This window comes from Phenylobacterium sp. LjRoot225, from assembly GCF_964252855.1.
Lineage (GTDB): Bacteria > Pseudomonadota > Alphaproteobacteria > Caulobacterales > Caulobacteraceae > Phenylobacterium.
The window spans coordinates 111034-332389 of sequence record NZ_CAXUPL020000001.1 but is presented as its reverse complement, the minus strand read 5'-3'; the positions used below and the strand labels follow the sequence as shown (position 1 = coordinate 332389).

The 221356-nt window shown below is 69.0% G+C and carries 219 protein-coding genes, 5 tRNA genes and 3 pseudogenes (2 of these 227 running past the window's edge); 76 read left to right on the top strand and 151 right to left on the bottom strand.

Features of this window, described 5'->3' with window-relative positions:
• A protein-coding gene (locus ACSQ2B_RS01645; RefSeq protein ID WP_436046766.1) for an alpha/beta hydrolase crosses the window boundary here: on the top strand, positions 1–867 show its 3' portion. Its footprint begins 213 nt before the window's first position; 867 of the gene's 1080 nt are visible here — the last part of the coding sequence; its start codon lies beyond the left edge, outside the window; it ends in the stop codon at positions 865–867.
• A 313-nt stretch (positions 868–1180) separates the two neighbouring features.
• Here ACSQ2B_RS01645 and ACSQ2B_RS01640 read toward each other — a convergent pair whose 3' ends face one another.
• Positions 1181–2068, bottom strand: a complete 888-nt coding sequence (locus tag ACSQ2B_RS01640; protein WP_436046764.1) for a nucleoside hydrolase — start codon at positions 2066–2068, stop codon at positions 1181–1183.
• A gap of 590 nt (positions 2069–2658) precedes the next feature.
• On the opposite strand from ACSQ2B_RS01640, the gene ACSQ2B_RS01635 reads away from it, so the two are divergent.
• Positions 2659–2940, top strand: coding sequence for a DUF2277 domain-containing protein (locus ACSQ2B_RS01635; RefSeq protein ID WP_436046762.1), 282 nt, complete (start codon positions 2659–2661; stop codon positions 2938–2940).
• Positions 2941–3203: 263 nt separating this feature from the next.
• Here ACSQ2B_RS01635 and ACSQ2B_RS01630 read toward each other — a convergent pair whose 3' ends face one another.
• Complete coding sequence (locus tag ACSQ2B_RS01630) at positions 3204–4070, bottom strand: helix-turn-helix domain-containing protein (RefSeq protein ID WP_436046761.1); 867 nt, start codon at positions 4068–4070, stop codon at positions 3204–3206.
• Between the two features lie 239 nt (positions 4071–4309).
• On the opposite strand from ACSQ2B_RS01630, the gene ACSQ2B_RS01625 reads away from it, so the two are divergent.
• A complete protein-coding gene (locus ACSQ2B_RS01625) occupies positions 4310–5413 on the top strand; it encodes an NAD(P)H-dependent amine dehydrogenase family protein (RefSeq protein WP_436046759.1) in 1104 nt (367 codons plus the stop codon).
• Positions 5414–5553: 140 nt separating this feature from the next.
• Here ACSQ2B_RS01625 and ACSQ2B_RS01620 read toward each other — a convergent pair whose 3' ends face one another.
• From ACSQ2B_RS01620 to ACSQ2B_RS01580, 9 genes are read right to left on the bottom strand one after another with little or no spacing between them, the layout of a single operon-like run.
• Positions 5554–5949, bottom strand: a complete 396-nt coding sequence (locus ACSQ2B_RS01620) for a HesB/IscA family protein (protein ID WP_436046757.1) — start codon at positions 5947–5949, stop codon at positions 5554–5556.
• Complete coding sequence (locus ACSQ2B_RS01615) at positions 5949–6305, bottom strand: SUF system Fe-S cluster assembly protein (RefSeq protein WP_436046755.1); 357 nt, start codon at positions 6303–6305, stop codon at positions 5949–5951. The genes ACSQ2B_RS01620 and ACSQ2B_RS01615 overlap by 1 nt, the downstream gene beginning before the upstream one ends.
• Before the next feature lie 5 nt (positions 6306–6310).
• Positions 6311–7537 carry an aminotransferase class V-fold PLP-dependent enzyme gene (locus ACSQ2B_RS01610; RefSeq protein ID WP_436046753.1) on the bottom strand — a complete coding sequence of 409 codons (1227 nt, stop codon included), beginning with the start codon at positions 7535–7537 and terminating at the stop codon, positions 6311–6313.
• A gap of 3 nt (positions 7538–7540) precedes the next feature.
• Entirely contained in the window at positions 7541–8563 is a 1023-nt protein-coding gene (sufD, locus tag ACSQ2B_RS01605; RefSeq protein WP_436046751.1) for a Fe-S cluster assembly protein SufD, read from the bottom strand.
• Entirely contained in the window at positions 8560–9306 is a 747-nt protein-coding gene (sufC, locus tag ACSQ2B_RS01600) for a Fe-S cluster assembly ATPase SufC (RefSeq protein WP_436046749.1), read from the bottom strand. Before sufC ends, sufD begins: the two co-directional genes overlap by 4 nt.
• A gap of 13 nt (positions 9307–9319) precedes the next feature.
• Entirely contained in the window at positions 9320–9682 is a 363-nt protein-coding gene (locus tag ACSQ2B_RS01595; RefSeq protein ID WP_436046747.1) for a hypothetical protein, read from the bottom strand.
• Positions 9682–11151: a Fe-S cluster assembly protein SufB gene (sufB, locus tag ACSQ2B_RS01590; protein ID WP_436046745.1), complete on the bottom strand. Its 1470-nt coding sequence runs from the start codon at positions 11149–11151 to the stop codon at positions 9682–9684. Before sufB ends, ACSQ2B_RS01595 begins: the two co-directional genes overlap by 1 nt.
• A 5-nt stretch (positions 11152–11156) precedes the next feature.
• The gene (locus tag ACSQ2B_RS01585) at positions 11157–12314 is read right to left on the bottom strand and encodes a cysteine desulfurase family protein (RefSeq protein ID WP_436046744.1); all 1158 of its coding nucleotides are present in this window, start codon (positions 12312–12314) and stop codon (positions 11157–11159) included.
• On the bottom strand, positions 12311–12745 hold the full coding sequence (locus ACSQ2B_RS01580) for an Rrf2 family transcriptional regulator (protein WP_436046742.1): 435 nt from the start codon (positions 12743–12745) through the stop codon (positions 12311–12313). Before ACSQ2B_RS01580 ends, ACSQ2B_RS01585 begins: the two co-directional genes overlap by 4 nt.
• A 158-nt stretch (positions 12746–12903) precedes the next feature.
• Between ACSQ2B_RS01580 and ACSQ2B_RS01575 the strand changes: the two genes are divergently transcribed.
• The 3 genes from ACSQ2B_RS01575 (at position 12904) to ACSQ2B_RS01565 (ending at position 14974) form a co-directional block, all read left to right on the top strand.
• Positions 12904–13554: an alpha/beta hydrolase gene (locus ACSQ2B_RS01575; protein WP_436046740.1), complete on the top strand. Its 651-nt coding sequence runs from the start codon at positions 12904–12906 to the stop codon at positions 13552–13554.
• A 120-nt stretch (positions 13555–13674) separates the two neighbouring features.
• Positions 13675–14049, top strand: a complete 375-nt coding sequence (locus ACSQ2B_RS01570; RefSeq protein ID WP_436046738.1) for a YybH family protein — start codon at positions 13675–13677, stop codon at positions 14047–14049.
• A 127-nt stretch (positions 14050–14176) separates the two neighbouring features.
• Positions 14177–14974 carry a TauD/TfdA dioxygenase family protein gene (locus ACSQ2B_RS01565; protein ID WP_436046737.1) on the top strand — a complete coding sequence of 266 codons (798 nt, stop codon included), beginning with the start codon at positions 14177–14179 and terminating at the stop codon, positions 14972–14974.
• Here the strand turns inward: ACSQ2B_RS01565 and ACSQ2B_RS01560 are convergent.
• The 3 genes from ACSQ2B_RS01560 to ACSQ2B_RS01550 form a co-directional block, all read right to left on the bottom strand.
• Complete coding sequence (locus tag ACSQ2B_RS01560; RefSeq protein ID WP_436046735.1) at positions 14971–15903, bottom strand: helix-turn-helix domain-containing protein; 933 nt, start codon at positions 15901–15903, stop codon at positions 14971–14973. The genes ACSQ2B_RS01565 and ACSQ2B_RS01560 overlap by 4 nt on opposite strands.
• 77 nt (positions 15904–15980) lie before the next feature.
• Positions 15981–16985: a M23 family metallopeptidase gene (locus ACSQ2B_RS01555; RefSeq protein ID WP_436046733.1), complete on the bottom strand. Its 1005-nt coding sequence runs from the start codon at positions 16983–16985 to the stop codon at positions 15981–15983.
• 66 nt (positions 16986–17051) lie between these two features.
• Entirely contained in the window at positions 17052–18161 is a 1110-nt protein-coding gene (locus ACSQ2B_RS01550; protein WP_436046732.1) for an anhydro-N-acetylmuramic acid kinase, read from the bottom strand.
• A 198-nt stretch (positions 18162–18359) separates the two neighbouring features.
• Here ACSQ2B_RS01550 and tyrS point away from each other — a divergent pair, with 198 nt between their 5' ends.
• The 5 genes from tyrS to ACSQ2B_RS01525 all read left to right on the top strand — a co-directional run bounded on the left by tyrS (position 18360) and on the right by ACSQ2B_RS01525 (position 24838).
• The gene (gene tyrS, locus ACSQ2B_RS01545) at positions 18360–19682 is read left to right on the top strand and encodes a tyrosine--tRNA ligase (RefSeq protein WP_436049548.1); all 1323 of its coding nucleotides are present in this window, start codon (positions 18360–18362) and stop codon (positions 19680–19682) included.
• 31 nt (positions 19683–19713) lie between these two features.
• Positions 19714–21051 (top strand): hypothetical protein, encoded by a 1338-nt coding sequence (locus ACSQ2B_RS01540; RefSeq protein WP_436046730.1) that lies wholly within the window; start codon positions 19714–19716, stop codon positions 21049–21051.
• Positions 21052–21081: 30 nt separating this feature from the next.
• Entirely contained in the window at positions 21082–21543 is a 462-nt protein-coding gene (locus tag ACSQ2B_RS01535) for a peroxiredoxin (RefSeq protein WP_436046729.1), read from the top strand.
• A 65-nt stretch (positions 21544–21608) separates the two neighbouring features.
• Entirely contained in the window at positions 21609–23537 is a 1929-nt protein-coding gene (locus tag ACSQ2B_RS01530) for an alpha/beta hydrolase family protein (protein ID WP_436046727.1), read from the top strand.
• Positions 23538–23659: 122 nt separating this feature from the next.
• On the top strand, positions 23660–24838 hold the full coding sequence (locus tag ACSQ2B_RS01525) for a M23 family metallopeptidase (protein WP_436046725.1): 1179 nt from the start codon (positions 23660–23662) through the stop codon (positions 24836–24838).
• A 15-nt stretch (positions 24839–24853) separates the two neighbouring features.
• Here ACSQ2B_RS01525 and ACSQ2B_RS01520 read toward each other — a convergent pair.
• The 4 genes and pseudogenes from ACSQ2B_RS01520 to ACSQ2B_RS01505 form a co-directional block, all read right to left on the bottom strand.
• Positions 24854–24952, bottom strand: a pseudogene (locus ACSQ2B_RS01520) (hypothetical protein); the annotation flags it as partial.
• Between the two features lie 16 nt (positions 24953–24968).
• Positions 24969–26091, bottom strand: a protein-coding gene (gene prfB, locus ACSQ2B_RS01515; RefSeq protein ID WP_436046723.1) for a peptide chain release factor 2 whose coding sequence is annotated in 2 segments (ribosomal slippage) — positions 24969–26021 and positions 26023–26091 — 1122 coding nt in all. Because the reading frame shifts where the segments join, the coding sequence is not laid out codon by codon here.
• A 67-nt stretch (positions 26092–26158) separates the two neighbouring features.
• A complete protein-coding gene (locus tag ACSQ2B_RS01510) occupies positions 26159–28564 on the bottom strand; it encodes a penicillin-binding protein 1A (protein WP_436046721.1) in 2406 nt (801 codons plus the stop codon).
• A 230-nt stretch (positions 28565–28794) separates the two neighbouring features.
• Positions 28795–29298: an SRPBCC domain-containing protein gene (locus ACSQ2B_RS01505; RefSeq protein WP_436046719.1), complete on the bottom strand. Its 504-nt coding sequence runs from the start codon at positions 29296–29298 to the stop codon at positions 28795–28797.
• Between the two features lie 298 nt (positions 29299–29596).
• On the opposite strand from ACSQ2B_RS01505, the gene ACSQ2B_RS01500 reads away from it, so the two are divergent.
• Positions 29597–30127 (top strand): dihydrofolate reductase family protein, encoded by a 531-nt coding sequence (locus tag ACSQ2B_RS01500; protein WP_436046717.1) that lies wholly within the window; start codon positions 29597–29599, stop codon positions 30125–30127.
• A gap of 717 nt (positions 30128–30844) precedes the next feature.
• Here the strand turns inward: ACSQ2B_RS01500 and ACSQ2B_RS01495 are convergent.
• Entirely contained in the window at positions 30845–32002 is a 1158-nt protein-coding gene (locus ACSQ2B_RS01495) for an N-acetylmuramoyl-L-alanine amidase family protein (protein ID WP_436046715.1), read from the bottom strand.
• A gap of 452 nt (positions 32003–32454) precedes the next feature.
• Here ACSQ2B_RS01495 and ACSQ2B_RS01490 point away from each other — a divergent pair, with 452 nt between their 5' ends.
• From ACSQ2B_RS01490 to ACSQ2B_RS01480, 3 genes are all read left to right on the top strand, one after another.
• Positions 32455–35217 carry an Rne/Rng family ribonuclease gene (locus ACSQ2B_RS01490; protein ID WP_436046713.1) on the top strand — a complete coding sequence of 921 codons (2763 nt, stop codon included), beginning with the start codon at positions 32455–32457 and terminating at the stop codon, positions 35215–35217.
• A gap of 93 nt (positions 35218–35310) precedes the next feature.
• Positions 35311–36717, top strand: coding sequence for a M48 family metalloprotease (locus ACSQ2B_RS01485; protein ID WP_436046711.1), 1407 nt, complete (start codon positions 35311–35313; stop codon positions 36715–36717).
• Positions 36718–36769: 52 nt separating this feature from the next.
• Positions 36770–37498, top strand: a complete 729-nt coding sequence (locus ACSQ2B_RS01480; RefSeq protein ID WP_436046709.1) for a DsbA family protein — start codon at positions 36770–36772, stop codon at positions 37496–37498.
• A 234-nt stretch (positions 37499–37732) separates the two neighbouring features.
• Here ACSQ2B_RS01480 and ACSQ2B_RS01475 read toward each other — a convergent pair whose 3' ends face one another.
• Positions 37733–38542 (bottom strand): thiazole synthase, encoded by an 810-nt coding sequence (locus ACSQ2B_RS01475; protein ID WP_436049546.1) that lies wholly within the window; start codon positions 38540–38542, stop codon positions 37733–37735.
• Positions 38523–38723: a sulfur carrier protein ThiS gene (gene thiS / locus ACSQ2B_RS01470; RefSeq protein WP_436046707.1), complete on the bottom strand. Its 201-nt coding sequence runs from the start codon at positions 38721–38723 to the stop codon at positions 38523–38525. Before thiS ends, ACSQ2B_RS01475 begins: the two co-directional genes overlap by 20 nt.
• A 74-nt stretch (positions 38724–38797) precedes the next feature.
• Here thiS and aroQ point away from each other — a divergent pair, with 74 nt between their 5' ends.
• The 4 genes from aroQ (at position 38798) to aat (ending at position 42220) form a co-directional block, all read left to right on the top strand.
• Entirely contained in the window at positions 38798–39298 is a 501-nt protein-coding gene (gene aroQ / locus ACSQ2B_RS01465) for a type II 3-dehydroquinate dehydratase (RefSeq protein WP_436046705.1), read from the top strand.
• 126 nt (positions 39299–39424) lie between these two features.
• Positions 39425–39919: an acetyl-CoA carboxylase biotin carboxyl carrier protein gene (gene accB / locus ACSQ2B_RS01460; RefSeq protein WP_436046703.1), complete on the top strand. Its 495-nt coding sequence runs from the start codon at positions 39425–39427 to the stop codon at positions 39917–39919.
• Between the two features lie 4 nt (positions 39920–39923).
• Positions 39924–41270, top strand: coding sequence for an acetyl-CoA carboxylase biotin carboxylase subunit (gene accC, locus ACSQ2B_RS01455; RefSeq protein WP_436046702.1), 1347 nt, complete (start codon positions 39924–39926; stop codon positions 41268–41270).
• A 287-nt stretch (positions 41271–41557) separates the two neighbouring features.
• Entirely contained in the window at positions 41558–42220 is a 663-nt protein-coding gene (aat, locus tag ACSQ2B_RS01450) for a leucyl/phenylalanyl-tRNA--protein transferase (RefSeq protein WP_436046701.1), read from the top strand.
• On the opposite strand, the gene ACSQ2B_RS01445 is transcribed toward aat, so the two are convergent.
• On the bottom strand, positions 42160–42816 hold the full coding sequence (locus ACSQ2B_RS01445) for a DUF2155 domain-containing protein (protein WP_436046699.1): 657 nt from the start codon (positions 42814–42816) through the stop codon (positions 42160–42162). The two genes, aat and ACSQ2B_RS01445, sit on opposite strands and share 61 nt — an antisense overlap.
• 17 nt (positions 42817–42833) lie before the next feature.
• Complete coding sequence (locus tag ACSQ2B_RS01440; protein WP_436046697.1) at positions 42834–43235, bottom strand: NADH:ubiquinone oxidoreductase subunit NDUFA12; 402 nt, start codon at positions 43233–43235, stop codon at positions 42834–42836.
• A gap of 189 nt (positions 43236–43424) precedes the next feature.
• Between ACSQ2B_RS01440 and ACSQ2B_RS01435 the strand changes: the two genes are divergently transcribed.
• Positions 43425–45932, top strand: a complete 2508-nt coding sequence (locus ACSQ2B_RS01435; RefSeq protein ID WP_436046695.1) for a TSCPD domain-containing protein — start codon at positions 43425–43427, stop codon at positions 45930–45932.
• A gap of 80 nt (positions 45933–46012) precedes the next feature.
• Entirely contained in the window at positions 46013–46879 is an 867-nt protein-coding gene (locus ACSQ2B_RS01430) for a pentapeptide repeat-containing protein (RefSeq protein WP_436046693.1), read from the top strand.
• A gap of 40 nt (positions 46880–46919) precedes the next feature.
• Here ACSQ2B_RS01430 and aspS read toward each other — a convergent pair whose 3' ends face one another.
• From aspS to parC, 5 genes are all read right to left on the bottom strand, one after another.
• A complete protein-coding gene (gene aspS / locus ACSQ2B_RS01425) occupies positions 46920–48698 on the bottom strand; it encodes an aspartate--tRNA ligase (RefSeq protein WP_436046691.1) in 1779 nt (592 codons plus the stop codon).
• 169 nt (positions 48699–48867) lie between these two features.
• Positions 48868–49710 (bottom strand): flagellin, encoded by an 843-nt coding sequence (locus tag ACSQ2B_RS01420; protein ID WP_436046689.1) that lies wholly within the window; start codon positions 49708–49710, stop codon positions 48868–48870.
• Between the two features lie 376 nt (positions 49711–50086).
• Positions 50087–50959: a DUF2189 domain-containing protein gene (locus ACSQ2B_RS01415; RefSeq protein ID WP_436046687.1), complete on the bottom strand. Its 873-nt coding sequence runs from the start codon at positions 50957–50959 to the stop codon at positions 50087–50089.
• Positions 50960–51101: 142 nt separating this feature from the next.
• Positions 51102–51599: a thermonuclease family protein gene (locus ACSQ2B_RS01410; protein WP_436046686.1), complete on the bottom strand. Its 498-nt coding sequence runs from the start codon at positions 51597–51599 to the stop codon at positions 51102–51104.
• A gap of 7 nt (positions 51600–51606) precedes the next feature.
• Positions 51607–53847 (bottom strand): DNA topoisomerase IV subunit A, encoded by a 2241-nt coding sequence (gene parC / locus ACSQ2B_RS01405; RefSeq protein WP_436046684.1) that lies wholly within the window; start codon positions 53845–53847, stop codon positions 51607–51609.
• Positions 53848–54291: 444 nt separating this feature from the next.
• On the opposite strand from parC, the gene ACSQ2B_RS01400 reads away from it, so the two are divergent.
• On the top strand, positions 54292–55068 hold the full coding sequence (locus ACSQ2B_RS01400; protein WP_436046683.1) for a hypothetical protein: 777 nt from the start codon (positions 54292–54294) through the stop codon (positions 55066–55068).
• On the opposite strand, the gene recO is transcribed toward ACSQ2B_RS01400, so the two are convergent.
• From recO to lepB, 4 genes are read right to left on the bottom strand one after another with little or no spacing between them, the layout of a single operon-like run.
• Positions 54961–55692, bottom strand: a complete 732-nt coding sequence (gene recO, locus ACSQ2B_RS01395; RefSeq protein WP_436046682.1) for a DNA repair protein RecO — start codon at positions 55690–55692, stop codon at positions 54961–54963. The two genes, ACSQ2B_RS01400 and recO, sit on opposite strands and share 108 nt — an antisense overlap.
• Before the next feature lie 48 nt (positions 55693–55740).
• A complete protein-coding gene (gene era / locus ACSQ2B_RS01390) occupies positions 55741–56673 on the bottom strand; it encodes a GTPase Era (RefSeq protein WP_436046681.1) in 933 nt (310 codons plus the stop codon).
• Positions 56670–57389 carry a ribonuclease III gene (rnc, locus tag ACSQ2B_RS01385; protein WP_436046680.1) on the bottom strand — a complete coding sequence of 240 codons (720 nt, stop codon included), beginning with the start codon at positions 57387–57389 and terminating at the stop codon, positions 56670–56672. The genes era and rnc overlap by 4 nt, the downstream gene beginning before the upstream one ends.
• 11 nt (positions 57390–57400) lie before the next feature.
• Positions 57401–58183: a signal peptidase I gene (gene lepB / locus ACSQ2B_RS01380; protein ID WP_436046679.1), complete on the bottom strand. Its 783-nt coding sequence runs from the start codon at positions 58181–58183 to the stop codon at positions 57401–57403.
• A gap of 170 nt (positions 58184–58353) precedes the next feature.
• On the opposite strand from lepB, the gene ACSQ2B_RS01375 reads away from it, so the two are divergent.
• Entirely contained in the window at positions 58354–59253 is a 900-nt protein-coding gene (locus ACSQ2B_RS01375; RefSeq protein ID WP_436049544.1) for an EamA family transporter, read from the top strand.
• Between the two features lie 71 nt (positions 59254–59324).
• Here the strand turns inward: ACSQ2B_RS01375 and acpS are convergent, their stop codons facing one another.
• The 5 genes from acpS to folK all read right to left on the bottom strand — a co-directional run bounded on the left by acpS (position 59325) and on the right by folK (position 64128).
• Complete coding sequence (gene acpS, locus ACSQ2B_RS01370; RefSeq protein WP_436046678.1) at positions 59325–59723, bottom strand: holo-ACP synthase; 399 nt, start codon at positions 59721–59723, stop codon at positions 59325–59327.
• Positions 59724–59760: 37 nt separating this feature from the next.
• Positions 59761–60540: a pyridoxine 5'-phosphate synthase gene (locus ACSQ2B_RS01365; RefSeq protein WP_436046677.1), complete on the bottom strand. Its 780-nt coding sequence runs from the start codon at positions 60538–60540 to the stop codon at positions 59761–59763.
• Positions 60541–60693: 153 nt separating this feature from the next.
• A complete protein-coding gene (locus tag ACSQ2B_RS01360; RefSeq protein ID WP_436046676.1) occupies positions 60694–62907 on the bottom strand; it encodes a RelA/SpoT family protein in 2214 nt (737 codons plus the stop codon).
• Between the two features lie 149 nt (positions 62908–63056).
• The gene (rpoZ, locus tag ACSQ2B_RS01355; protein ID WP_436046675.1) at positions 63057–63416 is read right to left on the bottom strand and encodes a DNA-directed RNA polymerase subunit omega; all 360 of its coding nucleotides are present in this window, start codon (positions 63414–63416) and stop codon (positions 63057–63059) included.
• A 214-nt stretch (positions 63417–63630) separates the two neighbouring features.
• The gene (gene folK, locus ACSQ2B_RS01350) at positions 63631–64128 is read right to left on the bottom strand and encodes a 2-amino-4-hydroxy-6-hydroxymethyldihydropteridine diphosphokinase (RefSeq protein ID WP_436046674.1); all 498 of its coding nucleotides are present in this window, start codon (positions 64126–64128) and stop codon (positions 63631–63633) included.
• A 153-nt stretch (positions 64129–64281) separates the two neighbouring features.
• Here folK and ACSQ2B_RS01345 point away from each other — a divergent pair, with 153 nt between their 5' ends.
• Positions 64282–64938 carry a uracil-DNA glycosylase gene (locus ACSQ2B_RS01345; protein WP_436046673.1) on the top strand — a complete coding sequence of 219 codons (657 nt, stop codon included), beginning with the start codon at positions 64282–64284 and terminating at the stop codon, positions 64936–64938.
• 90 nt (positions 64939–65028) lie between these two features.
• Here the strand turns inward: ACSQ2B_RS01345 and smpB are convergent, their stop codons facing one another.
• The gene (smpB, locus tag ACSQ2B_RS01340; RefSeq protein WP_436046672.1) at positions 65029–65484 is read right to left on the bottom strand and encodes an SsrA-binding protein SmpB; all 456 of its coding nucleotides are present in this window, start codon (positions 65482–65484) and stop codon (positions 65029–65031) included.
• A gap of 175 nt (positions 65485–65659) precedes the next feature.
• On the bottom strand, positions 65660–66544 hold the full coding sequence (dapA, locus tag ACSQ2B_RS01335; protein WP_436046670.1) for a 4-hydroxy-tetrahydrodipicolinate synthase: 885 nt from the start codon (positions 66542–66544) through the stop codon (positions 65660–65662).
• A gap of 123 nt (positions 66545–66667) precedes the next feature.
• Here dapA and ACSQ2B_RS01330 point away from each other — a divergent pair, with 123 nt between their 5' ends.
• Complete coding sequence (locus ACSQ2B_RS01330) at positions 66668–68785, top strand: transglycosylase SLT domain-containing protein (RefSeq protein ID WP_436046668.1); 2118 nt, start codon at positions 66668–66670, stop codon at positions 68783–68785.
• Here the strand turns inward: ACSQ2B_RS01330 and ACSQ2B_RS01325 are convergent.
• Genes ACSQ2B_RS01325 through ACSQ2B_RS01310 form a run of 4 tightly spaced genes read right to left on the bottom strand, consistent with a single transcriptional unit; the run spans position 68782 to position 71946 of the window.
• Positions 68782–69534 carry an ABC transporter ATP-binding protein gene (locus ACSQ2B_RS01325; protein WP_436046667.1) on the bottom strand — a complete coding sequence of 251 codons (753 nt, stop codon included), beginning with the start codon at positions 69532–69534 and terminating at the stop codon, positions 68782–68784. The two genes, ACSQ2B_RS01330 and ACSQ2B_RS01325, sit on opposite strands and share 4 nt — an antisense overlap.
• The gene (locus tag ACSQ2B_RS01320; protein ID WP_436046665.1) at positions 69531–70517 is read right to left on the bottom strand and encodes a FecCD family ABC transporter permease; all 987 of its coding nucleotides are present in this window, start codon (positions 70515–70517) and stop codon (positions 69531–69533) included. Before ACSQ2B_RS01320 ends, ACSQ2B_RS01325 begins: the two co-directional genes overlap by 4 nt.
• The gene (locus tag ACSQ2B_RS01315; protein ID WP_436046664.1) at positions 70514–71269 is read right to left on the bottom strand and encodes an ABC transporter substrate-binding protein; all 756 of its coding nucleotides are present in this window, start codon (positions 71267–71269) and stop codon (positions 70514–70516) included. The genes ACSQ2B_RS01320 and ACSQ2B_RS01315 overlap by 4 nt, the downstream gene beginning before the upstream one ends.
• Before the next feature lie 38 nt (positions 71270–71307).
• A complete protein-coding gene (locus tag ACSQ2B_RS01310; protein ID WP_436046662.1) occupies positions 71308–71946 on the bottom strand; it encodes a TetR/AcrR family transcriptional regulator in 639 nt (212 codons plus the stop codon).
• Positions 71947–72068: 122 nt separating this feature from the next.
• Here ACSQ2B_RS01310 and ACSQ2B_RS01305 point away from each other — a divergent pair, with 122 nt between their 5' ends.
• The 4 genes and pseudogenes from ACSQ2B_RS01305 to ACSQ2B_RS01290 form a co-directional block, all read left to right on the top strand.
• Positions 72069–72971, top strand: a complete 903-nt coding sequence (locus tag ACSQ2B_RS01305; protein WP_436046660.1) for a class I SAM-dependent methyltransferase — start codon at positions 72069–72071, stop codon at positions 72969–72971.
• Entirely contained in the window at positions 72968–73756 is a 789-nt protein-coding gene (locus tag ACSQ2B_RS01300) for a TrmH family RNA methyltransferase (RefSeq protein ID WP_436046658.1), read from the top strand. The genes ACSQ2B_RS01305 and ACSQ2B_RS01300 overlap by 4 nt, the downstream gene beginning before the upstream one ends.
• A 77-nt stretch (positions 73757–73833) precedes the next feature.
• On the top strand, positions 73834–74283 hold the full coding sequence (locus tag ACSQ2B_RS01295) for a carboxymuconolactone decarboxylase family protein (protein WP_436046656.1): 450 nt from the start codon (positions 73834–73836) through the stop codon (positions 74281–74283).
• An 11-nt stretch (positions 74284–74294) separates the two neighbouring features.
• A pseudogene (locus ACSQ2B_RS01290) lies at positions 74295–74390 on the top strand (hypothetical protein); the annotation flags it as partial.
• 19 nt (positions 74391–74409) lie between these two features.
• On the opposite strand, the gene hrpB reads toward ACSQ2B_RS01290, so the two are convergent.
• A complete protein-coding gene (gene hrpB / locus ACSQ2B_RS01285) occupies positions 74410–76851 on the bottom strand; it encodes an ATP-dependent helicase HrpB (protein WP_436046654.1) in 2442 nt (813 codons plus the stop codon).
• Positions 76852–76974: 123 nt separating this feature from the next.
• Here hrpB and ACSQ2B_RS01280 point away from each other — a divergent pair, with 123 nt between their 5' ends.
• From ACSQ2B_RS01280 to ACSQ2B_RS01260, 5 genes are all read left to right on the top strand, one after another.
• Positions 76975–78525, top strand: a complete 1551-nt coding sequence (locus ACSQ2B_RS01280) for an amino acid permease (RefSeq protein ID WP_436046652.1) — start codon at positions 76975–76977, stop codon at positions 78523–78525.
• Positions 78526–78592: 67 nt separating this feature from the next.
• Positions 78593–79264, top strand: coding sequence for an MBL fold metallo-hydrolase (locus tag ACSQ2B_RS01275; RefSeq protein ID WP_436046650.1), 672 nt, complete (start codon positions 78593–78595; stop codon positions 79262–79264).
• A gap of 40 nt (positions 79265–79304) precedes the next feature.
• Positions 79305–80048, top strand: coding sequence for a response regulator (locus ACSQ2B_RS01270; RefSeq protein WP_436046648.1), 744 nt, complete (start codon positions 79305–79307; stop codon positions 80046–80048).
• Positions 80045–81391 (top strand): ATP-binding protein, encoded by a 1347-nt coding sequence (locus ACSQ2B_RS01265; RefSeq protein ID WP_436046646.1) that lies wholly within the window; start codon positions 80045–80047, stop codon positions 81389–81391. The genes ACSQ2B_RS01270 and ACSQ2B_RS01265 overlap by 4 nt, the downstream gene beginning before the upstream one ends.
• A 334-nt stretch (positions 81392–81725) precedes the next feature.
• Positions 81726–81947 carry a general stress protein gene (locus ACSQ2B_RS01260; RefSeq protein WP_436046645.1) on the top strand — a complete coding sequence of 74 codons (222 nt, stop codon included), beginning with the start codon at positions 81726–81728 and terminating at the stop codon, positions 81945–81947.
• Here the strand turns inward: ACSQ2B_RS01260 and egtB are convergent.
• Entirely contained in the window at positions 81944–84175 is a 2232-nt protein-coding gene (gene egtB / locus ACSQ2B_RS01255; RefSeq protein ID WP_436046644.1) for an ergothioneine biosynthesis protein EgtB, read from the bottom strand. The genes ACSQ2B_RS01260 and egtB overlap by 4 nt on opposite strands.
• 213 nt (positions 84176–84388) lie before the next feature.
• Here egtB and ACSQ2B_RS01250 point away from each other — a divergent pair, with 213 nt between their 5' ends.
• Both ACSQ2B_RS01250 and ACSQ2B_RS01245 read left to right on the top strand, forming a co-directional pair.
• Positions 84389–84928, top strand: coding sequence for a sigma-70 family RNA polymerase sigma factor (locus ACSQ2B_RS01250; protein ID WP_436046642.1), 540 nt, complete (start codon positions 84389–84391; stop codon positions 84926–84928).
• Positions 84929–84994: 66 nt separating this feature from the next.
• Positions 84995–85741: a hypothetical protein gene (locus ACSQ2B_RS01245; RefSeq protein WP_436046640.1), complete on the top strand. Its 747-nt coding sequence runs from the start codon at positions 84995–84997 to the stop codon at positions 85739–85741.
• Between the two features lie 170 nt (positions 85742–85911).
• Here ACSQ2B_RS01245 and mddA read toward each other — a convergent pair whose 3' ends face one another.
• From mddA to ACSQ2B_RS01220, 5 genes are all read right to left on the bottom strand, one after another.
• Positions 85912–86619: a methanethiol S-methyltransferase gene (gene mddA, locus ACSQ2B_RS01240; protein ID WP_436046639.1), complete on the bottom strand. Its 708-nt coding sequence runs from the start codon at positions 86617–86619 to the stop codon at positions 85912–85914.
• Between the two features lie 144 nt (positions 86620–86763).
• Entirely contained in the window at positions 86764–89379 is a 2616-nt protein-coding gene (locus ACSQ2B_RS01235) for an ATP-binding protein (protein ID WP_436046637.1), read from the bottom strand.
• A 212-nt stretch (positions 89380–89591) separates the two neighbouring features.
• Positions 89592–89681: transfer RNA gene (locus ACSQ2B_RS01230), tRNA-Ser, on the bottom strand.
• Positions 89682–89859: 178 nt separating this feature from the next.
• On the bottom strand, positions 89860–90132 hold the full coding sequence (locus ACSQ2B_RS01225) for a sel1 repeat family protein (RefSeq protein WP_436046636.1): 273 nt from the start codon (positions 90130–90132) through the stop codon (positions 89860–89862).
• Between the two features lie 182 nt (positions 90133–90314).
• Positions 90315–91040, bottom strand: coding sequence for a glutathione S-transferase N-terminal domain-containing protein (locus ACSQ2B_RS01220; protein WP_436046635.1), 726 nt, complete (start codon positions 91038–91040; stop codon positions 90315–90317).
• Positions 91041–91236: 196 nt separating this feature from the next.
• Between ACSQ2B_RS01220 and ACSQ2B_RS01215 the strand changes: the two genes are divergently transcribed.
• Positions 91237–91719: an RcnB family protein gene (locus ACSQ2B_RS01215; RefSeq protein WP_436046634.1), complete on the top strand. Its 483-nt coding sequence runs from the start codon at positions 91237–91239 to the stop codon at positions 91717–91719.
• Positions 91720–91858: 139 nt separating this feature from the next.
• On the opposite strand, the gene gatB is transcribed toward ACSQ2B_RS01215, so the two are convergent.
• Complete coding sequence (gene gatB / locus ACSQ2B_RS01210) at positions 91859–93361, bottom strand: Asp-tRNA(Asn)/Glu-tRNA(Gln) amidotransferase subunit GatB (protein WP_436046633.1); 1503 nt, start codon at positions 93359–93361, stop codon at positions 91859–91861.
• Between the two features lie 130 nt (positions 93362–93491).
• Between gatB and ACSQ2B_RS01205 the strand changes: the two genes are divergently transcribed.
• On the top strand, positions 93492–93788 hold the full coding sequence (locus tag ACSQ2B_RS01205; protein WP_436046632.1) for a hypothetical protein: 297 nt from the start codon (positions 93492–93494) through the stop codon (positions 93786–93788).
• Positions 93789–93838: 50 nt separating this feature from the next.
• Here ACSQ2B_RS01205 and ACSQ2B_RS01200 read toward each other — a convergent pair whose 3' ends face one another.
• The 5 genes from ACSQ2B_RS01200 to ACSQ2B_RS01180 all read right to left on the bottom strand — a co-directional run bounded on the left by ACSQ2B_RS01200 (position 93839) and on the right by ACSQ2B_RS01180 (position 98458).
• Positions 93839–94993, bottom strand: a complete 1155-nt coding sequence (locus ACSQ2B_RS01200; protein WP_436046631.1) for a glycosyltransferase family 4 protein — start codon at positions 94991–94993, stop codon at positions 93839–93841.
• Positions 94993–95556: a hypothetical protein gene (locus ACSQ2B_RS01195; RefSeq protein WP_436046630.1), complete on the bottom strand. Its 564-nt coding sequence runs from the start codon at positions 95554–95556 to the stop codon at positions 94993–94995. Before ACSQ2B_RS01195 ends, ACSQ2B_RS01200 begins: the two co-directional genes overlap by 1 nt.
• Positions 95557–95628: 72 nt before the next feature.
• Positions 95629–97101, bottom strand: coding sequence for an Asp-tRNA(Asn)/Glu-tRNA(Gln) amidotransferase subunit GatA (gene gatA / locus ACSQ2B_RS01190; protein WP_436046629.1), 1473 nt, complete (start codon positions 97099–97101; stop codon positions 95629–95631).
• Positions 97102–97389 carry an Asp-tRNA(Asn)/Glu-tRNA(Gln) amidotransferase subunit GatC gene (gatC, locus tag ACSQ2B_RS01185; RefSeq protein ID WP_436046627.1) on the bottom strand — a complete coding sequence of 96 codons (288 nt, stop codon included), beginning with the start codon at positions 97387–97389 and terminating at the stop codon, positions 97102–97104.
• A gap of 145 nt (positions 97390–97534) precedes the next feature.
• Complete coding sequence (locus ACSQ2B_RS01180; RefSeq protein WP_436046626.1) at positions 97535–98458, bottom strand: sulfotransferase domain-containing protein; 924 nt, start codon at positions 98456–98458, stop codon at positions 97535–97537.
• A gap of 145 nt (positions 98459–98603) precedes the next feature.
• On the opposite strand from ACSQ2B_RS01180, the gene ruvX reads away from it, so the two are divergent.
• The 11 genes from ruvX (at position 98604) to ACSQ2B_RS01125 (ending at position 112261) form a co-directional block, all read left to right on the top strand.
• Complete coding sequence (gene ruvX, locus ACSQ2B_RS01175) at positions 98604–99071, top strand: Holliday junction resolvase RuvX (RefSeq protein ID WP_436046624.1); 468 nt, start codon at positions 98604–98606, stop codon at positions 99069–99071.
• 233 nt (positions 99072–99304) lie between these two features.
• Entirely contained in the window at positions 99305–100282 is a 978-nt protein-coding gene (locus tag ACSQ2B_RS01170; protein WP_436046623.1) for an aspartate carbamoyltransferase catalytic subunit, read from the top strand.
• Positions 100282–101577 (top strand): dihydroorotase, encoded by a 1296-nt coding sequence (pyrC, locus tag ACSQ2B_RS01165; protein WP_436046622.1) that lies wholly within the window; start codon positions 100282–100284, stop codon positions 101575–101577. Before ACSQ2B_RS01170 ends, pyrC begins: the two co-directional genes overlap by 1 nt.
• Positions 101578–101772: 195 nt before the next feature.
• A complete protein-coding gene (plsY, locus tag ACSQ2B_RS01160) occupies positions 101773–102426 on the top strand; it encodes a glycerol-3-phosphate 1-O-acyltransferase PlsY (RefSeq protein ID WP_436049542.1) in 654 nt (217 codons plus the stop codon).
• Entirely contained in the window at positions 102423–103514 is a 1092-nt protein-coding gene (gene dprA, locus ACSQ2B_RS01155; protein WP_436046620.1) for a DNA-processing protein DprA, read from the top strand. Before plsY ends, dprA begins: the two co-directional genes overlap by 4 nt.
• Before the next feature lie 121 nt (positions 103515–103635).
• Positions 103636–106275: a type I DNA topoisomerase gene (topA, locus tag ACSQ2B_RS01150; RefSeq protein ID WP_436046619.1), complete on the top strand. Its 2640-nt coding sequence runs from the start codon at positions 103636–103638 to the stop codon at positions 106273–106275.
• A 65-nt stretch (positions 106276–106340) separates the two neighbouring features.
• Positions 106341–107480, top strand: coding sequence for an AAA family ATPase (locus ACSQ2B_RS01145; RefSeq protein WP_436046618.1), 1140 nt, complete (start codon positions 106341–106343; stop codon positions 107478–107480).
• Positions 107481–107766: 286 nt separating this feature from the next.
• Complete coding sequence (rnr, locus tag ACSQ2B_RS01140) at positions 107767–110100, top strand: ribonuclease R (protein ID WP_436046617.1); 2334 nt, start codon at positions 107767–107769, stop codon at positions 110098–110100.
• Between the two features lie 251 nt (positions 110101–110351).
• Complete coding sequence (locus tag ACSQ2B_RS01135; RefSeq protein WP_436046616.1) at positions 110352–111062, top strand: NUDIX hydrolase; 711 nt, start codon at positions 110352–110354, stop codon at positions 111060–111062.
• A gap of 125 nt (positions 111063–111187) precedes the next feature.
• The gene (rpmG, locus tag ACSQ2B_RS01130; protein ID WP_436046615.1) at positions 111188–111355 is read left to right on the top strand and encodes a 50S ribosomal protein L33; all 168 of its coding nucleotides are present in this window, start codon (positions 111188–111190) and stop codon (positions 111353–111355) included.
• Between the two features lie 189 nt (positions 111356–111544).
• Complete coding sequence (locus ACSQ2B_RS01125; protein ID WP_436046614.1) at positions 111545–112261, top strand: DUF6683 family protein; 717 nt, start codon at positions 111545–111547, stop codon at positions 112259–112261.
• Between the two features lie 23 nt (positions 112262–112284).
• Here the strand turns inward: ACSQ2B_RS01125 and ACSQ2B_RS01120 are convergent, their stop codons facing one another.
• Together ACSQ2B_RS01120 and ACSQ2B_RS01115 are read right to left on the bottom strand one after the other, a co-directional pair.
• Positions 112285–113649 (bottom strand): PleD family two-component system response regulator, encoded by a 1365-nt coding sequence (locus tag ACSQ2B_RS01120; protein WP_436046612.1) that lies wholly within the window; start codon positions 113647–113649, stop codon positions 112285–112287.
• A gap of 4 nt (positions 113650–113653) precedes the next feature.
• Complete coding sequence (locus tag ACSQ2B_RS01115) at positions 113654–114019, bottom strand: response regulator (protein ID WP_436046610.1); 366 nt, start codon at positions 114017–114019, stop codon at positions 113654–113656.
• Between the two features lie 559 nt (positions 114020–114578).
• Here ACSQ2B_RS01115 and ACSQ2B_RS01110 point away from each other — a divergent pair.
• On the top strand, positions 114579–114788 hold the full coding sequence (locus tag ACSQ2B_RS01110; protein ID WP_436046608.1) for a hypothetical protein: 210 nt from the start codon (positions 114579–114581) through the stop codon (positions 114786–114788).
• On the opposite strand, the gene ACSQ2B_RS01105 is transcribed toward ACSQ2B_RS01110, so the two are convergent.
• Positions 114785–116269, bottom strand: a complete 1485-nt coding sequence (locus ACSQ2B_RS01105; protein WP_436046607.1) for a hypothetical protein — start codon at positions 116267–116269, stop codon at positions 114785–114787. The two genes, ACSQ2B_RS01110 and ACSQ2B_RS01105, sit on opposite strands and share 4 nt — an antisense overlap.
• A 217-nt stretch (positions 116270–116486) precedes the next feature.
• On the opposite strand from ACSQ2B_RS01105, the gene ACSQ2B_RS01100 reads away from it, so the two are divergent.
• The 6 genes from ACSQ2B_RS01100 to ACSQ2B_RS01075 all read left to right on the top strand — a co-directional run bounded on the left by ACSQ2B_RS01100 (position 116487) and on the right by ACSQ2B_RS01075 (position 125040).
• Entirely contained in the window at positions 116487–117392 is a 906-nt protein-coding gene (locus ACSQ2B_RS01100) for an ROK family protein (RefSeq protein WP_436046605.1), read from the top strand.
• The gene (locus ACSQ2B_RS01095) at positions 117389–118663 is read left to right on the top strand and encodes a DNA polymerase IV (RefSeq protein WP_436046603.1); all 1275 of its coding nucleotides are present in this window, start codon (positions 117389–117391) and stop codon (positions 118661–118663) included. Before ACSQ2B_RS01100 ends, ACSQ2B_RS01095 begins: the two co-directional genes overlap by 4 nt.
• A gap of 147 nt (positions 118664–118810) precedes the next feature.
• The gene (gene clpS / locus ACSQ2B_RS01090; RefSeq protein WP_436046601.1) at positions 118811–119140 is read left to right on the top strand and encodes an ATP-dependent Clp protease adapter ClpS; all 330 of its coding nucleotides are present in this window, start codon (positions 118811–118813) and stop codon (positions 119138–119140) included.
• Positions 119141–119146: 6 nt separating this feature from the next.
• The gene (gene clpA / locus ACSQ2B_RS01085; protein WP_436046599.1) at positions 119147–121471 is read left to right on the top strand and encodes an ATP-dependent Clp protease ATP-binding subunit ClpA; all 2325 of its coding nucleotides are present in this window, start codon (positions 119147–119149) and stop codon (positions 121469–121471) included.
• 177 nt (positions 121472–121648) lie between these two features.
• Positions 121649–124210 (top strand): TonB-dependent receptor, encoded by a 2562-nt coding sequence (locus ACSQ2B_RS01080; RefSeq protein WP_436046597.1) that lies wholly within the window; start codon positions 121649–121651, stop codon positions 124208–124210.
• 11 nt (positions 124211–124221) lie between these two features.
• Positions 124222–125040 (top strand): hypothetical protein, encoded by an 819-nt coding sequence (locus tag ACSQ2B_RS01075; protein ID WP_436046596.1) that lies wholly within the window; start codon positions 124222–124224, stop codon positions 125038–125040.
• Here the strand turns inward: ACSQ2B_RS01075 and ACSQ2B_RS01070 are convergent.
• Entirely contained in the window at positions 125037–125477 is a 441-nt protein-coding gene (locus ACSQ2B_RS01070; RefSeq protein WP_436046595.1) for an HIT family protein, read from the bottom strand. The two genes, ACSQ2B_RS01075 and ACSQ2B_RS01070, sit on opposite strands and share 4 nt — an antisense overlap.
• A 280-nt stretch (positions 125478–125757) precedes the next feature.
• Between ACSQ2B_RS01070 and ACSQ2B_RS01065 the strand changes: the two genes are divergently transcribed.
• Both ACSQ2B_RS01065 and ACSQ2B_RS01060 read left to right on the top strand, forming a co-directional pair.
• Positions 125758–126873, top strand: coding sequence for an extracellular catalytic domain type 2 short-chain-length polyhydroxyalkanoate depolymerase (locus ACSQ2B_RS01065; protein WP_436046594.1), 1116 nt, complete (start codon positions 125758–125760; stop codon positions 126871–126873).
• A 43-nt stretch (positions 126874–126916) separates the two neighbouring features.
• Entirely contained in the window at positions 126917–127411 is a 495-nt protein-coding gene (locus ACSQ2B_RS01060; RefSeq protein WP_436046592.1) for a hypothetical protein, read from the top strand.
• Between the two features lie 57 nt (positions 127412–127468).
• On the opposite strand, the gene ACSQ2B_RS01055 is transcribed toward ACSQ2B_RS01060, so the two are convergent.
• The 8 genes from ACSQ2B_RS01055 to ACSQ2B_RS01020 all read right to left on the bottom strand — a co-directional run bounded on the left by ACSQ2B_RS01055 (position 127469) and on the right by ACSQ2B_RS01020 (position 133105).
• A complete protein-coding gene (locus ACSQ2B_RS01055; protein WP_436046590.1) occupies positions 127469–127894 on the bottom strand; it encodes a CBS domain-containing protein in 426 nt (141 codons plus the stop codon).
• A 133-nt stretch (positions 127895–128027) separates the two neighbouring features.
• Entirely contained in the window at positions 128028–128261 is a 234-nt protein-coding gene (locus ACSQ2B_RS01050; protein WP_436046588.1) for a hypothetical protein, read from the bottom strand.
• Between the two features lie 100 nt (positions 128262–128361).
• A complete protein-coding gene (locus tag ACSQ2B_RS01045) occupies positions 128362–129390 on the bottom strand; it encodes a serine hydrolase domain-containing protein (protein ID WP_436046587.1) in 1029 nt (342 codons plus the stop codon).
• A gap of 146 nt (positions 129391–129536) precedes the next feature.
• Complete coding sequence (gene sodC / locus ACSQ2B_RS01040; RefSeq protein ID WP_436046585.1) at positions 129537–130088, bottom strand: superoxide dismutase [Cu-Zn] SodC; 552 nt, start codon at positions 130086–130088, stop codon at positions 129537–129539.
• A gap of 78 nt (positions 130089–130166) precedes the next feature.
• Complete coding sequence (locus tag ACSQ2B_RS01035; RefSeq protein WP_436046583.1) at positions 130167–131333, bottom strand: GNAT family N-acetyltransferase; 1167 nt, start codon at positions 131331–131333, stop codon at positions 130167–130169.
• The gene (locus ACSQ2B_RS01030; RefSeq protein WP_436046582.1) at positions 131330–132076 is read right to left on the bottom strand and encodes a glycerophosphodiester phosphodiesterase; all 747 of its coding nucleotides are present in this window, start codon (positions 132074–132076) and stop codon (positions 131330–131332) included. The genes ACSQ2B_RS01035 and ACSQ2B_RS01030 overlap by 4 nt, the downstream gene beginning before the upstream one ends.
• Positions 132073–132537: a RidA family protein gene (locus tag ACSQ2B_RS01025; RefSeq protein ID WP_436046581.1), complete on the bottom strand. Its 465-nt coding sequence runs from the start codon at positions 132535–132537 to the stop codon at positions 132073–132075. Before ACSQ2B_RS01025 ends, ACSQ2B_RS01030 begins: the two co-directional genes overlap by 4 nt.
• A gap of 133 nt (positions 132538–132670) precedes the next feature.
• Complete coding sequence (locus tag ACSQ2B_RS01020) at positions 132671–133105, bottom strand: phasin family protein (RefSeq protein ID WP_436046580.1); 435 nt, start codon at positions 133103–133105, stop codon at positions 132671–132673.
• A gap of 296 nt (positions 133106–133401) precedes the next feature.
• On the opposite strand from ACSQ2B_RS01020, the gene ACSQ2B_RS01015 reads away from it, so the two are divergent.
• The gene (locus tag ACSQ2B_RS01015) at positions 133402–134709 is read left to right on the top strand and encodes a serine hydrolase (RefSeq protein WP_436046579.1); all 1308 of its coding nucleotides are present in this window, start codon (positions 133402–133404) and stop codon (positions 134707–134709) included.
• A gap of 187 nt (positions 134710–134896) precedes the next feature.
• The gene (locus ACSQ2B_RS01010) at positions 134897–136675 is read left to right on the top strand and encodes a cation:proton antiporter domain-containing protein (RefSeq protein ID WP_436046578.1); all 1779 of its coding nucleotides are present in this window, start codon (positions 134897–134899) and stop codon (positions 136673–136675) included.
• Between the two features lie 16 nt (positions 136676–136691).
• Here ACSQ2B_RS01010 and ACSQ2B_RS01005 read toward each other — a convergent pair whose 3' ends face one another.
• Both ACSQ2B_RS01005 and ACSQ2B_RS01000 read right to left on the bottom strand, forming a co-directional pair.
• Entirely contained in the window at positions 136692–137114 is a 423-nt protein-coding gene (locus ACSQ2B_RS01005; protein WP_436046577.1) for a J domain-containing protein, read from the bottom strand.
• Between the two features lie 13 nt (positions 137115–137127).
• Positions 137128–137958 (bottom strand): division plane positioning ATPase MipZ, encoded by an 831-nt coding sequence (locus ACSQ2B_RS01000; protein WP_436046576.1) that lies wholly within the window; start codon positions 137956–137958, stop codon positions 137128–137130.
• A gap of 164 nt (positions 137959–138122) precedes the next feature.
• Here ACSQ2B_RS01000 and panC point away from each other — a divergent pair, with 164 nt between their 5' ends.
• Positions 138123–138980: a pantoate--beta-alanine ligase gene (gene panC / locus ACSQ2B_RS00995; RefSeq protein WP_436046575.1), complete on the top strand. Its 858-nt coding sequence runs from the start codon at positions 138123–138125 to the stop codon at positions 138978–138980.
• Positions 138981–139248: 268 nt separating this feature from the next.
• Here panC and ACSQ2B_RS00990 read toward each other — a convergent pair whose 3' ends face one another.
• From ACSQ2B_RS00990 to ACSQ2B_RS00945, 10 genes are all read right to left on the bottom strand, one after another.
• Complete coding sequence (locus tag ACSQ2B_RS00990; RefSeq protein ID WP_436046573.1) at positions 139249–140028, bottom strand: transglutaminase-like domain-containing protein; 780 nt, start codon at positions 140026–140028, stop codon at positions 139249–139251.
• Positions 140029–140136: 108 nt separating this feature from the next.
• The gene (locus ACSQ2B_RS00985; protein ID WP_436046572.1) at positions 140137–140547 is read right to left on the bottom strand and encodes a DUF1489 family protein; all 411 of its coding nucleotides are present in this window, start codon (positions 140545–140547) and stop codon (positions 140137–140139) included.
• Between the two features lie 155 nt (positions 140548–140702).
• Positions 140703–142064: an ethanolamine permease gene (gene eat / locus ACSQ2B_RS00980; protein ID WP_436046570.1), complete on the bottom strand. Its 1362-nt coding sequence runs from the start codon at positions 142062–142064 to the stop codon at positions 140703–140705.
• Between the two features lie 44 nt (positions 142065–142108).
• Positions 142109–142861, bottom strand: coding sequence for an ethanolamine ammonia-lyase subunit EutC (gene eutC / locus ACSQ2B_RS00975; RefSeq protein ID WP_436046569.1), 753 nt, complete (start codon positions 142859–142861; stop codon positions 142109–142111).
• On the bottom strand, positions 142858–144255 hold the full coding sequence (locus ACSQ2B_RS00970) for an ethanolamine ammonia-lyase subunit EutB (protein ID WP_436046567.1): 1398 nt from the start codon (positions 144253–144255) through the stop codon (positions 142858–142860). Before ACSQ2B_RS00970 ends, eutC begins: the two co-directional genes overlap by 4 nt.
• Before the next feature lie 289 nt (positions 144256–144544).
• A complete protein-coding gene (locus tag ACSQ2B_RS00965) occupies positions 144545–145360 on the bottom strand; it encodes a sugar phosphate isomerase/epimerase family protein (protein ID WP_436046566.1) in 816 nt (271 codons plus the stop codon).
• Between the two features lie 124 nt (positions 145361–145484).
• A complete protein-coding gene (locus ACSQ2B_RS00960) occupies positions 145485–146726 on the bottom strand; it encodes a cytochrome P450 (protein WP_436046565.1) in 1242 nt (413 codons plus the stop codon).
• Positions 146723–148312, bottom strand: a complete 1590-nt coding sequence (locus ACSQ2B_RS00955) for a Dyp-type peroxidase (protein ID WP_436046564.1) — start codon at positions 148310–148312, stop codon at positions 146723–146725. The genes ACSQ2B_RS00960 and ACSQ2B_RS00955 overlap by 4 nt, the downstream gene beginning before the upstream one ends.
• Positions 148294–149910, bottom strand: a complete 1617-nt coding sequence (locus ACSQ2B_RS00950) for a hypothetical protein (RefSeq protein ID WP_436046563.1) — start codon at positions 149908–149910, stop codon at positions 148294–148296. The genes ACSQ2B_RS00955 and ACSQ2B_RS00950 overlap by 19 nt, the downstream gene beginning before the upstream one ends.
• A gap of 128 nt (positions 149911–150038) precedes the next feature.
• Entirely contained in the window at positions 150039–150896 is an 858-nt protein-coding gene (locus tag ACSQ2B_RS00945; RefSeq protein WP_436046562.1) for an enoyl-CoA hydratase-related protein, read from the bottom strand.
• A 98-nt stretch (positions 150897–150994) separates the two neighbouring features.
• Here ACSQ2B_RS00945 and ACSQ2B_RS00940 point away from each other — a divergent pair, with 98 nt between their 5' ends.
• Complete coding sequence (locus ACSQ2B_RS00940) at positions 150995–152824, top strand: patatin-like phospholipase family protein (protein WP_436046561.1); 1830 nt, start codon at positions 150995–150997, stop codon at positions 152822–152824.
• Positions 152825–153060: 236 nt separating this feature from the next.
• On the opposite strand, the gene ACSQ2B_RS00935 is transcribed toward ACSQ2B_RS00940, so the two are convergent.
• Positions 153061–153735, bottom strand: a complete 675-nt coding sequence (locus ACSQ2B_RS00935) for an anti-sigma factor family protein (protein WP_436046560.1) — start codon at positions 153733–153735, stop codon at positions 153061–153063.
• Positions 153735–154271: an RNA polymerase sigma factor gene (locus ACSQ2B_RS00930; RefSeq protein ID WP_436046559.1), complete on the bottom strand. Its 537-nt coding sequence runs from the start codon at positions 154269–154271 to the stop codon at positions 153735–153737. The genes ACSQ2B_RS00935 and ACSQ2B_RS00930 overlap by 1 nt, the downstream gene beginning before the upstream one ends.
• A 54-nt stretch (positions 154272–154325) precedes the next feature.
• On the opposite strand from ACSQ2B_RS00930, the gene ACSQ2B_RS00925 reads away from it, so the two are divergent.
• Both ACSQ2B_RS00925 and ACSQ2B_RS00920 read left to right on the top strand, forming a co-directional pair.
• Positions 154326–155657: a S8 family serine peptidase gene (locus ACSQ2B_RS00925; RefSeq protein ID WP_436046558.1), complete on the top strand. Its 1332-nt coding sequence runs from the start codon at positions 154326–154328 to the stop codon at positions 155655–155657.
• Positions 155658–155761: 104 nt separating this feature from the next.
• Positions 155762–156328 carry a hypothetical protein gene (locus tag ACSQ2B_RS00920; protein ID WP_436046557.1) on the top strand — a complete coding sequence of 189 codons (567 nt, stop codon included), beginning with the start codon at positions 155762–155764 and terminating at the stop codon, positions 156326–156328.
• Between the two features lie 126 nt (positions 156329–156454).
• Here ACSQ2B_RS00920 and ACSQ2B_RS00915 read toward each other — a convergent pair whose 3' ends face one another.
• From ACSQ2B_RS00915 to ACSQ2B_RS00895, 5 genes are all read right to left on the bottom strand, one after another.
• On the bottom strand, positions 156455–156877 hold the full coding sequence (locus tag ACSQ2B_RS00915; protein WP_436046556.1) for a DUF3574 domain-containing protein: 423 nt from the start codon (positions 156875–156877) through the stop codon (positions 156455–156457).
• A 101-nt stretch (positions 156878–156978) separates the two neighbouring features.
• On the bottom strand, positions 156979–158232 hold the full coding sequence (locus ACSQ2B_RS00910) for a glycoside hydrolase family protein (protein ID WP_436046555.1): 1254 nt from the start codon (positions 158230–158232) through the stop codon (positions 156979–156981).
• A gap of 79 nt (positions 158233–158311) precedes the next feature.
• A complete protein-coding gene (mgtE, locus tag ACSQ2B_RS00905) occupies positions 158312–159742 on the bottom strand; it encodes a magnesium transporter (RefSeq protein WP_436046554.1) in 1431 nt (476 codons plus the stop codon).
• A 63-nt stretch (positions 159743–159805) separates the two neighbouring features.
• Positions 159806–159890 (bottom strand) — tRNA-Leu (locus tag ACSQ2B_RS00900).
• A 61-nt stretch (positions 159891–159951) separates the two neighbouring features.
• A complete protein-coding gene (locus ACSQ2B_RS00895; RefSeq protein ID WP_436046553.1) occupies positions 159952–160203 on the bottom strand; it encodes a FliM/FliN family flagellar motor switch protein in 252 nt (83 codons plus the stop codon).
• A gap of 76 nt (positions 160204–160279) precedes the next feature.
• Here ACSQ2B_RS00895 and lipB point away from each other — a divergent pair, with 76 nt between their 5' ends.
• Complete coding sequence (gene lipB / locus ACSQ2B_RS00890) at positions 160280–161023, top strand: lipoyl(octanoyl) transferase LipB (protein ID WP_436046552.1); 744 nt, start codon at positions 160280–160282, stop codon at positions 161021–161023.
• 20 nt (positions 161024–161043) lie between these two features.
• On the opposite strand, the pseudogene ACSQ2B_RS00885 reads toward lipB, so the two are convergent.
• Positions 161044–161174 (bottom strand): annotated as a pseudogene (locus tag ACSQ2B_RS00885) (hypothetical protein); the annotation flags it as partial.
• A gap of 18 nt (positions 161175–161192) precedes the next feature.
• Between ACSQ2B_RS00885 and msrB the strand changes: the two are divergent.
• Both msrB and ACSQ2B_RS00875 read left to right on the top strand, forming a co-directional pair.
• Complete coding sequence (gene msrB / locus ACSQ2B_RS00880) at positions 161193–161666, top strand: peptide-methionine (R)-S-oxide reductase MsrB (RefSeq protein WP_436046551.1); 474 nt, start codon at positions 161193–161195, stop codon at positions 161664–161666.
• An 87-nt stretch (positions 161667–161753) separates the two neighbouring features.
• Positions 161754–162551, top strand: a complete 798-nt coding sequence (locus ACSQ2B_RS00875; RefSeq protein ID WP_436046550.1) for a phytanoyl-CoA dioxygenase family protein — start codon at positions 161754–161756, stop codon at positions 162549–162551.
• Positions 162552–162573: 22 nt separating this feature from the next.
• Here ACSQ2B_RS00875 and ACSQ2B_RS00870 read toward each other — a convergent pair whose 3' ends face one another.
• Positions 162574–163617, bottom strand: a complete 1044-nt coding sequence (locus ACSQ2B_RS00870; protein WP_436046549.1) for a BON domain-containing protein — start codon at positions 163615–163617, stop codon at positions 162574–162576.
• 148 nt (positions 163618–163765) lie between these two features.
• Here ACSQ2B_RS00870 and ACSQ2B_RS00865 point away from each other — a divergent pair, with 148 nt between their 5' ends.
• Positions 163766–164167 (top strand): hypothetical protein, encoded by a 402-nt coding sequence (locus ACSQ2B_RS00865; RefSeq protein ID WP_436046548.1) that lies wholly within the window; start codon positions 163766–163768, stop codon positions 164165–164167.
• A 6-nt stretch (positions 164168–164173) separates the two neighbouring features.
• Here the strand turns inward: ACSQ2B_RS00865 and ACSQ2B_RS00860 are convergent, their stop codons facing one another.
• From ACSQ2B_RS00860 to ACSQ2B_RS00805, 12 genes are all read right to left on the bottom strand, one after another.
• The gene (locus tag ACSQ2B_RS00860; protein WP_436046547.1) at positions 164174–164899 is read right to left on the bottom strand and encodes an ATP12 family chaperone protein; all 726 of its coding nucleotides are present in this window, start codon (positions 164897–164899) and stop codon (positions 164174–164176) included.
• A gap of 77 nt (positions 164900–164976) precedes the next feature.
• Entirely contained in the window at positions 164977–165960 is a 984-nt protein-coding gene (locus ACSQ2B_RS00855; protein WP_436046546.1) for an RluA family pseudouridine synthase, read from the bottom strand.
• Positions 165957–166340, bottom strand: coding sequence for a fluoride efflux transporter CrcB (crcB, locus tag ACSQ2B_RS00850; RefSeq protein ID WP_436046545.1), 384 nt, complete (start codon positions 166338–166340; stop codon positions 165957–165959). The genes ACSQ2B_RS00855 and crcB overlap by 4 nt, the downstream gene beginning before the upstream one ends.
• A 39-nt stretch (positions 166341–166379) precedes the next feature.
• On the bottom strand, positions 166380–166877 hold the full coding sequence (locus ACSQ2B_RS00845; protein WP_436046544.1) for a CC0125/CC1285 family lipoprotein: 498 nt from the start codon (positions 166875–166877) through the stop codon (positions 166380–166382).
• 103 nt (positions 166878–166980) lie between these two features.
• Positions 166981–167739 (bottom strand): RluA family pseudouridine synthase, encoded by a 759-nt coding sequence (locus tag ACSQ2B_RS00840; protein WP_436046543.1) that lies wholly within the window; start codon positions 167737–167739, stop codon positions 166981–166983.
• Positions 167740–167869: 130 nt separating this feature from the next.
• Positions 167870–169174 carry a replication-associated recombination protein A gene (locus ACSQ2B_RS00835; protein WP_436046542.1) on the bottom strand — a complete coding sequence of 435 codons (1305 nt, stop codon included), beginning with the start codon at positions 169172–169174 and terminating at the stop codon, positions 167870–167872.
• Between the two features lie 22 nt (positions 169175–169196).
• The gene (locus ACSQ2B_RS00830) at positions 169197–170594 is read right to left on the bottom strand and encodes a Do family serine endopeptidase (protein WP_436046541.1); all 1398 of its coding nucleotides are present in this window, start codon (positions 170592–170594) and stop codon (positions 169197–169199) included.
• A gap of 104 nt (positions 170595–170698) precedes the next feature.
• Positions 170699–171952, bottom strand: a complete 1254-nt coding sequence (locus ACSQ2B_RS00825) for an MFS transporter (RefSeq protein ID WP_436046540.1) — start codon at positions 171950–171952, stop codon at positions 170699–170701.
• Between the two features lie 35 nt (positions 171953–171987).
• Entirely contained in the window at positions 171988–172452 is a 465-nt protein-coding gene (locus ACSQ2B_RS00820) for an SRPBCC family protein (protein WP_436046539.1), read from the bottom strand.
• Positions 172449–172787 (bottom strand): ArsR/SmtB family transcription factor, encoded by a 339-nt coding sequence (locus tag ACSQ2B_RS00815; RefSeq protein ID WP_436046538.1) that lies wholly within the window; start codon positions 172785–172787, stop codon positions 172449–172451. The genes ACSQ2B_RS00820 and ACSQ2B_RS00815 overlap by 4 nt, the downstream gene beginning before the upstream one ends.
• Positions 172778–173230: a VOC family protein gene (locus ACSQ2B_RS00810; protein ID WP_436046537.1), complete on the bottom strand. Its 453-nt coding sequence runs from the start codon at positions 173228–173230 to the stop codon at positions 172778–172780. The genes ACSQ2B_RS00815 and ACSQ2B_RS00810 overlap by 10 nt, the downstream gene beginning before the upstream one ends.
• Positions 173231–173392: 162 nt before the next feature.
• Positions 173393–174898 carry a dipeptidyl-peptidase 3 family protein gene (locus tag ACSQ2B_RS00805; protein WP_436046536.1) on the bottom strand — a complete coding sequence of 502 codons (1506 nt, stop codon included), beginning with the start codon at positions 174896–174898 and terminating at the stop codon, positions 173393–173395.
• Between the two features lie 157 nt (positions 174899–175055).
• Between ACSQ2B_RS00805 and ACSQ2B_RS00800 the strand changes: the two genes are divergently transcribed.
• Positions 175056–176282: a hypothetical protein gene (locus ACSQ2B_RS00800; protein ID WP_436046535.1), complete on the top strand. Its 1227-nt coding sequence runs from the start codon at positions 175056–175058 to the stop codon at positions 176280–176282.
• Positions 176283–176430: 148 nt separating this feature from the next.
• On the opposite strand, the gene rplQ is transcribed toward ACSQ2B_RS00800, so the two are convergent.
• The 4 genes from rplQ to rpsM all read right to left on the bottom strand — a co-directional run bounded on the left by rplQ (position 176431) and on the right by rpsM (position 178929).
• Entirely contained in the window at positions 176431–176847 is a 417-nt protein-coding gene (gene rplQ / locus ACSQ2B_RS00795) for a 50S ribosomal protein L17 (protein ID WP_436046534.1), read from the bottom strand.
• 215 nt (positions 176848–177062) lie between these two features.
• Positions 177063–178079: a DNA-directed RNA polymerase subunit alpha gene (locus ACSQ2B_RS00790; protein ID WP_436046533.1), complete on the bottom strand. Its 1017-nt coding sequence runs from the start codon at positions 178077–178079 to the stop codon at positions 177063–177065.
• Positions 178080–178155: 76 nt separating this feature from the next.
• Positions 178156–178545 carry a 30S ribosomal protein S11 gene (rpsK, locus tag ACSQ2B_RS00785; RefSeq protein WP_056018114.1) on the bottom strand — a complete coding sequence of 130 codons (390 nt, stop codon included), beginning with the start codon at positions 178543–178545 and terminating at the stop codon, positions 178156–178158.
• 15 nt (positions 178546–178560) lie between these two features.
• On the bottom strand, positions 178561–178929 hold the full coding sequence (gene rpsM, locus ACSQ2B_RS00780; RefSeq protein ID WP_436046532.1) for a 30S ribosomal protein S13: 369 nt from the start codon (positions 178927–178929) through the stop codon (positions 178561–178563).
• A 393-nt stretch (positions 178930–179322) separates the two neighbouring features.
• Between rpsM and ACSQ2B_RS00775 the strand changes: the two genes are divergently transcribed.
• Together ACSQ2B_RS00775 and ACSQ2B_RS00770 are read left to right on the top strand one after the other, a co-directional pair.
• Entirely contained in the window at positions 179323–180159 is an 837-nt protein-coding gene (locus tag ACSQ2B_RS00775) for a VOC family protein (protein WP_436046531.1), read from the top strand.
• A 70-nt stretch (positions 180160–180229) separates the two neighbouring features.
• A complete protein-coding gene (locus tag ACSQ2B_RS00770) occupies positions 180230–181255 on the top strand; it encodes an adenosine deaminase (RefSeq protein ID WP_436046530.1) in 1026 nt (341 codons plus the stop codon).
• A 6-nt stretch (positions 181256–181261) separates the two neighbouring features.
• Here the strand turns inward: ACSQ2B_RS00770 and ACSQ2B_RS00765 are convergent, their stop codons facing one another.
• From ACSQ2B_RS00765 to rpsL, 29 genes are all read right to left on the bottom strand, one after another.
• The gene (locus ACSQ2B_RS00765) at positions 181262–182116 is read right to left on the bottom strand and encodes a class I SAM-dependent methyltransferase (RefSeq protein WP_436046529.1); all 855 of its coding nucleotides are present in this window, start codon (positions 182114–182116) and stop codon (positions 181262–181264) included.
• A 38-nt stretch (positions 182117–182154) separates the two neighbouring features.
• Positions 182155–182727 carry an adenylate kinase gene (locus ACSQ2B_RS00760; RefSeq protein ID WP_436046528.1) on the bottom strand — a complete coding sequence of 191 codons (573 nt, stop codon included), beginning with the start codon at positions 182725–182727 and terminating at the stop codon, positions 182155–182157.
• Positions 182728–182780: 53 nt separating this feature from the next.
• Positions 182781–184139, bottom strand: a complete 1359-nt coding sequence (gene secY, locus ACSQ2B_RS00755) for a preprotein translocase subunit SecY (RefSeq protein ID WP_436046527.1) — start codon at positions 184137–184139, stop codon at positions 182781–182783.
• Positions 184140–184283: 144 nt separating this feature from the next.
• Positions 184284–184766 (bottom strand): 50S ribosomal protein L15, encoded by a 483-nt coding sequence (rplO, locus tag ACSQ2B_RS00750; protein WP_436046526.1) that lies wholly within the window; start codon positions 184764–184766, stop codon positions 184284–184286.
• A gap of 254 nt (positions 184767–185020) precedes the next feature.
• On the bottom strand, positions 185021–185200 hold the full coding sequence (rpmD, locus tag ACSQ2B_RS00745) for a 50S ribosomal protein L30 (protein ID WP_436046525.1): 180 nt from the start codon (positions 185198–185200) through the stop codon (positions 185021–185023).
• Positions 185201–185206: 6 nt separating this feature from the next.
• A complete protein-coding gene (gene rpsE / locus ACSQ2B_RS00740) occupies positions 185207–185794 on the bottom strand; it encodes a 30S ribosomal protein S5 (protein WP_436046524.1) in 588 nt (195 codons plus the stop codon).
• Between the two features lie 10 nt (positions 185795–185804).
• Positions 185805–186164, bottom strand: coding sequence for a 50S ribosomal protein L18 (gene rplR, locus ACSQ2B_RS00735; protein ID WP_436046523.1), 360 nt, complete (start codon positions 186162–186164; stop codon positions 185805–185807).
• 1 nt (position 186165) lies between these two features.
• Positions 186166–186699, bottom strand: a complete 534-nt coding sequence (rplF, locus tag ACSQ2B_RS00730) for a 50S ribosomal protein L6 (protein ID WP_436046522.1) — start codon at positions 186697–186699, stop codon at positions 186166–186168.
• 1 nt (position 186700) lies between these two features.
• Positions 186701–187096, bottom strand: a complete 396-nt coding sequence (gene rpsH, locus ACSQ2B_RS00725) for a 30S ribosomal protein S8 (RefSeq protein WP_436046521.1) — start codon at positions 187094–187096, stop codon at positions 186701–186703.
• 9 nt (positions 187097–187105) lie between these two features.
• Positions 187106–187411, bottom strand: coding sequence for a 30S ribosomal protein S14 (gene rpsN, locus ACSQ2B_RS00720; RefSeq protein WP_436046520.1), 306 nt, complete (start codon positions 187409–187411; stop codon positions 187106–187108).
• Positions 187412–187429: 18 nt separating this feature from the next.
• Entirely contained in the window at positions 187430–187990 is a 561-nt protein-coding gene (rplE, locus tag ACSQ2B_RS00715) for a 50S ribosomal protein L5 (protein WP_436046519.1), read from the bottom strand.
• Entirely contained in the window at positions 187983–188297 is a 315-nt protein-coding gene (rplX, locus tag ACSQ2B_RS00710) for a 50S ribosomal protein L24 (RefSeq protein WP_436046518.1), read from the bottom strand. The genes rplE and rplX overlap by 8 nt, the downstream gene beginning before the upstream one ends.
• Positions 188297–188665, bottom strand: a complete 369-nt coding sequence (gene rplN / locus ACSQ2B_RS00705; RefSeq protein ID WP_436046517.1) for a 50S ribosomal protein L14 — start codon at positions 188663–188665, stop codon at positions 188297–188299. Before rplN ends, rplX begins: the two co-directional genes overlap by 1 nt.
• 13 nt (positions 188666–188678) lie before the next feature.
• Complete coding sequence (gene rpsQ, locus ACSQ2B_RS00700) at positions 188679–188933, bottom strand: 30S ribosomal protein S17 (protein ID WP_436046516.1); 255 nt, start codon at positions 188931–188933, stop codon at positions 188679–188681.
• Positions 188934–188946: 13 nt separating this feature from the next.
• Positions 188947–189141 (bottom strand): 50S ribosomal protein L29, encoded by a 195-nt coding sequence (gene rpmC / locus ACSQ2B_RS00695; protein ID WP_436046515.1) that lies wholly within the window; start codon positions 189139–189141, stop codon positions 188947–188949.
• Positions 189141–189572, bottom strand: coding sequence for a 50S ribosomal protein L16 (rplP, locus tag ACSQ2B_RS00690; RefSeq protein WP_436046514.1), 432 nt, complete (start codon positions 189570–189572; stop codon positions 189141–189143). Before rplP ends, rpmC begins: the two co-directional genes overlap by 1 nt.
• A gap of 12 nt (positions 189573–189584) precedes the next feature.
• Positions 189585–190340 (bottom strand): 30S ribosomal protein S3, encoded by a 756-nt coding sequence (gene rpsC, locus ACSQ2B_RS00685; protein WP_436046513.1) that lies wholly within the window; start codon positions 190338–190340, stop codon positions 189585–189587.
• On the bottom strand, positions 190340–190720 hold the full coding sequence (gene rplV / locus ACSQ2B_RS00680; protein ID WP_436046512.1) for a 50S ribosomal protein L22: 381 nt from the start codon (positions 190718–190720) through the stop codon (positions 190340–190342). Before rplV ends, rpsC begins: the two co-directional genes overlap by 1 nt.
• 3 nt (positions 190721–190723) lie before the next feature.
• Complete coding sequence (rpsS, locus tag ACSQ2B_RS00675; RefSeq protein ID WP_111458899.1) at positions 190724–191002, bottom strand: 30S ribosomal protein S19; 279 nt, start codon at positions 191000–191002, stop codon at positions 190724–190726.
• 3 nt (positions 191003–191005) lie between these two features.
• Complete coding sequence (rplB, locus tag ACSQ2B_RS00670) at positions 191006–191842, bottom strand: 50S ribosomal protein L2 (protein ID WP_436046511.1); 837 nt, start codon at positions 191840–191842, stop codon at positions 191006–191008.
• 4 nt (positions 191843–191846) lie between these two features.
• Positions 191847–192149 carry a 50S ribosomal protein L23 gene (locus tag ACSQ2B_RS00665; RefSeq protein ID WP_436046510.1) on the bottom strand — a complete coding sequence of 101 codons (303 nt, stop codon included), beginning with the start codon at positions 192147–192149 and terminating at the stop codon, positions 191847–191849.
• Positions 192149–192787, bottom strand: a complete 639-nt coding sequence (rplD, locus tag ACSQ2B_RS00660) for a 50S ribosomal protein L4 (RefSeq protein ID WP_436046509.1) — start codon at positions 192785–192787, stop codon at positions 192149–192151. Before rplD ends, ACSQ2B_RS00665 begins: the two co-directional genes overlap by 1 nt.
• Positions 192787–193539 (bottom strand): 50S ribosomal protein L3, encoded by a 753-nt coding sequence (rplC, locus tag ACSQ2B_RS00655; RefSeq protein ID WP_436046508.1) that lies wholly within the window; start codon positions 193537–193539, stop codon positions 192787–192789. Before rplC ends, rplD begins: the two co-directional genes overlap by 1 nt.
• Positions 193540–193552: 13 nt before the next feature.
• Positions 193553–193861, bottom strand: coding sequence for a 30S ribosomal protein S10 (rpsJ, locus tag ACSQ2B_RS00650; protein ID WP_091739014.1), 309 nt, complete (start codon positions 193859–193861; stop codon positions 193553–193555).
• Between the two features lie 306 nt (positions 193862–194167).
• The gene (locus ACSQ2B_RS00645; protein ID WP_436046507.1) at positions 194168–195010 is read right to left on the bottom strand and encodes a GIN domain-containing protein; all 843 of its coding nucleotides are present in this window, start codon (positions 195008–195010) and stop codon (positions 194168–194170) included.
• A gap of 188 nt (positions 195011–195198) precedes the next feature.
• On the bottom strand, positions 195199–196389 hold the full coding sequence (gene tuf / locus ACSQ2B_RS00640) for an elongation factor Tu (RefSeq protein ID WP_436046494.1): 1191 nt from the start codon (positions 196387–196389) through the stop codon (positions 195199–195201).
• 48 nt (positions 196390–196437) lie between these two features.
• Positions 196438–198516: an elongation factor G gene (gene fusA, locus ACSQ2B_RS00635; protein ID WP_436046506.1), complete on the bottom strand. Its 2079-nt coding sequence runs from the start codon at positions 198514–198516 to the stop codon at positions 196438–196440.
• Between the two features lie 102 nt (positions 198517–198618).
• The gene (gene rpsG, locus ACSQ2B_RS00630; RefSeq protein ID WP_436046505.1) at positions 198619–199092 is read right to left on the bottom strand and encodes a 30S ribosomal protein S7; all 474 of its coding nucleotides are present in this window, start codon (positions 199090–199092) and stop codon (positions 198619–198621) included.
• A 12-nt stretch (positions 199093–199104) separates the two neighbouring features.
• Positions 199105–199476, bottom strand: coding sequence for a 30S ribosomal protein S12 (rpsL, locus tag ACSQ2B_RS00625; RefSeq protein WP_056018026.1), 372 nt, complete (start codon positions 199474–199476; stop codon positions 199105–199107).
• A gap of 352 nt (positions 199477–199828) precedes the next feature.
• Here rpsL and ACSQ2B_RS00620 point away from each other — a divergent pair, with 352 nt between their 5' ends.
• Positions 199829–200443, top strand: coding sequence for a hypothetical protein (locus tag ACSQ2B_RS00620; RefSeq protein WP_436046504.1), 615 nt, complete (start codon positions 199829–199831; stop codon positions 200441–200443).
• 120 nt (positions 200444–200563) lie between these two features.
• On the opposite strand, the gene rpoC is transcribed toward ACSQ2B_RS00620, so the two are convergent.
• From rpoC to ACSQ2B_RS00570, 10 genes are all read right to left on the bottom strand, one after another.
• Complete coding sequence (gene rpoC, locus ACSQ2B_RS00615) at positions 200564–204751, bottom strand: DNA-directed RNA polymerase subunit beta' (protein WP_436046503.1); 4188 nt, start codon at positions 204749–204751, stop codon at positions 200564–200566.
• 154 nt (positions 204752–204905) lie between these two features.
• Entirely contained in the window at positions 204906–208976 is a 4071-nt protein-coding gene (gene rpoB / locus ACSQ2B_RS00610; RefSeq protein ID WP_436046502.1) for a DNA-directed RNA polymerase subunit beta, read from the bottom strand.
• Between the two features lie 494 nt (positions 208977–209470).
• Positions 209471–209851 (bottom strand): 50S ribosomal protein L7/L12, encoded by a 381-nt coding sequence (gene rplL, locus ACSQ2B_RS00605; protein ID WP_436046501.1) that lies wholly within the window; start codon positions 209849–209851, stop codon positions 209471–209473.
• A 43-nt stretch (positions 209852–209894) separates the two neighbouring features.
• Positions 209895–210410, bottom strand: coding sequence for a 50S ribosomal protein L10 (gene rplJ, locus ACSQ2B_RS00600; RefSeq protein ID WP_436049540.1), 516 nt, complete (start codon positions 210408–210410; stop codon positions 209895–209897).
• 380 nt (positions 210411–210790) lie between these two features.
• The gene (gene rplA / locus ACSQ2B_RS00595; RefSeq protein ID WP_436046500.1) at positions 210791–211483 is read right to left on the bottom strand and encodes a 50S ribosomal protein L1; all 693 of its coding nucleotides are present in this window, start codon (positions 211481–211483) and stop codon (positions 210791–210793) included.
• 4 nt (positions 211484–211487) lie between these two features.
• Entirely contained in the window at positions 211488–211919 is a 432-nt protein-coding gene (gene rplK / locus ACSQ2B_RS00590) for a 50S ribosomal protein L11 (RefSeq protein ID WP_436046499.1), read from the bottom strand.
• A gap of 154 nt (positions 211920–212073) precedes the next feature.
• Positions 212074–212490 (bottom strand): lysozyme inhibitor LprI family protein, encoded by a 417-nt coding sequence (locus ACSQ2B_RS00585; protein ID WP_436046498.1) that lies wholly within the window; start codon positions 212488–212490, stop codon positions 212074–212076.
• A gap of 4 nt (positions 212491–212494) precedes the next feature.
• Positions 212495–213055 carry a transcription termination/antitermination protein NusG gene (nusG, locus tag ACSQ2B_RS00580; protein ID WP_436046497.1) on the bottom strand — a complete coding sequence of 187 codons (561 nt, stop codon included), beginning with the start codon at positions 213053–213055 and terminating at the stop codon, positions 212495–212497.
• A gap of 5 nt (positions 213056–213060) precedes the next feature.
• Positions 213061–213378: a preprotein translocase subunit SecE gene (gene secE / locus ACSQ2B_RS00575; RefSeq protein ID WP_436046496.1), complete on the bottom strand. Its 318-nt coding sequence runs from the start codon at positions 213376–213378 to the stop codon at positions 213061–213063.
• Positions 213379–213471: 93 nt separating this feature from the next.
• Positions 213472–213547: transfer RNA gene (locus tag ACSQ2B_RS00570), tRNA-Trp, on the bottom strand.
• 173 nt (positions 213548–213720) lie between these two features.
• Here ACSQ2B_RS00570 and ACSQ2B_RS00565 point away from each other — a divergent pair.
• Complete coding sequence (locus ACSQ2B_RS00565; RefSeq protein ID WP_436046495.1) at positions 213721–213927, top strand: hypothetical protein; 207 nt, start codon at positions 213721–213723, stop codon at positions 213925–213927.
• Between the two features lie 147 nt (positions 213928–214074).
• On the opposite strand, the gene tuf (ACSQ2B_RS00560) is transcribed toward ACSQ2B_RS00565, so the two are convergent.
• From tuf (ACSQ2B_RS00560) to ACSQ2B_RS00550, 3 genes are all read right to left on the bottom strand, one after another.
• Positions 214075–215265, bottom strand: a complete 1191-nt coding sequence (gene tuf, locus ACSQ2B_RS00560; RefSeq protein ID WP_436046494.1) for an elongation factor Tu — start codon at positions 215263–215265, stop codon at positions 214075–214077.
• 41 nt (positions 215266–215306) lie between these two features.
• Positions 215307–215380 (bottom strand) — tRNA-Gly (locus ACSQ2B_RS00555).
• Between the two features lie 123 nt (positions 215381–215503).
• Positions 215504–215589 (bottom strand) — tRNA-Tyr (locus ACSQ2B_RS00550).
• A 133-nt stretch (positions 215590–215722) separates the two neighbouring features.
• Between ACSQ2B_RS00550 and rlmB the strand changes: the two genes are divergently transcribed.
• Both rlmB and ACSQ2B_RS00540 read left to right on the top strand, forming a co-directional pair.
• The gene (gene rlmB / locus ACSQ2B_RS00545; RefSeq protein WP_436046493.1) at positions 215723–216517 is read left to right on the top strand and encodes a 23S rRNA (guanosine(2251)-2'-O)-methyltransferase RlmB; all 795 of its coding nucleotides are present in this window, start codon (positions 215723–215725) and stop codon (positions 216515–216517) included.
• A 47-nt stretch (positions 216518–216564) separates the two neighbouring features.
• The gene (locus ACSQ2B_RS00540; protein WP_436046492.1) at positions 216565–217284 is read left to right on the top strand and encodes a YjbE family putative metal transport protein; all 720 of its coding nucleotides are present in this window, start codon (positions 216565–216567) and stop codon (positions 217282–217284) included.
• A 63-nt stretch (positions 217285–217347) separates the two neighbouring features.
• On the opposite strand, the gene metG is transcribed toward ACSQ2B_RS00540, so the two are convergent.
• Positions 217348–219156: a methionine--tRNA ligase gene (gene metG / locus ACSQ2B_RS00535; protein WP_436046491.1), complete on the bottom strand. Its 1809-nt coding sequence runs from the start codon at positions 219154–219156 to the stop codon at positions 217348–217350.
• 285 nt (positions 219157–219441) lie between these two features.
• Here metG and ACSQ2B_RS00530 point away from each other — a divergent pair, with 285 nt between their 5' ends.
• Complete coding sequence (locus tag ACSQ2B_RS00530; protein WP_436046490.1) at positions 219442–219870, top strand: response regulator; 429 nt, start codon at positions 219442–219444, stop codon at positions 219868–219870.
• A 123-nt stretch (positions 219871–219993) separates the two neighbouring features.
• Here ACSQ2B_RS00530 and ACSQ2B_RS00525 read toward each other — a convergent pair whose 3' ends face one another.
• From ACSQ2B_RS00525 to ACSQ2B_RS00515, 3 genes are all read right to left on the bottom strand, one after another.
• Positions 219994–220557, bottom strand: a complete 564-nt coding sequence (locus ACSQ2B_RS00525) for a TlpA family protein disulfide reductase (protein ID WP_436046489.1) — start codon at positions 220555–220557, stop codon at positions 219994–219996.
• A gap of 201 nt (positions 220558–220758) precedes the next feature.
• Positions 220759–221307, bottom strand: a complete 549-nt coding sequence (locus ACSQ2B_RS00520) for a nuclear transport factor 2 family protein (protein WP_436046488.1) — start codon at positions 221305–221307, stop codon at positions 220759–220761.
• Positions 221308–221354: 47 nt separating this feature from the next.
• Positions 221355–221356 carry a 2-nt sliver of an SDR family NAD(P)-dependent oxidoreductase gene (locus ACSQ2B_RS00515; protein WP_436046487.1) on the bottom strand. 298 nt of this gene lie beyond the right edge of the window, so just 2 of its 300 coding nucleotides fall inside the window; the start codon falls outside the window, past its right edge — the gene reads right to left on this strand; its stop codon straddles the right edge of the window (only 2 of its three bases are visible, at positions 221355–221356).

Below are 221356 nucleotides of genomic sequence, written 5' to 3'. Positions count from 1 at the left end.
GCCGGCGACCTCTACATGCCCACGGCGCGCGGCTCCCAGCGGCTGCCGGCGCTGGCCGTCAGCGGACCCTTCGGCGCGGTCAAGGAGCAGTCCTCCGGCCTCTACGCTCAGATCATGGCGGAGCGCGGCTACGTCTCCCTGGCCTTCGATCCGTCCTACACGGGCGAAAGCGGCGGCGAGCCGCGCAACGTGGCCTCGCCCGATATCAACACCGAGGATGTCAGCGCCGCGGTGGACTTCCTTGGGCTCCAGCCCTCTGTCGATCGCGATCGCATCGGCGCCATCGGCATCTGTGGCTGGGCCGGCATGACCCTGAACGCCGCAGCCGTGGACAAGCGCATCAAGGCGGTCGCCACCACCAGCATGTATGACATGTCCCGGGTCATGGCCCGGGGCTATTACGACAAGCTCACGAGCGACGACCGCACCAAGATGCTGGAACAGATGAACCAGCAACGCTGGGCCGACGCCGAGCGGGGTTCGCCGGCCCCAGGGCCTCGCATCCTGCCAGAGACCCTGGACGGCGTCACCGACCCCGTGGCGCGCATGTACTTCGACTATTACCGCACGCCACGCGGCTTCCACCCGCGCTCGCCGAACTCGAACGGCGCATGGACGAGCACCAACGCGCTGTCATTCATGAACATGCCGCTCCTCACCTACATCAGGGAGATCGCCCCGCGTCCGATCCTGCTGATCGCCGGCGACAGCGCGCATTCGCGGTACTTCAGCGAGGACGCGTACGCGGCGGCTGCGGAGCCCAAGGAACTCCTGATCGTGAAGGATGCGATCCACGTCGACCTCTACGACCGCGCAGACAAGATCCCGTTCGACACCATCGCCAGCTTCTTCGGCCGCAACCTCTAGCGGAGGGCCTATGCGCGCTGCTCTGGCCTTCGTCCTACTCCAGACCTCCGCGGGTGGGCCTGCTCGCCGATGCAAAGAATATGGCGACACAATACATAATGCTGTCATTCAGAGACGCGACGAAAAGAGAATATGTATCGTGTCGCCGCATTAGCCCTCGGTGGCCCGGTGACCTGGACGGTCGAGGCCATCCCGTTGACCGCCCAGATGCGGACGTTCGGAACGGGCGCGAAGGGTGGTTCGCGGCCATCAGCACGGTGCCGGAAACGCGACGTTCAGGCCGTCCCCGCGAAGGGCGATAACCGCCAATAGGTCAGGGCGTGAAGTTCACCTGCAGTTTGGCGAAGAAGTCGCTGAACATCATGCGGGTGTCGACGCTGCGATAGACCCGGATCATCCGTCCGCCGGGCTGCGGGGCGGAGGTCCCGTCGGCGTTGAGATGCGGGGCCGGAACCGTCTCATAGGCGCTCGACCCGGTGCGCTCGTATTTGAACGGCCGCGGAGAGACGGCGCTCGGGCTCCAGTCGGTGAGCGCGGTGAGGACCACCAGCGGACTGTCGCCGAGCGACCAGGTCTCGCCCATGTTCAGCGCCTTCATGTACTTCAGCGGATAGTCGACGACCTTCTGGTAGAGCCAGGCGCCGATGGCGCCGTGCGGGGCGACGTAGGCCTGGATCTCGGTGTCGGACACCAGACAGGTCGCATAGACGCTGCGCGGGATCTGCCAGATGCGCACCGGGCTGTCGTTGAAGACGAACTGCGCGGCGAGGGGGTCGATGTTGAAGTTGGTCTCGCCGGTCCCGCCCGCGGGATAGGCGTCGCCGCCGATCCACACCAGGGTGAAACGGTCGGCGATCCGCGGTTCCAACATAAGGGCGCTGGCGACCTCCGTCAGCCCGCCGCCGACCGCTACGAATAGCGGCACGGTCGTGTCGGTGCGCATGGCCTCGTCGATGATCGCCTGGACGCCCGGCGAGCGCGCCGGGGCTCCGGCCGCCTTGAGCTTGCCGGGGGCGCCGGGATAGACCTTCACCCGTCCGGTCATACCCATCAGTTCGAGCATCTCACGCGCCAGGGCGGCCGAGGCTTCGGCCGTCTCGCCGCCGCGGCCGGTCCCGGTTCCGACGATGGCGCGCACCTCAGTCGACGTTGAAAGGATCTGGTGAACGCAGGCGAACAGGCCGTCGATGTCGCCGCTCAAGTCGTTGACAAAGATCGTCCGCGACCGTGGACCGGCTAGGGGGGCATACGGCTTGGCTGACGTTTGGCGACTCGCCGCGTCGGCGCGACGTGCCGCGAACACACCGCAAAGCGCGACGCCAGCCGCACTTAGGAGCAACCCTCGTCGGCTTGCTCCGATCGTCGCTGGACCTGAAACTGCCATATACCATCTACCTAGTTCGAATTTCGAACGAGCTGCGTAGCGTGTGGCCGCATCCAGCACAATGCCGCATCCCTCCAATTACGATTTCGCTGAGCCTTCTGAGGGCGCCCATCTTGCAAATCCGCGCTTTCCGAAAACCGACCTTCCGAAGGTCGGTGATGGGTCGCGAACCGCCCTCGGCGTCCGTCCAGGAAGCTGACATTCGCGACGGCCCTTCAGAGTTGTTGGCCGGCGTAGAGTTCGATCAACTGAACGGCGGGATGTAGCGACCTTCGGAGGCAGTCCAACTCCTCGACCCTGAGTTGGAGCTCCCGGATTTCGGATTTGAGGCGGCAATCTGACGGCGAAGGTCGCGCGCGCCCTCTGGACGCCTATCTAAGGGATCGAGGACAAGGAGACGCACGCCCATGTGCCGCAATATCAAGACACTGTTCAACTTCGACCCGCCGGCCACGGATGAGGAGATCCGCGACGCTGCGCTCCAGTTCGTCCGCAAGCTGTCCGGCTTCACCGCCCCTTCGAAGGCTAACCGCGAAGCCTTCGACACTGCCGTCGACGAGGTCGCCGCCGTCGCCCACCGCCTGTTCGAGAGCCTCGAAACTACCGCCGAACCCAAGGACCGCGAGGAAGAGGCCGCCAAGGCCAGGGCGCGCTCGGCCGAGCGCTTCGGCACGAAGCAACCTGCGTAACTATGGGAGTACGGGACACCTAACCTAGATTGAGGCGCCAGGAGGAGACCTTGGGATCGCTCTCGTCTCCGGACCTTCGCGCGGCGCGGAATGCCCCCTTCGGACAGGTTCCGCAATCTCACAGCCCATTCTCGCCGAGCCAGGATGCGGGCGGATCGCAGATGAGGTTCGACCCCTCGCCACAATCCCTCTTGGCGCGACGCTGACGGCGCCACGACAACGTTAGAGAGAAGCTTGACTTTAAGCCGACCTGCGACTTCGCCTCAATGACGCAGGAGGGAATTGCGGTATTGCGTCGGCGTCAGTCCAGTCGCTCGGCGGAAGGCGACGCTGAAGTTGGAGGATGAGGAGAACCCGAGACTGCCGGCGATCAGAGCGACACTCTGGCCTGCCGCCAGCAACCGCTTGGCGTGCTGCGTCTGGTTGTTGGCGACGTAGGCGCCTATCGCGCATCCTCGGCTCGCTCGAAAGCCGCGCGACAGCTGACGAATGGAAATGTGACAAAGCTCCGACAGTTCGGAGAGCGTCGGCGCCTCGCTCATTTCCTTCAATCGCTCGTCGATCAATCGCAACTGCCACGACGCAAGCCCGCCACGAAGCTCGCAATCGTCGATCGTCTTGCCATAGCGGACGAGTTCGATAGCCGTGTGCCTGGCGAGCAACTCCAGCAGCATCGCGCTGGCGAAGCCGGGCTCCCTGACTTCCTCGGCCACCCGAACCAGCAAGCATCGAGCCTTGGGATTCTGGATGTCGAGCGCTGCCGCCAGATAGGCGTCCGCGACAGCTGGAGGCTCGTCGATCAGGCCGTAAAAGTATTCGGATTGAATCTCGACGACGATGGATCGCAGTGAAGCCTCTTCGTCACTGCGGACGAGGAGGTCCAGACCCGGCGGAACCAGGAAGAGATCGCCCACTCGCTCGAAGCGATCGCTCCAAAAGTCCCGGAAACAGGCTCGCGAGCTTCGATGACGCGAGGTCAGGCAGAGTTCCACCCGAAAGCGGTCTTCCAGTCGGAGCAGGCTGTCCGGCGGGCACGCGAAATGGAACTGCGCCAGTTGCGCCGTCACGCCAGCGATTCCGCATTCGGCCTCCACCTCGATGGATCCGCGCGGGGAGCGCTGAACCGTCATGGGCCGATCCTGTGGGACAACAGTCTGCATGCTTCTGCTCCGCAAGCTTCCTAGCCGGCCTCGGTTCGACTGACGGCGCGCGTCAACGCGCTCTCCCCGAGTAGATCATAGAGACGCTCGCGGCGCATGCTGGTCATTTTGCGTCATCAATTCAGCCTCTTGGCCGGAGCGCAATCTTGCTTGTCCCTCGCTGCTGGTGGCCAGTGGGCGCCAACACAAGTGGAGGAGGTTTGGCGCCCATGAGTTCGAAGCAACATCGGGTCATCGTGTGGGCCACGGGCGACGTCGGCAAGCGTGCGATCCGTGAAACGATCCGCCATCCCAGGCTCGAGTTGGTCGGAGTGCTGACCTACAGCCCCGAAAAGGTCGGCAGAGACGCCGGCGAGTTCTGCGGCGAGGCCCCGGTCGGCGTCAAGATCACCATGAGCAAAGAGGAGATCTTCGCGCTCAAAGCGGACTGCGCCATCTATGCGGCGCGCGCCGCGGGTCCGGCTGGCCACCGCATGGGGTCGGGCATCGAGACGGTTGTCGACGATGTCGTCGGCCTGCTCGAAGCCGGCACGAACATCACGACGACGGTCACCGACTTCCATGCGTTCGGCCATCCGCGCCTCGGGGCGGGATTGGATCGCATCCGCATGGCCTGTGAGAGGAGCGGCGCCTCGCTCTACGCTGCGGGAACCGACCCAGGTTACGTCCTGGAGCAGATCGCCTACGCCTTCCTCGCCTCGCAGCGGAAGGTCGAGAGCGTGGAGATCATCGAGTTCGGCGATCTCTCGCGCCGGCCGTCACCGAACATGATCTTCGACCAGATGGGATTCGGTAAGCCCATGTCGGAGTTCTCGTCCGAGGGATGGTGCGCGCACCTGATCGAAGAATATGCGGGCCCGCTCAAGCAGCTTGCCGAGGCTGCCGGCTTCAAGATCGACGGGACGAAGGTGCGCGGCGAAGTCGCGGCGGCCAAGGAGGATACGCCGATCGTCGCGGGCCTGGTGAAGAAGGGGACGGTCGCCGGTCAGCGCTTCATCATGTCGGTGCTGTCCCAAGGCAAGGAGGTCGTCTGGCTCGATCAATACGCCTATGTGACCTTGAACGTGGATGCGCCGACCTGGGACATGCGCAAGGTCGGCTGGCGCGTGAAGGTCAACGGCGACGCCCCGTTCGACGCCGATCTGACCTTCCCGATCCCGTCCGACCGGATCGGCGAGTTCGTCCCGGCCTACAACGCCAACCTGCCGGTGAACGCGATCCCCTACGTCATCAAGGCGAAGCCCGGAATCGTGACGACCGAGCAACTGCCTCCGATCCTGCCGGCAGGTCCGATCGAAGATCGCGTCAGCTGAACCTGGCGCGTCCCTCGGGTGCTGGGTGAATTTCCGCGGCGGCTTGGGGCCGTACTGAGCAAGATCAAAGGCTCGGCCGACCCGCTCATCCCTGCGAATGCGGGGATGAGCGGTGGATGGAGACTCTGGCGGCCGAAACCTCAGTCCCGCTCCGCCGGCTGGATCGTCACGCTCTCGCCGCAGCCGCAGGCGTCGGTCTCGTTGGGGTTCTTGAAGACGAACTTGGCCGAGAGCTTGGAGACCTCGTAGTCGATCACGGTGCCGACCAGGAACAGCACCGCCTTGGGCTCGATCAGGATGGTGACGCCCTTGTCCTCGACGACCTCGTCCAGGGGCGCGGCGGCCTCGGCGTATTCCAGGACATATTCCTGGCCCGCGCAGCCGCCGTTCTTCACGCCCACGCGCAGGCCGGCGTAGGGCTTCTCGGCCTTGGCCATGATCTCGCGCACGCGCTCGGCGGCCCCCTCGGTGAGGGAGACGACCTTGGGCCGGGGCCGGCGGGCGCGAGGCGTCGGCGTGATCGAGAGTTCGGTCATCAGAACATGTTCAGTTGCAGCTTGGCCTCGTCGGACATCCGCGAGGGATCCCATGGCGGATCGAACACCAGCTCGACCGTCACCTTGCCGATGTCCGGAATCTGCTTGATCGCGTCGGCGACCCAGCCCGGCATCTCGCCGGCCACCGGGCAGCCGGGCGCGGTCAGGGTCATCTCGACCAGGACGTCGCGGTTGTCGGACACATCGACCTTGTAGACGAGGCCGAGCTCGTAGATGTCGACCGGGATTTCCGGGTCGTAGACCGACTTCAGCTTCTCGACGAGCTGGTCCGTCAGCTGATCGAGCTCCGCCTGCGGCAGGGGCGTCGTCTGGTCGATGGAGGCGGCGTCATCCATGGGCATTACGCGAAAAAAGCCTGTGTCTTGGTCAAGGCGTCGACGAAGGCGTCGGCCTCGGCCTCGGTGTTATATAGGGCGAAGGAGGCCCGAGCGCTCGACGTGACGCCAAAACGCCTCATCAAGGGTTCGGCGCAGTGCGTGCCGGCGCGAACCGCCACGCCGTAGCGATCCAGGATCTGGGCCACGTCGTGGGCGTGGGCCCCGTCCACGGTGAAGGAGAAGATCGCACCCTTGTCCGGCGCCTCGCCCAGCACCCGCAGCCAGTTGGCGCCGGCGAGGCCCTCGCGCACCCGGGCGTAGAGCGCCGCCTCGTGGCGGGCGATGGCGAGGCGGTCGAGGCCCGAGAGCCAGTCGATCGCAGCCCCCAGGCCGATCGCCTCGAGGATCGCCGGGGTGCCGGCCTCGAAGCGGTGCGGCGGGTCGGCGTAACTGATCGATTCCAGAGTCACGGCGCCGATCATCTCGCCCCCGCCCTGGTAGGGCGGCAGCGCCGCCAGCCGCTCGGCCTTGCCGTAGAGCACGCCGATGCCGGTCGGGCCGTAGAGCTTGTGGCTGGAGAAGACGTAGAAGTCCGCGTCGATGGCCTTCACGTCCACCGGCATGTGCACCACGCCCTGGCAGCCGTCGATCAGCACAAGGGCGCCGACCTCGTGGGCCATGCGGGTGATCTCGGTCACCGGGTTGATGGTGCCGGTCACATTGGACATGTGGCCGACGGCGACCATGCGGGTCTTCGGCCCCAGCAGGCGCTGGAAGGCCTCCAGGTCGAGCACGCCCTCGTCGGTGATGGGGACGAACTTCAGCACCACGCCCTTGCGCTCGCGCAGGAAGTGCCAGGGCACGATGTTGGCGTGGTGCTCCATCTCGGTGAGCACGATCTCGTCGCCCTCGCCCAGGGAGGCGCCGAACGACGACGCCACCAGGTTGATCGCCTCGGTCGCGCCCTTGGTGAAGACGATCTCGTTTTCGCCGGCGCCGATGAAGCCCGCGACCTTGCGCCGGGCCGCCTCGTAGGCGTCGGTGGTCTCGTTCGCCAGGGTGTGCAGGCCGCGGTGCACGTTGGCGTAGGAATACTCCATGGCGTGGCTCATCGCCTCGATCACCGCCCGCGGCTTCTGGGCCGAGGCGGCGCTGTCGAGATAGACCAGCGGCTTGCCGTGGACCTCACGCTGCAGGATCGGGAAATCGGCGCGGATGGCTTCGAGGTCGAGGAAGGCGGGCAGGCTCATGACTCAGCCCTTCAACCGGTCGGCCGCCCAGGCGCGGGCGACTTCGCGCGCGGCCTCGTGGTCGATGCGTTCGATGACCTCGCCGACGAAGGCGGTGGTCAGCAGGGCGCGGGCTTCCAACTCGGGGACGCCGCGTTGGCGAATGTAGAACAGCGCCTCGTCATCCAGCGCGCCGACGGTGTTGCCGTGGGCGCAGCTGACGTCGTCGGCGTAGATTTCCAGCTCCGGCTTGGCGTCCACCTCGGCATGATCGGAGAGGATCAGGGCGTGGTGGCCCATCTTCGCCTCGGTCCGGTCGGCGCCCTCGGCGACGATGATCTTGCCCTGGAAGACGCCGCGCGACTGGTCGCGCACCACGCCCTTGGTCAGCTGGTCGGTCAGGCCGTCGAGCCCCTGGTGGATCACCGCCGTGGTCAGGTCCGCATGCCGCTTGCCGGCCAGCAGATAGACTCCGTCGAGGCGCAGCTTCGCCTGGCCGCCGGGATGGACCACCCGGGTCTCCAGCCGCTGGCGGCGCGCGCCGCTGGTCAGGGTGGTCTGGACGAGCTCGGCCCGGGGCGCGAGCTCGACCTGCGCCTGGCTGACCGCCACGCTCTCGGCGTCCTCGCCGGCCAGCACGATGCGCTCCAGCCGGGCGCCCTCGCCCAGGGTGATCGACAGCACGGTGTGGGCGAGATAGCCGCCCTCGCCGCGATAGCTTTCCAGCAGGGTGGCCGAGACGCCGGCGGGGACCTCGATGCGCACGGCGGCGGCATGCGACCCGTCGCCCTGGGAGACCAGGTCCAGCGCCGCGACCTCGCCGGCGGCGAGCGTGATCTGAGCGTCGCCCAGGCCGTTGGCGATCGTCACCGTGCGTCCGGCCAGGCCCGCGAAGGGCCCGGCGCCCACGGTCTCGAGCGCGAGCGGCGCGGAGGCCTCCGGCACCGTGCGGATCAGGCCGCGGATGTCCGTCCAGCGCCAGTCCTCGTCACGGCGCCCCGGAAGGGCGTCGGCGTCGCGCGAGGTGATCGCCGCGGTCAGGTTCATGCCGCCCTCGCGTAGCGGTCGTAACCTTCGCGTTCGAGCTCGAGCGCCAGTTCCGGCCCGCCGGAGGCGACGATGCGGCCGGCGCTCAGCACGTGCACCCGGTCGGGTTTGATGTAGTCGAGCAGCCGCTGGTAGTGGGTGATCACCAGCATCGAGCGTTCGGGGCTGCGCATGGCGTTGACGCCTTCGGAGACGATCCGCAGGGCGTCGATGTCGAGGCCGGAGTCGGTCTCGTCGAGGATCAGCAGGCGGGGCTCCAGCATGGCCATCTGCAGGATCTCCATCCGCTTCTTCTCGCCGCCGGAGAAGCCGACGTTGAGACCGCGCTTCAGCATCTCGAAATCGATCTTCAGCGAGGCCGACTTCTCGCGGACCAGCTTCAGGAACTGCGGCGCCGTGACTTCCGGCTCGCCGCGCGCCTTGCGCTGGGCGTTGAGCGCGGTGCGGATGAAGGTGAGCGCCGGGACGCCGGGGATCTCCAGCGGGTACTGGAACGACAGGAAGACGCCGCGGGCGCCGCGCTCGTTGGCCTGCAGGGCCAGCAGGTCCTCGCCGTCGAGGGTCGCCGAGCCTTGCGTGACCTCATAGCCGTCGCGGCCGGTCAGCACGTAGGACAGCGTCGACTTGCCGGCGCCGTTCGGGCCCATGATGGCGTGCACCTCGCCGGCCGGGACCTCCAGGGTCAGGCCTTTGAGGATTTCCTTGTCGCCGACGGTGGCGTGGAGGTCTTGGATCTTCAGCATGGTCTTTTGAGGTTCAATCCCGCTCGCGCGCGTATTGGATGAGGAGGTCGGCGACCGCCTCCTCGATGTCGGGGATGGACTTCACCGGAACGTCGATGACGTCCGGGTCGTCGTGCGACTTGATCTCGTAGGTCATGTGGTAGTCGCCGGCCTGGTCCACCGCGACGCGGATGAAGATCGGGCCGGGGTCGATTTGCAGCTCGTCGCCGTTCAGCTCGACCTCGGCGAGGATGTGATCCAGCAGCTGGCGGTCGGCCATGATCTCGTGGAACAGCGTCTTCAGCCGCGCATGGGCCTCCTGGTAGGGCCGTTCGGCGGCCTCCTCGGCCTGCTTCTTGCGTTCCAGCTTCGAAAAATAGGCGTCCTTCAGACCCATCAGCCCACGCTCCCCTCGAGTGAAATCGCCACCAGCTTCTGGGCCTCCACCGCGAACTCCATCGGCAGCTCCTGCAGCACGTCCTTGACGAAGCCGTTCACCAGGAGCTGGACGGCCTCTTCCTGCGAGAGCCCGCGCTGCATCACATAGAACAGCTGGTCGTCGGATAGGCGGGTGGTGGTGGCCTCGTGCTCGAACACCGCCTGGCTGTTGCGCGCCTCGACATAGGGCACGGTGTGAGCGGCGCAGTGCTTGCCGATGAGCAAGGAGTCGCACTGGGTGAAGTTGCGCGCGCCCTTGGCCTTCGGGTGGGCCGAGACCAGGCCGCGGTAGGTGTTGGACGAGCGGCCGGCGCTGATCCCCTTGGAGATGATCCGCGAGCGGGTGTTGCGCCCAAGGTGGATCATCTTGGTGCCGGTGTCGGCCTGCTGGCGGCCGTTGGTGATGGCGATCGAATAGAACTCGCCCGAGCTGCCCTCGCCGCGCAGCACGCAGGACGGATATTTCCAGGTGATGGCCGAGCCGGTCTCGACCTGGGTCCAGGAGACCTTCGAACGGTCGCCGCGGCAGTCGGCGCGCTTGGTGACGAAGTTGTAGATGCCGCCCTTGCCGGTCTCCGGATCGCCCGGATACCAGTTCTGCACGGTGGAGTATTTGATCTCCGCGTCGTCCAGCACCACCAGCTCGACCACGGCGGCGTGCAGCTGGTTCTCGTCCCGCATGGGAGCCGTGCACCCCTCGAGATAAGAAACGTAGGCGCCCTTGTCGGCGATGATCAGGGTGCGCTCGAACTGGCCGGAATTCTCCGCATTGATGCGGAAATAGGTCGACAGCTCCATCGGGCAGCGCACGCCCGGCGGCACATAGACGAAGCTGCCGTCGGAGAAGACCGCCGCGTTCAGGCAGGCGTAATAATTGTCGCTGACCGGGACCACCGAGCCCAGGTACTGTTTCACCAGCTCCGGGTGCTCGCGGATCGCCTCGCTCATCGAGCAGAAGATGACCCCGGCCTCGGACAGCTCCTTCTTGAAGGTGGTGACCACCGAGACGCTGTCGAACACCGCGTCGACCGCATAGCGCGGCGCGCCTTCGACACCCGCCAGCACCTCCTGCTCGCGCAGCGGGATGCCCAGCTTCTTGTAGGTCTCCAGCAGCTGCGGATCGACCTCGTCGAGGCTCTGCGGCCCCGCCTTCTGCTTGTGGGCGGCGTAGTAGTAGCTGTCCTGGTAGTCGATCCGCGGGAAGTGGACCTTGGCCCACTCGGGCTCCTCCATCGCCAGCCAGCGGCGGTAGGCGTCGAGCCGCCACTGCAGCATCCACTCGGGCTCGTCCTTCTTGGCCGAGATGAAGCGGACGATGTCCTCGTTCAGCCCCTTGGGCGCGAACTCCTGGTCGATCTCGGTGACGAAGCCATGCTTGTACTTCTCGAGGGTCTCGACGTGTTCGACGGTCTGCTGGACAGCTGCCATCTGACTCAAACTCCTGCGGCGACGGGCGCGCGGCGCCGTGTCGTGCGCCGCTCATGCGCGGCCAACCAGGCTTGGACAAGCCTGTTCCAGTCTTCTTCGGTGCTCGCCCAGCCGCCCGATATCCGGATGGCGCAGTCGGCGAGATCCGTCCGCCCCATGGCGGTGATCACATGGCTCGGCTTCACCTTGCCCGACGAGCAGGCGGAGCCGGCGCTGACCATGACGCCGGCGAGATCCAGCGTCATGACCTGAAGCTCGGCCGGCGCCCCCGCCTCGGCCAGGCAGAGGGTGTTGGGCAGGCGGGCTGCGGCTTCGCCCAGCACCACGGCGCCCTCGGCCGTCAGCCGGGCGGCGGCGGCGTCGCGCCAGCCGGCCTGGACGGCCATCTGCTCCAGGACTTCCCGTGCGGCCTTGGCCGCGGCGCCGAAGCCGCAGATTCCGGGAACATTCTCGGTGCCCGCCCGGCGCCCCCGCTCCTGGCCGCCGCCGTGCAGGCGGCGCGAAAGGTTGGCGCGCGGGCCGAAGGTCAATGCGCCCACGCCCTGGGGCCCGCCCAGCTTGTGGGCCGAGACCGACAGGGTGTCGGCGCCGATCGCGCGGCTGTCGACGCCGATCTTGCCGGCCGCCTGGATGGCGTCGACGTGCAGCCAGCCGTCGGCGGCGCGGATGAGCTCGGCGGCCTGGGCGACCGGCTGGATCACGCCGGTCTCGTTGTTGGCCAGCATCAGGGCGACGAAGGGCCGGCCGTCGGCGGCGTCCCAGGCGGCGAGCCGGGTGTGCAGCCATTCGAGGTCGGCGACGCCGTCGCCGCTCACCGGCAGCAGTTCGACCGCCGCGCCGGACGCCCGGGCGGCCTCGATGACGCTGTCGTGCTCGATGGCCGAGACGATCAGCCGGCGCGATCCCGCCGCGACGGCGCTCTCGATCGCCAGCGCATTGGCCTCGGTGCCGCCCGAGGTGAAGATGACGGTGGAGGCAGGGGCGGCGATCAGCTCGGCGACGGCTTCCCGCGCGTGTTCGACCCGGGCCCGCGCGGCGCGGCCGGCGGCGTGCACCGACGACGGGTTTCCGCCGGCCTGCAGGGCCTGGGCGACCGCGGCTGCGGCCTCCGGCCGCACCGGGGCGGTCGCGTTGTAGTCAAGATAGATGGCGGCTGCGGTCATGCGGCGCGCCTGTCGTTCGACAGCCGGCCGTTCAGCACGTCGGCCAGGCTGACCGACGCCAGATAGTCCTCGATCCGATGGCCGAGGTCTTCCCACAGGTCGTGGGTCAGGCAGCGTTCGCCCTTGATCATGCAGCCCTTGGCCTGGGCGCAGCGGGTGGCGCGCAGCGGCTCGTCGACCGCGTGGACGATGTCGGAGATGCGGGTCTCCTCGGCGCTGCGGGCCAGGCGATAGCCGCCTCCGGGACCGCGGGCGCTGATCACCAGCCCCTTGCGCCGGAGCCGGGCGAACAGCTGCTCCAGATAAGAGAGGGAGATCTCCTGGCGATGGGCGATCTCGGCCAACGACGTCGCGCGCTCGGTCCCGCCCTCGGCGCGCGCCAGATCGGCCATCGCCATGACGGCGTAACGTCCTTTGGTGGAGAGCCGCATGGCCTTGACACCCAATGCAGTTTTCGCGCGCATCGCGAACGGGCTGTGCTAAAAGCCGCCGCCTTGCGCGGGCGAGACATCCGAACGTGACCGGACGGTTGCGACTTAGGAAGACCCAGCGCAGCAGTCAAGTATTCGAGACTCGAAAGAGGGACGGAATGCCAGAGGTGGTGCTGACAGGTGCGGCCGGCCGGATCGAAGGCCGCTATACCCAGGGCAAGAGCGAGACGGCTCCCGTAGCGCTGATCCTGCACCCGCACCCCAAGGCGGGCGGCCAGATGAACAATCCGGTCACGGTGCAGCTCTACCACCTGTTCATGAAGCGGGGCTTCTCCGTCCTGCGCTTCAACTTCCGCGGCGTCGGCCGCAGCCAGGGCGAGTTCGACAGCGGCATCGGCGAGCTGGCGGACGCCGCCACCGCGCTCGACTGGCTCCAGTCCACCAACCCGGCGGCCTCGCAGTGCTGGGTGGCCGGCTATTCCTTCGGCGCCTGGGTCGGCATGCAGCTCCTGATGCGCCGGCCCGAGACCGACGGCTTCATCTCGGTCTCGCCGCCGACCAACGCCTATGACTTCTCCTTCCTCGCCCCCTGCCCGGCCTCCGGCCTGATCTTGCACGGCGGCGCGGACACGGTGGTTCCGCCGACCGACGTCGAGAAGGTGGTCTCCAAGCTGCGCACCCAAAAGGGCATCGTCATCGATTACGAGGTGATCGAGGGCGCCAGCCACTTCTGGGTCGAAAACCTGCCGAACCTCGAACAGAGCGTCGCCAGCTACCTCGACAAGCGCCTAGCGGCTCAGCCGGCGTAGAGCCTTCCCCCGTCACCCCGGACGGCCGCCGGCCGATCCGGGACCCAGGGGCCGCCGCAACTGCAGAACCCTCTGGGTCCCGGCTCTCCGCTTCGCTACGGCCGGGATGACGGATGCAAGATGACCACCCCCGAAGACGCCATCCGCGCCCGGCGGCGGCTGACCAACAAGCTGATCGCCGCCCACGAGGCGGCGCGGCTGAAGCCCTTCTTCGCCCCGGACATCCGGCTGATCGCCGGCGACGGCGCGCTGATCCTCGGGGCCGACGCCGTGGTGGCGGCCTTCGCAAGCCAGTTCGCCGATCCGGACTTCGTCACCTACCTGCGCACGCCGGAGACGGTGGAGCTGGACGCCGCCGGCGAGCGCGCGGCCGAGCACGGCCGCTGGATCGCCGACTGGAAGGGCTCGGAGATGGGCGGGACCTACCTCGCCGTCTGGAAGAAGACCCTCGGCCAGTGGGTTCTCGAGAGCGAGCTTTACGTCACGCTGAGCTGAGCGCGCGTCCCATCGGCGAAAGCACGTCCCGCCACAGCCAGGAAATGGCGCCTCTCACACATTGGGCGAGGTGCTAGCCTCGATGCCTGTCACGCGTTGGGCCAGTCGCGCGTTGGGAGGCGTGGAGATGGACGGTTGGGTTTCCGAGGAGGGCCTTAGCTGGCGCGCCCTGGCCCCTTTCGGCGTCGAGATCGACTGTGACCTCAGCGCGCCGCACACCCCGGCCCGGAGCAAGCGCCTCGCCGGGCTGATCGCGAGGGGCGGCTATGTTCTCGCCCGCGGCCAGGCGCTCAGCATGGAGCAGCAGATCGCGCTGATGGCGCCGATCGGCCCGATCATCCGCCGCCCGCAGGAGAACGGCTACATCTCGACCGACGCCGAGGCGGCCTCGTCGCGGAGCGAGCTCAGCTTCCACGCCGACGCCGCCTATACCGACGCGCCCTTCGCCGCCCTGTCGCTGCACGCCATGGACGTGGTCGACGACGCCTCCGGCACGCGGTTCGTCAACGCCGAGCGCGGCTACGCCACCCTTCCCGCCGAGCTGCGGGACCGCCTGGACCGCGCCTCCGCCGAGATGATCTCGCCCACGCTGAGCGGCGTCGGCGTCCGCGCCTGCGACGTCCGCGAGCCCGAGGCCACCCAGCGGGCGACCTTTCCGGCGGTGCGCCTCAACCCGCGCACCGGTCGCCGCTGCATCGGGGTCAGCGAGATGCACACGGCCCGGCTTCTCGACATGGACTGGGAAGCGAGCCGCGACCTGCTGGGCGCGGTCTACGACCACCTCTACGCGCCCGGGAACAGCACCGAGCACCTCTGGCGGCGGGGCGACATCGTCATCTGGGACAACCTCACCCTGCAGCACGCCCGCGGATCGCTGAACGGCGTGGGCCGTCGGGTGCTCCAGCGGGTGGTGGCCGGGGCTTAGCGGGCGCGGCGCGCGGCGCGGAAGCTGCGTGGCGTCTGTCCGGTGGCCCGACGGAAGGCGGTCGCGAAGGCCGCGGCGTTCGCAAAGCCGACCTCCGCGGCCACCACGCCGATCGGACGCTCCGTCTCGCGCAACAGGGTCTTGGCGCGTTCGAGGGTCAAGTCCTGGACGAAGGCGCCGACCGTCCGTCCCGTCTCTTCGCGAAAGGCGCGCATCAGCTGGCGTCGGCTGAGACCGCAGAGCTTAGCCAGCTCCGCGATGGTCGGCGGGCTGTCGCCGCATCGCACACGTTCCTCGATGAGCTTCCGGCGCCAGGGCGGAAGCCCTCCCCGGCCTGCGCCATGGTCCCGGGCGTTGCGCAACGCGCGGGCGGTTTCCGCCAAGGCCGTCAGCCCCAGCCCCTCCACCAGCAGTTCGGACGCGAAGCCCGGCTCATGGACCTCGCGCGCAATCCGCCCGAGCGTCTCGCGCACCGCGTCGCTCTTCAGGTTCAGGCATTCGCGGAGCACAGGCGTGAGGTCCTCGCCAAGCTGCTGCTCGTCCGGAAACAGCCGGTTCGGACGCAGGAAGAGGTAGAGGCTGCGCTGGCGGCACACCGGGCCCTCGCCATGGAGCCGATAGCCCGCCGGGACGACGAAGACCTTTCCGTAATTTCGCGGCTCGTTGGAGACGTCGGCGAAAAATCCGCGCGAGGCGGCTGGCCGCGCCGAGAGGGCCATGTCGAAAAAATGCACGTCGTCGGAGAGCCAGGATCCGGCGATCGGAAAGTCGCGCTCGAAATCCACGACAATCGCCGTCAGCGCCGGGGTGTCCATCCGGCGCACGTCGGCCCAAAGGGCGGGAACATAGTGCTCGCCGATCGCGCCCACGGCGACGGGGCTTCCTCCCGGCACGTTCGTGACCGTGGCGCCGGCGACCTGATAGACCATGGCGTGAACCCCGAATGGCTGCTGAGCGCCAAGGAGGGCCCATCTTCGACCTGGCCAGGGCGTCGTCAAGCCGGACGTCAGAGGCGGGTCTCGATCCGCTTCTGCAGGGCGACCTTGCCCGCCCGCCACACCTTCAGCTCGGCGCTGTAGCGGCCGGGCTTCCAGCCGGTCGGCGGGCGCTTGCGTCCGAGCATGGCGAAATACTGGGCCTTGTCCCGGTCCAGCGGCGCCATCCGGTTGCTGGCGAGGGTCGCGCCGTCGGGGCCGCGAAGCGTCAGCTCCAGCTCGTCGCCCTGTTGCGGCTCGGAGACGCGCATATAGGCGACCAGCGCCGGCGCCGCGGAAGTCAGGGCTGCGATCCCGCCCGCCTCGATCGTCTCGTTGGTGACCGGCCCGGCGGCGAAGCCGGAGTTGAGGATCACCCCCGCCTTATAGGTCAGCGCCCGCGCGGCCTCGGGCGTCCACATCGACGCCTGGGCCGCGCAGGCGGCCCGTCCCTGCGCGACCGGGGCGAAGGGATCGACGATCTGGCTTGCGTGGCGCAGGGTCAGGTGCAGGTGTGGAAACTCGGTCTGGCCGGAAAGGCCGACCCGGGCGATCGGCGTCCCCGCCTTGACGACGTCGCCGACCTTCACCCGCACGCTGCCCTTCGCCAGGTGGCAGTACTGGGTCTCCCAGCCGTCGCCGTGATCGATCACCACGCCATTGCCGCACTCCTGGCCAGAGGCGGAGGGCGCGCCGGCGGCCCGGATGGAGACGTCGGCCACCCCGTCGCGCAGCCGCGCCACCCGCCCGGGCGCGGCCGCCAGCACGTCCACCCCGCGGCGCTGGGCGGCCATGTCGAGCAGCCGGATGTCGATCCCGTTGTGCTTGTCATAGGTCCGGTGGCCGCAGCGGTAGTCGCTGACGCCCGGCCCAGGGTCGCGATCGACATAGTGCTGCACCTCACAGGTCCGGCCGATCTCGCAGGCGAGCGGGAAGCCGAGCTTCGGCCCGTCGCCCGCCGCGCGGGTCAGGGCCGGCGCGAACGCGGCCCCAATGGCGACGGCGGCGGCGATGGCGGCAAGGGCGTTCGGACGCATGGGCGTGGTTCTCTCCAACGACAGCGGCCCTATGGAGCGCAGGGCCGTGGCGCTCCTGTGGCGCCTCTAGTCCGGACGGACGATGCGCCCGCCGGTCATGGCCTGGGGGACCGCCGTGGTCTTGGGGAAGGAGATCGGCAGGCCGCGGGCCGTGCGCGCCGCCAGATAGGCGAAGGCCTCGGCCTCGATGGCGTCGCCGCGCCAGCCATGCTCGTCGGCGTCGCTGACCCGGCACGGCAGGCGCTGGGCGAGCGCGCGCATGATCTCCGGATTGCGCCGACCGCCGCCGGCGACGATCACCTCGCCCGGCGTCTCGCCCATCAGCTCGCAGCCCAGGCGGACCGCCTCGGCGGTGAAGGCGACCAGGGTGGCTGCCCCGTCCTGCAGCGACAGGCCCGCGAGCGGCTGCAGGGGAAAGTCGTAGCGGTCGAGCGACTTGGGGGGCGGCATGCGGAAATAGGCGTGGGCGAGCAGCCCCTGCAGCACGTTCTCGTGCACCTGGCCCGAGGCGGCGAGCCGCCCCTCCTCGTCGAAGCGGGCCTCGCTGCGGTCCTGCACCAGCAGGTCGAGCATGCCGTTGCCGGGGCCGGTGTCGAAGGCGGCGATTTCGCCGTCGCCGCCGATGAAGGTGACGTTGGCCACGCCGCCGATGTTCAGCACCGCCAGCGGCGGCTCAAGCCCCGAGGCCCGCGCCCGGGCCAGGTGGTAGATCGGCGCCAGCGGCGCGCCCTCCCCGCCGGCGGCGACATCGGCGGTGCGGAAATCGAACGCCACCGGCACGCCGGTCTTGCGCGCGAGCAGGGCGGCGTCGCCGAGCTGCACCGTGCGGCCGACGCCGCCGCCCCGGGGACGTTCGTGCAGCACCGTCTGGCCGTGCATGCCGATCAGGTCGATGTCGGACCAGGTCAGGCGGTTTGCGGCGAGAAACCCCTCGGCCGCCGCGAAATGCTCCTCCGCGCCGGCCCGTGCAGCCTCGGCGAAGATGGCCGGCTCGACCGCCCCCCGGGGCCAGCGCAGCGCCTCGTAGGTCGCCGCCAGCATGATGTCGCGGGTCTCGTCGGTCAGCTTGCGCTCGCCGGCGGGCCCGAAGGCGGAGATGGTTTCGCCATCGGTTTCCAACACCGCCATGTCGACGGCGTCGAGCGAGGTTCCGGTCATGAATCCAAGGACGCGCATGTCGGCTTGACTGCCATGCGTCGCGGCCCCCATGCTAGTCGCATGTTCGGCAAGATCGTCCGTACCGGCCGCTATTACCGCCCGCGCAACTAGCGGGTCGCCGATCGTTTGCGCCCGCCTCTTTGGCCGGCGCCTCTCCCGAACACCGACGCCGGCCTCCTCGATCGAACAGGAAGCCCCATGTCGCTTGACTCCCCCATGTCTCTCGAAAACTCCGGGCCGCCCGTGCTAGAGCCCGGCCACCGAAATTCCGAGACCCCGAAGATGTCCGACGCGCCGTTCAAGTCCGAGTTCCTCACGACCATGCAGGCGCGCGGCTACATTCACCAGATCAGCCACCCGGCCGAGCTGGACGAGGCGGCGGCGGCGGGACGGGTGACCGCCTACGTCGGCTTCGACGCCACCGCGCCCAGCCTACACGTCGGCAATCTCATCTCCATCATGATGCTGCGCCGCCTGCAGCAGGCCGGCCACAAGCCGATCGTTCTGATGGGCGGGGGCACCACCAAGGTCGGCGATCCGAGCGGCAAGGACGAGAGCCGCAAGATGCTGACCGAGGCGGACATCGACGCCAACATCGCCAGCATCCGCACCGTCTTCGAGAAGTTCCTGACCTTCGGCGACGGCCCGACCGACGCGGTGATGGTCAACAACGACGACTGGCTGTCGAAGCTGGGCTACATCGAGTTCCTGCGCGAGTTCGGGCCGCACTTCACGGTCAACCGCATGCTGACCTTCGATTCGGTGAAGCTGCGGCTCGAGCGCGAGCAGCCGCTGACCTTCCTCGAGTTCAACTACATGCTGATGCAGGCGGTCGACTTCCTGCACCTGCACCGCAACCTGGGCGTCGGCCTGCAGATGGGCGGCTCCGACCAGTGGGGCAACATCATCAACGGCGTCGAACTGGTGCGCCGGATCGAGCGCAAGGCGGCCTTCGCCCTGACCACCCCGCTGCTCACCACCTCGTCGGGCGCCAAGATGGGCAAGACCGCCGCCGGCGCGGTCTGGCTGAACGCCGACCTGCTCAGCCCCTACGACTACTGGCAGTTCTGGCGCAACACCGAGGACGCCGACGTCGGCCGCTTCCTACGCCTGTTCACCGACCTGGCCCTGGACGAGATCGCCCGGCTGGAGGCCCTGCCGGGCGCCGAGATCAACGAGGCCAAGAAGGTGCTGGCCAACGAGGCTACCCGGACCCTGCACGGCGCCGAGGCGGCCGAGGCGGCGGCCCAGGCGGCCCAGGCGGCCTTCGTCGAAGGCCGGCTCTCCGCCGACCTGCCGACCCATGAGGTGGCGGCCTCGGAGCTGGAGGCCGGGATCGTGCTGGCGACCCTGGCAGCGGACGTCGGCCTCGCCGGGTCCAGAGGCGAAGCCCGACGGCTGGCCCAGGGCGGCGGCCTGCGGGTCAACGACAAGGCCGAGACCGACGCCAACCGCCTGGTCACCGCCGCCGACCTGGTGGACGGGGTGGTCAAGCTGGCCGCCGGGAAGAAGAAGATCGTCCTGGTGAAGCCGGTCTAGGCTCATCCCGCAGAAGATTCGGGGGCGGGAGATGGCCAAGATCGCGCGGACGCAGGGCGCCGCCATCTCGCCCTGGCTGCGAGGCCTGACCCTCGCCGTCCTGGCGCTCTATCTCGCGCTCTCGGCCTATGTGCTGTGGCGCGCGGCGGTGCTCACGCCCTATTCGGACGAGATCGACTGGATCCAGCGCTGGCGCGACCTCCAGGTCCACAGCGACTGGAGCGCCTATCTGCTGACGCCGGTGAACCTGCACCGGCTGCCCTGGATGTTCGGCCTGATCGCCTTCGACATCCAGGCGCTCGGCGGAACCAATCTTCCGCTGATCGTCTCCGGCGCGCTCAGCGTGGGCGCGATGGCCTGGCTGCTGGGCCGTGAAGCCGCCAGGGCCGCGCCGGCGCCGCTCGCCCTGCCGGCGGCGACGCTGGCGGCGATGCTCACCCTGATGGCCGGAACCATCCTCGACGCCGCCACCCCGATCTGCGTGAACTACACCCACGGCGCGGTGTTGGCGGTGGCGGCCATGGTGCTGGCGGACGGCGGCCTCCGCGAGGGCCTGAGCTGGCGCCGCGCGGCCGCCCTGCTGGTCGCCATGACCGCGGCGCTGGGCGACGCCGCCGCCCTCGCCGTCTGGCCGGCGCTCGCGCTTGGCGCGATCCGCCGACGCGACTGGGCCTGGCTGGCGGCCGTGCTGGTCGCCGGCGGGATCTTCGTCGGCCTCTACGCCTCGGGCCAGGGCGGCGACGCGCGCAGCAGCACCCACGGCGCGCTGCAGCAGCCGCTCGTCGCCCTGCGGCTCGCGTTGAACTACCTGATGCTGCCCTGGACGCGGCTGAACCTGGACCTGGCCTGGATCGGCGGCCTGCTCATCGCCCTGATCGGCCTCGCCGCCGTTCTCCTCCGCGGCGGACGCCAGGCCCCGCGCGCCGAACGGCTCGCCTGCAGCTTCATCCTCTTTTCGCTGGGCACGGCGGCGATGGCCGGGCTCGGACGTTCGGGGCTGCCGGACGCGCTGAACGTGCCCCTGCGCTATGGCGTGCTGCTGGCGCCGCTGCACGTCGGCCTGCTGATGCTCGCCCTCCCCTATGCGGGCCTGCTCTGGCGCGCGAACCGCCCGTTCGCCCAGGCGCTCTGCGCCGCGGGTCTCCTGCTGATGGCCGCTCAGAACGGGCTCATGGCGGTGAAGGTGGTCCGTGCGAGCGAGGTCGTCCGCACCACCCTCGAGGATTTCCGCCAGGGCCGGCGAACGCCGCAGATGCTGGTCTTCGTCCACCCCGACCTGGCCCACGCCGAGCGCATCTACGCCGGCCTGCGCCAGGACGGCCTCTTCCAGCACGAGCTGCACTTGAAGCGCGGGACGCCTGCGCGCTAAGCGGCGTAGGCGAACCCAGGAGACGATGCGATGAGCGGACCCGCCGAAGGCGACAAGGCCCCGGATTTCGAGCTGGAGACCGCGGACGGGCCGATCCGCCTGGCCGACTTCGCCGGCAAGACCCTGGTGCTCTACTTCTACCCGAAGGACGACACCACCGGCTGCACCCGCGAGGCGCAGGACTTCACGGCGCTTGCCGCCGACTTCGCCAAGGCCGGCGCCGCAGTGGTCGGGGTCTCCAAGGACACGGTCGCCAAGCACAGGAAGTTCGTCGCCAAATACGAGCTGGGCGTCGTCCTGGGCTCGGACCCGGAAGGCGCCGTCATCGAACGCTACGGCTCCTGGGTCGAGAAGACCCTCTACGGTCGCCAGTACATGGGCATCGACCGCTCCACCTTCCTGATCAAGGACGGCGTCGTGAAACGCATCTGGCGCAAGGTGAAGGTCGCCAATCACGCACAGCAGGTGCTGGAGGCGGCCAAGAGCGCCTGACCCCGCACCGATTGCGCAGGTGAGCTGCTCCTGGCACTCTACCGTGGGGTGTTTGGGGGCGACGCATGTTTCGGAAAGTCATTCTTGCGCTCGGCGCGTTGATCGCGTCGGGCTGGAGCGCGCACGCCGCGCCGCTGGAGGCCTACGGCAAGCTGCCAAGCATCGAGCAGGCGGCCGTCTCGCCCAGCGGCAAGCTGGTCGCCTATGTCGTCACCGATGGAGAGGAGCGCACCGTCGCGGTGAAGCACATCGCGGCCGAGAACGTGGTCTTTATCGGCCGTGCTGGCGAATTGAAACTCCGCGATCTCATCTGGGCGGGCGATGATCACCTCGTTCTGACGATGTCGACGGCCAGACAGCCGTACGGCGTCATCACCCCGAGAGTCGAACACGCCGTCCCGCTCAACCTCGACCTCAAGACGCGGCGCATCCGTCCCCTGCTCGAAAACCCGCATCGGGTCCAGAACGCGATGAACACCATCAGCGGGACGCCGGAGGTGCGCACGATCAAGGGCAAACCCGCACTGTTCGTCCGCGGCATCCACTTCATCTCAGGCCAGGGTCAGCCCGGCCTGTTCCAGGTCGACCTCGACAGCAATGCGGCGACCCTGGTGGCGCCCGGCGGCCGCGGCGCCTACGACTGGGTGGTCGGGTCCGACGGGCAGGTGCTGGCGGAGGCGCTTTACGACGACCGGGCCGGAATCTGGGGGCTCAGGGTCAAGTCCTCCTCCGGGACCTGGCGGACCGTGAACAAGGTCGTGGCCCCGATCGAAACCCCGGACCTGGTCGGCCTCGGACGCGACGGCAAGTCGGTCCTGGTCGACCTCGCGGACGAGAAAGGCGGGGCGGCCTGGCGCGAAATGTCGACCGAGACCGCCAGCTGGGGAGAGCCCATTCCGCGGTCCGACAGTCAGTCCACGATCCTCGACCCCGATACGGGCCGCCTGATCGGAAACGTCGCCCTCATAGGCGACACCTGGAAGTACGAGTTCTTCGCCCCGCAGGACACCGCGGTATGGCGCGCGGTTTCCAAGGCCTTCGCGGGCGACATTGTGCGGTTGGTCTCCTGGTCGAACGACCGCAAGAAGATCGTCGTCAGGGTGGACTCCGCCCAGCTCGGCCCGGCCTACGCCCTCGTCGACCTGAACACCGGAAAGGCGAACTGGCTCGGGAACGAGTATGTGGGCTTGAAGGCGGAGGACGTCTCTCCGGTGAAGCCCGTTCGCTATAAGGCGGCGGACGGGTTGGAGCTGACCGGATATCTCACCCTGCCCCGCGAGGGCGCTCCGCGAGGCCTGCCGCTGGTGGTGCTGGCCCACGGCGGTCCCGCCGCGCGGGACGAGCCGGGCTTCGACTGGTGGTCGCAGGCCCTGGCTGCGCGCGGCTACGCCGTGCTTCGCGTCAACTTCCGCGGCTCCGACGGCTTTGGCGGGGCGTTCCTCAGCGCAGGATTCGGCGAGTGGGGCCGGAAGATGCAGACCGATCTTTCCGACGGCGTCAGGCGCCTGGCCGCCGATGGCGTCGTCGATCCGAAGCGCGTCTGCATCGTCGGCGCCAGCTACGGCGGCTATGCGGCCCTCGCGGGCGCCACCATCGATCACGGCGTCTACCGCTGCGCCGCCGCCTTCGGCGGGGTGGCCGACCTGCGCGATCTCGTCACCGACTTCAGGTCGAAGCGCGGCCGGGTCGCCCAGCGCTATTGGCTCCGCTTCATCGGCACCGACAACACCGCAGACCTGGTGATGACACGCTATTCCCCGGCGGCGCGGGCGGCGGAATCCGACATCCCGGTCCTGCTGGTCCACGGCCGGGACGACACCGTCGTGCCGATCGCCCAGAGCCGCAAGATGGCGAAGGCGCTTCGCGCCGTGGGCAAGCCGGTCGAATTGATCGAGCTGAAAGGCGAGGACCACTGGCTCAGCACCGGTGAAACGCGGCTGGCGATGCTCCAAGCCACGGTCGACTTCCTGGAGAAGAACAACCCGCCGAACTAGGTGCAGCCCGAAAGCGTCCACAGGCGAGGGCCTCGACGCTCCACAGCCTGCGACGCCCCGACGCTTGCGAGTGGTTAATATTTGGTCAAGATCCCCCGCCGATGGGGTGGATGCTTCGGGGGATGGCCTTGGAACAGCTGGAGCGCTTACGCGCGCGCGTCGAGGGCTGGTTCCCGGAACGGCATCTCTACATCCGGCAGGGCGGCGACATGCGCGCCTTCGTCCTCAGCCAGCGCAAACAGATGATGATGGCCGGCGGCGTCGCCGCGGCCGCCCTGTGGATGGGCGTCTGCACCGCGGCCATGCTGCTCACCCTGATCCAGGGCTCCGCGGCGGACCGCCAGGCAGCCCAGGCCCAGGCCAAGTACGAACGCTGGATCGCCGACCGCCAGGCGCGGCTGGAGAGCGCGGCGTCCGCGGTCAAGCTCGGGGCGGGATCGCCGGCGGCGCTGGCCAGCCTCGTCGAGCGCCGGCACGCGGCTCTGGCCCTGCTGCTGGTCGACGCCCGGAACGCGCCGGGGGCGGCCCAGGCCCTGTCCCCGCCGATCGCCCAGGCGGTCTCCGCGGCGACGGACGCCGCCGATCCCGTTCACCGGCTGCAGGCTGTCCAGGCGTCCCAGGAACAGGTGCTGGAGGCCGCCGACGCCTTCGCCCATAGCCGCGCCGAGCGGGTGCGCAGGGCGCTCCGTCTGGCCGGCGTCTCGCCCGCGGCCGCGCTGCGCCAGCAGGCGTCGCTGCGCGGCCCCCTCGGCGGACCGCTGATCGAAGCCAATGATCCGCAAGCCCTGGCCGCCGTCCTCGACGCGGATCCCGCCTTCGCCCGGCGGATCCAGCGCGCCGCCGCCGACCTTTCCGACGCCCAGGCCCTGTCCGACGCCGCCAAGCGCCTGCCCCACGCCCGGCCGACCCAGGCGACGCCCCAGACCAGCGGCTTCGGCATGCGGATCGACCCCTTCACCCACCATTCGGCCTTTCACACCGGCCTCGACTTCGCCGGCGCGCGGATGACCCCGGTGCAGGCGACCGCGCCGGGCCTGGTGACCTTCACCGGCGTGCGGAGCGGCTATGGCAAGACTGTCGAGGTCGACCATGGGGGCGGCTTCAAGACCCGCTACGCCCACCTCGCCAGCATCGGCGTGCGGCCCGGCCAGCGCGTCGCCGTCGGCGCGCGACTGGGCGGCATGGGGTCGACCGGGCGCTCCACCGGCACCCATCTGCACTACGAGGTCTGGGTGAACGGCCGGGTGCAGAACCCCGAACGGTTCGTGCGGGCGGGCGCCTATGCGCTGCAGGGCGGCTGATCTCAAATAAGGTCCGTCATCCCGGACGGCCTGCAAGGCCGAGCCGGGACCCAGGGGCCGCCGCACTGCAGAACCCACTGGGTCCCGGCTCTGCGCTTCGCTACGGCCGGGATGACGAACGTTTTGAGACTTAGCCTTCCGTCGCGTCCCGCGTGGCGCCGACGCGCTGGGCGAGCGCTGCGCCCATGAATTCGTCGAGGTCGCCGTCGAGCACGCCTTGGGTGTCGGAGGTCTCCACCTCGGTGCGCAGGTCCTTCACCATCTGGTATGGCTGCAGCACATAGGATCGGATCTGGTGGCCCCAGCCGATGTCGGTCTTCTGGTCCTCGATCGCCTGCTGCGCCGCCTCGCGCTTCTCCAGCTCCAGCTCGTAGAGCCGGGCCTTCAGCATCTTCCAGGCCTGGTCGCGGTTCTGGTGCTGCGAGCGCTGGTTCTGGCAGGCGACCGCGATGCCGGTCGGGATGTGCGTCAGGCGCACCGCCGAATCGGTCTTGTTGACGTGCTGGCCGCCGGAGCCCGAGGCGCGATAGGTGTCGGTCCGCACGTCCGCCGGGTTGATCTCGATCTCGATGGTGTCGTCGACCACCGGATAGACCCAGACCGAGGCGAAGCTGGTGTGCCGCTTGGCGGCCGAATCGAAGGGCGAGATGCGCACCAGGCGGTGGACGCCCGCCTCGGTCTTCAGCCAGCCGTAGGCATTGGTCCCCTTGACCTGCAGGGTCACCGACTTGATGCCGGCCTGCTCGCCCGTGGTCTCTTCGAGGAAGTCGACGGTCATGCCATGGGCCTGGGCCCAGCGGCTGTACATGCGCAAGAGCATGCCGGCCCAGTCGTTGGACTCGGTGCCGCCGGCGCCGGAGTTGATTTCCACGAAGGCGTCGTTGCCGTCCGCCTCGCCGGAGAGCAGGGCCTCCAGCTCGGCGCGTCCGGCGCGTTCCTTCAGCGCCTGGAGCTGGGCGCGGGCTTCATCGAGCGAAGCCTCGTCGCCCTCCTCGTCGGCCATCTCGGCATAGCCGACGGCGTCCTCCAGCCCGTTGGCCAGCGAATTCACGGCCTCGATCTGGGCGGCCAGGCGCGACCGCTCGCGGCTGACGGCCTGGGCCTCGTCGGCGTTGTTCCACAGCGTCGGGTCCTCGACCCGCGCGTTCAGCTCATCAAGTTTGCGGAGGGCAGGGTCCCAGTCAAAGACGCCTCCTGAGCAGTTCGATCGACTGCTCGATGTCAGCCTTCGCGGCCTCGACATCCGCTCTCATGGGAGAAGCTCCGTTTACGACAAGGCGCGGGACGTACCCCGCGCCCGACCCCAATACAAGCGGCGCATCAGTACAAGCCGGTGACGTCCTCGGCCGGCCTCTTCGGCGGCGGCGGGGAGGTGGCCGCTCCGGCGTTCGGCGCGCCGGTCACCCCGTTCTGCCAGACCTTGTCGTAGGGCTGCGGCCCGACGGGGACGCCCTGCCCGGCGCCCGGCGAATAGGCCTGGGCGACCCGCGGCTCGGTGCCGGGACGGAAGGCCTCGCGGATGCCGCGCACCATGGCGAACTTGGCGTCCTTCGGCGGGACGAAATCGTCCGCCGGTTCGGTCTTGAGGGCTTCCTGCATGAACTGGACGAAGATCGGCACGGCCGAGGCGGCGCCGGTCTCGCCACGGCCCAGGCTGCGGTTGTCGTCAAAGCCGACGAAGACGCCGACCACCAGCTTGGGCGAGAAGCCCATGAACCAGGCCGAGCGGTAGTCGTTGGTGGTGCCGGTCTTGCCGCCGACCGCGCGGCCCAGCGACAGGGCCTGGGTGGCGGTGCCGCGCTGGACCACCCCCTGCAGCATGCTGGTGATCTGGTAGGCGGTGATCGGGTTCCAGACCTGGTCGCCGGTCTCGCCGATCCGGGGGCTCTCGTCGCCGCTGAAGCCGGCGTCGCAGCGGTCGCAGTCGCGCCGGTCGGCCTTGAAGATGGTCTTGCCCTCACGGTCCTCGACCAGCTCGATGAGGTGCGGATCGACCTTCCGGCCGCCGTTGACGAAGGTCGAATAGGCCGCGGCCATCTTGAAGACCGTGGTCTCGCCGGAGCCCAGGGCCATCGAAAGCACCCGGTCCATATGTTTGCTGACCTCGAGCTTCTCGGCGTTGGCGGCGATCTTGCCCATGCCGACGCCCTGGGCCAGCCGCACCGTCATGGTGTTGCGCGACAGCTCCAGGCCTTTGCGCAGCTGCAGCGGCCCGTAGTACTTGCCCTCGTAGTTCTCGGGCGACCACGCCTGGCCGTTGGCGCCGGACAGCGTGATCGGCGAGTCCATGACCACGCTGGCCGGCGTGTAGCCGTTCTCCAGCGCGGTCGCATAGACGATCGGCTTGAAGGCCGAGCCGGGCTGGCGCAGCGCCTGGGTGGCGCGGTTGAAGTTCGACAGCGAGAAGGAATAGCCGCCGACCATGGCCACCACCCGGCCGGAATAGGGCTCCATGGCCACCAGGGCGCCGTTCACCTGCGGCACCTGCTTCAGCCGCAGAACCGCCGGGTTGGCGTCGTCGGGCGCGACGAAGATCAGATCGCCCGAGCCGATCCCCTTCCCGCTCCGCGCCCAGGCGACGTCGGCGGGCGTCAGCGCGCCGGTCTGGCCCTCGATGGTCCGCACCGTGACCACGCCGCCGCCCACGTCGGTGACGACTGCGGCGCGCCAGGTCCGGCGTTCGGCGGGCTTCGAGGTCTTCTTGGCCACGGCCTCCCAGCCGCCGAGGGTGGTCACATGGCCCCAGGCCCCGCGCCAGCCATGGCGGCGGTCGTAGGCCTCCAGCCCGTCCATCAGCGCCGTGCGCGCCGCGCTCTGCATGCGCGGATCGAGCGTCGTGCGCATGTAGTAGCCGCCCTCGTTCAGGCGATCGCCCAGGGTGGCCAGGCCGCGGCGGCGGACCTCTTCGACGAAATAGTCGGCGTCGCGATACTTGGATCGCGTCGGCTCCGGCTGGACCTTCAGGTCCTGGCGCTTGGCCGCCTCGATCTCGGCCCGGCTCGCCCAGCCCATCTCGCCCATCTGGTCGAGCACCCAGTTGCGCCGCGCCAGCGCCTGCTGCTTGCGGCGGATCGGGTGGTAGTTGTCAGGCCCCTTGGGCAGCGACGCCAGATAGGCGCACTCGGCGAGGTCCAGGTCGCTGATCGACTTGCCGAAATAGTTGTAGGCGGCGGCGCCCACCCCGAACGAGCGGTAGCCCAGCCAGATCTCGTTCAGATAGAGCTCGAGGATCCGCTGCTTGGAGAGCACCTGCTCCAGCCGGCTGGCGAGGATCGCCTCCTTCAGCTTGCGGCCGATCGTTTGTTCGTTGCTGAGCAGGACGTTCTTGGCGACCTGCTGGGTGATCGTCGACCCCCCTTCGAAGCGACGTCCCTGGGCCGCGTTGACGACGTTCCTGGCCATGGCCCGGCCAAGGCCGGTCACGTCGACGCCGCCGTGCTTGAAGAAGTTGTGGTCCTCGGCCGCCAGGAAGGCCAGGGCCAGCTTGGGCGGCATGTTGTCGTAGGGGACGAAGATGCGCCGCTCGCGCGAGAACTCGCCGATCAGGGTGCCGTCCCACGCGTAGGCCCGGGTCGCCGTCGGCGCGTGGTAGTCGGCCAGGTCGCCGGCGTCGGGCATGTCGTGGAACAGCCAGGCCGCCCAGATGGCCGCACAGAAGCCCGCCACCGCAATGGCGCTCAGCACGACGACGCCGGCCGTGGCGACCCATCTTTCCGGGGGGTTCAACTTAAGCTCGCCTCCGGGGGACGCCCGATCCCCTTTCGCCCCGGTCTAGCGCGCGTCGCGGCGGGCGCCAACGGCCGTGCGCGCTTCGCGTCAGCGGGCCGCGGGATGGGGAGTGGTCGTGAAGCGACGGGGTGGTGGCCGGTTAGAGGACGTTCGCAACGGGCGTGAGGGGTGGAAAGGGGACCTACCTGCCCGCGAAGCGGCGGGAGGCGAGGCCCCCAGGGCCGCCCTCACGCCGATGAGCGTCGCGAGGCGAGAAGCTCGTCCAGTTGGGCGAATTGCTCGACCGTCATCGCCTGCATCCCTGCGACGGCGTCTGCGAGAGGCTCGGCAGACGGATAGAGTTCGCTCAGGACCAGCAGCGTCCTTTCACCCTCGTCCTCGAAGGTGACGGTCGTGACCGGCGCATCGTCGTTCTCCTCGTTTGTCCAGACGAGGCGCGAGGGCGGCGTCACCTCAAGGTACTTGCCGAAGAACGTCATGGAGTCCGATCCGTCGCCGCCGAACGTGATGCGATAGCCGCCTCCCGTGCGGGCGTCGATCTCGCAAGCGCTGAGCGCCGCGCCCATCGACTTGGGCGCCCACCACAGCCTGAAGATCTCAGGCCGGGTCCAGGCGTCGAACACCGCGCAGGCTGGGCTGTCGAAGGTGCGGGTGACGACCAGCTCGCGATCGGATTTTCGCGCGACGGTGGTGAGTTTCTTCTCCCGGTTGGGCCGACCGCTCTGGCTCATAGATCTCTTCCTTTCTCTCGAGACATCGTCCGATTCATCGGAACGACGAACGAGCGCCCCGGAAGCCGACATCGCGGAGGTCTGATGAGGGTCGCGAGCTCGCCGAGGCGCCGCCAGGTAGCGGACATTGCGAACCGCGGTTCGGGGTGGGTTGCTGCCGTTGACCCCGGTGCGGCAAGTGGACGTCCAGGGCGCACGGCCGAACGCAGCCGCCTCAAACGCCAATGGTGAGCCAATCCGTGGCTCGCCTTCTGGACCTGGGTAGCCCAGGCTACGCAGGTGCTGAACGGAGGGTTGCGTGGCGACGATTGTCTATGCCTTGAACCAGTCGCTGGACGGCGTGGTCGATCACGACGCGATGGCGCCGGACCCGGTGCTGTTCCGGCATTTCATCGAGGACGTGCGCGGCCTTTCCGGCATGCTCTACGGGCGGCGGATGTACGAGGTGATGCGCTACTGGGACGAGGAGCAGCCGGGCTGGAATGCGGCGGAGCGCGAATACGCCGAGGCTTGGCGGAGCCGGCCGAAGTGGGTGGTGTCGCGGACGCTGGGCTCGGTCGGGCCGAACGCGAGCTTGGTCAGTGAGGCGCTGGAGGCGGCGGTGCGGCGGCTGAAGGCCGAGCACGAGGGGGTGATCGAGGTTGCGGGGCCGGAACTGGCGGGGGGGCTGACGGCGCTCGGGCTTATCGACGAGTACCGCATCTATGTGCACCCGGTCGCGGCCGGCGAGGGCAAGCGGTACTTTGTGGGGCCTGCGCCGGCGCTGGCGCTGGTGGCGAATGAGCAGATCGGGGACAGGGTTGTGCGGCTGACGTATCGGCCGGCGTGAGGGGCGCCTCCGCCATCCTGGCCACCGCGCCGCCGTCGGCGCTTCTCGCCTTCCTCATGCTCGATAGCCAACCGGGCGACAATCGCTTCGGCCCCAATCCGAAAGGTGACGTCTCGCGAGAGCCAGCTATCGCCTGACACATCCGAGGTAATAAGGCGGCCTCGCCGTCTGTGCTCGGAGTTGACCTCCGCTCCTCGAAAGATGCATCGCCAGATGCTTCTGCGGCTTCAATCTCCCGGCGAGATGCGAGCCTGCCGGCCCAGGCCTGTCAAGGATCGCGCGCCGCGCGACCGCGAAGCGGCGAGCCCTTCGGGCTCGTCCTTGAGAAGCCTGGGCCGGAAGGCAGACTGGCCGCCATGAGATTTAAGCCCAGCTGTCGCGCGAGCGTGGCCGGAACCGTCCGCGCTCCTCCCGCCGCTTCGCGGCTAGGCGATTCACACATCGCTGAAACGGATTTGTTTTCAATCGCTTGGGAGGCCATGAGAAATCCTTCTCCCCTTGTGGGAGAAGGTGGCCCGCGTCAGCGGGTCGGATGAGGGGTCGAACGCCCCATCCGCGTAAGACCACGAAACAGAACGGCAATCTCCGCGAGCCCCCTCATCCGTCGGCTTCGCCGACACCTTCTCCCACAAGGGGAGAAGGGACACTTCCTTGGCTTTTTGGAGATGTGTGCATCCCATAGCGCTTCGCAGGGGAGGAGCGCAGGAAGCCCTCGCGTCAGCGGGCGGCGATCCGGGTGCTTTCAGCGAAATAGTCGTCGATGGCGGCGGCGACCCCTTCGACCAGCTCGGCGCGCTGGTGCGGGTCGCGCAGGCGCTGTTCGTCCTGGGCGTTGGAGAGGAAGCCCATCTCCAGCAGCACCGCCGGGACGTCGGGGGCGAGCAGGACCATGAAGCCGGCGCTGCGATGGCTGCGACGCAACAGGGGGGCGCGGCCGTCGAGCTTGCCGACCAGGCTTTCGGCGAAGGTCGCCGAGCGGTTCTTGGTGGCCCGTTGGGTGAGGTCGAACAGAATGTCGCTGACCCCGGGATCGGAGGTCAGGCTGGCGCGCATGAACCAGTCGTCGGCCTTCACGAAGCGGGTCGCCCGGGCGAAGGCCTTGTCGGACAGGGTGTAGACGCTGACGCCGCGCAGGCCGGGCTCGGCCGCGGAATCCGAGTGCAGGGAGATGAACAGGTCGGCGTCGGAGCGCTGGGCCACGCGCACCCGGTCCTCCAGCGGCACATAGACGTCGGCCTCGCGGGTCATCACCACCTTGTAACGGCCGGTCCGCTCGAGCTGGGCCTTCAGCGCCAGGGCGGCGACGAGGTTGATGTCCTTCTCCAGGCCCATCGCCCCGCGGGCGCCGGGGTCGTTCCCGCCATGGCCGGCGTCGATCACCACCACCTTCTTCAACGGCAGGGGCGCGCGCAGCCGGACGGCCGTCGGCGCGGCCGCCTTGGTCGGGCGGACCGGGGCCGCCTCCAGCGGCGCGATGTCGACGACGTAGCGATAGTGGTCGATCCCGTCGGCGGGCGGCAGCAGGAAGCGGCGCTTGATGCGCCCGTCGGCGGACAGGTCGATGCGCAGCCGCGCCCCGCCGGCCGTCTGGTCGGCGACCCAGGCCTTCACCAGGCCGACGCCCGCGCCTTGCGTCCCCTCGGTGGCGGCGCCCTGCAGCACCAGCACCACGCGCCGGTCGTCGGCGCCGTCGGCGATCACCTTGCCGGTGGCCGCATGGTCGAGATCGATGACGATTCGCGTTTGCGTCGCGTCCCCGCCGAGACGGATCTTGAGCAGGCCGGCGCTCACCGTGGCGGCGTGGGAGGCGGCGACCGCGGCCAGGCCGAGCACGGCTGCGGCCGCGATCAGCAGACCGCGCCGCCTCCCGCCCACGAATTGCCTCACTCGCCTGAACATCGCCGCAAACCTAGTCCGGTCGCAGATGGATAGAAGACATCATTTAGACGCAGGGGCGTAGCCAATCGGTTAATAAGACCTTTCCGACCGGCTTCCGTTCGGAACGCTTCCAATTTGCAGCTCAGTGTTGCACTGTGCGCCCGCGTGACGAGCCGCCCCGGCTTCGAGCAGGGCGAAGTTGCGCGCTAGCCGGCGTCGGCGACGGCCCCCCCTCTGAAATGTGGGTCGGCCACGACGCATCCTCCGTTCCGCGCCCGTCTGGGTGCGCCAGGGAACACATCCGATGAGCTGCGCAGCTCAAGCCTTCGTCGGCCTAAACGCCGCCCGGGACGCCGAATTCGGCGTCGTCCGCGGCTCAGCGCGCGCTCGTCCCACAAGCCGGCTGCGCGGGGCTGAAACGCCCGCCGCGCGCCGTGGAGATTCGATTTATGACAAAGACGATGTTGATCGACGCCGCTCACGCAGAAGAGACGCGTGTGGTGGTGGTCGACGGGAACCGCGTTGAAGACTTCGATTTCGAAAGCCAGAACAGAAAGCAGCTCCGGGGCAATATCTATCTCGCCAAGGTGACGCGGGTCGAGCCTTCGCTCCAGGCCGCCTTCATCGAATACGGCGGCAACCGGCACGGCTTCCTGGCCTTCAACGAAATCCACCCGGACTACTATCAGATCCCGCTCGCCGACCGCGAAGCCCTGCTGCGCGAAGAGGCCGAGGACGAGGACGACCACCACGAGCCGCGCGGCCGCGCGGCGGCGTCCGACGACGAGGATGACGACGACTCGAGCGCCGTCTCCGAGGACGACGACGACGTCATGGAAGAAGAAGTCGCCCGGCGTCGCCGGCGGCTGATGCGCAAGTACAAGATCCAGGAAGTGATCCGCCGCCGGCAGATCATGCTGGTTCAGGTCGTCAAGGAAGAGCGCGGCAACAAGGGCGCGGCGCTCACCACCTATCTGTCGCTGGCCGGTCGTTACGGCGTCCTGATGCCCAACACCGCCCGCGGCGGCGGCATCAGCCGCAAGATCACCGCGATCACCGACCGCAAGCGTCTGAAGACCATCGTCCAGGGCCTCGACGTGCCCCAGGGCATGGGGCTGATCGTGCGGACCGCCGGCGCCAAGCGCACCAAGGCGGAGATCAAGCGCGACTACGAGTATCTGCTGCGGCTGTGGGAGAACATCCGCGAGCGGACCCTTCACTCGATCGCGCCGGCGCTGATCTACGAGGAAGAAGACCTCGTCAAACGCGCCATCCGCGATCTCTACGACAAGGACATCGATCAGGTCTTCGTCGAGGGCGACGCCGGCTTCCGCGAAGCGCGCGACTTCATGCGCATGCTGATGCCGAGCCAGGCCAAGAAGGTGCAGCTGTACCGCGAGCCGACGCCGCTCTTCGTCAAGCACAAGGTGGAAGACCACCTGTCGCAGATCTATACGCCGGTCGTGCCGCTGCGCTCCGGCGGCTATCTGGTGATCAACCAGACCGAGGCGCTGGTCGCCGTCGACGTGAACTCCGGCCGCTCCACCCGCGAGCGGAACATCGAAGCCACGGCGCTGAAGACCAATATGGAGGCCGCCGAAGAAACGGCCCGCCAGCTGCGCCTGCGCGACCTGGCCGGCCTGATCGTCATCGACTTCATCGACATGGACGAGTCCAAGAACAACCGGGCCGTCGAGAAGAAGCTGAAGGACGCCCTCAAGGACGATCGCGCCCGGGTGCAGATGGGCAAGATCAGCCCGTTCGGCCTGATGGAGATCAGCCGCCAGCGCCGCCGCACCGGCGTGCTGGAGGGCACCACCCACGTCTGCGAACATTGCGCCGGCACCGGCCGGGTGCGCTCGGTCGAATCGAGCGCTCTGGCGGCCCTGCGGTCGATGGAGATCGAGGCGCTGAAGGGCGGCGGCGAAGCCACCCTCACCGTGCCGCGCGCCGTCGGCCTCTACATCCTCAATGAGAAGCGCGCCCATCTGGCGCGGCTGCACCAGACGCTCGGCCTCTATGTCACCATCGTCATCGATGACGAGATGGCCCATGCCGACTGCCTGATCGAGCGCACGGCGACCGAGACCCGCGCCGAGCACGCTGCGCCGCTGCTGGCGGCGACGCCGGCCGCCCTGCCCTCGGCGGAAGACGCCTACGACGACGAAGTCGAGTTCGACGAAGAAGAGGACGAAGACGAGGTCGAGCTCGAAGACGAGGACGAAGACGAAGAGGACGAAGACGAGGCTCTGGAAGCCGCCGAGGCCCGCCCGCAGGGCGAGCGCGGCGTCGCCCGTGCGCCGGGCGAGGAAGCCCAGCAGGACGGCGAAGGCGGTCGACGCCGTCGTCGGCGTCGGCGTCGGCGCGGCGAAGACGGCCGCGAGGTGCGCGAGGTCCGCGACGCGGGCGAAGAGCGCCCGCCGGTCCCGGCCGAGGCCCAGCAGGACGACGAGGACGGCGGCTTCGGCAGCCGGCGTCGTCGCCGCGGCCGCAGAGGTGGTCGCCGGATGCGCGACGACGGGCGTCCGCAGGACGTCTACGCCTGGACCCGTCCCTGGGTGCCCTACGGCGAGGATCCGTTCGTCTGGTTCGACCCGGCCGAGGACCTGAAGCGCGCCGCCGCCCCGCAGCCGGCCAACGACTCGCGGCCGCCGCGCCCCGAGCCCGCTCCGACGGCGATCGCCGCCGAAGCGGTGCAGGCGCCTGCGCCTTCGCTCGCCCGGCCCGCGCCGTCTTCTGACGAGGACATCTGGGTCGAGCTGCCCGCCGTCGAGGACAAGCCGAAGCGTGCGCGCCGCAGCCGTGGCCGCAGCCGGGGCGAAGCCGCCGCCGAGACGAGCCCCGAGCCCGCAATCGTGGACGCGGTGGCGGAGGCCCAGCTGCAGCCTGAGCCGGTGATCGTTGAACCGGTCGAGGCTCCGGTCGTCGCCGAGGAGGCCCCGCCGGCCAAGAAGCCGCGCAGCCGCAGCCGGAAGGCCAAGGTTGAGCCTGTCGCGGCTGAGTCGGTCGAAGCGGCTCCGGTCGAGGCCCCGCCGGCCGCCGAGCCCGTGGTCGAGGCGCCCGCGCCCCGACCGGCGCCAGTAATGGCCGAGCCTGTGATGGCCGAAGCCGCCGCGGAACCCGCTCCGGCCCCTGCGCCGCGCGAGCCCGATCCGTCCGAGATCACGTCTCCCCCGCCGGCCCCGCGCCGCGGCTGGTGGCGGCGGGGTTAGGTCTTGAGCTTCTCCGGCCCGGGTGGTTTCACCCGGGCCGGAAACGCTTTAGGCTTGGATGAGCTTTCGGGGGACGGCTAAAGAGAGTTGCGCATGGTCGCCCCAGCCCGGTCCGTCTCCCGTCTCGTTCTCGCGGCGCTGCTCACCGCGAGTCTGGTCATCCGGCCCGGCGTAGCCGCCGCGCAGGACGACCGCGAGACCCTGATCCGCGACACTGAGATCGAAGAGATCCTGCACAAGGACGCCGAGCCGATCCTCAAGGCTGCGGGCATCGACCCCAAGACCGTCCAGATCGCCCTCATCGGCTCCAAGGACCTGAACGCCTTCGCCGCGCCGCGGCTGATGGGCATCAACACCGGTCTGATCCTTGAGACCAAGAATCCCAACGAGCTGCAGGGCGTCATCGCCCACGAAGTCGGCCACCTCGCGGCGGGCCACAGCGCCCGCTCGGGCGAGATGAGCCGCGCCGGCATGCGCCCCTTCCTGCTGACCATGGGCCTGGGCGTGCTGGCGGCGCTCGCCGGTTCCGGCGACGCGGCGGTCGGGCTGATGGGCAGCGCCGGCTACTTCGGGACCCTGGGCGCCATGGGCTACAGCCGCGAGCAGGAATCCCGCGCCGACCAGGCCGGCGCCACCCTCCTTGAAAAGGCAGGGCTGTCCGGAAGGGGTCTGGCCGACTTCTTCGACAACTTCCGCTATCAGGAGGTGTTCGACGAGGCCCGGCGCTACGCCTATTTCCGCAGCCACCCGCTCTCGTCCGACCGGATCGACGCCCTGCGCATGCGGGTCGAGCACCAGGCGCACTACACTGAGACCGACAGCGCCACGGGGATGGCCGAGCACGCCATCATGAAGGCCAAGCTCGACGGCTTCATCAATCCGCAGACCGCGATCGTGAAGTACGCCGAGACCGACAAGAGCTATCCGGCCCGCTACGCCCGTTCGATCGCCTATTACCAGCTGAAGGAGCCGGACAAGGCCCTGAAGCTGATCGACGCCCTGCTGCAGGAGCAGCCGAACAACCCCTACCTCTGGGAGCTGAAGGGCCAGATCCTGTTCGAGTTCGGCCGCGCCAAGGAAGCCGAGGAGCCCCAGCGGCGCTCTGTGCAGCTGAAGCCGGACGCGCCGCTGCTGCACGTCAACCTCGGCCAGACCCTGATCGCACTGGACGACAACGCCAAGGTCGACGAGGGCATCGCCGAGCTGAAGAAGTCGCTGACCGAGGAACAGGACAACGCCGAGGCCTGGCGCCTGCTCGCCCAGGGCTATGACAAGCGCGGCAAGGAGGGTCTCGCCCGACTGTCGACGGCGGAATACCAGTTCAACATCGGCGACATGACCCAGGCGCGCATCTTCGCCATGCGCGCGCGCGAGAAGCTGCCGAAGAACACCCCCGACTGGCGGCGCGCGACCGACATCGTCCTGGTCTCCAAGCCGAGCAAGGACGACCTGCAGCAGCTGGCCCGCGAGGGCGCGATCTCGCAGGCCCAGGTTCACTGAATAGCCCGGCTCCGGGCTGGCTATCGGGCCTGACGCAGCCTATTTCAGGCGTATGAAGATCGTCCTCGGCGCTGCTCTGGCGCTTACCGCCGCCCTGGCTCTTTCCGGCTGTCAGAAATCCAACGACGAGGCCTTCGGCAAGCGCGTGCACGCCTATCTGATGGAACACCCCGAGGTGATCCGTGAGGCCGCCGACAAGCTTCAGGAAAAGGACCGGGCCGCGCAGGCCAAGGCCTCGAGCGACGCGCTCGGCAAGTTCCGCAGCCAGCTGGAGCGCGATCCGCGCGACTTCGTCGCCAATCCCAACGGCCGGATCACCGTCGTCGAGTTCTTCGACTACCGCTGCAGCTACTGCAAGATCGCCGCGCCCCAGATCCTCCAGCTGATCCGCGAGAACCCTGACGTCCGCTTCGTCTTCAAGGAGTTCCCGATTTTCGGCGACGTCTCTGAAACCGCGGCCAAGCTCGCCCTGACCCCGCAGGTCAAGGCCAAGGGGCTCGAGGTCCACCAGGGCTGGATGGCCGAGAAGGCGCTGACCGAGGACGCTCTCGATCGCCACATGCAGGCCGCCGGGGTCGATCCCGCCGCGGCCCGCAAGGCCGCCGAAGACCCGGCCATCGCCCGCCAGATCCTCGACACCCGCGCGCTCGCCACCGGGCTTCACCTGGAGGGCACACCGGCCTTCGTCATCGGCGACAAGCTCGTGCCGGGGGCTGACCTGGCCGCGGTCAGGGCCGCCATCACCGTCGCCAAGGCGGGCAAGCTGAAGCCCGTCGGCTAGCCCCTTCCCGGTTCAGGTGGAATCATCTGAACCGGGCTAAAAGGGTCTATCTTCAAGAGTTTAGAGCGTGACGGCCGCCGCAACCGGCATCCACTTGCGGCTGTCACGCTCTAGACCCTGTCCCACCTGACTTGAGGCAAGTCAGGTGGGGCGAACAGGGTCGTCGCTTCTTAGTGAGAGCCCTTCTCGTCCACTCGCGTTGATTCAACGCGAGTGGGAAGGGCTCTAGTCGATCTAGATCAACCCCGACAGCGGCGAGGAGGCGTCGGCGTACAGGCGCTTGGGCATGCGGCCGGCGAGATAGGCGTCGCGGCCGGCGATCACGGCGTGTTTCATCGCCCGCGCCATGCGGATCGGGTCGCGCGCCTCGGCGATGGCGGTGTTCATCAGCACGGCGTCGCAACCGATCTCCATGGCCAGCGCGGCATCGGAGGCCGTGCCGACGCCGGCGTCGACCAGCACCGGCACCTTCGACTGTTCGATGATCAGGCCGAGGTTGAGGAAGTTCTGGATCCCCCGCCCCGAGCCGATCGGCGCGGCCGCCGGCATGATGGCCGCCGCCCCGGCCTCTTCCAGCTTCTGGGCGTAGACCGGATCGTCCGAGCAATAGACCATCACCTGGAAGCCGTCGGCGACCAGCATCTTCAGCGCCCGCAGCGTCTCCTCCATGTCGGGGAGCAGGTGTTTGGTGTTGGACAGCACCTCGAGCTTCACCAGGTCCCAGCCGCCGGCCTCGCGCGCCAGGCGCAGGGTGCGGACCGCGTCCTCCCCCGTAAAGCAGCCCGCGGTGTTGGGAAGAAAGGTGAAGCGGTCGGGCTTCACATAGTCGACCAGCATCGGCTGGCTGGGGTCGGACAGGTTCACCCGCCGCAGCGCCACGGTGACGATCTCGGCGCCCGCGGCCTCGGCCGCCGCCGCGTTCTGGGCGTAATCCTTGTACTTGCCGGTGCCGACGATCAGGCGTGACCGAAACGTACGGCCCGCGACCGACCAGGTGTCTTCTGGGCTTTGGGATCCGTCCACGTCAGCCGCCTCCAATGAAATGCACGATTTCGATGCGGTCGCCGTCTTCCAGCGACGTCCTCTCGTACGCCGAACGCGGCACGATCTCCAGGTTCCGCTCGACCGCCACCTTGCGTCCGTCGAGGCCAAGCGCCGCCACCAGGGACGCGACATCGGTCACGCCTGCAAGGCTTCGGGTCTCTCCGTTGACGGTCAAGTTCATGGGCGCATCCTCCGGCGCGCTTGTGACCCCTGCCGAGCCCCGGTACAAGACCGCGGAATCGACGGCGGAGCCCAATGTCGAAACCGATCTATGTGCTGAGCGGTCCCAATCTCAACCTCTTGGGCGCGCGAGAGCCGGAGATTTATGGACGCGAGACGCTGGAGGACGTGCGCCTCCGGTGCGAAGCGCGCGCGAAAGCGCTCGGCCGCGAACTCGTGTTCCGCCAATCCAACCATGAGGGCGAGTTGATCGACTGGATCCAGGAGGCCCGCCAGCAGGCCTGCGCGATCGTCATCAACCCCGCGGGCTACGGCCACACCTCGGTGGCCATCCTCGACGCCCTGAAGGCCGCCGAGCTGCCGGTGGTCGAGTGCCACCTGTCCAATCCGGCGGCGCGCGAAGACTTCCGGCGGCACACCTATGTCTCGCTCGCCGCGACGGGCGTCGTCTCCGGCTTCGGCGCCGCGAGCTATGAACTGGCTGTCGAGGCGGCCGCGGGGCTAGTGTCCCGATCCCGAAGTTCGCAAGCGCCCCCGGCGGGCTCCGACGAACTTCGGGATCGAGAAGGACACTAGCAAGCCTATGTTTCGAATGTGCTTTTTGGATCTGAAGTTCGCACGGACGCACGCCCACGCGTTGACGAACTTCAGATCCAGCACACTCGCCCGCTGAGCCCTCGAAAAGAAAGCAAGGACGAACGAATGGCTAATGGTCCCAAGGCTCCTGCCGATCCGATCGACGCGCGCCTGGTGCGCAAGCTGGCCGACATCCTCACCGAGACCGGCCTGTCCGAGATCGAGGTGGAGCACGCGGGGCTGAAGATCCGCGTGGCCAAGACCCTGACGGCCGCGCCCCTCGTCCAGTACGCCGCCGATCCGCCGCCTGCGCCGGTCGCCGCGGCCGCGGCGGCCCCCGCCGCGCCGGCCCCGGCCGCCGCCCCCGCAGCGCCGACGCGCGCAGCCGGCGACGTGGTCAAATCGCCGATGGTCGGCACCGTCTACCTGCAGCCGCAGCCGGGCGCCGATCCCTTCGTCAAGGTCGGCGACACGGTCACCACCGGCCAGACCCTGTTCATCGTCGAAGCGATGAAGACCATGAACCCGATCCCGGCGCCCAAGGGCGGCCGCGTTGTCGAGATCCTGATCGCTGACGCCCAGCCCGTCGAGTTCGGCGAGCTTCTCGCCGTCATCGAGTAGGACGATGTTCGACAAGATCCTCATCGCCAACCGCGGCGAAATCGCGCTGCGGGTGCACCGGGCCTGCAAGGAGATGGGCATCTCCACCGTGGCCGTGCACTCGGAGGCCGATTCCGGCGCCATGTGGGTGCGGCTGGCCGACGAGAGCGTCTGCATCGGGCCGGCCCCCGCGGCCAAGAGCTACCTGAACATCCCCTCGATCATCGCCGCAGCGGAGATCACCGGCGCCCAGGCCATCCACCCGGGCTACGGCTTCCTGTCGGAGAACGCCCGGTTCGCCGAGATCGTCCAGGCCCACGGCTTCACCTTCATCGGTCCCAAGCCCGAGCACATCAAGCTGATGGGCGACAAGATCACCGCCAAGCAGGCGGTGAAGGACGCCGGCATCCCCGTGGTGCCCGGCTCCAACGGCGGGGTCACGACCGAGGAGGAGGCGCTCGACGCCGCGCGCGAGATCGGCTTTCCGGTGCTCATCAAGGCGGCCGCCGGCGGCGGCGGCCGGGGCATGAAGGTGGCCCAGACCGAGGACGACCTGGTCGAGGCGGTGCAGACCGCCCGCGCCGAGGCCAAGGCCGCCTTCGGCGACGACGCGGTCTATCTCGAACGCTATCTGCAGACGCCGCGGCACATCGAGCTGCAGGTGATCGCCGACAGCTTCGGCAACGTCTGCCACCTGGGCGAACGCGACTGCTCGCTGCAGCGCCGCCACCAGAAGGTGCTGGAGGAAGCCCCCTCCCCGGTCATCAACGCGGCCGACCGCGCCAAGATCGGCAAGGTGGTGGTCGATGCGGTCAAGGCCATCGGCTACCTCGGCGTCGGCACCATCGAGTTCCTCTACGAGAACGGCGAGTTCTTCTTCATCGAGATGAACACCCGTCTGCAGGTGGAGCATCCGGTGACGGAAGCGATCACCGGCATCGATCTGGTGCGCGAGCAGATCCGCATCGCCGCCGGCCTGCCGCTGTCGTTCGGCCAGGACGAGGTGATCTTCGAAGGCCACGCCATCGAGTGCCGGATCAACGCCGAGAACGCCAAGACCTTCGCCCCCTCGCCGGGCCTGGTCACCGACTTCCACGCCCCCGGCGGCCTGGGCGTCCGGCTCGATTCCGCCCTCTACGCCGGCTATACGATCCCGCCCTACTACGACAGCCTGGTGGGCAAGCTGATCGTCCATGGCCGCGACCGGGCCGAATGCATCGCCCGGATGAACCGCTGCCTGGGCGAGATCGTCGTCGCCGGCATCGACACCAACATCGCCCTCTTCCAGGAACTGCTGGCCAACCCGGACATCATCCGGGGCGACTACAATATCCACTGGCTGGAAAACTGGATGAAGGCGCAGGCGGCGTAGATTTCGCCTCCCCTGCGCAGGGCTAGGCGATTCACAGGTCGGCGCGGGAGCCTGCATAGAGGCCGAACGCCCCCTCACCCGCTTCGCGGGAGCTCCCCCGCGTTGCGGTGGAGCATCTACGGCCCAGATCCTCCACCGCAACGCGGGGGAGGTGGATCGCCGAAGGCGAGACGGAGGGGGCGTTGCGGCATTTGCGCCCCCTGCGCAGCTGTGTGAATGCCGTAGCTGCCCCCCGTCACCCCACCATCCGCTTTCCGGAAGCCGAGCGCCCCCGCTAAACTCCCGCCATGGACCACTTCGGCGCCCGCGAGCTCCTGGACTGCTACGCCCGCGGCGTGTTTCCGATGGCGGACGCGCGGGAGGACGTGCGGGTCTTCCTGATCGATCCGGAGCGGCGGGGCGTGATCCCGCTGGACCGTTTTCACATTCCCCGCCGGTTGGCCCGCACGGTGCGCGCGGAGCCCTTCGAGATCCGCACCGACAGCGCATTTGCCCAGGTGGTGGCCGCCTGCGCCGAGATCGCGCCGGATCGCACCGAGACCTGGATCAACGGCCCGATTGAGCGGCTCTACAGCCAGCTGCATGAGCTGGGTCACGCCCATAGCGTCGAGTGCTGGCTGGACGGCGAACTGGTGGGCGGCCTCTACGGGGTGGCGCTGAAGGGCGCCTTCTTCGGCGAGAGCATGTTCTCACGCCGGACCGACGCCTCGAAGGTGGCGCTGGTGCATCTGGTCGCCCGGCTGATCGCCGGAGGCTTCGAGCTGCTGGACACCCAGTTCCTCACCGAGCACCTGGCGCGATTTGGGGCCGAGGAGATCCCCAGGCAGGAGTATCGGACGCGGCTGGCGAAGGCTCTGCGCGTCCCAACCGGCTCGGAGGGGGCCGAGTTTCAGCGGCTGGCGACCGCCGGGGGCGCCGCCGCCCTGCAGTTGATCACCCAGGCGTCGTAGACCGGATGCTCCAACGGATGCAGCCCCGGCGACGAGGCGTACATCCAGCCCTTGAACACCTGCCGCGCCGGCGGCGTCGCGTGGCCAGCCTCGGCGCGGGGCTGGGAGTCGATCGTCAGATAGGCGATGGAATCCTCCACCGCCTCTTCCGGAGTCGAGCGCTCGCAGGCGCGCACGGTGAAGATCAGGCCCTTGTAGCGCACCGGCCTGCCGACAGGCGCCTCGAACACCAGGGTCTCTGCGGTGATCTTGTCGAGCGCCTCCAGCACGGCCACGTCGTAGCGCGCCCGCCGCAGCGGCGCGGGCGGCTTGTCCGGCGCCGGCGCGGCCGCCGGCGGAGTCGCGGGCGTGATCTCTTTCTCGGAGATCGACGGGACGACCACGGGCGCGGGCGTCGGAACTTCCTGCGGCGGCGCCTCCTCGGGCTCCGCGGGGCCGTCGACGCCCTGGGGCGGCGCGGCCTGGCCCGGCGCGGGCGCGCTGGGGACAGCGGGGATCGGCTGGGCCGAGACCAGGCCCGCGGCCGCCATGGCGACGACGCCGGTCAGCCAGACGCCGCGTCGGGCAGTTCTGGCGAGAGCGGTGGGGCGGGTCATCGGCGGCCTCCCGGACCCTATTCGGGCTTCCAGGCCTCGTAGTCGCCGGTCGCCTTCTGGCGTTCGCCGCCGCGGCCGATCGCGCCCTTCGGCTTGTAGGCGTGGATCGTGCCCGTCAGGTTCGGCTGGTAGTCCTTTTCCCACGACCGGCGCAGCAGCGGCTCGGTCGTCGGCGGCTCGGCGAAGGTGTGGTGCAGCCAGCCGTGCCATTCCGGCGGGACCTTGGAGGCCTCGGCGTAGCCGTTGAAAATCACCCAGCGCCGCTTGTGGTTGTCGTAGCTGTCGCTGGTGTCCTTGGCCTCGTAATAGCGGGACCCGAACTCGTCCTGGCCCACGAACACGCCGCGCTTGGCGATGGTGAAGTGGATGCCGGCGGTGGCGCCGTTCCACCAGGTGAAGATCGTCTTCAGGAGCGACACGGGGACTCTTGCGGGCTGTTTCGGGGAGGGCCGATGCGGCGCGACTATAGGCGGACGGCCCCCGAGCGTCCAGCGCCGCTCAGCCGGCTCCCGAATGCAAGATGTTGGGGATGAATGGTCGCGCGCCCACCATATCTATTGCTCGCGAACTGTGGAGCCGCCTAATCTTTCGCGATCGGGAGTCGCGTAATGGGCCACCAAGTTCCGCCGGGCGGAATCGAAGAGCGGGAGCTGGAGCTCGAGGACCGTGTCGTGACGGCGCGGGCGCCCTGCGGCTGGACCGACGCGCGGGTCGAGGCCTGGATCGATTGGGCCGGCGGCGAGACCGACCTTGCCGCCGCCGTCGGCGAGTTCGCCGAGACCCTCACCCGCCGCGCCCTGGCCAAGGGCCTGGTCAAGGACGTCGCCGAGCGGACGGAATTCCGCGACGCGCTGAGCGCCGCCATGCTGAGCGGCGCCGTCGCCATCGGCGGCGCGCCCCAGAGCCGGGCGCCGGCCGTCCTCGACGTCGACGGACAGGTCCGGGACCGAGCCAACGCGCCGCAGGCGCTGCGCGAGCTGGTCGCCGGGTTCCGTGGCGAACAGGCCGCCGCGGCGGCCGCCGCCGAACTCGGCGCGCGCCTGCAGGCGGTGATGGACGCCGTGCTCCGTTGCGAGGGCGAGGCCGCGGCCTGCGCCGATCCGGCCCGCAACCCGGGCCTCGCCCGGGCCGCCCACGCCGCGCGTCAGGCCGGGGCGTCCGCCGCCACGGTGCTCGAGGCGATCTCCCTGGCGAGGGCTGGCGAGGTCGAGTGGCGGGTCTCTCCGCCGCCGGTCGCGCCGGAGTCCGTGCGCCTGGTGCTCGCCGCCCCGCCCGAGGCCCTCGAGGGGGAGGTGGCTCGGGCGGCGGCGCTCGCCGCCCACGCCACGGGCTCGATCGTGCTCGCGCCGTCGCGCGCCGCCGCTGAAGCCATGGCGGACTCGCCACGGGCCGTGCGGGGCGGCGTCGACCTGATGGCCTTCTGGTCAAACGACGGCTTCGACATCGCCGGCTTTGAAGCCGCCGTCGTGCTGCTCGCCCAGGCCCTGGCCGCGGCGAGCGGCGGGCCTGCGCATCTCGGCCTGGCGGGCGTCGGCGACTGGCTGGCGGCGCACGGGCTCGACTACGACAGCGAGGCCGGCCGCGAGACCGCCCGCGAGCTCTACCTCGCCGCCGCCGCCGCCGTGCGCGCCTGCGGCGCGCCGCTGAAGGGGGGCGTGGCCGCCTTTACGGATCCTGAGCTGTCGCTGCGCCTTGGCGGCGGCGACCTCGCCGTCGCGCCCTTCGCCGGCGCCGTCACCCTGGCGCAGACGTCGGACGGCGCGACCGTGCGGGTCCTCTCAGACGCCGCGATCCGCGGATTCGCGATGCTTGGCCTCGACGCCGCCGAGTTGCGCGGTCAGTTGCTGGGCCGCGGCGAGCTTCGCGACGCCCCGGGCGTCGACCATCGCGCGCTGACCGCGCGCGGCTTCACCGGCCATGAGATCGCCGCGGCCGAGACGGTCCTGTCCCTGGTCCCGCGCCTGGCCGACGCCTTTTCGCCGGCGGTGATCGGCGAGGGCTTCGTGCGCGACGTCCTGGGCGCCACCGCCGAACAGCTGGCCGATCCGTCCCTGGACGTGCTGGCGCTCGCCGGTTTCGGCGAGGACGAGATCGCCGCGGCGCAGACCTATGCGCTCGGCTGCGGCGGGGTGTGGGACGCCCACGACCTAAGGCCCGACCAGGCCCGCGTCTTCCGCACCGCCGAGGACATGGGCGAAGGGCCGCGGGTCGCCATGCTGCAGGCTATCGACCCGGCCCTGGCCGCGCCGGCCCTGCTCGAGCGCATGCTGCCCTGGGACGCCGATCTGGCGGCGGTCCGCGACGCCCTGGCCTGCCCGATCCCCGTGCGGGTCCGCCGCGCGCCGGCCCCGCTCGGGCTCGAGCTCGACCTCCCGGCCCTCACCGAAGCGCCCAGGCCCGCCGTCGCGCGCGAAGCCCCGCCGCCTCCGCTGGAAGAGCGGGTGGTGGAGCGGATCGTCGAGCGCGACCGCACCCGGCGCAAACTGCCTGACCGCCGCAAGGGCTATATCCAGAAGGCCGGCGTCGGCGGCCACAAGGTCTATCTGCATACCGGCGAGTACGACGACGGCGAGCTCGGCGAGATCTTCATCGACATGCACAAGGAAGGCGCCGCCTTCCGCTCGCTGATGAACAACTTCGCCATCGCGGTCTCGATCGGCCTGCAGTACGGCGTGCCGCTCGACGAATTCGTCGACGCCTTTGTCTTCACCCGCTTCGAACCGGCCGGCGAGGTCACCGGCAACGACTCGGTGAAGTCGGCGACCTCGATCCTCGACTACATCTTCCGCGAGCTGGGCATCTCCTATCTGCGCCGCGACGACCTCGCCAACTCCGACCCCGGCGAACTGAACGCCGACGGCCTGGGCGGCGGGAGCGGCGAAACCGGACTGGACGCGCCGCAGCCGGCCAGCCGCTTCATCTCCCGCGGCTTCTCGCGCGGGGCGGCGCCCGACAACCTGGTCTTCCTGCCGGTGGTCAACCGCCCGGGCGCCTACGAGGCCGCCGAGGTCTGCGCGGCCTGCGGCGACATCGCCGTGGTGCGCAAGGGCCAGGCGATGATCTGCCAGACCTGCGGGACCCGCGCAGCCCGCACCAGCGAAGACCAGACCGGCTAAGCACTTCAAAATTACTGCGAATTAAGTGGCGCCGCAGGCCTGGCGGCATCAGATGGTGAGCCTGTGGCAGGATTTCTCATTTGAAGCTTTTCCTTCTGGCCAGCGTTGCAGCCCTCATCGCGGCCGCCCTCCCCGGCGGCGCCCTGGCGGGCGATAAGACGGTGGTCGCCCGGCGGGACGCCTTCGGCGGCGCCTGTCCGAAATGCGAGCTTTCCGGACGCAAGCTGGCCGGCGCGCACTTCATGGGCGCGAACTTCTCCGGCGCCGTGCTGATCGGCTCCGACCTCCGGCAGGCGCGGTTCCTGGGCTCGGTCTTCGTCGGCGCGGACCTGTCGCGGGCCGATCTTTCCGGCGCGAGCTTCCTGGGCGCGAACTTCTCCGGCGCCAACCTGTCCCGCGCACGGCTGCGGGGGGCCGCAGCCCATGGGGTGAGCTTCGCCGGGGCCAACCTCGCCGGCGCCGATCTCGAGGGCGCCGAGGCCATGGGGGCCAATTTCACCGGCGCCTCCCTGAAAGGGACCGACCTGGAGGGCGCGGCGCTGACGGGCGCGATATTCAGCCGCAGCGACGCGCGCGGCGCGGACTTCGATGGGGCGGAAATGCGCGGCGCGATGCTCAACGCCGGCCGCTTCGACAAGGCTTCGTTCCACGGCGCGGACCTGGGAAGCGCCAGCTTCGCCGGCGCGAGCTTCGACGGGGCGGATTTCGAAGGCGCCGATCTCGACCACGCCATCCTCGCCGGCGCCGACCTCTCGCGCGCCCGCGGCCTGGATCAGGACCAGCTCGACGAGGCCTGCGCCGATGGCCGCACCCGCCTCCCGCCAGGCCTGAACGCAAGGATCTGCGCGGCGCGGCTGATGATCCATGTGCGCCCGCCGCTGCCGCCAGCGCCGCCCGTGCCGCCTGGCCCGCCGCCCGCGCCGCGTTTCCTGGTGGCGGAGCCTTGATGAACGCCTCTCCCCGCACGCGGGGAGAGGGATCAAAGAGCTAGACCTTCAGCTGAGGCGCGAGGCGGATGTGCAGCTCTTTCAGTTGCTTGTCGGCGACTTCGGAGGGCGCGTTCATCAGCAGATCCTGGCCCTGCTGGTTCAGCGGGAAGGCGATGACCTCGCGGATGGCGCTCTCGCCGGCCAGCAGCATGACGATCCGGTCGATCCCGGGCGCCAGGCCGCCGTGCGGCGGGGCGCCGTGGCGGAAGGCGTTGAGCATGCCGCCGAACTCCGCCTCGACCACGTCCGGGCCGTAGCCGGCGGTCTCGAAGGCCTTCAGCATCAGGTCGGGCCGGTGGTTCCGGATCGCGCCCGAGCACAGCTCGTAGCCGTTGCAGACGATGTCGTACTGGTAGGCCAGGACGTCGAGCGGATCCTTGGTCTCCAGCGCCTCCATCTCGCCCTGCGGCATGGAGAAGGGGTTGTGCGAGAAGTCGACGCGCTTCTCGTCCTCGTTCCACTCGAACATCGGGAAGTCGACGATCCAGACGAACTCGAAGCGGTCCTCGTCGACCAGCTTTAGGTCGGTCCCGACCTTGGTGCGCGCAGACCCCGCGAACTTGTAGAAGACCTTCGGGTCGCCGGCGACGAAGAAGGCCGCGTCGCCCTGCCCCATGCCCAGCTGGCCCATGACCGCCTCGGTCTTCTCCGGACCGAGGTTCTTGGCGATCGGGCCGCCCCAGCCGCCCTGGTCCTCGCTCCAGAAGATGTAGCCGAGGCCCGGCTGGCCCTCGCCCTGCGCCCAGGAGTTCATCCGGTCGCAGAAGGCTCTGGAGCCGCCCTTCGGCGCGGGGATGCCCCACACCGCGTTCTTGGGGTCCTGCAGGATCTTGGCGAACAGGCCGAAGCCGCCGCCGCGGAAGCCCTCGGAGACGTCCTGCATCTGGATCGGGTTGCGCAGGTCGGGCTTGTCGGAGCCGTATTTGGCGATCGCCTCTCGGTACGGGATCCGCGGGAAGGGATAGGCGGTCACCGGCTTGCCGGCGCCGAACTCTTCAAACACGCCATGCATGACGGGCTCGATAGCGGCGAAGACGTCCTCTTGCGTCACGAAGCTCATCTCGACGTCGAGCTGGTAGAACTCGAGCGAGCGGTCGGCGCGCAGGTCTTCGTCGCGGAAACAGGGCGCGATCTGGAAATAGCGGTCGAAACCGGCGACCATCAGCAGCTGCTTGAACTGCTGGGGCGCCTGCGGCAGGGCGTAGAACTTGCTCGGGTGCAGCCGCGACGGCACCAGGAAGTCGCGCGCGCCCTCCGGGCTGGAGGCCGTCAGGATCGGCGTCTGGTACTCCAGGAAGCCCTGGCCGATCATCCGGTTACGGATCGACTGGATGACCTTGGAGCGCAGCACGATGTTGCGGTGGAGCGTCTCGCGCCGCAGGTCGAGATAGCGGTTCTTCAGCCGGATCTCTTCGGGATATTCCGGCTCGCCGAAGACCGGCAACGGCAGCTCGGCCGCTGCGGAGATGACGACGATCTCGGCGGCCTGCACCTCGATCTCGCCGGTCGGCAGATTGGGGTTCACCGTCTCGGGCGTGCGGGCCACCACCTCGCCGTCGATGCGGATGACGCTCTCGGCGCGCAGGTGCTCGAGCAGGCTGAAGCCAGGGTTCGACGGACCGACGACCAGCTGCGTCAGACCGTAGTGGTCGCGCAGGTCGATGAAGATCAAGCCGCCGTGGTCGCGCTTGCGGTGGATCCAGCCGGACAGGCGGACCGTCTTGCCGGTGTCGGCGGCGCGAAGCGCGCCGCAGGTATGCGTGCGGTAGGCGTGCATTTCTCTGGGGAAATTGGCTGTTTTACGAGCCGCGGAAGGGCGCATGGGCGCCTTGCAATGTCAAGGCGTGCGCGGGGGCGCGGGGCCGATCCTGTCAAAGGCGGGCCGTCCTGCGGACGCCGCCTTGCTGACGGGGGGACTTCGCCCCCCGCCAGCGCAGCGCCGAATATTAGCGGAAGAGAGACATCAAGACCGAGCTCGACTGGTTGGCGATAGAGAGCGCCTGGACGCCCAGCTGCTGCTTGGTCTGCAGCGCCTGGAGCTTGGCGCTTTCCTTCGCCAGGTCGGCGTCCACCAGGTTGCCGACGCCGGCGTCCAGGGTGTCCTGGAGCTTGCCGACGAAGGTCAGGTGGCTGGCCAGGGACCGCGAGCCCGTGCCCAGTTTGGACAGGGCGCTGGAGACCGCGGTGATCGCGCTGTTGACGATCGTGATCATCGACGCGGCCGTGGACTGCGCGCCGATCGAGGAGGTCGCCGTGATCCCGCTGAGCGCCGTCGATCCCAGAGACAGGTCCTGGGCGGCGACCGTGATCACCTGACTGGCGTCGGCGTTGGCCAGGGCCATCACCGTCGAGGGGTTCGAGGCGGTCGCCTTGATCATGTTGGCGCCGTTGAACTCGGCGTTGTCCACAGCCTTCTGGATCTGGTCGCGGAGCGAGGTGAAGTCGTCGTTCAGCGCGACCCGGCTGTTGGTGTCGAGGGTGGTGTCGGAGGCCGCAAGGGCCTTCTGCTTCATCTGCAGCAGCAGATCGGAGATGCTCTCGCCGGCGGCCATGGCCACGTCCACGGTGGACTGGCCGCGCGAGAGAGATTCCTTCACCGCGTTCAGCGAGCCGGAGGTGGCCCGCTGGTTCTGGGCGATGGCCCAGATGGCGCCGTTGTCCTTGGCCGAAGCGACCTTCAGACCCGTGTTGATGCGCGTCTGAGTTATCGACAGGTCCGTCTGGGTGGCGGAGAGGTTCTGGAGCGCCGTCATGGCGCCCACGTTGGTATTCACGCTATTCATCGGCACTGGAAATTGTCCTTCGTTTCGAGGGACAGGTCGCGTTTTGCTGACCTGGGGCGTTTTGCCCAGCGAAGGCCACGCAAGGCGCGGGCCACTCGGCAAAAAGGTCCACGCCACTCGGCAAAAACCGGAAGCGGCCCCGCTCTTGCCCACCCGCGACCTGCCGGGCGGCAAGTTCTGCAGGGCCAAACACGCCCACCGGCAAGAGTTGCCCGGCAATCTTAACCGGGATTCACCGGCCGCCCGGCGCGCCGGCAAGCGCACCCGGGCCAAAAAACCGACGCGCAGCCGGCCACAATCAGAACTTGCGGCATCGCTGCGCGTCCCACCACCGGCAGGGTTTGCGGGCTCCTCAGGATCCCCGCACCCGGCAAAATTATCCTCAGGCGTCCGCTACGACCCGTCGATAGAGCCGCCAGGAGGCATGCCCAAGGACCGGCATGACCAGGATCAGGCCGGCGAACACCGGGATCGAGCCCAGGAACAGGGCGCCGGCGATGATCGCGCCCCAGAGCGCCATCGGCCCCGGATTGGCGGCGACCGCCCGCAGCGAGGTCCGCACGGCCGCGGCGATGCCGACGTCGCGGTCGAGCATCAAGGGGAAGGAGACCACGCCGATGGCGAAGACGAAGGCGGCGAACAGGAAGCCCACGCCGCCGCCGACGACGATCATCGTCCAGCCGGCCGGCGTGCGGAAGACGTCGCTCAGGAAGCCGCCCAGCGACGCCGGCGGCTGCGGCCCCAGCGTCAGGGCGTAGACGCCCCAGGCCGCCGCCAGCCAGGCGAAGAAGGTCAGGGCCAGGATCGCGCCCAGGCCGAGGATCGAGCTGAACGCCGGCGAGCGGAGCACCTCGAACGGCGTCGACCACGACACCGGCGCGCCCGCCTCCAGGCGACGGCTGATCTCGTAGAGGCCGATCGCCGCGAGCGGGCCCAGCAGGGCGAAGCCGGTCACCAGGGGCAGGACGAGCGGCAGCAGGTTCAGACTGGAGAAGAACCAGCCCAGCACGAGCCCGACGATCGGATAAAACAGGGCGATGAAGACCACGTCGGAGCGGGCGACGCCCAGGTCGTGAAAGCCCTCCCGCAAGGCCGCCCAGAGGTCGGCGGTCTGGATGCGGCGAACCGTCGCCGGCCGGTCGGCCTCATGCCGCCGGGGCGGCGCGGTGATCGCGCGACGAATATCCGAATAGGCCCAACTGATCCGCTCGATCACATATTCGAAGGGATTCTCGACATGGTTCCGCGCCGGCATGCTCAACCTCCCGAGCCTTGTTGCGAAGGCGGGCCGCGGTCGAGACGCCGGCCGACAGGTCATTCAGCCGACGACGGCCACACCCGTGAACCCGGACAGTCTAGCACGTTGGCGGACGCGGTTCACCCGCTGAACAGCCCCCTCACCCCGGACTCAAGTCCATCAGGGCTCGGAAGTCCGGCGCTCCGGCCTCGCCCTTGCTGATCGGGTCGCACCAGCCGAACCGGCCGCGCGGCGCATCCGCCGCCAGGCCGGCGTCGTGGAGGGTGGTCGCCAGGTCCTGGTTGTCGAGCAGGACGCGGGCGATCGAGCGGTTGTAGGCGTCGGTCTGGCCGGTCGGCTCGATGCGCAGGTCATGGGCCGCGCGGATCAGGTCGCGGACGGCCACGGTCGCCTGCTTCGCGGCCAGAGCCTCGGCCCAGCAACGGGCGTCGGGGATCGGTTGCGGCGGCGCAGAGCCCGCCAGCCGAACATGGCGGCCGTCGACCACCAGGACGTCGGCGTTCAGCACCCGCACCCGCTCGGCGACGGAAAGGCCTGGCGGCGCCTGCAGCGGCGGCTCCGCCTGCCGCCGACAGCCCGCCAAGGCCGCGACGACGAGCCCGCTTGCGACGATCGGAGCGACAAGCTGGAGCGCCATCTCGCGCCTACTTGGGCCGGAAACGCTTGCTGGCCGGGAAGCCCTTGGGCGCGACCTTGCCCGCTCCGGCCCGCTTGCCCACCCATTCGCCCCATTCGGGCCAGGCCCGTGTCCGCCCGTCCGAGGTGGTCCAGGCGGCGCCCTCGTCACCCTTGAACACCAGGGCGTCGCGCAGCCCGCCCTCGCGGTAGGCCTGCAGCTTCACGCCCTTGCCGCGCGGCATCTCCGGCAGCTCGTCGGTGTGGAAGATCAGGATCTTGCCGTTGTCGCCGATCACGGCCAGGTGGTCGCCGGTCACCGGCAGGCAGACCGCCGCGCCCTTGGCGCCGGCGTTCAGCACCTGTTTGCCGGCGCGGCGGAAGGCGATCGCCTCGTCCTCCGGCAGGATGAAGCCGTAGCCCTCCTTGGAGGCCAGCACGCGCTTGGACCCGGGCCTGTGCACGAAGACGTCCAGCAGGCCGACCTTGTCCTCGAGGTCGATCATCAGCCGCAGCGGCTCGCCGTGGCCGCGCCCGCCCGGCAGCTTGTCGCAGCCCAGGGTGAAGAAGCGTCCGTCGGAGGCGAAGATCAGCAGCTTGTCGGTGGTCTCGGCCGGCACCAGGAAGGCCAGCTTGTCGCCCTCCTTGAACTTCAGTTCCGAGGGATCCTCGACGCGGCCCTTGGCGGCGCGGATCCAGCCCCGGTCGGAGAGGATGACGGTGATCGGCTCGCGCACGATCATCGCCTCGATGGCGGCCTCGGCGTCGACCTGGGGCGCGTCCTCGAACACTGAACGGCGCACGTTCAGCTCGCTCAGGGCGGCCTTCACCTGGCGCAGGCCCTGGCCCACCAGCTTCCACTGGGCCGCGTCCGAGGCCAGCATGCCCATGATGCCGTCCCGTTCTTCCGACAGTTCGGCGTGCTCGCGGCGGAGCTCCATCTCCTCCAGCTTGGCCAGTTGGCGCAGCCGGGTGTTGAGGATGGCGTCGGCCTGGATCTCCGAGAGGTCGAAGGCGGCGATCAGCTTGGCCTTGGGCTCGTCCTCGTAGCGGACGATGCGGATCACCTCGTCGAGATTGAGGTAGGCGATCATCAGCCCGTCGAGGATGTGCAGCCGGGCCTCGATCTTCGCCAGCCGGTGGCGGGCGCGGCGAACCAGCACCTCGCGCCGGTGGTCGAGGAAGGCCCGCAGCACGCCCTTCAGGCCCATGACGCCGGGCGTGCCGCGCGCGTCGAGGACGTTGATGTTGACCGAGAAGCGGGTCTCCAGGTCGGAGAGCTTGAACAGGCTCTCCATCAGCACTTCGGGCTCGACGTTGCGGCTCTTGGGTTCGAGAACGAGCCGCACGTCCTCGGCGGACTCGTCGCGCACGTCGCCCAGCAGCGGCGCCTTCTTGTTCTCGATCAGCTCCGCCAGCTGTTCGACCAGCTCGGCCTTCTTCACCTGGTAGGGCACCTGGGTGATGACGATCTGGTAGGTCCCGCGGCCGGTCTCTTCCTTGCTCCACCCCGCACGCAGGCGCACGCCCCCGCGTCCGGTCTCATAGGTCTGCAGCAGGCTGGCGCGCGGCTCGACGATCACCCCGCCGGTCGGGAAGTCCGGGCCCTGGACATGGGTCATCAGGGCCTCAGTCGAGGCGTCAGGCTGGTCGAGCAGCAGCAGGCAGGCGTCGATCAGCTCGCCGGCGTTGTGCGGCGGAATCGAGGTCGCCATGCCGACGGCGATTCCCGTGGTGCCGTTGGCCAGCAGATTGGGGAAGCCGGTCGGCAGAACCACCGGCTCGTCGTCCTGGCCGTCGTAGGTCGGCTTGAAGTCGACGGCGTCCTCGTCGATGCCGTCCAGCAGCAGCATGGCCGCCTCGGTCAGCCGCGCCTCGGTGTAGCGCATGGCCGCGGCGTTATCGCCGTCGATGTTGCCGAAGTTCCCCTGCCCGTCGGCCAGCGGATAGCGCTGGGCGAAGGTCTGGGCCATCCGCACCAGGGTGTCATAGATCGACTGGTCGCCATGCGGGTGGTAGCCGCCCATCACCTCGCCCACGACCTTGGCGCACTTGCGCGGCGCGGAGTCCGGGTTCAGCCGCATCTCGCGCATGGCGTAGAGCACCCGCCGCTGCACGGGCTTCAGCCCGTCGCGGACATCCGGCAGCGCCCGGTCGGTGATGACGCTCAACGCATAGGCCAGGTAGCGCCGTGACAGCGCCTCCGAAAGCGGCTCGTCGATGATGCGGTCGCCGTCGCCATCCGAGGGCGGAGGAGTATGCAGGGTCATGGCAGAATCAACTTCGGTGAAGGGCGAGCATAGCGCGTCGGAAACGCTCGCGTCGCTGTGGCGCGAAGCCCATCCCCAACTGCCGTCCCCTATATCCTCCGATCATCTCCGCGAAAGCGGGGACCCAGGTTTTTCTGTCCACGAAAAACACGAAATACACGAAAGCGCCGCGCATAGAGCGATCGGCGGGCTGGCTTGGGTTCCTCCAAAAACGACCGGCCATCGGCCGGTAAGACGACCTATTCCTCGCGCCTGCGCCCGTTCGTGTGGATCGTGTGGATCGTGGACAAGCTCTTTCGTGTTTTTCGTGTTTTTCGTGGTTCCAGAACGCCCTGGACCCCGCCCGCGCAGGAGCGTGTCACGATCCGATAACCACGTTCGTTTGGCGAACCTTAGGTCGCAGTCGGTACCCCTGTCGGCCAGGCTGGCGAGATCTCCGCCGACATGCCCAGGGACGAGATGCTGATCCAGAATTTCCGCGCGAGCGCCCAGAGCGCCCTGATCTCCTCGATCATGGCGGTCTCCACCTTCGCCCTGGTGATCGGCCCCGATGCGGTGCGCTACGCCGCGCTGGCGGCCCTGCTGGTGCTGGCGCCGACCGCCATGCTGGCGATCCGGATGGGCACGATGACCGCGCCGGACGTCGATCCGGCCACCCTGAAGACGCTCGAAGTGTCGCCCGCGGAGAAGGTCGACCAGGTGCTGATCGCCGCCTCCTGGCTGGGCGTCGCCGGCGCCTTCGTCACCGGGCTGGCGGCGGCCCAGCAGTTCGACCTCCCCGGCGGCCTGCCGCTGCGGCTGACGGCGATCGCGGCGGCGGCCCTGATGGCGCTCGGCGCGACGCCGGTGATCGCCGGCCTCATCCGCCCCTGGCCGACAGCCGAGATCGGCGCGGCGGGCGTCCGCCTCTCCGCCACCCGGATGATCCGCTGGCGCGACATGGAGTCCGCGCGCGTGGTCTGCGCCGGGATGAACCGTCTGGAGATCATCCTGAAGCCGTCGCCGCGCGACCCGGGCGGCCCGCCCCAGCGGGTCCTGGTCCGCCTGCCCGCGGTCATCGAGCCTTGGATCCGCACCGCGGCGGCGACCATGATCGCGCGCAACCTCGCGGCCTCAGAGCCGGCCCGCCTCAGTCAGCCGGTCGACAAGCCAAAGGCGCGCGGGGGGCAGCGGCCGATTCAACGGATTGAAGATAAACGCTTCCAGGAAGTGGCCGGTTAGGGCCAGCCCGGCGCCGACGTCGCCGGGGAGCAGCCCCGCCTGGGCGCCCAGCAGGAAGGGCGGAAGCGTCAGCATCCGGTCCTTGTAGGGCTCGCCCGCGGCGCGGCTGACGGCCCGGCCGGTCTTCGGGCTGACATAGATCAGGTCGTCAAGGCTGCCGGTGGCGGCGCATTTCGAGAGATCCAGGCCGAAGCCCAGCTCCTGCAGCAGGCCGGCCTCGAAACCCACGAAGACCGCCGGCCAGATGTCCGGGTGCGCCAGCGCCCGGGTCAGGGCCTCGAAGGCGAAATAGGCGCCCGGATGCGGTTCGCGCTCGGGCAGGGCGCCGGCCGCCACCGCCGCGGCGGCCGCCAGCCCCGCCAGCGCCAGGGCGTCGTCGAACAGGGCCGAGGGCCCCTCGCCCACCGGCTCCAGGGTCGCCGAGCCCAACTGGTCGGCCATCCGCGCGCGGAACCGCACGATCACCTGGGCGCCCGGCTGCAGGAAGGGCTTGATCCTGCGCGAGGCGCCGCCCGCCACGTGGGCGGCGTACTTGCCGTGGCTCGCGGTCAGGAATTCAACGATCGCGCCCGCCTCGCCGTGGGCGCGGGCGTTCAGCACGAAGGCGTCGTCCTCGAATTCCATCAGCTACCGATAGCTCCTCTCCCCGCTCGCGGGGAGAGGGCGCGCAATTCAGACGTCGAAGTCCAATCCCACGTCGCCGTAGAACTCGCGCTTGTCGGCCCAGCGTTCGTCGACCTGGACGTGCAGGAAGAGGTGCACCGGCCGGTCGAGGATGACATTCAGCTCCTCGCGTGACTTCTGGCCGATCCACTTCAGGGTCTGGCCGCCCTTGCCGAGGATGATCGGCCGCTGGCTCTCGCGCTCGACATAGATGGTCTGCTCGATGCGGATCGAGCCGTCCTTGCGTTCTTCGAACTTGGTCGTCTCGACGGCCGCCGAATAGGGCAGCTCCTCGTGGACGCGCAGGTAGATCTTCTCGCGGGTGATCTCGGCGGAGAGCAGGCGGGCCGGCAGGTCGGCGGTCTGGTCCTCCGGATAGAACCAGGGGTTCTCCGGCATCAGCTCGGCGAGCCGGGCCTTGAGGTCCTCGACGCCCGAGCCGGTCGTCGCCGAGATCATGAAGACCTCGGAATAGACCCCGGTTTCGAACAGCCGCTGGGAGAGCTCCAGCAGGTTCTCGCGCTTGACCGCATCGACCTTGTTCAGCGCCAGGATGGCCTTGCGGCCGGAAGACTTCAGCCCTTCGATGATGGTCTCGACATCGATCGCGGCGCGCTTGTCGGCGGCCTTGGCGCCGGTTTCGGCCGCGGCGATCTCGGCGGCGGCGTCGACCATGTGCACCACGGCGTCGGCGTCCTCCGCCCCGCCCCAGGCGGCGCGCACCATGGCCCGGTCGAGCCGGCGCCGGGGCTGGAAGATGCCGGGCGTGTCGACGAGCACGATCTGCGCCTCGCCGGCCATGGCCACGCCCCGCACCGGGAAGCGCGTCGTCTGCACCTTCTGGGTGACGATCGAGACCTTGGCGCCCACCAGTCGGTTGGTGAGCGTCGACTTGCCTGCATTGGGCGCGCCGATGATGGCGGCGAAGCCGGCCCGGGTCATACGCTTACCTCTTGTCCGGGCTCGGGGCCCTCTTGTTTCAATAGCATGGCCTGGGCCGCGGCCTTCTCGGCGTCCTGCCGCGAGCGACCCTTCGCCCGCTCCGGCGCCAGGCCCTCGACCGTGACCTGCACCGTGAAGGACGGCGCATGGTCCGGACCCTCGCGGCCGACCACCTCGTAGGCCGGCAGCGGCAGGCCGCGGCCCTGAGCCCACTCCTGCAGCTGGGTCTTGGGATCCTTGCTGCGCGGTTCGCGCATGCGCTCGAACTCCTCGGCCCAGAAGGCCAGGAAGAAGGTGCGCGCGCACTCCAGCCCGCCGTCGATGTAGAGGGCCGCGATCAGCGCCTCGCAGGCGTCGCCCAGCACCGCGTCGGACGTCCGGGCGCCGATCTTGGTGGCGCTGGCCGAGAGCCGCATGGCGTCGGGCAAGCCCGCCCGCTTCGCCGCCCGCGCGCAGGCATGGTAGTTCACCAGGCTCGCCAGCAGCCGCGACATCTCCCCTTCGCGGGAATCCGGGTCGAGCTCCATCAGCCGCTCGGCGGCGCAGAGGTTCAGCACCCGGTCGCCGAGGAACTCCAGCCGCTCGTTGTGGCGCACGGACTTGGCGCCGTCGCCGACGCTGGCGTGAGTCAGCGCCCGCTCCAGCAGGTCCCGATCCTGGAAAATGTGACCGATGCGGCGTTCGAGCTCAGCGACCGCGGCCACCCTGGCGTTCATCGAAATGGCGGTCACTGCAGGACGTGGAAGAACCGGCTCGGCCGCGCGCCCAGGACCCAGGTCCAGGGCTTGAAGATCGAGGCGCCGGGGTTCCACGACAGCAGGATGATCTGCGCCTTGCCCACCAGATTCTCCGCCGGGACGAAGCCCACGCCGTTGGCTTCGGGCGGCACGCGGCTGTCCGACGAGTTGTCGCGGTTGTCGCCCATCATGAAGTACTGGCCTTCGGGCACCACGAAGACGTCGGTGTTGTCGAGCTCGCCGTCGGTCCCGTAGTCGTTGGTCATGAATGACTTCCCGCCCGGCAGGGTCTCCTTGTAGCTGGCCACCTCGCGGATGAAGCCGTAGCCGGAATCTTCCTTGGTCGTGCCGGCGAACACCCGGGGCACCTGCTCGCCGTTCAGGTAAAGCAGGCCGTCCTTCATCTGCAGGCGGTCGCCCGGCAGGCCGATCAGCCGCTTGACGTAGTCGGTGTGGCCGTCGCGCGGCAGTTTGAAGACGACGACGTCCCCGCGATGCGGCTTCCGCTCCATCACCCGGCCCGCGAAGATCGGCGGACTGAACGGAATGGAGTGACGCGAGTAGCCGTAGCTGAACTTCGAGACGATGATGTAGTCGCCCTGGTAGAGGTTCGGCTCCATCGAGGCCGACGGGATCGTGAAGGGCTGGAAGAACAGCACCCGCAGCACCAGGGCGATCAGCAGCGCGTAGACGACAGTCTTGACGATCTCGACGATCTCGCTGACAGCGCCGGACTTTTCGGGGGTCTGTGCAGCCTGCACGTTCTCGCTCATGGATGATCCCTGACGGCGTCCGGCGCACCGGACCGGCTGTTGCTACGCGTTGCATAGCCGCTGAGCAAGGCCAGGCCCCGTGAAGTCTTGGACATGCCGGCGCTATGCCGCACGCAACCCGGCAGGGTCCAGCTCTGGTCCCGACGCAGGTGATCGTTCATACGCGCCTGATGAACCGCGACGCCCTGCCGCCCCTGCACCTCCTCCTCGCGCTCGCCGTGGTCGCCGTGTGGGGCGTCAACTTCGTCGTCATCAAATTCGCCCTGACGGAGCTGCCGCCGCTGACGCTCGCGGCCCTGCGCTTCACCTTCGCGCTCGTTCCGGCCGCGTTCGGCCTGAAGCGACCCGACGTTCCCTGGCGCAACCTCGTCGCCTACGGCCTGCTGATCGGCGTGGGCCAGTTCGGCCTGCTGTTCATCGCCATGCGCGGGATGATCTCGCCCGGGCTCGCCTCCCTGGTGGCGCAGATGCAGGTGTTCTTCACCATCGGCATCGCCCTGCTGGTCAGCGGGGAGCGGATCCGCGGCTATCAGCTGGCGGCGCTCGCCCTCTCCGCGGCGGGCCTGGCCTGGCTGATGTTGCACGCAGGCGCCGACATGGCGCCGCTTGGCCTCGTCCTGGTTCTGCTGTCGGCCCTGGCCTGGGCGGGCGGCAACGTGGTGGCGCGCGCCACGCCGGACGTCAACGTGCTGGCCTTCGTCGTCTGGGCCAGCCTGTTCTCCGCGCCGCCGCTGTTCGCCCTGGCGATCGTCTTCGACGGATGGCCGGTGGTGTCCCATGCGATCGCCCACGCCTCCGCCGGAGCCTGGGCGGCGGTCGCCTGGCAGACGGTCGGCAACACCCTCTTCGGCTACGGCGCCTGGGCCTGGCTGCTCGCCCGCCACCCGGCGGCGACGATCTCGCCGCTGTCGCTGCTGATTCCGGTCGTCGCGATGGGGGCGTCCTGGCTGCTGCTCGGCGAGCCGCTTTCCGACTGGAAGCTGGCGGCCGCGGGCCTGGTGCTCGGCGGCCTGGCGATCAACATCATCTGGCCCCGGGTGGCCCGGCGCACGGCCGCGGCCGCGACCTAGCTAGTGTGCTTCTCGATTCCGAAGTTCGTCGGAGCCCGCCACAAGCGCATGCGAACTTCGGAATCGGGACACTAGTCCGGCAGCGCCTCGATGATGACGAAGGCCTGGGCGTAGGGGTGATCGTCGGTCAGGCTCAGGTGGATCACCGCCGTCATCCCGGCCGGGGTGATCTCCTTCAGCCGCTCCAGCGCTCCGCCGGTCAGGCTCATGGTCGGCTTGCCGGACGGCAGGTTGGCGACCCCCATGTCGCGCCAGAAGACGCCGCGCTTGATGCCGGTGCCGAGCGCCTTGGCGCAGGCCTCCTTGGCGGCGAAACGCTTGGCGTAGCTGGCGGCGCGGTCGGGCTTGCGCTCGGAGCGGGTCCGCTCGATCTCGGTATAGATGCGGTGGGTGAAGCGCTCGCCGAACCGCTCCAGGCTCTTCTCCACCCGGCGGATGTCTGAGAGATCCGAGCCCAGGCCGATGATCATGCGGCCCTCTCCCCAGGCGCTTTCACAGAAATCGCCATCACTTCGAAAGCTCTTCAGCCATTTCATGCGAATTGGCTCGCGCCTCGTCCATCAGGGCGCGCATGCGCTGGATGGCTGGACCGAGGCCGATGAAGATGGCTTCGCCGATCAGGAAATGGCCGATGTTCAGCTCGACCACCTCGGGGATGGCGGCGATCGGCTTGACCGTCTCGTAGTCGATGCCGTGGCCGGCGTGGACCTCCAGGCCCAGCCGCGCGGCCTCGCGCGCGGCGGCCTTGAGCTGCTCCAGCAGCTGCGGCGCGCTCGGCGAGCGATGGCGCACGGCCTCGCAATAGGCGCCGGTGTGGAACTCGACCACCGCCGCGCCGACCGATTTGGCGGCCGCCACTTGAGCCGGATCGGCGTCGATGAAGCAGGAGACGCGGACGCCGGCGGCCGAGAGCCGGCCGACCAGCGGGGCGATGGTGTTGTGGCTCTTGGCGACGTCGAGGCCGCCCTCGGTCGTCACCTCCTCGCGCCGCTCGGGCACCAGGCAGGCCGCGTGCGGCAGGTGCGCCAGGGCGATGGCCTCCATCTCGGCGGTCACCGCCATCTCGAGGTTCAGCGGCCGGCCACGCTTGCGGGTGATGTCGGCCAGGGCGTCGATGTCGGCGTCGGAGATGTGCCGCCGGTCCTCGCGCAGGTGGGCGGTGATGCCGTCTGCGCCCGCCGACAGGGCGATTTCGGCGGCCCGGACCGGATCCGGATAGGTCTCGCCACGGGCGTTCCGGACGGTCGCCACATGGTCGATGTTCACACCGAGGCGGAGAGGTCTCATCACGCCACTTCGCGGAAAAGCTTCATGCATCGGAGATAGTGCGGTTTCGCGGCGTGTGAAAGATGCGGCTCCGCTTGAGCCCTCTGCCCATCCGTGGCGAGAGCGTTGGGCGAGGCGCAGCGCAGAACGTTCAAGGGCGCTGCTCTGCGACGCCTAGTTCTTCGACCGGTCCACCGTCTCGACGCTGGGGTTGGCGCGCAGCGCCGCGGCGATGTGGGTCAGGTGGCGGGCGTCGCTGACCTCGAGGTCGAAGTCGACGTCGAAGAAGTCCGCCTGGCGGTGGTGCATCCGCAGGCCGACGATATTGCCGCCGGCCTCGCCGATCACCGTGCAGGCCTGGCCCAGCACGCCGGGCGCGTTGCGGATGGTGGCGGTGAGCTTGGCCCGGGCGATGGCGTTGCGCTCGGCCTCGGGCGTCCACTGCAGGTCGCGCCAGAGCTCCTCGCGGTCCTCGTACTCGGCCAGCCGCTCGCAGTCGATGGTGTGGACGGTGATGCCGCGCCCGTCGCCCTCGAGGATGCCGACGATGCGGTCGCCCGGCACCGGCGAGCAGCATTCGCCGAAGTGGATGGCGACGCCCGGCGTCAGGCCGCCGCCGCGGACGTAGAGACGCGCGCCCTTGCCTTCCTCGATGCGCCGGCGCGCCGAGGCGGCCTCGCGCTCGGTCACCTTCAGGCCGGGGAAGATGGCGTCGAGAACCTGCGGCGGGCTGACCCGGCCACGGCCGACGCTCTCATACAGCTCCTCCTCGCCGGGCGCGGCGAAACGGTCGAGGGCCGGCCGCAGCGAGACCTCCTTGAGCGACTTGCCGGCGGCCTCGAAGGCCTGCTCGACGGTCATCCGTCCGAGCCGGGTGAACTCTTCCTTCTCGGTCTGGCGGATGTGGCGGCGGATCGCCGAGCGCGCCCGGCCGGTGACCGCCAGCGAACGCCAGTCCGGCGGCACGATCGGCTTGCCGCCGCGGATCACCTCGACCACGTCGCCGTTCTGCAGCGTCGTGCGCAGCGGCTTCAGCTCGCCGTTGATCTTCACCCCGACGGTGGTGTCGCCGATATTGGTGTGCACCGCATAGGCGAAATCCAGCGGCATGGCCCCGCTCGGCAGGCTGACCAGCTGGCCCTTGGGCGTGAAGACGAAGACCTGGTCGAGGAACATCTCGAGCTTGGCGTGCTCGACCAGCTCCTCGGCGTCGCCGCCATGCTCCAGCACCTGGACGAGGTGGCGCAGGTTGACCAGCGGGTCGCGCCCGCCGGCCGCCTTCTGGTGCTCCACATCGAAGCCGTAGGACTTGTCCTTGTAGCGCCAGTGCGCGGCGACCCCCTCCTCCGCGACCCGGTCCATGGCCTCGGTGCGGATCTGCATCTCGATCCGCATGCCCTTGGGGCCGACCACGGTGGTGTGCAGGGAGCGGTAGTTGTTGCGTTTCGGCGTCGAGATGAAGTCCTTGAACCGCTCCGGCACGCTGGGCCAGGCGCGGTGGATGAAGCCGAGCGCGCGGTAGCAGTCGTCCTCGGAGTCGACGATCACCCGGAAGGCGTAGATGTCCGACAGCTGCGAGAAGCCGATCGACTTGCGCTGCAGCTTTCGCCAGATCGAATAGGGATGCTTCTCGCGGCCGAAGACCCGGGCCGGGATGCCGGCCGCCTCCAGCCGGGAGGCGATTTCGCCCGAGACCAGCGACACCGCTCCGCCCTGGTCATGCCGCAGCGTCTCCAGCCGGCGGTAGATGGCGTCGCGGGCCACGGGATTGAGGTGGGCGAAGGCGAGCTCTTCGAGCTCGGTGCAGATCCGGTGCACGCCGATGTTGCGGGCGAGCGGGGCGTAGATGTCGAGCGTCTCGCGCGCGATCCGCTCCCGCTTCGCCGGGCTCTTGATGTACTGCAGCGTGCGCATGTTGTGCAGCCGGTCGGCTAGCTTGACCAGCAGCACGCGCACGTCCCGGCTGATCGCCAGGATGAATTTCCGAAGGTTTTCCGCCTGCCGCAGATGCTCGGAGGACAGCTCCAGCTTGGAAAGCTTGGTCACCCCCTCGACCAGCTCGCCGATCTCGGGGCCGAAGAGCTCGTCGATCTCCTTGCGCGTGACCGGAGTGTCCTCGATCACGTCGTGCAGCAGGGCCGTGACGATGGTCGCGGTGTCGAGGCGGTAGTCCGTGAGGATGCCGGCCACCTCGATGGGGTGGGCGAAGTAGGGATCGCCGGAGGCGCGCGTCTGCGCCCCGTGCATCCGCATGGCGTAGACATAGGCGCGGTTCAGCAGCGCCTCGTCGGCGGTCGGGTCGTAGGACCGGACCTTTTCGATCAGTTCGAATTGGCGAAGGAAGCGGGGCCGCTTAGCGGGAGCGGCCGGAGCCGCCCCGTCTTTCAAGCTGTCCTTCAGCGCAGCGGCTTGACCAGCCGCAGTCTTCGGGCCGGGCTTTTCCAGGACGGCCGGTTCGGCCGCATCCTTCGAGCCGGCCTTCGGCGAGGCGGCCGGATCGGCCGCCGGGATCGTGAGAGGGTCTGCGCCTTCGGGGCTCAGTACCGCTCCTCCTGACCACCGTCGCGGTCGCTCTGCAGGGCGCGAACGAGCTCGAGCTCGCTCATCTGCATGTGGGTCGGATCCGCCAGCAGGGCCAGGGTCTCGGCCTCTTCCTCGGCTTCCGAGCGCTCGTCGACGCGCTGCAGGGTGCCGATCAGGGCTTCGCGCAGCTCGTCGGCGTCGACCACGTCGTCCGCGATCTCGCGCAGCGAGACCACCGGATTCTTGTCGTTGTCGCGATCGACAAGGATCTGCGAGCCGGCCGAAATGGCGCGGGCGCGATGGGCCGCCAACAGCACCAGGCTGAAGCGGTTGGGAACCTTCTCGATGCAATCTTCGACGGTGACGCGAGCCATGGAGTCCTCGGGCGGGGAGTAGAACCGGGGAAAATAGAGGGTCGCGCCCCATTGTGCAACGCCGCAGGGGGTCGCAGGCGAGAATAGAGCCCTCTCCCCCGTGGGGAGAGGTTGGGTGAGGGGTGGCTCGGCCGGTCAGTTGCGCAAGCGGGGCGGCCGGAGGGCTCTGGCTGCGCAATCGGTCAAGACGTCGATGTCCGCGCCGCCCCTCACCCTACCTTCTCCCCAGCGGGGAGAGGAGGACAGCGTCCGTTCCCACCGTCGCCTCGGCCGCCAACTGCGCCGCCGTCCGCCCCAGGACCGGGTGACGCCAGCCCGGCGCGATCTCGGCCAGCGGGCCCATGACGAACAGCCGCTCGTGCGCGCGGGGGTGCGGCAAGGTCAGGCCGGGCGTCGCGATCACCTGCCGGCCATAGGCGATCAGGTCGAGGTCGAGCGTCCGCGGCGCGTTGCGCTGGTCGCGGCGGCGGTTGAACTCCGCCTCCACGCCCAGCAGAGCCTGGAGCGTCGCCTCGGCGTCCAGGCTGGTCGCCACCAGGGCGACGCCGTTGCGGTATTCCGGCCCCTGGGGATCAGGCCAGGCGGCGGAGCGCCACCAGCCGGACCGGGCGACCACCCGCAGTCCGGCCGCCGGCAGGGCCGCCAGCGCGGCCTCGAGCAGCGCCTCGCAGGACGCGAAATCGCCCGCCAGGTTGCTGCCCAGGGCCACCACGACCGCGGCGTCGAGGTCGGTCCCTGGATCTGGAAGCTTCGGATCGATCAGTGCGTCCTCGCGCCGGCCGCGCCCTGTTCATCCGGGGCGGCGATGTCTATGCGTGCGCGCCGACTCCTAGCGAGTCGCGCCAGGATGAGGAAGAACCAGCCGGTGACCAAGCTAGACGCCGCCGCGTGCGGCCCCGAGCCCGCGCGCGACTGCCCGATCTGCCCCCGGCTGGTGGCCTATCGCGAGGTGAACCGGGCGGCCCATCCCGACTGGTTCAACGGCCCCGCCCCTTCGTTCGGCGACGAGGGCGCCCAGCTGCTGGTTGCGGGCCTGGCGCCCGGCCGCATGGGGGCCAATCGCACCGGCCGGCCCTTCACCGGCGATTTCGCCGGCGTGCTGCTCTACGAAACCCTGCTGAAGCTCGGCTTCGCCCGCGGCCGCTACGAGGCGCGACCGGACGACGGACTGGAGCTGGTGGACTGCATGATCACCAACGCCGTGCGCTGCGCCCCGCCGGGCAACAAGCCGGAGACCTCGGAAGAGGCCAACTGCCGGCCGTTCCTGACGTCGCGCATCGAGGCCCTGCCCCGGCTGAAGGTGATCGTCACCCTGGGCGACGTCTCGCGGCGCAACGTGCTGCGCGCCCTCGGGCTCAAGGCCTCCGCCGGGATCCCCGGCCACGGCTCGGAATTCCAGGCCGGGCCGTACACGGTGCTGAACAGCTACCATTGCTCCCGCCTCAACACGAACACCGGCCGGCTGACCGCGGAGATGTTCGAGGCGGTGTTCGTCCGGGCCAAGGCGCTGATCGAGGGCTGAGCCCGGCCCCCGCCCCATAATTGTCATCCCGGTTTTCGCGCAGCGGTTGTCCGGGATGACACAGGATCTCCAGGAGGGCGGCGCTTCGCCCTACCCCAGGTTCTTCATCAGCCGGGCCTTGTCGCGCTGCCAGTCGCGCGCGGCCTCGGTCTCGCGCTTGTCGTGGAGCTTCTTGCCCTTGGCCAGCGACAGCTCCAGCTTCGCCATCCCCTTGTCGTTCCAATAGAGCTTGGTCGGGATGATGGTGCGGCCTTCGCGCTGCACAGCGCCGATCAGCTTGTCGATCTCCTTGCGGTGCAGCAGCAGCTTCCGCGGCCGGCGCGGCTCGTGGTTGAAGCGGTTGGCCTGGGCGTAGGGCGGGATGTCGGCGTTCACCAGCACGATCTGGTCGCCCTCCACCGCCGCGTAGCTCTCGGCGATGTTGGCGCGGCCGTTGCGCAGCGACTTCACCTCCGAGCCGGTGAGCGCAAGCCCCGCCTCGAAGGTCTGTTCCAGGAAGTAGTCGAACCGCGCCCGGCGGTTCTCAGCGATCAGCTTGCCGGCCATCTAGATCCCCGCCCTCCATCGGCGAGACGTGGGCATATGGTGTTTGGAACCACGAAATACACGAAAGTGGAGGCGAACCACGGAAAACACGGGCTGCACGGACGCAGAGCAAAGAGCGGTCGGCCGGAGGCTGCTAAGGCTCTTCGGTGTTTTCCGTGGCGCGATCCGTTTTACGTCAGACCACGCCCGCGTCGCGCATCGCCGCCAGGACCTCGGCGCGCGAGGCCTCGGAGGCCACCACGAGCGGCAGGCGCACGTCCTCGGTGCAGAGACCCAGGTGCGCCAGGGCGAACTTGGTCGGCGCCGGGGAGGCGTCGGAGAACAGCGCCCGGTGCAGGCGGATCAGCCGGTCCTGATGCTGCAGCGCGCCCTCCCAGTCGCCCGACAGCGCGGCGTTGTACATGGCCGCGGTCTGCTCCGGGGCGACGTTCGAGGTCACCGAGATGCAGCCGTGGCCGCCGTGCGCCAGATAGCCGAGACCGGTGGGGTCGTCTCCCGTCAACATCACCCAGTCGTCGCCGCACATCAGCCGCTGCATGCTGGCCCGCGAGAGATCGCTGGTGGCGTCCTTGATGCCGATGATGTTCGGCAGCTTGGAAAGCCTGGCCAGCACCTCGTTGGAGATGTCGGTCCCGGTGCGCGAGGGCACGTTGTAGACCACCACCGGCAGCTGAACCGCCGCATTGATCGCCGCATAGTGGGCGTAGAGGCCTTCCTGGCTCGGCCGCACATAGTAGGGCGTCACCACCAGGGCTGCGTCCGCGCCGATCGCCTTGGCGTGACGGACCAGCTCGATCGCCTCCTCCGTGGAGTTGGAGCCGGCGCCGGCGATCACCGGAACCCGCCCGCGGGCGGTGGCGACGCAAAGCTCGACGACGCGACGATGCTCGTCGTGCGACAAGGTGGCCGTCTCTCCGGTAGTGCCGACCGGCACCAGGCCGTGGACCCCGCCGTCGATCTGGCGCTCGACGAGGCGAATGAAAGCCTCCTCGTCGACGGCGCCGTCGCGGAAGGGCGTCACGAGCGCCGGGAACAGGCCCTTGAATAAAGGCTGGGACATATCTGCAAATTGCCGTGAAAAGAGCGCTTATTGAAGCGACGTTCAGATTCGGCGCGACAATATGGGTGGTGAGTCGCGGCCGCAACGTTCGTATGCGTTTGCGGTGGGCCAAGGGGGCGAGAGTTGCACGCCAAAACCCGAAACGTATTGCTGATCGCCAGCATGGTGCTGGTCTCAGGCGCGGTCGCGCGCGCGCAGCAGATGGACGCCATCGGCGCCCTGCTGCAGCGATCCGACGCCCAAGGGGTCGTCGACGCGCCTGTCCAGGCCGCCGAGCAGACCGTGCGCCAGCCGTTGTCGCCGGCGGACTTCGCCAACTTCCGGTCGGCCGTGGAGGCCGCCCGCCGCGGCGACGTGAACAATGCGCGCGCGGCGATCGCGGCTCTGAACGACCGGGCGGCGCGCAAGACCGCCACCTGGATGCTGATCGACTCGGCGGGGGATTCGCTGAGCTTCTATGAAGTCGACCAGGCGCGCCGGGAGCTGATGGCCTGGCCGCGCGCCCCCCGGCGCCAGGCCGCGGCCGAGAAGCTGGTGGAAGCCTCCGGCAAGTCGCCCAAACAGATCATCGACTGGTTCGACAGCCTGGAGCCGACGACCGCGCAAGGGGCCATGGCGCTCGCCCAGGCCTACCGCAACGTCGGCCAGCCCGCCCCCGCCGCCGAGCTGATCCGGCGCTGGTGGCGCACCAAGAGCTTCGAGCTGAACGTCCAGCGCACCATGCTCGGCCGCTTCAGCGACGTGCTGACCCAGGACGACCACGTCGCCCGCGCCGACATCCTGCTCTGCGGCTCCCAGGGTCCGGCGGCGCGCGACCTGATCCCCCTGCTCCCGCCGGAGCAGCAGCAGGCGGCCTTCGCCCGCATCGCGCTGCGCGCCGACGCCTCCAACGCCAACGAACTCGCCAACGCCCTGTCGCCGGAGCTGGCTCAAAGCCCGGGCGTCGCCTTCGAGCGCGCGGCCTATCTGCGCCGCCACGGCCTCGTCGAGCTCGCCACCGCCCAGCTGCCCTACTTCCCCAGGGCGATCCACACGGCGGAACAGGCCGACCGGATCTGGGAGGAGCGCCGGCAGATGGTGCTGGCGGAGTTGAAGCTCGGCGATTCCAAAGGCGCCTACGCCGCGGCCGCCAACAGCGGCTTCACCTTCGGCGTCCCGGCGGCCGAGGCCGAGTTCTACGCCGGCTGGATCGCGCTCACCCGGCTGAAGGATCCCGAGCGCGCCGCGCGCCACTTCGCCGTCATCGACCGCGTCGGCACCTCGCCGATCACCCGGGCCCGCGCCCTCTATTGGCAGGGCCGCGCCGCCGCGGCGCGCGGCGACCAGGCCTCCGCCCAGAGCTTCTACGCCGCCGGCGCCCAGCACCAGACCACCTTCTACGGCCAGCTCGCGGCCGAGAAGCTCGGCCAGCGGCTGGTGATCGGCGACGACCCGCAGCTGACGCCCGGCGACCGCAGCCGCTTCGAGGCGAGCGATATCGTCCAGGGCGCGCGCCTGCTGCACGACGAAGGCCAGCGCGACACCTTCCGGTCCTTCGTCCTGGCGCTGGACGACGTCCTGCCGACCGCCTCCGACCAGGCCCTGCTGATCGACCTGGTGCGCGGCTACGGCGACCAGGACACCTCGATGAAGATCGCCCGGGGGGCCGCCCAGCGCGGCTTCGTCCTGCCGCAACGGGCCTATCCCTACCGCACCCCGCCCCAGGTGATGGGCGCGCCGGAGCCGGCTCTGGTGCTGGCCGTCACCCGCCAGGAGAGCGGCTTCGATCCGTTGGTGCGATCCGGCGTCGGGGCCCGCGGCATGATGCAGCTGATGCCGGCGACCGCCGCCATCGTCGCGCGCCGCAACGGCATGGGCTATTCGCCGTCCATGCTCGACGAGCCCGAGTACAACATGCGGCTCGGCTCCAGCTTCCTCGGCCAGCTGGTGAACCAGTTCTCCGGCTCCTACGTCATGGCCGTGGCGGGCTACAACGCCGGTCCCGGCCGGCCGACGGCGTGGGCGGGCTACTGCGGCGACCCGCGGGGCGGCTCGACCGATCCGATCGACTTCATCGAGTGCATTCCCTTCTCCGAGACCCGCAACTATGTGATGCGGGTGCTGGAGGGCATGCAGGTCTACCGCGCCAAGCTGAACGGCGGCTCGGCCCCGGCGACCCTGAGCAGCGACCTGGCGCGCGGCAGCTACGCCTACCCGGCCTCGGTGGCGACCACTGCGACCGAGGCGGCAGGCGGCAGCTAAAGCCGCTTCGCCGCCACCACCAGACCGGCGCTGGTCTCCTCCAGCTTCCCGTCCAGTGCGAACGCCTGCGCGAGCACCGCCGGCGTCAGCGCCGCACGCGGCGCGGCGTCGGCGACCACCCGGCCTTGGCTCAGCACCACCAGCCGGTCGCAGGCCCGCGCCGCCAGGCTGAGGTCGTGCAGGGTGAGGACCACTCCCGCCCCGCGCTCCGCCTCGGCGCGCAGCAGCTCCAGCGCCAGCAGCTGGGCGTCGGGATCGAGGCCCGCCCCCGGCTCGTCGGCCATCAGCAGCGGCGCATGGGCGGCCAGCAGGCGGGCCAGCAGCACCCGCCCCCGTTCGCCGCCGGACATGTCCAGCACGCCGCGGTCGGCCAAGGCCGCCAGCCCCACCCGCGCCAGGACCTCGTGGGCGCGGTCGCGCGCCGCCCTGGGGGCGAGATGCGCCGCGCCCAGGCTCGCCACCCGCCAGGCCGGCAGGTTCCAGCCGATCCGCCGCTCCTGGGGCAGATAGGCGGCGAGCGCCGCGCGCTCCGGATCGCTCAGACTCTTCACGTCGCGGCCAGCCAGGACCGCGCGGCCCTGCTCCAGCCGGACCAGCCCCAGGGCGGCGCGCAGCAGGGTCGTCTTGCCCGCGCCATTGGCGCCGATCACGCCCAGCACCTCGCCGGGGCGGGCCTGGACGCTGGCGTCCTGCAGCACGATGGCGCGGCCGCGCCGCACCGTCGCGGCTTCGAGGGCGAAGGCCATCATCCGCGCCAGCTCCGCGCCGCGCGCCAGGCGATCATGGCGAAGAGCGGCGCGCCGAGCAGAGCCGTGACCACCCCCAGCTTGAGCTCCAGGTCGGTGGGGATCAGCCGCGCCGCCAGATCGGCCCCCATCAGCAGCAACGCGCCGGTCAGGGCCGACGGCAGGAGGATGCGGCCCGGATCGGCCCCGGCCCGGGTCCGCACCAGGTGCGGCGCGGCCAGGCCCACGAAGCCGACGATGCCGGCCATGGCGACCGCCGCCCCGGTGAGCAGCGAGGCCCCGGCGACCGCCGCGCCGCGCAGCCGCGCCATCGGCAGGCCGGACATGACGGCGCTCTCCTCGCCCAGGCTCAGCATCACCAGGCCGCGGGCGGAATAGGCGCAGAGCCCGGCCCCGACGCCCATCGGGATCAGCTCGCGGCCGATGTCGCCCCAGTCACGGTTGGCGACCGAACCCAGCAGCCAGGAGAAGACCTCGGACAGGGTCACCGGCGACGGCGCGAAGTTGAACACCAGCGAGGTCAGCGCCCCGGAGAAGGAGGAGATGGCGACCCCGAACAGGATCAGCGTCTCCGGCTCGCGGAACCGGGCGGCGAGCGCGGTCAGCGCCAGGCCCATGAGCATGGCGGCGATCAGGGCCGCGCCCTCGACCACCCCGCTCTCCGCGCCCAGGCCGACCGCGATGGCGATGGCCGCGCCCAGGCCCGCGCCGCCGGAGACGCCCAGCACGCCGGGATCGGCCAGCGGATTGCGCAGCAGCCCCTGCATCACCGCCCCGGCCAGGCCGAGCGCCGCCCCCACCACAGCGGCGGCGACGCTGCGGGGGCAGCGGATCCGCCAGAGCACTTCGCCGGGCGCCGAGCCCGGATCCGCGAAGCCCTGGACGAACTGAGCCCAGCTCAGGGGGACCTCGCCCAGCCACAGGCCGGCGGCGATCAGCGCCAGCACGCCCAGCAGGAGAAGGCCGTTCAGCCTGACGTCCTTCATTTCGGGGCCCGCGCCGCGAGCTGCTCGACGGCCTCGGCCGCGCCCCAGTTGGCGCAGGCGATCATCGCGCCGGGCAGGCTGGCCACGGCGCGCTGGCGCAGCACCTTCTGCATCAGGGCGTGCCGGCCGGGGGCCCAGCTCTCGCTGGCGTAGGCCTGGGTGTCGAAGAAGCCCATCACCACCGCCTCGGGCGGATCGAGGACGAAACGCTCCAGCGGAACCTCGCCGTAGCCCGCCCGCCGTTCGAGGTTGATCATCCCGGCGGCGCGCAGAATGGCGTCCGGCAGGGTTCCGGGGCCGGCGGTGAAGCCGCTGGGCGTCAGGTAGATGGCGCGCCGTCCCTTCCAGGCGCCCGCCGAGCGGGCCAGTCGCCGGTCCATCTCGGCGACCATGACCGCGCCCGCCCGGGGCTCGCCGACCGCCTCGGCGACCGCGCGGAGATTGCGGCGGACGCCTTCGAAGTCGGGCGCGTCCTCGAGCGTCAGCACCCGCACGCCCCGCCGCTGCAGCGCGCGGACGAGGCGGGCGTCGCCGCCGTAGGTGCGCACCACCAGGTCCGGGCGGGCGGACAAGGCGGTCTCGAAGTTCACCCGGCGCAGCGGCAGGCCGCGCGCCTTGGCCGCCAGCAGGGAATCGGCGTCGTCCGCCCGCGTCGAGAGGCCGACGACGGCCTCGCGCGGGCTGAGCGCCAGCACATATTCGTCCGAGCACTGGTCGAAGGAGAGAACCCGCGGGGCCGCGAGCGCGACCATTGGGGAGAGCCACAGCGCCAGCGCCGCAGCGGCGAGGCTCAGTCGCAGATCAATCCGCGCATCAGGGCGTCGAGGGTGGTGGCGATCATCTCCTCGGTCCCGGCCCACTGGAAGTTCGGGCGCGCACAGACCATCGCCACCAGCCCATGGGCGCCGGTCCAGAAGGTCAGGGCGGCGGCCTCGGCCCCCCGCGCGCGCAGCCGCCCCTGGACGGCGATTTCGCGCACCACGCTTTCGAAGATCTCGTAGCATTGGACGCTCAGATCGACCGCATCTTTGGACCAGAGCCCTGCCGATAGCGGACGCCGCGTCGAATAGACAAGCTGATAGGCGTTCGGATGGGCGAGGCCCCAGCGCAAATATTCTTCCAGCATCATGCGCACGCGCACCGTCGGTTCGAGCGGCTTGGCCGCCAGTTCGCGGTTGCGCGCCAGCAGGCGTTCGAGCGTGCGCCTGCAGATCTCCCCAAGAATCGCCGCCTTGTCGGGAAAGTGGATGTAGAGCGCGGTGGAGGAGACGCCGACCGCCTCGGCGATCTTGCGGATCGTCGCCCCCTCATAGCCCTCGGCGTCGAAGATCTGTTCGGCGGCGTCGAGGATCTCGCCGCGGCGTAGATGGCCGAGCCCCCGGGCCTTGCGGGCCGACCTGCGTCGCGCGGGGCCGGTTTCAATGTCCACCTGGATACCTCGGTTACCTTTATGTTACACGACCGCAAAACCGTCGTCCTGACAAGGCTCAGCTCGGCTGCCGCGACCACAAGGCTGGACGGCGACGCCGCCGACCGCGTAAGCCGCCGCCGATGAGCGCGCGCAACCCCCTAGTGGCCGAAGCGCCTGGCGTGATGCGCACGCTGGGCTGGGACGACTACGCCCTGCTGGACAGCGGCCACGGCCGAAAGCTCGAAAGATATGGCCGCTACACGGTCGTGCGCCCGGAGCCGCAGTGCATGTGGGCGCCCCGCCTGTCCGCCCAGGCCTGGGACGAGGCCGATGCGGTGTTCGACCCGACCGACGAGGAGGACGCCGGACGCTGGCGCTTCCGCGGCCCGGCGGTCGAGTCCTGGCCGCTCGGCTGGGGCGAGGCGAAATTCCACGGCCGCTTCACCGCCTTCCGCCACCTCGCCTTCTTTCCGGAGCAGGCGGCGAACTGGGCCTGGCTAGACCAGCGCGTGCGCGCACATGACGGCCAGCCCAAGGTGCTCAACCTCTTCGGCTACACCGGCGTGGCCAGCCTGGTGATGGCGGCGGCGGGCGCGGCGGTGACCCACGTCGACGCCTCGAAGAAGGCGGTGGCCTGGGCTCGCGAGAACGCCGAGCTTTCGGCGCTCTCCGACCGGCCGATCCGCTGGATCACCGAGGACGCGCGCAAATACGTGCAGCGCGAGGTGCGTCGCGGCTCGCGCTACGACGGGATCATCCTCGATCCGCCGAAATACGGCCGCGGGCCGGGCGGCGAAGTCTGGCGGCTGTTCGAGGACCTGCCAGAACTGGCGGGGCTTTGCGCCGAACTGCTGTCCGAAGACGCCAGCTTCCTGGTGCTGAACGCCTACGCCGAGCGGATCTCCGGGGCGGCCCTCTCCGGCCTGCTGGCGGAAAAGCTGCCCGGCCGCGGCGGGACCATCGAATGGGGCGAACTGGCCCTGACCGAGGCGGCCGGCGATCGCCAGATCGGCATGAGCTTCTACGCCCGGTGGGCCTCGTGAGCGCGCGCACCGTCACCTCGCTCGCCAACACGACCGTCAAGGCCGTCCGCGCCCTGCACCTGCGGAAGGAGCGCGACGAGACCGGCCTGTTCGTCGCCGAGGGGCTGAAGAACGTCACCGAGGGCGTCGACCTGGGCCATGCCCCGCGGATCCTGATGCATGGCCGCGACGCCGATCATCCGCTGCTGACCCAGGCGATCGCCGCGACCCTGGCCGCCGGCGGCGAGGTGATCGAGGTCACCCAGGACATCCTCGCCAAGGTCTCCCGGCGGGATAACCCCCAGGCGGTGGTGGGCGTCTTCGCCCAGACCTTCCGGCCGCTGGCCGAGGTCGACCCGAAGGCCGCGCCCTGCTTCGTCGCCTTGCACCGGGTGCGCGACCCCGGCAATCTCGGGACCATCGTGCGCACGGCCGACGCCGCCGGCTGCGGCGGAGTGATCCTGGTCGGCGAGTGCTGCGATCCCTATTCGGTGGAGGCGGTGCGGGCCACCATGGGCTCGATCTTCGCCGTACCCCTGACCCGCGCCAGCGAGGCGGAGTTCGCCGACTGGCGGAAAAGCTGGCCGGGCTCGGTGGTGGGAACCCTGCTATCGGCCACGGTCGACCACCGCGGGGCCGACTACCGCAAGCCCGCCCTGGTGCTGATGGGCAACGAACAGCAGGGCCTGCCGCCGGAGATGGCCGCGCTCTGCGACGTCGCCGTCAAGATCCCCATGCGCGGCCGCGCCGACAGCCTGAACCTCTCGGTGGCCACCGGGATCATGATTTACGCCGCCACAGGATGACGTTTTTGTCTTGAGGCCATGTCACAAATATCCCGGCCGATCCGTCCTTGCGACGTATCAAGAACGGGAGATCCAAGATGACCGAGCGGCTCAACTACTGGCAGGTCGCGCCCGAGGCGCTGAAGCCGATGCTGGCGCTGGAGGAAGGGTTCAGGAGCGGGGCCCTGCCCCATTCCCTGGTCGAGCTGGTGAAGACCCGCGCCTCGCAGATCAACGGCTGCGCCTACTGCCTGCACATGCACACCAGCGACGCCCTGAAGGAGGGCGAGCGGCCCGAGCGGCTGTTCCTGCTCGACGCCTGGCGGGAGTCGCGGATGTACACGCCGAAGGAGCGGGCGGCGCTCGCCTGGACCGAGAGCCTGACCCGCATCGCCGAGACCGGCGCGCCGGACGAGGACTACGATGGCCTGAAGGAGCACTTCTCTCCCGAGGAGATCGTCGAACTGACGCTGCTGATCACCACCATCAACGCCTGGAACCGCCTCGCCATCGGCTTCCGCAGCCACCACCCGCACGACCGGGCGTAAATAAGCCTCGTCATCCCGGCCGGAGCGAAGCGGAGAGCCGGGACCCAGGGGGTTCTGCAGTGCGGCGGCCCCTGGGGCCCGGATCGCGCTGCGCGCGTCCGGGATGACGGAGGTGGTGGCGCGGCTCTATGTCCCCCGCGGCTTCGCGCGTGTGGTCGGGGCGGCGACCGAGGGATCCTCGGGCCAGACGTGGCGGGGGTAGCGGCCGCGCATGTCCGAGCGGACGTCCTTCCAGGAGCCCTTCCAGAAGCCCGGCAGGTCCTGGGTGGTCTGGATCGGGCGGTGGGCTGGCGACAGCAGGGCGAGCGTCAGGGGAACCCGGCCGGCGGCGATGCTGGGATGCTCGGCCAGGCCGAAAACCTCCTGCACCCGCACCTCCACCCGCGGCCCGCCGTCGGCGGCGTAGTCGATGGCGAAGCTGTTGCCGGTGGGGGCGGCCCAGCGGGCGGGCGCGGCGGCCTCCAGCTCGCGCTGGCGCTCCCAGGGGACCAGGGTCCGCAGCGCCCCGTCCAGCACGTCCGACTTCAGGGCCGCGAGCGACCGTACGCCCGTGAGCAGCGGCGTGAGCCAGTCCTCCAGCCGCTCGCCCAGGGCGGCGTCCGACAGGTCCGGCCAGCTGTCGTCGTATCGGCGCAGGAAGGCCGCTCGGGCGCGCAGGGTCCGCGCCGATTCGCCCCACGGCAGGACGCCGACGCCGTCGCGACGAACCCGCTCGGCCAGGGCCTGGGCGATCAGCGCCGGATCGGGATTGTCGTCGACCTGTTCGCGCACCGCCAGCCGGCCCAGGCGGGTGATGCGCTTGACCCGCAGGCGTCCGCCGCCGCTCTCCTCCAGCCGCTCCTCGATCTCCAGCTGGTCGGCGAAGGCGTCGACCAGCTCGGCCTCGTCGACGGGCGCGGCCAGCAGGATGCGGTCGCGTCGGTCGCCGCCGCCCAGCTCGGCCACCGCCAGCCAGGTCTCGCGGGCCAGGGCGTCGGTGGATTCCAGGAAGGCGCCGCGGCCGCTGACCAGCTGGAACTCGCCCAGCGGGCCGCGCGCCCGGGCGATCCGCTCCGGATAGGCGAAGGCCAGCAGCAGGCCGTCCGCCAGCGCCTCGCCCCGCCCCGCCTTGCCGCTCAGTCCCGCCCAGCGCTCGGCGAGCGTGCGGGCGTCGCGGGCGCGCGGCGATCGGTCCCGCTCCAGCCCCTCCAGCCGATGGCGCAGGTCCACGTCGCGGCCGCCCAGGCCGCGCTCGGCGACCAGGGCGGCGATGCGCGCGGCGCGGGCCGCCTGGCCGGAGGCGGCCGCCTTCAGCACCATGTGCGCCAGCCGGGGCGGCAGCGGCATCTCGGCGAGCGCCGTGCCGTGGGCGGTCAGCACCCCCTTGCCGTCCAGCGCCTCCAACCGGTGCAGCAGCGATCGCGCCTCCTTGAAGGCCGCCGCCGGCGGCGGATCGAGGAAGGCCAGCGCCGCGGGATCGGGCGCGCCCCAGCGGGCGAGGTCGAGGGCGAGGCCCGAGAGGTCGGCCTCCAGCATCTCCGGGTCGGCGAAGGCCGGCAGGGCGCGGGTCTCGGCCTCGTCCCACAGCCGGTAGCAGACCCCGGGCTCGGTGCGGCCGGCGCGGCCGCGCCGCTGGTCGGCGGCGGCGCGGCTGACGCGCACGGTGGCCAGCCGGGTCAGCCCGCTCGCCGGGTCGAAGCGCGGCACGCGGGCCTGGCCCGAATCGATCACCACCCTGACGCCCTCGATGGTCAGGCTGGTCTCGGCGATGGAGGTGGCCAGCACCACCTTGCGTCGCCCGGCCGGCGCCGGGCTGATGGCGCGGTCCTGCTCGGGCGGGGTGAGCGCGCCATAGAGCGGATCGATGTCGACGTCGGGACGGCGGATTCGCTCGGCGAGCCGCTCGGCGGCGCGCCGGATCTCCCCCTGCCCCGGCAGGAAGACCAGGACGCTGCCGGTCTCTTCGGCCAGCGCCCGCTCGACGGCGCGCACCACCTGGTCTTCGAGGCGCAGCCGGTCATCGCGGCCGAGGTAGCGAGTATCGACCGGATAGGCGCGCCCCTGGCTCTCGATCACCGGGGCCTCGCCCAGCAGCCGCGCCACCGCCGCCCCGTCGAGGGTCGCCGACATCACCAGCAGCCGCAGGTCCTCGCGCAGCACGCCCTGGGCGTCCCGGGCCAGCGCCAGGCCGAGGTCTGCATCCAGGCTGCGCTCGTGGAACTCGTCGAAGATCACGCAGCCGACCCCGGCCAACTCAGGGTCGGCCAGGACCATGCGGGTGAAGACGCCCTCGGTGACCACCTCGATTCGGGTCCGGCCCGAGACCTTGGACTGCATCCGCACGCGGAAGCCCACGGTCTCGCCGGCCGTCTCGCCCAGGGTCTTGGCCATCCGTTCGGCGGCGGCGCGGGCGGCCAGCCGGCGCGGCTCCAGGACGATGATCCTGCCGCCGCCGAGCCAGGCCTCGCCCAACAGTTCGAGCGGGACCACGGTGGTCTTGCCCGCGCCGGGCGGGGCGACGAGCACCGCGGCGGTGTGAGCCGAAAGCGCCGCCTTCAGTTCGGGCAGGGCCTCGTGGACGGGAAGCATGGACGGGCTCTAACCTTGGTTGACCTGTCCGCCAAGGCTTGGCGCTTGACCGCATGGCGCGACGCAAGCAACCGTCCGCCCAGGAAAATTCTTGGCGGCTTTCGCTCGCCACATGGAGGAAATATGTGGCGCGTTAAGTCGCTCGACGCAATTCTTGCCACCGCTGAGAAGAAATCGCTGCACCGGTCCTTAGGCCCCGTCCAGCTGACCATGCTGGGAATCGGGGCCGTCATCGGCACCGGGATCTTCGTTCTGACCGCCGAGGCGGCGCAGAAGGCCGGCCCCGGCATGATGGCCGCCTTCGTCATTGCAGGCTTCGTCTGCGCGGTCGCCGCGCTCTGCTACGCCGAGATGGCGGCCATGGTGCCGGTCTCGGGCTCGGCCTACACCTACAGCTACGCGGTGATGGGCGAGCTGCTGGCCTGGATGGTCGGTTGGGCGCTGATCCTCGAGTACGCCATCGCCGCCGGCGCGGTCTCGGTCGGCTGGTCGGGCTACGTCGTCGGACTGATCCAGAACGCCTTTCACATCGACATTCCGCTCGCCTTGGTGCGCGGCCCCCTCGACGGGGGTTTCGTCAACCTGCCGGCCGCCGGGATCGCCCTGCTGGTCACCGCCCTGCTGGTGATCGGCACCAAGGAATCGGCGACGGTCAACGCCTTCCTGGTGGCGGTGAAGGTGGCGGCGCTGACGCTCTTCATCGCGCTGGCGATTCCGGTCGTGAACATGGAGAACTTCACGCCGTTCGCGCCCCTGGGCTTCGGCGGGATCTCCGCTGCGGCGGCCTCGATCTTCTTCGCCTACGTCGGCTTCGACGCCGTCTCGACAGCGGCGGAGGAGACCAAGAATCCACAGCGCAACATGCCGATCGGCCTGATCGGCTCGCTTGGCATCTGCACCATCTTCTACCTGCTGGTCGCGGCCGGCGTCATCGGCACCGTGGGCGCCCAACCGGTGCTGGGCGCCGGCGGCGCGGGCCTGCGGCCCGGCAGCATCGAACTCACCACCGCCTGCCAGGCGATCGGCGACGCCAAGGTGGTCTGCTCGAAGGAGGCGTTGGCCTGGACCCTGCGCACCATCGGCTGGCCCCAGATCGGCAACCTGATCGGCCTGGCGGCCGGCCTCGCCCTGCCTTCGGTCATCCTGATGATGATGTACGGCCAGACGCGGATCTTCTTCGTGATGAGCCGCGACGGCCTGCTTCCAGAGAGCTTGTCCAAGGTCCACCCGAAGTTCCACACCCCGCACGTGATCACCCTGATCACCGGCGTCTTCGTCGCGGTGTTCTCGGCCTTCTTCCCGGTCGGCGTGCTGGCCGACGTCTCCAACTCCGGCACGCTCTTCGCCTTCGCCATGGTGGCGATCGCCGTCCTGGTGCTGCGGCGGACCGATCCCAGCCGGCATCGCCCGTTCCGCACGCCCGCGGTGATGGTCGTCGCCCCGCTGGCGGCGATCGGCTGCGTCTACCTCTTCTTCAGCCTCTCAGTGGAGACCCAGATCCTGTTCTTCGGCTGGGCGGCGATCGGCCTGGTGGTCTACTTCCTCTACGGCTACCGCAAGAGCCACGTGGCGCGCGGTCAGGTCGAGATCCCGGAGCTGTCGCCCGACGTCCCGCACATCGGCATCGCGCCCATGCCCGGCGCGCCGGCGCCCGGCGAGTCCGAGCGCGATTGAGGCTCAAAAGGCCCGGACGCCTGTCCGGGCCTTTTCTTCTTCGTCCGGACGCCCGATCTTAGGCGGCATGAACGCTCCCGCCCCCGAGCCCGCCATCCGGGCCATGATCGCGCCGGTCACTCCGCTGCAGCAGAACTGCACCATCGTCTGGTGCGCCAAGACCCTGAAGGCCGCAATCATCGATCCGGGCGGCGAGGTTCCGCGCCTGCTCGACGCCCTGAAACAGCAGGGGCTGACGCTGGAGAAGATCTGGATCACCCACGGCCACCTGGACCACGCGGGCGGCACGGCGGCGCTGAAGGCCGCAACCGGGGCGGTCATCGAAGGCCCGCAGCGCGAGGACGCCTTCTGGATCGAGCAGATCGAGGACTCCGGAAAGGCCTACGGCATCCCCGACGCCAAGCGCTTCGCCCCGGATCGCTGGCTCGAGGACGGCGACCGCGTGACCCTGGGCGAGACCGAGTTCGAGGTCTACCACTGCCCCGGCCACACGCCGGGCCATGTGATCTTCTTCCATCGCGACGCAGGCTTGGCCCAGGTCGGCGACGTGCTGTTCCAGGGCTCGATCGGCCGCACCGACTTCCCGCGCGGAAACCACGCCCAGCTGATCGCTTCGATCACCGGCAAGCTCTGGCCGCTGGGCGACGACGTGGCCTTCGTGCCGGGCCACGGGCCGATGTCGACCTTCGGCCAGGAGCGCCAGACCAACCCCTTTGTCGCCGACGCAGTTCTCGCCTGATTTCAAGCGTGAAATCCGGATGATACGCTGGACTCGTTAGATGGCGGCCATGGAGATCCAAGCCGATATGAGCGCCACCACCGCGCGCATTCTGATGGTCGACGACGATCCGGGCATCCGGGACGTCGTGTCCGACTTTCTGGGGCGCCACGGGTACAACGTCGAAACCGCCGCCGACGGGCGCGAGATGGACGAGGCGCTGGGGCGTGGTCCGGTCGACCTGATCGTGCTCGACGTCATGCTGCCGGGCGAGGACGGGCTGGCGATCTGCCGCCGGCTGGCCAACACCGACGGCGGACCGCCGATCATCATGCTCTCGGCCATGGGCGAGGACACCGACCGGATCGTCGGCCTGGAGGTCGGCGCCGACGACTATGTCCCCAAGCCGTGCAATCCCCGCGAACTGCTGGCCCGGGTCCGCGCGGTGCTGCGGCGCATCGAGCAGCGCCCCGCCGAGCCCGGCGCGGTCGCCGGCTGCGAGTTCGCCGGCTGGCGCCTCGACCTGGTGAAGCGGGAGCTGCGCTCCGCCCAAGGCGTGGTCGTCCACCTGTCCTCCGGCGAGTTCGGCCTGCTGCGCGCCTTCGTCGAGCATCCCCAGCGGGTGCTCACCCGCGACCAGCTGCTGGAGCTCGCTCGCGGGCCCGAGAGCGAGGCCTTCGACCGGGCGATCGACGTGCAGATCAGCCGGCTGCGCCGCAAGCTCGATGACGGGGGCGGCCAGGACCTGATCCGCACCGTGCGCAACGAAGGCTATATGTTCAGCCCGAAGGTGAAGCGCCTGTGACGACCTGGGCGAGCGGGCGCCCCACGGCGTCGCTGTTCGGCCGCATCCTCCTCTTCGCCGCCGCCACCGTGCTCGCCTGCCAGGCGATCAGCATGGTGATGGTCTTCAAGCTGCCGCCGCCGATGCCGGACTTCTACCGGCTGACGGAGGTCGAGCAGGTGCTGCGCGGCGAGACCCACGCCTTTGGCGAACGCCGGCCGTTGCAGATCGTGACCCAGGTCGAGGCGCCTGAACCGACGCTCGACAGCCGCGCGGTGCCGATCATCCGCGCGCGGATCTCGCGGCAGCTCGGGGTCCCGCTGGATGACGTGATCATCGCCGGCGACTACGGGCCGTTCGCCGACCGACGGGTGTTCCGCACCCTGCGCAGCCGGATGGCCGAGGAGGGCGGCACCGAGGAGCAGTTCGTCATCGCTCCCTTTCAAATCGGCGTGCGCCAGCCGGACGGCGCCTGGCGGGTGGTGCAGCCGGAGCCGACCTTCGGCCTGAACCCGTGGGAACGGCTGGTGCTCATATGGTTCGCCCTGTCGGCCCTGGCCGTCGCGCCGATGGCCTACTTCTTCGCCCGCCGCCTCTCCACGCCCATCAGCGTCCTGGCCAGGGCCGCCGAGCGGCTCGGACGCGACCCCCAGGCGCCGCCGCTGACCATCAAGGGCACGTCGGAGATCGCCGTCGCCGCCGCCGCCTTCAACGACATGCAGGCGCGGCTCAGGCGCTATGTCGACGACCGCACCGCCATGGTCGGCGCCGTCGCCCATGACCTGCGCACCCCCCTCACCCGCCTGCGCTTCCGCATCGAGAGCGTGCCCGAGGACCAGCGCGCCAAGATGGCGGCCGACATCGAACAGATGGAGGCGATGATCTCCGCCACCCTGGCCTTCGTCCGCGACGCCAGCCGGCCGGCCGAACGGACCCGCCTGGAGCTCTCCTCGCTGCTGGAGAGCCTCTGCGACGAGATGGCCGAGACGGGCGCCGACACCGACATCGTCGAGCGCGCCGACAAGGTGGTGATCGAGGGCGACCCCATGGCGCTGCGCCGCCTGTTCACCAACCTATTGGAGAATGCGGTGAAGTTCGGCGGCCGCGCCCGCGCCCGGGTTTTCCACGACGAAGCCTATGCCGTGGTCGAGATCGCCGATGATGGGCCAGGCATCCCGCCCTGCGACATCGAACGGGTGTTCGAACCCTTCTACCGCCGCGAACCGTCCCGCAGCCGCCAGACCGGCGGCATCGGACTGGGCCTGGCCGTGGTCCGCTCCATCGCCCGCGGCCATGGGGGCGATGTCAGCCTGACCAACCGCAGCGACGGCGGACTGACCGCACGCGTGCAGCTCCCGCTTTAGGGCGCCAACGCCCGGCGACCGGCGTTCGTCCGAGTGCGTCACAAGCGATCGTGAACACGCGATCTGGCCGCGGTCCTAATCCGGCCAAGCTTTTCCCCGCGAAATGCGTGTGGCGCCCACGCAACCTCTGCTGCGTTTCGATGGTTAGCCTGACCACAGACCCAGCGAGACGCCATGTCCGAACCGGCGAACATCCCTGACCCCACCCCTCGCCCGGATGCGGAACCGCGGCGCCCCTCGCGTCCCGTCCATGTGCGGCCGTCAGACGACGACGGACCGCACGGCGCCTCGCCCGCCCAACCCATGTCGTCACCAGATTAGGAGAGTTGACCCCATGCCCAACGTCGAATCCGGTAAGCCCCGCGCCCGCAGAGGCTTCGCCGCCATGAACCCCGAACGCCGTCGCGAGATCGCCCGCAAGGGCGGAGCCTCCGTGCCCGGCGAAAAGCGCAGCTTCGCCAAGGACCGCGATCTCGCGGCCTCGGCCGGCCGCAAGGGCGGGGAAGCCAGCCGTGGCGGCGGTCGCTCTCGCGGCCGTGAGCCCAACAACATCTAGGCCTGCAAGAGAACGACGGCGAAAGCGGGGTGGACGCTGGTCCACCGCCGCTCGAGCCGCCACCCGGCCGCCTCGGCCAGGCGCGCGACGCCTTCGACCGTGAACTTATGGGAGTTCTCGGTATGCAGGGTCTCTCCCGCCTGGAAGCGGAAGCTTCGGCCGGCGACTTCGACCTGCTGCTCGCGCAGGCTCTCGAGATGCATCTCGATCCGGCTTTCGCCGGCGTTCCAGAGGGCTCGGTGGGCGAACCCTTCCAGATCGAAATCGCCGCCGAGTTCGCGGTTGATCCGCGCCAGCAGGTTCTTGTTGAAGGCCGCGGTGACGCCGAGCGCGTCGTCATAGGCCGCGACCAGCTCGCCTTCGGACTTCACCAGGTCGATCCCGATCAGGAACTGTGCGCCCTCGCCTAGGAGCCGCCGCGCGCGGACCAGGAAGTCCCGCGCCTCGTCGGGCGCGAAATTGCCGAGGGTCGAGCCAGGGAAGAAGCCGGTGACCGGGCGGCCGGCGATCTCCGCCGGCAGCCGCAGCGCCGTGGTGAAATCCTCCGCCAGCGGCGCGACGATCAGCTTTGGATAGTCGCGGCCGATCGCACGCGCCGCCTCCGCCAGGGCGTCCGGGCTGATGTCGACGGGCACGTAGGCGGCCAGCTGCGGGGCGGCGTCGAGCAGGATGCGGGTCTTCACGCTGGCGCCGCTGCCGAACTCGACCAGGGCCGCTCCCGGCGTGATGGCCGAGGCGATCTCGGCCGCCGCGCCGCGCAGCAGGCCGATCTCGGTGCGGGTCGGATAGTATTCCGCCAGCTCGCAGATCGCCTCGAACAGGCGCGAGCCCTCGGCGTCGTAGAAATATTTCGGCGAGATCGACTTCTGCGGCCGGGAGAGGCCTTCGAGCACGTCGTCGCGGAACCCGCCCGCCATCTGGCCGGCGCCGTCCATCGCCAGCCGCACGCCGGAGAACATCCAGCGCTGATGCGGATAGAAGAAGTTGCGGTAGCTCGCCCGCACATGGCCGGCCGGCGTCACGCAGGCCGCGCCGCGCAGCACGAACTGCCCGGCCATGAACTTGCCGTTGTATTCGCCCACTGCGCCGACCGCGGGGCGAAAGCCCGGATAGGGCGAATAGGCGCTGGCGGTCCATTCCCAAAGGTCGCCGAACATCTGCCGCAGGCCCTCGCCCTTCGGCGCGGCGGCCGCATCGATGCGGGCGCGGCCCAGGAAGCGACCTTCGAGCTCCACCGCCGCCGCCGCATGCTCCCACTCCGCCTCGGTCGGCAGCCGCGCGCCCGCCCAGGCGGCGTAGGCCTGGGCCTCGTAGAAGCTGACGTGGCCGACCGGGGCGGCGGGCTCGATCGAGCGCAGGCCGTGCAGGGTCATGACCCTCCAGCCGTCCTCGCCCTCCTCCCAATAGAGCGGCGCCCGCCAGCCTTCCGCCTGGACCCGCGCCCAGCCGTCGGACAGCCACAGCTCCGGCCGCCGGTAGCCGCCGTCGGCCATGAAGGCGCGCCATTCGGCGTTGGTCACCAGCCGATCCGCCAGCCGGTAGGGCTCGAGCCAGACCTTGTGCCGCGGCGTCTCGTTGTCGAAGGCGAAATCCGCTCCGTCGTGGCCGATCTCGACCAGGCCGCCGGCGATGTCGACGAAGCACAGCGGAGCCGGCAGGGCCGGGTCCGGCGCCCCGCGCGGCGGGGCGTAGGCCGGTTTCAGCGGCGAGCTCGCGAAGAGGTGCAGGATATCCATCAGGATCAGCTCCTGATGCTGCTGCTCGTGCGCCAGCCCCAGCTCGACCAGCGCGGCAAGCTCGGGGTCCAGCGTCTCCATCAGCCGGGCCATGCCCGCGTCGACATGGGCGCGATAGGCCAGGACGTCGTCCAGCGAGGGACGGGTCAGCAGGCCGCGCGCCGGCCTTGGCTGCCGGGCCCCCAAGGCCTCGTAGTAGGAATTGAAGAGGTAGCCGAACCGCGGGTCGAACGGCCGGTAGCCGGCCAGCCGGGGGATCAGCAGGAAGGTCTCGAAGAACCAGCTGACATGGGCCAGGTGCCACTTGGTCGGGCTGGCGTCCGGCATCGACTGGGCGAGCTGGTCTTCCGCCGTCAGGCTGCGGGTCAGGGCCTCGCTGGCGTGGCGCACGGCGCCGTAGCGGGCGGCCAGGTCGGCCGTCAGATCAGCCGACAACGCCGGCGGCGCGGCCTGGACGGCCTTACCCGGCGCGGTCCCATGCGGATAATCCATCGAACGCTCCTCGCCCACGCCTGCCCGTGTCCGGCCGCGCTTACCCCAAGGCTCCGCGGATCGGGACGCCAACGTCGGCAGGCGCCCCGAAGTTCCGGACCTTACAGGCTCGCGCCGCCCGCAAGGCGCCGGAACGGATACATAGGGCTCGCGTTGATCGGGCGCCGCAAGGCTGAGTGCATGAGCCCGCCGCGCGGGCAGATTGAGGGCGCCATGACCGCGACGTCCAGTTGGCGGGACGAAGTCGTCGCACTGATCCCAGCGCTGCGCGCCTTCGCCTGGTCCCTCTGCCACAACGGCTCCGACGCCGACGACCTGGTGCAGGACACCCTGATCAAGGCCTGGACCCACCGCGACAGGTTCGAGCCGGGCACCAACCTGCGCGCCTGGCTCTTCACCATCCTGCGGAACACCTACTACACCCACGTGCTGCGCCGCCGCCGCGAGGTCCGCGACGAACAGGGCGAATACGCCGGCGCCTTGAAGACCGCCCCGACCCAGGACTGGAGCGTCGCGGTGCACTCGCTGCAGGCGGCCCTGCAACAGTTGCCCGACGAACACCGCGAGGCGCTGATCCTGGTCGGCGCCGCAGGCCTCTCCTATGAGGAAGCCGCCGAGATCTGCGGCTGCGCGCTGGGCACCATCAAGAGCCGGGTGAACCGCGCCCGCGCCCGGCTCCTGAAGATCATGGACGCCGAGGACGCCAGCGACGTCCTGGCGCTGGAGACCATGCCGGCGGCCGGCCGCGCCTAGCACCGGAACGGCTCTGCGTCCCGGCCGTTGGTCAGCTTGGCAGCAGACCAGCTGAAGGAGGCGAAAATGCCCAGGTGGGATGATCCGCGCGGACCGCGTCACGACCCCGAGCGCGACCGCTGGCGGCGCGACCAGATCCGCGATCGCGGCCGGTCCGGCGGCGAGGAGCGCCGCGCGTTCGGCGACAGCGGCCGGCACGGTCCGGCGCGCTTCGACGCTCGCAACGACGACCCGGAGCCCGGCGGTTATGGCCGGCCTTATGAGGACGCCGGCGCGGCCGGCTATGCCCCCCGCCGCGGCGACCGCCCGTCCGCCGGCCTCTATGGCGACCAGGACTACAGCCAGGAAAGCGAAGGCGGTTTCGGCGGCGGCGCGAGCTCAGGTCCCGACTGGGGCATCGACCCGGACTCCGAGCGGCGGCGCAACTTCGACCTCGATGATCCAGGCGTCGGCCAGAGCCAGGCCGGATACGGCCAGCGTTCGCAGACTCACCCCGACCACGACTTCGATCCGGACTACCTGCGCTGGCGCGATGCGCAGCTGCGCAGCCACGACCGCGAATATCAGGAATGGCGCCGCGACCAGCACCGCCAGTACGACGAGGAATATCGCCGCTTCCGCAGCGAGCGTCAGCGCCACTTCGGCCAAGCCTTCCACGAGTGGCGCTCGCAGCGCAGCGCGGCGGACGTCGGCGCGGCTCCCGGCGTCGGCGCCTATGGCGACAAGGCCGCCGCCTCTGGCGGCGAGCACCCGCGCAATGACGAGGCGCCCCGCGACGGAGCCCGGACCAAGGACGAGCCCCCGCGGCATTAGGGACGACGGCGCGGCCGCGAATCTGAAATTCCGCGGCCGCCCTCGTCTGGCGACACCCTCAGGAACTCAGAGGCCGGGGGGCGACCTGCGCCGAGCGGCGGTGGACGCTTGTTCTCGGCGCGCCGGCCCGGGAACGACAGGCGCAGACCCGGCGCGCCGGGGCCACGGGACTAGCATGGGCGTGCGGCGGCGGTAGTCGAGGTAGGTTTCGCCGAAGGCGTCACCAGGTCGCGCTCTTCAAGCTGGATGGCGATCAGTATGTAGGTCGTGGTCATCGCCGCGAAGAGCAGGTGCGCCGTGGTCATCACGGGCGCGTACCAGAATATCGTCAGCCAGCCGATGTAGAGCGGATGGCGCACCAGCCGGTAAAGGCTTGGGGTGTGGAAACGGGGCGACAGGTAGGGCTGGCCGCGGAACTTGCGCCATGTCTGCTTGAGGCCAAACAGGTCGAAGTGATCGATCAGGAAGGTGGTGTAGAGCAGCAACGCCCAGCCGAAGAGATAGAGGCCGACCACCACCGTCCGCGCGGGGCCTTCCGACACGCGCCAGACCACGCCGCCGATCGGCTGCCAGAGCACGAACAGGGCGATCATCGCGAGCGAGCTTACCAGGACGTAGGTGCTGCGTTCGGCGGATTCGGGGACAATCCGCGTCCACCAGCGCTTGAAGGCGGGCCTGGCCATGCCGCTGTGCTGCAGGGCGAAGAGTGCGAGCAGGCCGAAATCGACGGCCAGGGCTTCGCCCAGCGGTCGGGTGGGCGGCCCGTCCAGCGACGTGGGCGTGACGAAACCGCCTATGAACCCGATCGCATAGACAAAAACCGCCAGGAACACGGCGTAGCACAGGACGCCGTAAATCAGTGTGAGCAGGCGTGACATCTCCAAACCTCCGCTTGGGCATTGTTACTTCTGGCGGCAGGAATGGCGCGCGACGCAGGTCGCCGCGTCGGGGGAACCCCCTAGATTTGCGGCCCGATCCCCTAGATTTCGGCCCTTAGATTTCGGTCCCTGGATTTGGGGCCATCAGCCCTGAAGGCTGTCCAGATGGCCGCGCTCACGGGCGATCTGGACAGCCCGCGCGCGGCTGGGGGCCTCGAAGGCGGCCAGGATCGCGCTCACGTGGTGTTCCACAGTCTTGGGCGAGGTGGCCAGGCGCTCGGCGATATCTCCGTTGGAGAGGCCGTCGGCCAGCAGGGCCAGTACCTGGTTTTGGCGCGGCGTGAGCCCGGCCGGGTCGTTGCGCCGCGCCGTGCGTGGCCCGGACGGCACCCCCCGGACGCCGGCCTGGCGCATGGCCTGGCGCAGCCTCCGGGCGGCCGGGGCCGCGCCCAGCCGGTCGAACAGGCCAAGCGCTTGGCGCTGGGCCGCCTCGTCTCCCGCGGAAAGGGCGACCGCCTGCTCGTAAGGCGCTCCCACGCGTGCCCAGGCCGCCGCGGCCTCGCGCCATCGACCGGCGACATGCTGTCGGTGCGCCTCGGAAAATCCCACCAGCACCTCGTCCGGAAGCTCTGGGGGGTCGCCCAGGACGGTCAGCCAGAGCGCGGCCTCGGCCGCCAGCCAGGGCTGGCTTTGCGCCTGCACCACCCGATCCAGCACATCGCGCAGTCGGGCGCGGGCGTCCAGCCGCGACAGGCCGAGCCAACACGCCTCGGCGTCGGCGATGGCGATGGGCGCGAGGCGCATGTTCTCCTGGCTGGCGATCGGCAGGGCGCGGGCTTCCTCCAGGGCGCCGCCGTCCCGCAGGCCGAGCCGGACGCGGGCCCGGCTGAAGGCGATCAAGGCGGGAAAGCGCGCCAGACCATGCGGATACGGTCCATGGAGGACATATTCCGCTTCGGCGATGGCCTCTTCGGCGCGTCCGAGGTCGAGCAGGGCGGCCGCCCGGGACCCACGCATGTAGGCCTCGAGCGGAGCGTTGTCCCGCTCAAGCGCGGCCTTGAGGCCGTCGCCGAAGGCCTCGAACAGACCCGTATAGCGCCGCGCCACAGTCATCACATAGGTCAGGTTCACGTACAGGCGTGGCAGAAAATCGGGCTCGTCCCGGGCTCGGGCCTCGGCGATCGCGGCGGTCGTCTGCGCCAGGCCGGCGTCGAGGTCGATCTGCGACCGCGTCATCGCCACGTTGGTCATGGCGTGGAGGTAGACGTCCCAACGGCCGAGGCGCTCGGCGCGCGCCATCGCCTCCCGACCGCGGGAAATCGCCAGATCGTTGCGGTCGGCCAGGCTGTCGAGTTGCGCCTGGCCGCTGAGCGCCAGCGCGTACTGCCAGGTGTCGTCACGGGCGCGCAGCACCTCCACCGCTTCGTGAATTCGCTGACCGGCCCGCACCGGCTGGCCCTCCAGCCAGCTCAGGCGAGCCGAAAGACGCAAGGCGTTGCCCAGTCCAAGGACGTCGCCCGCGCGGCGGTAAACGGAGATCGCCTCCTCGATGGCGCGGGTGGCGATGTCGAAGGCGCCGCACAGTTCGCCCGCTTCCGCCTGCCGCTCCAGCAGGTCCGCGCGTTCGCGGTTGGACAGCCAAGTCCCGTGCGCCAGCGCCTTGTCCAGGTGCGCCACGGCCTCGCGCAAGGCGCCCAGGTCGGAGGCTTCCTCGGCGGCGCGCGCCGAATAGGTCACCAGATCCTCCACGGCCCCGGCCTGCTCGGCGTGGTGAGCGATCTCCACGGCGCTGGCGTCGTTGCGGCCTTTCAGCAGCACCAGGGCCGCAGCGTGCAGCTCGCGCCGACGCAGCGGCGCCATGGCGTCGTGGATGGCGCGGCGGGCCAGCTCGTGGCGGAACGCCAGCGCCCCTCCGCGGGCGTTGAGCATGCCGCTGCGCAGGCATTCCTCCAGCCCCGCGTCGTCCTTGTCCTCGGCCAGGGTCCGCAGGCTCTCTTCGCGGATCTGCCGCGGGGAGATGGCCGCGCAGTCCAGCACGCGGCGGGCCCGTCGGCTCAGGCGCGCCGCCCGCGCCACAGTGGCGTCCTGCACGCTGCGCGGCACGCCTGGCTCCTCGGCGGCGAGGTATTCGGTCACGTGAAAGGGGTTGCCGCCGGTGGCTTCAAACACGTCGCGCGCCGCGCGGCCCCCGGAATGGGCGAGAGTCGACACCGCCTGCAACGACAGCGGACGCAATTCGACGCGCTCGCGGGCGTCGCGCGGCATGTCGGCCCACAGCGACGCCAGGCGGTCCTGCGAGGCGGGCTCATCGTTGCGGAAGGTCACCGCCACTAGGATCGGCGCGTCACGGATACGCCGGCCCAGGTAGCGCATCGCGTCCAGGGTGGGGTCGTCGGCCCAGTGGAGGTCCTCGATCACCAGCAGCGCCGGCCCGCGGCCGTTGGTGAGCAGGCGCAACAGGGACTCGAAGCTCGCGAGCTGCCCGCTCGCCGCCAGCGCAAAGCGGCCCTGGCTCTCCCGGGCGATGTCGCGCAAGGGCCCCAGAGGCTCAGGCGTCGACAGGTGCTCGCAGCCGCCCACATGGACGCGCGCGTCGCTGCGATGGACGTCGGCGAAACTCAGGACAAGGGAGGTCTTGCCGATCCCCGCCTCGCCCTCGATCGTGACCACCCGCCCCTTCCCGCGCCGCGCCGCCTCCAGCGCCGCCTCGAGCCTTGCGCGCGGCTCCTCGCGCTCCAGGAGGGCAGGTCCGTCGGACATGGGCGGAGTTTAGCGAGGCTCCGCCGCACGGCAAAGGCGGCCTGATGGACGTGGTCGATGCGATGGGACGCCGCGCCCAATGCAGACCCAGCTCTCGTGGCGGCGCCTGCGTAAGAGCAGGTCCCCTGTTCATCGAGGCGCTCGGCTCGAGCACCGCCAATCGCGCGAGGTCGGCGCCCCGAGGAAAAGTCTCAATGATTACAAGGAAAAAATGGCGGTGACGGAGGGATTCGAACCCTCGATACCCTTTCGAGTATGACGATTTAGCAAACCGTTGCCTTCAGCCACTCGGCCACGTCACCAGCACGTTTTTTGTCCGGGGTGGCTCCCCGACCACCCGCCGCCCGGCTCGGGCCGCGAGGGACGCTCCTCATAGCCGAACCGCGCGCCCGCGGGCAACGGTCCGTTCGGGAAAATCCGTCAGAAGATTCTCTGGGGGACCGGCGTTGGCGGTTCGAGCCGGCTGGCGGCCCTGGGGCCTCAGCCGTGGGACAGCCACTCGCGGGCCTGGCGTTGGGCCTCGGCCACATCGCCGGAGGCCATCTCGTCGGCCAGTTCCTTGCGATAGACCTTGGCCTCGATCGAGCCGCGCATCGCGGCCAGGTTGAACAGCATGTGGGCCGAGACGTAGTCGAGCGGCGCGCCGCCCTGCCCGGTCGAATAGAGCAGACCGAGGCGGAAAAGTTCGTCACCCGAGGCGTCCGACGTGGGAAGCGGCAGGCCTTCATTGGCGACTTCCAAGCGGGGCAACATCGTCCTGTATCCCTGTCATCGGCGGGAAGCGCTCCGTTCTGGAGCCCTCAAACCCGTCTTCACGACTGCAGCAAAGCCGATCTTGCCTGAACACATGGTTAAGGCGCAGATGTCCGGGGTTCAGGATGAATCCCCGCTCAAGCATTCGGCGGGATTACGGAGCCAATGTTCTGTAGGCGGATTCAGCGTCCCCGCTGGCCGAACAGGACGCGCCTCTGCTCATCGGCTTCCGGCCCTGCTGTCGCCAGATTTATGCTGCGGACCCTCTCGGCGTGGGCCAGGGCGCGCTGGACGGCCGGGCGCGCTTCAATCCGCTCGTACCAGGCCTTCAGGTGCGGGAAATCCTCGAGGTGGATGCCCTGGGCGCGCCAGGGAGTGACCCAGGGCCAGGCGGCCATGTCGGCGATCGAATAGGCGCCTGCGACAAATTCGCGTCCCGCCAGCCGCCGGTCGAGCACGCCATAGAGCCGATGCACCTCATGGGTGTAGCGGTTGGCGCCGTAGGCCAGCTGACGCTGGTCCCGCGCCAGGGACGGGGCGTAGCCGCGGAAGTGGTGCGCCTGGCCGGCCATCGGCCCCAGACCCGCCATCTGCCAGAACAGCCATTGCTCGACCTCCACCCGGCCGCGCTCGCCCTCGCCGTAGAACTTGCCGCTCTTGCGGCCGAGGTACTGCAAGATGGCGCCGGATTCGAAGACGGAGATCGGCTGGCCGTCCGGCCCCTCGGGGTCGACGATCGCCGGCATGCGGTTGTTGGGGCTGATGGCCAGGAAGGCCGGCTCGAACTGCTCGCCCTTGCCGATGTTCACCGGCCGGATTTCGTAGGCCAGGCCCATCTCCTCGAGCGCGATGGTGATCTTGTGGCCGTTCGGCGTCGGCCAATAGTGCAGCTCGATCGGCTGGGCCATGGTCTATCTCTCTACAGCTGGCGTCGGGGCTTTAGATGGCGAGAGCCGTCGGCGGGACAAGCTTGCGGCCGCGCCTATTTCGCGCACGCCTTGCGCAGCTTCTGCGTTCAGCGTCAGTTCACGCCAGACGGATGATGGTGTGCGTCATCGAGGACGTGTTTTCTGGGATAAGCCAGGTCTGGGTAAATCAGGGCCAATGAAGCTGCTGTTCCGCATCGCCGCCATTGCCGTCTTCGCGAGCACCCTGCTCGCGGGCGGCGACGCCCTGGCCGATGGGAAGGGCCGCCGCCACGATCGGGACCAGAACGACCGTCGCGAGCGAAGCGAGTGGCGGCCGGACCCGCGCGAGGGGCGCAGCGACCGCAACCCGCGCGAGGGACGCGGCGACCGCGACCCGCGCGAGGCGCGCGGTGACCGCGGCCCGCGCGGCCGCTGGCAGGACGGCCCGCCGGAACCCTACGTCGTGCCCGGGCCGGGTTTCGCCCGACACCCGCCGGCGGGCTACGGCCTGCGCCGCGGCGGCCAGGTTCCGCCGGAATACCGCGGCGCCGTGGTTCCCGACTACGGCCGCCTCAGGCTTCGCCCCCCGCCGCCGGGCTTCGCCTGGGTGCGCATGGGCGGCCGCTACATGCTGGTGTCGCGCGCCACCGGCCAGATCTTCGACGTGATCGGGGACTGAAAAAACCCGCTCATCCTCGCGGAAGCGGGGACCCAGGTTTTTTAGTTCCGGCCGCAGGGTCGCCGGCGAGTCAGCCAACAAAAACGCCTGGATCCCCGCTTTCGCGGGGACGAGCGGCAAGTGGGAAGGCGAGCGCCCCCTATCCCACGCCCAGCTTGCTGCGCAGCAGCTGGTTGATCACGCCGGGGTTCGCCTTGCCCTGGGTCGCCTTCATCACCTGGCCGACGAACCAGCCCAGCGCCTGGGGCTTGTCCTTCACCGCCTCGGCCTGGCCGGGGTTGGCGGCGATCAGGCCGTCGATGATCTTCTCCAGCTCGCCGGTGTCGGAGACCTGGCGCAGCCCCTGCTTCTCGACGATCTCGCCCGGCGCGCCGTCGCCCGCCCACATGCGTTCGAAGACGTCCTTGGCGATCTTCGAGGAGATCACCCCTTCCTCGATCAGCTGCACCAGCTCGGCGATGGCGCCGGGGCCGATCGGCGACTCGGTGATGTCGAGCCCGGCCGCCGTCAGCCGGGCGGCCAGGTCGTTGGTCACCCAGTTGGCGGTCAGCTTGGCGTCGCGGCCCTTGACCGCGGCCTCGTAGAAGTCGGCGCGCGCCTGTTCGGTGATCAGCACGCCGGCGTCATAGGCCGACAGGCCATACTGCGACTGCAGGCGCGCCTTCTTGGCGTCGGGCAGTTCCGGCAGGCTGGCCTCGATCTCCTTGATCCAGGCCGGATCGAGCACCAGCGGCAAGAGGTCGGGATCGGGGAAGTAGCGGTAGTCGTGCGCCTCTTCCTTCGAGCGCATCGACCGCGTCTCGTTCTTGGTCGGATCGAACAGCCGGGTTTCCTGGTTGATCGAGCCCCCGTCTTCGAGAATCTCAATCTGCCGGCGCGCCTCGTACTCGATCGCCTGCTGGATGTAGCGGTAGGAGTTGACGTTCTTGATCTCGCAGCGCGTGCCCAGGTGGCTGAAGCTGCCGGTCTCGCGGAACTTCTCGTAGTCGCCAGGACGGCAGACCGAGACGTTCACGTCGGCGCGCAGGTTGCCCTTCTCCATGTCCCCGTCGCAGGTGCCCAGGTAGATGAGGATGGTGCGCAGCTTCTTCACATAGGCCGCCGCCTCTTCCGAGGAGCGCATGTCCGGCTTGGAGACGATCTCCATCAGCGCCGTGCCGGCCCGGTTGAGGTCGACATAGGTCGAGTTCGGATCCTGGTCGTGCAGGCTCTTGCCGGCGTCCTGCTCCAGGTGCAGCCGCTCGATCCGCACGGTGAAGGTCGAGCCGTCGTCGCGTTCGACCAGCACCTCGCCCTCGCCGACGATCGGGTCCTTGAACTGGCTGATCTGGTAGCCCTGCGGCAGGTCCGGATAGAAGTAGTTCTTCCGGTCGAAGCGCGACCAGGGGTGGATCTCGGCCTTCAGGCCCAGGCCGGTCTTCACCGCCTGCTCGACGCAGTGCTTGTTGATCACCGGCAACATGCCCGGCATGGCCGCGTCGACCAGGCTGACCTGCTCGTTGGGCCCGGCGCCGAAGCCCACGGCGGCCCCGGAGAACAGCTTGGCGTTGGAGGCCACCTGGGCGTGGATTTCCAGCCCCAGGACGATTTCCCAGTCCCCGGTCCGGCCCTTGATCAGTTTGCTGCGGTTCACGTCGTTCATGACCGTCTCACTACCCAAAGCCGCGGCCTCGCGAAAGCCGGCGCATCGGTTCAGCCTGCGTTGACCCGGCAAATTGCTGTTCTGCGGAATGGCCGAGCTTCATCGGCGATTGAAGGGAACAGACTCCAAGATGCGATCCGTCCTCGTCGCCGCGGCGCTGGCCGCCGCCGCCCTCCCCGCGGCCGCAGAACCCGCCGCCGCCCAGACCGCCGCCACGGCCGCGCTCTCGGTCCAGACCACGCCGATCGCGGTCATCCTGAAGAACGCCGCAGCCAAGGCCGTATTCGAGAAAGAGATTCCCGGGCTTCGCCTGTTCTACGGCCGCATCGGCGCCATGACCGTGGCCGAGCTCGCCAGCCGCAGCAAAGGCCGAATTGACGAGACGAAGATGCAGGCGATCCAGGCGGGCTTCGACAAGATCCGCTAGCGCCGCGTGACGACGGCTCGGCCGCGTCGAACAGGCTCAAGTCGCGGGGCTCAGCAATCTGCCGGAGTAGCGGTCCCGTGCACGGCATATCGTCGCTCAAGAGCCGAAACATAACCCGAAGCGCTGAAATGCCGTTCGATCCGCGCGCGGCCGGCTTCGCCCATGCGGCGCGCAAGAGGCGGGTCCTCCAGGAGGACCTCGATGCGGTTCGCCAGGTGGTCAGCGTCGCCGGGCTCCACGAGGAAGCCCGTCTCGCCGTCCACCACCGTCTCGACGATGCCGCCGCAGCGGGACGCGACCACCGGCCGCCCGGCACTCATCGCCTCCGGCGGAACAAGGCCATAGGGCTCACCCTGGATGGTCGGGTAGAGCGCCACATCGGCGATGTCGTATAGCGCCGGCATCTCATCGTATCGGGCGCTGACGAACTGGACCGCCGCGGTCAGTCCAAGCGCTTCGATCTGGCCCAGCACCTGGCGACGATAGGCTGGCAAGGCGCCGTCCCAATCGGCGATTCGTTGGGTGTCGGTCAGCACCAGACGCACGTCATGGCCACGATCGCGCAGCCGCCGCAGCGCTTCCACCGAGATGTGCACGCCCTTCCAGGGCAGCAGGCGCGCCGGATGAAGCAGCACGGCTGGGCCCGTCCCGGAGAAGGGCGCGCGCACTGGGCGGAAGCGCTCCGTGTCGATCCCGGGATGCAGCAGGTCCGGCCGAAAGCCGATCAGCTCGGCGCATTGTTGCTGGATATAGCCGGAGATCGCATAGGTCCCCTCCCATCCCCGATAGAGCGGACGGTCGGTCAGGATGTCCGGCCAGGTCTCGTGGAAGGTATGGTGCGCGGAGATCCCGAGTTGATGGCGCAGCGCCTCGACGGCGATCGCCGGCGCGGGGGAAAAGTGGTGAAGGTTGTGGCCGTGGATGACGTCGGCGCCGGTCCGCGCCACCAGATCCGCAATGAGCACGGCCAGCGCGGGGGCGTCGGCTTCGGGCGTGGCGGCGTTGACGCGGGCCCGCTTGAGCGTCATCAGCGGCGAGCTGACGACCTCATAGGCCGGATGCCTCACCGGATCCGGCTCGCCCGTGAGGATGACCACCCGCCGGCCCGACGCGCTCTGCAGCCGACCAAGGTCCGCAAGATGCGACTCAACGCCGCCTGTCGTCGGTGGAAACGCCCAATGGACGTGAACGACGGCGGGCGGCATCAACCGGCCTCGGGCGGCGGCGAAGGCCGCGGCCCGAGGGCGAACGGCAGCCAATAGGCGATCACGATAGCCAGCAGAGCCAAATCCAGGCCGACCAGGCTCCAGAAGGCCCAGTCCCATTGCGGCGCATCGAAGGCCAGGACAAGGGCGGCGGCCGGCAGGAAGATGAATACCAGAAAGGGCGGCAGGCCGAAGGATCGCAGGATGACCATCCGCTTGCGCTCGTAGCCGCGAATGAACTGTTCATAGTCCGGCAGGTCCGCCAACTTCGCGGCCTGCTTCCAGGCCGGAACGATGCGGTCTTTGATGAAGTCGCCGAGATTGAAGATGTTGGCGGCGTGGTCGAACCAGACGAGGCCCAGCACGGCCGCCACGATCGGAATGACCAGCAGCAGCCGGGCGTCGCCATACTGGGAAAATCGCAGGCCGGCCAATGCGCCGAACGCCGTCACAGCAAGCTGCAGGGCGTTGGACTGAGCTTGCGAGCGGGCTGCGATCTCAGCCCTCAGCGCCTCGAACTGGGCGGCCATGGCCGCTGTCGCCATCTCGTTCACATCCGCCATCTCAGCTCTCGTGCGCTGACGATGGCGCGACCCTAGTCACTCCCGCTCAGGTTGTCTCCCGTCGAGTTCGGCTCACCACCACTTCTGCGGTTGGCTGCAGAAGTCCGCCGCCTTCTCGATGGCGCCGCCCAGCGAGAACAGCGTGCCTTCGTCGAGCGGACGACCGATCAGCTGCAGGCCGAGCGGAAGACCCGCGGCGTCGAGGCCGGCCGGCAGGCTCATCCCCGGCAGGCCCGCCAGGTTCACCGTCACGGTGAAGATGTCGTTCAGGTACATCGCCACCGGGTCGTCGGCGTTCTCGCCCAGCTGGAAGGCGGCCGAGGGCGCGGTCGGCGTCAGCAGGGCGTCGACCTTCTCGAACGCCTGGTCGAAGTCGTCGGCGATCCGCCGGCGGACCTTCAGGGCCTTGATGTAGTAGGCGTCGTAATAGCCGGCCGAGAGCACATAGGTGCCCATCAGGATGCGGCGCTTGACCTCGGTCCCGAAGCCTTCCGCGCGGGTCTTCTCGTAGGTCTCGGTCAGGTTCGCGCCGTCGACGCGCAGGCCGAAACGCATGCCGTCATAGCGGGCGAGGTTCGACGAGGCCTCGGCGGGGGCGATGATGTAGTAGGCCGGCAAGGCGTACTTGGTGTGCGGCAGGCTGACTTCGACGATCTCGCAGCCGGCCTCCTTCAGCCAGTCGACGCCCTTTTGCCAAAGCGCCTCGATCTCGGCGGGCATGCCGTCGACCCGGTACTCCTTCGGGATGCCGATGCGCAGGCCCTTCACCGACTTGCCGACGAAGGAGGCGAAGTCCGGGGTCTCGATCGGCAGGCTGGTGGAGTCCTTCGGGTCGTGGCCGGCCATCGACCTCAGCAGGATCGCCGCGTCCTCGACGGTGCGCGCCATCGGACCGGCCTGGTCCAGCGAGGAGGCGAAGGCGACGACGCCCCAGCGCGAACAGCGGCCGTAGGTCGGCTTGATGCCGACCGTGCCGGTGAAGGCGGCCGGCTGGCGGATCGAGCCGCCGGTGTCGGTGGCCGTGGCCCCCAGGCAGAGGCCGGCGGCGACCGCTGCGGCCGAGCCGCCCGAGGAGCCGCCCGGCGTCAGGTCGACGTTGGAGCCCTGGCGGCGCCACGGGTTGATCACCGGACCGTAGGCCGAGGTCTCGTTGGACGAGCCCATGGCGAACTCGTCCATGTTGAGCTTGCCCAGCATCACCGCCCCGTCGCGCCAGAGATTGGCGGTGACGGTCGATTCGTAGGTCGGCTTGAAGCCCTTCAGGATCTTCGAGGCGGCGGTCGAGGAGACGCCTTCGGTGCAGAACAGGTCCTTGATTCCCAGCGGCGCGCCGTCCAGCGGCCCGGCCTCGCCGCGGGCGCGGCGATCGTCGGAGGCCTTGGCCATCGCCAGCGCCTTCTCCGGCGTCTCGACGACGAAGGCGTTCAGCGCGCGCGCCGCCTCGACGGCGGCGACGTGGGCCTTGGTCAGCTCAGTGGAAGAAAAGGACTTCGAGGCCAGCCCGTCGAGGGCCGCCTTCAGCGTCAGCGAGGTGAGCTCGGACATCTATTCGACCACCTTCGGCACGACGAAGAAGTTGTTCACGGTCTTCGGCGCGTTGGAGAGCACCTTGGACGGATCGCCGCCCTCGGTGACCACGTCCTCCCGCATCGGCAGGGGCGTATGCACGGCCGAGGTCATCGGCTCGATCCCGTCGGTGTCGACCTCGGACAATTGCTCGATCCAGCTGAGGATGCCGGACAGCTCCCTGGCCAGAGGCTCCAGGCGCTCTTCCGGCTCAGCGATCCGCGCGAGCCTGGCGACCTTGCGGACAGTCGCCGCGTCGATGGACATGCCATCCCTCCTTAGCTTTCGCCGGTGGGTTAGCCGCGGGGAGCCCCGGATGGCAAGCAGTCCCTGGAGAATGTCGTCGAAGCGGGACCACCACCCCGCCCTTCTCCCCTCGTGGAAGAAGGGACCCTGGCCCAGACGCCTTCCTCTAAGACGCCAGCGCCGCCTCCACCCGCGCCCCGGTCGCCAGCCACTGGGCGCAGTCGGGGCCCAGCTCGGCCAGGGCGCGACGTTCGTAGGCGGCGATGTCCTCCGGACCCAGCACGTCGCGCCAGCGGCCGTTGGTTCCCTTGTTGATGAAGCTCCTGGCCCCGCCGTCGAAGATCGCCCCGCCCAGCGGCGAGACCTGCTCGGCGTGCGCCTTCATCCAGTCGAAGCTGCAGTGCTCGAGGATGACCGGCCAGCGGTCCTCGGCGATGTCGCAGTCGAGGAAGACGGCGATCGAACGCATCTCGCCTTCCAGGTCGCGCTTCAGATCGTTGAAATGGACGAGCTTGACGTTGGGCAGATGCCGCACGCCCCACCAGCTGGCGATGTTCTCCCAGAAGGCCCAGAACGGCGCGCCGTCCTGCTCGAGCCAGGTCTGGAAGTAGCGGCGGATGTCCGGATCCGGCCGCTCGATCGGCGGCCCCACGCGGCCGGGCGTGTCGTTGAGCGCGTCGTACCAGAGCTGGTTGGCGCTGGCGTGGTGGTTGTAGAGGCTCCAGACCACGTCGCGGCCGTCGCGCCCGATGTAGATGTACCTCGCCCTGGGCGAGAAATTCAGGGCGTCCAGCGGCAGGTGGGTCTTGAGGATCCGCCGGTGCTGCTGGGCCGCCACCAGCTCGAGCAGGTTCGGCGGCATGATCCGCAGGTCCAGCCAGGGCGAAATCTCGGCGATCTTGACCTCCGGATCGCCGCCGAAGATCAGCTGGCCGACGATATGCTGGGTCCAGGTCGTGCCCGACTTGGCGTAGGTGGCCACGATCACGTCGTCGTCGCGAAAGGCGAATCCGTCCCAGACCGTGGAGTTCATGTGGTGGTTGTGGATGTCGCGGGTCTTCTTCGGCCACACTGCGCTCGCGTCCGGCATCTTGAGCCTCCCCAAATAAGCTGCGCTGCTCATATCCGCGGTCCGCGACGTCGCCAATAACCAAGTTCGCCGAACTCGTCCCCAACCCAGGATAGGCCTGCGCGATGGAAAGCCCCGGCGGGCGCGGGCGTGCTAAGAGGCGCCCATGGCCGTCCTCGATCTCACAGACCTCCCCGCCACCCTGCCCGCCTATACGCCGGTGGTCGGCCTCGATCTCGGAGAGCGGACCATCGGCGTCGCGGTCTCCGACGCCACCCGCACGGTGGCCAGCCCGATGGCGACCATCCGCAAGACCAAGTTCACCGACGACGCCAAGCGGCTGTTCGCGCTCATGGAGAGCCGCGGGGCGGCTGGCGTGGTGATTGGACTGCCGGTCAACATGGACGGGACCGAGGGCGTCCGCTGCCAGTCCAACCGCGCCTTCGCCCGCAACCTGCTGCGGCTGCGCGACCTCCCCATCGCCTTCTGGGACGAGCGGATGTCGACCATGGCGGTCAACCGGATGCTGATCCAGGAAATGGACATCAACCGCGCCCGCCGCGCCGAGGTCGTCGACAAGGCCGCCGCCGCCTGGATCCTGCAGGGCGCGCTGGAGCGGCTGCGGGGGATCTAGGGCCGCTTCCTCCCGCACGGCGGACGTCGCCACCCTAAATTTCCGTCATGTCCGGGCTTGTCCCGGCCACCCATGCGCGCGGGCGCGGCCGACTGCACCCAAGCGGCAGCCGCCGTGTTCTTGGGTGGCCGGGACAAGCCCGGCCATGACGGATGGGAACGGGAGCGCGCGCGGCGCGAGAACGCACGATCAACCTTCCCTCTCCGGCCGAACACGCCTATGAGGCCGCTTTGATGAGCACCCCGGCGCCCGGTCTGAACGAGGTCCTTGGCCGGACCTTCCCCTTCCCCAAGCGTCACTTCATTTCCGTGCTGGATCTGAACGAGGTCGAAGTCGCGAACCTGCTCGACCTCGCCGACGGCTTCGTCGCCCTGAACCGCCAGACCTCGAAGAAACTCGACCTGCTCAAGGGTCGGACGCTGATGAACCTCTTCTTCGAGAACTCCACCCGCACCCAGAGCTCCTTCGAGCTGGCGGGCAAGCGGCTGGGGGCGGACGTCGTCAACATGAGCCCCCGCTCCTCCTCGATCTCCAAGGGCGAGACCCTGATCGATACGGCGGTGACGCTGAACGCCATGCAGCCGGACCTGCTGGTGGTTCGCCACGCCTCGTCGGGCGCGGCGGCCCTGCTCTCGCAGAAGGTCACCTGCTCGGTGATCAACGCCGGCGACGGCCAGCATGAGCATCCGACCCAGGCCCTGCTCGACGCGCTGTCCATGCGCCGCGCCTTCGGCCGCATCGCCGGCCTGAAGGTGGCGATCTGCGGCGACGTGCTGCACAGCCGCGTCGCGCGATCCAACGTCGGCATGCTTCAAATGCTGGGCGCCCACGTGCGCCTCGTGGGCCCGCCGACCCTGATGCCGGCCCAGGCCGAACGCTGGGGCGTCGAAGTGTTCCACGACATGAGGAAGGGCGTCGCCGGCTGCGACGTCGTCATGATGCTGCGCCTGCAGCTCGAGCGCATGGACGGGGTGATGGCCCCCTCCCAGCGCGAATATTTCCGCTTCTACGGTCTCGACCGCGAGAAGCTGGCCTTCGCCGCCGACCACGTCCGCGTCATGCACCCGGGCCCGATGAACCGCGGCGTCGAGATCGACTCCGAGATCGCCGACGACCTCGCCGTCAGCCTGATCCAGGACCAGGTCGAGATGGGGGTGGCCGCGCGCATGGCGGTGCTGGCCTCTCTGGCGGCGCGGCTGGACAACCACTGATGACCGTTCGTCCCACCGCCTTCGTCAACGCCCGCCTGCTCGATCCGGCCAGCGGCTATGACGGCCCCGGCGCCGTCATCGTCGTCGAAGGCGTGATCGCCGACGTGGTGCGGGGCGCCGATCCCGGCGCGCTCTCGCCCGAGCTCGAGATCGTCGACGTCGGCGGCAAGGCCTTGCTGCCCGGCCTGGTCGACATCCGCGTCAAGACCGGCGAGCCCGGCGCCGAGCCGAAGGAGACGCTGAAGTCCGCCGGCCTCGCCGCCGCGGCGGGCGGCGTCACCTCGATCGTCGTCCAGCCGGACACCCATCCCGTCGCCGACGACCCGGCGGTGGTCGATTTCATCCTGCGGCGCGCCCGCGACATCGAGCTGGTCCACGTCTATCCCGCCGGCGCGGCGACCAAGGGCTGCGCGGGCGAACGGATGGCCGAGATCGGCCTGATGCACGACGCCGGCTGCGTCTACATCACCGACGCCGACCGGCCGATCACCAACTCCAAGGTGCTGCAACGGGTCCTGGCCTACGCCAAGGCCTTCGGCGTCCTGGTCGCCCACCGCCCGGCCGACCCCTGGCTCTCGGCCGGCGCGGCCGCCACCTCCGGCGAATTCGCCGGCCGGATGGGCCTGCCCGGCGTGCCGGCCATCGCCGAGAAAATCATGCTGGAGCGGGATCTGGCGCTCGCCGAGCTGACCGGCGCGCGTCTGCTCGTCGACCAGATCACCACCGCCGCGGCCCTGGAGAGCCTCAAGCGCGCCCAGGACCGGGGCTTGGCGGTGGTCGCCACCACCTCGATCAACCACCTGTCGTTCAACGAAGTCGACATCGGCGATTACCGCACCTTCTGCAAGGTCGACCCGCCGCTGCGCTCCGAGGACGACCGTCAGGCGGTCATCGAGGCTGTGGCCTCGGGCCAGATCGCCATCGTCGTCTCAGCCCACGCCCCGGCGCCAGCGGAGGACAAGCGCCTGCCCTACGACGAGGCGACGCCCGGCGCGATCGGCCTGCAGACCCTGCTGCCTGCGCTGCTCGCCTTCCACCATGAAGGCCGCATCCCGCTCTTGGACCTGATCCGCACCGTCACCTGCGCGCCGGCCGACCTGCTGGGCCTGCCGGCCGGACGGCTGGTCAAGGCCGCGCCCGCCGACCTGGTGCTCTGCGACCTCAATGCGCCGCTGGTGATCGACGCCGACAAGCTGCTGTCCAAGTCCAAGAACTCGCCCTTCGACGGCCGAAGGCTGCAAGGCAAGGTGCTGCGGACGCTGGTCGACGGCCGGACGGTCTACCGGGCGGAATAGCCGCTCCCTTTTCTCCGCTCGTCCCCGCGAAAGCGGGGATCCAGGCTTTTTTGTTGTCCCGTGTGGCGTGAGATCGCAAGCGCGAGCGCCGTTACGAAAAACACCTGGGTCCCCGCTTTCGCGGGGATGACCGGGAGAGAGATGGGCGCGGGCCAGGTGACGGCGCCGCTTCCAGGCGCTACAGAAACCAGAACACTGAGGGAACACGGGATGCTGACACCGCTGCAGATCGGGCTCGCCATCGCCGGGGGCTACCTGCTGGGCTCGATCCCCTTCGGGGTGATCGTGATGCGGGCGGCCGGCGCGGGCGATCCGCGGGCGATCGGCTCGGGCAATATCGGCGCGACCAATGTTCTGCGCAGCGGCCGCAAGGGGCTCGCCGCGATCACCCTCTTGGGTGACGGCGGCAAGGGCGCCCTGGCGGTGCTGATCGCCTGGCTGATGACCCGGCAGGCCGATCTGCAGACCCAGGCGCTCGCCACCTCGCTGGCCGGCGGCGCGGCCTTCCTGGGCCACCTCTTCCCGGTCTGGCTGGGCTTCAAGGGCGGCAAGGGAGTGGCGACCTTCTTCGGCACCCTGCTGGCCGCCGCCTGGCCGGTGGGGCTGGCGGCCGCCGCCACCTGGCTCGCCGCGGCCTTCCTGCTGCGGATCTCCTCGCTGGGCGCCCTCACCGCCGCCCTGTTCGCGCCGCTCTACGCCCTCCTCCTCGGCCGGCCCGTGATCGCCGCCCTGGCGGCCTTCATGGGCGTGCTGATCTACATCCGCCACGCCGCCAACATCCGCCGCCTGCTGAAGGGCGAGGAGCCGCGGATCGGGGCGAAGAAGGCGCAGGAGCGCGCCGAGGCGTGATCCGCAAGCTCTCCGCCCGCCAGCGACGCGACTGGCTGACCCTGGCGCGGACCGAGAACGTCGGCCCGGTCGCCTTCGACCAGCTGGTCGACCGCTTCGGCTCTGCGGCCGAGGCGCTGGAGGCGATCCCCGACCTCGCCCGCCGCGGCGGGCGCAGCGGCGGCCTGAAAATTCCCAACGCCGCCGAGATCGACAAGGAGCTGGCGGACGGCGAGGCGATCGGCGCGCGGCTGATCGCCTCCTGCGAACCCGACTTCCCCCAGGCGCTAGCTGCGCTCGATCCGCCGCCGCCGCTGATCTGGGCGCGCGGCCGGCCCGAGTTGCTCGACCGTCCCGGCGTTGCCGTGGTCGGCGCGCGCGTCGCCTCCGCCGCCGGCCAGCGGTTCGCCCGCGGCCTCGCCGCCGACCTCGGCCAGGCGGGGCTGGTGGTGGTCTCCGGCATGGCCCGCGGCGTGGACGGCGCGGCGCACGAGGGCGCCCTGCCCACCGGCACGGTGGCGGTGCTGGGCGGCGGGGTGGACGACATCTATCCGCCGGACCACGCCGGCCTCTACGCCCGCCTGGTCGAGAGCGGCTGCGTCGTCTCCGAAAGCCCGCCGGGCAAGGGCGCCACGGCCCGCGACTTCCCGCGCCGCAACCGGATCATCTCCGGCCTGTCCCGCGCCGTGGTGGTGGTCGAGGCCGAGTTGCGCTCCGGCTCGCTGATCACCGCCCGCCTGGCCGCCGAGCAGGGCCGCGAGGTGCTGGCCGTGCCGGGCTCGCCGCTCGACCCGCGCGCCAAGGGAACCAACGACCTGTTGCGCCAGGGCGCGGCGATCTGCGAGGGAGTCGAGGACGTACTGCGCGCGATCGAGACCCTGCGCGGCTTCCGGGAGCGTGAGCGGCCCAGCTACTCCGGTCCGCCGGTCGAGCCGGTTCCCGGCCTGCTGCGGCGCGTGGCCGACCTGCTGTCCCCGACCCCGGTCTCGCGCGACGAAATCGTGCGGGCCGCCGGGGCTCCGGCGCCCGCCGTCTTCGCCGTTCTGGTGGAGCTTTCCCTGGCCGGGCGCGCCGAACTGCTGCCCGGCGGCATGGTGTGCAGCGGATGAGCCCCTAAAGGGGCTCTCGAAACTGCGCTCGCGAGGGCCGTTGACATGGGTGAGGCGTCGCCCCCACCTTCCCGCCACTTCAGAAAAGCCGGCCCTGCGCCCGCGGAACGCCAGAGAATAGATGAACGTCGTCGTCGTCGAGAGCCCGGCTAAGGCCAAGACCATCAACAAGTACCTGGGGTCGAACTACACGGTCCTGGCCTCGTACGGACACGTGCGCGACCTGCCGGCCAAGGACGGCTCGGTGCGGCCGGACGAGGACTTCGCCATGTCCTGGGACGTCGACGCCAAGGCCGCCAAGCGGCTGGCGGACATCGCCGACGCCGCCAAGGGCGCCGACACCATCATCCTCGCCACCGACCCGGATCGCGAGGGCGAGGCCATCTCCTGGCACGTGCTGGAGGTGCTGCAGAAGAAGAAGGCGCTGAAGGGCGCGACCATCCAGCGGGTGGTCTTCAACGCCATCACCAAGGCGGCCGTCACCGAGGCGATGAAGCATCCCCGCGACATCGACATGGAGCTGGTCGACGCCTATCTGGCGCGCCGCGCCCTGGACTACCTGGTGGGCTTCACCCTCTCGCCGGTGCTGTGGCGCAAGTTGCCGGGCTCGCGCTCGGCCGGCCGGGTGCAGTCGGTGGCCCTGCGCCTGGTGGTCGACCGCGAGCTGGAGATCGAGCGCTTCCGGACCCAGGAATACTGGAGCGTCGAGGCCGACGTCAGCGCCGGCGGCGACCCCTTCCTGGCCCGCCTCGTCAAGCACGACGGCAAGAAGCTCACCAAGTTCGACCTGGCCAACGAGACCAGCGCGCTGGCCGCCCGCGACGCGATCAAGGCCGCCAGCTTCACCGTCTCCGCCGTCGAGAAGAAGCCGGGCAAGCGCTCGCCCGCCCCGCCCTTCACCACCTCGACCCTGCAGCAGGAAGCCTCCCGCAAGCTCGGCTTCGACGCCAAGCGCACCATGCAAGCCGCCCAGCGGCTCTATGAAGGCATCGACATCGGCGGCGAGACCGTCGGCCTGATCACCTATATGCGGACCGACGGCGTGCAGACCGCGCCTGAAGCCCTCGACGAGGCGCGCCAGGTGATCGGCGGCGTGTACGGCCGGGAATATGTGCCGGAGAAGCCGCGGATCTATTCCACCAAGGCCAAGAACGCCCAGGAGGCCCACGAGGCGATCCGCCCGACCAGCCTGGCCCGCAACCCCGGCAAGCTGCGCCTCGAAGGCGACCTGGCCAAGCTCTACGAGCTGATCTGGAAGCGGATGATCGCCTCGCAGATGGAGTCGGCCCGGGTCGAGCGGACGACCATCGAGATGGACTGCGCCGACGGCAAGACCGGCCTGCGCGCTTCCGGCGAGGTCGTGCTCTTCGACGGCTATCTGAAGGTCTATCAGGAAGGCCGCGACGACGCCGATGACGAGGAAGGCGGCCGCCTGCCCCAGGTCAGCCAGGGCGCCGCCGCCCGGGTGATCGACGCCCGCGCCGACCAGCACTTCACCGAGCCGCCGCCGCGCTATTCGGAGGCCAGCCTGGTCAAGAAGATGGAAGAGCTCGGCATCGGCCGGCCCTCGACCTACGCCTCGGTCCTGTCGGTGCTGCGCGACCGCGCCTATGTGCGGATGGAGAAGAACCGCTTCATCCCCGAGGACAAGGGCCGCCTGGTCACGGTGTTTCTCGAGCAGTTCTTCCTCAAGTACGTCGAGTACGACTTCACCGCCGACCTCGAGGAAAAGCTCGACCTGGTCTCGGCCGGCGAGCTCGACTGGAAGGCGCTGCTGCGCGAGTTCTGGACCGACTTCCACGCCAAGACGGAGGAGATCGGGGGCCTGCGCACCCGCGAGGTCCTCGATTCCCTCGACGGCGCCCTGGCGCCCTTCCTCTATCCGCCCAAGGCCGACGGCGCCGACCCGCGGGTCTGCCCGACCTGCGGCCAGGGCCGGCTGAGCCTGAAGACCAGCCGGTTCGGTCCCTTCGTCGGCTGCTCCAACTATCCGGAATGCCGCTACACCCGCCCGATCGGCCAGGCCGAGGGCGAGAACGGCTCCGGCGAAGGCGGCGACCGCGAACTGGGGACCGATCCGGACACCGGCCAGGCCGTCTACCTGAAGGCCGGCCGTTTCGGCCCCTACGTCCAGCTGGGCGAGGGCGAGAAGCCCAAACGCTCCAGCCTGCCCAAGGGCTGGTCGGCGCCGGCCATGGACCTGGAGAAGGGCCTGCGCCTGCTGCGTCTTCCGCGAGAGGTCGGGCTGCATCCTGAGGACGGTCAGATGATCCTGGCCGGCCTCGGCCGCTACGGACCCTTCGTCCAGCACAGCGGCACCTACGCCAACTTGCCGACGGCGGACGAGGTGTTCGAGGTGGGTTTGAACCGGGCCGTCGCCCTGCTGGCCGAAAAGCGCGCCGGCGGCGCGGGCCGCCGGGGCGAGGCCGCGGCGCTGAAGGACCTGGGCGCCCACCCCGGCGACGGCGCCCCCGTGCGCGTGCTCTCCGGCCGCTACGGCCCCTACATCAAGCACGGCGCGACCAACGCCAATGTGCCCAAGGGCGCCGACCCCCAGGCGATGACGCTGGAGGAGGCCGTGAAGCTGCTGGCCGAGCGCGAAGCCAAGGGCGGCGGCGGGAAGAAAAAGCCGGCGCGCGCCGTGAAGGCCAAGGCCGAAACCACGGCGAAGGCTCCAGCCGCGAGGAAGACGGCGGCCAAGAAGGCTCCTGCCAAGAAGGCTCCGGCGAAGAAGGCGGCCAAGGCGAAGGAAGAGGCGTAAGGCGGGGCGGAGCATCGGATGCGCCGCCTATTGTTCCCCATTTGTTCCCATGCTAAAGCGCGACCATGGTTCTGCCAGTTCGCGAATTCTCCGCCTCGGGCTACCGGTCCCTGCAGCGGATCCACTATCCGATGTCGCGCCTCGACGTCTTCGTGGGGGCGAACGGCGTCGGCAAGTCGAACCTCTACCGCGCGCTGGAGCTGCTGCGGGCCGCGGCGGCCAACACCCTGGGCGAGGAGGTGGCGCGCGAGAGCCTTAACCTGGCTTTATGGGCTGGGCCCCACAAGGGCGGCGGGCCTCGCTGCATCCGGCTCTCCGTCGGCTTCTCCGAACCCGACCGGCTGGAGGTCAGCTACCGCTACGAGGTCGAGATCGGCTATTCGCCGCCCGGCGCTGCGGTCCTCCCGTTCGAGCCGCAGATCAAGACCGAGAGCCTGACCTATCTCAGCGGCCAGCGGCGGGTCCGACTGCTGGATCGTGACGGCCCCTCGCTGATGGCGCGCGACCCCGACGGCCGGCCGGTCAAGATCGACATCGACCTCCTCCACTCAGAGACGGCGCTCAGCGGGCTGCAGGATCCCTCGCGCTATCCCGTGCTGGACCTCGTGCGCCGCACCCTGCTGGCCTGGCGGTTCTACCACGACCTGCGCACCGACCCGGACTCGCCGATGCGCAAGCCCTGCGTCGCGGTGGCCGCCCCGACGCTCGCGTCGGACGGCGCCAACCTGGCCGCGGTCTTCGCCACGCTCGCGACCATTCGCCAGGACACGGTAGACCTCGACCGGATGATCGACCGCGCCTTCCCGGGCGTGCGCCTGGACGAGCTGGAGGCCGGCCGCGACATCAGCTTCTCGCTCAGCTTTCCGGAATTCCCGCACCGGGTGTTCGAGCCGTCCGAGATCTCCGACGGCACCCTGAGGTTCCTCGGGCTGGCCGGGGCGCTGATGGCCTACCGCCTACCGCCCTTCATCGCCCTGAACGAGCCGGAGTCCAGCCTGCATCCGGACCTGATGCAGCCGCTGGCGGAAATGGTTCGAATGGCGGCCAAGCGGACCCAGGTCTGGCTCGTCACCCACTCCGAGCGATTGGCCAAGGCGATCGAGGCCACGGGTGACGGCATGGTCCGCACCGTGATCAAGAAGAACGGCGCCACGACCATCGAGGGACTGACGCTGTTGGGGACGTTCCGCGACGAGGACGACTGAGCTTGGTCCTTTGGGAACCACGAAAGGCACGAAATACACGAACGGGCGCTGATCTGGTCGAGGGTTCGCCCCTTCCCCTATTTTCACCGTCATGGCCGGGCTTGTCCCGGCCACCCATGAACGCCGTGTCCGACGTGGGTGTGCATGGGTTCCCGGCACAAGGCCGGGAATGACGGATGCAGAGGACGAGCAGCTCAGCTCTCAGCTCGGCGCGTCTCGTGGACAATCCATCTTCAGGCGCCGCCTCCATCTCAGACTCGGCCCGCAAAACTGCTAAGCAGAATCCATGGCCAAACCTCGCTCGCCCAAGCTGACTCGCCCGCCCCAGGGCCTGCCCGACCGCGAGACCTTGCTGAAATTCCTCCGGGAGACCGGCGAATCCGACAAGGCGGCCATCGCCCGCGCCTTTGGGTTGAAGGGCGCCGACCGGCGGGCGTTGCGGCAGCTGCTTCAGGAACTGGAGGGCCAGGGCGAGCTCGGCCGCCGCGGCCGCAAGGGATTCGCCCCCGCCGGCGCCCTGCCCGAGGTCGGCGTGGTCGACGTGATCGAGCGCGATCCCGACGGCGACCTGCTGGTCCGGCTGACCAAGGGCGCCGAGGACGCCCCGATCGTGCCGCTGTCGCCCGACCGCACGGCCGAAGCCGGCCAGGCCCCGGGCCTGGGCGACCGGCTCCTGGTGCGCTTCACCAAGCTCGAGAGCGGCGACTACGAAGCCCGGATGATCAAGCGCCTGGGCCAGAGCGCCCACCGGGTGCTGGGCGTGATCCGCAAGGCGCGCCGCGAAGTCCGCGTCGAGCCGGTGGACCGCAAGTCGAAGACCAGCCTGCTGCTGAGCGAACAGGAGGGCGCGCCCTTGCGGGACGGCGACCTGGTGCTGGCCCAGGTGGGCCCGACCGCGCAGCGCTACGGGCCGCACAGCGGCAAGGTGTTGGAGGTGGTCGGCCGCGAGGACGATCCGCGCGCCGCCTCGCTGATCGCCATCCACACCCACGGCATCCCGATGGGCTTCAGCCAGGCCGCCGAAGACGAGGCGGAGGCCGCCCAGCCGCCGACGCTCTCAGGCCGCGAGGACCTGCGCGACGTCCCGCTGATCACCATCGACCCCGCCGACGCCCGCGACCACGACGACGCGGTCTACGCCGAGGCCGACGCCGACGAGAAGAACCCGGGCGGCTGGATCGTCTGGGTGGCGATCGCCGACGTGGCCGCCTACGTCCGCTCCGGCTCGGCGCTGGACGAGGTCGCGCGCGACAAGGGCAACAGCGTCTACTTCCCCGACCGGGTCGAGCCGATGCTGCCCGAGCGGCTGTCCAACGGCCTCTGCTCCCTGCGGGAGGGTGAGAACCGCGCCTGCCTGGCGGTACGGATGGTGTTCGGCGCCGACGGACGCAAACGCTCCCACCGCTTCGTGCGCGGCCTGATGCGCTCGGCCGCCAAGCTTTCCTACGAACAGGCCCAGGCGGCGATCGACGGCGCGACCGACGACAAGACCGGCCCGCTGCTGGAGACCATCCTCAAGCCGCTGTGGGCGGCCTTTGCGACGATGAAGAAGGGCCGCGACGTTCGTTCGCCGCTGGGCATCGAAAGCCTGGAGCGAAAGGTCCACATCGACGAGATGGGCCGGGTCGATTCGGTCCTGCCGCGCGCCGCCCTCGAAGCCCACAAGCTGATCGAGGAGATGATGATCCAGGCCAACGTCAGCGCCGCCGAGACCTTGGAGGCCAAGCGCTCGCCGCTGATCTACCGAATCCACGACGCCCCCTCCCCTGAGAAGCTGCAGTCGCTCGCCGACTTCCTGCACACCCTGGAGATCAGCTGGACCAAGGGCGAGGCCCCGCGGACCGACCGCTTCAACCGGCTGCTGACCCTGACCCGCGAGACGCCGCACGCCGAGATCGTCAACGAGGTGGTCCTGCGCACCCAGATGCAGGCCCACTACTCCGCGGAGAACATCGGCCACTTCGGCCTCAACCTCGACCGCTACGCCCACTTCACCTCGCCGATCCGCCGTTATGCGGACCTGATCGTCCACCGGGCGCTGGTCCGCGCCCTGGGTCTCGGCGACGACGGGCTAACCGACCGCGACCTCGCCCAGATCAAGGACACCGCCGAGCGGATCACCTTCGCCGAGCGGCGGGCCATGGCCGCCGAGCGCGACGCCATGGACCGCTACATCGCCGCCTTCCTGGCCGACCACGTCGGCGCGGAATTCGAGGGCAAGATCACCGGCGTCACCCGCTTCGGCCTGTTCGTGCGGCTGCGGGAGACGGGCGCCGACGGCCTGGTTCCGGTCTCCACCCTGGGCGGGGAGTATTTCATCCACGACGACAAGGCCCACGCCCTGGTCGGCGAGCGCAGCGGCGCGCGCTGGCCGCTCGGCATGGGCGTGCAGGTGCGGCTGACGGAGGCCACCCCGGTGACCGGCGGCCTGCTGTTCGAGATGCTCAGCGAGCCGGCCGCCCCCGATCCCAGCGCGCCCCGGCCGCGGCTCGGCATGCGCGCCCGCAACGACCGCCGCCCCGGCGGCCCAGGCCGTCCCCCGACCAAGCCAGGCCGGCCCGCGGGCATCCGCACCGGCCGCAAGACCAAGATGGGCGGCGGCAAGCGCAAGGGGCGGTGACGGCGCGCCCGGACAAGCTGCATGGGCGCTAACCGAAGGCGGGCCGCCAATCTCCTATTCTTCCGTCATGGCCGGCCCCCGTCCCGGCCATCCATGAACGTCGGCGGCGCAGGACGGTCCCCCCCTCTCTCCGTGTGCATGGGTTCCCGACACAAGGCCGGGCATGACGGTGAGAGGGGATGAGCGTCCTCCACGCGCTTTTCCCACTTTACGGGTTCAAGCCAAGCCCCTGGCCGCTTAGAGCTGCTTCGATGTCCGATGCTCTCGCCGACGCCACCAAGCCGCAGGGTCCGCCGCGCACGCCGGGCCAACGGGCGGTGCGCCCGAGGAACGCCGCCACCATGATCCTGGTCCGCCGGGACGGGCCGCAGCCCTGCGTGCTGATGGGTAGGCGCAACAGCCGGCACACCTTCATGCCGGGCCTGTGGGTCTTCCCTGGCGGGCGCGTCGACCGCGCCGACTACCGGGTCCCCACGGCCTCGGACCTTCGGCCCGAGGTCCAGGCGGTGTTCGACGCCCACATGAGGCCGGGCCTGGGCCGCGCCCTGGCCTTGGCGGCGGTGCGCGAGACGTGGGAGGAAGCCGGCCTTCTGATGGCCAGGGCCGCCCCGCCGCGGCCGGGTGCCGGCCCCTGGCGCGATTTTCTGGGCCAGGGCGCCCAGGCCGACCTCGAGGCCATCGACATCGTCGCCCGCGCGATCACCCCGCCCGCGGTCGGTAAGCGATTCGACACCTGGTTCCTGATCGCCGAGGCCGACCGCCTGATCAGCCTGGAGCGCCAGGCCGACTGCGGCGAACTGGACGAGATCGCCTGGGTCGGCTTCGACGAGGCCCTGGACCTGAAGCTGCCGAACGTCACCCGTTTCGTGCTCAGCGAGGCGGTCGCGCGCCTCGCCGACCCCGATCGGCCGCGGCCGTTCCTGAAATTCGGCGCGAGCGATCCGCGCCGGGCGATCCTCTAGCCGAGGCCGCCAGCCAGGCCTTTGCCGTCACGCCATTGACTTATGGTGGCGGATTCGTATTTTCCGCGCCTCTTATCGAACACCTGCCGACGGCGCGTCCGCTCGGCCCGCCCGAGGACTGCCCCATGGCGAAGCCCGCCTCCATTAAAATCCGCCTGAATTCGACGGCGGACACCGGCTTCTTCTACGTGACGAAGAAGAACGCCCGCACCAAGACCGACAAGATGGTGCTGAAGAAGTACGATCCCGTCGTGCGCAAGCACGTCGAATTCAAAGAAGGCAAGATCAAGTAGCTCAACCGAGCCATTGGTCTGCAACGAAAGCGCCCGGCCCAAGGCCGGGCGTTTTTGTTTTAGCCGTCGGCCGCCACGCCCAACCCAGGGCGTAATTCCGCCACCCGACCAATCCAGAGTGGCGCCGGTCGTGACAGGCTGGGGTGGAAGATGCCGCGCCTCCGAAAACTGCGCCCATCGATCCTGGGAATGTCGATCCTCCTGGGAATCGCGGCCTTGGCCACCGCCGCGCCGGCGGCGGCCCAGTTCTGGGCTCCCGACCAGCAGACCCTGTTCGGCATGGGCATGAGCCAGATGGGGCTCCAGAACATGGAGCTCAGCCGCCAAAATCTGCAGGCGGCGATGCGGAAAAGCCCGGCCAGGGCGACGCCTGCGGCGCCGTCGCGGCCTCAAAGACCCGCGGGCGCATCGCTGACCTTTGGCTCCGCCGGCGCCAGTCAAGTCACCCGGCTGATGGCCGAAGCCGCGCCTGCCGACCGCCGCAAGGAGTACCAGCAGGGTCTGGAGCGGTTGCTCGACGCGCATCGCCAAGCTGCGGCCCGCCTGGGCCTTCCGCGGAACGACGTGTCAGGCGCCCTCGCCCATTTCCTGATCGGCAACTACCAGGCGCTCTCCGGCGTGCAGCTGACCGAACCGCAAATCCGGACGGTGGTGAAACAGGTCGTGGGCGCGCTCATCGAAGACCCGACGTTCGCGCGGGCCAGCGACCAGGAGCGACAAGACCTCTTCGAGCGGCTCGCCATCGTCGGCGTCCTCATGGACACGCTCAGCCTCCCCGAGGCCCGGCGGCGCGACCCTGCCCTGGCGGCGAAGGCGCGCGAGCAGGCGCAGGCCTATCTGCGCGAGGCGCTCGGCCCCTCCGGCGACCAGCTGGTCCTGACCGACGTCGGATTCGCGATGAAGTGAGGCGCGCAAGCGCCCCGCCCCGCTCAGGCGGCGCGCATGATCACCCGGTTCCGGCCGCCGGCCTTCGCCTCGTACATGGCCGCGTCCGCGCGCTTGAGCAGGCCCTCCGTCTGCGTCTCGCCGGCGAGGCTGGCGGCCACGCCGATGGAGATGGTGACGTCGAGCGCCTCTTGCCCGCCCATCACGCGGAAGGGCGAACCGGCGACGTGGAGGCGGATGCGCTCGGCGATACGGCGGGCGTCCTCCAGCCGGGTGTCGGGCATGACCACCAGGAACTCTTCGCCGCCATGGCGGACGGGGACGTCGATGGCCCGGACGTTGGCGGATAGCCGGATGGCGAATTCGCGCAGCACCTCGTCGCCGACGTCGTGGCCGAAGCCGTCGTTGATCTTCTTGAAGTGGTCGATGTCGATGGCGAGCAGCGACACGGGCTCGCCGCCCCTGGCCGCGCGCTCGACCAGGGCCTTCAGCTGGCCGGCCATGTAGCGGCGGTTGTGCAGGCCGGTCAGCTGGTCGGTGACCGCCAGCTCCAGCGACTGGTCGAGGTTGTGGCGCAGATAGTCGGTATAGCGCTTGCGGCGGATCTGGGTCCGGACCCGGGCCGAGAGCTCGCCCGGATCGACGGGACGGGCCAGCAGGTCGTTGACGCCGATCTCCAGGGCCTTGATCAGCCGCGGCCGCTGGTCGAAGTCCACCACCGCCAGCAGCGGCAGGTTGCGGGTCGAATCGTCGGTGCGGATCTGGGCCGCGACCCGCAGGCCATCGAAGCTCTTGGCCGAGGCGTTGATGATCAGAAGGTCCACCGGACCGCGCGCGGCGATCAGCGCCTTCTCGGGATCGGCCTCGATCACCGGCCGGTGCTCGATGGCGAGCTCGGCGGCGAGCCGCTCGGCCTGCCGCGCGTTGTCGTCGACCACCAGGATCCGCCCGCCTGAGCCGCCCAGGCGCGACGCCGCGCCGGCGATCACCCCGATGCGCCGGCCGGACGCCTCGCGCTCGCGCAGCTCGTCCATCACCGCCTTCAGCCGCGTCAGGCTGCGCACCCGGGCGAACAGCATGACGTCGTCGATCGGCTTGGTCAGGAAGTCGTCGGCCCCAGCCTCCAGGCCCGCCACCCGGTCTCCACGCCCGTCGAGGGCGGTGACCAGGACGACGGGGATGTGGCGGGTCGCTAGGTCCTCCTTCAGGATGCGGCAGACGGCGAAGCCGTCCATCTCCGGCATCATCACGTCCAGGAGGATGATATCGGGGGTTTCGCGGGCCGCGAGCGCGATGCCGGACGGCCCGTCACGGGCGGTCAGCACCTCGTAATATTCGGCCGAAAGCCGGGCTTCCAGCAGCCGGATATTGGCTTCCAGGTCGTCGATGACCAAGATGCGGGCGGTCATCCGTTCAATCCAGCAGTTTTCGGATGGTCTCCAGGAAGTGGGCCACCGAAATGGGCTTGGAGATATAGGCCTCGCAGCCGCCCTCGCGGATGCGTTCCTCGTCGCCCTTCATGGCGAAAGCGGTCACGGCGACCACGGGGATCGAGGCCAGCTCTTCGTCTTCCTTCAGCCATTTGGTGACTTCCAAGCCGGAGATCTCCGGCAGCTGGATGTCCATCAGGATGAGATCGGGTCGATGTTCGCGGGCGAGCGACAGCGCCTGCAGCCCCTCACGGGTCTCCAGTATGTCGTAGCCTTGGGCTTCGAGCAGATCATGAAACAGCTTCATGTTCAGCTCGTTATCCTCGACGATGAGGACCTTCTTGGCCATTGCGGACCCGACGCTGTGTCCAGGGGACGGCGGCGCAAGAGCGCGCCCTCCCCATCTGTGATGTCCAGATCACACGCCATATCCTTAAACTTCGTTAGTCCCCGCTGAGGAGTCCCTCTCTTGCCCAACCCCGCGGCGCCGCCCCCGCTCGTCCAGGCGCCAGAACTGGCGGCGCTGGGGCTCTCGGCCGACCGGCCGCTGGTGGTCGTCGACGTCGACGAGGTCCTCGGCCTGTTCTTGAAAGGGTTCGGCGACTTCCTGGCGCTGGAGGGTCTGGAGTTTCGGATCCAGCGCTACGCCCTCTTCCAGAACATCTTCCGGCCGGGCGGCCTCGAACCTGTGAGCGAGGCGGAGGGCAAGGCCCTGTACGACGCCTTCTTCCGCACCGCTTGCGCCAGGATGGAGCCCGCGCCCGGCGCGGTGGCGGCGCTGAACCGGCTGAGCCGTCGGGCGGAGATCGTCATCCTGTCGAATGCGCCGCCGCAGGCCGAGGCGTTGCGCACCGGCTGGCTGAAGACCCATGGCCTGCCCCACCCGCTGATCCTCAACCGCGGGCCTGGTGCGCCAGAGCCGAGCACGATCGGCCTTCATCGACGACATCCTGTCGAACCTGGACTCGGTGGCCGAGCATGCGCCGCAGACCTCGACCTTCCAGCACGTCGCCGACGAGCGCCTGCGCCCCTTCGCCCCTCGCTCCGACCGCCACCGCAGGATCGACGACTGGGCCGAGCTGGGCGAGGCGGTGGAGCAGGCCGTGCTGGGGCGTTAGGGCTGTATCGGCGCGGCGCGGGGCGGCAGGGCCTCGAGCGCCGCGACCCGCGCATGCACCACCGCCCAGCGGTCGCTGTAGACGCGCCGCCAGCCGGGTTTGGAATCCATCAGCTTCGCCAGCGGCTCGCGCGGCTGCAGGATGGTCCAGTCCAGATGGTACTTGGCGGCGACCTTGTCGAAGGCGGCGGCGTCGCCGCGCACGACTCTCATGTGCTGGCTGAAGAAGTCGTCGCCATACATGTCGGCGCGGCCGTCGATGAAGGGCTTGACGCCGCGGAACACCAGATAGCCGCCCAGGCTGTAGGTGTTGAGCACCGGCCTCGCCTGCAGGGCCGCCGGGACGTGGCTCAGCGCCGTCTTCGGCGTGGTCACCGCGTCGCCGCGCACCACCGGGTCGGCCATGCGCATCCCGATCATCACCAGGGCGCCCAGGGCGAAGAGCACGGCGGGCAGCAGCGGCCGGCCGAGGTAGCGGGGCGCCTTGCGGCCGAAGCTGCGGCCGATCGGCTCGGCCAGGAACAGGGGCGCGATCAGCGCCAGCACCAGCATGTGCCGCTGATGCTGCAACGACATATGCAGGATGAACAGCACCAGGGCCGCGCGGAAGAAGGGCACGCGAACGCCGCGGCTCAGGCAGACCAGCAGGGTGAACAGGATGGCCGCCTGGAACTCCGACATGGAGCGGAAGTCCGGCGGCAGCCATTCGACGATGCCGTTCAGCGTCTTCATCGACATGATCTGGAACGGATAGGTCAGGGCGTGCAGGCCGTTGGGCGTCAGCAGCACCGCCACCAGGCAGGCCCCGGCGAAGATCCCCCAGCTTTTCACCACCGGCCACGGGTTCCGCGGCGCATCGAGGACCGCCTCGAGGGCCAGCGGCGCCGCCACCAGGGCGCCGAAGACGAAGCTGCCGTGCAGGTTGGCCCAGAACACCAGGAGCGCCGCCAGCCACATGGGCGGCGCGCGTCCGGCGGCGCGCGCGTCGAGCAGGGCGCCGGTCCAGATGATCATGACCGGCAGGGCCAGCAGGTGCGGCCGGGTGAACAGCCCCACCCACATGCAGCCGACCACCAGCCAGGCGGTCGCCGCGAGCGCGATCGGCCCCATCCAGCGGCCCAGCCGGCTCAGCAGCAGCCCCATGGAGAGCGCCGTGGCGAAGCCGAACAGCACGACGATCCCGGTCCAGCCCGCCGCGCGGTAGACCAGGGTCATGATGATCTCGGAGAGCCACTCGTGCGGCACCCAGGGCTTGCCGCCGTGGGTGTAGGAGAAGGGATCGGTGTGCGGCACCCGCAGGTGGTCCAGCATCCAGGCCCCGGCGCCCAGGTGCCAGTAGGTGTCGCCGTCGTTCAGCGCCCGCGGGTTGAAGACCACGATCCAGAAGATCGAAAGGCAGGCTATCAGCAGGACGATCTGGCGCAGCCCCAGGGAGAGGCGGAGGGTCTGGGCGGGACTGTCGGCGGCGGGAAGGGTGGCCATGGCGACTGCGCCATAGCGCTGAACGCGCGTCGCGCAAAGCGGCGGGGCTGCAGCGCCCCCTCCGTCTCGCTGCGCGAGCCACCTCCCCCGCGTTGCGGTGGAGGATCTGGGCCGAAGATGCTCCACCGCTCGCGGGGGAGCTGTCGCGAAGCGACTGAGGGGGCGTTCAGCCGCTTCGCCCCCTCAGCACACAGGAACAAATCAGGTATGAAGGGCCATGATCCGTATCGGCGTAGATTTCGGCGGCACCAAGATCGAGGCGGCGGCGCTGGACCGCGACGGCCGGTTCCTGGCGCGGGTGCGCGCGCCCTCCCCGCCGGACTATGACGCCGCCCTGCAGGCCGTGCGCGAGCTGGTGGCGGAGGCTGAGCGGCAGGCCGGCGCCCGCGCGCCGGCGGTCGGGGTCTGCGGTCCAGGGTCGCTGTCGCCGGCGAGCGGGCGGATGCGCAACGCCAACTCCACCCACCTCAACGGCCAGCCCTTCCCGCAGGACCTGGCCCGCGTGCTGGAGCGGCCGGTGCGCTACGCCAACGACGCCGACTGCCTGGCCCTGTCCGAGGCGACGGACGGCGCCGGCGCCGGCGCGGCCGTGGTGTTCGGGGCCATCCTCGGCACCGGCTGCGGCGGCGGGATCGTCGCCCACGGCCGGCTGCTGGCCGGGGCGAACCGTTTCGCCGGCGAATGGGGCCATACGCCCCTGCCCTGGCCGACGGCGCAGGAGCATCCCGGCCCGCGCTGCTGGTGCGGACGCCAGGGCTGCCTGGAGCTCTGGGTCTCCGGATCGGGCCTGGCCCGCGCCGCCGGTCGGCCCACGGAGGATCTGATCGCCGCGGCCCGCGCCGGCGAGCCCTCCGCCGCAGCCGAGCTCGACCGCTACGTCGACCGGCTGGCGCGCGGCCTGGCGGTGGTCTGCGACGTGCTCGATCCCGACGTGATCGTCCTGGGCGGCGGCCTTTCCAAGGTGGAGGAGCTCTACGACCGCCTGCCCGCCGCGATCGGCGCGCACGTCTTCTCCGACTGTTTCGCCACCCCGGTCCGCCCGGCGACGCACGGCGATTCGTCAGGGGTGCGCGGCGCGGCCTGGCTGTGGCCGCTCGGCGGTCCTGAGGACCCGCCGGCATGACGGCCTTCTGCCGCGACTGTTTCTGGCAGGGCGCCGCGGTGGTCCGACGCTGTCCCGCCTGCAGCTCGCCGCGGATCGTCGCCCACGAGGAACTGGCGCAGCTGGCCATCGCCCACATGGACTGCGACGCCTTCTACGCCTCGGTGGAGAAGCGCGACCGGCCCGAACTGCGCGACCGGCCGGTGATCGTCGGCGGCGGCAAGCGCGGGGTGGTCACCACCTGCTGCTACATCGCCCGGATCTCCGGCGTCCGCTCGGCCATGCCGATGTTCAAGGCGCTGAAGGCCTGTCCCGACGCGGTGGTCATCAAGCCCGAGTTCGCCAAGTACCGCGCCGAGAGCCGCCGCATCCTCGGCATGGCCGCCGAGCTGACGCCGCTGATCCAGCCGCTGTCGCTGGACGAGGCCTGGCTCGACCTGTCCGGCACCGAGCGGCTGCATGGCGCCCCGCCGGCCCTGACGCTCGCCCGGCTGCAGGCGCGGATCGAGGCCGAGACCGGCCTGACCGTCTCGATCGGGCTGTCGGCCAACAAGTTCCTGGCCAAGATCGCCTCGGACCTCGACAAGCCGCGCGGCTTTTCGGTGATCGGCGGCGCCGAGGCCGAGAGCTTCCTGGCCCCCAGGCCGGTCTCGATCCTGCCCGGCGTCGGCCCGGCCATGGCCGCCTCGCTGGAGAAGGCCGGGCTGCGCACCGTGGGCGCGCTCGCCCGCGCCGAGCCGCGCGACCTGATCAGCCGCTTCGGCGCCCATGGACTACGGTTGTCGCAGCTGGCGCGGGGCCAGGACGCCCGCGCGGTCGATCCCGACCAGGAGCGCAAGGGAATCAGCGCCGAGACCACCTTCGAGGACGATCTGACGGCGGTCGAGGCGCTGGAAGACAAGCTTGCGCCGCTCTGCGACAAGGTGGCGCAGCAGGCCCGCGCGGCGGGCGTCGCCGGCCGGACCGTCACCCTGAAACTGCGCGGAACGGACTTCCGGATCGTCACCCGCAGGCGGACGTTGGCTGTGCCCACCCAGACCGCCAAGACCCTGTTTGCGGTCGGCCGCGAACTGCTCGCCGGGGAGGCAGGAGCCAGGCCCTGGCGGCTGATCGGCATAGGCCTGGCCGAGCTCGTGGAGGCGGAGGCCGCAGCGGATGACTTCTTTGCGGGCGATGAGCGCCGCGCGCGCGCCAATGAGCGCACTCTGGATGTGCTGCGACAACGTTTTGGAGCGAGCGCCGTCACCTCCGGACGGATTTTGCGTGCAAAAGCGGCGCCCAAGAGAGAATGATGCGCTGACCCTCGCCGAGCGCCGCCTCGGGGCGGGCGTTGGCCGGCTGTGAGCGCTTTCGTGATGAATCCACCCTTCCAAATGGAAATGTTTGCCATATCTAATTGCGTGAGGATGGCGGGCCCGCCCCCTCAGGAGGTTCAGGCCATGGCTGAACGCAAGCAGGGTGACAACGACACCGGCGCGCGTTCGACCGTGATCACGCAGACCAAGCCGAAGACGCAGAAGCCCTCAATGTACAGAGTGCTTCTTTTGAACGACGACTACACACCAATGGAATTCGTCGTCTACGTGCTTGAGCAATTCTTCAATAAGTCGCGCGAAGATGCGACTCGGATCATGTTGCATGTCCACCAACATGGTGTTGGGGTCTGCGGGGTGTTCACATACGAAGTGGCGGAAACAAAAGTGGCCCAGGTCGTTGATACTGCACGGCGGCATCAACACCCGCTTCAGTGCACCATGGAAAAGGATTAGAGGCACTTGCCTTCATTCTCGCGCCAGCTCGAAGAGTCGCTTCATCGCGCGGTGGCCTACGCCAACCAGCGTAAGCACGAATACGCAACGCTAGAGCACTTGCTGCTCTCGCTGGTCGACGATGAAGACGCCGCCGGTGTTATGAGAGCTTGCGATGTCGACCTTGGGTCGCTTCGCACAACCCTCACCAACTATGTGGACAACGAGCTGCGCTCGCTCGTGGTGGACGACGGGGAGGACGCCAAGCCTACCGCCGGCTTCCAGCGGGTCATCCAGCGCGCCGTCATCCACGTGCAGTCCTCGGGACGCGAGGAGGTCACCGGCGCGAACGTGCTGGTCGCCATCTTCTCGGAGCGCGAGAGCCACGCCGCCTACTTCCTGCAAGAGCAGGACATGACCCGGTACGATGCGGTGAACTACATCGCTCACGGCATCGCCAAGAAGGCCGGCGCGTCGGAAAACAAGCCGGTCAAGGGCTCGTCCGACGACGAAGAGAAGCCCACCGTCAAGACCGGCGGCGAGGCGCTCGAGGCCTACTGCGTCAACCTCAACGACAAGGCCCGTCAGGGCAAGGTCGACCCGCTGATCGGTCGGGCCGCCGAGGTTGAGCGCGCCATCCAGGTGCTCTGCCGGCGGACCAAGAACAACCCGCTGCTGGTGGGCGACCCCGGCGTCGGCAAGACCGCGATTGCTGAAGGGCTCGCCCGAAAGATCGTCAACAAGCAGGTTCCGGAAGTTCTCTCCGGCTCGACCATCTTCTCGCTCGACATGGGCGCGCTGCTGGCCGGCACCCGCTACCGCGGCGACTTCGAAGAGCGCGTCAAGCAGGTGGTCAAGGAACTCGAGAACCACCCCGACGCCATCCTGTTCATCGACGAGATCCACACTGTGATCGGCGCCGGCGCGACCAGCGGCGGGGCGATGGACGCTTCCAACCTCTTGAAGCCCGCCCTCGCCTCCGGCTCCCTGCGCTGCATGGGCTCGACGACCTACAAGGAGTTCCGTCAGCACTTCGAGAAGGACCGCGCCCTGGTGCGTCGCTTCCAGAAGATCGACGTGAACGAGCCGACCATCGAGGACACGATCAAGATCCTCAAGGGTCTGAAGACCTACTACGAGGAGTTCCACAAGCTCCGCTACACCAACGACGCCATCAAGGCGGCGGTGGAGCTGTCGGCCAAGTACATCACCGACCGCAAGCTGCCGGACAAGGCGATCGACATCATCGACGAAGCCGGCGCCAGCCAGATGCTGCTGCCCGAAGCCAAGCGGAAGAAGATCATCGGCCTGAAGGAGGTCGAAGGCGTCGTCGCCAAGATCGCCCGCATCCCGCCGAAGTCCGTCTCCAAGACCGACACCGAGGCGCTGAAGCAGCTGGAGACCGACCTGAAGCGGGCGGTCTACGGCCAGGACGAAGCGATCGAGCAGCTGTCCGCCGCCATGAAGATGGCCCGGGCCGGCCTGCGCGACGCCAACAAGCCGATCGGCTGCTACCTCTTCTCGGGGCCCACCGGCACCGGCAAGACGGAGACCGCTCGGCAGCTGGCCGGCACCCTGGGCATCGAGCTCCTGCGCTTCGACATGAGCGAGTACATGGAGCGCCACACCGTGAGCCGCCTGATCGGCGCTCCTCCCGGCTATGTGGGCTTCGACCAGGGCGGCCTGTTGACCGACGCCGTCGACCAGCACCCGCACGCGGTCGTCCTGCTGGACGAAATCGAGAAGGCCCACCCGGACGTCTACAACATCCTCCTGCAGGTGATGGACCACGGCCAGCTGACCGACTCCAACGGCAAGAAGATCGACTTCCGCAATGTGGTCCTGATCATGACCACCAACGCGGGAGCCTCGGACGCCCAGCGCAACTCCATCGGCTTCGGCCGCGGCAAGGCCGATGACGAGGTGGACGAGGCGCTGAAGCGGACCTTCACGCCGGAATTCCGCAACCGCCTCGACGCGGTGGTGCAGTTCCACTCGCTGACCCAGGACATCATCCGCCAGGTCGTGCAGAAGTTCGTCATGCAGCTGGAAGCCCAGCTGGCGGACCGGCACGTCACCATCGAGACCGACGAGGAAGCCTCGGACTGGCTGGCCAAGAACGGCTTCGACGAGCTCTACGGCGCCCGCCCCTTGGGCCGGGTCATCCAGGAGCACATCAAGAAGCCGCTGGCCGACGAGATCCTGTTCGGCAAGCTGGTCAAGGGCGGCCACGTCCGCGTGGTGCTCAAGGACGGCAAACTGGCCTTCGAGATCGAGGGCGGCGAACGCGAACGCGGCGCCCCGGTCATCGAGAAGCCCGCCGAGGATCCCACCCCGGAATTCGCCGGCTAGGCCTCGAGCCTCGACAGAACGGAAGAGCCCCGGGCCTCAGGTCCGGGGCTTTTTCTTTGCACGGACGCAACCGCCCTCCCCGTCGCACCCGTGTCATCCACGCCCCCTATCTGCGCGGAAGCTTTGGGGGCTTCGATGCACAACGGACCGACGGACAGGCTGCGATCCCTACGGCGAATGCTGACGACCGGTTCGGCGGCGGCGCTGGCCATGGCCTGGGCCCTGCCGGCGGACGCCGAGGTCGACGAGATCGTGGTCACCGGCCAGCGCCAGGCGCAACGCGCGGCGATCGCCGAGAAGCGGTCGGGCTTCGTCGTCTCCGACGTCGTCTCGGCCGACGACATCGGCAAGATGCCCGACCACAACACCGCCGCGGCGCTGCGGCGCATACCGGGCGTGTCGGTGATGGAGGACCAGAGCGAGCCACGCTTTCCGACGATCCGCGGCCTGCGCTCGACCTACAACCGCACCACCATCGACGGAGCGCCGGTGACCCCGGTGGAGGACAACAGCCGCACCGTGCCGCTGGACATCGTGCCCTCGGTGCTCGTCTCCCGCCTGGAGGTCATCAAGACGGTGACGCCGGACGTCGACGCCAATGCGATCGGCGGCGTCATCAACGTCCAGACCCGCAGCGCCTTCGACACGGGCCGGCCGTTTTTCAACGGCCTCGCCTCCTACGGCGACTACGAGCGCCACGGCGACGTGCGCAACGACAAGCCGGCCTATCGCCTGGCCTTCGCTGCCGGCCGGACTTTCGGCCCGTCGGACGACTGGGGGCTGGTGATCGGCGGCTCGCTGGAGCAGCTGGACTACGACATCCCGCAGGTCGAAGCCGCCGATCCGTCGATCCGCGAATACACCGCGGCGGGCGCTCCGGTGAATTCGGGGGCGGCCAACGGCAACGGCGTCCAGGTCCCCACCCAGGTCCGGCTGTTCTGGTACAACAACACCAAGCAGCGCAAAGGCGCCAACGCCAAGCTCGAGTACCGCCCCAGCGACAGCTTCCACTGGGAGACCTCCGCCCTCTTCGCGAAGATGGAGGACGACGAGGAACGGATCGAATACCGCACCGAGCCGCTGGGCAATGTCGCCAACCAGACCGCCGCCAGCGGCAGCTTCGCCCGCGGCCGCAACATCATCCACGTGAACCAGCCGATCACCACCCGGCAGATCGGCCTCGCGCGCACCGCCTTCGAATGGCAGGCGCGGCCCCAGTGGAAGACCGACGGCGACCTCGTCTACACCCAGGGCAAGCAGGAGCAGCCCAACACCTCGCTCGAGTTCCGGACCGTGGATGCGGAGGCCAGCAAATACGCCTTCACCTACGACACCACGAACAGGTTCTTCCCGCTCTTCACGCCGGCCAACGAGGCCAACGTCCGCGATCCCGCCAACTACCGACTGCAGCAGCAGCGGGACGCCTATGCGGAGAGCAACGAACATTCCTGGCAGGGCCGGCTGAACCTCGCCTTCGACGACGGCCGCGAGGATCGCAGCCTGAAGCTGAAATTCGGCGGCGTGCTGCGCGCCACGGACCGCAAGTCGCTCTCGAGCCAGATCAACTACACAGCGGGTCCCGGCTTCATCTACACCCTGGCCGAGGTCGACAAGCCGGGCCCCAGCGAGCTGATCGCCGGGCGCTACCTGCTGACCCCGCGCATCGACGTCCAGCAGGCCATGGCCTTCTTCGACGCCAACCGCAGTCGGTTCGTGACCAGCATCGCTGCGCCCACCGGCAACTATAAGGTCAGCGAGGACGTCTACGCCGGCTATGGCCAGGCCAGCTACAAGCTGGGCGACCTGATGGTTCTCGCCGGCCTCCGCTACGAGCGGACCAAGGTGAGCTCCGAGGCGGTGCGCAGCACCGCGGGCGTGCTCACCCCGGTGAGCAATTCCGGCAGGTACGAGAACTGGCTTCCCAGCGTGCACCTGCAGTGGAACCTGCGGCGCGACCTCATCGTCCGGGCGGCCTGGACCAACACCATCGGCCGGCCGGACTACAGTTCGCTGGCCGCCAGCGAGACGCTGAGCTTCGACGGCAGCCAGGCGACGTTGACGCGGGGAAATCCGGGTCTCAAGCCGCGCGAGAGCGAGGGCTTCGACCTCTCCCTGGAGTACTATCCGAAAGACGGCATGATCTCGCTCGCGGTCTTCTCGAAGGATATCAAGAACGAGATCTTCACCCTGACCAACGTCGAGAACCTCGATGTCGGCCGCGGCGTCGAGCCGGTGCTGGTGAGCACGCCCCGCAACGCCTCCTCCGCGAAAATCCGGGGGCTGGAGTTCGGCGTACAGCAGGCCTTCACCTTCCTGCCGGAGCCGTTCAATGGGTTCGGCTTCAACGGCAACCTGACCCTGCTCGACACGGACTTCACCTTCCTCACCCGCGCGGGCCCGCGCTCGCGCGGCCTGTTCCAGCAGCCGGACATCACCACCAACGAGTCGATCTACTTCCAGCGCGGCCCGTTCGAGGCCCGGATTTCGCACAACTACATCGGCGGCTTCCTGGAGACGATCAACGACGCCATCCCCAACTCGGACCAGTTCTGGAAGGGTCGGCACACCTATGACGCCAGCGTCAGCTGGCGGCTGAATTCGCGGTTCGGGGTGTTCGTCGAAGCGCAGAACCTCTCCAACAGCGGCCGCCAGGAGGTCACCGGACCTGGCCAGCGCTACCTGCAGGAATGGGCCAACTACGGCCGCACCTACTGGGTCGGCGCGACGGCGTCGTTCTGAGGGCGCGCGCGATGATCCGCATCCCGGGCCTTCTCGCTCTCGCCGCCGCCTGGGTCCTGGTCGGCCCGGCCCAGGCCCAGCCGGCGCAGGTCCTGAACGCCTCGGAAGTCCAGAGGTGGTCCACGCCCGAGGCCACCCAGGGCGTCGCGGTCGACCGCCGCCACCTCTACGCCATCGCCAATTCGAAGATCGCCAAGTACGACCGCGAGACCGGCCGCAAGGTCGCAGAATGGGTGGGCGAACGGGCGCGCTATCCGCACCTCAACTCCTGCATCGTCCGCGCCAGGCAGCTGGTGTGCGCCGGCTCCAACTTCCCGGCCACGCCGATGACCAGCTCGGTGGAGATCTTCAATCCGAAGCGGATGATTCATTTGCGGACCATCTCGCTGGGCCAGCAGGTCGGCTCCCTCACCTGGGTGGACCACAGGGACGGCGCCTGGTGGGCGGCGTTCGCCAACTATGACGGCAAGGGCGGCGAGCCCGGCCATGGGCACAAATACACCCAGCTCGTGAAGTTCGACGCGCAATGGCGGCGGCTGGAGGCCTGGTCCTTTCCGGCCTCCGTGCTCGAGCGCTTCGCGCCGGCGAGCGCGTCCGGCGGCGCCTGGGGCGAGGACGGGCTGCTCTACGTCACCGGACATGACCGCCCGGAAGTCTATGTCCTGCGCCTGCCGAAGGGCGGCTCCACCCTCGACCACGTCGCCACGATCGCCGTCCCCATCGAGGGACAGGCCATCGCCTTCGACCGCAGCGCCCGGCGGCGACTGTTCGGGATCAGCCGGCCGAAACGCGAGGTGGTCGCCGTGGAACTGCCCCGCCTCGCGCCCTAGCTGATCTTCGCCGCGATCTGTTCCGCCAGCGCCTTCAACTCGTCCATGTCCGCCATCTTGCCGCCGGCATGGCGGCCCAGCGGGCCATCGCCCTCCCACCGCGGGATGATGTGGAAATGCAGGTGGAAGACGGACTGGCCGGTCGGCGCGCCGTTGAGCTGGAACATCATGATCCCATCCGGATTGAAGGCCGCGCGCACCGCGCGGGCGACCCGCTGCACCCCCAGGATCAGGTGGGAGAGCTTCTCGGGCTCCTCCTCCAGCAGGTTGCGAGCCTCGCTGTGCTTGGGGATCACCAGGGTGTGGCCCTTCGCTTGCGGAAAGGCGTCCATGAAGGCGTAGACGTGGTCGTCCTCGAACACCCGGGCCGATGGGATTTCCCCGCGGAGGATCTTGGCGAAGATGTTGTCGTGGTCGTAGACGCCGTCCAGGCTCATCGCGACTGCTCCTCGTTCACGCGAACGGTCCTAGCAAATCCAGTTCGCGGTGCAGAGTCACGGCGAAACAGGCAGCGCGCGACGCGCTCCGAACGACGGCGGCCGACAAAAAGTCGCTCCGACCGGTGAAGCTGAACTATCTATCCGAGTAATCACATTATACAATCTCCATAGTTGAACTGGTTGAGATGCTGCGGCGTTCGCCGCGCTTTGAGTGCGCCCGTACCGCGTACCCGTCCCCGCGACGGTTGAACCCGTTTCACAACTCCAGGAGCCTCCGATGCCGGATGTAAAACCCGCCAAGGCGGGCGCACTCCAACGCTACAGCGTCACGCCGGGCGGCAACTCCATATCCGGCCTCTCCTCCGGGGCCTATATGACGGTGCAGATCCACCTGGCCCATTCGGCGTCCTTCATCGGCGCCGGCGTGATCGCCGGCGGCCCCTACCGCAGCGTCGAGTCCTTCCGCGGCTCGGCGCTCCTGGCGGAAGACGCCTACATCCTGAACGCCGAATATATCTGCATGACGCCGCTGACGCCGGCCTCGGGACCGGACGCCGGGAAATTGGCCGCCTTGGCGCGCGAGACCGCCGCGGCCAACCGGATCGACCCGATCGAGGCGCTGCAAAGCCAGCGCGTCTACATCTTCACCGGCTCGGAGGACAAGGTCGTCCATTCCAGCGTGGTCCGCGCCACGCGCGACTTCTACCGCGAGCTCGGCGTGCGCCCCGAGGCCATCTGCTTCGTCGGCGACGAGCCGGCCGGACATTCGATCCTGACGAGCAACCCGGAGGACCAGCCGATCGTGGAGAACCGCCCGCCGTACATCAACTTCGGCGGCTATATGCAGTCGCACCGGATCCTGGACCACATCTACGCCGACCACGGGCCGCTGAAGCCGCCAGCCGAGAGCCTGACCGGGGAACTGGTACGTTTCGACCAGAGCGAGTTCTTCGCCGACTACGACGCCCGCGCCAGCATGGGGACGCTCGGATTCGTCTATGTCCCCGGTTCGGTGAAGGCCGGCGGCTCCGCCCGCGGCGTCCATATCGTCCTGCACGGCTGCAAGCAGGGCTACAGCTACGTCGATTTCGTCAACGGCCGCAGCGATCGCGCCAACCAGGCGACCTACGGGGCCCGTTATGTCATCGGCACCGGCTATAATCACTGGGCCGACGCCAACGACCTCATCGTGCTCTACCCGCAATGCGAGGCGCGCGACAGCAACGCCGCCCAGAACCCGGACGGCTGCTGGGATTGGTGGGGCTACACCAGCCTCGATCGCGATGCGCCGGACTATTATTCGAAGGACGCCATCCAGATCCGCGCCGTTCACGCCATGCTGGCGCGGGTCACCGGCGCCGATAAGCCCGCGCCCCGCAGGATCACCGCATGACCGGGATCCGCGCGGCGCCCCCAGTTTTCAGCGGAGCACGCCGATGACCTATCCGGCTCTACAACGCCCCCCCAAGACCCACGTCGCGCCGATCGACCACGCGCTGAAGGCGTCCATGTTGCAGGTCGACCAGGTGCAGCGCCTGACGCATGTCGCCGCCGCCGTTACACGGCTGGCCGCCTCGGGCGCCTATGGCTCGGTGTGGGAGGGGTGTTGGGACATCGGCGCCGCCGCCACGCATCGGCTGCATCGGTTGCAGAGCGGTTGGGTGCAGAGCTGGTTCAGCTGGCTGCATTACTGCGGCCAGATCGACGGCGCTTCGACCCTCTCGAAGTTCAGCGAGCGGGAGATCAACATCGTCAACCAGGCGCAGCAGCTGATCAGCGAGCAATCGGTCGACCTCCTTGCCTTGCTGGAGAACGTCCAGGTGGACATCCAGCATTGGCTCGACAAGCAACCCGGCACGCCCCCGCTCCCGACCACGCTGCAGGTCAAGATCGAGTCCTCGCCTCCGGCGAAGGCCGCCGTAACGGCATGACATAGCCCCCTGCGCCCGCCCCGGCGAGACGAAGCGCCGAGGCGGGCGCAGGACCTGTCAGTGGGCCTCGGGGGTGTTCTCGGAGATCTCTTCGAGCGTCTTGCCGACCGCCTTGGCCCCATAGTCCAGCGCGATGTCGCCCAGCGAGAGGATGCCGGCGAGTTCGCCGCCCTCGCCCAGGACCACCAGGCGCCGGATCTGGCGCGCGCCCATGCGCGCGGCCGCATCGGCGACGTTCTCGTCTTCACGGCAGGTTTCGACGCCGGCGGTCATCACCTCGGAGACGGAGGTGTCGAAGCTCCTGCGCTCGGCGACGGCGCGCAGCACGATGTCCCGATCGGTCACCAGGCCGACCACCTTGCCGTCATCGACCACCGGGATCGCGCCGCTCTCCACCTTGGCCATCAGCCCCGCCACCTCGGCGATGGTGCTCGACGGTCGGGCCACGGTGACCTGCGCCGTCATCACGTCTCTTACGTCCATACTGGCTCTCCTGTTGTCGCGGCGTAACCAGCCGGAGCCGCGTCGGTTCCACGGTCCGCCGCGAACGAAGAAGCCCCCGGCCCAGGGGGAGCCGGAGGCTTCAGGCCCGCGCGCCGAGGCGGCGGGAAGCGACCTAGTGGGTGGTCGGCGTATTGGCTGTCGTCGCGCCGCCGTCGACGTTGCCGGCCTGCTGCTCGACCTTGTCGGCCTCCTTGTTGAGCGCCTTCTCCTGGGCCTCGTTCGGCGTCGCCGCCGCCTGCGCCTCGAGCGAGTCCGCCTTAACCTCGGCTTGCTTGTCAGCCTTGCTCTCGCAGGCCGCGAGGGTGAGCGCCGAGCACGCGGCCGCGGCGATGATCAGAAGACGCATCCAAACTCTCCTTTGTGGATTCCGCCGACCTAAGCGCGCGAACTCGCGAAGTGTTGCGCGTGTGCGAAATTCGGATGTGGAGGATTTGGCGGACGGTTGATCAGGGCGCCGGGTTCGGCGGGACGGCCAGGGCCTTGAGCAGGGCGTTGGCGAACGCCGCGGAAGCGCCCTCGCCGCTGAGCGAAACGGCGGCGAACGCCTGGTCGCGCGGCGACCAGACGACGATGGCGTTGACCCCCGGCGCACCGCCGCTGTGGCCGATCCAGAAAAGGCGCCCGTCCTGATCCGGCGCGTCATAGACCATCAGACCCTGGCCGTAGAAGGTTCCCGCATCGAACATCGGATAGAGTTGCGCCATCAGGTCGGCGCCGGGCCTGCGTAGCAGGCCGCCCCCCAACAAGGCCTGCAGAAAAGCGACCATGTCGTCGGGAGACGCGGCGATGGGCCCTGCAGGTCCAGGCTCGGCGAGGTCCTGCGACGGCTCGGAGAGTTTGCCCGAGCGCGGCGGGACCACGCCGGCGACGGACTCGCCCGGCGCCAGGACCCGGGTGCGACGCAGGCCGAGCGGCGCCACGATACGCGCACGGACCGCGTCGGCGTACGAGCGACCGTCAACCCGCGCGATGACGTCACCGAGAAGCATGTAGCCGGTGTTGCTGTAGCGCCAGCGCTCGCCCGGACAGGACATGGCCCCGTGCTTGGCGGCCACCCTGACGGTCTCCTCCAGAGTCAACGGGCCGCCGCGACGGCGGACCTGCAGATCCTCGTTGACGCTGAACAGGCCGCTGGTGTGCGCCAGCAGATGCTCGATCGTGACGACGTCGCCATTCGGCACGCCCGGGATCCAGCGCGAGACGGGATCGCCCAGGGAGAGCTTGCCCTCCTCGGCCAGCTGCAAGACGACCACCGCGGTGAACATCTTGCCGGCGCTCGCCCAGTAGGGGAGCGCATCCGGCGGATCGTCGGGGGCCGATCTCCCCCCGCTCCAGCGGCCCTGCCCAGGCGCGGCGACCGCCACGGCGATCGACCTCACCCCAGGCGAGGCCGCGAGGCCGCGCGCCAGCGCCGCCTGCAGGCGCGCCGCAGTCTCGGGCGCCAAGGCGCCCGAGAGCGATCCGGCCGGCGGCATGCTTTCCGCGCCGGGCGGCGCGTGACGCGGCGGCCCCGCATAGGCCGCCGGCCGATCGCAATGCACCGGCCGGTAGTCCGCCGCGTCAGCGACGCCGGCGCACGTCAGCCAGAGAAGCGCCGCGAGGCGACGGGGCGCTGCGCGCCTCAGTTCGCCACGCCGCAGGCCAGGCGCGCGCCGCCGCCGCCGAGCGGCGGGACGTCGGCGTAGGTGTCGCCGCCGGCATGGATCATCAGGGCGTGGCCCTTGAATTCCTCGACCGACTTGATCCGCCCCACGGCCAGGGTCTGGTGGGAGGTCCCGTCCGCGCCGACCGCGATCTTCGGAAGGTCGCCCAGGTGGCCCGCGCCCTCCGGCCCCATGTGCATCTTGGTCATCGCCGGATCCAGGTGCGCGCCCGCCCCGCCGGCCGGCGTCACCTTGCCGTCCGGGCCGGTGGCCGGGGCGCAGGACGGATTGACGTGCAGGTGGAAGCCGTGCTCGCCCGGCGGCAGGCCGTGCAGCTCCAGCTTCATCATCACGCCCGCCGTCCCATCGCTGAGGGTCACCTTGCCGACCGATGCGCCGGGCCCCTCCGGGGTGGCGAGGGCCATCGGCACGGTCACGCTGGCGGCCAGCGCCGGCGCGGCGAGCGCCGCCGTGGTCAGACCAAGCGCCAGAGCGACGCCGAACCGGCGCGATGAGCTCAGAAGGGTCATGTCAGCTTCCTCTTGTGTCCCAGTCCGCGGCCCGACGAGGACCGCGGGGCCGCACAATGGCCGAGCTTTACGGCCCGGTCAGGGGCCTTCATGCCGGAAGGGCGAATATTCTTCGGCCAGCCACTCCATCTCGGCCTCCACCCCAGCCCGCTCGCGCTCGACGAAGGCCTCGACGGGGCCGCGCAGGGCGGGGTCGGCGATGTAGTGGGCGGAATAGACCGGGCACGGCAGATAGCCGCGGGCGATCTTGTGCTGGCCCTGGGCGCCGGCCTCGACCCGGGCCAGACCCCGCTCGATCGCCCATTCGATGGCCTGGTAGTAGCAGAGCTCGAAGTGCAGGAAGGGCACGTCTTCCAGACAGCCCCAGTTGCGGCCGTAGAGGCAGTCGTCGCCGATCAGGTTCAGCGCGCCGGCGATCCAACGCCCCTCGCGGCGGGCCATGATCAACAGCACCCGGTCGGCCATCCGCTCGCTCAGCAGGGTGAAGAACCGCCGCGTCAGGTAGGGCTGGCCCCATTTGCGCGCGCCGGTGTCGGTGTAGAAGGCGAAGAAGGCGTCCCAGTGCGCCTCCGTCAGGTCCTGGCCGGTCAGCCGGAGGATCTCCAGCCCCGCCTGGGCGTCGCGGCGCTCGCGGCGAATGGTCTTGCGCCGGCCGGACGAAAGCGCGGCCAGGAAGTCCTCGAAGCTGGCGTAGCCGCGGTTGTTCCAGTGGTACTGCTGGCCCTCGCGCCGGGCGAGCCCCCGCCCGCCCAGCCAGCGCCACTCCTCCCCGGTCGGGAAGTTCACGTGCAGGGACGAGGCGCCGAACTTCTCGCAGACCGCCAGCGCCCCGCCGAGCAGCACCGCGCGCGCCGCCTCCGGATCCACATCGGCGCGGACCAGCAGGCGCGGTCCGGTGGCGGGCGTAAACGGCGTGGCGCTGAGCAGCTTGGGATAGTAGCGCCCGCCCGCCCGCTCGTAGGCGTCGGCCCAGGCGTGGTCGAAGATGTACTCGCCCTGGCTGTGAGCCTTCAGATAGAGCGGCATGACGGCGGCGATGCGGCCGGTCTCGTCCGCCACGCTCAGGTGCCGCGGACCCCAGCCGGTGCGTTCGACCGCGCAGTCCGCCGCCTCCAGGCTGTCCAGGAAGTCAAAGCGGATGAAGGGATTGCCGGCGTAGGCCGGATTGTCGGCGCAGGCGTCCCAGGACTCGCGGCCGATCTCGGCGATGCGGTGGTGGACCTTGACCGCCGGCTCCAGCCTCATGGGCGGAAGCCTTCGAAGATCAGGTTGTCGCAGGCCTGCTCGACCGCAGACCATTGGCCAGGCTCGCGCACCGTCCAGGCGACGACCGGCATGCCTGCGGCGCGGTGGCGCGCCGCGGCGGGGCTGGGCAGCATGTCGAGGCCGAGCGCCAGGAAGTGCGGGCGCGCGATCGCCACCTGCTCGAGCCGTGCGTAGGCCGCGCGCTGGGTGGGCGCCAGCCCCTTGGCGTGGCGGTAGGAATAGCTGTCGAGGCCGCGCAGCACGGCTGGGAAGCGCTCGGCGAACCAGGCGTGCGAATAGGGATTGAAGCCGATCACCGCCACCGGGCCAGGGTGATCGACGATGATCTCCTGGACGCGCTGCTCCAGCGGACCGACGGCGCCGGCGGACGTCTTGATCTCGACCAGCACCAGGGCGCGGCGACCGACCAGGGCCAGGGTCTCCAGCAGGGTCGGGATACGCTCCGCGGTTCCGCCGAGGCGCAGCTCGGCCAGTTCGGCGGCGGTGTGATCGCAAAGCCGACCCTGGGCGCCGGTCAGCCGTTCCAGGGTCTCGTCGTGGAAGACCATGGCCTCGCCGTCGGCGGAAAGCTGCACGTCGAGCTCGATGCCGTAACCGGCGGCGCAGGCGGCCTGGAAGGCGCCCAGCGAATTCTCCGGCGGACCATCCGGGCTCCACAACCCGCGGTGCGCCACCGGCGGGCCCGTCAAGAGATCCCAGGCCTCGCCGAAGCGGCTGGTCACGGCTTGAGCGCCACCACCGCATCCACCTCGACGGCGAAGTTCAGCGGCAGGCGGTAGACGCCCACCGCCGAGCGGGCGTGGCGGCCGGCGTCGCCGAAGGCCTCGACCATCAGGTCGGAGGCGCCGTTGACCACCTGGGGGATGTCGAAGAAGCCGGGGCCGGCCTGGACGAAGCCGCCCAGCTTGACGATGCGGGCGACACGCTCGAGGTCGCCGTCGCAGGCGGCCTTCATCTGGGCGATCAGGTTGATCCCGCACAGGCGCGCGGCGCGCTTGGCGGTCTCGGGGTCGACCTCCTCGCCGACCACGCCCTTGATCCCGCCCGACGCGTCGGTCGAGACCTGGCCGGAGATGTGCAGCAGCTCGCCCTGACGGACGAAGGGCACGTAGTTGGCGACGGGGGCGTTGGGCTGCGGAAGCGTGATTCCCAGCGCGGCGAGGCGGTCTTCGATCTGCGACATGAGTTGACCTCTATCGCCGCCGACGGTTTCGGGAAAGACCCGTATGGAAAAGGCCCGGACCAGAGGCCCGGGCCTTCCCAGAGGGTGGCGCCACAGATACGCGCGGCGCCGTTTACGAGAGCTTTTTGGGCGCTTAGCGCGCGGCCTGGAACTTCTCGACCACGTCGGTCACGCGCTCGTTCAGCGGCTTGATGCTGTCCTTCACCGAGGCCGACACGGCTTCGGTCAGCTTGCCGACTTCAGCGATGTAGCTTTCCAGGAAGGTGCGGGCGAGGCTGGTCTGCAGCTCGACCACTTCCTGCACGCTCTTGGCGCCGGCCAGCGAACGGGCGGCGGCGACCTGGTCGTCGAAGGTCTTCTTGGAGAAGGCCACGGCCTGGGCGCCCACCGATTCCGCACCCTTGGCGGCGGCGGTCACCGAGGCGACGACCGCCTCGAGGTTCTTCTTCGAATTGACGTTGGCTTCGTTGAAGGCGGCGAGGGTCTTCTCGACGCCGTCCTTGAAGGCCGTGTTGGATGCGGCGGTGAACTGCTCGACGGTCGACTTGGCGGTTTCAGCGACAGACATGGGAAGCTCTCCTGATTGCGGGCGAAAAATTTTCCGCCGCAGGCGCAAAAAGCGCAGAAAACGTTGGAACTCGCGTGATTTATGCCGGCCAGCGGGATGGGTGTCAACGCGTTTTTGTGCAGTGCACAATAGAATTGGCGCCGCAGTGCATCACGGCAATGTGAACCTGCGGCCGAAGCGCGACAATCGGCGCCTGATCAAGTGCTGTTTACACGTGAGCAACCCTAAGCGTGGCATGCTATGCCAGATTCAGTCGCGGCCGCGCCCGCCCAACCCTTTGATTCGACGGACGAAGCATGTTGCGAAACGCCCGCCGCCTGTTTGTTTCCCTTGGCCTGGCCGCTGCGACCCTGCTCGCAGCCGCTGCGCCGCCGGCTCAGGCGCAAATGCCCTATTTCCGCAGCCTGCTGGCTGCGTCCGACAGCAAGTACGCCGCCATCGTGGTCGATGCGAAGTCGGGCGAGGTCCTCTACTCGAACCACGCCGACAGCCCGCGCTATCCCGCGTCGCTGACCAAGATGATGACCCTGTATCTCACGTTCGAGGCGGTCTCGTCGGGCAAGCTGCGGCTGGAAGACCGGGTGGTGTTCTCGCCGCGCGCGGCGGCTCAGGCGCCGACCAAGCTTGGCGTGGCGGCCGGGGATTCCGTCACCGTCTCCCAGGCGATCCAGGCGATGGCCATCCTTTCGGCCAACGACGTCTCCATGGCGGTGGCTGAACGGCTCGGCGGCAGCGAAGGACGGTTCACCTCGCTGATGACCCTGCGTGCCCAGGAGCTGGGCATGCAGAACACCCGCTTCGTCAATCCGAACGGCCTGCCCGACACCCGGCAGCTCTCCAGCGCCCGGGACATGGCGATCCTGTCGCGCGCGCTGATGCGCGACTATCCGCAATACTATCATTACTTCAGCCAGGGCGGCTTCAACTTCCGCGGCCGCTACGTCAAGGGCCACAACCGCCTGCTGGGCAACGGCGTCGACGGCCTGAAGACGGGCTACACCCGCAGCTCGGGCTTCAACATCGCCATCTCCGGCGTGCGCGACAATCGCCGCCTGGTGGTCGTGGTCATGGGCGGCCCAAGCTCCGCCTCGCGCGACCAGAACGCCGAGGACCTGTTGCTGACCGGCTTCGACGTGCTCTCGCGCCGGGCGCGCGGCGAGCAGGTGACCGTGGCGCAGAACCTGTCCGAGCCTTTGGCGAGCGGTCCGGTCCAACGGCCGCCGGTCGAACAGGGCGACGGCGAACAGGACAACCTGCAGATCGTCCTGGCCGAGGCCACGCCCCCGCCCCGCTCCACCCGGCTCCGCGTCGCCGAGCCGCGCCGCGCCGCGGCCGTCGAGCGCGCCGAGCCCAAGCGCCGCGCCGCAGCCAAGGACGGCTATTCCGTGCAGGTCGGCGCCTTCCGCTCCAAGGCCGACGCCCGCCGCCAGATCACCTTCGTCGAGGACCGCTTCGGCAAGCACCTTGGCGACGCCGATGGCGGGACCGACCGCCAGGCCGGCCGTTACCGCAGCGTCTTCAGCGGCCTGTCGGAGCGCGAAGCCCGCGCCACCTGCAAGGCCATGCGCGCCAAGCGCCTCGACTGCCAGGTGCTGAACAACTGAGCCTCGACCCGAGCCCCTGAAAGACCACAGCCCCGGGCTCGCGCCCGGGGCTTTTTTCGTTCGGATCATCTCGACGTCCGAGACGATGCCCCGCTCGACGCCGACGTCGAGCGGTAAATTCGCCGCCAGTTCGCTGGCGGCGCCAGCAGCCTTGCCTCGGCGTCGTAATCACCCACACAAATGCGGAATGGAAAGTCATGTGATCGCTGGAGGCTACAGGGACATCGTCCTCTTCCTGGCCACCGCCGGCGTGGTGGTCCCGCTGTTCCGGCGCTGGAAGATCAGCCCGATCCTCGGCTTCCTCGGCGCAGGCGTGGTGCTGGGCCCCTACGGCCTGGGCGCCCTCGACGAGCGCGCGCCGTGGCTGAGCTACGTCACCATCAGCAATCCCGACGAGATGGCGCAGCTCGCCGAATTGGGGGTGGTCTTTCTGCTCTTCATGATCGGCCTGGAACTCTCCTGGGAGCGTCTGCGCCTGTTGCGCCGCTATGTCTTCGGACTGGGCGCCCTGCAGGTCAGCCTGTCGCTCGCCGCCATCGCCGGCGTGGGCATGGCCTTCGGACTGTCTCCGCTCGCCGCCGCCGCGGTAGGGGCGGCCCTGGCCCTGTCCTCCACCGCCGTGGTGATGCAGATCCTCACCGAGCATCGCCGCCAGCACTCGACCGCCGGCCGGGCCACCTTCTCCGTGCTGCTGTTCCAGGACCTGGCCGTCGCGCCGATCCTGGTGACCCTGGCCGTGCTCGCCCGAGGCGGCGGCGCGGAACTCTCCCCCAAGATGCTGCTGGCGTTCGCGCCTGCGGCGCTCGGCGTCCTGATCCTGCTCGCCTTCGGCCGACTGCTGCTGCGGCCGATGCTGCGCTCGGTCGCCCGGGCGAAGAGCGAGGAGATGTTCATGGCCGCCTGCCTGCTGGTGGTCATCGGCTCGGGCCTCGTCAGCGCCCTCACCGGCCTCTCGATGGCGCTGGGCGCATTCATCGCCGGCCTGCTGCTGGCCGAGACCGAGTACCGGCACGAGGTCGAGGTCACGATCGAGCCGTTCAAGGGCCTGTTGCTGGGCCTGTTCTTCGTCTCCGTCGGCATTGGCCTCGACCTGTCTCTGCTGGCCCAGAGTCCCGTGACGATCGTCGCGATGGCGGCGAGCATGATCGCGCTCAACGCATTGGTGATCTTCGGCCTCTCGCGCCTGTTCGGGCTGAAAAGCCGCGAAGCGGCGGAAGCCGCCCTGCTGCTGGCCGGCGGCGGCGAGTTCGCCTTCGTGATCCTCTCGGCGGCCATGGACGGCGGCGTCGTCGACCGCCCGATCGGCCAAAGCGTACTGGTGGCCTCGACGCTGTCGATGATGTGCATCCCGGGGCTGGCGGCGATCGGACTGCGGCTGGGCGGGCGGCGGCTGGCCGGCGAGGGGCTGGCGGCGGAGCCGGCGGCCGTCATCGAGGATCCGCGCGTCCTGGTGGCCGGCTACGGCCGGGTCGGCAAGCTGGTGGGAGAGATGCTCAGCCGTCACCAGATTCCATGGGTCGCCGCGGAGCGCGACCCCAAGCTGGTCGAGGCCGGACGGCTGGCCGGCGAAGCGGTGTTCTACGGCGACGCCTCGCGTCCCGAATTCCTGAGGCGTTGCGGCTTGGAGCGCGCGCCGGCCCTGGTCGTCACCATGGATTCCGCCGAAGGGGTGGAGGCCGTGGTCGGCGCCGCCCGGCTGATGCGCGCCGACCTGACGATCGTCGCTCGCGCCCGCGACGCCCGCCAGGCGCAGAGGCTGTACGAACTGGGGGCCACCGACGCGGTGCCGGAGACGGTGGAGGCGAGCCTGCAACTCTCCGAGGCGGTGCTGGTGGAGATCGGCGTGCCGATGGGTTTGATCATCGCCTCGATCCACGAGCGCCGCGACGAATTCCGCAAGGCGCTGAACCGGCCGGAAGCCCTCGGCGGGCGGGGGCGCCGATACCGCCGGGCGGCCAACATCTGAGCGCGGACGATCCGCCCTATCCCCGGAGCAGCCGGTCGCGCGCGGCGTTGAGCTGGGCGGCGAGGCCCGAGGTGCCGCCCTTGTCCGGATGGACGCTGCGCATCAGGCGGGTGTAGGCGGCCTTGATCTCCTCGGGGCTGGCCGTGGGCGGGACGCCGAGAATCGAGCGGGCGTCCTCCAGGCTCATGCGGCTGGCGCGCGGCGAGGCCGGCGCCGCGCCGGGCGGTCGGCGCGTGGAGAGCGCCAGCCAGCCGCCCATCATCAGCAGCACCGCCGCCGGGACCCAGGCTTCGCGCAGACCCGCGAACGCCGCGCCCGCCAGGGTGGCGACCGCAAAGGCGCCCGTGAGGAAACGCCACTCCCGACGCTTGAGGATCGGCTTGCCGCTCGCCCTGAGGATCAGCCAGAGCGCCAGCGCGCCCAGGGCGAGGTAAAGCATCCTGGATCGCGGCCTATTCCGCCGCCAGCATCTCGCCGTCGAGGCCGCTGATGCCCAGCGCCGTCATCACCGCGCGCAGTTCCTGGCGCGCGGCCACATGCTGCAGCGACATGGCCACCGGCCGGATCCCCGGCGAGAGATCGGCGACCGTCAGGCCGAACGGAAAGAGCTCGCGATAGATGACCCGGTCGCGCAGGCCGGGGCCGATGCGGAAGCCGACCTTCTTGGCCAGCGCATTGACCCGCTCGTCCAGACGCTTGCGGTTGCGCGCCTCGGTCGGCGCCAGGCGGTTGCGCAGCACCACCCAGTCGATCATCTTGCGGTCCTTGGCGGCGCGGGCCTTGCGGCTGTTCCACACCGTCTCGGAATAGAGGCTGTGGGTGGTCAGATCGAGGGTCACCGGATCGACCACGCCCAGCATGTCGAAATCGACAAAGCTGTCGTTCATCGGGGTGACGATCAGGTCGGCCAGGCCGTGAGCCGCGCGGCTGATGGCGGTGTCCGCGCCGGGGGTGTCGATCAGCACGAAGTCGGCGCCCTGGCTGGATTCGGCGAAGGCCTCGCCGAAACGAGCCAGCGTCTCCTCCTCGGAGGCCTTGGCGAGAACCGCCCCATCGGAGCTCACCGGATGCTCGATCGGCATCGGCGCCTCGGCCTTGTTGGCCGCCAGCCAGGCGCGGCGATTGGCGAAGAAGTGGCCCATGGTCTGCTGGCGCAGGTCGAGATCCAGCACCGCGACCTTCGCCCCGGCGTGCAGCAGGGCCACAGCGGTGTGGATGGCGATGGTGGACTTGCCCGCCCCGCCCTTCTCGTTGCCGATCACGATGACGCTGGCTTGCGACATGCGCAGCTCTCCTTGCCCGTCGACGCAGGCCACGCCGACTCACAGCCCGCCGTAGCTGAGCCTGTCCCAGACTACCGCGTCAACGCGCCGAACGCCGCGTCCGCCCGATTTACGCCACAAGCCGGCTCGGCCATAAGCGACACCGCCTGTCCGGAGCTTCGAAGATGTCCCAGTCCCCCCTGCCCGTCGTCCGCCCCGTCGCGGAGCTGCGAGGGAAGGTGCGGGCCTGGCGCGCCGCCGGCGAGCGGATCGGCTTCGTCCCGACCATGGGAGCCCTGCATGAGGGCCACCTCTCCCTGGTCCAGCTGGCCCGCCAGCACGCCCAGCGGGTGGTGGTCAGCATCTTCGTCAATCCAACCCAGTTCGCGCCGCACGAGGATTTCGACGCCTATCCGCGCGGCGAGGCGCGCGACGCCGAACTGCTGGCCGCCGCAGGCTGCGACCTATTGTTCGCGCCGACGGTGGCTGAGATGTATCCGTCGGGCTTCGCCACCACCGTCACCGTTGGCGGGGTTACCGAGCCGCTGGACGGGGCCGCCCGGCCCGGCCACTTCGCAGGCGTCGCCACCGTGGTCTCCAAACTGCTGAACCAGTGCGGCCCCGACGTCGCCGTCTTCGGCGAGAAGGACTACCAGCAACTGCAGGTGATCCGCCGCCTGGTGCGCGACCTCGACCTGCCGGTGGAGATCGTCGGCGCGCCGACCGCCCGCGCGCCGGACGGCCTGGCGCTGTCCTCGCGCAACGCCTACCTGACGCCGGCCGAACGCAAGATCGCGCCGAGCCTCGCCCGCACCCTGGGCGCCGCCTGTGCGGGCCTGCGCGCCGGGGCCCGCGTCTCGGACGTCGAGGCCGAGGCGGTCGCCGCCCTGACGGCCGCCGGGTTTCGCAGGGTCGACTATGTCGAGGTCCGCACCGCGGAGGACCTGTCGCGGCTGGGGCCCGGCCCGATCACCTCGCCGGCCCGCATCCTCGCCGCCGCCTTCCTGGGCAAGACCCGGCTGATCGACAACTTCGCCGTTTGAGAGGGCGTCGCCCCCTGTACCCCAGATTGACTTTCGAACGCCGGGATCCACACCCAATCCGGTCATCCCCGCGAAAGCGGCTTCGCCCCTTCCTTGCCGTCATTCCCGACCTTGTGTCGGGAACCCATGCACGCGGAGCGACAGAGACAATCCTGCGCCTTCGACGTTCATGGGTGGCCGGGACGGCGCCCGGCCATGACGGAAGGATGGGATGCAGCCCCTCAGGTTAGCGCCCACGCGCGTTCGCGGGGATGACCGGCTAAAGTTGCTAAGCCGCCTGGGCGATCGTGAAGGACTGGGTGACGAGCTGCGCCTGTCCGAAGATCGACATGAAGGCGATGTCCGCCGCATCGCGCCCGGTCGCCACGCGCACCAGCCCCTCGGGCCGGACCTTCCCCGTCGGGTCGACGAGACGCCATTTGTCGCCGACGAAGACCTCCACCACCGCATGCATGTCCGGCGGATCCAGCTCCCAGCCGTAGGCGCTGACCGCCCGCGCCGGGATCTGCGACGCCCGGCAGAGGCTGATCGTCAGGTGGGTGAAGTCGCGGCAAACCCCCGCCCGATCGACAAAGGTGTCCAGCGAGGTGGTGGCCGCGTCGCTGACGCCCGCCACATAGTCGAGGTGCTCGGCGACCCAGGCGAGGATGGCTTCGACCCGATCGCCGCCGGCGGTGTCGCTGAACTCCCGGTTCACGAACCGCTCGAAGCGATCCGACGGACAGTAGCGGCTGGGACGAAGGTGCCGCAGCGCCTCCGGCGGCAGGTGGTCGATGGCGACGCCCGGCGCGCCCGTCAGGGCGCAGTCGCGCTCGGCGACGTCGATCTCCGCCTGATACTGGATCTGAACGGTGTCCGCAGCCAGGAAGGCCGCCCGCCGCTCACCCGTCTCCGCGTCGTCAAGGCGGGTGATGTGGGCGTTGTCCGAGATGATGAGGGATTCCCGCGAGACCCGCTGATCGCCGCCGTTGGCGGCCTCCAGCAACAGGAGCACTTCGCACGGGGTGGCGAACTGATAGGTCAGGTCAGCGCTGACGCTAAACCGCATGGGCAGGGAACCTCTCGAAGGCGGCGACGCCGGCAGGCTGTCTAACAGGGTCACCGCATACCGGCCCCATGCGACAAGCGAATTTCCGGCGGCGTCAGGGGTGGGCGCTCACCAGGCGCCCAACTCGCGCAGCTGGCGAGCCAGGTCGGGCGGAATCTCACCAGCGAGATCCGGCGCGAGATCTTCCGGCGCGTCCTTCGGCTCCAGGTAGCGCCAGCCCTGAAAAGCCCGCCTCGGCGTCGGCGCGACGCGGACGATCTCCGGCGTAAGGGTGACCTCGCAGCGGGCGTTCGGCCCCTCGCCCACGGTGGTGATGGCGAGGATCGGCTGGCGGCAGAGGATGACGCCCTTGAACACCCGGTAGAGCGAACCGCCGTCCACCATCTCGGCCGCGCGCTTGGGCGTCTGGCGGGTGTGCATCGTCCAGGGCCGGCCGCCGTCCACATCCGCCGCATGCCAGTCGACCAGGTCCTCGACCGTGTCGCAGCCGACGCAGAGCTTGATCATGTGGAGAGGCATGGGGAAATCGAGGACCAGCACGCCGGGGACCACCCCCAGGAAGCCCGCGTCTGTAGCAGACCTGGCCCCGGCGCCAATCGGCGGTCTTGTCTCATCCCGCACGCAGCCGCCGCCCCGATGGCTCGAGGCGGCGGCGCGAGCGGCGTCCGAGAGGCCTACTCAGCGGGTTCGGCGACCATCACCACGCTGCGCTTACCGAACAGCTTCCAGAGCAGGAAGGCGATCGCCAGCATGGCGACGAAGATGCCGAACAGCAGGGGGTTGAAGTAGATCATGGTCGCCATGCAGCCCAGGGAGAGCGCCAGCGCGATCCCGGGAACGATCGGATAGCCGGGCGCCATGAAGCTGCGCTCGAGGTCAGGCTCGCTGACCCGCAGCTTGAACAGGGCCGCCATCGAGATGATGTAGAGCAGGATGGCGCCGAACACCGAGAGGGTGACGATGTTGGCCGTCAGGCTCAGTCCCCCCAGCTTGACGAAGCTGTCCGAGAAGATCGCCGCGATGCCCACCGCGCCGCCGGCCAGGATGGCCCAGTGCGGCGTGGCGAATTTCGGGTGAATCTTGGCGAGAACCTCGGGCAGGTAGCCGGCCCGGCCGAGCGCGAAGATCTGGCGCGAATAGCCGACGATGATGCCGTGGAAGGAAGCGATCAGGCCGAACAGGCCGATCGCCACCATCATGTGCAGCCAGCCGGAATTTTCGCCGACGACGAGCTTCATCGCCTGCGGCAGGGGGTCGTTGACGGTGGAGAGCTTGCTCCAGTCGCCCACCCCGCCGGTGAAGATCATCGCCCCGAAGGCCAGGAAGACCAGGGTCAGGATGCCGGCGATATAGGCGATCGGCACCACCTTCTTCGGGTTCTTGGTCTCCTCGGCCGCCATGGCCGCGCCCTCGATGGCCAGGAAGAACCAGATGGCGAAGGGAATGGCGGCGAAGATGCCGCTGATGGCCGCCGGGCTGAACTCGGAGGAGCCCGCCCAGCCGTTGAGGGCGAAGCGCGCGAACGAGAAGCCCGGCGCGACCACGCCCATGAAGATCAGCAGTTCGCCGATGGCCAGCAGGGTGACGACCAGCTCGAAGGTGGCCGCGATCGTCACGCCGACGATGTTGAGGGCCATGAAGACGACATAGGCGCCAACCGCCGACATCTTCGGGTCGAGGGCCGGGAACTGGACGTTGAGGTAGGACCCGATGGCCAGGGCGATGGCCGGCGGGGCGAAGACGAACTCGATCAGGGTGGCGAAGCCGCCGATGAAGCCGCCGACCGGGCCGAAGGCCCTCAGGCCGTAGGCGAAGGGACCGCCCGCGTGCGGGATGGCCGTGGTCAGCTCGGTGTAGGAGAAGATGAAGGTCGTATACATGACCGCGACCAGGATGGTGGTCACCAGGAAGCCCAGGGTGCCGGCGCTTCCCCATCCGAAGTTCCAGCCGAAGTACTCGCCGGAGATCACGAGGCCGACCGCTATCCCCCACAGATGCAGGCCGGATAGCTGCTTCTTTAGTCCTGTCTCAGTCATGAGGAGCGCCTTCTACACACACATGTCGGGTCATTCCGGCCGGGTCATTCCGGAGCGGAAGCGGTTGGCAGCTGCGCCGCGGAGCCCGCGTTTTCCTTCAGGCCCACGCCGGTCAGGCCGAGCCTGAAGGCCTCGCGGAGCAGCCATGCGATCCGGTCGGCGGCGCCTTCGTAGGTGAGGCCGTCGAGGTGGATGTTGGAGACGCAGTTGCGCTCGCTATCCATGCGGCCGACCTTCGGCGCATGGGTGACGTAGGCGCCCAGGCTGTCCGGCGCGGAGAGGCCCGGACGCTCGCCGATCAGGATGACGACGGCCCGGGCCTGCAGCCCCTCGCCGATCTCGTCGCCCAGGGCGACACGGGCCTGTTCGGCCAGCACCACCGGGCCGACCTTCAGATCCCCCAGCCGGTTCAGGCAGGCGCCCAGCGCCGCTTCCGCATGGTGCTCGATCGCCGCCGCCGAGAGACCGTCGCCCAGCACGAAGACGACATCGAAGGGCCCGCCCTCAAGGCGCGCGGCGTCCGCCGGCTCCAGCCTGCGGCCGAGGTCCGGGCGGGCGAGATACTGGGTGCGGCTTTCGCAGCGGGAGCGGACCCGGACGGTCTCGCGCGGCGCCAGACGCTGCGCCATCGCCGCGAAGTCGACCGCCCCGTGGACCGCATCGCGCGCCCGGGCGTGGGCCAGCTGCAGCTCCAGGTTCGCCGTCGTCGGAATGCCGTCGCCGCAGCGGCCGAGGCCGATCCGCGCCCGGGTGGCGAGGCGAAACCGCGCGAAGGGATCGAGCTCGACGATGCTCATGGCGCCGCCCCGTAGTCGAGCAGCCGGCGGGCGTGCGGCGCGCCATGGCCCACGGGCGCCAGCCGCCCGGCCCCATCGAGCATCCCCATCCGCCGCAGCCAGGCCTCGAACTCCGGGGCCGGCGGCTTGTTGAACAGGTGCCGGAGGCTGACCACGTCGTGGTACGACAGGCTCTGGTAGTTGAGCATGATGTCGTCGGCGCCGGGCACGGCGATCAGGAAGTTGCACCCCGCCGTGGTCAGCAGCACGGCCAGGCTGTCCATGTCGTCCTGGTCAGCTTCGGCGTGGTTGGTGTAGCAGACGTCGACGCCCATCGGCACGCCGAGCAGCTTTCCGCAGAAGTGATCCTCCAGCCCCGCCCGGATGATCTGCTTGGCGTCGTAGAGGTATTCCGGGCCGATGAAGCCGACCACCGTATTGACCAAGAGCGGCTTCAGTTCGCGGCAGACGGCGTAGGCGCGGACCTCGACGGTCTGCTGGTCGACGCCGTGGTGCGCGCCGGCCGAGAGCGCGCTGCCCTGGCCGGTCTCCAGGTAGACGACGTTGTCGCCGACCGTCCCGCGCTTCAGCGAGAGCGCCGCGTCGCGGCCCTCGCGCAGCACCGCCAGGTCGACGCCGAACCCGGCGTTGGCGGCCTGCGTCCCGGCCACCGACTGGAACACCAGGTCGAGCGGCGCGCCGCGCTCGATCGCCTGGATGGAGTTGGTGATGTGGGTCAGCACGCACGACTGGGTCGGGATCTCGAACCGCTCGCGCAGCCGGTCGAGCAGGGTCAGAAGCGTGATGCAGGCGTCGACGTTGTCGGTGGCCGGATTGATGCCGATCACCGCGTCGCCGACCCCGTAGAGCAGCCCGTCGAGCGTCGATCCGGCGATCCCCATCGGGTCATCGGTCGGATGGTTGGGCTGCAGCCGGCTGGCTAGCCGTCCGGGCAGGCCCAGGGTGTTGCGGAAGGCGGTGACCACCTGGATCTTCGCGCCGACCACGATCAGGTCGTGGTTGCGCATCAGCTTGGAGACCGCCGCCGCCATCTCCGGCGTCAGGCCGGGCGCCAAGGCGCTCAGGGCTTCGGTCGTCGCCTCATAGGACAGGAGCCATTCGCGGAACTGGCCGACGGTCATGTGGCTGACCGGGGCGAAGGCCGCGGCGTCGTGGCTGTCGACGATCAGGCGCGTGACCTCGTCGTCCTCGTAAGGGACCACCAGGTCCTCGAGAAAGACCTTCAGCGGCAGGTCGGCGAGGACATAGCGCGCGGCGATGCAGCGCTCGTTGCTCTCGGCGGCGACGCCGGCCAGCCGATCGCCGGACCGCAGCGGACTGGCGCAGGCCAGGACGTCCTTCAGATCCCTGAAACCGTGCGTTTCTCCGCCAAGACGAACTGAATATGTCGCCATGACGCGCAGCCCCTAGGACAGGCCGACGACGACGAGACGCCAGGCCGCCGGACGCGGCGCAGCGAGACGTTCGATCCGTCCGGTCTGTTGAAGACCCAGGCGCATTCGGGAGGTATCCGCAAAGACACAGTCGGGAGCGACTGGGCGCATTGAGGACTCCGGCGTTGCAGCCTTGTCATCCGCGCCCGCCATCTCGACCCGGCGCGACGTCTCTATGCCTGGAGTCTAGGCGCCGATGGCGCGGTTACGCCTGCGTGACGTCCGGCAGGCCGGCCGTAAAGGTCGAAATCTAGGCGTCGAGCTTGGCCAGCAGGTCGCGGGCGGCCTTCACGCAGCGGCCGAGCCGCTCGTGCGGACCGACGCCGGCCTCCGCCAGGCTGCGCTGGGGGACCTCCAGGCCGATCACCAGGTCGCGCGGCAGGGCGGCGAGGATGTCGAACAGCGGCAGCTCGCCTTCGCCGGGAACCATCCGCTCGTACTTGGCCTCGTCCGCATAGCTCATGTCGGTCCGCTGAAGCGGGACGTCGCAGAGCTGGGCGTAGCCGATCAGGGCCGGGTCGAGCGCCGCCAGCTCAGCCGCGCTCCCGCCCGAGCGCATCAGGTGCATGGCGTCGACGAGAACACCGAACTCCGGCCGCCCGACATGGCGCACCGCCGCCGCAGCCGCCGCGAGATCGCCGACCGGCGAGGCCGGAAGGAACTCCAGGGTGGTCCGCAGGCCGCGCGCGGCGGCCATCTCCACCAGGGCTCCCAGCTGGTCGAAGCCGCGCGTCCGGTCCGGATCCAGGCAGAGGGTGTTGATCCGTTCCGCGCCGAACTCGCACATCAGGTCGAGATCAGCGGCGTAGGCGCTGACGTCGCGGCCGGGCAGAACGAAGAAGCCCTCGGCCAGGGCGAAGGCGACGCCGCGATCGCGAAGCGCCGCCGGAAATTCGCGACGCAGCACCGGGTCCGTCAGCGAATAGGGCGGATAGTTGTGCGGATTGGCGTCGAGCGGGGCCAGGCCCAGGCTGATGGTCTCACAGCCCAGGTCGGCGGCCAGGCCGACGAGCTCCACCGGCGACATGCCGAACACGCTGATGAATTCGATCCCGAGCTTGTGCATGTCCGCCCTCGCCGATTGTTCTTGTCGTTGGCCCGGAGACTGCGGCGAGGGGACGAGAACGACAAGCGTCGGCGGCGTCTGGCGAGAGCCGCAGTTTCGACAGCCGGCCTAAATCGGTCGCCCTCTAGTCGAACGCGACCACCAGCCGCTCGGCGAACGGTCCGTTCTTCGAAAGCCGCCCCGTCTTCCCGGGCGCGCGCCGCAGGCCCGGCCGCTGCAGCAGCGGCTTCAGCATCAGGTGCAGGGTGGCGTGGTTGATATGCCGGCCGAAGCATTGGTGCAGGTCGTAGCCGAAGTGGATGTACTCATAGGCCTGCCGGCGCGGATTGAAGGTCTTGGGATCCGGCACGCGGCGATCGTCCATCATCGCCGAGGCGAAGGCCGCCAGAACGGTGTCGCCCTTGCGCACCGTCCGCGCGCGCTTCGTCCCGCGCGCCAGGGTCCAGTCCTTCGCGGCGCGCCGCGGCAGGCCAGGCGCCAGGGGGTCGAACCGCATCGCCTCGAGAACGTAGCCGCGCAGCAGGTCGTCGTCGCCGGCGCGCGCCGCGGCCTGGGCGCCCGCCAGCGCCTCGGGGCGGCGCAGCAACTGTTCCAGGGCCTGGGGAACCACCATCGGCGGCTGCGGCGGTCCGCCGACGAACAGGCAGACGATGTTGGTGCGGATCTCGACGTCGGAATAGCCGGGCGCGCCCGCCGCCTGAAGCGCCAGGCAGCGCCCCAGCGCGTCGTCCGTCGCCGGCCCGCCGGCCGTCTTGCGGCGCGCGATCTCGGCGTCGAGGTGCGCCCGCAGGGCCGGCGCGATCACGTCCACCTCCTTGCGCAGGTCCGGGCTGTTCGCCTGGTCGGCGAACTGGAACTCGAACAGCCGGGTGGCCCAGGCCCGCAGGTCGCCCGCCGCATGGCGAGGGACGCCGAGGTAGTCGCCCATCACCTCGAAGGTCACGCGGCGGACCAGCTGGTCCACCACCTCGAGCCGCCCGCTCGCGCCGGCGACGACGGCCTCCGACGCCGCCAGCACCTCGGCCGCCAGCCGGGGCAGGTCGGCGGGCTTCACCACCGCCTGCATGGCGGCGAGCTGCGCCCGGTACTGCGGCCCGTCGTTCAGGCCCAGGAAGAAGGGCTCGCCGCCGGTGATGACCTGCAACTTGCCGTGATAGGGCGCGTCGAAGGCCGCATCGGTCCCGAACACCTCGCGCACGTCGTCGTGCAGCAGGGCCAGGACCGTCGAGCCGAACTTCGGCAGCGGCGCGACCTTGCGCAGCAGGCTGAACGCCGTCGGCGCCGCGCCCAGCATCGCGCCGGCCAGCCAGTCCTTCAGCCCGCCCGCGCGCGGCCGCAGGACATCGCTCGCTGTCGGCGCACTCATAGGGTTTCGAGATAGGCCAGCGCCGGCAGGCTCGGCAGGAAGAAGTAGTCCCCGCCCACCAGCTGCACGAAGGTCTCCACATCGACGATCCGCCGCAGCGGCTTGTCGCGCAGGGTCATGGTTCCCTTGGGGCCGACCAAGGGGTCGGTCTCGTCGAACAGGGTCGAGAAGTTCTGGTTGAGCAGCCAGGTCTGCTGCACGAATTCGAACTGCCGGGCGATGTCGGTGTTCAGGCAGATGAACAGCAGGCCCCGCGCCTGACCGTCGTCGGTCGTCGGGTCCTCCAGCTTGGGCCCGTACTTGCGTCCGCGCCTGAGGATCCGGTGGTTGTTGGCGGCGTCGAGCAGGGTCTTTCCCATCGACGGATCCGGCGCCAGGCTGTCGCGCGGATTGGCGCGGCGCACGTGCGAGCCGACCGGGCAGCCCTTCCCCTCCCCGTCCGTCGCGCGGAACAGAAACTCGTTCTGCGGCTGGCCGTAGTCGTCCAGCTCCAGGTAGCCGGCCGGGCAGAGCATATGGCCGTCACGGCTGCGCCCCACCACCCGCTCCGCCAGCCAGTCGGCGGTCACGCCGGCCGAGTGCTGCGGGTCCAGCTGCCGGATGTGTTCCGCGCCGCGGGCCAGGGAATTCCAGAAGGCGGCCACGTCCTGCTTCAGCTGGCGCACCACCATGTAGCTGCCGTTGAGGCCCAGGTCGCGGAAGCCTTCGGCCTGGGCGTGGGGCGGCAGGCCGGCGCTCTGCGGACTGTCGGGCGTCACCGGTCCCGGCGCCTTCTCGCGGTGGCCGTTCAGGTGGCCGATCAGGAATTCGCCGAGCGGCACGCTGTTGGGGCCGTCGCTCGGCGCCGGCTTGCCCTCGATGGTGACGGCCTCGGCGTCATAGGGCTGCGGCTGGGAGACGCCGTCGGCGAAGCCGAAGTGCTCGCGGCTGATCAACGAGGTCTGGTCTACGTCCAGCAGCAGCGGCAGGCGATGGACGATCTTCACCTGATGCCCGAGCAGCGCGGTCTCGACCGTCTGGGCCCAGGCGTCCGCCGCCTCTTCCGTCGCTTCGTAGAGCATCAGCAGGGCGTGCACCGTGGCGGGGGTGACGATCTCCTCCTCGTCGGGCCCGCCGGCCAGGGGTCGCCGCGGCGTGTTGGCGCTCCACCGGGGTCCGCCCTCGATCACCGTCTCCAGCCACGCGCCGCGGCGCCGGTCGCCCAGGCGCCGCATGCGGTCTTCCTGGAACATGCCTTCGCGGAAGGGCCGGGCGAAGGAGGCCAGCGCGCTCTCCGGCAGCCGCATCCGTTGCAGACCGGTCCAGGTGAAGGCCAGCGCCGCCGCCCGCTCGTCCTTGCCGTCGGCGTCGCTGATCGGCGCCAGGCCCGCCAGGGTCTTGAGCCAGGCGCCGCCGCCCCGAGCAGAGTCGGGCGACTCGCTGTCGGGCCAGGCGAATTCGAGGAACAGCGCCCGCCCGGTCGGAAGGCTTGCGAAACCGCTCACCACCAAGCCCTGCGCCTGGGTGTCGTGGGGCGATGCGAGCTTCCAGATGGGTCGCGGACGGGCCTGGATTGGGGCCTGGGCCACTACAGATCCTGCCGCCATGCTTCGGCCTCCCGGGCGTTGAGCTTTGTCTTTCGCAGGCTCACGGCGATCCGCGCCTGACGTTCGATCTGGTCGACGGTGAGGTCGCGATAGGCGCTGTACCAGAAGCGGCTCACGGTCCGCGACGCGAGCGCCCAGGCCTTGAACTGCCGCCCGTGGCTGGCGCCGTCCAGCACCAGGAAACGGGTCGGCGGAAAGCCGACGCCTGCGCCCCAGGCCAAGGTCAGGCCGCCGTGCGCCTTCTCGATGAAGTCGTCGAGATAGGAGTCCCAGCTGTGGTCGAAGTTCGAGAAGAACAGCAGCCGGCTGGAATTGTTGAGGAAGGCCCAGTGGGCGAAGTGCACCGTGCGCATGCTGCCCAGGTAGCCGTTGGTCGCCTTGACCCGCAGCACCAGCCCCAGAGCGTGGTGTCCGGCCTTGATCAGGATGGTCCTCAGCACGCCCGGCTTGATCAGCACGATCGATCCCATGTGGTTCTGGGCGATCCAGTCCTCGCGGCGGATCATCTCGCGCAGGGTCTGCTCGTCGGTCTGCGGCGCGTCGTGCGAGGAATCCCGCCGCTCCAGGAAGCGCAGCCAGAGCACCAGCAGGGTGACGACGAGCGGCACGCTGGCCAGCCCCAGCAGGACGCCGCGGAAGGTCTCACGCCACGCCTTGTCGGGCGCCCAGCCGCTTATCACCAGGACCAGAACGATCAGGATCGCGCTGGCCGCGAAGGCGTAGACGGCCAGGCCGCCCAGCAGCATCGGGATCTGGCGAAAGACGAGCCTGAAGAGATCGAGACGCCCGGGGGCCTCCTCCCCGGGCCGCGGCTTGCGCACGCGGAACACCAGGAAGGCGACAAGGGCCGTCAGCGCTCCGATCAGCACCAGATAGCGCTGCGTGGACATGGCGAACGACAGGGCGACGCCCGGCGCGGTCAGGCAGATCAGGGCGACGACGGCGAACAGCGCCAGCCGCCCGATGTCTCCCAGACGCTCGGTCAGGGGAATGCGTGTCGGCGCCGGCTGGTCGAGCCAGGGGAAGCGGCCGATCAGGACCGCGCGCAGGCCGGCGTGCAGCGCCTGGGCGGAAAGGCTGGCGTAGGGCGTCGCCGGGCCAGGGACCTTGCCCAGCTCCTCGCGGATCGCCAGGAACAGCTCGGCCTCCTGGAGGATCCGATCGCGGGTCAGGCCTCTGTTGCCGTGGTGGAAGACGCTGGGAATCTGCGTCCGGGCCTCGAAATAGGCCGCGACGGCGACGCGGGAGTCGGGCGCCGTCACCGCCTCGTAGAGCGGCCCGTCGCCATCGAGCGGCTTCTTGCAGCAGCGCAGCATGGCGCGCAGTTGCGGCCCGAAGGTCGCTTCGAGCTGGCCCCAGAAGGCGCCCGGCGGTCCATCGAAATTGGCCTCGAGCACAAAGATCGGATCGTAGTCGGCGCTTGGAAAGACGCTGATCGACATGAAGTGCAGCGACGGCGTTTCCTTGAGCAGCCGCTGGTACTGATCCGGATAGCCGGCCGGCTGCTTCTCGGTGCGCAGGTCGTCGATCAGGGTCTTCAGCCGGACGCAGCTCTCCGGCTTGACCTCCAGAGGCACCGACAAGGTCGTCTGACGCATTCGTTCCCCCCGCCGGCGTCGGTCGTCGCGGCCGTCAGCGCCGCTCGCCAATTACGGGTGAAGAACACCGTTTTACAACGTGTGGTCAAGGCTGTTGTCGCCGATCTTCGCGGACTTTACGCCCCGACTCAGCCCGGCGCGCCGCCGTCGGCGGCCCAGCTCGGCCTGCGGTGTTCGAGGAAGGCGCGCACGCCCTCCTGGCCCTCCTCGCCGGCGCGGGCGGCGGCGATGCGGCGGGCGGTCAGGTCCATCAGCCCGTGGTCGATCTCGCGTCCGGCGACCTCGGCGACCATGCGCTTGGCGTCGGCCACGGCGCCCGGCGCGCAGGCGAGAATGTCCTCGGCGATACGGTCGTGGGCGGCGTCGAGCGCGGCGGCGTCGGCGACGACCTCGGTGACCAGGCCGATGCGCTCGGCCTGGGCGGCGTCGAAGGCGCGGCCGGTGGCGAAGAGCGCGCGGGCGCGCCGCGGCCCGATGGCGTTGACCACGTAGGGGGCGATGGTTCCGGGGACCAGGCCCAGCCGCACCTCGGTGAAGGCGAACCGGGCGTCCGCCGTGGCCACCGCCAGGTCGCAGGCCGCCGCCAGGCCGGCGCCGCCGCCGAAGGCCGCGCCCTCGACCAGGGCCACGGTCAGCTGCGGCAGGTCCCACAGCTCCTTCAGCATGCGGGCGAGCGCGAAGGCGTCCTCGCGGTTCTCGTCCTCGGCGCGGTCGGCCGCCTGGCGCATCCATTCCACGTCGCCGCCGGCGCAGAAGGTCCCGCCCGCGCCGCGCAGGAAGACCACCCGCACCCCCTCGGCGCCGGCGATCGTGCGGAAGGCCTCCTCCAGAGCGGAGATCAGGTCGGCGTCGAAGGCGTTGCGCCGCGCCGGCCGGTTCAGCAACACGGTGACCGCGCCTTCGACCGTGGCTTCGATGCGCACTAGGTCGGAGGTCGGGCTGGTGTCGACCCCCTCGACCAGCGGATCGACGATGGGATTGGTCATGCAGGAACTCCCAGGCTCTCGAACCGAAACGTCGGAGTGGCGCGAAAGGTCGCGCCTGCGCAAGCCTCAGACCTCTACCTATGCCATGGCGGGTCCGTTTGGCCGGGGCTACCCTGCGCTTCGTGGGCATTCTCCCTGAGATTCCGGCCGATTCGGCGCTCGCGCGCCTCTTCCGCAAGGAGGTGGTGCAGGCGGAGGTCGCCTGGTTCTCGCTGCCCGGCGGCCAGAAGCTCTATGCACGCGGCGATCCGGCCGACCACCTCTACATCCTGCGCACCGGCCGGCTCGGGGTCTTTCGGCGCGAGCCGGGCCGCGAGCCGGAGTTCCTCGGCGTCATCCGCCCCGGCGAGCCGGTCGGCGAGATGTCGCTGCTGGCCTCGGCCCCGCATTCCGCCGACGTGGTCGCGCTGCGGGATTCCGAGATCTTCGCCCTGCCGGCCGACGTCTTCTTGGAGGCCTGCGAGCGCGACGCCTCGGTGATGACCGAGCTCGCCCGGCTGATGATCCTGCGGACCCGCCAGGAGACCTCCCAGGGCAGCGTCGGAGAGCCTTCGGTGTTCGGCTTCACCCCATTCGGCCAGCCCGGTCCGTTGCGTCCGCTGGTGGAACGGCTCGCCCGCGAGGTCGGCGCGCTCGGCTACAGCGTCACCGTGGTCGGCGCCGAGGCGTCGCGCGCGCCCACCGAATGGTATTCCGAGGTCGAGCGCACCCACGACTTCGTCCTCTACGTGGCGGAGGTCGCCGACACCGGCTGGCGCCACTGGGTCTCGCGGCAGGCCGACCGGCTGTTCCGCGTCGGCCGCGGGGACCGCACGCCGCCCCAGGCGGCGCCCAACGCCTTTCTTGCGGCCCCGCTTCAGGCCCAGCAGCTCGTCGACCTGATCCTGCTTCAGCCCCCGCATGCGCAGCGTCCCAGCGGCTCCGAAGCCTGGGTCGAGGCCGCAGCGCCCGCACGGCTGTTCCACCTCCGGCGCGACGACCTTTCCGACATCCAGCGGATGGCCCGCGTGCTGACCGGCCAGTCGGTGGGCGTGGTGCTGTCCGGCGGCGGCGCGCGGGCCTACGCCCACGTCGGCGCGATCCGGGCGCTGCGCGAGCGCAAGGCGCCGATCGACTTCCTCAGTGGCGTCTCGATGGGCGGGATCGTCGCGGCGGGCGTGGCCATGGGCTGGGACGACGCCGAGCTGCACCATAGGATCAAGGCCGCCTTCGTGGATTCCAGTCCGCTGGACGATATCGCCTTTCCGATCCTGGCGATGACCCGCGGCGTCAAGGTCAGCGAACGGCTGATCGAGCACTTCGGCGAAGCCGAGATCGCCGACCTGTGGCGACCCTACTTCTGCCTCTCGGCCAACCTGACCACCGGCGCCTACCACATGCACAAGCGCGGCCTGGTCTGGCGGGCGCTGCGGGCCAGCGTCGCCCTGCCCGGCGTTATGCCGCCCGCCATCGACGGCAACGACGTGCTGGTGGACGGCGCGGTGCTGAAGAACTTCCCCGCCGACGTCATGCGCGCCGCCCAACTCGGCCCGATCGTCGGCGTCGACGTCAGCGGCGATCGCAACATCACCGCCGACGACGTCGCGCGCCCGGAGTCCGCCTGGCGCTGGATCCTGTCCGGCCAGTGGCGCAAGGGCCCGCCGATCGTCTCGCTGCTGATGCGAGCGGCCACCGTCTCCACCGGCCGCGATCTCGCCGCCGCGCGGGAAGCCACCGACTGCCTCGTCCTGCCGCGGACCGGCCACATCGAAATCCGTGACTGGAGCGCCTACGAACCGGCCGTGGCGGCGGGCTACAAGGCCACGATCGAGGCGCTCGACCGGCTCGAACGGCCGGTCCAGTCCCTGCGGCGCCGCATCAGCCTGCAGGAGCGCGCCCGAATGGACGCCAAATCGCCGCCGCGCGCGGTGGCGCGACAAATTCCCTAGGGCAGGTTTGCGCTCGCCCAGATGCGCCCCATATTCACTGTCCTGTTCAACAGCTGAAAGGAGGTGACCCAGTGTCTCATAGTGAAAGCCGTAGCTCGGTGACCGTGACCTGGACCTCCGCTTACGAGGTCCGCGCCTAGCCCATCGGGCGATGGTCCGGAACCGCGATGCGGTCCGACTATGGAAAGGCCGCCCCCGACAACGGGGCGGCCTTTCGCATTTCCGGGCCGTCCCTCTTAGGGCTTCCAGCCCCCATCGCGCGCCGCGCGCTCGGCCGCGGCGTCGAGCGGCGCCCCGGCGATCAGGCCGTCGACCGCGGCCAGCACCGGGGCCGGAGTTTCGCTGCCAGCGGTGCGGTAGGCGGCGTCCGCCGGCGGCGACCAGGCCGCAAACGCGCGCGCGGTCCAGCCCTGCGGCTCGCGGCAGGCGAGGCCCGCCAGCCTGTCCGGCGCGCTCTGGAAGGTCCGGCAATAGCGGCCGTCCGTGCTGCGGAAACTGAGCCCGACCCGCACCGCTCCCCCCTCGGCCGCAAGCCTCTGGTCCAGCGCCTTCGCCAGGGGACCGCGGGCCACCAGCGCCCCGTCACGCGCGACCAACGGTCCGTGCTCCGGCAGAGCTGTGCGCCCCACAAGCACGCCGAGCGCCAGACAGGCCGCCATCGCGGCCCACTGCGGCGCACGCCAACTGCGTCCCGGCGCATTGGCCGCCTGGGCCGCCAGGGTCAGGCGCAGGGGAACCGGCTCCTCCAGCACGGGGTCGAAGGCGGCGGAGAGCCGTCGGCGCAAGGCCTGCTGGCGGCTCACCTCCTCTTGCAGCCCCGGATCCGCCGCCAGATCGCGCTCGAAGGCCGCACGCTCCGCCGGAGGCAATTCGTTGTCGACATAGGCCATCAGCCGTTCGCGCCGCTCCATCACGTCGTCTCCAACTGGGCCAGCAAGGCCTGGCGGCCGCGCACCAGGCGGCTCGTCAGCGTGCCCTCGGGAATCTCCAGCACCTCGGCCGCCTCCTTGTAGGAGAGCCCTTCGACCAGGACGAGCGCCACCGCCAGGCGCTGGTCCTCCGGAAGACGCGCCAGCGCGCGCTCGACCTCGGCGACTTCAAGCCGGGACTCGACCACCCGGGCGCCGGCGTCGCCGACGCCCTCGCCCTCCTCTTCCGGCGCCAGCACGGCGTTGCGGCGGCGACGTGCGCGGGTCTCGTCGATCCAGGCGTTCTTCATGATGCGGAACATCCAGCTGTCGAGCCGGGTCCCGGGCCGCCACTGGCCCTGGGCGGCGAGTGCGCGCTCCACGGTCACCTGCACGAGGTCGTCGGCGTCCGCCGGCTGTCGGGCCAGCACGCGCGCCATCCGTCGAAGGCGCGGCAAGAGTTCGACGATCTGTCGCGGCACGGGATCCAAGATCAGGCTCTGTCCTATGAATGAAACGACGCCAGCCTGGCGTTTCATCCCTAGAAGACGATCCTAGAAGACGATGAAACGCCAGGTTCTCAGGTCGAACGCATGAGAAAGCTCCACGCGCCCTGGATCCGCTGGACCGCCGGCGCCGCCGCGGCGCTCGCCTGCGCCTGTCCGGCGGCGGCCCAGCTGGTCGGCGGCGGAGGTCTGGGCGGGGTGACCGGCGCCCTGCCAGGCAGTCCGCTCGGCGATCTGCCGGAACGCCTGCCCGGCCCAAACCTGCCGTCCGCCGTGGGCGACCTGTCCCGGACGCTGGACGCGGCGTCGGGAGAAGGCCTCACCGACCTCCGTCGCCGCGCCGCCCGGCGGCTGATCCGCGAGCACCCGGAGGCGGTGGAGGCCGATGATCGCGGCGCCCCGGTGGTTCGCGGCGAAGTGCTGGCGATCTCACCCTCGGCCGAGGCGGTGGCCGCCGCGCGGCGCGTCGGCTTCTCCGTCGGCGCGCGCATCTCCGCCCCGGAACTCGGCCTGGAGAGCCTGACCCTCGTCCCGCCGCCGGGCATGTCGGCGCGCGAGGCGGTGCGCCGACTGCGTGCGCTGGATCCGCAAGGCCAGTACGACTTCGACCATATCTACCAGGAGGGCGGCCAGGTCGCGGCCCCTGCGAGGCTGGCGGCCGGCGCCCCGGGCGGAAACATCCGCGTCGGCCTGGTCGACGGCTCGGTCGCGCCCGACCATCCGGCGCTGCGCGGCGTAAGGCTGGCGCAACAGGCCTTCGCGCCCGGCGGGGCGAAGATCACGGCGCACGCCACGGCGGTGGCCTCGCTGCTGACGGGGGCGCAAGGCGGTGAAATTCTGGTGGCGGACGTCTACGGCCTCACGCCCGCCGGAGGCTCGGCGGCGGCCATCGCCAGAGGGCTGGCCTGGCTGGCCGAACGCCGTGTAGGCGTGATCACCATCAGCCTGGTCGGCCCTCCCAACCTGGTGCTGCAGGCCGCAACGCGCGGCCTCGCCGCACGCGGGGTGCTGCTGGTGGCGGCGGTGGGCAATGACGGGCCGGCCGCGCCGCCGCTCTATCCCGCCGCCTATCCCGGCGTGGTGGCGGTCACCGGCGTGGACGCCCGCCGTCGGGTCCTGCCCGAGGCCGGTCGAGGCGCCTACGTGGCCTTCGCCGCGCCGGGCGCCCAGATGGCGGCCGCCGCGCCCGGCGGAGGCCTCACCACCGTGCGCGGAACCTCCTTCGCCGCGCCGATCGTCGCCGCCGTGCTCGCCGCCGACCTGTCCGGCCCGGATCCGGCCGCGGCCGCCGAGGCGCTCCGCCGGCTGGCGGCCCGAGCCCAGGATCTTGGCGCGCCGGGGCGTGACCCGGTCTTCGGCTACGGCCTGGTCGGCTTCGAGCGGCGGCTGAACCCTGCTCGGGTGAAGGCTCGTCCCTGAATGAACCGCCAAAAAAAAATTGCGACCGGCGGGATGAACCGCCCCGGACGCGTCGTTGGACCGGTGTGAAGCCCAAGCTGCGGGCCACTCAGGAGATGGAAACGATGCGTAGAACCTGCCTCATGATCGGCGTCGCGACCGCGAGCGCCCTGCTCTTCACCGGCGCCGCCAACGCCCAGCTGCTGGGCGGCGGGCTCGGGGGCAGCCTGGGCGGCGGACTGGGCCTTGGCGGCGGGCTCGGCGGCCTGACCGGATCGGTGACCGGCGCCGGCTCAGCGACCGGCCAGTTCGGCGCGGACGCCAGCGGCCTCACGTCCCAGGTGCACGGCGCCGCAGCCCACACCCGGGGCGCGGGTCGCGGCGCGGCGCAGGCCGTCGGCGCCGCCTGCTCGGCGACCAGCCAGGCGCGCCAGGCGGCCGCAACGGGCGCCGGCCAGGCGCAGGGCGCGCTCGCAGGCGCCGCCCAGCAGGGAGAAACCGCGGCAGGGAGGCCGGTCTCGGCTGGGGCCGACGGCGGCGCCAGCGGCTCGGGCGGTCTCGACACCACCTCGGGCCAGGCTTCAGGCCAGGGCCAGGCCTCGGGCGGGCTGTCGCTGAACGTCGGGGGCCAGGCTTCGGCCGGCGCCAGGACGTCGGGGGACGCCTCCGGCGGGGCCCAGGTTCAACGCTAGGAGTTCGGCGCCAAGGTCTCGGCGGCAGCGCGCCCGGCGACATGGAGAGGCTCGATCTGAGCTCGCCAGGGCGCGCGCTCGGGGCGAAGGGTCGTCGGCGATCCGGCGGCCCTTCGCTGAACTGTCTCAGAACGAGACGCAGGCCGCCTGGGTGATCAGCAGGACCGTGTCCTGCTTGAAGCGCGTCTTGTAGGCGTTGCGCGCCGCCTCGATGCGCTTGTTCACGTCGCCCTTCGCCGGCAGGACGATCAGCACGATCTTGGAGGACTCGCGGATCAGCTTGTTTTCCGGCCCGCGCCATTGGCCGCCGCCATCGAGGATGGTCAGGCCGTCCGGAAAGCGCGGCGTCAGCTCCTCGTCGACGAACTTGCCGAAGTCCGCCTCGCTCACAGCGGGCTTTTCGTCGATGTTCCGCCCAAAGAACAACTGCGCCGTGCGCAGCCGCAGCTGGCCGTCCGGACAGGCCGGCGGCTCCGGCTTCGTGGTGGCGCAGGCCGCCAGGCTAAGGGCCGCCATGACGCCAGCTGCGAGTTGCAGAAGAGAGCGCATGAGGCTTGGCTTAACATGGGTTGCATCGATCAGCGAGACCGTGGGGCCGGCGCGCGCCGCGACATTATGGCGGTCTGAGGGCGAAATCTGGCCGCTGGACGCTAGCGGCGTTCGGCCGCGCGGGTCACGCGCTGCAGCAGCATGAAGACGGCGACAGCGACGAAACCCACGCCGGCGACCCCTGCGAGCCACCCGACCAGGAGGGGGGTGAAGACCCCCGGCCGGGGCTGAGGCGGCGCATTGAGCGCCCAGAAGACGCCGCCCGCAAAGAAGGCCAGGCCAAGGATGATCAGGCAGACGGTCATCAGCAGGCTGTCGCCGCGGGGGGCGTCAATCGGCTGCACCGGCGCAGGCACAAACTCATAGGGCGAGGTGTCGTCGATGATCACGCGCGGCGCCGGCCGATCCGCCGGCGGCGCCTCGTCGAACAGCTTCTGCGCGGGCTCGCCGTCCGGCGCGGGGGCGTCCCCGATCGGGGCCTCCGCAAGCGCGTCATCGTCGGACGTTTCGATCGGCTCGCCTTCGGCCGCCGCGGCCTCGGCCGGCGTCGCGGGCTCGGCGTCCGCCTCCGGCGCGACCGGCTCGTCGAGCGGCGCGGCGGCGTCGACCGCCTCCAGTTCGACCGTGGCCTCCTCGGCGAACAATGGCTCCGGCGGGTCGGCGAACAGAGTCTGCAGGCGCGCGGTCACCGCCTCTGCGGCGGCGCGGACGGGGCTCTCCGTCTCGAGAACAGGCGCAAGAACGGCCTCCGGAGGCGCGTTGTCCTCGCGGACGACTTCCACCGCCTCGCCTTCGAGCAAGGCGACCACCCGCGCGGGCGGGCTGCGCGGGGCCGTGTCGATTGCGTCCTCGTCCAGCAGCGGTTTCAGCACCGCGGAGGGCGCCGCCCGCCAGGCGCCGTGCGCCGGCGTGAGGAACAGGAGCTTCTCGGCCGCGCGACGGCGCACCAGGGCGTCGATGACGATCCGCTGGCCTTCGAACTCGGCCTTGCGCCAGAGCTCCATCGCAAAGGCGGCCTGGGTGAAGGCGCCCTCGTTGACCCGCTTCAGCACGTCGGAGCCGCGAAAGGCGTCGAGGCCGATGGCCAGGGCGAAGGCGCAGAGCGCGTCGAACTGGTTCTGGGTGAGATCGGCGTAGGTCAGCTCGCTGACGGTGTGGGCGACGCCGATCAGGTCGTAGAGCAGCAGGGCCTCGGCGTCGGCCTCGCAGACCTCCGCCCCCGCGCGCGCAGTCAGGGTGTGGCCATAGCCGATCGTCCAGCGCCCGTCGGGCAGCTGGGCGGCCTTGCGGCGATAGCCCTCGAACCGCTTGATCAACTCGATCGCGGTCCGGGAGACCTGATGTCGCGGCGTCATGCCTTTGTCCCGGTTTGACACAAACGCGCAGGGCGTCCCGCCCTTTCGGGCAAGATGTGGGCCGTGCGCTAGCCAAGCTTTACAGCAGGATGAGCGCCGCGATCCCCAGGAGTGCGAGGAAGCCGAAAAAATCCGTCATGAAGGTGACCACGACGGACGACGAGACGGCCGGGTCGCGCCCAAGTCGCTCCAGCACGATCGGCGCCAGGACCCCGCCCAGGGCGGCGACGAAGAAGTTGGCCAGCACAGCCAGGGCGACAACGCCCGAGAGCTTCAGGTCATGCCAGAAGAAGTAGGCCGCAAGACCGAGGAGCAGACCCACGGTCGCCCCGTTGAACAGCCCCACGGCCACCTCGCGCAGGATCACCCGCGCCGCGTTGGCCGTATTCAGCTCGCGTGCGGCGATCGCCCGCACCGCCACCGTCAGGGCCTGGGTGCCGGCGTTGCCGCCCAGCGAGGACACGATGGGCATGAGCACCGCCAAGGCCGTGAGCTTGGCGATTTCATCCTGAAAGGCGCCGACGACCCCGGACGCCACAGCGCCGGTCAGGAGATTGATCAGCAGCCACGGCAGACGCGACTGGACGATGCCGACCACGCCGGCGTCACGGCCGGCGTCGGAGACCCCGGCCAGCGCCAGGATGTCTTCTTCGCTCTCTTCCTGGATGACGCCCACGATGTCGTCGACGGTGATCTGGCCGACCAGCCGCCCGCCCGCCTCCACCACCGGGGCGGAGATCAGGTGGTACTTGTTGAAGATGTAGGCGACCTCTTCCTGGTCCATGTCGACCGGGATCTCGGTGACCGCCTCCATGATCTGGGCCAGCGGCACGTCGCGCTTGGAGCGCAGCAGGTGACTGACCGGCGCGGCGCCCACCGGCTTGTAGGCCGGATCGACGACATAGACGTCGAAGAAGAGCTCGGGCAGGTCGTCGCTCTCGCGCCGCAGGTGGTCGATGGTCTGGCCGACAGTCCAGAACTGTGGGGCGGCCACCACCTCGCGCTGCATGAGCCGGCCGGCGGTCTCGTCGGCGTAGCCCAGCGAGTTTTCGATCGCCGCCCGCTCGATGTCGGGCATGGCGGCCAGGACCTGGGCGCGCTTGTCGGCCTCCAGGTCGTCGACGACGTCGGCGGCGTCGTCGGAGTCCATCTCGCCCAGCGCCTTGGCCAGGGTCGCCGACGGGAGGTGTTCGAGCACCTCCTCGCGGATCTCGGTGTCGAGCTCGGAGAGCACTTCCGCCAGCGCCTCGGGATCGAGGTGCGGCAGCAGCTCCTCGCGGCCGCCGGCCGAGAGGAAGCCCATCAGGTCGGCGATGTCGGCTGGGTGCAGAGCCCCCAGCAGCTCGCGCAGCCGCTCGGCGTCGCCCCGGTCGAGCGCATCGGCGACCATGGGGACGAATTCGGGATTTAGGGCGTAGTCCTCGCCAAGGGCGAGGTCTTCAAGGTCTTCTTCCGGGTCGGGCGCTTCCGTCTTCGCCAGGTCCATGAGGTCGTCCGATTCACGGCTCATGCGGACCTCCTCAGGCTAATGACAGACCTATGTTTCCTACCCGGCTTGATGACCTTGATTCACTGGTGCGGTCGAGAAGACTCGAACTTCCACGGGTTGCCCCACAGCGACCTCAACGCTGCGCGTCTACCAATTCCGCCACGACCGCTCGTGGTGAGGCGCGGCAGGTAGCAAACGTCGGCGCCTTTGTGAAGCGTTCTCCGCGTCGATTACGCCGCGCCGGCCATATAGTCGTAGACATTCGCCGCGCCGGTGACCGCGATCGCGATGCGATCCTCGTTGATCTGGATCTCGCCGCGGGCGATCGGATGGTTGTTGGCGAGGATCCAGACCTCGTCGTTGACGCTGGCGTCCAGGGGAATCACCGCGCCCCGGCCCATCCTGAGAAGCTGCGCCATCGGCAGGGTGGCGCGGCCGAGCACAATCTGTATCTCGACATTGACCGCTTTGACCTGCGCCACGCCCTGAAGCCCCCAACCCGCCGAATCATTTGCCGGCTTTGCGCATGACGCGCCGGAGAGCCATGTTGAGACCCAGATGCTTGACCACGCGTTAAACCCCGACCCCGATCCTGCCCGTTTAGGGGGCTCTGTCCGTTTCGGGCGCCCAGACGGCGCGCCCGCGGGCTGGGCGGTCTCCTCCGGCTACGTCGACTACCCCGCTGCGGTCGACGCCATGGAGGCCCGCGCCACGGCCATCGCCGAGGGCCGGGCGGGCGAGCTTGTCTGGCTGCTGGAGCATCCGCCGCTCTATACGGCGGGCGTCTCGGCCAAGCCGGGCGATCTCCTGGACCCTGCCCGTCTGCCGGTGTTCCGCAGCGGCCGCGGCGGCCAGTTCACCTATCACGGGCCCGGCCAGCGGGTGGCCTACGTGATGCTGGACCTGAACAGGCGCCGGCGCGACGTGCACGACTTCGTGGCGTCGCTGGAGGCCTGGATCATCGGCGCGCTCGCCCGCTTCAATGTCGACGGCGAGCTGCGCCAGGGCCGCGTCGGCGTCTGGGTGGAGCGCAAGGCTCCCGGCGTCCCGTCCCGCGACGACAAGATCGCCGCCATCGGCGTGAAGCTGCGCCGCTGGGTCTCCTTCCATGGGATCTCGCTCAACGTCGAGCCGGACCTCTCCCACTTCGGAGGCATCGTCCCCTGCGGCCAGACCGAGCACGGGGTCACCAGCCTGGTGGACCTGGGTCATCCGGTCACGATGGACGAGGCCGACGAGGCGCTGCGGGCAAGCTTCGTGCAGGTCTTCGGGCCGGTGGAGCCGGCGCAGGCGCCGGTCTGAGCTACCCGCCCTAAACAGCCGTCATCCCGGACGGCCTGCAAGGCCGAGCCGGGACCCAGGGGGCTCTGCAGTGCGGCGGCCCTAGGTCCCGGCTCTCCGCTGCGCTCCGGCCGGGATGACAGCTTGGGGGCGGGATTGAGTACGGCGCCAAGACGCCTAGATTAGCGCCATGACTGAGCTCTCCCCCTCCGGCTTCGACCTTACTCCGCCCTCGCCCGCGGAGCGCACAAGGCTGGAGGCGACGCTGACGCGCGAGGAGGCCGACGTCCTGCTGCATCACGGCACCGAGGCGCCGTTCTGCGGCGGCCTGCTCGATCAGAAGGACGACGGGGTCTACGGCTGCCGGCTTTGCGGCCTGCCGCTGTTCCGCCACCAGACCAAGTTCGAGAGCGGCACCGGCTGGCCCTCGTTCTGGGCGCCCTTCGACGAGACGCATGTAAAGGCGGTGCGCGACACCGCCTACGGCATGGTGCGGATCGAGACCCGCTGCGCGCGCTGCGACAGCCACCAGGGCCATGTGTTCCCGGACGGTCCGCCGCCGACCCGGCTGCGCTACTGCATCAACTCGGTCTCGCTGCAGTTCACGCCGACCGGCGAGCCCCTGCCGGATCCGCTGGGCCGCGACGATGGCGTGGCGACCTAGGCCTTCACCCCATGCGACGATCCGCGCGCAAAGCGTGGCTACAGACGCCGCGCTAACCTCTGGCCCTTCTCGCGAAGAGCGCCGCCGATGAAACTCACCGCCGCCGAAGCCAAGGCCCGCGCCGACGAGGTCCGCGAAACCAGCGTCACCCTGCTGCGGGGCCTGATTCCCACCGCTGTCATCGACGCCTGGAACCAGGCCTTCCAGCCGCTGCTGGCCGCCGGCGTCGCGCGCGAGGGGGACGATCCGAACCGGGGCGCGAAACGCTACTACGTCACCCTGCCCTTCCAGGATCTCTGGGCGGACCCCGGCGTGATCGACAACGACGCCGTCATGGCCGTGGTCGAGCAGCTGGTCGGCGCCGACGGCGTCATGTGCCAGCTGGCCACCGATACGCCGCTCCTGGGCTCCGAGCACCAGGAGCTGCACCGCGACACCCAGCTGCTGTTCCCGGAAAGCGGCGTCGAAACCCCGCCCTACCAGCTGGCGGTCAACTTCCCGCTGGTCGACGTCACCGACGAGACCGGACCGATGGAATATGCGCCCGGCACCCACATGCTCTCCAAGGCGGACGGCATGGCCCGCATCGAGAGCGGCGAGATCCCGCTGGTGCGCGCCTACATGAGCCGCGGCGACGTGATGATCCGCGACGTGCGCCATATCCACCGCGGCACGCCCAACCTCAGCGCCACGCCGCGGCCGATGGTGGTGATCGGCTATTCCCGCCGCTGGCTCTTCCGCCCGGAAGTGAGCATCCGCGCGCCAGCCGAGGTCCTGGCCGGCCTGCCCGAGCGCGCGCGCCGCTGGCTGCGGTTCAACCCGGTCTTCGAAACCAAGGCGGAAGCCGCCCGGCAGGAGGAAACCTACCGGGCGTTCGCCTACTGAGGGCCGCGCTCGACGGTCCTCGTCAATTCCGCTTTCCCGCCTCCGTCGAGCGTTCCGCCCCGGCGCCGGTGCGGCCGGAAAGGTCGCCGCCGCCGCCGTCGCCCGCGTTGCGGCGCATCTCGGCCTCGAGCGCGCTGGAGCCGAAGCCGGACCCGGCGGTGGTGAGCCCCGCATTCGGATTGACGCGCAGATTGTTCTGCACGTGGCGCACGCCGGACAGGTCCTCGATCAGCCGTTCAGCCCGGTGCTTGGCCTCGCGGTTGTCGACATGGCCGGACAGGGTCACCTCCCCGCCCTTCACCTCGACCTGGATATCGGTGGCGTCGAGCCAGGAATCCTCGGTGAGACGGTCATGCACCTCGTCGCTGATCCGCTCGTCCGAGCGCTGGTAGCCTTTCGGGCCCACCCCGCGGTGGCCATGGACGGCCGCATGGGATTCGCGTCCGAAGCGCCGGTGCGCGTCCTCGTGCTCATGCTCGCGGCTGCCGCGCATCAGGTCGTCGCCGCGGAACCAGGAGCTGATGCGCTCGCCGGCCCGGTGCAGGAAGTCGCCGCCGCCTTCGCGACCGTGCTCGCGGCGATCGTCCCACGCCCCTCGGCGGCGCTCGACGTCGCCCCGATGCACGTCATTTTCCCAGGCTTCGCGCCGCTCGCGGGGCGCCTCATCGTGGGCGTAACCGGCGCGCGCTCCATAGGTCTCGCCGACGTAGCCGCGGACGGGGTAGTCCTGGCCCGTGTAGTTCTGGCCCGTGTAGTTCTGGGAGGTGAAGCGCGGGGCTTGCGGGCCATAGCGTCCCTGATCGGAGGCGGACGAATAGGGCTGGCTGCGGTCGCGGCGATGGCTCTCGCCGCCATAACCGCGTTCGTCCGCGCCGTAGCCGGGCCGTTGACGGCTGATATCCTCGTAGACGTCGCCGTCGGGGTCGGTCAGGCCCATCCAGCTGCGCTCCTCCCGGCCCCGGCCATAGGTCTCCGCTCGACGCTCGTCCCGATCGCGCCAATCCCGTCCCCGCCGTTCCTGGTCTCGCCAATTCCGGCTGCGGTCATCCATCCATCTGTCGGCCATGACGCAATCCTCCGCATCTCGTGAGGTCTTGGGGCCAATCTGCCCGTACGCGCGGAAACTCGGGGATGGGGCGGTGGTTCCGGTCCAAAGGCGGCCGGGAAATATCATCGAGCAATGTTACGCCAAATCCGGCGTGCGAGGCTTCGCCATGATCGAAACCCGCACCGTCAAAGCCGGAGTGCTTTACTGCGTGGCGGTGTCCGGCGCCGCACTTGTCCTGGGCCTGGTGCGGATCCTATGGGTGACACCGCTCGCCGGCGAGGCCGCCTCCCTGGCGCTCGAGGCGCCCGTCATGATCGCGATCGCCTGGTACGCCTGCGGCTGGGCGGCCGAGCAGATGGAGGTCTCCCAGCACTTCGTCGAGCGGCTGGCGATGGGCGGCGTCGCACTGGCCGTGATGATCGGCGCCGAGGCCGCGATCGCCATCCTCGCCGCCCAGCACTCGGCAGAAGAATTCTTCAGGGACTATGTCGGAAGCTCAATCCTGCTCGGCCTGCTGGCCCAGGTCGCCTTCGCGGTCCTCCCCCTGCTCCGGCGGCGGGGAGGCTAGAACGCGTCAGGCCAACCCGAGGAACCAGCGATCGAGCATCTCGGCTTCGGCCCGCAGGCGGCCGGCGCGCTCGGCGGCCTCGGCGTCGACGCCCCATTTCTCTTCCTGCCAGGCCTCGTCCACGCGCGACAGCTCGAAGGCCTGCACGCCGTTCAGCCAGCCGCGCTGCAGGCCGATCGCCAGGACGGCCGAGCCGAACAGGGCGGCGCCGAAGGCCAGGCCCGCCAGCGCGAAGTCGTCGAGCCCGAGCGCGATGCGGCGCACCTCGTCGAGGCTCTCCTGCGGCTGCGCCTGGTGAATGATGCCCGAAGCGCGAACGAAGGAGAGCCGCGCCTCCCGCTCCGCCCGGTCGAGCAGCGGGCCCCAGGCCTCCGTCTGACGCCGCACGAGCGCCTCAGGCTCCTCGGCGAAATAGAGCACTAGGTCGGCGCCGGCATAGCGGACGATCTGGTCGGCGGTCGCTTCACGCGCGGCGCCGATCGAGTCGATCGCTGTATTGGCCAGGCGCGTGGCGTGCATCCGCGCCAGCTCGATGGTCGTCTCCTGGGCGGCCCACTCCGCGGCGATGTCATCCGCCAGCCTGGGGCTCGGAGAGATCAGCCGCCGGCCGCCCGGCGTACGCAGGGCGCGACCGTCCAGCAGGACGGCGAAACCACCCTCGGCCTCGGCGACCTCGACGGCCTTGTAGAAGCGGCGCGGCTTTTCGACCGGCTCGTGGAAACCCTTACGCATGGCGGTGGAATGGGGACAAAGCGGCGCGGACGCAAGGGCCGGGACACGCGAGCCGCCGCCACTGTGTCCGCCGCGCCCTACCGCCGCATGCGGCTCTCGAAGGGTTCCGGATCGGCCTCGTGCTCGTCGAAGCCGAAACGCTCGAAGCCGGCGCGCATCTCCTTGCTGAGCGGCGCCTCCAGCATCAGGGTCCCGCGCGACGGGTGCGGCAGGACCAGCCGTCGCGCATGCAGCTGCAACTTCAGGCCTTCCGAAAGCGCCGCCGAGGCCCCGTTGTTGTACTTGGGGTCGCCGAGGATCGGGTGGCCCATGGCCAGCATGTGGGCGCGCAGTTGGTGTGTGCGGCCGGTGTGCGGCCACAGCGCCATCCAGGAGACCTGGCGTCCGGCGTTGGACAGCATGACGAACTCGGTCTCGGCGGTCTCCGCGTCGGGATCCTTGGGATCGGCAGGCACGACCATTTCGCGGTCGCCGACGCCGCGCTTGGCCAGCGGCAGCTCGAGCACCCCCTCCGACGGCTTCGGCAGGCCCGCGACCAGCGCCCAGTAGATCTTCTGCGCGCGGCGCTTGGCGAAGGCGCCGGCCAGCCGCGCCGCAGCCCCCGGGGTCTTGCCCAAGACGAGCACGCCGGAGGTGTCACGATCGAGCCGGTGGACCAGCCTGGGCCTATCCAACCCCTCGCCCCAGGCCGACAGCAGCCGGTCGACGTGCTTGATGGTCTTGGTGCCGCCCTGGACGGCGAGACCGCAGGGCTTGTTCAGCGCCAGCACCTCCTCGTCCTCATAGATCACCAGCGAGCGCGCATAGGCGATGTCGCGCGGGTCGAGGCGCTTGACCTCGCTGGGCGTCGGCGCGTCGGGCAGCGGCGGCACGCGGACCTGGGCGCCGGCGGCGAGCCGGGTGTCCGGCTTGGCGCGGGCGCCGTCGACCCGGATCTGGCCCGAGCGGGTGAGTTTCTGGATCTGGATGTGGTTGAGGTGCGGCCAGCGGCGCTTGAACCAGCGGTCCAGGCGCACCCCCTCCTCGCCCTCGTCCACAACGAGGGTGCGAACCTCTCTCATGCGAAAACGCGCCGGGCGATCAACATGCCGCCGAACAGGGCGACGACCGAAAGGCCGACGGAGCCGGCGGCGTAGAGCGCCGCGCTGAAGAGCTGGCGCCGCTCGATCATCAGGGCGATCTCCAGCGAGAAGGCCGAAAAGGTGGTGAAGCCGCCCAGCACGCCGACCCCCATCAACAGCCGCCAGCGCTCCTGGTCCGCGCCGCCGCGGTGGGCGAGGGTCGCGATCAGCAGCCCCATGCACAGACCGCCGACGATGTTGATGACGAAGGTGCCATAGGGCCAGCCGGTCCCGAAGGTCCGCGTGACCTGGGAGCCCACGGCGTAGCGGGCGATGGCGCCCAGGCCGCCGCCGAGGCCGACGAAGAGATAGTTCAGCATCAAACCCTTATGCGACGACAGGCTTCACCGCGCAAAGGGTCAGGCCGGGCGACCCAGCGTGCGCCGCACCGCGCGCGCATCGTAGACATCCACGCCCTCGGGCTTGGGGCCGCGGCCCATGAAGACCTCGAGGGTCGCCGCCGCCGCTCCGCCGCCGCCGCCGCCCAGGTCGAAGCCAGTGCCGACGCCCACGCCGACCGCGCTGCGACGGCCGAAGTCGGCCCCGCCGACGCCGAGGCTGATCCGCGGGCCGCGGCTTCCGCCACCGGTCGCCCGCATGGAGCGGTCGGAGACGCGGAACCAGTCATAGCCTTCGGCGAGCGCCAGGTCGGCGGCGCGCATGAGGGCGAAGTCCATCACCTGTTCCGGGGGCGCGCCCGAGCCGCCCTGGAAGGTGACGCGATAGCGGCCGGGCTCGATGCGGTATTCCGAATAGCCGATGGCGGTCGGGCCGGCGGCGGGCTGGTAGACGGTGGGCGCGGTAGCGCAGGCCGCCAGCGTCAGGGCGGCCGCTGCGGCGAGGAGGAACGGTTTCATCTGACTTTGCTCACGGGCGAAAAGCGTTGTGCGTTCCGCGACTTCGCGGATTGAACGGACCAACCTGCGCCGCCGTTCCGGTTCGGTCCAGTTTGGCGCCCGGTCAATCCAGCCTGAGGGCCGCCAGCAAGGCGGCCATGTCGGGCGGCGTCGGCGCCTCCAGTCGTTTCAGCCCGCCGCCCGGATGCGGAAAGATCAGGGCGGCGGCGTGCAGCATCAGCCGCGGCGCCGCGTGGCCCTGCACCGCCAGCGCGCCGCCGTAGCGCGCGTCTCCGGCGATCGGCCGGCCGATCGAGGCCAGGTGCACCCGGATCTGGTGCATCCGCCCGGTCTCGGGATCCAGCTCCAGCAGGGCCGCGGCCGGGGTCGCCTTCTGCGTGCGGTAGCGGGTCCGAGCGCTCTCGGCGTCGGGGTGGTCCGGCGGGCAGACGCGCATATAGGCCTCGCGGCCGATCTCCTCGCGGCGTAGCGCCGCCTCGATGACGCCCTGGTCCGGCTGCGGCGCGCCGGGCGTGACGATCGCCCGATAGGTCTTGGCGAACTTGCGCGCCATCATCGCCTTGCCGAGGAAGCCGGCGGCGGGCTTGGTCTTGGCGGTCAGGATCACGCCGGAGGTGTCGCGGTCCAGCCGGTGGATCAGCCGCGGCCGCGCCTTGCCCGGCTTGGCGAAGGCCCACAGCAGCTCGTCCAGGGTGTTGACCTGCCCGCGCCCGCCCTGGCTCGACAGGCCCGAGGGCTTGTTGAGCGCCAGGATGTCGGGGTCTTCGTAGATCACCAGGCTTTTGACGAGGGCGATCTCGTCGGCGGTGAGCTTGATGGGGACGGGCTCGGCGCGGGCCTTGCGTGGCAGGCGGGGGCTCATGCGCCGAACGCCCCCTCCGTCTCGCTGCGCGAGCCACCTCCCCCGCTGCGCGGTGGAGGATCTGCGGCCAAGATGCTCCACCGCGCAGCGGGGGAGCTGTCGCGAAGCGACTGAGGGGGCATTTTCGGCATCACCCCTTCCGCTGCGCTCGCATCGCCGCCCAGCGTTCCAGCCGCTCCTTGATGCGGACCTCGTTGCCGGAGTCGCGCGGCTTGTAGAAGCTGCGCCGGCCCATCTCCTCGGGGAAATAGTCCTGGCCGGAGAAGCCGCCCTCGGCGTCGTGGTCGTAGGCGTAGCCCTTGCCGTAGCCGAGGTCCTTCATCATCCGCGTCGGCGCGTTGAGAATGTGCTTGGGCGGCGTCAGCGAGCCGGTCTCCTTGGCCGCCTTCATCGCCTGGTTGAAGGCGACATAGACGGCGTTCGACTTCGGCGCGCAGGCCATGTGCACCACCAGCTGCGCCAGCGCGATCTCGCCTTCCGGAGAGCCCAGGAAGTCGTAGGTGTCCTTCGCCGCATTGGCGAGCACCAGGGACATGGGGTCGGCCTCGCCGATGTCCTCGGCCGCGGCGCGGATCAGCCGTCGGGCGATGAACAGCGGATCCTCGCCCCCCTGGAGCATGCGCGCCAGCCAGTAGAGGGCCGCGTCCGGGTCCGAGCCGCGGATCGACTTATGCAGGGCCGAAACGAGGTTGTAGTGCTCCTCGCGATCCTTGTCGTAGGCCGGGCTGCGCTTCTGCAGCACGCGTCCCAGCTCCTTCATGTCGAGCGGCTTGGCCGAGCCGATGTTGAACAGGGTCTCGGCCAGGGTCAGCAGGTAGCGGCCGTCGCCGTCGGCCATGGCCATCAAGGCCTCGCGCGCCTGCGGCTCCAGCGGCAGCGGCCGGCCCTCGAAGGCCTCGGCCTTGGTCAGCAGGGTCCCCAGCGCCGCCTCGTCCAGCCGCTTCAGGACATAGACCTGGCAGCGGGAGAGCAGCGCCCCGTTCAGCTCGAACGACGGGTTCTCGGTGGTCGCGCCGACCAGGGTGACGATCCCCTCCTCCACGAAGGGCAGAAAGCCGTCCTGCTGGGCGCGGTTGAAGCGGTGGATCTCGTCGACGAACAGCAAGGTGGACTGGCCCGCGGCCCGGCGCGCGCGGGCGGCCTCGAACGCCTTCTTCAGGTCGGCCACGCCGGAGAAGACCGCCGAGAGCTGCTGGAACTCGTAGCCGGCTTCCTTGGCCAGCAGGCGCGCGATGGTGGTCTTGCCGGTTCCCGGCGGCCCCCAGAGGATCATCGACGACAGCCGCCCGGCCTCGGCCATCCGCCGGATCGGGCCGCCCTCGCCCAGCAGATGGTCCTGACCCACCACCTCGTCGAGGCGCTGGGGCCGCAGCCGCTCGGCGAGCGGCGACGGAGCCTGAGGGGTCAGGCCCGCGGCTTCGAACAGGTCGGCCATGCGCCGGGCTCTATCATACCTCCTAGCGGAAGGTCGCCGAGATCTGCTGGCCGCCGCGCTCGATGGTGACCTGCCAGGCCTGGGCCGGGCGCGCGGTGGCGGCGACCAGGTCGCCCACCGCCTGGATGCGCCGGCCGTTGACCGAGCGGACGATGTCGCCCGGCTGCAGCCCGACCGCCGCGGCGGGGCCGCCGATGATCTTGGTCACCAGCACGCCCTGCTTGAAGGCGTCGAGGCCGAGATCATCGGCGACCGCCGGCGACAGGTTGACCACCGTCGCGCCGGTGAAAGGATTGCGTCCGGCGATGGTCTGTTCGTCGCGCGCCGGTGTGGCCGGCGCGGCCTGGGCGCGCAAGGCGAGGGTCTGGTCGCGGCCGCCGCGGCGCAGGCCGACGCTGACGGTGTCGCCGACCCGATGGGTGCCCACCGCATAGTTGACGGCGGAGGCGTCGACGACGGCGCGGCCATCGACCGAAAGCACGACGTCGCCCTGCTTCACCCCGGCGCGGTCTGCCGGTCCCCCCGGCCAGACGTCGGCGACCAGGGCGCCGGAGGGCGTGGCCAGGCCCAGGCTGCGGGCCATCTCCGGCGTCACGCTCTGCAGCCGCGCGCCGAACCAGGGCCGGACCAGGGTGTGGCCGCCGCCCACCGCCGTCTCCACCACCCGGCGCACCAGGGCGCCCGGAATGGCGAAGCCGACGCCCGAGGAGGTGCCCGAACGGGAGAGGATGAAGCTGTTGATGCCGATCAGGTCGCCGTTCATGTCGACCAGGGCGCCGCCGGAGTTGCCCGGATTGATCGCCGCGTCGGTCTGGATGTAGGCCGAACCTGCGTCGCTCGACGGATCGCCCGAGCGGTTCAGCGCCGAGACGATGCCGTTGGTCACCGTCTGGCCGACGCCGAAGGGGTCGCCGATCGCCAGCACCAGGTCGCCGACCTGGGCGTCGCCCAGATCGTTGATGGCCAGCGTCGGCAAGCCGGTGACGTCGATCTTCAACACGGCCAGGTCGGTGCGCGGATCGGCCAGCAGCACCCGGGCCGGGAACTCGCGGCGGTCGGCCAGCGCGACAGTGATCTCCTGGCCGCCCTCCACCACGTGGTTGTTGGTGACGATGACACCGTCGGCGCGGACGATCACGCCGGAGCCCAGCGAGCCCTCGATCCGGCTGCGGGGCGCGCCCATGCCGAACAGCTCCCAGAAGGGGTCCGTCTGCTGGCGCACCAGGCGCTTGGAGGAGATGTTGACGACCGCGGGCGCGGCCTTCTTCACCACGGGGGCGAAGGACATCTTCATCGCCGCAGCGCTGGTCGGCGGCGTCCGGGTCGCCGGCGGAAGGGTCGTCTGGGCCTGGGTGTCGCGGGGCGGCGAACAGGCGGCGAGGAGGATGATGGCGGGAATCAGGACGCGGTAGTCGCGCATAGGCTCTCCGGTTCACCTGGCGACGGCGCTCAGGGTCTCTTGCAACGGCGGAACTCAGCCAAGGTTTCGGGCGCAAATTGGGCGCTCGCGGCGCTCCCGTCCAGTCAGGCGGCCGGCTCTCGCGCGTTCCCGTGCGGCGCGACGGCCACGGCGACCACAAGGGCGCCCAGCGCCAGGAGGCCGGCGGCGATCAGGAAGGCCGCGCCGGTCGCCGCCGCCCCTCGCTCCGGCTGCGCCGACCAGGCGTAGATGTAGCCGAAGGCCGCCGGCGCGATCATGCTGGTGAGGCCGGCGATGCTGCTGTTGGCGCCCTGCAGCCGCCCCTGCTCGCTGGGGCCCACCCGACGGGTGGCGATGGCCTGGAATCCCGGCCCGAACAGGCCGAGCAGGGCCCCGACCGGCGCGCCCAGCAGAAAGAGCGCCCCGCTCGGCGCCAGGCCGTAGATGACCAGGGCCGCCGCCCCGGCCAGGAGGCCGGCGACCAGGGTCCGCACCTCGCCGATCCACCGCACGACCCGCGGCACCAGGCCGGCCTGGACCACCAGGCCGAAGACGCCGGTCAGCGCCAGGACCGAGCCTGTCACCTGCAGCGACCAGCCGTAGCGATTGCCGGCGTAGAGGATGAACAAGGTCGGCAGCACCGCATGGGCGAACTGCATCAGGAAGTTGACCACCGACAGCCACAGGAGCTCGGGGTGGGAGCCCAGGAAGCCCAGCGAGGCGACGGGATTGGCCTTGCCCCAGCTGAACGGCGCGCGATGTTCCGCCGCCAGGGACTCCGGCAGCACCAGCAGGCCGTAGACGGCGGCGACCAGGGTCACCCCCGCGGCGACGAAAAACGGCAGCCGCAGGTCGATCGCCCCCAGCAGGCCGCCCAGGGCGGGCCCGACGATGAAGCTGAAGCTCCAGATGGCGCCGGTCAGGCCGAACCGCGCGGCTCGCTGCTCCGGCGGGGTGACGTCGGCGATATAGGCCGTGGCCACCGAGAAGCTCGAGGCGGTGAAGCCCGACAGCACCCGACCGAGGAACAGCCAGCCCAGGTTGGGCGCAAAGGCCATGAGCAGATAGTCCAGGCCCAGCCCCGCGATCGAGGCCAGCAGCACCGGGCGGCGTCCGAAGCGGTCCGACAGCGCCCCCATGATCGGCGCGCCGAAGAATTGCGCCACCGCCCAGGCCGCGGTCAGGATGCCGATGTATCGCCCGGCCGCGGCCGCGTCGCCGTGCTGGAACTGCTGGATCAGCGGCGGAAAGACCGGGATCAGCAGCGCCATCGACAGGGTGTCGAGGCCCAGGCTGACCAGGATGAAGCCGACCGCCGCGCGGTCGTCGGCTGGTCTGGCGTCAGCGTTGGCTGTCATCCGCCTCCTCAGACCTTCGACGCGCCGCATCAGGCTCACGCCGCGCTCCGCAGGCTCGCCAGCTGAGCCTGCCAGAACTCCGCCAGGCGAGTCAGCAGGGCCGCATCGGGGAAGCCGTGCCGGGCGGCGCTGTCCGCCGGAACACGGTCAAAGCCGCGGTGCTCGACGCTGACCCGCGTCTCCTCTCCCAAGGCTTCGAACACCACCTCGACCTCGGTGGCGAGATCCGGCGGAAAGCTCGCCTGGCGCCACGAGAAGACCACGCGCCTGGGCGGCTCCCAGGCGAGCACGCGGCCGATCTCGAACACCTTGCCGCCCTCCAGGGTCTCGATGAGCCGACCGCCGTCGCCGCCTTCAAAGGCGAGCCGGCCGGGCGCCCGCGGGGTCGTCTGGAACAGGGCGCTCGGCCGCCACCAGGCGCCGATCTCGCCCGTGAAGACGGCGAAGGCCCGCTCCGGCGAGGCCTTGACGCGCAGGGCGACGAGCACCTTCGAGCTCATCGATCCGTCTCCAGGTGGGCCTTGAACGCGGCCAGCTGCTCGACCCACAGGTCCTCCGCCTCCGCCAGCCAGGCCTTGAGCTCGGCGATGGGTTCGCGCCGCAGGGCGTAGATCCGCACCCGCGCGTCGAACTCCGGATGGGTCTCCTCCACGAGACCGCAGGCCTTCAAGGCGCGCAGGTGGCGGCTCATCGCCGGGGGCGTCAGGCCGAGCTCGCGCGCCAGGTCGCCCGCCGCGCGAGGCCCCGCCGCCAGCAGATCGACCGTGCGCCGCCGGCTGGGCTCGGCCAGGGCCGCCAGAGTCCGGTCCAGACCGGAGCTCGGGCTCACACCCATCCGGTGATCTTCAGGCCGCTGGCCTGCTCGGCCTCCTCGCGGGACACCTGGCGCGTGGTCTGGGCGACCGTCCAGATATGCCCCTCAGGGTCACGGCATCGGTAGGTTCGCGCGCCGTAGAACTGGTCCGCCGGCTCCGCCAGGATCTCGGCGCCCGCGCCGCGCGCCCGGGCGCAGTGGGCGTCGACGTCGACGTCGATATTGATGTGAACCGTCTGGGTCGTCTTGCCGCCGATCGAGGCGGGGCTGCGATGGTCCTCGCTCCACTCGTTCCCGATCATGATCAGGGCCTCGCCGTGGCGCATCTCCGAATGGGCGAGATCGCCCTCGGCGTCCTCGATCAGCATGGCCAGCTCGAAGTCGAACGCCCGCTCCAGCCAGGCCAGGGCCGCCTTCGGGTCGCGGTAGCAGACGGCGGATATCAACCCTCTCGCGTCGGCCATGGCGATCTCCTTGCTAATTTCGACAATATTTAACCCATATCGCAACTACTTTGTCAACTGGGATCCTCCTTCCGGTGTCATCCCGGTTTCGCGAAGCGAAGAGCGGGATGACCGAGGAAGTGGCTGAAAAGCGCGCGCCTGACCGGGACTCGGCTCCGCCGCTCACACCTTGTCCGGATAGACCGGCGCGATGTCGACGGGGATGTCGCCCAGAGTGGCGTTTACGGCCCGGGCGTTGTCGTCCAGATGGGCGTATCTGTCGAACAAGGCGACCATTCCGGCGTAGTCGCCGTCGCCCTGCAGCCGGACGATCTCGGCCGTGAGGTCGCGGATGCCCACGGCCATGGCCGCCTCGTCCACCCGGAAGCGCTTCTGGCCGGCGTCCCAGCTGAAGGCGCCCTTGCTCTTCAGATAGCCGTATTGCAGGGCCGCGCCCCGGCCGTGCGCGTCGCCCTCGCCCCAGCGCGCGGCGCGCAGCAGGCCGGCGAAATAGGTGACCAGGATCTGCGGCCGCTCGGCCGCCGGGATCTGGCCCTTCTGCATCATGAAGAGAACGTTGTAGGCGCCCATGACGTCGGCCTTGGCCTCTTCGGCCGTGCCGTGGATGTCCTTCAGCTCCGCCTGCACGGTGGTCGCGCGGCCGTTCAGCGTGATCGAGCCCGGGCCCAGGCTGTGCGACAGCTCGTGGAACAGGGTCTCGTAGATCATGTACTGGCGCGTCACGAGCGGGACCTGGTCGGCGACCAGGGCGCGGGCGGCGATCGGCTGCAGGATCTGCTGGTACTTGGCGCCCAGGACATTGGCGAGGATCACCTTCTTGGCGCCCTTGGCCTCGCGCACCCGCTCGTCGTTGGGCAGGTTGAAGGCGATGGTCTGCGGCCCATGCAGGTTGTCGCCGCCGCCGCGCACCTGATCAGCCACGGCGATCGGCGAGGCGGCCCCGCGCTTGAAGTTCTTGTAGCGGTCGTCGACCGGCAGGTTGGCTTCCATGTCGCGCAGATAGCCTTTGAAGACCGCCAGCCTGGCGCTCTCCTTCGGATCCTTGACGGTGACGAAGGCCTCGAAGGCGGTCTTCTGGCCGTAGAGCTCGTCGGTGTAGGTCTCGTAGGGGCCGATCGCCACCTCGATCGGCGTGCCGGCGACGTCCATCCAGGCCATCTCGGAGGCGTAGTAGTCGTTGCTGCGGAAGGCCTGGGCCCGGAGCGTCAGGAAACGCTTGAGGCTGGCGTTGCGCGTCGCCTTGGCGGCCTCGTCGAGCAGGGCGGCCGCACGCGTCAGCTCGGGCTTGTAGGCCACGGAGTAGGGCGTGGTGACCAGGCGATCGCCCTTGCGCTCAACGACCGTGTAGCCGTCCAGCAGGGCCGCACGCTCCGCCGGATGGGCGGCGATATAGGCGTCGAGCTCGGCCTTGGTCAGGTCGGCCGGATAGAAGCCGTGGCCGGGCCCCTGCCCCGCCGCCTGCTTGTCGTAGATGGCGCTCATCGCGTCCGCCGCCTGGATCAGCAGGTTCACCACCTTGCGCTCCTGCGGCGTCAGGAAGGCGGTGTCCGGATGCATGACCACACGGGCGTAGCCGGCTTGCGCCTCGGCCGCGGCGGGGACGGCGCCGGCGATCGACGGGCCGGCCGAGATCGCCAAAGCCAGGAGGAACGGAAGTAGCGGACGCATCGGGCGGGCTCCCTGGAACGATGGCCCCCGCTTAACCTGTTACATCGAATGTGACGAGTGGCCGATGTGGCAAGGCTGCCAAGTCCGCGCTGGACGCAGTGAACCCTTCCTTCACGCAAACGGCCGTCCTCTGAACGTCTGAACTGAGCTTTGCGCCATGTCCTCCTTCGCCTGTCTCCGCATCGAGCTGCCGCACAACTGGGCTGAAGCGCACGAGCCGATCCGCGGATCGGTCCAGAAGGTCACGGAGGCCTATCTCGAGACCCGCTGGCTCTGGCCGCGGCGGTTCACGCCGCTGACCGACCTGGCCTTCGTCCTGGTGGACCCGCGGGTCGCCGAGCTCGAGATCGCCGAGCTCCGCCGGCTCGCCGACGAGCTTCAGAACCATCTGTTCGGCAGCGGCGGCGAGGGCGAGGTCTCGCTGCTGCTGTTCGAGGGCTCGACGGACTCGGTCATAGCCTTCGGCAAGATGAAGCATGAGGAGATCGCCGCCCTGCTGGCCGCGCCAGGCAAACTGCCGCTCGGCGGCCGGCTGCTGCGCATCCGCCCTGGCGAACACACCCCGGTGGAGCACCTCAACGCGCCATCGCCAAAGGACGGCCCGCGCGTGGCGGCGGCGGCCTCGCAAGCTGTAGCCCAGCCCGCCCCGCCGCCGACCCTAGCCCGCTCGCCGCTCGTGGCAGGTCTCCTCGGAACCTACCTCTTGTCGCGACAGGTCTTCGTCGCCGACATGCTGGCGGTCTCGACGATCGGCCAAGCCGGCTACGCGTGCGTCGTCGAGGACGAATACCTCATGCCGCAGGACGACCTCGCCTTCGACGAAGCCTGTTTCCGCGGGATCAGCCAGGTGCTGGCGCAGAAGGCCGGCGGCCTGCCGCTCGGCGTGCCCGTCTCCTTCTCGCACATCACCCGGCCGGACCATGCGGCGCGGTTCGCCGCGATGCTCGCCCTCCTGCCCAAGGCGCGGCGGGGCGAGCTGAACGCCAGCCTCTATCGCCTCCCCCGCCAGCTGGCGAACGGCGTGGCGCCGCTCCGCCCGCTGCTCGACCCGCACTTCTGCAGCCTCAACCTGATCACCACGGATCCGCGGTTCGAGGTCGAGCAGCTCGCCGCGCGAAGCGTCAACTGCGTCGTCTTCTGCCTGAGGGAGCACGACGCGACGGCGCGCCACGCCGCCATGCGCGCCTTCGCCGGCCGGCGCGAGGCCTATCAGCGCCGCGGGGTGCGCCAGGTGCTGGCGAACGTCCGCACCCGGGCGGAACTGGAATGGGCCGCCCAGCTCGACCTGCAGATCGTCTCAGGGCCGGCGGTCAGCGGTTTCCTCGACGCGCCGGTGGGCGGCCGGGCGCTGCCGCTGCCGAAACTGCCGCTGACCGCGGCCTGAGCGGTCGGCGTCCGATTCGTCGAACGGCGGCGGGGCCGACATGTGCCAAGCTGTTCGCGATCCGCCTCCACTCGCAGCCGAATTCGAAATGCAAAAACCCCGGACGTCGCCGTCCGGGGCTTTCGGATTTCAGCTGGACAGCTGGAGCCTAGTCTTCGCCGAAGGCGGTCTCGAGCACCGGACCGGAGTCCTTGCCCTTTTCCGACGGGTCGCGGTCGACGAACTCGATCACCGCCATCGCGGCGTTGTCGCCGTGACGGTAGCCGGCCTTCAGCACGCGGATGTAGCCGCCGCTGCGACCGGCGTAGCGCGGACCCAGAACCGCAAACAGCTTGCCGACCTGCGCCACGTCGCGGACCTGGCTGATCGCCTGGCGGCGCGCATGCAGATCGCCGCGCTTGGCCAGGGTCACCAGCTTCTCGACGAAGGGCCGGAGCTCCTTGGCCTTCGGAAGCGTGGTCACGATCTGCTCGTGCTTGATCAGGCTCGCCGACATGTTGGCGAACATGGCCGTGCGGTGGCTGGTGGTCCGGCCCAGTTTCCGGTGGGCTTTGCCGTGACGCATATCCAATCTCCTGGGCCACCTGGCCCGCTGGACGCTCCCGATCTCAGGGGAAGGCGTCCTACCTAATCAAGTCCCAGCCTGCTCCCGCCTGGGTCGTTGCGAAGCGCCGGGGCCCTCCACCGCTGTTGCGGCTTCACCGGGCCCAGACCGCCGAAACGGTCCGAAGTGGCGCAATTCCTAAATCCAAAATCTGCCGAGCAGATTTTGGGGCAGTCTTACATCTGGTCTTCGAACTTCTTGGCCAGCTCTTCGATGTTCTCCGGCGGCCAGTTCGGCACATCCATGCCGAGGTGCAGACCCATGCCGGCGAGCACTTCCTTGATCTCGTTGAGCGACTTGCGCCCGAAGTTCGGGGTGCGCAGCATCTCGGCTTCGGTCTTCTGGATCAGGTCGCCGATGTAGACGATGTTGTCGTTCTTCAAGCAGTTGGCCGAACGGACGGAGAGTTCGAGCTCGTCGACCTTCTTGAGCAGCGCCGGGTTGAACGGCAGCTCCGGCTTGGCCTCGCCTTCGACCTTCTTCTTCGGCTCTTCGAAGGTGATGAAGATCTGCAGCTGGTCCTGGAGGATGCGCGCGGCGTAGGCCACGGCGTCCACCGGCGAGACCGCGCCATTGGTCTCGACTTCCATGATCAGCTTGTCGTAGTCGAGGCTCTGGCCCTGGCGGGTGGGCTCGACGCGATAGGCGACGCGCTTGACCGGGGAATAGAGGGCGTCGACGGCGATCAGGCCGATCGGCGCGTCTTCCGGCCGGTTCATTTCGGCCGGAACATAGCCCTTGCCGGTCTGCACGGTGAACTCCATGCGCACCTGGGCGCCCTCGTCGAGGGTGCAGAGCACATGGTCGCCGTTCAGGATTTCGATGTCGGCCGGAGCCTCGATCTGGCCGGCGGTCACCGGGCCGGGACCGGTCGCCCGCAGCGTCATCCGCTTCGGGCCTTCCGAATGCATGCGCACGGCGAGCTGCTTGATGTTCAAGACGATGTCGACGACGTCCTCACGCACGCCTTCCATCGACGAGAACTCGTGCACCACGCCGTCGATCTGAACGGCGGTCACCGCGGCGCCCTGCAGCGAGGATAGGAGAACGCGGCGCAGGCTGTTGCCCAGCGTCACGCCGAAGCCGCGCTCGAGCGGCTCGGCCACCAGACGCGCCTTGCGGCTGGCGTCGGCGCCGGTCTCGATCATCGGCTTCTCGGGACGGATGAGCTCGTTCCAGTTTCTTTCGATCACGGATGGTGTCCCTCGAAACGCAGGATCGCCGGCCGCATCCGCGGTCCGGCGCCTTCGAAATTGCAGTACTTAACGACTAGACGCGCCGGCGCTTGGGCGGCCGGCAGCCGTTGTGCGGGATGGGGGTCACGTCGCGAATGGTGGTGATCGTCATGCCGACGGCCTGGAGAGCCCGAAGCGCCGATTCACGTCCCGAACCCGGGCCGGAGACGTTCACTTCCAGGGTCTTCACGCCATGCTCAGCAGCCTTGCGGCCCGCATCCTCGGCGGCCATCTGGGCGGCGTAAGGGGTCGACTTACGCGAACCCTTGAAGCCCATCATGCCCGCAGACGACCAGGAGATGGTGTTTCCCTGGGCATCCGTGATGGTGATCATGGTGTTGTTGAACGAGGCGTTCACATGCGCCACGCCCGAGGTGATGTTCTTACGCTCGCGGCGTTTGACGCGCGCCGGTTCCTTAGCCATCGGAGATCAGCTCTCTTACTTCTTCTTGCCGGCGATCGGCTTGGCCGGACCCTTGCGGGTCCGGGCGTTGGTGTGGGTGCGCTGACCGCGAACCGGCAGGCCCTTACGGTGACGCAGGCCGCGATAGCAGGCCAGGTCCATCAGCCGCTTGATGTTGACGGCGGTTTCACGGCGCAGGTCGCCCTCGACCGTGAAGTCGCGGTCGATCGCCTCGCGGATCTGCAGCACTTCCTGGTCGGTCAGCTGATTGACGCGACGAGCGTCTTCGATGCCGACCTTGCTGACGATCTGCCGCGCCTTCGCTGGGCCGATGCCATGGATGTACTGCAGCGCGATGACGACGCGCTTGTTGGTAGGAATATTTACGCCAGCGATACGGGCCACGTGGAAATCTCTCCTGGTCACGCAAGAAAAGCGCGAACAGCGCCCCAGCCCCACGACCCGAAGGCCAGGCCGGCGCGTCCTTCGCGCTCTTTCGCGGAAGCGCCCCGTTATAGGGATGGAAGCGCGCCCGTCAATGCGTAAACGCGCAAATATGGATGCGACCCGCGCGAGGCAAGGGTCAGCCCTTGCGCGCGTCCGTCAACGCCCCACCGCGCCCGAGCATCCACCCGGGCGGTTAAGAAAAGCATGACGGAGGGATCGGGCGCAATCAAGGCCGCTCGGGTGCGGCCACTCGCCCTCCGGGGCGATTCGGATTGGTTGGCGGCGGCCGAGCCCAATTGATCGGCGCCGCGGAAGTGCCCAGCCTGGGGCGAACCCAGGCCGCGACGCCAGATGGCTACGGACGCCGACATGTCGAAATCCATCCGCGCCACGCGCGTCAACCACATGAACGCGGTGATCGAGAACCTTGACGAGAGCGTCGCCCACTTCCGCCGGCTGTACGGGGCCGAGCTCGTGGTCGACCTGCCACAGCGCGAGTGGAACGCCTGCCTCATCCACGTCGGGCGGGTGATCATCGAGCTGTTCGCGCCGCACGCCTTTCTGCTGAACGCGCGCTACGGACCCCACTATCTCGGCGTCGAATACCAGGCGGACGTGGACGAGGTCCGGGAGGTCGTCGCCGCACATGGGGTCCGGCTGATCCGGGACATCGGCGCAGCCGTGCACACCCATCCCGCCGACTGTTTCGGCGTCGCCTTCGAATTCTACAGCGGCGACTTTCACGAACGCGACTGGCCGCTGCTGGACGGACCGATGAAGCCGCCGGCGTTCTGGCGCGACGAGCACCCGCTCGGCCTGACCGGCCTCAAGGGCTACACGATCGCGGTCGAGGATATCGCCGCCGCCAGCGCCTTCCTGCAAAGCTTCCTGGGCGCGGAGGCGGCGTACGAAGCCCCCCGCCCCGCAGTTTCGGCGCGCGCCGTCGGCCTGCAGGCGGCCGACGCGGTCATCGAACTCGTCACGCCGGTCGGGGACGGGGTGATCGAGCGGCACCTCCGCAGATACGGCGAAGGCATCCGCTCGACGGTGTTCGCCGTCTGCGACATCGAACGAGCGAGGCGTCACTTTATCGCGGAGGGCGTCGACCTCGTCCCCGGCGACTCGCCAGGCGCCTTCGCCGTGCCGGCGGAGCTCAACCAGGGGCTCATGTTCGAGTTCTCGGAGTGATCGTCGGCTAGAACAGGCCCGTCGGCTTCACCGCTTGACGCGGGCGTGGCGGGACAGACACTCCAGGCCCATGGTCTCCCTCCCCGACTTCATCCGCGGCCTGCCCAAGGCGGAGCTGCATCTGCACATCGAAGGCAGTCTCGAGCCCGAGCAGATGTTCGAGTTCGCCAAGCGCAACGCGATCGCCCTGCCCTTCGCCTCGGTCGAGGCCCTGCGCGCGGCCTATGACTTCGCCAACCTCCAGGACTTCCTGGACATCTACTACCAGGGCGCCGACGTGCTGCGGACGGAGGCGGACTTCCGCGACCTGGCGCTGGCCTACTTCCATCGCGTCGCCGCCGACGGCGCGCGCCACGTCGAGCTGTTCTTCGACCCCCAGACCCACACCGCGCGGGGCGTTCCATTCGGCGTCGTCGCCGAAGGCCTGCTGGCCGGCATGGCGCAGGCGCAGCGTCAGCTGGGCGTCAGCTCCAAGCTGATCCTCTGCTTCCTGCGCCACCTCGACGAGGACGCGGCCTTCGCCACCCTGCGGGAGGCCGAGCCCTGGCTCGACCGGATCGTCGGCGTCGGCCTGGATTCCTCGGAGGTCGGCCATCCCCCGGCGAAGTTCGCCCAGGTGTTCCGCGCCGCCCGCGAGCGCGGCCTCAAGCTCGTCGCCCACGCCGGCGAGGAGGGCCCCCCGGCCTATGTCTGGGAGGCGCTGGACCTGCTGCACGTCGACCGGATCGACCACGGCAACCGCGCTCTGGAGGACGACGCCCTGGTCCAGCGGCTGGTGCGGGAAAAGCTGACGCTCACCGTCTGCCCTCTTTCCAACCTGAAGCTCTGCGTGGTGTCCGACCTGGCCGGCCATCCGCTGAAGCGGATGCTGCAGCTGGGGCTAAAGGCCACCGTCAACGCCGACGACCCGGCCTATTTCGGCGGCTATCTGGCGGAGAACTGGATCGCCGTGAGCCAGGCCCTGGCCCTCACGCGCGAGGACCTGATCGTGCTGGCGAAGAACAGCTTCACCGGCTCCTTCCTGACGCCCGACGAGGTCGCCGGCCATCTGGCGGCGATCGACGCCTACGCCGCGGCCCAGCCTGCCATCGCCTGAGGAGACCTAGGCTTCGGTCTTGCGCAGGATGAAATAGCCGATGTCGGGCGGCAGCCGCGCGCTGACCACGGCCAGGCCCGCCGCCGCCAGGTAGAGGAGCGCCGCCTTCGGAACCGGGACGCTGCGGTCGTAGCGGATTCGCGGCCAGAGCCCGCGGGTGCTCATCGACGCCAGCCGCCCGCGGGCGAGCGGCTCGAACCCGTGCGCCCGCATCAGCCGCAGCAGGGTCTCTGCGGAATAGTAGGCCAAGTGCGGCGACGGCAGGCCCTGCTGCCACATCCGCCCGAGCGGCCCGCGCATCCCCAGCCGCGCGGCGAGGCGAGCGATCCGGAAGACCGCGCCCTCGGCCAGCGGGAGGTTGAGGATCAGCACGCCGCCGGGATTGAGCCGGGCGCGCACGGCCTCGGCCATGCCGTGGGCGTCCGGCAGATGCTCGAAGACGTCATTGAAGCTGATGGCGTCGTAGGTCGCGCCTGCCGGGAGCGCCTGGGGAAAGAAGCCCTGGATCACCGGCGCGCCGTCGGCGCCGGCGCGAGCCGCCACCTCTGCGTCGGGCTCCAGGCCCGTCGCCCGATAGCCCCGCGCCGCGGCGGCCTGCAGGAACCAGCCATGCGCGCAGCCCACGTCGAGCAGGCTCGCGCCGGTCGGCAGATGCGCAGCGCAGGCGTCGATCAGCCGAGCGAAGTTGGCGACCCTGAGCGGCTTCAGCGCGCGCTCTCGCCGCGCCTCGTCGAGCCGGTCGTCCTGGGCCTGGTTGATCGCCACCGGGAAGCGGCTGCGATAGAGGCCGCAGGCCGGGCAGCGGAACGTGCCCTCGAGCACGTCCGGCCGCATCGGCGCGTCACACAGGAAGCAGTCCATCGCCGGGCTCGTCAGGCCGGGCGCGGCGGGCCCGTCGCTCAGGCGTTGACGCCGTCGAGGGCCGCGTCGATCACCTTCGCCACCGCGTCGATCGAGCCCATGCCGTCGACTTCGACCAGCTTGCCCTGACCTTCATAGTGGGGGAGCAGCGGCGCGGTCTGTTGGTTGTAGGCCGCCAGCCGGACCTTGAAGGTGTCGGGATTGTCGTCCGGGCGGCCGCTCTCGGCGAAGCGACCGGTGATGCGCTCCAGCAGGGCTTCGTCGTCGACCTTCAGACGGACCACGAGGTCGATCTGCCGGCCGCGGCCCTTGAGCATCTGGTCCAGCGCCTGGGCCTGAGCCAGCGTGCGCGGGAAGCCGTCGAAAATCGCGCCGCCCGCGGCTTCCGCCTCCGGCAGCCGCTCCTCGATCAGCGCCACGACGATCTCGTCGGACACCAGCTCGCCGCGCTCCATGATCCCGGACACGCGCTTGCCGAGATCTGAGCCTGAGGCGATGGCCGCACGCAGCATGTCGCCGGTGGAGAGCTGCACCATTTGGCGCTGCTCCACCAGACGCTTGGCCTGCGTGCCTTTGCCGGCCCCCGGCGGTCCGAACAGGATCAAATTCATCGTCTACTCGCCCTCCCCGCCGACCCCGTTGCGGGGTGGCGCTTCGCCGCTGGTCAGCGGCCGCGCATGCCTCTGAGCTTCGATTTCTTGATCAGGCCTTCGTACTGATGTTGCAGCAGATAGGACTGAATCTGGGTGACCGTATCCATCGTGACGCTCACCACGATCAGCACCGACGTGCCGCCCATGTAGAAGGGCACGTTGTAGAAGCCGATCAGCGCCTCGGGCAGCAAGCAGACGACGGTGATGTAGGCCGCGCCGATCACCGTCAGCCGGGTGAGCACGAAGTCGAGATACTCCGCGGTTCGCTTGCCCGGCCGAATGCCCGGCATGAAGCCGCCATACTTGCGTAGGTTCTCCGCCGTGTCCTCAGGATTGAACACGACCGAGGTGTAGAAGAAGCAGAAGAAGATGATCAGGGCGCCGTAGAGCAGCATGAACAGCGGATGGCCATGCTGGAGCTGGGCCGTCAGGCCGGGCAGCCACTGCATCCAGGCCGGCAGATTGGCGCCGTTGCCGTTCACCGCGAAGCCCATGACCGTCGTCGGCAGCAGCAGCAGGCTGGAGGCGAAGATCGGCGGGATCACGCCCGAGGTGTTGATCTTCAGCGGCAGGAAGGAGGTGTCGCCGCCGAACATGCGGTTGCCCACCTGGCGCTTGGGATACTGCACCAGCAGGCGGCGCTGCGAGCGCTCCATGAAGACGATGGCCACCGTCACCGCCACGACCAGCAGGCCGATCAGCAGCAGCACGCCGCCGTTCATCGCCCCCGTCCGGGCCAGCGAGAAGGCCTGGGCGATGTAGCGCGGGAAGACCGCCACGATGCCGGCGAAGATGATCAGGCTGATGCCGTTGCCGACGCCGCGGCTGGTGATCTGCTCGCCCAGCCACATCAGGAACATGGTCCCGCCAGTCAGGGCCACGACGGTCGAGACGACGAAGAACAGGCCGGGCTGGTCGACCAGGCCCTGGCTCGCCTGCAGGCCCATGGCGATGCCGAAGGACTGGAAGAGGGCGAGCACCACGGTGAGATAGCGAGTGTACTGGTTGAGCGTCTTGCGCCCCGCCTCCCCGCCTTCCTTCCGCAGCTTTTCCCAGGGCGGATAGACCGTTCCCAGCAGCTGAACGATGATCGAGGCCGAGATGTACGGCATCACGTTCAGCGAGAAGATCGCCATGCGCTGCACGGCGCCGCCCGAGAACATGTTGAACATGCCCAGGATGCCCTTGGACTGGCCTTGGAAGGCCTGGGCGAAGGCGGCCGGATCGATGCCGGGGATCGGGATGTAGGTTCCCAGGCGGTAGATGACCATCGCGATGATGGTGAACCAGATGCGCTTGTGAAGCTCCGTCGCCTTCGCAAAGGCGCCGAAGTTCATGTTCGCGGCGAGCTGTTCAGCGGCCGAAGCCATTCAGCATGTCCCCTGACTCGAGATCCCGATCAGATAAGGCCCGCCGGCCCCCCAAGCAAACGTCGGCGGGCCGATGTTCATCGCCCCCTCGAAAGACCGGCCATCTCAAAAGAAATGGCCGGGCCGAGGTCGGCGACGCCGAGATCAGGCTTCCGGAGCCGCTTCCGGCTTGGTGGTGGTCAGCGTGCCGCCCGCCTTCTCGACCGCGGCGCGGGCGCCGGGCGTGGCCGCATAGACGGTCAGGGTGATCTTGGAGGTCAGCTCGCCCTTGCCGAGCAGCTTGACGCCGTCCTTGAGGCGGCGCACGACGCCGGCCTTCACCAGGACGTCGCCGTCGATCGGCTGGCCCGCATCGAGCTTGCCCGCCGCGATCGCCTGCTCGATGCGCCACAGGTTCACTTCCGCAAACTCCTTGGCGAAGGGATTGTTGAAGCCGCGCTTGGGCATGCGCATGTGCAGCGGCATCTGGCCGCCTTCGAAGCCGCGGATGGCGACGCCGCTCCGGGACTTCTGGCCCTTCACGCCGCGACCGGCGGTCTTGCCCTTGCCCGAGCCCGGGCCGCGGCCGACGCGCATGCGGCCCTTGGTGGACCCGGGACGCGGGGCGAGTTCGTTAAGCTTGGTCATGTGCCTCTCCTTGGAGATCTGTCGCCGGAGCGGAGCTCCGACTCGGCTTTGAAATTGTGTGTCCGGCCAGAAGCCGAAGGGGGCTTACCCTACCGTGACCGGCGGGTGAAGCCCCCCAAGAGCCATTCCCGGAGGAATGGCTCCAATCAAAAGTCCGAGCGTGTCCTGATCGCGAAACCGGTGTCCGCTTTCGTGGAACGCGCTCGCCCGGCCTGCGCCGGGAACCCGCCCCCGAGAGGGCGGAAATGACGGCCCTAGCCTTCGACGACTTCCACCAGATGGGCGACCTTGGCGATCATCCCACGGACGGAGGGGTTGTCGTCGTGCGTGGCCGTGCGGCCCTGCTTGTTCAGGCCCAGGCCGACGAGGGTCGCGCGCTGGTCCTTCTTCCGGCGGATCGGGCTGCCGGTCTGACGAACGGTGATGGTAGCCATCTGCACTTATCCTTCCGCGTCGGAGGCCGCGGCCGTGGACGACGCGCCGTCGGCGCGACGGCCGATCACGTCGGAGACCTTCTTGCCGCGCTTGGCGGCGACCTGGCGAGGCGAAGACTGAGCCTTCAGCGCCTCAAAGGTCGCGCGCACCATGTTGTAGGGGTTGGACGAGCCGACCGACTTGCCGACGACGTCCTGGACGCCCAGGGTTTCGAGAACCGCGCGCATCGGACCGCCGGCGATGACGCCGGTGCCGGGAGGCGCCGCGCGAACCATCACCTTGCCCGCGCCCCAACGGCCGTTGCCGTCGTGGTGCAGGGTGCGGCTTTCGCGCAGCGGCACGCGGATCATCGACTTCTTGGCTTCTTCGGTCGCCTTGCGGATGGCTTCCGGCACTTCACGCGCCTTGCCATGACCGAAGCCGACGCGGCCCTTTTGGTCGCCGACGACCATCAGAGCGGCGAAGGAGAACCGGCGGCCGCCCTTCACGGTGGCGGCGACGCGGTTGATGTGCACCAGCTTTTCGACGATTTCGCTGTCGCGTTCTTCTTCGCGATTGCGACGATCGCCGCGCTCTTCGTTCCTGCGAGCCATCGTGCGTTCCTTAGAAGTTCAGGCCGGCTTCGCGCGCGGCGTCGGCCAGGGCCTTGACCCGGCCATGATAGAGGTAGCCGCCGCGATCGAAGACCACGTCCTTCACGCCCTTCTCGATGGCGCGTTGGGCGACCAGGGCGCCGACGCGAGCGGCGGCGTCCTTGTCGGACCCCTTGGTCTTGTCTTCGCCGCCTTCCAGCGACGAGGCGGCGGCGAGCGTGACGCCGCGTTCGTCGTCGATGATCTGGGCGTAGATGTTCTTCGACGAGCGGAAGACCGACAGACGCGGGCGGCCGTTCGCCAGCTTGCGCAGGCGGGTGCGGACGCGCTGGGCGCGGCGGAGGGTGGAGTCGCGAGAGGAGAGCGCCATCTTACTTCTTCTTGCCTTCCTTACGGCGGACCTTCTCACCGGCGTAGCGCACGCCCTTGCCCTTGTAGGGCTCGGGCGGACGAATACGGCGGATCCGCGCGGCGGTCTCACCGACCAGCTGCTTGTCGATGCCGGAGATCTTGATCTCGGTCTGCTTCGGCGTGGCGAAGGTCACGCCGGCGGGCGCCGGGATCTCCACGTCATGGCTGAAGCCGAGCTGCATGGAGAGCGCCTGGCCCTTCATCGCCGCCCGGTAACCGACGCCGACCAGTTCGAGCGACTGCTCGTAACCGGTGGTGACGCCGACGACCATGTTGTTCACCAGAGTGCGCGAGAGGCCCCACATGGCTTGCGCCCGGGTGGTCTCGACGCGCTTGGAGAGGAGCAGTTCCCCGCCCTCCTGGCGCACTTCGATCTCTTCGGCCACGGTCCAGGCGAGCTGGCCCTTGGGGCCCTTCACCGAGACGGTCTGGCCGTCGAGGGTCACCGTCACCCCGCTGGGGATCGTGACCGCCTTCTTTCCAATCCGCGACATCTTAGTAGACCCGGCAGAGGACTTCGCCGCCCACGTTCGCGTCACGCGCGGCCGTGTCGGACATGACGCCCTTGGGCGTCGACAGGATCGAGATCCCGAGACCGTTCTTGACGGGCTTCAGGTCCTTGATCGACGAGTAGACGCGGCGGCCCGGCTTCGAGACCCGGCGGATCTCGACGATCACCGGCTGGCCGTCGAAGTACTTCAGCTCGACCTCGAACTCCGGGAAGGCGCCGGGCTTTTCCACCAGGTGGTAGCCACGGATGTAGCCTTCCTCCAGCAGGACATCGAGGACGCGCGCGCGCATCTTCGAAGCCGGAGTGTTGACCTTGCTGCGGCTGCGTTGGGCCGCGTTCTTGATGCGGGCGATCAGATCGCCGATGGGGTCGTTGACCATGGGGACCTCCTACCAGCTCGACTTGACGAGGCCGGGGATCAGGCCCGCCGACCCGAGGTCGCGCAGCGAGATCCGGCTCATCTTGAGCTTGCGGTAATATGCGCGCGGACGTCCGGTGACCTCGCAGCGGTTGCGAATGCGGGTCTTGGACGAGTTGCGCGGCAGCTCAGCAAGCTTCAGCCGGGCATCAAAACGTTCTTCGAGCGGCAGGCTCTCGTCATTGGCTATCGCCTTCAGCGCGACGCGCTTGGAGGCATATTGCTTGACGAGCTTCTTGACCTGCTCGTTGCGGTTGACGGCGCTTTTCTTGGCCATTGTGTCTCTTCCTTCCCGCTACGCTTGCACGAACGGGAACTGGAATTCCTTCAGAAGCGCGCGCGCCTCGTCGTCGGTCTTCGCAGTCGTGGCGACGATGATGTCCATGCCCCACATTTGATCGATCTGGTCGTAGTTGATTTCCGGGAACACGATGTGCTCACGGATACCCATGGCGTAGTTGCCGCGACCGTCGAACGAAGTGGGCTTCAGACCCCGGAAATCCTTCACGCGCGGCAGCGCGATCGTGACCAGGCGGTCGAGGAACTCGTACATGCGATCCTTGCGAAGGGTCACCTTCGCGCCGATCGTCATGCCTTCGCGCAGCTTAAAGCCGGCGATCGAGGTGCGGGCCTTGGTGGCCACCGGCTTTTGCCCGGCGATCTTCGCCAGGTCGGCGATGGCGGCCTGCACCTTCTTGGAGTCACTGACGGCTTCGCCGATCCCCATGTTCAGGACGATCTTGTCCAGCTTGGGGATCTGCATTTCGTTGGTGTAGGCGAACTGTTCCTTCAGCGCCGCGCGGATGCGCGAGCGATATTCGGTCTTCAGCCGCGGTTCGTAAGCTTGCTCAGCCATTGATAACCTCGCCGGTCGTCTTGGCGAAACGGACCTTCTTGTCGCCTTCCACGCGGAAGCCGACGCGGGTCGCCTTGCCTTGGGAGTCGACGACGGCCACGTTCGACACGTGAATCGACGCTTCCTTGTTCTTGATGCCGCCTTGCGGATCGAGCTGCGACGGACGGGTGTGACGCTGAACGATGTTCAGGCCTTCCACCACGACGCGCGACTCTTTCGGGAACACCTGCAGCACGCTGCCCTGGCGACCCTTGTCCTTGCCGGTGAGGACCACGACGCGGTCCCCCTTCTTGATCTTCGCCGCCATCACAGCACCTCAGGCGCGAGCGAAATGACCTTCATGTGGTTCTTCGCGCGCAGTTCACGGGGAACCGGGCCAAAGATCCGCGTGCCGATCGGCTCGCCTTGCTTGTTGACGATGACCGCCGCGTTCTTGTCGAAGCGGATCACCGAACCGTCCTTGCGCTTGATGCCTTGGCTCGTGCGCACGACGATCGCTTGGAGGACATCGCCCTTTTTCACACGGCCGCGCGGGATGGCTTCCTTGACGGAAACCACAATGCGATCACCGACGCCGGCATAACGGCGCCCAGCGCCGCCCAGCACCTTGATGCACATGACCCGGCGCGCGCCGGAATTGTCGGCGACGTCCAGATTAGTTTGCATCTGGATCATAGGTTCTGATCCCTTACGCTTGCTGCTGGTCGGCGCTGCCCTTAGGCAGAACTTCCCAGGTTTTGGTTTTCGACTTCGGCGCGCATTCGATGATGCGGGCGATGTCGCCGGTCTTGTAGACGTTGGCCTCGTCGTGCGCGTGGTACTTCTTCGACCGGCGCACGGTCTTCTTCAGCAGCGGGTGAAGCAGAGTACGCTCGACCTTCACCACCACGGTCTTGTCGCCCTTGTCGGAGACGACAACGCCTTCGAGAATTCGCTTCGGCATCTATCCAGTCTCCTCAGGCCTGAGCCTGCTTGGTCCGCAGCACGGTCTTGATGCGCGCGATATTCTTGCGCACCTCGTCCACGCGGTGGGTCTTTTCGACCTGGCCGGTCGCCTTCTGGAAGCGCAGGTTGAACTGCTCCTTCTTCAGGCTGACGAGCTGTTCGGCCAGTTGGTCGGGCGTAAAGCCCCGGATTTCGTCAATCTTCATCACGCGTGCTCCGCAACGGCGGCGTCGATACGGGTGACGATGCGCGTCTTCACCGGAAGCTTGGCCGCGCCGAGGCGCAGAGCTTCACGCGCAACATCGTCCGGAACGCCGTCGATTTCGAACATGATCCGGCCCGGGTGAACGCGCGCGGCCCAGTATTCCACCGCGCCCTTGCCCTTACCCATCCGGACTTCGGCCGGCTTGTCGGTGACCGGAAGGTCCGGGAAGATCCGGATCCACACCCGGCCCTGACGCTTCATCTGGCGAGTGATCGCCCGACGCGCGGCTTCGATCTGCCGGGCGGTGATCCGTTCCGGCTCGACCGTCTTCAGCCCGTAGGAGCCGAAGTTGAGCGTGAAACCGCTCTTGGCCACGCCGTGGATCTTACCCTTGAACTGCTTGCGGTATTTGGTCTTCTTCGGAGACAGCATGACTTCAAATCCCTAGGCGTTCGTCTGCTCGCGCCGATCCCGGCGCGGGCCACGATCACGATCGCCACGTTCACGGCCACCGCCCTCACCCGCCGGACCACTTTCCGTGGCCAGACGCTTGTCGAGCGCCATCGGGTCATGCTCGAGCACTTCGCCCTTGAAGACCCACACCTTCACGCCGATCACGCCGTAGGTGGTCTTGGCTTCGGTGAAGCCGTAGTCCACGTCGGCGCGCAGGGTGTGAAGCGGCACGCGACCTTCGCGATACCATTCCATCCGCGCGATTTCCGCGCCGCCGAGGCGGCCGGAGACGTTGATCCGGACGCCCTTGGCGCCCAGGCGCATGGCCGACTGCATCGAGCGCTTCATGGCGCGGCGGAAGGCCACGCGGCGCTCGAGCTGTTGAGCGATGTTCTCGGCGACCAGCTGGGCGTCGGTCTCGGGCTTGCGGATTTCGATGATGTTCAGATGAACCTCACCGTCCGTCATCGCCGCAACGTCCTTGCGCAGCTTGTCGATGTCCGCACCCTTCTTGCCGATGATCACGCCGGGGCGCGCGGCATAGATGGTGATGCGGCACTTCTTGTGCGGGCGCTCGATGACGATCCGCGAAACGCCGGCTTGATAGAGGCGCTTCTTCAGCGCACGGCGGACCTTGATGTCTTCGTGCAGCAGCCGACCATAGTCCGCGCCGTCGGCGAACCAACGGCTGTCCCACGTACGGTTGATGCCGAGGCGGAGCCCGACCGGATTGACTTTCTGACCCATCAGGCGGCCTCACCCAGCTCGCGGACCACGATGGTGATCTCGCTGAACGGCTTTTCGATGCGGGAGGCTCGACCGCGCGCACGGGCGGCGAAGCGCTTCATCACCAGGTTTTTGCCCACGAAGGCCTCGGCGACGATCAGAGAGTCGATGTCGAGGTTGTGGTTGTTCTCAGCGTTCGAGATCGCCGAGTAGAGCGCCTTGCGCACATCCTTGGCGATCCGCTTGTGGCTGAACTCGAGCTCGTTGAGGGCGCGTTGCACCTTCAGGCCGCGAATGGACTGGGCGACCAGATTGAGCTTGCGCGGGCTGGTGCGCAGGGTGCGCACCTTGCACATCGCTTCGACGCCCTTCAGCCGGCGAGCTTTGGCTTGCTTCGACATGGCTTACTTCCTCTTGGCCTTCTTGTCGGCCGCGTGGCCCGGGAAGAAGCGGGTGGGCGCGAACTCGCCCAGCTTCATCCCGACCATGTCTTCCGAGACCAGCACGGGGACGTGCTTCTGGCCGTTGTGCACGCCGAACGTGAGGCCCACGAACTGCGGCATGATGGTGGAGCGGCGCGACCAGGTCTTGATCACGTCCTTGCGGCCCGAACCTTGCGCGGTCTCGGCCTTCTTGAGCAGGTATCCGTCGACGAACGGACCTTTCCAGACAGAGCGGGTCATGCCTTAGCGAGCCTTCCTGGCGTGACGCGAGCGGATGATGAACTTATCCGTCGCCTTGTTGGTGCGGGTCTTGTGGCCCTTGGTCGGCTTGCCCCACGGGGTGACCGGGTGACGGCCGCCCGAGGTCTTGCCTTCACCGCCGCCGTGCGGGTGGTCGACCGGGTTCATGGCGACGCCACGAACGTGCGGGCGACGGCCCTTGTGACGGTTGCGGCCAGCCTTGCCCATGACCTCGTTCATGTGGTCCGGGTTCGACACGGCGCCCACAGTGCCCATGCAGCTGTCCGGGACCATGCGCAGCTCGCCCGAGTTCAGGCGGATCTGGGCGTAGCCGGCGTCACGACCGACCAGCTGGGCGTAGGTGCCAGCCGAACGGGCGATCTGACCGCCCTTAAGGGGCTTCAGCTCGACGTTGTGGATGATGGTGCCGATCGGCATGCCGCGCAGCGGCATGGCGTTGCCCGGCTTCACGTCGGCCTTTTCGGCGGCGATGACATTGTCACCGGCCTTCAGGCGCTGCGGAGCCAGGATATAGGCCAGCTCGCCGTCGGCGTACTTCACCAGGGCGATGAAGGCCGAGCGGTTGGGGTCGTACTCCAGGCGCTCGACCGTGCCGACGACGTCGAACTTGCGACGCTTGAAGTCGACCTTACGGTACAGGCGCTTGGCGCCGCCGCCGCGGAAACGCACGGCGATACGGCCGCCGCCGCCACGTCCGCCCGACTTGGTCAGGCCTTCGACGAGGGACTTTTCCGGCCGGCCCTTGTGGAGCTCGGACTTGTCGACCAGGACCAGCTGGCGCCGGCCCGGCGACGTCGGATTATATTGCTTCAAGGCCATCGGATCAGAGCCCCGTAGTGATGTCGATCGACTGGCCTTCGGCCAGGGTCACGATCGCTTTCTTGACGTCGGAGCGGCGCCCCATGATGCCGCGGAAGCGCTTGGTCTTACCCTTCACGTTCAGGGTGTTGACCTTGGTCACATTGACCTTGAACAGCGCTTCGACCGCAGCGGCGATCTCATCCTTCGAGGAGTCAGCGGCGACCTGGAAGACGACCTTGTTCTGCTCGGACAGCAGGGTCGCCTTTTCGGTGATCACCGGCGACAGGATGGTGTCGTAGTGACGGACGGTGGGCTCAACAGCCATTACGCGGCCTCCTCAGTCTGGAAGCGCTGCTGGATCGCCTCGACCGCGTCCTTGGTCAGGACGAGGGTGTGGCGGCGCAGCACGTCATAGACGTTCAGGCCGGCGTTCGGCAGCACGTCGATGTTCGGGATGTTCCGAGCGGCGAGCTTCAGGTTGTTGTCGACCTCGACCCCGGCGATCACCAGGGCGTTGGTCACGCCGATCTTCTCCAGGCTGGCGCGCAGGGCGGCCGTCTTGGACTCACCCGGCTTGGCCTGGTCGAGGACGATCAGCGAGCCCGACTTGACCTTGGAGGACAGCGCGTGGCGCAGGGCCAGGGCGCGGACCTTCTTGGGCAGGTCGAAGGCGTGGCTGCGGACGACCGGGCCGTGGGCCTTGGCGCCGCCGACGAACTGGGCCGCCCGGCGCGAGCCGTGACGAGCGCCGCCGGTGCCCTTCTGCTTGTACATCTTCTTGCTCGTACGAGAGACCTCGTTGCGAACCTGAATCTTGTGGGTGCCGGCGCGGCGCTTGGCGAGCTGCCAGGTGACGCAACGCTGCAGGATGTCGCCGCGGATCTCTTCGATGCCGAAGATCGCGTCGGGCAGCTCGATCGAGCCGCCCTTCCCGCCGTCGAGCGTGATGACGTCGAGTTTCATTAGGCTTGATCCCCAGCTTCCGGAGCCTGAGCTTCGGCTTCGGCCGGCGCAGGCTCAGCGGCCGCGACGGGTTGACCGGCGGTGCGGAAGGCGCCCGGCTTCGGCGCGTCGGCCGGCAGAGCCGACTTCACCGCGTCGCGGATCTTCACGAACGTGCCTTCGGTCCCGGGGACAGCGCCCTTGACCAGGATCAGGCCGCGCTCGGCGTCCACGCGCCAGACGGTCAGGTTCAGGGTGGTGACGGTTTCCTGGCCGTAGTGGCCAGCCATCTTCTTGCCCGGGAAGGTCCGGCCCGGATCCTGACGGTTGCCGGTCGAACCGTGCGAACGGTGCGACAGCGACACGCCGTGGGTGGCCCGCAGACCGCCGAAGTTCCAGCGCTTCATCGCGCCGGTGAAGCCCTTACCGACGGTGACGCCGGTGATGTCGACCTTCTGCCCCGGGAGGAAGTGGTCGGCGGTCAGCTCCGCGCCCACGTCGATCAGGTTGTCCTCGGACACCTTGAACTCCGCCAGCGTCCGCTTGGGTTCGACCTCGCCCTTGGCGAAATGGCCGCGCATGGCCTTGGAGGTGTTCTTGGCCTTCTTGGCCCCAGCGCCAAGCTGGAGGGCGACATAGCCATCCTTGTCTTGGGTGCGCTGGGAGACGACCTGGCAGCCTTCGAGACTGAGCACGGTCACCGGCACATGGCTTCCGGCTTCGTCGAAGAAGCGCGCCATGCCCAGCTTTTTGGCGATCACGCCGGTACGCATCGGACCGATCCCCTTAGAGCTTGATCTCGACGTCCACACCGGCGGACAGGTCGAGCTTCATCAGCGCGTCCACGGTCTGCGGGGTGGGGTCGACGATGTCGAGCACGCGCTTGTGCGTGCGGATTTCGAACTGCTCGCGCGACTTCTTGTCGACGTGCGGCGAGCGGTTGACGGTGAATTTCTCAATACGCGTCGGGAGCGGAATAGGCCCGCGCACGGTGGCGCCGGTTCTCTTGGCCGTGTTCACGATCTCGCGGGTGGAATGGTCCAACACGCGGTGATCGAAGGCCTTGAGCCGGATGCGGATGTTCTGACGATCCATATCGCTCTTCAGTTTCCCTACAGGCGGTGCGCCCGCGTGATCTCGACCATTTCAAAGACCAGCCCGAATTCCTCTTACGAGGAGCTCGTACGCGAAAGTCCGCACAAACGACTTGAACCCCCGCGAACCCGCGAGGGCTATCCCGGTACGCTAGCTTTTAAGCACTGTCCCAGGTCGTTCTGCGAACCGCGTCTGCGTCCAAATCACTTCGGAGCGCACAGCCGGCCCAACAGGAGGCGGGTAATTACCGATGCGACTCGGTTCCGTCAAGGGCGTAGCGCCCGTTCCGAGCCCTGTTGGCGCGGTTTAACGCGCGCCGATCTTCACCGTGCCCGAACCGACCACGGTCTGGCGGACCTGGCCCCTCACCTGGCTCGCGCGGACGTCGCCCGAGCCGGCGATCCGGGCGGTCAGGGTGTCGGCGACGCCGCCGAACACCACATTGCCGGAGCCGGCCATGGAGACGGTCATCGCGCTCGCCCGGCCGCCGAACACCACGGCGTCCCCGGACCCGGCCATATGCACATCCAGCGGCCCGCTCATCGACTTCACCCGCACATTGCCCGAGCCGGCCATGTCCACGTCCAGCCGGCCGCGGATGTCGGCGGTGGCGACGTCGCCGGAGCCCGCGACGCGCAACTCGGCCTCCCCCGCCGTGCCCGCACGGGCGTCGCCGGAACCGGCTACATTGATGCGCAGGCGCTGCTCGACATTGGCCACCGTCCAGTCGCCGCAGCCCGCCGCCCCCAGGGTCACGTTGCGCGCCCGCCCGATGACGCCGAACACCGCCCCGCCGGCCGAGACGTCGACGTCCCGCGGCGCATGCACCACGATGTGCGGCATGTCCTTGAGCGTCACGTCGCCCACCTCGGCGACCCGCACGACGACGTCGTTCCCCCCACCCCGGCAATTGCGGATCTTCTTCCCGTCCAGACCGCCGTCGATCACGGTGCGCGAACGCATCTCCTTGAACTTCAGCGGCAAGGCCCGGTTCTGGGTGACGATCTCGACGCGGATGTCGGTGCGGTTCTCGGGAATGACGGTGACCTGGACCACCGCGTCCTTGATCTCGATGGCGGCGGTGGCTGGCGCGGCGGCGGCGGGGCCGGCGATGGCGGCGCCCATGAGAAGCGCGATCGGCAGACGCATCGAGTCTCCTTCCCTCGCCAAGCGCGGCCGAGGCTAATCCCGGGTCCTAGCGGAAGCAGCTTAATTCGCGGTCACGACCTTTGCGGCCGCGCCGCCCAGACACGAAAAAGGCCGCCGGGACGTGATCCCGACGGCCTTCTCTTACGCTTGGACTTGGCAAGGGCTCGTGAAGAGCCCCGGCGTTCGTCTTACTTGGTGATCTTCGAGACGACGCCCGAGCCGACGGTCCGGCCGCCTTCGCGAATGGCGAAGCGCAGGCCCTGGTCCATGGCGATCGGGGTGATCAGCTCGATGTTCAGCTCGACGTTGTCGCCCGGCATGACCATCTCCACGCCTTCCTTCAGCTTCACGATCCCGGTCACGTCGGTCGTGCGGAAGTAGAACTGCGGGCGGTAGTTGGTGAAGAACGGCGTGTGGCGGCCGCCTTCTTCCTTGGTCAGGATATAGACCTCGGCGGTGAACTCGGTGTGCGGGGTGATCGAGCCCGGCTTGCAGAGAACCTGGCCGCGCTCGACGTCTTCACGCTTGGTGCCGCGCAGCAGCACGCCGACGTTGTCGCCCGCCTGGCCCTGGTCCAGCAGCTTGCGGAACATTTCCACGCCCGTGCAGGTGGTCTTCTGCACGTCGCGGATGCCGACGATCTCGACTTCTTCGCCGACCTTGACGATGCCCTTTTCGATCCGGCCGGTGACCACCGTGCCGCGGCCCGAGATCGAGAACACGTCTTCCACCGGCATCAGGAACGGCAGGTCCACCGGACGCTCCGGCTGCGGGATGTAGGCGTCGACCTGGGTCATCAGCTCGAGGATCCGGTCTTCGCCGATCGCCGGGTCGCGGCCTTCGACGGCGGCCAGGGCCGAGCCCTTGACGATCGGGATGTCGTCGCCCGGGAACTCGTAGCTCGACAGAAGCTCGCGAACCTCCATCTCGACCAGTTCGAGCAGCTCCTCGTCGTCGACCATGTCGACCTTGTTCATGAACACCACCAGCGCCGGCACGCCGACCTGACGGGCGAGCAGGATGTGCTCGCGGGTCTGCGGCATCGGGCCGTCGGCGGCCGACACCACCAGGATCGCGCCGTCCATCTGCGCCGCGCCGGTGATCATGTTCTTCACGTAGTCGGCGTGCCCAGGGCAGTCGACGTGGGCGTAGTGGCGGTTCTTCGTCTCGTATTCGACGTGCGCGGTGTTGATGGTGATGCCGCGCGCCTTCTCTTCCGGCGCCGCGTCGATGTCGGCGTAGTTCTTCGCAGTCGCGCCGCCCGACTTCGCCAGAATGATGGTGATCGCCGCCGTCAGCGTCGTCTTGCCATGGTCGACGTGACCAATGGTGCCGATGTTGCAGTGCGGCTTATTGCGTTCGAACTTTTCTTTGGCCATTTCAAGCTCCAGCCCTGTCCGGGCCTGTCCTCTAAACTAGGGTTGGATTTAGGCGTACTTCTTGATGACTTCTTCGGCGACCGCTTGCGGGACCGCCTCGTAGTGATCGAACTGCATGGTGAACTGAGCCCGGCCCTGGGACATGCCCCGCAGGTTGTTCACATAGCCGAACATGTTGGCCAGCGGCACGAAGGCGTTCACGACGATGGCGTTGCCGCGCACGTCCTGGCCCTGGATCTGACCGCGACGACCGTTCAGGTCGCCGATGACCGAGCCCAGGTACTCTTCCGGGGTCACGACCTCGACGGCCATGATCGGCTCGAGCAGCTTGGCGCCGCCCTTCTCGCGCAGTTCCTTGAAGGCCGCGCGGGCGGCGATTTCGAAGGCGAGCACCGAGGAGTCGACGTCGTGGTAGGCGCCGTCCACCAGCGAGGCCTTGAAGTCGATCACCGGGAAGCCGGCCAGCAGGCCGTTTTCCTTGGACGAGGTCAGGCCCTTTTCGACGCCGGGGATGTATTCCTTCGGCACCGAGCCGCCGACGACGGAGCTTTCGAAGACGAAGCCCGAGCCGACTTCACCCGGTTCGAACACCAGCTTCACCCGGGCGAACTGGCCGGTGCCGCCGGTCTGCTTCTTGTGGGTGTAGTCGATCTCGGCCCGGCGGCTGATGGTCTCGCGATAGGCCACCTGCGGCGCGCCGATGTTGGCCTCGACCTTGTAGGTCCTCTTCAGGATGTCGATCTTGATGTCCAGGTGCAGCTCGCCCATGCCCTTCAGGATCGTCTGACCGGACTCGTGGTCGGTCGAGACGGTGAAGGACGGGTCTTCCGCCGCCAGCTTGGCCAGGGCGACGCCCAGCTTCTCCTGGTCAGCCTTGGACTTGGGCTCGACGGCGATCTCGATGACCGGATCCGGGAACTCCATGCGCTCCAGGATCACCGGCGACTTGGACGGGTCGCACAGGGTGTCGCCGGTCCGCGTGTCCTTCAGGCCCGCCAGAGCGACGATGTCGCCGGCGTAGGCTTCCTTGATGTCTTCGCGGTTGTTGGAGTGCATCAGCAGCATGCGGCCGACGCGTTCCTTACGGTCACGGGTCGAGTTCAGCAGGCCCATGCCGGTCTCGATCTTGCCCGAGTAGATCCGGCAGAAGGTCAGCGAGCCTACGAAGGGGTCGTCCATGATCTTGAAGGCGAGCATCGAGAGCGGCTCGTCGTCGGACGCCTTGCGTTCGATTTCCGCCTCGGTCTTGAAGTCGATGCCCTTGGTCGGCGGGATGTCCACCGGCGACGGCAGATAGTCGACGACCGCGTCGAGCAGCGGCTGAACGCCCTTGTTCTTGAACGCCGAGCCGCAAAGGATCGGATAGAAGGCGCCGTTCAGCACCGCCTTGCGCAGGCACTTCTTGATGGTCGCTTCCGACGGCTCTTCGCCCGAGAGGTAGGCTTCCATCGCCTCGTCATCGAGCTCGACCGAATTCTCGATCATGTAGTGGCGGGCCGCGGCGGCCTTTTCCTTCATGTCGGCCGGAATTTCTTCCTCGGTGTACTTCGCGCCGAGGCCGTCGTTTTCCCAGACGATCGCCTTCATGCGGACCAGGTCGACCAGGCCGCGCAGCGAGGATTCCGAACCGATCGGCAGCTGGATCGGAACCGCCTTCGCGCCCAGGCGGTCGCGGATCGATTCCACCGACTTGTCGAAGTCGGCGCCCAGCTTGTCCATCTTGTTGACGAAGACGATCCGCGGAACCTTGTACTTGTCCGCCTGACGCCACACCGTCTCGGTCTGCGGCTCCACGCCGGCGTTGCCGTCGAGCACCGCCACCGCGCCGTCGAGGACGCGCAGGCTGCGCTCCACTTCGATGGTGAAGTCCACGTGCCCGGGGGTGTCGATAATGTTCAGCCGGCAGCCGTTCCAATAGGCGGTCGTCGCAGCCGAGGTGATCGTGATCCCCCGCTCCTGCTCCTGTTCCATCCAGTCCATGGTGGCCGCGCCATCATGGACTTCACCGATCTTATGGCTCTTGCCGGTGTAGTAGAGGATCCGCTCAGTCGTCGTGGTCTTGCCCGCGTCGATGTGGGCCATGATCCCGAAGTTGCGGTAGTCTTCGATTTTGTTCGTGCGGGGCATAGCGGAGGGCTCTGCGAAAAAGGCTTTTCGGGGAACAGCTGAACGAACGGCGCGGGCGGTTTAGCTCAAACCGCCCGCGCCGGAAACAGCGGATATAAGGTGTTACCAGCGGTAGTGCGAGAAGGCCCGGTTGGCTTCCGCCATCTTGTGGGTGTCTTCGCGCTTCTTCACCGCAGAACCCCGGTTGGAAGAGGCGTCGAGCAGCTCGCCGGCGAGCTTCTCGGTCATGGTGCTTTCGCCGCGGTTGCGGGCGGCGTTCACCAGCCAACGGATGGCCAGGGCGCGGCGACGGTCCGGACGGACTTCGACCGGCACCTGGTAGGTGGCGCCGCCGACCCGGCGGGAGCGCACTTCGATGGCGGGCGCGACATTGTCCAGGGCGGCATGGAAGGTTTCCAGCGGGCCCAGATCCTTGCGCTTGGCTTCCAGGATGTCGAAGGCGCCGTAGATGATGTTCTCGGCGACGGCCTTCTTACCTTCGTACATCACGTAGTTCATGAACTTGGTGACGACCAGGTCCCCGAACTTCGGGTCGGGAAGGACTTGGCGTTTCTCTGCGCGGCGGCGGCGGGACATATCTTCTATTCCTTACTTCGGACGCTTCGCGCCATAGAGCGAACGGCGCTGCTTGCGATCCTTCACCCCTTGGGTGTCGAGCACGCCGCGCAGGATGTGATAGCGAACGCCCGGAAGGTCCTTCACCCGGCCGCCGCGGATCAGCACCACGGAGTGTTCCTGCAGGTTGTGGCCTTCGCCGGGGATGTAGCACACCGCTTCGATGCCGGTGGTCAGGCGCACCTTGGCGACCTTACGAAGCGCCGAGTTCGGCTTCTTCGGGGTCGTGGTGTAGACCCGCGTGCAGACGCCGCGGCGCTGCGGGCAACCCTTCAGGGCGGGAACCTTGTTCCGCGAGGGCTTGTCCTGGCGCGGCTTGCGGATGAGCTGGTTAACTGTCGGCATCTAAACTCGCTTGCGTGGAGGCGTGTGCCGTTGGGCCGAGGCGCCTCTGTTAAGATCTTTTTCGTCTGGTCTTTCGCGACCACCCGCCGGAACGCAAAATCTCGCCGAGACGCCTTGCTCTGCGTCCGGCGGGACGGTTCAAACGGGACAGGGAAGAATCCTGGCCTCGGAAGAGGCGCGCTACATAGTCGGGAAGCGGCTTGGCGTCAACGTCGGCGGCGGATCACCCCGCCGTCGGGCGCTTGGTGATAGGATCGCCACGAAATCGCCGCGGGACAGCGATTTTACACTCAAGGTTGGAGATGACGGAAGACTGATGGCGAGGGCGAAACGGCGCCGGGAAGCGACCGCGATGGCCCTGTCCATCGCCGCCCACGCCGTGGTGCTGACGGCGGTCGCCCTGCATGCGCCCACCCTGTTCCGCCCCTATGAGGACCCCGGCCCGCCCGAGCCGGTCATTCCGGTGCTGATCATGCCGCGGGTCCCGCCGGCTCCGCCCGGTTCCAGCGAGAAGCCCCAGCCGATCCGGTTGCATCGCCGCCAGCTGCGCCGCGACCAGCCGCCGCCGGACGTGGAGCCGTTCGTCCCCCCTGTGAGCTTGCCCGAGCCGCGGCCGGCGCCGACCCGCCCCGTGGCCCAGCCGCGCGTCAGCGTCCAGCCCTCCCCGGCCGCCCAGCTGTCCGCCGTGCTGCGCGGCGGCCGCGTCGGGTGCGCCAACCCGAGCCTGCTCACCGCCGCCGAACGCGAGAAGTGCCAGGAAATGTTCGGGCGCGGCGCGGCCGAGGCCCCGCGGATCGGCCCGCTCGCCGACCCGGCATTCGAGCGCGCAGCCGCGGCGCGCGAGAACAACCGCCGCTACCGCGACGGAAACGTTCCGTCCGGCGTCACCGACCCCACCGGCGGCTCCGGCTCGTCCAACCGCAATAAGCCGCTCGACCTCCCGCCCCTCGGCCCCCTGCGGCCCTGAGGGCGCTGTGGCCCTGGAGGGCGCTGAGGGGCCCTGGCGGCCTCACAGGAACCCCAAACGCGAAACGGCCCGGGATCGCTCCCGGGCCGCTCGTTACGCTTGGACTGAAGCGGAAGGGGTCTACTCGACCCGTTCGGCTTCGGCCGCGTCGGCGATGCTCGACGGAAGCGGCTCCATGGCCGCCTCGCGGCTCTGCGCCAGCTGCTCGTCGCGCTTGGCGGCGATGCGTTGCAGGTTGCGCAGATAGGAGCCCGTACCCGCCGGGATGAGCCGGCCGACGATGACGTTCTCCTTGAGGCCCTCGAGGGTGTCGACCTTGCCCTGAACCGAGGCTTCGGTGAGCACCCGCGTCGTCTCCTGGAACGAGGCCGCGGAGATGAAGCTGCGGGTCTGCAGCGAGGCCTTGGTGATGCCGAGCAGCACGGGCTGGGTGAGCGCCGGGCGGCCGCCACGGGCCTCCGCCTTGACGTTCTCCTCGTCCACTTCGAGCTTGTCGAGGTGGTCGCCCTTGAGCAGGCCGGTGTCGCCGGGCTCGAGGATCTCGACCTTCTGCAGCATCTGCCGGACGATCGTCTCGATGTGCTTGTCGTTGATCGGCACGCCCTGCAGTCGGTAGACCTCCTGGATTTCGTTCACCAGGAAGTCGGCCAGCGCCTCGATGCCCAGGATCCGCAGGATGTCGTGCGGGTCCGGGTTGCCGTCGATCAGGTATTCACCCTGGCGGATGATGTCCCCGTCGTGGACGGCGATGTGCTTGCCCTTCGGGATCAGGAATTCGACGGGTTCGCCGCCGTCCTCCGGGGTGATCTTGATCCGGCGCTTGTTCTTGTAGTCGCGCCCGAACTCGACCCGGCCGTCCATCTCAGCGATGACCGCGCAATCCTTCGGACGACGCGCTTCGAACAGCTCCGCCACCCGCGGCAGACCGCCGGTGATGTCGCGGGTCTTGGCGCTTTCCGTCGGGATCCGCGACATGACTTCGCCGGGCTTCACCTCGTCGCCGTCGCCGATCGACAGAACCGCGCCGACCGGCAGCAGGTAACGCGCTTCGCCGCCGTTCGAGATGCGCTTGTACGCGCCCGTCTCGTCCAGCACCGCGATCGCCGGACGCAGGTCCGAGCCCTTGGTGGAGGCGCGCCAGTCGATGACCACGCGGTTGGAGATGCCCGTCGCCTCGTCGGCCTCTTCGCGGAACGACATGTTCTCGACGAGGTCTTCGAAGCGCACCTTGCCGCCGACTTCGGTGATGATCGGGGTGGTGTAGGGGTCCCATTCGGCCAGACGCTGGCCGCGCTTGACCGTCTCGCCGTCCTTGACGCGCAGGCGCGCGCCGTAGGGCGGCTTGTAGGCTTCGCGGTCCTTGCCATCGACCTGAACCATCAGCTGCAGGTTCCGGCTCATGCCGATCAGGTGGCCGTCGGCGTTGACCACCGTATTGCCGCCCGAGATCTTCACGACGCCGTCGTTGGCGCTTTCGAAGAAGGACTGCTCCGCCACCTGGGCGGTGCCGCCGATGTGGAAGGTCCGCATCGTCAGCTGGGTGCCCGGCTCGCCGATCGACTGGGCGGCGATGACGCCCACCGCTTCGCCGATGTTCACCGGCGTGCCGCGCGCCAGGTCGCGGCCGTAGCAGGCGCCGCAGACGCCGGTCTTGGTCTCGCAGGTCAGGACCGAGCGGACCTTCACCGACTGCACCCCGGCGCTCTCGATGAGATCGATCATGTTCTCGTCGAGGTAGCTGTCGGCCGGCACGATGACCTGGCCGCCCGGCTCCTTGATGTCCTCGGCCGCGAAGCGACCCAGGACGCGCAGGCCGAGCGAGACCAGCACGTCGCCGCCCTCGACCACGGCGCGCAGCGTGATGCCGCGCGTGGTGCCGCAGTCTTCTTCGGTGATGATGCAGTCCTGCGCCACGTCCACCAGACGGCGGGTCAGGTAACCCGAGTTGGCGGTCTTCAGCGCGGTGTCGGCCAGGCCCTTACGGGCGCCGTGGGTGGAGTTGAAGTACTCCTGGACTGTCAGGCCTTCCTTGAAGTTCGAGATGATCGGCGTCTCGATGATCTCGCCGGAGGGCTTGGCCATCAGGCCGCGCATCCCGCCGAGCTGCTTCATCTGCGCCTGCGAACCCCGGGCCCCGGAGTTCGACATCATGTAGATCGAGTTGATCTCGCCTTCGCGGCCGGAGGCGTCCTTCTCCGCGGTGGCGACCTCGACCATCATCTCGTCGGCGACGCGGTCGGTGGCCTTGGCCCAGGCGTCGACCACCTTGTTGTACTTCTCGCCCTTGGTGATCAGGCCGTCGGCGTACTGTTGTTCGTACTCCTCGACGAGCTTGCGGGTCTCCTCGACGATCGGCTTCTTCCGCTGCGGAATGACGATGTCGTCCTTGCCGAACGAGATCCCCGCCTTGGCCGCCTCGCGGAAGCCCAGGCCCATGATCTGGTCGGCGAAGATGACCGTCGCCTTCTGACCGCAGTGGCGGTAGACGATGTCGATCAGATTGCCGATTTCCTTCTTGGTCAGGTTCTTCTCAAGAAGACGGTGGCCCAGGGCCTGGTGATGCGGCAGCAGAGCCGCAATCTTCATCCGGCCGGGCGTGGTCTCGATCACCTTGCGGTTGACGTTCCCCTCGAGGTCCATCTCGGTGTGGCGCGCCTTGATCTTCGAGTGCAGCGTCACGACGCCGGCGTCCAGCGCCCGTTCGATCTCCGACAGGTCGGCGAACGCCTTGCCCTGGCCGGGCTCGCCGTCCTTGGCCAGCGACAGGTAGTAGAGCCCGAGCACGATGTCCTGCGACGGCACGATGATCGGTCGGCCGTTGGCCGGCGACAGGATGTTGTTCGTGCTCATCATCAGCACGCGCGCTTCCAGCTGGGCTTCCAGCGAGAGCGGCACGTGGACGGCCATCTGGTCGCCGTCGAAGTCGGCGTTGAAGGCGGCGCAGACCAGCGGGTGAAGCTGGATGGCCTTGCCTTCGATCAGCTTGGGCTCGAACGCCTGGATGCCCAGACGGTGGAGGGTCGGGGCGCGGTTGAGCAGCACCGGGTGTTCGCGGATCACCTCGTCGAGGATGTCCCAAACCGCCGGCTGTTCACGCTCGACCATGCGCTTGGACTGTTTGACGGTGCCCGACAGGCCCTTGGCGTCCAGACGCGCGTAGATGAACGGCTTGAACAGCTCGAGCGCCATCTTCTTCGGCAGGCCGCACTCGTGCAGCTTCAACTCGGGACCGACGACGATGACCGAACGGCCCGAGTAGTCGACGCGCTTGCCGAGCAGGTTCTGACGGAACCGGCCCTGCTTGCCCTTCAGCATGTCGGCCAGCGACTTGAGGGGCCGTTTGTTGGCGCCGGTGATGACGCGGCCGCGGCGGCCGTTGTCGAACAGGGCGTCGACGGCTTCCTGCAGCATCCGCTTTTCGTTGCGGATGATGATGTCCGGCGCACGCAGCTCGATCAGCCGCTTCAGGCGGTTGTTCCGGTTGATCACCCGGCGATAGAGGTCGTTCAGGTCAGAGGTGGCGAAGCGGCCGCCGTCGAGCGGCACCAGCGGGCGCAACTCCGGCGGGATCACCGGGACGACCGACAGGATCATCCACTCGGGCTTGTTGCCGCTCTCGAGGAAGCTTTCGATCAGCTTCAGGCGCTTGGACGCCTTCTTGAGCTTCATTTCCGAGGTGGTGGTCTTCAGATCCTCGCGGAGCTTCTCGGCCTCCTTCTCGAGGTCGAGGGCGCGCAGCAGGCCCTGGACAGCTTCAGCGCCGATCTCGGCGGTGAAGCTGTCGTCGCCGAACTCGTCCTGGAAGCGCATGTAGTCGTCTTCCGACAGCAGCTGGTGCTGCTTCAACGGGGTCAGGCCCGGCTCGGTGACGATGTAGTATTCGAAGTAGAGGACCCGCTCGATGTCCTTCAGCGCCATGTCCAGCATCATCGAGATGCGCGACGGCAGGCTCTTCAGGAACCAGATGTGGGCGACCGGGCTGGCGAGCTCGATGTGGCCCATGCGCTCACGGCGCACGCGGGCCAGCGTCACTTCGACGCCGCACTTCTCGCAGATGATGCCCTTGTACTTCATGCGCTTGTACTTGCCGCACAGGCATTCGTAGTCCTTGGTCGGGCCAAAGATACGGGCGCAGAAGAGACCGTCACGCTCGGGCTTGAACGTGCGGTAGTTGATGGTTTCGGGCTTCTTGATTTCGCCGAAGGACCACGAGCGGATCTTCTCAGGCGAAGCAAGGGCGATACGGATCTGGTCGAAGCTCGGAGCGGCTTGGACCGGATTGAAGATGTTCAGGACTTCCTGGTTCATCGGATATCCAGTTCGGCTTGGGGCGATGGGCCCCGAAAAATCTAGATCGTCATCCCCGGATGGAGCGAAGCGGAATTCCGGGGACCCATGAACACTGAGCTATGGGTCTCCGGCACGGCGTCGCTTCGCTCCTGGGCCGGGGATGACGGGTTGATTAGGAGTTTTCCAGCTCCACGTTCAGGCCCAGAGAACGCATCTCCTTGACCAGCACGTTGAAGCTTTCCGGAATGCCGGCCTCGAAGGTGTCGTCGCCGCGGACGATCGACTCGTAGACCTTGGTCCGGCCGGCGACGTCGTCCGACTTCACCGTCAGCATCTCCTGCAGGGTGTAGGCGGCGCCGTAGGCTTCCAGAGCCCAGACCTCCATTTCCCCGAAGCGCTGACCGCCGAACTGGGCCTTGCCGCCCAGCGGCTGCTGGGTGACGAGGCTGTACGGGCCGATCGAGCGGGCGTGGATCTTGTCGTCCACCAGGTGGTGCAGCTTCAGCATGTAGATGTAGCCGACGGTCACCGGACGCTTGAACCGCTCGCCGGTCTGGCCGTCGTAGAGGAACGACTGGCCCGACCGGTCGAGGCCCGCCTTCTCCAGCAGATTCTCGATGTCGTCGATGTGGGCGCCGTCGAACACCGGGGTGGCGTAGGGGATGCCCTTCGACAGGTTGCGGGCCAGTTCGACCAGCTCCTCGTCGCTTTCCGGCAGCTCCTCTTCGGGGCCGTAGACGCCGCCCAGATAGTCGATCAGCGCCTTGCGCTGGCCGCCGTTCTGCCAGGCTTCCAGCAGGTCGGCGACCTGCTTGCCCAGACCCGCCGCGGCCCACCCCAGGTGGGTCTCGAAGATCTGGCCGACGTTCATCCGCGACGGCACGCCCAGCGGGTTCAGCACGATGTCCACGTGCTGGCCGCTTTCCAGGTACGGCATGTCCTCGATCGGCAGGATCTTGGAGATGACCCCCTTGTTGCCGTGACGGCCGGCCATCTTGTCGCCCGGCTGCAGCTTGCGCTTCACCGCCACGAACACCTTGACCATCTTCATCACGCCAGGCGGCAGTTCGTCGCCGCGCTGCAGCTTGTCGACCTTGTCCTCGAAGCGACGGTCGAGACGCTTGCGGGCCTCGTCGAACTGACGGCGCATGGCCTCCAGCTCGCCCATGGCCTTCTCGTCGTCGAGGGCGATCTGCCACCACAGGCCCGGCTGGATCTCTTCCAGCTTTTCGGTGGTGATCTCGCCGCGGCCCAGGCCCTTCGGACCCGAGACGGCGTTCTTGCCGACCAGCAACTGGCGCAGCCGGCTGGTCATGTTGCGGTTCAGGATGCCGAACTCGTCGTCGCGGTCCTTGCCCAGGCGGTCGATTTCCGCCCGTTCAATGGCCATGGCGCGCTCGTCCTTGTCGACGCCGTGCCGGTTGAACACCCGCACTTCGACGATGGTCCCGGCGACGCCCGGCGGCAGGCGCAGCGAGGTGTCGCGGACGTCGGACGCCTTTTCGCCGAAGATGGCGCGCAGCAGCTTCTCTTCCGGGGTCATCGGGCTTTCGCCCTTCGGGGTGACTTTACCGACAAGAATATCGCCCGGCAGGACTTCGGCGCCGATCGCCACGATGCCGGCTTCGTCGAGGTTGCGCAGGGCTTCCTCGCCGACGTTCGGGATGTCGCGAGTGATCTCTTCCGGGCCCAGCTTGGTGTCGCGGGCCATGACCTCGAATTCCTCGAGGTGGATCGAGGTGAAGATGTCGTCGCGCACGATGCGCTCGGAGATCAGGATCGAGTCTTCGAAGTTGTAGCCGTTCCAGGGCATGAAGGCGACGAGGGTGTTACGCCCCAGCGCCAGTTCGCCCAGGTCCGTCGACGGGCCGTCGGCGATCACGTCGCCGAAGGCGATCCGGTCGCCGACCCGCACCAGCGGACGCTGGTTGATGCAGGTCGAGGTGTTGGAACGCTGGAACTTCTGCAGGCGGTAGATGTCGACGCCCGGCTTGGTGGGGTCGGTCTCTTCCGTCGCGCGGACGACGATCCGGGTGCCGTCGATCTGCTCGACCACGCCGGAGCGGCGGGCGACGACCACGGCGCCGGAGTCGACGGCGACGATCGCCTCCATGCCGGTGCCGACCAGCGGCGCATCCGACTGGATGAGCGGCACGGCCTGCTTCTGCATGTTCGAGCCCATCAGGGCGCGGTTGGCGTCATCGTTTTCCAGGAACGGGATCAGCGAGGCGGCCACCGAAACCACCTGCTTCGGCGACACGTCCATCAGGTCGACCTGGTCGCGCGGGATCAGCGTCGGTTCGCCGTTGATCCGGCCGGGGACCAGCTCGTCCTGCAGCACGCCGTCGAGCAGCCGGATGTTGGCCTGGCCGATGGCGTGCTTCGCCTCTTCCATCGCCGACATGTAGACCACCTCTTCGGTGATCTTGCCGTCGCGGATGCGGCGGTAAGGGCTCTCGATGAAGCCGTACTTGTTCACCACGGCGTGGGTGGCGAGCGAGTTGATCAGGCCGATGTTCGGGCCTTCCGGCGTCTCAATCGGGCAGATCCGGCCGTAGTGGGTCGGGTGCACGTCGCGGACTTCGAAGCCGGCGCGCTCGCGGGTCAGACCGCCCGGGCCAAGCGCCGAGAGGCGGCGCTTGTGGGTGATTTCCGAGAGCGGATTGGTCTGGTCCATGAACTGCGAGAGCTGCGAGGAGCCGAAGAACTCCCGCACGGCGGCCGCGGCCGGCTTCGCATTGATCAGGTCGTGCGGCATGACCGTGTCGATATCGACCGAGCTCATGCGCTCCTTGATCGCGCGCTCCATGCGCAGCAGGCCGACGCGGTACTGGTTCTCCAGCAGTTCGCCCACCGAACGGACCCGGCGGTTGCCGAGGTTGTCGATGTCATCGATCTCGCCGCGCCCGTCGCGCAGGCCCACCAGGGTCTGCAGCACCGCCAGCACGTCTTCCTTGCGCAGGATCCGCACGTCGTCGGGGCAGTCGAGCTCCAGACGCATGTTCATCTTCACGCGGCCGACCGAGGACAGGTCGTAGCGCTCGCTATCGAAGAACAGGCTCTTGAACATGGCCTCGGCGGCTTCCACCGTCGGCGGCTCGCCCGGACGCATGACCCGGTAGATGTCGAACAGCGCGTCCTCGCGGGCGGTGTTCTTGTCGACGCGCAGGGTGTTGCGGACGTAGGCGCCCACGGTGACGTCGTCGATGTCGAGCACGTCGAGGGTCGTGAAGCCCTGCTCTTCCAGGGCGGCCAGCAGGGTCACGTCCAACTCGTCGCCGGCTTCGGCGTAGATCTCGCCGGTCTCGAAGTTGACCAGGTCGCGCGCCAGGTAGCGGCCGAACAGCGCTTCCGGTGCGAGCAGCAGCGTCGTCAGGCCGGCGTCGGCCAGCTTCTTGGCGTTCCGCGCCGAGATCTTGGTGCCGGCCGGAGCGACTTCCTCGCCGGTCTCGGCGTTGATCAGCGAGAACTCCGGCTTCACGCCGCGCCAGCGCTCGGGGCGGTAGGTGGTGGCCCAGCCGCCGGCGCGCTTCTCGTAGGAAATGGTCTCGTAGAAGGTGGAGAGGATCTCCTCCCCGTCCATGCCGAGCGCCATCAGGAAGGTGGTGGCCGGCAGCTTACGGCGGCGGTCGATGCGGACGAAGATGATGTCCTTGGCGTCGAACTCGAAGTCGAGCCAGGAGCCGCGATAGGGGATCACGCGGGCCGCGAACAGCAGCTTGCCCGAGGCGTGGGTCTTGCCCTTGTCGTGGTCGAAGAAGACGCCGGGCGAGCGGTGCATCTGGGAGACGATGACCCGCTGGGTCCCGTTGACGATGAAGGTGCCCTTCTCCGTCATGAGCGGGATGTCGCCCATGTAGACGTCCTGCTCCTTGATGTCCTTCACGGAGCGGGCGCCGGTCTCTTCGTCGGTTTCGAAGACGATGAGGCGCAGCTTGACCTTCAGCGGCGCGGCGTAGGTCATGTCGCGCTGGACGCACTCTTCGACGTCGTATTTCGGTTCTTCGAACTCGTACGAAACGTATTCGAGGACCGCGCGTTCGTTGAAATCCTTGATCGGGAAGACAGACTTGAAGACCGCCTCGACCCCCTCTTCTCGGCGGTCCGCGACGCGGGTCTCGCGCTGCAGGAACTGCTCGTAGGAGGATCGCTGAACCTCGATCAGGTTCGGCATTTGCACGGCTTCAGGGATGCGGCCGAAAGACTTCCGGATCCGCTTCTTACCGGTGAAGGATTGCGCCATTTTTATCCCTTGAGAACGCACGGGCGCACGGGTCCCGCGGTCGAACTTTGCATCCCGCGTCCACCCTCGGCGCTCCCCAGGTGGGAAGCCGGACGCTGGAAAGCCCCTGTATCGTCAGGGGCGCTCCCTCGCATGGTCGGAGGGCGGCGGACCATGCCTCGGAGCGTGCACGCGCGAAAAACCGCGTCATCGGAATCGGAAATTTCGCGAAGCAGCCGAGATAGGGCTTTTCGCAGCGGTTGGGAAGCCCCTCCGCCAACAAAAAGATCGGGCCGAACAAAAAGTGAGGCGGCGGGGCTGTGAGCCCCGAGCCGCCTCATCTGCGTCCCCCGGGACAAGCCCGGGTTTGCTAGCTTCCGATAGTCTACGCTGGTCGCGCAATGCCCCAACCTGAACGCGCGCGAAAAGTTCCCGCCGCAGCCGTCCGACCATGAAAAAGGGCCGGGATTGCTCCCGGCCCTTCATCGAAAGAACGCGTCGCGCGTTCGTCCAGACTACTTGATCTGGACGGAAGCGCCGGCTTCTTCGAGCTTCTTCTTGATTTCTTCCGCTTCCTGCTTGGAGATGTTCTCCTTCACCGGCTGCGGGGCGCCTTCGACCAGGTCCTTGGCTTCCTTCAGGCCGAGGTCCGGACGGACGCCGCGGACTTCCTTGATCACGTTGATCTTCTTCTCGCCGCCGCCGGTCAGGATGACGGTGAATTCGGTTTGCTCTTCGACTTCGGCGACCGGAGCGGCAGCGCCGCCGGCGGCGGCCACGGCGACCGGAGCCGCGGCGGAGACGCCCCACTTTTCTTCGAGCAGCTTGGACAGCTCGGAAGCTTCCAGGACGGTCAGGGTGGACAGGTCGTCGACGAGTTGTTGCAGGTTGGCCATTTGATAATTCCTTTTAGATGTCAGTTTTCAGCGAAGATGACGATCAGGCGGCGTCTTTGGTCGCGTAGGCGTTCATCAGGCGGGCCAGTTGCCCCGCCGGCGCCTGCAGCACGCCGGCGATCTTGGTCGCAGGCGCCTGGATGAGGCCGATGAGCTTGGCGCGGAGCTGATCCAGCGACGGCAGGCTCGCGAGAGCCGTGACCGAGGCCTTGTCCAGAACCTGTTCGCCCATGAAGCCGCCAATGACGGTGAACTTGTCATTGCCCTTGGCGTATTCGGTCGCAACCTTGGCGGCGGACACCGGATCGGCCGCGAAGGCGATGGCGACGGGACCCTTGAAGAGGGCGTCGCCCGCTTCGCCGATCGCACCGTTCAGAGCCTTCGTGGCGAGGGTGTTCTTCACCACCTTCAGCTGGGCGCCTTCTTGACGAAGACGGCCCCGAAGATCAGTCATTTCCGCAACAGTCAGACCCATGTAGTGGGTCACGACCACGGCGCCGGCGCCGGCGAAATCGCTTTTCAGCGTCTCGATGGCTTCCTGCTTTTGAGCGCGGTCCATTGCGGTCTCCATACTCAGGTTCGACGCGCGCGGGAGTGCGCACGCCGGATAGTCCCTGCCCATGTCGGAGAAGCCGCAGCCTCGCGCCCAACCGGAAGCCGGATGGCCTGGCGAAACTCACATCTTCCCATCTCCCTGCGTCCGGGGAAGGGCTCTCCCCCGCGTTCCGCCCACGGGTGGCCCCCGCGGCTACACAGTTCTCGGACAGGATGGGGCCGAAGCCCCGTCCCCGCCGGCCCGAAAGCCAGCGATGAAGGCGCGGCGTTTACACGAAGGCGGCGGGATATTCAATGCCCTCCCCCCCCAGTTGTAGGCGCAAACAAAAAGGAGCGGCGTCGCCGCCGCTCCTTCTCAAGTCGTTAGAAGTCTTTCGACGCGGCCTAGGCGGCGCTGAACGATCCGAGTTCGACCTTGAAGCCCGGGCCCATCGTCGACGAGAGGCTGATCTTCTTGATGTAGGTGCCCTTGGCGCCGGTGGGCTTCGCGCGGTTCAGCGCGTCGACCAGGGCCTTCACGTTGGCCAGCAGGGCGTCTTCGGTGAAGCTCGCCTTGCCGATGCCGGCGTGAATGATGCCGGTCTTCTCGGTGCGGAACTCGATGGCGCCGCCCTTGGCGTCCTTCACCGCTTGCGCGACGTTGGGCGTCACGGTGCCGACGCGCGGGTTCGGCATCAGGCCGCGCGGGCCGAGCACCTTACCCAGACGGCCGACCAGGGCCATCATGTCGGGGGTGGCGATGACTCGGTCGAACTCCATGAAGCCGCCTTGGATGCGCTCCACCAAGTCTTCGGCGCCGACGATGTCCGCTCCGGCGGCCGTGGCTTCGGCGGCCTTGGCGTCCTTGGCGATGACGGCGACGCGGACGTCGCGGCCGGTGCCCGACGGCAGGTTGACCACGCCGCGGACCTGCTGGTCGGCGTGACGCGGGTCGACGCCCAGGTTGACGGCGATCTCGATGCTTTCATCGAACTTGGCGGTGGCGTTGGCCTTCACCAGCTTGACGGCGTCTTCGACCGAGTGGGCGGCCAGACGGTCGCCGGTGAAGCCTTGAGCGCGCTTGGGTTGCTTGGCCATGTTCTTAAGCCTCCACAATCTCGAGGCCCATCGAACGGGCGGAGCCTTCGATGATCTTGGCCGCAGCCTCGACGTCGTTGGCGTTGAGGTCCTTCATCTTCTTTTCGGCGATCTCGCGCAGCTGGGTGCGGGTGATCTTGCCGATCGTCTCGCGGCCGGTCAGCTTGGCGCCGGACTTAATGCCCACCGCCTGCTTGATGTAGAAGGTCGCCGGCGGCGTCTTGGTGACGAAGGTGAACGACTTGTCCTGGTAGACCGTGATCACGGTCGGCAGGGGCGTACCCTTCTGTTCCTTCTCGGTGCGGGCGTTGAACTCTTTGCAGAAGCCCATGATGTTGACGCCGCGCTGACCGAGCGCCGGCCCGATGGGCGGCGAAGGCGTGGCGGAGCCCGCGGGCACCTGCAGCTTGATATAGCCCAGAATCTTCTTGGCCATGTTTGCTCCTTGAGGCCGGAAGGTCCGGCCGGTGAGCCGTGGTGCGGGGTTGGCATGCCTCCCCTCCCACGGATTTGAAATTCGCGGCCGAAGACGCGAAGCGCGCGCTCCTACCAGTTGGCGCCGCCCGGCGCAACCGAAGGCGGACGTCCGCCTAGTTTTGGCTTTCGATCCTGGCCTTGTCGCGCAGCTGCAAGGTGCGCTCGTAGGTCATGTCGATGTGGCAGGTCTCGACGATGAGCGGCCAGATCGTACCGCCGACCGCGCCGGACGCGTCCGCCGTGCATTCGGCGTCGCGAAAGCCGATCCAGGCGCGTTGCGCCGCTTGCAGAGCCGCCTTGCGGTCCGGCGTCGCGAGCACATCGGCGAGTCGGCGGTAGGCTGCGTTCAACTCGGCGTCGCGGCGGTGCAGCTCCGCAGAAATGCATTCGCGCATCGAGACGGTGACGCCCCCCGCCCGGTCCATGCAGGCGGAATATTCCCCAGCTTCCCAAGCCTTTGGCGCCAGGGCCGCCGCAGCGGGAACAGCGGTGAGTGCTGCGATCGCAAGACCGGCGAGCACTCGCTGCATGGCCTTAGCCGATCTTTTCGACCTGGCCGTATTCCAGCTCGACCGGGGTCGCGCGGCCGAAGATGGAGACGGTGACCCGCAGGCGGGCGCGCTCCTCGTCGACCTGTTCGACCGAGCCGTTGAAGCTGGCGAAGGGACCGTCGGTGACCCGCACCTGTTCGCCGATCTCGAAAGTGATGGTCGGCTTCGGCCGCTCCACGCCTTCCTCGATCGCGCCGATGATGCGGGCGACTTCCTTCTCGGACACCGGGATCGGCTTGGAGCCGCTGCCGAGGAAGCCGGTGACCTTCGGGGTGTTCTTGATGAGGTGATAGGCCTCGTCGGTGAGGTCCATCTTCACCAGCACATAGCCCGGGAAGAACTTGCGCTCGGTGTTCACCTTGCGGCCGCGACGGATCTCGACGACGTCCTCGGTCGGAACCAGGATCTCGGAGAAATGCTCGTCGAGGCCCTGGGAATGGGCCTGCTCACGAATGGATTCCGCCACCTTCTTCTCGAAGTTCGAGTAGGCGTGGACGATGTACCACTTGTGGCGCGGATTGGAGGTTTGGGCGGCTTCGGACATCTCTATTACCCCGCGGTCGCCAATTTCAGGATCTGGGTCACGCCGAACTGCAGTCCGGCGTCGACCACGGTGAAGAAGATCGCGGTCAGCGTGACCATGATGGCCACCATCACCGAAGTGATCCAGGTCTCCTTGCGGGTCGTCCAGGTGATCTTGCGCGCTTCGGCGCGGACCTCCTTGGCGAACTGGGCGAGGCTGGTCTTCTTCTTCGGCGGGGTCTTGGACTGGCTTTGGGCCACCGCAGCGGGCGCGCTCATAGCCGCGGCCGTCTTGGCGGCGCGGTTCTTGATCGCTCGCGGGTTGGAGCCCGGTTTCCTGGCCATGGCGGCTTTCTTCAAACTCGTCTTCGAGGGGCCGCAATCACCGCGCCCCGGTTCACTCACACGCGCTCAGATGGGCACGCACACATAATAGGATGGCAGGAGTGGAGGGACTCGAACCCCCGGCCCTCGGTTTTGGAGACCGATGCTCTACCAGCTGAGCTACACTCCTAGACACTCATCCCGAACAATGAACAGCGCGCCGGGAAGCTTCTCAGCCTTCCGGCGCGCGCGGCTCATCGGCCGGAGCCGGCTCATCTAGCAGGGGCGCCGCGGCCGGGCAAGGCGGATCGAAGCGCTGCGACGCCCGTTTCCTAGGGCCTCAAACGCCGCAGCTAGGTTCTCATGCCCGAGCCCGACATCCAGAAGCACTACAACCGCGACGACGAGCGCAAACCCGGCCGCCCGGACCGGATGGCCCAGGAGCCGAAGGGCTCCGAAGGCTCCGCACGCAGCGCCAAGACCCAGACCGATCCGGCTTCCGGCGAGCCCCTCCCCGGCGCGCCGGCGCCGAACCAAGCGCAGAGCGACCAGAAGGATTCGCCGGCCTGAGATGCAAAAAAGGCCGCCGGGGTCAGCCGGCGGCCCTTCGTCTGGTTGGGCCGAACGCCCCCTCCGTCTCGCCTTCGGCGATCCACCTCCCCCGCGTTGCGGTGGAGGTGTCAGCGAAGCTGACTGAGGGGGCGTTTAGACCCAGTCTTACTTGGTGATCTTCGAGACGACGCCCGAGCCGACGGTCCGGCCGCCTTCGCGAATGGCGAAGCGCAGGCCCTGGTCCATGGCGATCGGGGTGATCAGCTCGATGTTCAGCTCGACGTTGTCGCCCGGCATGACCATCTCCACGCCTTCCTTCAGCTTCACGATCCCGGTCACGTCGGTCGTGCGGAAGTAGAACTGCGGGCGGTAGTTGGTGAAGAACGGCGTGTGGCGGCCGCCTTCTTCCTTGGTCAGGATATAGACCTCGGCGGTGAACTCGGTGTGCGGGGTGATCGAGCCCGGCTTGCAGAGAACCTGGCCGCGCTCGACGTCTTCACGCTTGGTGCCGCGCAGCAGCACGCCGACGTTGTCGCCCGCCTGGCCCTGGTCCAGCAGCTTGCGGAACATTTCCACGCCCGTGCAGGTGGTCTTCTGCACGTCGCGGATGCCGACGATCTCGACTTCTTCGCCGACCTTGACGATGCCCTTTTCGATCCGGCCGGTGACCACCGTGCCGCGGCCCGAGATCGAGAACACGTCTTCCACCGGCATCAGGAACGGCAGGTCCACCGGACGCTCCGGCTGCGGGATGTAGGCGTCGACCTGGGTCATCAGCTCGAGGATCCGGTCTTCGCCGATCGCCGGGTCGCGGCCTTCGACGGCGGCCAGGGCCGAGCCCTTGACGATCGGGATGTCGTCGCCCGGGAACTCGTAGCTCGACAGAAGTTCGCGAACCTCCATCTCGACCAGTTCGAGCAGCTCCTCGTCGTCGACCATGTCGACCTTGTTCATGAACACCACCAGCGCCGGCACGCCGACCTGACGGGCGAGCAGGATGTGCTCGCGGGTCTGCGGCATCGGGCCGTCGGCGGCCGACACCACCAGGATCGCGCCGTCCATCTGCGCCGCGCCGGTGATCATGTTCTTCACGTAGTCGGCGTGCCCAGGGCAGTCGACGTGGGCGTAGTGGCGGTTCTTCGTCTCGTATTCGACGTGCGCGGTGTTGATGGTGATGCCGCGCGCCTTCTCTTCCGGCGCCGCGTCGATGTCGGCGTAGTTCTTCGCAGTCGCGCCGCCCGACTTCGCCAGAATGATGGTGATCGCCGCCGTCAGCGTCGTCTTGCCATGGTCGACGTGACCAATGGTGCCGATGTTGCAGTGCGGCTTATTGCGTTCGAATTTTTCTTTGGCCATCAGGGTCCTGCCGGCGTTGCTTAAACCAGTGAGAGAGAGATTGGAGCGGGTAGCGGGAATCGAACCCGCATCCTCAGCTTGGAAGGCTGCTGCACTACCATTGTGCTATACCCGCCCGGCGCGAGCCCTCTCACGAGGGCTCAACTTCTTGGTGTCGAGCCTGATTCACGCTCCTGATCGTAGATCAGAAGCGACCAGGCCCGAGCCCTCTACGAGGGCTCAACGTCGCTCTGCCGCGTGGTGGGGGAAGTAGGACTCGAACCTACGAAGGCGTACGCCAGGGGATTTACAGTCCCCCCCCTTTGCCACTCGGGACATTCCCCCTCGCGCGCAGAGCCGCCTCGAGGCTTGGAACGAAACCTTCCGCCGCGGGCCGCATCGGGTGCTAAGAGCGCCCGCAGACAGTCAGCAATCGGAGGTCCCGCTCGGGGGGCCCCAATTTGGAGCGCGTCTTATAGTGGCCTCGCATTCCGAACGCAACGACCCCCGAAAGGGTCGAAAGCAGCAATTTCACGGCCGGCCTCAGAGACGCCCGGAGACCGCATCCGACGACTGGATCTGGGGGTGGCATGCGGTGGAGGCCGCCCTCGAAAACGCCGCCCGCGGCGCGCCTTTGCGCCTGCTGGCGACCGCGGAACGGGCGCGCCAGCTGGAGCAGCGATTCGGCAAGCTGACGACGCTGGAGACCGCCGACAACCAGCTGATCGCCCGCAACCTGCCCCAGGGCGCGGTGCACCAGGGCGTCGCGCTGAGGGCCGGTCCGCTCGAATCAGCCGAGCTCGAGGACTTCGTCGCCGAGCGCGGCGCGGTGCTGCTGATGCTCGACCAGGTCACCGACCCGCAGAACGTCGGCGCCATCCTGCGCTCGGCCGCCGCCTTCGGGGCCAAGGGCGTGATTCTGCAGGAACGCCACGCGCCGCGGTTCACCGGCGCGCTCGCCAAGGCCGCCGCCGGCGCGGTCGAACGGATCCCGGTCGCCCGCGTGATCAACCTGTCCCGCGCGATCGAGACCCTGGTGGAGCTCGGCTGGCGCGCCGTGGGCCTGACCGGCGCCGCCGAGCGCGACCTCGCCCAGGTGCTCGACGGCGCGCCCGTCGTCCTGGTGCTGGGCTCCGAGGGCGAAGGCATGCGCAGGCTGGTCGCCGAACACTGCGACGAGCTGGCCAAGATCCCCATGCCCGGCGGCTTCGAGAGCCTCAACGTCTCCACCGCCGCGGCCGTGGCGCTTTACGAGGCGGCGCGGCCCCGCTGACCGCCCGCCCCATTGCAGTGCAGCCGCGCCTGACGCATTGAGGCCCTATGCTCGACAGCTTCTTTTCCCCCGGCGCCATCAGCGCCCTCCTCCAGGTGCTGATGATCGACCTGGTGCTCGCCGGCGACAACGCCGTGGCGGTGGGCGTCGTCGCGGCGGGCCTGCCCGCCAACGACCGCCGCCGGGCGATCTTCTGGGGCTTGGTCGCCGCCGTCGCGACCCGCATCGGCTTCGCCCTGATCACCACCCAGCTCATGGGCGTGATCGGCCTGCTCTTCGCGGGCGGCCTGCTGCTTCTGTGGGTCTGCTGGAAGATGTGGAAGGAGATGCGCGATCAGGCCGAGCTCGAGGAAGAGCAGGCCGAGGCCGTGCTCGACTCCGACCCGACCACCGAGCCCAAGGGCGCCAAGCCGAAGACCTTCCGCGGCGCCCTGATCCAGATCCTCATCGCCGACGTCTCGATGTCGCTGGACAACGTCCTCGCCGTGGCCGGCGCCGCGCGTGAGCACCCGACGGTCCTGGTGCTGGGCCTGGTCGTGTCGATCGCCCTCATGGGCGTGGCCGCCAGCGGGATCGCCCGCCTGCTGCACCACTACCGCTGGATCGGCTACATCGGCCTGCTGATCGTGCTCTACGTCGCCCTGCACATGATGTGGCAGGGCCACCGCGACGTGGTCCGCGACCTCGGGTGGACGCCGCAGTACAATAACGTCGCCCCGGCGCCGCTGGACATCAAGCCCCGCGAGACTCAGCCGGGCGGACACTGAGCCCCCTCCCCCACCGTCTTCCCGGCCTTGCGCCGGGAGGCCGGGAGAGACAGGGGCGGGCTCTTAAGCCGCGTCCGGTCCGCCGAAGCGTTCGCGCCATTCGGCGACCTGGGCGTCCTCGACCTTGCGGAACAGCACCTCGGGCGCCTGGATCTTGCGGCCGGGTTCGAGGACCTGCAGCGCCCCTGCCCCGTCGAGCGCCGGCCAGCGGCTCGGGAAGTCTTCCCCCACCCCGATCGCGATCTTCTCGGCGGCGAAGGGGATGAAGGGCTCGCTGACCTTGGCGAACAGGGCGACCAGGTTCAGGCCGTAGCGCACGGCGACGGCGGCGCGGTCGCGGTCGGTCTTGATCGCGGTCCAGGGCGCGGCCTCGGTCAGGTACTGGTTGCCCAGCACCCAGAGCTGACGCAGCGCGGTCGCCGACTTGCGGAACTCGCGGTCCTCCATATGGCCGGTCAGCTCGCGCAGCTTGGCCAGCACCTCCTCTTCCAGCCGGGTTTCGAGCGCACCGGGCGTTCCACCCTCGGGAACGACCCCTTCAAAACGATTCTCGGCGAACTTGCAGATCCGGTTGACGAAATTGCCCAGCACGTCGGCCAGGTCGGCGTTGACCTGGGCCTGGAAGGCCTCCCAGCCGAAGGTCGAATCCGAGGTCTCCGGCGTGTTGGCGACCACCCACCAGCGCCAGTAGTCGGCCGGCAGCAGCTCCAGCGCATGGTCCATGAAGACGCCGCGCTTTTGCGAGGTGGAGAACTTGCCGCCGTAATAGTCGAGCCAGTTGAAGCCCTTCAGCTGGTCGACCAGCTTCCAGGGTGCGTTGTTCACCACCTGCCACTTGCCGTCGGCGTCGCGGCGCTCGTTCACCCCGATCAGGGTGCAGGGGAAGCCCACGGTGTGGAAGGGGACGTTGTCCTTGCCCATGAACTCCACATAGGTGACGTCGGCGGCCGCCGGCCCGCGCCACCAGCGCTCCCAGTCCTCATCCTTCGGCTCGCGTCCGGCCTCGACGGCCTGGCGGTCGGCCCATTCCCAGGTTGCGGCGATATATTCGATCGGCGCGTCGAACCAGACGTAGAAGACCTTGCCCGCCAACCCTTCGATGTCCGGCAGCTGGCCGTCGGGGTTCGCCCCCCATTCGAAGGCGTTGACCGGCACGCCCCATTCCAGGTCCCGCGTGATCCCGCGGTCCTGCAGCCCCTCGTCCAGCCACTTCAGCGCGATGGAGGTGACCAGCAGCGGCCATTGGCTGCGCTTGGACTCGATCCAGTGGCGCAGCTTCTCGGCGAACAGGCTCTGGCGCAGGAACAGGTGCTTCGACCCGCGGATCTCGATGTCCGGCGAGCCGGAGACCGCCGAGCGCGGATGCAGCAGGTCGGCCGGATCCAGCACACGGGTGCAGTTCTCGCACTGGTCGCCGCGGGCGGCCTCGTAGCCGCAGTGCGGGCAGGTGCCGATGACGTAGCGGTCCGGCAGGAAGCGCTTGTCGGCGTTGGAATAGACCTGCTGGGTGACCCGCTCCTCGATGAAGCCCGCCTCCCACAGGGTCTGGGCGAAGCGCTGGGTGAGCCGGTGGTTCTGCGGCGACGACGAGCGGCCGAAGTGGTCCCAGGAGAGACCGAACTTGCGGCCGAGGTCGTGCTGCACCTCATGCTGGGCCTGGCAGAAGCTCGCCGGATCCTGGCCGGCCTCGGCGGCGGCCAGCTCGGTCGGCGTGCCGTGCTCGTCCGTGGCGCAGATATAGAGCGTCTCGCGGCCCCTGGAGCGTTGAAAACGCGCGTAGACGTCGGCCGGCAGCATCGAGCCCGCCAGCGTCCCCAGGTGCTTGATCCCGTTGATGTAGGGCAGAGCCGAGGTGATCAGAATACGGGACATGTGCGGACTTGAGCGCCTTGGACTTCAGGGGAGACCGGCGCTTATAGCCACGACGGCCTCAGACGCGAAACCCGCCGACGGCGATTCCCGATCCGCACGAACGCACATGGGACGCGACGCCGGCTCGCCCGCCGAAGCCGACCTCAACGAAAGTCCGCTTCGCGGACGCGCTCAGGGTGCGCTCGCGCGCCCTGGGGCGGACCGGCCCGGCTTCCACACCTCGAAGTAGCGTTACCCAACGACAGGTTGTATATTCGGTCCTGCTGGTGACGCTCAGGGGAGGCTATGAGGGTTCAGCCGATCGACGTTAGGGCGACGAGCGCCAGTGGCGCGGCCAGCTACACGGCGCTCTTCGGCCTGCAGATCCTCCTTGTGGAGGACGAGGCCGTGGTGGCCGCGACGCTCGAAGACATGCTCGCCGAATTCGGCTGCACGCTCGCAGGAGCCGCGGCCACCCTGACTGAGGCGCTCACGGCGATCCACGCCGCCTTCGACATCGACGCGGCGATTCTCGATGTGAATCTGGGGGGCGAGAAGGTCTTTCCGGTCGCCGACATCCTGGTCGGCCGGAATATCCCCATCGTGTTCTCGACAGGGTTCGGGCCCGCCGATCTGACCCAGCGCTACCCGGAGAGTCGATTGCTCGAGAAGCCATACCAACCTGAGGCCTTGGCGGACCTGCTCGTCGAGCTCGCGTGTCGACCGCTTCACTAACCGAGACCAGACCGCCGCGCCGGCTTCCCCCCTCGACGCGCGCGCCTGCCGGGCGGAGCCGCTGACCGTCCGCGTTCGCTCCGGCGCGTGACCCAGATGCTGGCGAACTTCAGATCCAGCACACTAGCGGCTGCCCGCCTGCGCCGTCTGAGCTGCTGCGGCTGAAGCCACCTCGGGCGGCGGCGCGGGAACCGGCTCCTTCAGGAGCGGGACGATGATCTCGTTGAGGGTGTCGAGGTCCAGGGCGCCGGCCTTGGCGTAGACGAGCCTGCCGGAGCGATCGATGATGTAGTTGGTCGGTACGCCGCCGAGGTCGCGATAGGGACCCTTGATCCGCTTCACGAAGGGGATGGTGAGCTGCGCGGCCAGCGGCCGGAGCTTCTTCTCTGGAACGGAGTCTTCGCTCGCTACGGCCAGCACCTGGAAGCCGTACTTGTTGTAGGCCTGGAAGGCGCCTTCCAGCAGCGGGAGCTCGACCCGGCAGGGCGCGCACCAGGTAGCCCAGAAGTTCAGCAGGATGACATTTCCCTTCAGGTCGGCCATTCGCACGGTGCGGCCGCCGAAGGTGGTGACGGTGAAGTCCGGGGCGGGCTGGCCGACCTTTGGCGCCGCCTTGGCGGTGCTCAGGCTGAGCGCGGCGACGGCGGCTATGACGGCCGCGCTCCACAATGACCGGCAGCGGCTCATCGTCTAGGCTCCCAAGCTTCACCTTAGGCTAGCACAGCTTGGGTTCGTGAGAACGAGGGGGGCCGCGCGCGCAGAGATGTGCGAGCTCCACCCCGGACCGAAGCTCGAAAGGTCCGTGTGTGGACGGCCCTTAGGGGCAGTGGCGCCCGTCATGCACCCATGGCGTTCTGACCTAGGCGGTGACGCCCGAAGCAGACTTGGCTACCAGCGGACGCCTTCGCGTTTGGCGACGATGGGGCGTTCGTAAGATGGGTCCTCGCGGCTCCAGAGCGCCTTGAGGAAGCCCTTGACGTTCTTTGAGTGCACCCACGTGCCGTCCGTGTCCGCCGACATCTCGATTGTGCAGCGCCGGGTGAGCATTCGCCATTCGCCGTTCCGCTTCTCGAGCTGATCGAGATAGCGGCCGAAGGCGATCGTCGTCGTCTTGCCGTCGAGCCAGAACAGACCGCCGACGACGTAGGATTCGCAATAGGCCGTGTCGCCGTCGATCTCGCACAGATGGTTGGTGATGTTGTGGCTGGTCATGTTGAAGTTCGCGCGGTGCCCCAGGTTCGCCCTCTCGGGGTAATCGGGCATCCGGTTGATGACCGGCCCATGTTCGTCGACACCGTCTTCCCACCAGCAACTGGCGATCTGTTCTGAATCCTGCCGGTCGCGCGCGCGGCTTTCCCGCTGGATGCAGTCGAGGATGTCCTGCCGGTCCTTCAGGTATCGGACCGTGCGCAGCAGTTCTTCCATGTCCTGGCTCACCGTTTTCTCCCTTCGACGATCATGTTTTTGAACGAAGTCTCACCACCCT

Coding starts and splice junctions, on each gene's coding strand:
- ACSQ2B_RS01635 (WP_436046762.1), top strand. CDS start 2,659: ATGTGCCGCAATATCAAGACACTGTTCAACTTCGACCCGCCGGCCACG.
- ACSQ2B_RS01630 (WP_436046761.1), bottom strand. CDS start 4,070: ATGACGGTTCAGCGCTCCCCGCGCGGATCCATCGAGGTGGAGGCCGAA.
- ACSQ2B_RS01625 (WP_436046759.1), top strand. CDS start 4,310: ATGAGTTCGAAGCAACATCGGGTCATCGTGTGGGCCACGGGCGACGTC.
- ACSQ2B_RS01620 (WP_436046757.1), bottom strand. CDS start 5,949: ATGACCGAACTCTCGATCACGCCGACGCCTCGCGCCCGCCGGCCCCGG.
- ACSQ2B_RS01615 (WP_436046755.1), bottom strand. CDS start 6,305: ATGGATGACGCCGCCTCCATCGACCAGACGACGCCCCTGCCGCAGGCG.
- ACSQ2B_RS01610 (WP_436046753.1), bottom strand. CDS start 7,537: ATGAGCCTGCCCGCCTTCCTCGACCTCGAAGCCATCCGCGCCGATTTC.
- sufD (WP_436046751.1), bottom strand. CDS start 8,563: ATGAACCTGACCGCGGCGATCACCTCGCGCGACGCCGACGCCCTTCCG.
- sufC (WP_436046749.1), bottom strand. CDS start 9,306: ATGCTGAAGATCCAAGACCTCCACGCCACCGTCGGCGACAAGGAAATC.
- ACSQ2B_RS01595 (WP_436046747.1), bottom strand. CDS start 9,682: ATGGGTCTGAAGGACGCCTATTTTTCGAAGCTGGAACGCAAGAAGCAG.
- sufB (WP_436046745.1), bottom strand. CDS start 11,151: ATGGCAGCTGTCCAGCAGACCGTCGAACACGTCGAGACCCTCGAGAAG.
- ACSQ2B_RS01585 (WP_436046744.1), bottom strand. CDS start 12,314: ATGACCGCAGCCGCCATCTATCTTGACTACAACGCGACCGCCCCGGTG.
- ACSQ2B_RS01580 (WP_436046742.1), bottom strand. CDS start 12,745: ATGCGGCTCTCCACCAAAGGACGTTACGCCGTCATGGCGATGGCCGAT.
- ACSQ2B_RS01575 (WP_436046740.1), top strand. CDS start 12,904: ATGCCAGAGGTGGTGCTGACAGGTGCGGCCGGCCGGATCGAAGGCCGC.
- ACSQ2B_RS01570 (WP_436046738.1), top strand. CDS start 13,675: ATGACCACCCCCGAAGACGCCATCCGCGCCCGGCGGCGGCTGACCAAC.
- ACSQ2B_RS01565 (WP_436046737.1), top strand. CDS start 14,177: ATGGACGGTTGGGTTTCCGAGGAGGGCCTTAGCTGGCGCGCCCTGGCC.
- ACSQ2B_RS01560 (WP_436046735.1), bottom strand. CDS start 15,903: ATGGTCTATCAGGTCGCCGGCGCCACGGTCACGAACGTGCCGGGAGGA.
- ACSQ2B_RS01555 (WP_436046733.1), bottom strand. CDS start 16,985: ATGCGTCCGAACGCCCTTGCCGCCATCGCCGCCGCCGTCGCCATTGGG.
- ACSQ2B_RS01550 (WP_436046732.1), bottom strand. CDS start 18,161: ATGCGCGTCCTTGGATTCATGACCGGAACCTCGCTCGACGCCGTCGAC.
- tyrS (WP_436049548.1), top strand. CDS start 18,360: ATGTCTCTCGAAAACTCCGGGCCGCCCGTGCTAGAGCCCGGCCACCGA.
- ACSQ2B_RS01540 (WP_436046730.1), top strand. CDS start 19,714: ATGGCCAAGATCGCGCGGACGCAGGGCGCCGCCATCTCGCCCTGGCTG.
- ACSQ2B_RS01535 (WP_436046729.1), top strand. CDS start 21,082: ATGAGCGGACCCGCCGAAGGCGACAAGGCCCCGGATTTCGAGCTGGAG.
- ACSQ2B_RS01530 (WP_436046727.1), top strand. CDS start 21,609: ATGTTTCGGAAAGTCATTCTTGCGCTCGGCGCGTTGATCGCGTCGGGC.
- ACSQ2B_RS01525 (WP_436046725.1), top strand. CDS start 23,660: ATGGCCTTGGAACAGCTGGAGCGCTTACGCGCGCGCGTCGAGGGCTGG.
- ACSQ2B_RS01505 (WP_436046719.1), bottom strand. CDS start 29,298: ATGAGCCAGAGCGGTCGGCCCAACCGGGAGAAGAAACTCACCACCGTC.
- ACSQ2B_RS01490 (WP_436046713.1), top strand. CDS start 32,455: ATGACAAAGACGATGTTGATCGACGCCGCTCACGCAGAAGAGACGCGT.
- ACSQ2B_RS01485 (WP_436046711.1), top strand. CDS start 35,311: ATGGTCGCCCCAGCCCGGTCCGTCTCCCGTCTCGTTCTCGCGGCGCTG.
- ACSQ2B_RS01480 (WP_436046709.1), top strand. CDS start 36,770: ATGAAGATCGTCCTCGGCGCTGCTCTGGCGCTTACCGCCGCCCTGGCT.
- thiS (WP_436046707.1), bottom strand. CDS start 38,723: ATGAACTTGACCGTCAACGGAGAGACCCGAAGCCTTGCAGGCGTGACC.
- aroQ (WP_436046705.1), top strand. CDS start 38,798: ATGTCGAAACCGATCTATGTGCTGAGCGGTCCCAATCTCAACCTCTTG.
- accB (WP_436046703.1), top strand. CDS start 39,425: ATGGCTAATGGTCCCAAGGCTCCTGCCGATCCGATCGACGCGCGCCTG.
- accC (WP_436046702.1), top strand. CDS start 39,924: ATGTTCGACAAGATCCTCATCGCCAACCGCGGCGAAATCGCGCTGCGG.
- aat (WP_436046701.1), top strand. CDS start 41,558: ATGGACCACTTCGGCGCCCGCGAGCTCCTGGACTGCTACGCCCGCGGC.
- ACSQ2B_RS01445 (WP_436046699.1), bottom strand. CDS start 42,816: ATGACCCGCCCCACCGCTCTCGCCAGAACTGCCCGACGCGGCGTCTGG.
- ACSQ2B_RS01435 (WP_436046695.1), top strand. CDS start 43,425: ATGGGCCACCAAGTTCCGCCGGGCGGAATCGAAGAGCGGGAGCTGGAG.
- aspS (WP_436046691.1), bottom strand. CDS start 48,698: ATGCACGCCTACCGCACGCATACCTGCGGCGCGCTTCGCGCCGCCGAC.
- ACSQ2B_RS01415 (WP_436046687.1), bottom strand. CDS start 50,959: ATGCCGGCGCGGAACCATGTCGAGAATCCCTTCGAATATGTGATCGAG.
- ACSQ2B_RS01410 (WP_436046686.1), bottom strand. CDS start 51,599: ATGGCGCTCCAGCTTGTCGCTCCGATCGTCGCAAGCGGGCTCGTCGTC.
- parC (WP_436046684.1), bottom strand. CDS start 53,847: ATGACCCTGCATACTCCTCCGCCCTCGGATGGCGACGGCGACCGCATC.
- ACSQ2B_RS01400 (WP_436046683.1), top strand. CDS start 54,292: ATGCCCAGGGACGAGATGCTGATCCAGAATTTCCGCGCGAGCGCCCAG.
- recO (WP_436046682.1), bottom strand. CDS start 55,692: ATGGAATTCGAGGACGACGCCTTCGTGCTGAACGCCCGCGCCCACGGC.
- era (WP_436046681.1), bottom strand. CDS start 56,673: ATGACCCGGGCCGGCTTCGCCGCCATCATCGGCGCGCCCAATGCAGGC.
- rnc (WP_436046680.1), bottom strand. CDS start 57,389: ATGAACGCCAGGGTGGCCGCGGTCGCTGAGCTCGAACGCCGCATCGGT.
- lepB (WP_436046679.1), bottom strand. CDS start 58,183: ATGAGCGAGAACGTGCAGGCTGCACAGACCCCCGAAAAGTCCGGCGCT.
- ACSQ2B_RS01375 (WP_436049544.1), top strand. CDS start 58,354: ATGAACCGCGACGCCCTGCCGCCCCTGCACCTCCTCCTCGCGCTCGCC.
- acpS (WP_436046678.1), bottom strand. CDS start 59,723: ATGATCATCGGCCTGGGCTCGGATCTCTCAGACATCCGCCGGGTGGAG.
- ACSQ2B_RS01365 (WP_436046677.1), bottom strand. CDS start 60,540: ATGAGACCTCTCCGCCTCGGTGTGAACATCGACCATGTGGCGACCGTC.
- rpoZ (WP_436046675.1), bottom strand. CDS start 63,416: ATGGCTCGCGTCACCGTCGAAGATTGCATCGAGAAGGTTCCCAACCGC.
- smpB (WP_436046672.1), bottom strand. CDS start 65,484: ATGGCCGGCAAGCTGATCGCTGAGAACCGCCGGGCGCGGTTCGACTAC.
- dapA (WP_436046670.1), bottom strand. CDS start 66,544: ATGTCCCAGCCTTTATTCAAGGGCCTGTTCCCGGCGCTCGTGACGCCC.
- ACSQ2B_RS01325 (WP_436046667.1), bottom strand. CDS start 69,534: ATGATGGCCTTCGCCCTCGAAGCCGCGACGGTGCGGCGCGGCCGCGCC.
- ACSQ2B_RS01320 (WP_436046665.1), bottom strand. CDS start 70,517: ATGAAGGACGTCAGGCTGAACGGCCTTCTCCTGCTGGGCGTGCTGGCG.
- ACSQ2B_RS01315 (WP_436046664.1), bottom strand. CDS start 71,269: ATGGTCGCGCTCGCGGCCCCGCGGGTTCTCTCCTTCGACCAGTGCTCG.
- ACSQ2B_RS01305 (WP_436046660.1), top strand. CDS start 72,069: ATGAGCGCGCGCAACCCCCTAGTGGCCGAAGCGCCTGGCGTGATGCGC.
- ACSQ2B_RS01295 (WP_436046656.1), top strand. CDS start 73,834: ATGACCGAGCGGCTCAACTACTGGCAGGTCGCGCCCGAGGCGCTGAAG.
- hrpB (WP_436046654.1), bottom strand. CDS start 76,851: ATGCTTCCCGTCCACGAGGCCCTGCCCGAACTGAAGGCGGCGCTTTCG.
- ACSQ2B_RS01280 (WP_436046652.1), top strand. CDS start 76,975: ATGTGGCGCGTTAAGTCGCTCGACGCAATTCTTGCCACCGCTGAGAAG.
- ACSQ2B_RS01275 (WP_436046650.1), top strand. CDS start 78,593: ATGAACGCTCCCGCCCCCGAGCCCGCCATCCGGGCCATGATCGCGCCG.
- ACSQ2B_RS01270 (WP_436046648.1), top strand. CDS start 79,305: ATGGCGGCCATGGAGATCCAAGCCGATATGAGCGCCACCACCGCGCGC.
- ACSQ2B_RS01260 (WP_436046645.1), top strand. CDS start 81,726: ATGCCCAACGTCGAATCCGGTAAGCCCCGCGCCCGCAGAGGCTTCGCC.
- egtB (WP_436046644.1), bottom strand. CDS start 84,175: ATGGATTATCCGCATGGGACCGCGCCGGGTAAGGCCGTCCAGGCCGCG.
- ACSQ2B_RS01250 (WP_436046642.1), top strand. CDS start 84,389: ATGACCGCGACGTCCAGTTGGCGGGACGAAGTCGTCGCACTGATCCCA.
- ACSQ2B_RS01245 (WP_436046640.1), top strand. CDS start 84,995: ATGCCCAGGTGGGATGATCCGCGCGGACCGCGTCACGACCCCGAGCGC.
- mddA (WP_436046639.1), bottom strand. CDS start 86,619: ATGTCACGCCTGCTCACACTGATTTACGGCGTCCTGTGCTACGCCGTG.
- ACSQ2B_RS01235 (WP_436046637.1), bottom strand. CDS start 89,379: ATGTCCGACGGACCTGCCCTCCTGGAGCGCGAGGAGCCGCGCGCAAGG.
- ACSQ2B_RS01225 (WP_436046636.1), bottom strand. CDS start 90,132: ATGTTGCCCCGCTTGGAAGTCGCCAATGAAGGCCTGCCGCTTCCCACG.
- ACSQ2B_RS01220 (WP_436046635.1), bottom strand. CDS start 91,040: ATGGCCCAGCCGATCGAGCTGCACTATTGGCCGACGCCGAACGGCCAC.
- ACSQ2B_RS01215 (WP_436046634.1), top strand. CDS start 91,237: ATGAAGCTGCTGTTCCGCATCGCCGCCATTGCCGTCTTCGCGAGCACC.
- gatB (WP_436046633.1), bottom strand. CDS start 93,361: ATGAACGACGTGAACCGCAGCAAACTGATCAAGGGCCGGACCGGGGAC.
- ACSQ2B_RS01205 (WP_436046632.1), top strand. CDS start 93,492: ATGCGATCCGTCCTCGTCGCCGCGGCGCTGGCCGCCGCCGCCCTCCCC.
- ACSQ2B_RS01200 (WP_436046631.1), bottom strand. CDS start 94,993: ATGCCGCCCGCCGTCGTTCACGTCCATTGGGCGTTTCCACCGACGACA.
- ACSQ2B_RS01195 (WP_436046630.1), bottom strand. CDS start 95,556: ATGGCGGATGTGAACGAGATGGCGACAGCGGCCATGGCCGCCCAGTTC.
- gatA (WP_436046629.1), bottom strand. CDS start 97,101: ATGTCCGAGCTCACCTCGCTGACGCTGAAGGCGGCCCTCGACGGGCTG.
- gatC (WP_436046627.1), bottom strand. CDS start 97,389: ATGTCCATCGACGCGGCGACTGTCCGCAAGGTCGCCAGGCTCGCGCGG.
- ACSQ2B_RS01180 (WP_436046626.1), bottom strand. CDS start 98,458: ATGCCGGACGCGAGCGCAGTGTGGCCGAAGAAGACCCGCGACATCCAC.
- ruvX (WP_436046624.1), top strand. CDS start 98,604: ATGGCCGTCCTCGATCTCACAGACCTCCCCGCCACCCTGCCCGCCTAT.
- ACSQ2B_RS01170 (WP_436046623.1), top strand. CDS start 99,305: ATGAGCACCCCGGCGCCCGGTCTGAACGAGGTCCTTGGCCGGACCTTC.
- pyrC (WP_436046622.1), top strand. CDS start 100,282: ATGACCGTTCGTCCCACCGCCTTCGTCAACGCCCGCCTGCTCGATCCG.
- topA (WP_436046619.1), top strand. CDS start 103,636: ATGAACGTCGTCGTCGTCGAGAGCCCGGCTAAGGCCAAGACCATCAAC.
- ACSQ2B_RS01145 (WP_436046618.1), top strand. CDS start 106,341: ATGGTTCTGCCAGTTCGCGAATTCTCCGCCTCGGGCTACCGGTCCCTG.
- rnr (WP_436046617.1), top strand. CDS start 107,767: ATGGCCAAACCTCGCTCGCCCAAGCTGACTCGCCCGCCCCAGGGCCTG.
- ACSQ2B_RS01135 (WP_436046616.1), top strand. CDS start 110,352: ATGTCCGATGCTCTCGCCGACGCCACCAAGCCGCAGGGTCCGCCGCGC.
- rpmG (WP_436046615.1), top strand. CDS start 111,188: ATGGCGAAGCCCGCCTCCATTAAAATCCGCCTGAATTCGACGGCGGAC.
- ACSQ2B_RS01125 (WP_436046614.1), top strand. CDS start 111,545: ATGTCGATCCTCCTGGGAATCGCGGCCTTGGCCACCGCCGCGCCGGCG.
- ACSQ2B_RS01120 (WP_436046612.1), bottom strand. CDS start 113,649: ATGACCGCCCGCATCTTGGTCATCGACGACCTGGAAGCCAATATCCGG.
- ACSQ2B_RS01115 (WP_436046610.1), bottom strand. CDS start 114,019: ATGGCCAAGAAGGTCCTCATCGTCGAGGATAACGAGCTGAACATGAAG.
- ACSQ2B_RS01105 (WP_436046607.1), bottom strand. CDS start 116,269: ATGGCCACCCTTCCCGCCGCCGACAGTCCCGCCCAGACCCTCCGCCTC.
- ACSQ2B_RS01100 (WP_436046605.1), top strand. CDS start 116,487: ATGATCCGTATCGGCGTAGATTTCGGCGGCACCAAGATCGAGGCGGCG.
- ACSQ2B_RS01095 (WP_436046603.1), top strand. CDS start 117,389: ATGACGGCCTTCTGCCGCGACTGTTTCTGGCAGGGCGCCGCGGTGGTC.
- clpS (WP_436046601.1), top strand. CDS start 118,811: ATGGCTGAACGCAAGCAGGGTGACAACGACACCGGCGCGCGTTCGACC.
- ACSQ2B_RS01080 (WP_436046597.1), top strand. CDS start 121,649: ATGCTGACGACCGGTTCGGCGGCGGCGCTGGCCATGGCCTGGGCCCTG.
- ACSQ2B_RS01075 (WP_436046596.1), top strand. CDS start 124,222: ATGATCCGCATCCCGGGCCTTCTCGCTCTCGCCGCCGCCTGGGTCCTG.
- ACSQ2B_RS01070 (WP_436046595.1), bottom strand. CDS start 125,477: ATGAGCCTGGACGGCGTCTACGACCACGACAACATCTTCGCCAAGATC.
- ACSQ2B_RS01065 (WP_436046594.1), top strand. CDS start 125,758: ATGCCGGATGTAAAACCCGCCAAGGCGGGCGCACTCCAACGCTACAGC.
- ACSQ2B_RS01060 (WP_436046592.1), top strand. CDS start 126,917: ATGACCTATCCGGCTCTACAACGCCCCCCCAAGACCCACGTCGCGCCG.
- ACSQ2B_RS01055 (WP_436046590.1), bottom strand. CDS start 127,894: ATGGACGTAAGAGACGTGATGACGGCGCAGGTCACCGTGGCCCGACCG.
- ACSQ2B_RS01050 (WP_436046588.1), bottom strand. CDS start 128,261: ATGCGTCTTCTGATCATCGCCGCGGCCGCGTGCTCGGCGCTCACCCTC.
- ACSQ2B_RS01045 (WP_436046587.1), bottom strand. CDS start 129,390: ATGCCGCCGGCCGGATCGCTCTCGGGCGCCTTGGCGCCCGAGACTGCG.
- sodC (WP_436046585.1), bottom strand. CDS start 130,088: ATGACCCTTCTGAGCTCATCGCGCCGGTTCGGCGTCGCTCTGGCGCTT.
- ACSQ2B_RS01035 (WP_436046583.1), bottom strand. CDS start 131,333: ATGAGGCTGGAGCCGGCGGTCAAGGTCCACCACCGCATCGCCGAGATC.
- ACSQ2B_RS01025 (WP_436046581.1), bottom strand. CDS start 132,537: ATGTCGCAGATCGAAGACCGCCTCGCCGCGCTGGGAATCACGCTTCCG.
- ACSQ2B_RS01020 (WP_436046580.1), bottom strand. CDS start 133,105: ATGTCTGTCGCTGAAACCGCCAAGTCGACCGTCGAGCAGTTCACCGCC.
- ACSQ2B_RS01015 (WP_436046579.1), top strand. CDS start 133,402: ATGTTGCGAAACGCCCGCCGCCTGTTTGTTTCCCTTGGCCTGGCCGCT.
- ACSQ2B_RS01010 (WP_436046578.1), top strand. CDS start 134,897: ATGGAAAGTCATGTGATCGCTGGAGGCTACAGGGACATCGTCCTCTTC.
- ACSQ2B_RS01005 (WP_436046577.1), bottom strand. CDS start 137,114: ATGCTTTACCTCGCCCTGGGCGCGCTGGCGCTCTGGCTGATCCTCAGG.
- ACSQ2B_RS01000 (WP_436046576.1), bottom strand. CDS start 137,958: ATGTCGCAAGCCAGCGTCATCGTGATCGGCAACGAGAAGGGCGGGGCG.
- panC (WP_436046575.1), top strand. CDS start 138,123: ATGTCCCAGTCCCCCCTGCCCGTCGTCCGCCCCGTCGCGGAGCTGCGA.
- ACSQ2B_RS00990 (WP_436046573.1), bottom strand. CDS start 140,028: ATGCGGTTTAGCGTCAGCGCTGACCTGACCTATCAGTTCGCCACCCCG.
- ACSQ2B_RS00985 (WP_436046572.1), bottom strand. CDS start 140,547: ATGCCTCTCCACATGATCAAGCTCTGCGTCGGCTGCGACACGGTCGAG.
- eat (WP_436046570.1), bottom strand. CDS start 142,064: ATGACTGAGACAGGACTAAAGAAGCAGCTATCCGGCCTGCATCTGTGG.
- eutC (WP_436046569.1), bottom strand. CDS start 142,861: ATGAGCATCGTCGAGCTCGATCCCTTCGCGCGGTTTCGCCTCGCCACC.
- ACSQ2B_RS00970 (WP_436046567.1), bottom strand. CDS start 144,255: ATGGCGACATATTCAGTTCGTCTTGGCGGAGAAACGCACGGTTTCAGG.
- ACSQ2B_RS00965 (WP_436046566.1), bottom strand. CDS start 145,360: ATGCACAAGCTCGGGATCGAATTCATCAGCGTGTTCGGCATGTCGCCG.
- ACSQ2B_RS00960 (WP_436046565.1), bottom strand. CDS start 146,726: ATGAGTGCGCCGACAGCGAGCGATGTCCTGCGGCCGCGCGCGGGCGGG.
- ACSQ2B_RS00955 (WP_436046564.1), bottom strand. CDS start 148,312: ATGGCGGCAGGATCTGTAGTGGCCCAGGCCCCAATCCAGGCCCGTCCG.
- ACSQ2B_RS00950 (WP_436046563.1), bottom strand. CDS start 149,910: ATGCGTCAGACGACCTTGTCGGTGCCTCTGGAGGTCAAGCCGGAGAGC.
- ACSQ2B_RS00945 (WP_436046562.1), bottom strand. CDS start 150,896: ATGACCAATCCCATCGTCGATCCGCTGGTCGAGGGGGTCGACACCAGC.
- ACSQ2B_RS00935 (WP_436046560.1), bottom strand. CDS start 153,735: ATGGAGCGGCGCGAACGGCTGATGGCCTATGTCGACAACGAATTGCCT.
- ACSQ2B_RS00930 (WP_436046559.1), bottom strand. CDS start 154,271: ATGAAACGCCAGGCTGGCGTCGTTTCATTCATAGGACAGAGCCTGATC.
- ACSQ2B_RS00925 (WP_436046558.1), top strand. CDS start 154,326: ATGAGAAAGCTCCACGCGCCCTGGATCCGCTGGACCGCCGGCGCCGCC.
- ACSQ2B_RS00920 (WP_436046557.1), top strand. CDS start 155,762: ATGCGTAGAACCTGCCTCATGATCGGCGTCGCGACCGCGAGCGCCCTG.
- ACSQ2B_RS00915 (WP_436046556.1), bottom strand. CDS start 156,877: ATGCGCTCTCTTCTGCAACTCGCAGCTGGCGTCATGGCGGCCCTTAGC.
- ACSQ2B_RS00910 (WP_436046555.1), bottom strand. CDS start 158,232: ATGACGCCGCGACATCAGGTCTCCCGGACCGCGATCGAGTTGATCAAG.
- mgtE (WP_436046554.1), bottom strand. CDS start 159,742: ATGAGCCGTGAATCGGACGACCTCATGGACCTGGCGAAGACGGAAGCG.
- lipB (WP_436046552.1), top strand. CDS start 160,280: ATGCTTGACCACGCGTTAAACCCCGACCCCGATCCTGCCCGTTTAGGG.
- msrB (WP_436046551.1), top strand. CDS start 161,193: ATGACTGAGCTCTCCCCCTCCGGCTTCGACCTTACTCCGCCCTCGCCC.
- ACSQ2B_RS00875 (WP_436046550.1), top strand. CDS start 161,754: ATGAAACTCACCGCCGCCGAAGCCAAGGCCCGCGCCGACGAGGTCCGC.
- ACSQ2B_RS00870 (WP_436046549.1), bottom strand. CDS start 163,617: ATGGCCGACAGATGGATGGATGACCGCAGCCGGAATTGGCGAGACCAG.
- ACSQ2B_RS00865 (WP_436046548.1), top strand. CDS start 163,766: ATGATCGAAACCCGCACCGTCAAAGCCGGAGTGCTTTACTGCGTGGCG.
- ACSQ2B_RS00860 (WP_436046547.1), bottom strand. CDS start 164,899: ATGCGTAAGGGTTTCCACGAGCCGGTCGAAAAGCCGCGCCGCTTCTAC.
- ACSQ2B_RS00855 (WP_436046546.1), bottom strand. CDS start 165,960: ATGAGAGAGGTTCGCACCCTCGTTGTGGACGAGGGCGAGGAGGGGGTG.
- crcB (WP_436046545.1), bottom strand. CDS start 166,340: ATGCTGAACTATCTCTTCGTCGGCCTCGGCGGCGGCCTGGGCGCCATC.
- ACSQ2B_RS00845 (WP_436046544.1), bottom strand. CDS start 166,877: ATGAAACCGTTCCTCCTCGCCGCAGCGGCCGCCCTGACGCTGGCGGCC.
- ACSQ2B_RS00840 (WP_436046543.1), bottom strand. CDS start 167,739: ATGAGCCCCCGCCTGCCACGCAAGGCCCGCGCCGAGCCCGTCCCCATC.
- ACSQ2B_RS00835 (WP_436046542.1), bottom strand. CDS start 169,174: ATGGCCGACCTGTTCGAAGCCGCGGGCCTGACCCCTCAGGCTCCGTCG.
- ACSQ2B_RS00830 (WP_436046541.1), bottom strand. CDS start 170,594: ATGCGCGACTACCGCGTCCTGATTCCCGCCATCATCCTCCTCGCCGCC.
- ACSQ2B_RS00825 (WP_436046540.1), bottom strand. CDS start 171,952: ATGACAGCCAACGCTGACGCCAGACCAGCCGACGACCGCGCGGCGGTC.
- ACSQ2B_RS00820 (WP_436046539.1), bottom strand. CDS start 172,452: ATGAGCTCGAAGGTGCTCGTCGCCCTGCGCGTCAAGGCCTCGCCGGAG.
- ACSQ2B_RS00815 (WP_436046538.1), bottom strand. CDS start 172,787: ATGGGTGTGAGCCCGAGCTCCGGTCTGGACCGGACTCTGGCGGCCCTG.
- ACSQ2B_RS00810 (WP_436046537.1), bottom strand. CDS start 173,230: ATGGCCGACGCGAGAGGGTTGATATCCGCCGTCTGCTACCGCGACCCG.
- ACSQ2B_RS00805 (WP_436046536.1), bottom strand. CDS start 174,898: ATGCGTCCGCTACTTCCGTTCCTCCTGGCTTTGGCGATCTCGGCCGGC.
- ACSQ2B_RS00800 (WP_436046535.1), top strand. CDS start 175,056: ATGTCCTCCTTCGCCTGTCTCCGCATCGAGCTGCCGCACAACTGGGCT.
- rplQ (WP_436046534.1), bottom strand. CDS start 176,847: ATGCGTCACGGCAAAGCCCACCGGAAACTGGGCCGGACCACCAGCCAC.
- rpsK (WP_056018114.1), bottom strand. CDS start 178,545: ATGGCTAAGGAACCGGCGCGCGTCAAACGCCGCGAGCGTAAGAACATC.
- ACSQ2B_RS00775 (WP_436046531.1), top strand. CDS start 179,323: ATGGCTACGGACGCCGACATGTCGAAATCCATCCGCGCCACGCGCGTC.
- ACSQ2B_RS00770 (WP_436046530.1), top strand. CDS start 180,230: ATGGTCTCCCTCCCCGACTTCATCCGCGGCCTGCCCAAGGCGGAGCTG.
- ACSQ2B_RS00765 (WP_436046529.1), bottom strand. CDS start 182,116: ATGGACTGCTTCCTGTGTGACGCGCCGATGCGGCCGGACGTGCTCGAG.
- ACSQ2B_RS00760 (WP_436046528.1), bottom strand. CDS start 182,727: ATGAATTTGATCCTGTTCGGACCGCCGGGGGCCGGCAAAGGCACGCAG.
- secY (WP_436046527.1), bottom strand. CDS start 184,139: ATGGCTTCGGCCGCTGAACAGCTCGCCGCGAACATGAACTTCGGCGCC.
- rplO (WP_436046526.1), bottom strand. CDS start 184,766: ATGACCAAGCTTAACGAACTCGCCCCGCGTCCCGGGTCCACCAAGGGC.
- rpmD (WP_436046525.1), bottom strand. CDS start 185,200: ATGGCTACCATCACCGTTCGTCAGACCGGCAGCCCGATCCGCCGGAAG.
- rpsE (WP_436046524.1), bottom strand. CDS start 185,794: ATGGCTCGCAGGAACGAAGAGCGCGGCGATCGTCGCAATCGCGAAGAA.
- rplR (WP_436046523.1), bottom strand. CDS start 186,164: ATGGCGCTCTCCTCTCGCGACTCCACCCTCCGCCGCGCCCAGCGCGTC.
- rplF (WP_436046522.1), bottom strand. CDS start 186,699: ATGTCGCGGATTGGAAAGAAGGCGGTCACGATCCCCAGCGGGGTGACG.
- rpsH (WP_436046521.1), bottom strand. CDS start 187,096: ATGGTCAACGACCCCATCGGCGATCTGATCGCCCGCATCAAGAACGCG.
- rpsN (WP_436046520.1), bottom strand. CDS start 187,411: ATGGCCAAGAAAAGCGCCGTCAACCGCAACGAGCAGGTCAAGAAGCTC.
- rplE (WP_436046519.1), bottom strand. CDS start 187,990: ATGGCTGAGCAAGCTTACGAACCGCGGCTGAAGACCGAATATCGCTCG.
- rplX (WP_436046518.1), bottom strand. CDS start 188,297: ATGGCGGCGAAGATCAAGAAGGGGGACCGCGTCGTGGTCCTCACCGGC.
- rplN (WP_436046517.1), bottom strand. CDS start 188,665: ATGATCCAGATGCAAACTAATCTGGACGTCGCCGACAATTCCGGCGCG.
- rpsQ (WP_436046516.1), bottom strand. CDS start 188,933: ATGCCGAAGCGAATTCTCGAAGGCGTTGTCGTCTCCGACAAGGGCGAC.
- rpmC (WP_436046515.1), bottom strand. CDS start 189,141: ATGAAGATTGACGAAATCCGGGGCTTTACGCCCGACCAACTGGCCGAA.
- rplP (WP_436046514.1), bottom strand. CDS start 189,572: ATGCTGTCTCCGAAGAAGACCAAATACCGCAAGCAGTTCAAGGGTAAG.
- rpsC (WP_436046513.1), bottom strand. CDS start 190,340: ATGGGTCAGAAAGTCAATCCGGTCGGGCTCCGCCTCGGCATCAACCGT.
- rplV (WP_436046512.1), bottom strand. CDS start 190,720: ATGTCGAAGCAAGCCAAAGCTCGCCGGCTGAAGGGCGTCGAAGCGATG.
- rpsS (WP_111458899.1), bottom strand. CDS start 191,002: ATGACCCGCTCTGTCTGGAAAGGTCCGTTCGTCGACGGATACCTGCTC.
- rplB (WP_436046511.1), bottom strand. CDS start 191,842: ATGGCCTTGAAGCAATATAATCCGACGTCGCCGGGCCGGCGCCAGCTG.
- ACSQ2B_RS00665 (WP_436046510.1), bottom strand. CDS start 192,149: ATGGCTGTTGAGCCCACCGTCCGTCACTACGACACCATCCTGTCGCCG.
- rplD (WP_436046509.1), bottom strand. CDS start 192,787: ATGAAACTCGACGTCATCACGCTCGACGGCGGGAAGGGCGGCTCGATC.
- rplC (WP_436046508.1), bottom strand. CDS start 193,539: ATGCGTACCGGCGTGATCGCCAAAAAGCTGGGCATGGCGCGCTTCTTC.
- rpsJ (WP_091739014.1), bottom strand. CDS start 193,861: ATGGATCGTCAGAACATCCGCATCCGGCTCAAGGCCTTCGATCACCGC.
- ACSQ2B_RS00645 (WP_436046507.1), bottom strand. CDS start 195,010: ATGCGTCTGCCGATCGCGCTTCTCATGGGCGCCGCCATCGCCGGCCCC.
- tuf (WP_436046494.1), bottom strand. CDS start 196,389: ATGGCCAAAGAAAAGTTCGAACGCAATAAGCCGCACTGCAACATCGGC.
- fusA (WP_436046506.1), bottom strand. CDS start 198,516: ATGCCCCGCACGAACAAAATCGAAGACTACCGCAACTTCGGGATCATG.
- rpsG (WP_436046505.1), bottom strand. CDS start 199,092: ATGTCCCGCCGCCGCCGCGCAGAGAAACGCCAAGTCCTTCCCGACCCG.
- rpsL (WP_056018026.1), bottom strand. CDS start 199,476: ATGCCGACAGTTAACCAGCTCATCCGCAAGCCGCGCCAGGACAAGCCC.
- ACSQ2B_RS00620 (WP_436046504.1), top strand. CDS start 199,829: ATGGCCCTGTCCATCGCCGCCCACGCCGTGGTGCTGACGGCGGTCGCC.
- rpoC (WP_436046503.1), bottom strand. CDS start 204,751: ATGAACCAGGAAGTCCTGAACATCTTCAATCCGGTCCAAGCCGCTCCG.
- rpoB (WP_436046502.1), bottom strand. CDS start 208,976: ATGGCGCAATCCTTCACCGGTAAGAAGCGGATCCGGAAGTCTTTCGGC.
- rplL (WP_436046501.1), bottom strand. CDS start 209,851: ATGGCCAACCTGCAACAACTCGTCGACGACCTGTCCACCCTGACCGTC.
- rplJ (WP_436049540.1), bottom strand. CDS start 210,410: ATGGACCGCGCTCAAAAGCAGGAAGCCATCGAGACGCTGAAAAGCGAT.
- rplA (WP_436046500.1), bottom strand. CDS start 211,483: ATGGCCAAGCAACCCAAGCGCGCTCAAGGCTTCACCGGCGACCGTCTG.
- rplK (WP_436046499.1), bottom strand. CDS start 211,919: ATGGCCAAGAAGATTCTGGGCTATATCAAGCTGCAGGTGCCCGCGGGC.
- ACSQ2B_RS00585 (WP_436046498.1), bottom strand. CDS start 212,490: ATGCAGCGAGTGCTCGCCGGTCTTGCGATCGCAGCACTCACCGCTGTT.
- nusG (WP_436046497.1), bottom strand. CDS start 213,055: ATGTCCGAAGCCGCCCAAACCTCCAATCCGCGCCACAAGTGGTACATC.
- secE (WP_436046496.1), bottom strand. CDS start 213,378: ATGGCCAGGAAACCGGGCTCCAACCCGCGAGCGATCAAGAACCGCGCC.
- ACSQ2B_RS00565 (WP_436046495.1), top strand. CDS start 213,721: ATGCCCGAGCCCGACATCCAGAAGCACTACAACCGCGACGACGAGCGC.
- tuf (WP_436046494.1), bottom strand. CDS start 215,265: ATGGCCAAAGAAAAATTCGAACGCAATAAGCCGCACTGCAACATCGGC.
- ACSQ2B_RS00540 (WP_436046492.1), top strand. CDS start 216,565: ATGCTCGACAGCTTCTTTTCCCCCGGCGCCATCAGCGCCCTCCTCCAG.
- metG (WP_436046491.1), bottom strand. CDS start 219,156: ATGTCCCGTATTCTGATCACCTCGGCTCTGCCCTACATCAACGGGATC.
- ACSQ2B_RS00530 (WP_436046490.1), top strand. CDS start 219,442: ATGAGGGTTCAGCCGATCGACGTTAGGGCGACGAGCGCCAGTGGCGCG.
- ACSQ2B_RS00525 (WP_436046489.1), bottom strand. CDS start 220,557: ATGAGCCGCTGCCGGTCATTGTGGAGCGCGGCCGTCATAGCCGCCGTC.